Source organism: Desulfosarcina ovata subsp. ovata (genome assembly GCF_009689005.1).
GTDB classification, from domain to species: Bacteria; Desulfobacterota; Desulfobacteria; order Desulfobacterales; family Desulfosarcinaceae; genus Desulfosarcina; species Desulfosarcina ovata.
In genome coordinates this window covers 4,670,807-4,901,492 of the sequence record NZ_AP021879.1, presented here as the reverse complement: position 1 = coordinate 4,901,492, position 230,686 = coordinate 4,670,807, and the positions used below count along the sequence as shown (strand labels likewise).

The 230,686-nt window shown below is 56.1% G+C and carries 179 protein-coding genes, 1 tRNA gene, 4 pseudogenes and 1 riboswitch (1 of these 185 only partly in view); of the genes and pseudogenes, 77 read left to right on the top strand and 107 right to left on the bottom strand.

Annotated elements, in window-relative coordinates; genetic code table 11:
• Positions 1 to 33: 33 nt before the first annotated feature.
• From GN112_RS21575 to GN112_RS21560, 4 genes are read right to left on the bottom strand one after another with little or no spacing between them, the layout of a single operon-like run.
• Positions 34 to 996 (bottom strand): ornithine cyclodeaminase family protein, encoded by a 963-nt coding sequence (locus GN112_RS21575; protein ID WP_155312106.1) that lies wholly within the window; start codon positions 994 to 996, stop codon positions 34 to 36.
• 40 nt (positions 997 to 1,036) lie between these two features.
• On the bottom strand, positions 1,037 to 1,741 hold the full coding sequence (locus GN112_RS21570; protein ID WP_155312105.1) for a FadR/GntR family transcriptional regulator: 705 nt from the start codon (positions 1,739 to 1,741) through the stop codon (positions 1,037 to 1,039).
• Positions 1,741 to 4,104 carry a trans-4-hydroxy-L-proline dehydratase gene (gene hypD, locus GN112_RS21565; protein ID WP_155312104.1) on the bottom strand — a complete coding sequence of 788 codons (2,364 nt, stop codon included), beginning with the start codon at positions 4,102 to 4,104 and terminating at the stop codon, positions 1,741 to 1,743. Before hypD ends, GN112_RS21570 begins: the two co-directional genes overlap by 1 nt.
• Before the next feature lie 2 nt (positions 4,105 to 4,106).
• Entirely contained in the window at positions 4,107 to 4,895 is a 789-nt protein-coding gene (locus GN112_RS21560; protein WP_155312103.1) for a glycyl-radical enzyme activating protein, read from the bottom strand.
• A gap of 571 nt (positions 4,896 to 5,466) precedes the next feature.
• Between GN112_RS21560 and GN112_RS21555 the strand changes: the two genes are divergently transcribed.
• From GN112_RS21555 to GN112_RS21545, 3 genes are all read left to right on the top strand, one after another.
• Positions 5,467 to 5,835 carry a hypothetical protein gene (locus GN112_RS21555; protein ID WP_155312102.1) on the top strand — a complete coding sequence of 123 codons (369 nt, stop codon included), beginning with the start codon at positions 5,467 to 5,469 and terminating at the stop codon, positions 5,833 to 5,835.
• Positions 5,836 to 5,883: 48 nt separating this feature from the next.
• Positions 5,884 to 8,859 (top strand): insulinase family protein, encoded by a 2,976-nt coding sequence (locus tag GN112_RS21550; RefSeq protein WP_155312101.1) that lies wholly within the window; start codon positions 5,884 to 5,886, stop codon positions 8,857 to 8,859.
• 166 nt (positions 8,860 to 9,025) lie between these two features.
• Positions 9,026 to 11,518 carry a hybrid sensor histidine kinase/response regulator gene (locus tag GN112_RS21545; RefSeq protein ID WP_155312100.1) on the top strand — a complete coding sequence of 831 codons (2,493 nt, stop codon included), beginning with the start codon at positions 9,026 to 9,028 and terminating at the stop codon, positions 11,516 to 11,518.
• 76 nt (positions 11,519 to 11,594) lie between these two features.
• Here the strand turns inward: GN112_RS21545 and GN112_RS21540 are convergent, their stop codons facing one another.
• Complete coding sequence (locus tag GN112_RS21540; RefSeq protein ID WP_155312099.1) at positions 11,595 to 11,921, bottom strand: flagellar biosynthesis anti-sigma factor FlgM; 327 nt, start codon at positions 11,919 to 11,921, stop codon at positions 11,595 to 11,597.
• Between the two features lie 243 nt (positions 11,922 to 12,164).
• On the opposite strand from GN112_RS21540, the gene gdhA reads away from it, so the two are divergent.
• Positions 12,165 to 13,514, top strand: coding sequence for an NADP-specific glutamate dehydrogenase (gdhA, locus tag GN112_RS21535; RefSeq protein ID WP_155312098.1), 1,350 nt, complete (start codon positions 12,165 to 12,167; stop codon positions 13,512 to 13,514).
• Between the two features lie 29 nt (positions 13,515 to 13,543).
• A complete protein-coding gene (locus GN112_RS21530) occupies positions 13,544 to 15,514 on the top strand; it encodes a (2Fe-2S) ferredoxin domain-containing protein (RefSeq protein ID WP_155312097.1) in 1,971 nt (656 codons plus the stop codon).
• 21 nt (positions 15,515 to 15,535) lie between these two features.
• Here GN112_RS21530 and GN112_RS21525 read toward each other — a convergent pair whose 3' ends face one another.
• A complete protein-coding gene (locus tag GN112_RS21525) occupies positions 15,536 to 16,783 on the bottom strand; it encodes a TetR/AcrR family transcriptional regulator (RefSeq protein WP_155312096.1) in 1,248 nt (415 codons plus the stop codon).
• A 695-nt stretch (positions 16,784 to 17,478) separates the two neighbouring features.
• On the opposite strand from GN112_RS21525, the pseudogene GN112_RS35350 reads away from it, so the two are divergent.
• Positions 17,479 to 17,682, top strand: a pseudogene (locus GN112_RS35350) (hypothetical protein); the annotation flags it as partial.
• Between the two features lie 8 nt (positions 17,683 to 17,690).
• Here GN112_RS35350 and tnpC read toward each other — a convergent pair.
• Positions 17,691 to 19,085: an IS66 family transposase gene (tnpC, locus tag GN112_RS21520; RefSeq protein WP_155308543.1), complete on the bottom strand. Its 1,395-nt coding sequence runs from the start codon at positions 19,083 to 19,085 to the stop codon at positions 17,691 to 17,693.
• Positions 19,086 to 19,642: 557 nt separating this feature from the next.
• Between tnpC and GN112_RS21515 the strand changes: the two genes are divergently transcribed.
• Positions 19,643 to 20,515, top strand: a complete 873-nt coding sequence (locus GN112_RS21515) for a Druantia anti-phage system protein DruA (RefSeq protein ID WP_155308407.1) — start codon at positions 19,643 to 19,645, stop codon at positions 20,513 to 20,515.
• Between the two features lie 55 nt (positions 20,516 to 20,570).
• Complete coding sequence (locus GN112_RS21510; RefSeq protein ID WP_155308406.1) at positions 20,571 to 21,974, top strand: hypothetical protein; 1,404 nt, start codon at positions 20,571 to 20,573, stop codon at positions 21,972 to 21,974.
• 147 nt (positions 21,975 to 22,121) lie between these two features.
• Here GN112_RS21510 and GN112_RS21505 read toward each other — a convergent pair whose 3' ends face one another.
• Positions 22,122 to 22,286, bottom strand: a complete 165-nt coding sequence (locus tag GN112_RS21505) for a hypothetical protein (protein ID WP_155312095.1) — start codon at positions 22,284 to 22,286, stop codon at positions 22,122 to 22,124.
• 182 nt (positions 22,287 to 22,468) lie between these two features.
• On the opposite strand from GN112_RS21505, the gene GN112_RS21500 reads away from it, so the two are divergent.
• Complete coding sequence (locus GN112_RS21500; RefSeq protein WP_155312094.1) at positions 22,469 to 23,152, top strand: DUF554 domain-containing protein; 684 nt, start codon at positions 22,469 to 22,471, stop codon at positions 23,150 to 23,152.
• A 16-nt stretch (positions 23,153 to 23,168) separates the two neighbouring features.
• On the opposite strand, the gene GN112_RS21495 is transcribed toward GN112_RS21500, so the two are convergent.
• A complete protein-coding gene (locus GN112_RS21495) occupies positions 23,169 to 25,130 on the bottom strand; it encodes an acetoacetate--CoA ligase (RefSeq protein WP_155312093.1) in 1,962 nt (653 codons plus the stop codon).
• Positions 25,131 to 25,328: 198 nt separating this feature from the next.
• Here GN112_RS21495 and GN112_RS21490 point away from each other — a divergent pair, with 198 nt between their 5' ends.
• Complete coding sequence (locus tag GN112_RS21490) at positions 25,329 to 26,747, top strand: amidase (RefSeq protein ID WP_155312092.1); 1,419 nt, start codon at positions 25,329 to 25,331, stop codon at positions 26,745 to 26,747.
• Positions 26,748 to 26,806: 59 nt separating this feature from the next.
• On the opposite strand, the gene GN112_RS21485 is transcribed toward GN112_RS21490, so the two are convergent.
• Both GN112_RS21485 and GN112_RS21480 read right to left on the bottom strand, forming a co-directional pair.
• Entirely contained in the window at positions 26,807 to 27,022 is a 216-nt protein-coding gene (locus GN112_RS21485; protein WP_155312091.1) for a hypothetical protein, read from the bottom strand.
• Positions 27,023 to 27,333: 311 nt separating this feature from the next.
• Positions 27,334 to 27,867: a PaaI family thioesterase gene (locus tag GN112_RS21480; protein WP_231717088.1), complete on the bottom strand. Its 534-nt coding sequence runs from the start codon at positions 27,865 to 27,867 to the stop codon at positions 27,334 to 27,336.
• A gap of 27 nt (positions 27,868 to 27,894) precedes the next feature.
• Between GN112_RS21480 and corA the strand changes: the two genes are divergently transcribed.
• Positions 27,895 to 28,959, top strand: coding sequence for a magnesium/cobalt transporter CorA (corA, locus tag GN112_RS21475; RefSeq protein WP_155312090.1), 1,065 nt, complete (start codon positions 27,895 to 27,897; stop codon positions 28,957 to 28,959).
• A 6-nt stretch (positions 28,960 to 28,965) separates the two neighbouring features.
• On the opposite strand, the gene lpdA (GN112_RS21470) is transcribed toward corA, so the two are convergent.
• The 3 genes from lpdA (GN112_RS21470) to aceE form a co-directional block, all read right to left on the bottom strand.
• The gene (gene lpdA, locus GN112_RS21470) at positions 28,966 to 30,393 is read right to left on the bottom strand and encodes a dihydrolipoyl dehydrogenase (protein WP_155312089.1); all 1,428 of its coding nucleotides are present in this window, start codon (positions 30,391 to 30,393) and stop codon (positions 28,966 to 28,968) included.
• Between the two features lie 48 nt (positions 30,394 to 30,441).
• Positions 30,442 to 31,731 carry a 2-oxo acid dehydrogenase subunit E2 gene (locus tag GN112_RS21465; RefSeq protein WP_155312088.1) on the bottom strand — a complete coding sequence of 430 codons (1,290 nt, stop codon included), beginning with the start codon at positions 31,729 to 31,731 and terminating at the stop codon, positions 30,442 to 30,444.
• A gap of 176 nt (positions 31,732 to 31,907) precedes the next feature.
• Positions 31,908 to 34,586, bottom strand: a complete 2,679-nt coding sequence (gene aceE, locus GN112_RS21460) for a pyruvate dehydrogenase (acetyl-transferring), homodimeric type (protein WP_155312087.1) — start codon at positions 34,584 to 34,586, stop codon at positions 31,908 to 31,910.
• 382 nt (positions 34,587 to 34,968) lie between these two features.
• Here aceE and GN112_RS21455 point away from each other — a divergent pair, with 382 nt between their 5' ends.
• The 3 genes from GN112_RS21455 to GN112_RS21445 all read left to right on the top strand — a co-directional run bounded on the left by GN112_RS21455 (position 34,969) and on the right by GN112_RS21445 (position 38,786).
• On the top strand, positions 34,969 to 35,709 hold the full coding sequence (locus GN112_RS21455; RefSeq protein ID WP_155312086.1) for an aspartate/glutamate racemase family protein: 741 nt from the start codon (positions 34,969 to 34,971) through the stop codon (positions 35,707 to 35,709).
• A gap of 168 nt (positions 35,710 to 35,877) precedes the next feature.
• On the top strand, positions 35,878 to 37,545 hold the full coding sequence (locus GN112_RS21450) for an electron transfer flavoprotein-ubiquinone oxidoreductase (protein ID WP_155312085.1): 1,668 nt from the start codon (positions 35,878 to 35,880) through the stop codon (positions 37,543 to 37,545).
• A 35-nt stretch (positions 37,546 to 37,580) separates the two neighbouring features.
• The gene (locus GN112_RS21445; RefSeq protein WP_155312084.1) at positions 37,581 to 38,786 is read left to right on the top strand and encodes an NAD(P)/FAD-dependent oxidoreductase; all 1,206 of its coding nucleotides are present in this window, start codon (positions 37,581 to 37,583) and stop codon (positions 38,784 to 38,786) included.
• Here the strand turns inward: GN112_RS21445 and GN112_RS21440 are convergent.
• The 7 genes and pseudogenes from GN112_RS21440 to GN112_RS21410 form a co-directional block, all read right to left on the bottom strand.
• A complete protein-coding gene (locus GN112_RS21440) occupies positions 38,771 to 39,826 on the bottom strand; it encodes an ABC transporter ATP-binding protein (RefSeq protein ID WP_155312083.1) in 1,056 nt (351 codons plus the stop codon). The two genes, GN112_RS21445 and GN112_RS21440, sit on opposite strands and share 16 nt — an antisense overlap.
• The gene (locus tag GN112_RS21435) at positions 39,823 to 40,812 is read right to left on the bottom strand and encodes an ABC transporter ATP-binding protein (RefSeq protein ID WP_155312082.1); all 990 of its coding nucleotides are present in this window, start codon (positions 40,810 to 40,812) and stop codon (positions 39,823 to 39,825) included. The genes GN112_RS21440 and GN112_RS21435 overlap by 4 nt, the downstream gene beginning before the upstream one ends.
• A 1-nt stretch (position 40,813) precedes the next feature.
• A complete protein-coding gene (locus GN112_RS21430) occupies positions 40,814 to 41,734 on the bottom strand; it encodes an ABC transporter permease (protein ID WP_155312081.1) in 921 nt (306 codons plus the stop codon).
• On the bottom strand, positions 41,731 to 42,705 hold the full coding sequence (locus tag GN112_RS21425; RefSeq protein ID WP_155312080.1) for an ABC transporter permease: 975 nt from the start codon (positions 42,703 to 42,705) through the stop codon (positions 41,731 to 41,733). Before GN112_RS21425 ends, GN112_RS21430 begins: the two co-directional genes overlap by 4 nt.
• A 94-nt stretch (positions 42,706 to 42,799) precedes the next feature.
• Positions 42,800 to 44,106, bottom strand: a pseudogene (locus GN112_RS21420) (ABC transporter substrate-binding protein).
• 593 nt (positions 44,107 to 44,699) lie between these two features.
• Positions 44,700 to 45,044 (bottom strand): hypothetical protein, encoded by a 345-nt coding sequence (locus tag GN112_RS21415; protein WP_155312079.1) that lies wholly within the window; start codon positions 45,042 to 45,044, stop codon positions 44,700 to 44,702.
• Between the two features lie 73 nt (positions 45,045 to 45,117).
• Complete coding sequence (locus tag GN112_RS21410; RefSeq protein WP_155312078.1) at positions 45,118 to 45,966, bottom strand: HDOD domain-containing protein; 849 nt, start codon at positions 45,964 to 45,966, stop codon at positions 45,118 to 45,120.
• Positions 45,967 to 46,277: 311 nt separating this feature from the next.
• Here GN112_RS21410 and GN112_RS21405 point away from each other — a divergent pair, with 311 nt between their 5' ends.
• The 4 genes from GN112_RS21405 (at position 46,278) to GN112_RS21390 (ending at position 49,014) form a co-directional block, all read left to right on the top strand.
• Positions 46,278 to 47,051 carry a cytidylate kinase-like family protein gene (locus GN112_RS21405; RefSeq protein ID WP_155312077.1) on the top strand — a complete coding sequence of 258 codons (774 nt, stop codon included), beginning with the start codon at positions 46,278 to 46,280 and terminating at the stop codon, positions 47,049 to 47,051.
• 206 nt (positions 47,052 to 47,257) lie between these two features.
• On the top strand, positions 47,258 to 47,554 hold the full coding sequence (locus GN112_RS21400; protein ID WP_155312076.1) for a hypothetical protein: 297 nt from the start codon (positions 47,258 to 47,260) through the stop codon (positions 47,552 to 47,554).
• Between the two features lie 361 nt (positions 47,555 to 47,915).
• Positions 47,916 to 48,074 (top strand): hypothetical protein, encoded by a 159-nt coding sequence (locus GN112_RS21395; protein WP_155312075.1) that lies wholly within the window; start codon positions 47,916 to 47,918, stop codon positions 48,072 to 48,074.
• Between the two features lie 172 nt (positions 48,075 to 48,246).
• On the top strand, positions 48,247 to 49,014 hold the full coding sequence (locus GN112_RS21390; RefSeq protein WP_155312074.1) for a TSUP family transporter: 768 nt from the start codon (positions 48,247 to 48,249) through the stop codon (positions 49,012 to 49,014).
• An 18-nt stretch (positions 49,015 to 49,032) separates the two neighbouring features.
• Here GN112_RS21390 and GN112_RS21385 read toward each other — a convergent pair whose 3' ends face one another.
• Both GN112_RS21385 and fdhD read right to left on the bottom strand, forming a co-directional pair.
• Positions 49,033 to 50,061, bottom strand: a complete 1,029-nt coding sequence (locus GN112_RS21385) for a tRNA dihydrouridine synthase (RefSeq protein WP_155312073.1) — start codon at positions 50,059 to 50,061, stop codon at positions 49,033 to 49,035.
• Between the two features lie 12 nt (positions 50,062 to 50,073).
• Positions 50,074 to 50,877 (bottom strand): formate dehydrogenase accessory sulfurtransferase FdhD, encoded by an 804-nt coding sequence (gene fdhD / locus GN112_RS21380; protein WP_231717087.1) that lies wholly within the window; start codon positions 50,875 to 50,877, stop codon positions 50,074 to 50,076.
• Between the two features lie 304 nt (positions 50,878 to 51,181).
• Between fdhD and GN112_RS21375 the strand changes: the two genes are divergently transcribed.
• The 11 genes from GN112_RS21375 (at position 51,182) to GN112_RS21325 (ending at position 61,291) form a co-directional block, all read left to right on the top strand.
• A complete protein-coding gene (locus GN112_RS21375; protein ID WP_162458872.1) occupies positions 51,182 to 52,051 on the top strand; it encodes a Druantia anti-phage system protein DruA in 870 nt (289 codons plus the stop codon).
• A gap of 3 nt (positions 52,052 to 52,054) precedes the next feature.
• Positions 52,055 to 53,581 carry a transposase family protein gene (locus tag GN112_RS21370; protein WP_155311552.1) on the top strand — a complete coding sequence of 509 codons (1,527 nt, stop codon included), beginning with the start codon at positions 52,055 to 52,057 and terminating at the stop codon, positions 53,579 to 53,581.
• A gap of 314 nt (positions 53,582 to 53,895) precedes the next feature.
• Positions 53,896 to 54,207, top strand: a complete 312-nt coding sequence (gene rplU / locus GN112_RS21365) for a 50S ribosomal protein L21 (RefSeq protein ID WP_155312072.1) — start codon at positions 53,896 to 53,898, stop codon at positions 54,205 to 54,207.
• A 75-nt stretch (positions 54,208 to 54,282) separates the two neighbouring features.
• Entirely contained in the window at positions 54,283 to 54,537 is a 255-nt protein-coding gene (gene rpmA, locus GN112_RS21360) for a 50S ribosomal protein L27 (RefSeq protein WP_155312071.1), read from the top strand.
• Entirely contained in the window at positions 54,534 to 55,556 is a 1,023-nt protein-coding gene (gene obgE, locus GN112_RS21355; RefSeq protein ID WP_155312070.1) for a GTPase ObgE, read from the top strand. Before rpmA ends, obgE begins: the two co-directional genes overlap by 4 nt.
• Positions 55,528 to 56,673, top strand: a complete 1,146-nt coding sequence (gene proB, locus GN112_RS21350) for a glutamate 5-kinase (protein ID WP_155312069.1) — start codon at positions 55,528 to 55,530, stop codon at positions 56,671 to 56,673. The genes obgE and proB overlap by 29 nt, the downstream gene beginning before the upstream one ends.
• A 28-nt stretch (positions 56,674 to 56,701) precedes the next feature.
• Positions 56,702 to 57,958, top strand: a complete 1,257-nt coding sequence (locus GN112_RS21345) for a glutamate-5-semialdehyde dehydrogenase (protein ID WP_155312068.1) — start codon at positions 56,702 to 56,704, stop codon at positions 57,956 to 57,958.
• Positions 57,959 to 58,022: 64 nt separating this feature from the next.
• Complete coding sequence (gene nadD, locus GN112_RS21340; RefSeq protein WP_155312067.1) at positions 58,023 to 58,688, top strand: nicotinate (nicotinamide) nucleotide adenylyltransferase; 666 nt, start codon at positions 58,023 to 58,025, stop codon at positions 58,686 to 58,688.
• Complete coding sequence (gene rsfS, locus GN112_RS21335; RefSeq protein ID WP_155312066.1) at positions 58,685 to 59,104, top strand: ribosome silencing factor; 420 nt, start codon at positions 58,685 to 58,687, stop codon at positions 59,102 to 59,104. Before nadD ends, rsfS begins: the two co-directional genes overlap by 4 nt.
• Positions 59,105 to 59,134: 30 nt before the next feature.
• Positions 59,135 to 60,676, top strand: a complete 1,542-nt coding sequence (gene gpmI, locus GN112_RS21330; RefSeq protein ID WP_155312065.1) for a 2,3-bisphosphoglycerate-independent phosphoglycerate mutase — start codon at positions 59,135 to 59,137, stop codon at positions 60,674 to 60,676.
• 132 nt (positions 60,677 to 60,808) lie between these two features.
• Positions 60,809 to 61,291: a regulatory protein RecX gene (locus tag GN112_RS21325; protein WP_155312064.1), complete on the top strand. Its 483-nt coding sequence runs from the start codon at positions 60,809 to 60,811 to the stop codon at positions 61,289 to 61,291.
• A gap of 69 nt (positions 61,292 to 61,360) precedes the next feature.
• Here the strand turns inward: GN112_RS21325 and GN112_RS21320 are convergent, their stop codons facing one another.
• Genes GN112_RS21320 through GN112_RS33665 form a run of 4 tightly spaced genes read right to left on the bottom strand, consistent with a single transcriptional unit; the run spans position 61,361 to position 67,258 of the window.
• Positions 61,361 to 62,212, bottom strand: coding sequence for a hypothetical protein (locus GN112_RS21320; protein ID WP_155312063.1), 852 nt, complete (start codon positions 62,210 to 62,212; stop codon positions 61,361 to 61,363).
• Positions 62,209 to 64,296: an ATP-binding response regulator gene (locus GN112_RS21315; RefSeq protein ID WP_155312062.1), complete on the bottom strand. Its 2,088-nt coding sequence runs from the start codon at positions 64,294 to 64,296 to the stop codon at positions 62,209 to 62,211. Before GN112_RS21315 ends, GN112_RS21320 begins: the two co-directional genes overlap by 4 nt.
• Positions 64,293 to 64,685, bottom strand: coding sequence for a response regulator (locus tag GN112_RS21310; RefSeq protein ID WP_155312061.1), 393 nt, complete (start codon positions 64,683 to 64,685; stop codon positions 64,293 to 64,295). The genes GN112_RS21315 and GN112_RS21310 overlap by 4 nt, the downstream gene beginning before the upstream one ends.
• Positions 64,682 to 67,258: an ATP-binding protein gene (locus GN112_RS33665; protein ID WP_231717086.1), complete on the bottom strand. Its 2,577-nt coding sequence runs from the start codon at positions 67,256 to 67,258 to the stop codon at positions 64,682 to 64,684. The genes GN112_RS21310 and GN112_RS33665 overlap by 4 nt, the downstream gene beginning before the upstream one ends.
• A gap of 318 nt (positions 67,259 to 67,576) precedes the next feature.
• Between GN112_RS33665 and lexA the strand changes: the two genes are divergently transcribed.
• The 4 genes from lexA to GN112_RS21280 are packed head-to-tail and all read left to right on the top strand — an operon-like array spanning position 67,577 to position 73,317.
• Positions 67,577 to 68,206, top strand: coding sequence for a transcriptional repressor LexA (gene lexA, locus GN112_RS21295; protein ID WP_155312060.1), 630 nt, complete (start codon positions 67,577 to 67,579; stop codon positions 68,204 to 68,206).
• A gap of 3 nt (positions 68,207 to 68,209) precedes the next feature.
• On the top strand, positions 68,210 to 69,028 hold the full coding sequence (locus tag GN112_RS21290; protein ID WP_155312059.1) for a DUF72 domain-containing protein: 819 nt from the start codon (positions 68,210 to 68,212) through the stop codon (positions 69,026 to 69,028).
• Between the two features lie 7 nt (positions 69,029 to 69,035).
• On the top strand, positions 69,036 to 70,208 hold the full coding sequence (locus tag GN112_RS21285; protein WP_155312058.1) for a DNA polymerase Y family protein: 1,173 nt from the start codon (positions 69,036 to 69,038) through the stop codon (positions 70,206 to 70,208).
• A gap of 1 nt (position 70,209) precedes the next feature.
• Positions 70,210 to 73,317, top strand: coding sequence for a DNA polymerase III subunit alpha (locus tag GN112_RS21280; protein WP_231717085.1), 3,108 nt, complete (start codon positions 70,210 to 70,212; stop codon positions 73,315 to 73,317).
• Here the strand turns inward: GN112_RS21280 and GN112_RS21275 are convergent.
• From GN112_RS21275 to GN112_RS21265, 3 genes are all read right to left on the bottom strand, one after another.
• On the bottom strand, positions 73,264 to 73,596 hold the full coding sequence (locus tag GN112_RS21275) for a hypothetical protein (protein ID WP_155312057.1): 333 nt from the start codon (positions 73,594 to 73,596) through the stop codon (positions 73,264 to 73,266). The two genes, GN112_RS21280 and GN112_RS21275, sit on opposite strands and share 54 nt — an antisense overlap.
• A gap of 46 nt (positions 73,597 to 73,642) precedes the next feature.
• Positions 73,643 to 75,433 carry a CPBP family glutamic-type intramembrane protease gene (locus GN112_RS21270; RefSeq protein WP_155312056.1) on the bottom strand — a complete coding sequence of 597 codons (1,791 nt, stop codon included), beginning with the start codon at positions 75,431 to 75,433 and terminating at the stop codon, positions 73,643 to 73,645.
• 255 nt (positions 75,434 to 75,688) lie between these two features.
• The gene (locus GN112_RS21265; RefSeq protein ID WP_155312055.1) at positions 75,689 to 77,569 is read right to left on the bottom strand and encodes an FHA domain-containing protein; all 1,881 of its coding nucleotides are present in this window, start codon (positions 77,567 to 77,569) and stop codon (positions 75,689 to 75,691) included.
• 588 nt (positions 77,570 to 78,157) lie between these two features.
• Here GN112_RS21265 and GN112_RS21260 point away from each other — a divergent pair.
• Both GN112_RS21260 and GN112_RS21255 read left to right on the top strand, forming a co-directional pair.
• Complete coding sequence (locus tag GN112_RS21260) at positions 78,158 to 79,171, top strand: S1C family serine protease (protein WP_155312054.1); 1,014 nt, start codon at positions 78,158 to 78,160, stop codon at positions 79,169 to 79,171.
• A 38-nt stretch (positions 79,172 to 79,209) separates the two neighbouring features.
• Positions 79,210 to 81,159, top strand: coding sequence for a tetratricopeptide repeat protein (locus GN112_RS21255; RefSeq protein WP_155312053.1), 1,950 nt, complete (start codon positions 79,210 to 79,212; stop codon positions 81,157 to 81,159).
• A gap of 92 nt (positions 81,160 to 81,251) precedes the next feature.
• On the opposite strand, the gene hutH is transcribed toward GN112_RS21255, so the two are convergent.
• From hutH to GN112_RS21240, 3 genes are all read right to left on the bottom strand, one after another.
• Complete coding sequence (gene hutH / locus GN112_RS21250) at positions 81,252 to 82,799, bottom strand: histidine ammonia-lyase (protein ID WP_155312052.1); 1,548 nt, start codon at positions 82,797 to 82,799, stop codon at positions 81,252 to 81,254.
• A gap of 47 nt (positions 82,800 to 82,846) precedes the next feature.
• Positions 82,847 to 82,960, bottom strand: a complete 114-nt coding sequence (locus GN112_RS21245; protein WP_331457538.1) for a hypothetical protein — start codon at positions 82,958 to 82,960, stop codon at positions 82,847 to 82,849.
• 536 nt (positions 82,961 to 83,496) lie between these two features.
• Entirely contained in the window at positions 83,497 to 85,023 is a 1,527-nt protein-coding gene (locus tag GN112_RS21240) for a transposase (protein WP_155312051.1), read from the bottom strand.
• A gap of 143 nt (positions 85,024 to 85,166) precedes the next feature.
• Here GN112_RS21240 and GN112_RS21235 point away from each other — a divergent pair, with 143 nt between their 5' ends.
• From GN112_RS21235 to GN112_RS21220, 4 genes are all read left to right on the top strand, one after another.
• Positions 85,167 to 85,631, top strand: coding sequence for a cache domain-containing protein (locus GN112_RS21235; protein WP_162459059.1), 465 nt, complete (start codon positions 85,167 to 85,169; stop codon positions 85,629 to 85,631).
• A gap of 46 nt (positions 85,632 to 85,677) precedes the next feature.
• The gene (locus GN112_RS21230; RefSeq protein WP_162459058.1) at positions 85,678 to 87,627 is read left to right on the top strand and encodes a methyl-accepting chemotaxis protein; all 1,950 of its coding nucleotides are present in this window, start codon (positions 85,678 to 85,680) and stop codon (positions 87,625 to 87,627) included.
• 353 nt (positions 87,628 to 87,980) lie between these two features.
• Positions 87,981 to 88,817: a 3'(2'),5'-bisphosphate nucleotidase CysQ gene (gene cysQ, locus GN112_RS21225; protein WP_155312048.1), complete on the top strand. Its 837-nt coding sequence runs from the start codon at positions 87,981 to 87,983 to the stop codon at positions 88,815 to 88,817.
• A 62-nt stretch (positions 88,818 to 88,879) separates the two neighbouring features.
• Positions 88,880 to 88,954, top strand: a tRNA-Val gene (locus GN112_RS21220).
• A gap of 194 nt (positions 88,955 to 89,148) precedes the next feature.
• On the opposite strand, the gene GN112_RS21215 is transcribed toward GN112_RS21220, so the two are convergent.
• Together GN112_RS21215 and GN112_RS21210 are read right to left on the bottom strand one after the other, a co-directional pair.
• The gene (locus GN112_RS21215) at positions 89,149 to 92,250 is read right to left on the bottom strand and encodes a fibronectin type III domain-containing protein (RefSeq protein WP_155312047.1); all 3,102 of its coding nucleotides are present in this window, start codon (positions 92,248 to 92,250) and stop codon (positions 89,149 to 89,151) included.
• Between the two features lie 64 nt (positions 92,251 to 92,314).
• A riboswitch (cyclic di-GMP riboswitch) is annotated at positions 92,315 to 92,408 on the bottom strand.
• 317 nt (positions 92,409 to 92,725) lie between these two features.
• Positions 92,726 to 92,830, bottom strand: coding sequence for an FHA domain-containing protein (locus GN112_RS21210; protein WP_155312046.1), 105 nt, complete (start codon positions 92,828 to 92,830; stop codon positions 92,726 to 92,728).
• A gap of 291 nt (positions 92,831 to 93,121) precedes the next feature.
• On the opposite strand from GN112_RS21210, the gene GN112_RS21205 reads away from it, so the two are divergent.
• Complete coding sequence (locus GN112_RS21205; RefSeq protein ID WP_155312045.1) at positions 93,122 to 93,619, top strand: hypothetical protein; 498 nt, start codon at positions 93,122 to 93,124, stop codon at positions 93,617 to 93,619.
• Positions 93,620 to 93,705: 86 nt separating this feature from the next.
• On the opposite strand, the gene GN112_RS21200 is transcribed toward GN112_RS21205, so the two are convergent.
• The 3 genes from GN112_RS21200 to GN112_RS21190 all read right to left on the bottom strand — a co-directional run bounded on the left by GN112_RS21200 (position 93,706) and on the right by GN112_RS21190 (position 97,558).
• Positions 93,706 to 94,431 carry a rhodanese-like domain-containing protein gene (locus GN112_RS21200; RefSeq protein WP_155312044.1) on the bottom strand — a complete coding sequence of 242 codons (726 nt, stop codon included), beginning with the start codon at positions 94,429 to 94,431 and terminating at the stop codon, positions 93,706 to 93,708.
• A gap of 21 nt (positions 94,432 to 94,452) precedes the next feature.
• Positions 94,453 to 96,438, bottom strand: a complete 1,986-nt coding sequence (locus tag GN112_RS21195; protein ID WP_155312043.1) for a methyl-accepting chemotaxis protein — start codon at positions 96,436 to 96,438, stop codon at positions 94,453 to 94,455.
• A 502-nt stretch (positions 96,439 to 96,940) separates the two neighbouring features.
• Positions 96,941 to 97,558 (bottom strand): DUF3786 domain-containing protein, encoded by a 618-nt coding sequence (locus GN112_RS21190; protein ID WP_155312042.1) that lies wholly within the window; start codon positions 97,556 to 97,558, stop codon positions 96,941 to 96,943.
• A 268-nt stretch (positions 97,559 to 97,826) separates the two neighbouring features.
• On the opposite strand from GN112_RS21190, the gene uvrA reads away from it, so the two are divergent.
• From uvrA to GN112_RS21170, 4 genes are all read left to right on the top strand, one after another.
• The gene (gene uvrA / locus GN112_RS21185) at positions 97,827 to 100,670 is read left to right on the top strand and encodes an excinuclease ABC subunit UvrA (RefSeq protein ID WP_155314326.1); all 2,844 of its coding nucleotides are present in this window, start codon (positions 97,827 to 97,829) and stop codon (positions 100,668 to 100,670) included.
• Positions 100,671 to 100,869: 199 nt separating this feature from the next.
• Positions 100,870 to 102,930, top strand: a complete 2,061-nt coding sequence (locus GN112_RS34475; protein WP_231717084.1) for a methyl-accepting chemotaxis protein — start codon at positions 100,870 to 100,872, stop codon at positions 102,928 to 102,930.
• Between the two features lie 111 nt (positions 102,931 to 103,041).
• The gene (hrpB, locus tag GN112_RS21175; protein WP_155312041.1) at positions 103,042 to 104,880 is read left to right on the top strand and encodes an ATP-dependent helicase HrpB; all 1,839 of its coding nucleotides are present in this window, start codon (positions 103,042 to 103,044) and stop codon (positions 104,878 to 104,880) included.
• A 381-nt stretch (positions 104,881 to 105,261) separates the two neighbouring features.
• The gene (locus tag GN112_RS21170; RefSeq protein ID WP_162459057.1) at positions 105,262 to 107,322 is read left to right on the top strand and encodes a methyl-accepting chemotaxis protein; all 2,061 of its coding nucleotides are present in this window, start codon (positions 105,262 to 105,264) and stop codon (positions 107,320 to 107,322) included.
• Positions 107,323 to 107,399: 77 nt separating this feature from the next.
• Here GN112_RS21170 and GN112_RS21165 read toward each other — a convergent pair whose 3' ends face one another.
• From GN112_RS21165 to GN112_RS21155, 3 genes are read right to left on the bottom strand one after another with little or no spacing between them, the layout of a single operon-like run.
• Positions 107,400 to 108,479, bottom strand: a complete 1,080-nt coding sequence (locus tag GN112_RS21165) for a response regulator (RefSeq protein ID WP_155312039.1) — start codon at positions 108,477 to 108,479, stop codon at positions 107,400 to 107,402.
• Positions 108,480 to 108,507: 28 nt separating this feature from the next.
• A complete protein-coding gene (locus GN112_RS21160) occupies positions 108,508 to 112,200 on the bottom strand; it encodes a PAS domain S-box protein (protein WP_155312038.1) in 3,693 nt (1,230 codons plus the stop codon).
• The gene (locus tag GN112_RS21155; RefSeq protein WP_197743365.1) at positions 112,200 to 113,060 is read right to left on the bottom strand and encodes a PhnD/SsuA/transferrin family substrate-binding protein; all 861 of its coding nucleotides are present in this window, start codon (positions 113,058 to 113,060) and stop codon (positions 112,200 to 112,202) included. The genes GN112_RS21160 and GN112_RS21155 overlap by 1 nt, the downstream gene beginning before the upstream one ends.
• A gap of 138 nt (positions 113,061 to 113,198) precedes the next feature.
• On the opposite strand from GN112_RS21155, the gene hrpB (GN112_RS21150) reads away from it, so the two are divergent.
• Together hrpB (GN112_RS21150) and GN112_RS21145 are read left to right on the top strand one after the other, a co-directional pair.
• A complete protein-coding gene (gene hrpB, locus GN112_RS21150) occupies positions 113,199 to 115,751 on the top strand; it encodes an ATP-dependent helicase HrpB (RefSeq protein ID WP_155312037.1) in 2,553 nt (850 codons plus the stop codon).
• 100 nt (positions 115,752 to 115,851) lie between these two features.
• The gene (locus GN112_RS21145) at positions 115,852 to 116,325 is read left to right on the top strand and encodes an LEA/WHy family protein (protein WP_155312036.1); all 474 of its coding nucleotides are present in this window, start codon (positions 115,852 to 115,854) and stop codon (positions 116,323 to 116,325) included.
• Between the two features lie 24 nt (positions 116,326 to 116,349).
• On the opposite strand, the gene GN112_RS21140 is transcribed toward GN112_RS21145, so the two are convergent.
• Positions 116,350 to 116,535 (bottom strand): hypothetical protein, encoded by a 186-nt coding sequence (locus tag GN112_RS21140; protein WP_155312035.1) that lies wholly within the window; start codon positions 116,533 to 116,535, stop codon positions 116,350 to 116,352.
• 371 nt (positions 116,536 to 116,906) lie between these two features.
• Between GN112_RS21140 and GN112_RS21135 the strand changes: the two genes are divergently transcribed.
• Genes GN112_RS21135 through GN112_RS21125 form a run of 3 tightly spaced genes read left to right on the top strand, consistent with a single transcriptional unit; the run spans position 116,907 to position 119,929 of the window.
• A complete protein-coding gene (locus tag GN112_RS21135) occupies positions 116,907 to 118,097 on the top strand; it encodes a PAS domain-containing sensor histidine kinase (protein WP_155312034.1) in 1,191 nt (396 codons plus the stop codon).
• Positions 118,098 to 118,110: 13 nt separating this feature from the next.
• Positions 118,111 to 118,914 (top strand): methylenetetrahydrofolate reductase, encoded by an 804-nt coding sequence (locus GN112_RS21130; RefSeq protein ID WP_155312033.1) that lies wholly within the window; start codon positions 118,111 to 118,113, stop codon positions 118,912 to 118,914.
• A 10-nt stretch (positions 118,915 to 118,924) separates the two neighbouring features.
• Positions 118,925 to 119,929 carry a PilZ domain-containing protein gene (locus GN112_RS21125; protein WP_162459056.1) on the top strand — a complete coding sequence of 335 codons (1,005 nt, stop codon included), beginning with the start codon at positions 118,925 to 118,927 and terminating at the stop codon, positions 119,927 to 119,929.
• 74 nt (positions 119,930 to 120,003) lie between these two features.
• Here the strand turns inward: GN112_RS21125 and GN112_RS21120 are convergent, their stop codons facing one another.
• The 5 genes from GN112_RS21120 to GN112_RS21100 form a co-directional block, all read right to left on the bottom strand.
• Positions 120,004 to 120,375, bottom strand: coding sequence for a response regulator (locus GN112_RS21120; RefSeq protein ID WP_155312031.1), 372 nt, complete (start codon positions 120,373 to 120,375; stop codon positions 120,004 to 120,006).
• Positions 120,372 to 123,284 carry a response regulator gene (locus GN112_RS21115; RefSeq protein WP_155312030.1) on the bottom strand — a complete coding sequence of 971 codons (2,913 nt, stop codon included), beginning with the start codon at positions 123,282 to 123,284 and terminating at the stop codon, positions 120,372 to 120,374. Before GN112_RS21115 ends, GN112_RS21120 begins: the two co-directional genes overlap by 4 nt.
• 196 nt (positions 123,285 to 123,480) lie before the next feature.
• Positions 123,481 to 125,166 carry an ABC1 kinase family protein gene (locus tag GN112_RS21110; RefSeq protein ID WP_155312029.1) on the bottom strand — a complete coding sequence of 562 codons (1,686 nt, stop codon included), beginning with the start codon at positions 125,164 to 125,166 and terminating at the stop codon, positions 123,481 to 123,483.
• Between the two features lie 106 nt (positions 125,167 to 125,272).
• Positions 125,273 to 125,515: a hypothetical protein gene (locus GN112_RS21105; protein WP_155312028.1), complete on the bottom strand. Its 243-nt coding sequence runs from the start codon at positions 125,513 to 125,515 to the stop codon at positions 125,273 to 125,275.
• 353 nt (positions 125,516 to 125,868) lie between these two features.
• Positions 125,869 to 127,083 carry a MalY/PatB family protein gene (locus GN112_RS21100; RefSeq protein ID WP_155312027.1) on the bottom strand — a complete coding sequence of 405 codons (1,215 nt, stop codon included), beginning with the start codon at positions 127,081 to 127,083 and terminating at the stop codon, positions 125,869 to 125,871.
• Between the two features lie 185 nt (positions 127,084 to 127,268).
• Between GN112_RS21100 and GN112_RS21095 the strand changes: the two genes are divergently transcribed.
• Positions 127,269 to 129,140, top strand: a complete 1,872-nt coding sequence (locus GN112_RS21095; RefSeq protein ID WP_155312026.1) for a bifunctional acetyl-CoA hydrolase/transferase family protein/GNAT family N-acetyltransferase — start codon at positions 127,269 to 127,271, stop codon at positions 129,138 to 129,140.
• Positions 129,141 to 129,161: 21 nt separating this feature from the next.
• Here the strand turns inward: GN112_RS21095 and GN112_RS21090 are convergent, their stop codons facing one another.
• The 6 genes from GN112_RS21090 to GN112_RS21065 all read right to left on the bottom strand — a co-directional run bounded on the left by GN112_RS21090 (position 129,162) and on the right by GN112_RS21065 (position 136,446).
• Entirely contained in the window at positions 129,162 to 129,764 is a 603-nt protein-coding gene (locus GN112_RS21090; RefSeq protein WP_155312025.1) for a PNPOx family protein, read from the bottom strand.
• Between the two features lie 27 nt (positions 129,765 to 129,791).
• Positions 129,792 to 131,540 carry an adenine deaminase C-terminal domain-containing protein gene (locus GN112_RS21085; protein ID WP_155312024.1) on the bottom strand — a complete coding sequence of 583 codons (1,749 nt, stop codon included), beginning with the start codon at positions 131,538 to 131,540 and terminating at the stop codon, positions 129,792 to 129,794.
• Between the two features lie 71 nt (positions 131,541 to 131,611).
• Entirely contained in the window at positions 131,612 to 132,454 is an 843-nt protein-coding gene (locus GN112_RS21080) for a DNA ligase (RefSeq protein WP_155312023.1), read from the bottom strand.
• 55 nt (positions 132,455 to 132,509) lie between these two features.
• Entirely contained in the window at positions 132,510 to 134,228 is a 1,719-nt protein-coding gene (locus GN112_RS21075) for an ABC-ATPase domain-containing protein (protein ID WP_155312022.1), read from the bottom strand.
• 47 nt (positions 134,229 to 134,275) lie between these two features.
• Complete coding sequence (locus tag GN112_RS21070; protein ID WP_155312021.1) at positions 134,276 to 135,187, bottom strand: proline dehydrogenase family protein; 912 nt, start codon at positions 135,185 to 135,187, stop codon at positions 134,276 to 134,278.
• 14 nt (positions 135,188 to 135,201) lie between these two features.
• A complete protein-coding gene (locus GN112_RS21065; RefSeq protein WP_155312020.1) occupies positions 135,202 to 136,446 on the bottom strand; it encodes an HD domain-containing phosphohydrolase in 1,245 nt (414 codons plus the stop codon).
• A gap of 274 nt (positions 136,447 to 136,720) precedes the next feature.
• Between GN112_RS21065 and GN112_RS21060 the strand changes: the two genes are divergently transcribed.
• The 4 genes from GN112_RS21060 to GN112_RS21045 all read left to right on the top strand — a co-directional run bounded on the left by GN112_RS21060 (position 136,721) and on the right by GN112_RS21045 (position 140,463).
• Positions 136,721 to 137,659: a substrate-binding domain-containing protein gene (locus GN112_RS21060; protein ID WP_155312019.1), complete on the top strand. Its 939-nt coding sequence runs from the start codon at positions 136,721 to 136,723 to the stop codon at positions 137,657 to 137,659.
• A gap of 59 nt (positions 137,660 to 137,718) precedes the next feature.
• Entirely contained in the window at positions 137,719 to 138,543 is an 825-nt protein-coding gene (locus GN112_RS21055) for an ABC transporter substrate-binding protein (RefSeq protein ID WP_155312018.1), read from the top strand.
• A gap of 121 nt (positions 138,544 to 138,664) precedes the next feature.
• Complete coding sequence (locus tag GN112_RS21050) at positions 138,665 to 139,351, top strand: ABC transporter permease (RefSeq protein ID WP_155312017.1); 687 nt, start codon at positions 138,665 to 138,667, stop codon at positions 139,349 to 139,351.
• 86 nt (positions 139,352 to 139,437) lie between these two features.
• Positions 139,438 to 140,463 carry an ATP-binding cassette domain-containing protein gene (locus GN112_RS21045; protein WP_155312016.1) on the top strand — a complete coding sequence of 342 codons (1,026 nt, stop codon included), beginning with the start codon at positions 139,438 to 139,440 and terminating at the stop codon, positions 140,461 to 140,463.
• Between the two features lie 4 nt (positions 140,464 to 140,467).
• Here GN112_RS21045 and bamA read toward each other — a convergent pair whose 3' ends face one another.
• The 11 genes from bamA to GN112_RS20990 all read right to left on the bottom strand — a co-directional run bounded on the left by bamA (position 140,468) and on the right by GN112_RS20990 (position 158,406).
• Entirely contained in the window at positions 140,468 to 143,293 is a 2,826-nt protein-coding gene (gene bamA, locus GN112_RS21040; RefSeq protein ID WP_162459055.1) for an outer membrane protein assembly factor BamA, read from the bottom strand.
• Between the two features lie 8 nt (positions 143,294 to 143,301).
• A complete protein-coding gene (locus tag GN112_RS21035; protein ID WP_162459054.1) occupies positions 143,302 to 147,204 on the bottom strand; it encodes a translocation/assembly module TamB domain-containing protein in 3,903 nt (1,300 codons plus the stop codon).
• A 322-nt stretch (positions 147,205 to 147,526) separates the two neighbouring features.
• Entirely contained in the window at positions 147,527 to 148,504 is a 978-nt protein-coding gene (locus tag GN112_RS21030; protein WP_155312013.1) for an NAD(P)H-dependent flavin oxidoreductase, read from the bottom strand.
• Positions 148,505 to 148,581: 77 nt separating this feature from the next.
• Positions 148,582 to 148,896, bottom strand: a complete 315-nt coding sequence (locus tag GN112_RS21025; protein ID WP_155312012.1) for a CcdB family protein — start codon at positions 148,894 to 148,896, stop codon at positions 148,582 to 148,584.
• Positions 148,896 to 149,144, bottom strand: a complete 249-nt coding sequence (locus tag GN112_RS21020; RefSeq protein ID WP_155312011.1) for a type II toxin-antitoxin system CcdA family antitoxin — start codon at positions 149,142 to 149,144, stop codon at positions 148,896 to 148,898. The genes GN112_RS21025 and GN112_RS21020 overlap by 1 nt, the downstream gene beginning before the upstream one ends.
• Positions 149,145 to 149,354: 210 nt before the next feature.
• Positions 149,355 to 149,804, bottom strand: a complete 450-nt coding sequence (locus GN112_RS21015) for a MaoC family dehydratase (protein ID WP_155312010.1) — start codon at positions 149,802 to 149,804, stop codon at positions 149,355 to 149,357.
• A 26-nt stretch (positions 149,805 to 149,830) separates the two neighbouring features.
• Positions 149,831 to 150,649 carry a hypothetical protein gene (locus GN112_RS21010; RefSeq protein WP_155312009.1) on the bottom strand — a complete coding sequence of 273 codons (819 nt, stop codon included), beginning with the start codon at positions 150,647 to 150,649 and terminating at the stop codon, positions 149,831 to 149,833.
• A gap of 119 nt (positions 150,650 to 150,768) precedes the next feature.
• Positions 150,769 to 151,005 (bottom strand): DUF3820 family protein, encoded by a 237-nt coding sequence (locus GN112_RS21005; protein WP_155312008.1) that lies wholly within the window; start codon positions 151,003 to 151,005, stop codon positions 150,769 to 150,771.
• A 39-nt stretch (positions 151,006 to 151,044) separates the two neighbouring features.
• Entirely contained in the window at positions 151,045 to 154,101 is a 3,057-nt protein-coding gene (locus GN112_RS21000) for a type I restriction endonuclease subunit R (protein WP_155312007.1), read from the bottom strand.
• Between the two features lie 578 nt (positions 154,102 to 154,679).
• On the bottom strand, positions 154,680 to 156,029 hold the full coding sequence (locus GN112_RS20995; protein ID WP_197743364.1) for a restriction endonuclease subunit S: 1,350 nt from the start codon (positions 156,027 to 156,029) through the stop codon (positions 154,680 to 154,682).
• Positions 156,022 to 158,406 (bottom strand): type I restriction-modification system subunit M, encoded by a 2,385-nt coding sequence (locus GN112_RS20990; protein ID WP_155312006.1) that lies wholly within the window; start codon positions 158,404 to 158,406, stop codon positions 156,022 to 156,024. Before GN112_RS20990 ends, GN112_RS20995 begins: the two co-directional genes overlap by 8 nt.
• Before the next feature lie 186 nt (positions 158,407 to 158,592).
• On the opposite strand from GN112_RS20990, the gene GN112_RS34030 reads away from it, so the two are divergent.
• From GN112_RS34030 to GN112_RS20970, 6 genes are all read left to right on the top strand, one after another.
• A complete protein-coding gene (locus GN112_RS34030) occupies positions 158,593 to 159,705 on the top strand; it encodes a DEAD/DEAH box helicase family protein (protein WP_197743363.1) in 1,113 nt (370 codons plus the stop codon).
• On the top strand, positions 159,647 to 160,123 hold the full coding sequence (locus tag GN112_RS34025; RefSeq protein WP_197743362.1) for a hypothetical protein: 477 nt from the start codon (positions 159,647 to 159,649) through the stop codon (positions 160,121 to 160,123). The genes GN112_RS34030 and GN112_RS34025 overlap by 59 nt, the downstream gene beginning before the upstream one ends.
• Complete coding sequence (locus tag GN112_RS35345) at positions 160,060 to 160,335, top strand: restriction endonuclease (protein ID WP_414736148.1); 276 nt, start codon at positions 160,060 to 160,062, stop codon at positions 160,333 to 160,335. Before GN112_RS34025 ends, GN112_RS35345 begins: the two co-directional genes overlap by 64 nt.
• Positions 160,336 to 160,581: 246 nt before the next feature.
• On the top strand, positions 160,582 to 162,069 hold the full coding sequence (locus tag GN112_RS20980) for an ISNCY family transposase (protein ID WP_155314322.1): 1,488 nt from the start codon (positions 160,582 to 160,584) through the stop codon (positions 162,067 to 162,069).
• 403 nt (positions 162,070 to 162,472) lie between these two features.
• On the top strand, positions 162,473 to 162,727 hold the full coding sequence (locus tag GN112_RS20975) for a helix-turn-helix domain-containing protein (RefSeq protein WP_155312005.1): 255 nt from the start codon (positions 162,473 to 162,475) through the stop codon (positions 162,725 to 162,727).
• Positions 162,721 to 164,028 carry a type II toxin-antitoxin system HipA family toxin gene (locus tag GN112_RS20970; protein ID WP_155312004.1) on the top strand — a complete coding sequence of 436 codons (1,308 nt, stop codon included), beginning with the start codon at positions 162,721 to 162,723 and terminating at the stop codon, positions 164,026 to 164,028. The genes GN112_RS20975 and GN112_RS20970 overlap by 7 nt, the downstream gene beginning before the upstream one ends.
• A 114-nt stretch (positions 164,029 to 164,142) precedes the next feature.
• Here GN112_RS20970 and GN112_RS20965 read toward each other — a convergent pair whose 3' ends face one another.
• The 5 genes from GN112_RS20965 to GN112_RS20945 are packed head-to-tail and all read right to left on the bottom strand — an operon-like array spanning position 164,143 to position 173,678.
• Positions 164,143 to 165,726 carry an NERD domain-containing protein gene (locus tag GN112_RS20965; protein ID WP_155312003.1) on the bottom strand — a complete coding sequence of 528 codons (1,584 nt, stop codon included), beginning with the start codon at positions 165,724 to 165,726 and terminating at the stop codon, positions 164,143 to 164,145.
• A gap of 9 nt (positions 165,727 to 165,735) precedes the next feature.
• Positions 165,736 to 167,277 (bottom strand): hypothetical protein, encoded by a 1,542-nt coding sequence (locus tag GN112_RS20960; RefSeq protein WP_155312002.1) that lies wholly within the window; start codon positions 167,275 to 167,277, stop codon positions 165,736 to 165,738.
• A gap of 51 nt (positions 167,278 to 167,328) precedes the next feature.
• On the bottom strand, positions 167,329 to 168,510 hold the full coding sequence (locus GN112_RS20955) for an ATP-binding domain-containing protein (RefSeq protein WP_155312001.1): 1,182 nt from the start codon (positions 168,508 to 168,510) through the stop codon (positions 167,329 to 167,331).
• A gap of 9 nt (positions 168,511 to 168,519) precedes the next feature.
• Complete coding sequence (gene drmB, locus GN112_RS20950; RefSeq protein WP_162459053.1) at positions 168,520 to 170,382, bottom strand: DUF1998 domain-containing protein; 1,863 nt, start codon at positions 170,380 to 170,382, stop codon at positions 168,520 to 168,522.
• Positions 170,379 to 173,678 (bottom strand): helicase-related protein, encoded by a 3,300-nt coding sequence (locus GN112_RS20945; RefSeq protein WP_155311999.1) that lies wholly within the window; start codon positions 173,676 to 173,678, stop codon positions 170,379 to 170,381. The genes drmB and GN112_RS20945 overlap by 4 nt, the downstream gene beginning before the upstream one ends.
• 237 nt (positions 173,679 to 173,915) lie before the next feature.
• Here GN112_RS20945 and GN112_RS20940 point away from each other — a divergent pair, with 237 nt between their 5' ends.
• From GN112_RS20940 to GN112_RS20925, 4 genes are read left to right on the top strand one after another with little or no spacing between them, the layout of a single operon-like run.
• Complete coding sequence (locus GN112_RS20940; protein WP_155311998.1) at positions 173,916 to 174,581, top strand: ABC transporter ATP-binding protein; 666 nt, start codon at positions 173,916 to 173,918, stop codon at positions 174,579 to 174,581.
• Between the two features lie 2 nt (positions 174,582 to 174,583).
• A complete protein-coding gene (locus tag GN112_RS20935; protein WP_155311997.1) occupies positions 174,584 to 177,079 on the top strand; it encodes an ABC transporter permease in 2,496 nt (831 codons plus the stop codon).
• Complete coding sequence (locus tag GN112_RS20930) at positions 177,072 to 177,812, top strand: arylesterase (RefSeq protein ID WP_155311996.1); 741 nt, start codon at positions 177,072 to 177,074, stop codon at positions 177,810 to 177,812. The genes GN112_RS20935 and GN112_RS20930 overlap by 8 nt, the downstream gene beginning before the upstream one ends.
• Before the next feature lie 51 nt (positions 177,813 to 177,863).
• Positions 177,864 to 178,514 carry a hypothetical protein gene (locus GN112_RS20925; RefSeq protein ID WP_155311995.1) on the top strand — a complete coding sequence of 217 codons (651 nt, stop codon included), beginning with the start codon at positions 177,864 to 177,866 and terminating at the stop codon, positions 178,512 to 178,514.
• A 2-nt stretch (positions 178,515 to 178,516) separates the two neighbouring features.
• On the opposite strand, the gene GN112_RS20920 is transcribed toward GN112_RS20925, so the two are convergent.
• From GN112_RS20920 to GN112_RS20905, 4 genes are all read right to left on the bottom strand, one after another.
• Complete coding sequence (locus GN112_RS20920; RefSeq protein WP_162459052.1) at positions 178,517 to 181,015, bottom strand: M1 family metallopeptidase; 2,499 nt, start codon at positions 181,013 to 181,015, stop codon at positions 178,517 to 178,519.
• 977 nt (positions 181,016 to 181,992) lie between these two features.
• A complete protein-coding gene (locus tag GN112_RS20915) occupies positions 181,993 to 182,430 on the bottom strand; it encodes a hypothetical protein (RefSeq protein WP_155311993.1) in 438 nt (145 codons plus the stop codon).
• A gap of 230 nt (positions 182,431 to 182,660) precedes the next feature.
• Positions 182,661 to 182,951: a hypothetical protein gene (locus GN112_RS20910; RefSeq protein WP_155311992.1), complete on the bottom strand. Its 291-nt coding sequence runs from the start codon at positions 182,949 to 182,951 to the stop codon at positions 182,661 to 182,663.
• 400 nt (positions 182,952 to 183,351) lie between these two features.
• Positions 183,352 to 185,199 (bottom strand): hypothetical protein, encoded by a 1,848-nt coding sequence (locus GN112_RS20905; protein WP_155311991.1) that lies wholly within the window; start codon positions 185,197 to 185,199, stop codon positions 183,352 to 183,354.
• Positions 185,200 to 185,462: 263 nt separating this feature from the next.
• On the opposite strand from GN112_RS20905, the gene yefM reads away from it, so the two are divergent.
• Positions 185,463 to 185,714: a YoeB-YefM toxin-antitoxin system antitoxin YefM gene (gene yefM, locus GN112_RS20900; RefSeq protein WP_155311990.1), complete on the top strand. Its 252-nt coding sequence runs from the start codon at positions 185,463 to 185,465 to the stop codon at positions 185,712 to 185,714.
• Positions 185,711 to 185,965, top strand: coding sequence for a Txe/YoeB family addiction module toxin (locus tag GN112_RS20895; protein WP_155311989.1), 255 nt, complete (start codon positions 185,711 to 185,713; stop codon positions 185,963 to 185,965). Before yefM ends, GN112_RS20895 begins: the two co-directional genes overlap by 4 nt.
• A gap of 219 nt (positions 185,966 to 186,184) precedes the next feature.
• Here GN112_RS20895 and GN112_RS20890 read toward each other — a convergent pair whose 3' ends face one another.
• The 3 genes from GN112_RS20890 to GN112_RS20880 form a co-directional block, all read right to left on the bottom strand.
• The gene (locus tag GN112_RS20890) at positions 186,185 to 186,397 is read right to left on the bottom strand and encodes a hypothetical protein (RefSeq protein WP_155311988.1); all 213 of its coding nucleotides are present in this window, start codon (positions 186,395 to 186,397) and stop codon (positions 186,185 to 186,187) included.
• A gap of 137 nt (positions 186,398 to 186,534) precedes the next feature.
• Positions 186,535 to 187,374: a class I SAM-dependent methyltransferase gene (locus GN112_RS20885; RefSeq protein WP_155311987.1), complete on the bottom strand. Its 840-nt coding sequence runs from the start codon at positions 187,372 to 187,374 to the stop codon at positions 186,535 to 186,537.
• 153 nt (positions 187,375 to 187,527) lie between these two features.
• The gene (locus tag GN112_RS20880; protein WP_155311986.1) at positions 187,528 to 188,076 is read right to left on the bottom strand and encodes a hypothetical protein; all 549 of its coding nucleotides are present in this window, start codon (positions 188,074 to 188,076) and stop codon (positions 187,528 to 187,530) included.
• An 831-nt stretch (positions 188,077 to 188,907) separates the two neighbouring features.
• Here GN112_RS20880 and GN112_RS20875 point away from each other — a divergent pair.
• A complete protein-coding gene (locus GN112_RS20875) occupies positions 188,908 to 189,648 on the top strand; it encodes a reverse transcriptase domain-containing protein (RefSeq protein ID WP_231717083.1) in 741 nt (246 codons plus the stop codon).
• 23 nt (positions 189,649 to 189,671) lie between these two features.
• Here the strand turns inward: GN112_RS20875 and GN112_RS20870 are convergent, their stop codons facing one another.
• The 9 genes and pseudogenes from GN112_RS20870 to GN112_RS20830 all read right to left on the bottom strand — a co-directional run bounded on the left by GN112_RS20870 (position 189,672) and on the right by GN112_RS20830 (position 197,492).
• Entirely contained in the window at positions 189,672 to 190,685 is a 1,014-nt protein-coding gene (locus tag GN112_RS20870; protein ID WP_155308523.1) for a site-specific integrase, read from the bottom strand.
• Positions 190,672 to 191,019: pseudogene (locus tag GN112_RS20865) on the bottom strand (site-specific integrase); the annotation flags it as partial. The gene GN112_RS20870 and the pseudogene GN112_RS20865, both read right to left, overlap by 14 nt.
• Before the next feature lie 31 nt (positions 191,020 to 191,050).
• On the bottom strand, positions 191,051 to 192,382 hold the full coding sequence (locus tag GN112_RS20860) for an IS701 family transposase (RefSeq protein ID WP_155308529.1): 1,332 nt from the start codon (positions 192,380 to 192,382) through the stop codon (positions 191,051 to 191,053).
• A 213-nt stretch (positions 192,383 to 192,595) separates the two neighbouring features.
• A complete protein-coding gene (locus GN112_RS20855) occupies positions 192,596 to 193,270 on the bottom strand; it encodes a tyrosine-type recombinase/integrase (RefSeq protein ID WP_231716924.1) in 675 nt (224 codons plus the stop codon).
• Positions 193,267 to 193,923, bottom strand: a complete 657-nt coding sequence (locus GN112_RS20850; RefSeq protein WP_231717082.1) for a site-specific integrase — start codon at positions 193,921 to 193,923, stop codon at positions 193,267 to 193,269. Before GN112_RS20850 ends, GN112_RS20855 begins: the two co-directional genes overlap by 4 nt.
• A 319-nt stretch (positions 193,924 to 194,242) precedes the next feature.
• Positions 194,243 to 194,911, bottom strand: coding sequence for an AAA family ATPase (locus tag GN112_RS20845; protein WP_155309036.1), 669 nt, complete (start codon positions 194,909 to 194,911; stop codon positions 194,243 to 194,245).
• Positions 194,887 to 196,566, bottom strand: a complete 1,680-nt coding sequence (locus GN112_RS20840) for an integrase (RefSeq protein WP_155309035.1) — start codon at positions 196,564 to 196,566, stop codon at positions 194,887 to 194,889. The genes GN112_RS20845 and GN112_RS20840 overlap by 25 nt, the downstream gene beginning before the upstream one ends.
• Positions 196,547 to 197,122: a plasmid partition family protein gene (locus GN112_RS20835; RefSeq protein ID WP_155309688.1), complete on the bottom strand. Its 576-nt coding sequence runs from the start codon at positions 197,120 to 197,122 to the stop codon at positions 196,547 to 196,549. The genes GN112_RS20840 and GN112_RS20835 overlap by 20 nt, the downstream gene beginning before the upstream one ends.
• Before the next feature lie 4 nt (positions 197,123 to 197,126).
• Positions 197,127 to 197,492, bottom strand: coding sequence for a hypothetical protein (locus tag GN112_RS20830; RefSeq protein WP_197743251.1), 366 nt, complete (start codon positions 197,490 to 197,492; stop codon positions 197,127 to 197,129).
• Positions 197,493 to 197,721: 229 nt separating this feature from the next.
• Here GN112_RS20830 and GN112_RS20825 point away from each other — a divergent pair, with 229 nt between their 5' ends.
• Positions 197,722 to 197,952, top strand: coding sequence for a hypothetical protein (locus tag GN112_RS20825; RefSeq protein ID WP_155309029.1), 231 nt, complete (start codon positions 197,722 to 197,724; stop codon positions 197,950 to 197,952).
• Between the two features lie 625 nt (positions 197,953 to 198,577).
• On the opposite strand, the gene GN112_RS20820 is transcribed toward GN112_RS20825, so the two are convergent.
• The 10 genes and pseudogenes from GN112_RS20820 to GN112_RS20780 form a co-directional block, all read right to left on the bottom strand.
• The gene (locus tag GN112_RS20820) at positions 198,578 to 198,805 is read right to left on the bottom strand and encodes a hypothetical protein (RefSeq protein ID WP_155311985.1); all 228 of its coding nucleotides are present in this window, start codon (positions 198,803 to 198,805) and stop codon (positions 198,578 to 198,580) included.
• Complete coding sequence (locus tag GN112_RS20815; protein WP_155311984.1) at positions 198,802 to 199,992, bottom strand: IS91 family transposase; 1,191 nt, start codon at positions 199,990 to 199,992, stop codon at positions 198,802 to 198,804. The genes GN112_RS20820 and GN112_RS20815 overlap by 4 nt, the downstream gene beginning before the upstream one ends.
• On the bottom strand, positions 199,989 to 200,201 hold the full coding sequence (locus GN112_RS20810) for a hypothetical protein (protein WP_155311983.1): 213 nt from the start codon (positions 200,199 to 200,201) through the stop codon (positions 199,989 to 199,991). Before GN112_RS20810 ends, GN112_RS20815 begins: the two co-directional genes overlap by 4 nt.
• Positions 200,202 to 200,727: 526 nt before the next feature.
• Entirely contained in the window at positions 200,728 to 201,939 is a 1,212-nt protein-coding gene (locus tag GN112_RS20805) for an IS91 family transposase (RefSeq protein WP_197743361.1), read from the bottom strand.
• Positions 201,923 to 202,804 carry a tyrosine-type recombinase/integrase gene (locus GN112_RS20800; RefSeq protein ID WP_155311982.1) on the bottom strand — a complete coding sequence of 294 codons (882 nt, stop codon included), beginning with the start codon at positions 202,802 to 202,804 and terminating at the stop codon, positions 201,923 to 201,925. The genes GN112_RS20805 and GN112_RS20800 overlap by 17 nt, the downstream gene beginning before the upstream one ends.
• Positions 202,805 to 203,074: 270 nt before the next feature.
• On the bottom strand, positions 203,075 to 204,058 hold the full coding sequence (locus GN112_RS20795) for a hypothetical protein (protein WP_155311981.1): 984 nt from the start codon (positions 204,056 to 204,058) through the stop codon (positions 203,075 to 203,077).
• Positions 204,059 to 204,506: 448 nt separating this feature from the next.
• Positions 204,507 to 205,205 (bottom strand): IS91 family transposase, encoded by a 699-nt coding sequence (locus tag GN112_RS35565; RefSeq protein ID WP_155311980.1) that lies wholly within the window; start codon positions 205,203 to 205,205, stop codon positions 204,507 to 204,509.
• A pseudogene (locus GN112_RS20785) lies at positions 205,106 to 206,148 on the bottom strand (IS630 family transposase). The gene GN112_RS35565 and the pseudogene GN112_RS20785 overlap by 100 nt, the downstream one beginning before the upstream one ends.
• 114 nt (positions 206,149 to 206,262) lie before the next feature.
• Positions 206,263 to 206,415, bottom strand: a complete 153-nt coding sequence (locus GN112_RS35335) for a transposase (protein ID WP_414736127.1) — start codon at positions 206,413 to 206,415, stop codon at positions 206,263 to 206,265.
• Positions 206,416 to 206,505: 90 nt separating this feature from the next.
• A complete protein-coding gene (locus GN112_RS20780; RefSeq protein WP_155311979.1) occupies positions 206,506 to 207,285 on the bottom strand; it encodes a transposase in 780 nt (259 codons plus the stop codon).
• Between the two features lie 281 nt (positions 207,286 to 207,566).
• Here GN112_RS20780 and GN112_RS20775 point away from each other — a divergent pair, with 281 nt between their 5' ends.
• The 3 genes from GN112_RS20775 to GN112_RS20765 all read left to right on the top strand — a co-directional run bounded on the left by GN112_RS20775 (position 207,567) and on the right by GN112_RS20765 (position 210,082).
• Positions 207,567 to 207,788 carry a hypothetical protein gene (locus tag GN112_RS20775; RefSeq protein WP_155311978.1) on the top strand — a complete coding sequence of 74 codons (222 nt, stop codon included), beginning with the start codon at positions 207,567 to 207,569 and terminating at the stop codon, positions 207,786 to 207,788.
• Between the two features lie 13 nt (positions 207,789 to 207,801).
• Positions 207,802 to 208,260, top strand: a complete 459-nt coding sequence (locus GN112_RS20770) for a hypothetical protein (RefSeq protein ID WP_155310207.1) — start codon at positions 207,802 to 207,804, stop codon at positions 208,258 to 208,260.
• Positions 208,261 to 209,578: 1,318 nt separating this feature from the next.
• Complete coding sequence (locus tag GN112_RS20765) at positions 209,579 to 210,082, top strand: FG-GAP repeat domain-containing protein (RefSeq protein WP_155311977.1); 504 nt, start codon at positions 209,579 to 209,581, stop codon at positions 210,080 to 210,082.
• Between the two features lie 127 nt (positions 210,083 to 210,209).
• Here GN112_RS20765 and GN112_RS20760 read toward each other — a convergent pair whose 3' ends face one another.
• On the bottom strand, positions 210,210 to 211,301 hold the full coding sequence (locus GN112_RS20760; RefSeq protein WP_155311976.1) for a hypothetical protein: 1,092 nt from the start codon (positions 211,299 to 211,301) through the stop codon (positions 210,210 to 210,212).
• A 624-nt stretch (positions 211,302 to 211,925) separates the two neighbouring features.
• Between GN112_RS20760 and GN112_RS20755 the strand changes: the two genes are divergently transcribed.
• The 5 genes from GN112_RS20755 to GN112_RS20735 all read left to right on the top strand — a co-directional run bounded on the left by GN112_RS20755 (position 211,926) and on the right by GN112_RS20735 (position 220,894).
• Entirely contained in the window at positions 211,926 to 213,923 is a 1,998-nt protein-coding gene (locus GN112_RS20755; RefSeq protein ID WP_155311975.1) for an FAD-dependent oxidoreductase, read from the top strand.
• Between the two features lie 53 nt (positions 213,924 to 213,976).
• Entirely contained in the window at positions 213,977 to 216,730 is a 2,754-nt protein-coding gene (gene fdhF / locus GN112_RS20750; protein WP_155311974.1) for a formate dehydrogenase subunit alpha, read from the top strand.
• A 398-nt stretch (positions 216,731 to 217,128) separates the two neighbouring features.
• Positions 217,129 to 218,073, top strand: coding sequence for a methyltransferase domain-containing protein (locus tag GN112_RS20745; RefSeq protein ID WP_155311973.1), 945 nt, complete (start codon positions 217,129 to 217,131; stop codon positions 218,071 to 218,073).
• A 12-nt stretch (positions 218,074 to 218,085) separates the two neighbouring features.
• Positions 218,086 to 220,293: a molybdopterin-containing oxidoreductase family protein gene (locus GN112_RS20740; protein WP_155311972.1), complete on the top strand. Its 2,208-nt coding sequence runs from the start codon at positions 218,086 to 218,088 to the stop codon at positions 220,291 to 220,293.
• 82 nt (positions 220,294 to 220,375) lie between these two features.
• Positions 220,376 to 220,894 carry a hypothetical protein gene (locus GN112_RS20735; RefSeq protein ID WP_155311971.1) on the top strand — a complete coding sequence of 173 codons (519 nt, stop codon included), beginning with the start codon at positions 220,376 to 220,378 and terminating at the stop codon, positions 220,892 to 220,894.
• Between the two features lie 106 nt (positions 220,895 to 221,000).
• Here GN112_RS20735 and GN112_RS20730 read toward each other — a convergent pair whose 3' ends face one another.
• Positions 221,001 to 221,669, bottom strand: coding sequence for an MBL fold metallo-hydrolase (locus GN112_RS20730; protein WP_155311970.1), 669 nt, complete (start codon positions 221,667 to 221,669; stop codon positions 221,001 to 221,003).
• A gap of 348 nt (positions 221,670 to 222,017) precedes the next feature.
• On the opposite strand from GN112_RS20730, the gene GN112_RS20725 reads away from it, so the two are divergent.
• Complete coding sequence (locus GN112_RS20725; RefSeq protein ID WP_155311969.1) at positions 222,018 to 222,284, top strand: DksA/TraR family C4-type zinc finger protein; 267 nt, start codon at positions 222,018 to 222,020, stop codon at positions 222,282 to 222,284.
• 175 nt (positions 222,285 to 222,459) lie between these two features.
• Here GN112_RS20725 and GN112_RS20720 read toward each other — a convergent pair whose 3' ends face one another.
• The 10 genes from GN112_RS20720 to odhB all read right to left on the bottom strand — a co-directional run.
• Positions 222,460 to 222,909, bottom strand: coding sequence for an SIR2 family NAD-dependent protein deacylase (locus GN112_RS20720; RefSeq protein ID WP_155311968.1), 450 nt, complete (start codon positions 222,907 to 222,909; stop codon positions 222,460 to 222,462).
• A 36-nt stretch (positions 222,910 to 222,945) separates the two neighbouring features.
• Entirely contained in the window at positions 222,946 to 223,590 is a 645-nt protein-coding gene (locus GN112_RS20715; protein ID WP_155311967.1) for an XRE family transcriptional regulator, read from the bottom strand.
• 110 nt (positions 223,591 to 223,700) lie between these two features.
• A complete protein-coding gene (locus GN112_RS20710; RefSeq protein ID WP_155311966.1) occupies positions 223,701 to 224,867 on the bottom strand; it encodes a hydroxymethylglutaryl-CoA lyase-like TIM-barrel protein in 1,167 nt (388 codons plus the stop codon).
• 27 nt (positions 224,868 to 224,894) lie between these two features.
• Positions 224,895 to 225,677, bottom strand: coding sequence for an enoyl-CoA hydratase-related protein (locus tag GN112_RS20705; RefSeq protein WP_155311965.1), 783 nt, complete (start codon positions 225,675 to 225,677; stop codon positions 224,895 to 224,897).
• A gap of 179 nt (positions 225,678 to 225,856) precedes the next feature.
• Positions 225,857 to 227,005 carry an acyl-CoA dehydrogenase family protein gene (locus GN112_RS20700; protein WP_155311964.1) on the bottom strand — a complete coding sequence of 383 codons (1,149 nt, stop codon included), beginning with the start codon at positions 227,003 to 227,005 and terminating at the stop codon, positions 225,857 to 225,859.
• 79 nt (positions 227,006 to 227,084) lie between these two features.
• A complete protein-coding gene (locus tag GN112_RS20695; protein ID WP_155311963.1) occupies positions 227,085 to 227,678 on the bottom strand; it encodes a TetR/AcrR family transcriptional regulator in 594 nt (197 codons plus the stop codon).
• A 201-nt stretch (positions 227,679 to 227,879) separates the two neighbouring features.
• Positions 227,880 to 228,209, bottom strand: a complete 330-nt coding sequence (locus GN112_RS35330) for a YkgJ family cysteine cluster protein (RefSeq protein WP_155311962.1) — start codon at positions 228,207 to 228,209, stop codon at positions 227,880 to 227,882.
• Between the two features lie 219 nt (positions 228,210 to 228,428).
• Complete coding sequence (locus tag GN112_RS20685) at positions 228,429 to 228,794, bottom strand: TraR/DksA family transcriptional regulator (RefSeq protein WP_155311961.1); 366 nt, start codon at positions 228,792 to 228,794, stop codon at positions 228,429 to 228,431.
• Positions 228,795 to 228,984: 190 nt separating this feature from the next.
• Complete coding sequence (gene lpdA, locus GN112_RS20680; RefSeq protein WP_155311960.1) at positions 228,985 to 230,397, bottom strand: dihydrolipoyl dehydrogenase; 1,413 nt, start codon at positions 230,395 to 230,397, stop codon at positions 228,985 to 228,987.
• 2 nt (positions 230,398 to 230,399) lie between these two features.
• A protein-coding gene (gene odhB, locus GN112_RS20675; RefSeq protein ID WP_155311959.1) for a 2-oxoglutarate dehydrogenase complex dihydrolipoyllysine-residue succinyltransferase crosses the window boundary here: on the bottom strand, positions 230,400 to 230,686 show its 3' end. The gene runs 973 nt beyond the window's last position; 287 of the gene's 1,260 nt are visible here — the last part of the coding sequence; its start codon lies beyond the right edge, outside the window; its stop codon occupies positions 230,400 to 230,402.

Below are 230,686 nucleotides of genomic sequence, written 5' to 3'. Positions count from 1 at the left end.
GGGTCGAAAAATTTTTCGCCCCCCCCGCGGGCATCAGGACATCTGGATGACTGTCCCCAAGCCCTTCTCCTCCGCCGCCCGAAGTACGGTGGCCGCAGTGACCGCATCCTGCACGGCCAGGCCAACGGATTTAAAAAAGGTGATCTCGTCATCGTTCTGCCGGCCGGGTTTTGTGCCGTTGACAATCTCGCCGATTTCGGCGTCGATGGTAGCCTTGGCGATAATGATGTCCCCGGCCTCGGCCATGGCCGCCTCGCGCTGGTCCACCACCACCCGGGCGCGATCGATGGTGACGGCGTCGATCTCCTGCATCTCGGGCGTGAAAGAGCCCACGCCGGTGACGTGGGTGCCCGGTTTGAGGTCATTACCGTCGAAAAGCGGTGTTTTCGTGGTCGTGGCGGCCAGCACGATGTCGGCCTGGGAAACCGCCTCCCTGGGCGATGGGGCGACGATCACCTGCGGGGCGTCGGGCCAGGTGGCCACCTCCGCACAAAAACGCTCGATCGTCTTGGGAAGGCGGCCAACCACCAGCACGCGCTGGATCTGCCGCTCGGCCAAAACCGCCTGCAATTGGCTGCGCGCCTGAACCCCCGCCCCGAACAGGGCCACGGTCCTGGCATCCTTGCGGGCCAGGTAACGCGCGGCGACCCCACCGGCCGCACCGGTGCGCAGGGCGGTCAGGCTGTCCCCCTCCATCAGGGCCAGGGGCATCCCGGTTTCGGAGTCCATGGCCAGGACCGTGGCCGTCACCGTGGGCAGGCCGAGCTTGGGATTCTCTCCATAGACGGAAACGATCTTCACGGCAAAATCGCCGCTGTCGTGGAGATAGGCGGGCATGAGCAATGAAATTCCCTTATCGGTGTCGACCCGGGACCGAAGGGGCATGGTGGCCTTGCCTGAAGCCAGCTGAGCATAGGCCTTTTCGACGGCATCAATGGCCTCGCGCATGGAAAGCGCCGAACGGATATCACTGGCCGTGAGCACACGAATCTGCATGAGTCAAACTCCTTCTGGAAGGGTTGCGTTGGCGGGGCCGTCAACGGATAATATTTTTCAATTCATCACGGATGGCATCCAGGTGCCGGGCCATCCAGCGGGAGGCGTCCTCGGCGTCACCGGTTTCGATGGCGGCCACCACCCGGGCGGCCGTGCGAATGGAGATCTCGCGGTAGGCCGGCGGCAGCAGTGCGGTCTTCAGGGTTGCGTGGTGGGCGACGACCTTCTCCAGCACCAGTTTGGTCAATTCGCAGAGCACCGCGTTGCCGGCGGCATCGGCCACGGCGGCATGAAACCGGAGATCGGCATCCAGAAAGATGCTGTAATCGTTCTCGGTGGCTTCCACCGCTTCCATGACCCGCTTCAGCCGTCGGATCTGCTCCCCGTCGGACCGCTCCGCCGCCAGGGCCGCCGACCGGCATTCCAGCATCTCACGGGCCTCCATGAGATCGAAGATGGAGCTGGCACCAAAGGCTGCCGCGAGCTTCTGCATGCCGGCATCATCATGGGGCAGGGTCTGCTTGATAAAGGTGCCCCGTCCCTGCTGCGGTTCCAGGTAGCCCATCACTACCAGGGCGTTGATCGCCTCGCGCACCGACGAGCGCCCCACCCCCAGCATCTGGGCCAAATCCCGTTGGGCGGGCAGTCGGGTGCCGGGGGGCAGTTCGCCGGCGGTAATCTTCCGGATGATCTGCTCGGCCACCATCTCCGGAGCACTGCTTTTTTTGATGGTCTCGAAGGTCATCACACGTCCTCATGGGCGGTACGCCGGATAATCTCATCCTGCAGTTCTTCTGTCAAATCCACGAAGTAGTCGCTGTAGCCGGCCACCCGCACGATCAGGTCGCGGTAGTCATCGGGCGTCCGCTTGGCCTGCTCCAGCATCGTCCGGTCCACCACATTGAACTGGATGTGATGGCCGTCCATGCGAAAATAGGTGCGCACCAGCTGGGCCAGTTTGGTGATGCCCGCATCGCCTTCCAGCACCTGGGGCAAAAATTTCTGGTTGAGCAGGGTGCCGCCGGTGCGGATGTGATCCATCTTGGCCGCCGAGCGGGCCACTGCCGTAGGGCCGTTGCGGTCGGCGCCCTGGACCGGAGAAATCCCCTCGGAGAGCGGCGTGCCGGCCATGCGGCCATCGGGCAGGGCACCGGTGATACTGCCGAAGTAGACGTGGCAGGTGGTCGGCAGGAGGTTGATGCGGTGCACGCCGCCGCGGGTGTTGGGCCGGCCGTCGACCGCCCGGTAGTAGGCCTCGAAAACCATCTGCATTACATCATCGGCCGCATCATCATCATTGCCGTACTTGGGCGTGTCCTCCAGCAGCCGGTGACGCAGGTCATCAAAACCATCGAAGTTGCTTTTCAGCGCCTTGAGAACATCCGCCATGCAAACCGTTTTGCGTGAGAAGACATGCTCCTTCAAGGCCGTCAGGGCATCGCTGATCGACCCCAGGCCCACCCCCTGGATGTAGCTGGTGTTGTAACGGGCACCGCCGGCGTTGTAGTCGCGCCCCTTTTCGATGCAATCGTCAATGTATAGCGAGAGAAACGGAACCGGCATCTGGCGGGCGTTGATCTGCTCGATGATGTTGTTGCCGCGGATTTTAATGTCGATGAAGTGGTTGAGCTGACGCATCCAGGCTTCGAACAGATCCGCGAAAGTCTCGAACCGGCATGGATCGCCGGTGGCCGGGCCAAGCTGCCGCCCGGTACGCGGATCGATACCGTTGTTGAGGGTCAGCTCCAGGATCTTGGGCAGGTTGAAGTAGCCGGTGAGAAAATAGGCCTCCCGGCCGAAGGCGCCGGCCTCCACGCAACCGCTGCAGCCCCCCTGGCGGGCGTCCGCCACGGACTTTCCCTGGCGCACCAGCTCCTGGACAATGGCATCGGTGTTGAAGATCGACGGCTGGCCGAAACCGGTGCGCACGATCCTGAGCGCCCGCCGGATGAAACGGTCGGGATTCTTTTTGCTGAGCTGCACCATGGAGGAGGGCTGCAACAGGCGCATTTCTTCGATCACGTCCAGGATCAGGTAGCTCAGGTCGTTGACCGCATCCGCGCCGGTGGCCCTCACCCCGCCGACATTGATCAGGGCGAAATCCACGTAGGTATTGCTCTCCTTGGCGGTCACACCGGTCTTGGGCGGTGCCGGATGGTTGTTGAACTTGATCCAGAAGGCCGACAGCAGCTCGCGGGCCCGCTCCTCGGTCAGCCGCCCCTCGGCCAGGTCCTTTTTGTAGAAGGGGTAGAGATGCTGGTCCAGGCGACCGGGATTGAAGGCGTCCCAGGGGTTCAGTTCGGTGATTACCCCCACATGCACGAACCAGTAAGCCTGCAGGGCCTCCCAGAAGGTCCTCGGCGCGTGGGCCGGCACTCGCCGGCAGATGACGGCCATCTGTTCCAGTTTGGCCCGGCGCCGGGCATCGGGATCGACAGCCGCCATGGCATCCAGCCGATCGGCGTGACGCCGGGCAAAGGCGATCATGCCGTCGGCGGTGATGGCCATGGCGGTCAGCTCGTGTTTCCTGTCCATGGCCTGGGGGTCGTTGAAAAAGTCGAGGCACGCGATGGTTTCTTCGATTTGGAACTTCAGATCCAGCAGTCCCTTTTTATAGGGTTTATCGCCGCAGGCCGTGTGACCGGGGGAGCGCTGCTCCTGAAATTCGGTAAAAATTCCGGCATCATAGGCTAACTTCCAGTCGTCCGGTAGATGGCTGAACAACGTTTCACGGATGGAGTGGCCCTGCCAGAAGGGAATGACCTCCTGCGCATAGGCCTTACGCACGGATTCGTCCACGGCAAAGGCCACCTTCTCACGCCCGCTGATGATCGCCAGATCCTCGGGGGAATGAATGCACACCTCGGGATAGGTGGGCGTGGACTTGGGGGCCGGACCGCGCTCGCCCACGATCAGCTCGTCGGGATCAATGGGGATGGTCTTATTGGCCATGATATGAGCAAAGGCCATGGCCCGCTGCACCGGCACCGGTTGGGTGCGCGCCACGCCGCTCTGGTAAAACCGGGTCAGCAACCGGGCACGCTCGTCCGACAGGCTCGGCTGCGCTTCGAGGCTGCGGGTTCTCAACCGCAAAATCCGTGCGTTCATCGTTATCCTCCAATACCGACATGAAAACCGGCGGTTTCGAACATGGCCTGAACGGCCGCCACCCGTTCGGCTGCCGGGGGCAATTGGCCGGCCATGGGATTCTCGCGCCCCAGCCGCCGGTATTTCTGTTCGCCAATACGGTGAAAGGGCAGAATATCGATCCCCTCAATGGTTTTCAGAGTGACCGCAAAACGGGCAATGGCGGTCAGGTTGGCATCGCTGTCGGTCATCTTGGGAATCAGCGGCACGCGCAGTCGCAAAGGCACGCCGCTGGCCGCCATCAGGGACAGGTTTTCCAAAATGGGCGTGTTGCCGACACCGGTAACCCGACGGTGGTCGACCGCATCCATGATTTTCAGATCACAGAGCACCCGCTGCACCCGGGGCAGGATGCGCCTGACAACCGCCGCCGGCGCAAAGCCGCTGGTATCCAGAGTGGCGTGAATCTCCCGCCGGTTGCAGGCCAGCAGCAGCGCCTCCAGAAAATCCGGCTGGGCCAGGGGTTCGCCGCCGGAAAAAGTCACCCCGCCGCCGGATTCGTCGTAGAAAAGCTGGTCCTTTTCGATCACACGGATCAGCTCGGCAACGCCGATCCGCTGCCCCACGGTCTCCGGGACTGTGCCGTGGGCGGTATCACGCAGCATGGTCTGAGGTTCCGGATCGATCCCTTCGGGGTTGTGGCACCAGCGGCAGGCCAATGGGCAGCCTTTGAGAAACACGGTGGTGCGGATACCCGGGCCGTCGTGCAGGGCGTATTTTTTGATTCGGAAAATCGTGCCTTCAATTGACATGGGCAATCTTGATCGAGCCGTAAGGGGCGCGGCAAAAACTAATTGCGCCAATACCGTGACCAGGTGTTCTGCGATCCCGTCAAATCCCGATCAGTATAGCAAACCGCCATTTAAAAGCAACGGATTTTCAGGTCTTCAGACCACCGCACCTTTATCCTGCCCTCAAATCACTAAGCGCATTACTGCGTGGCGTCGCGACGCGGCATTGCCATCGGCTGTTCCGGTTATCCCCCAGATCATTCCAGGGTCATCCGATAGTGCTTTTTATTGTAATTATTTTAGGCCTCTGTCAGCCATTCCAAAGACCTTCCCATTGACTTTGAAGTGGTTATCCTTTAGCTTATGACAATGGCTCAATCGACCATGCAGTCATTTGCCGTTTACCCCTGATTCGGACACGCCGGAACCATGCCGCCGGCGTTTTCATTCATGGCCGATTCGTTCGTATTGATTTGGCAATCAGAGACATTTGATGGATACGCGCGCGTTTCCCTTAACGGATAATACCCGTTCGTACGGCGGTCGCTCCCGCGCGGATTCGCGTTCACTACCAGTGCCCACGGAGGTACCAATGACCAAAAGAAAAGGCAAAACGGTAAGCTTTGATGCCATGGTCAAATTTTTCATGCACAACTACAACATCCCCACCAAACGGGATTTCGACCGACTCAACGACCGGCTCGACCGCCTGGAGAAATTGATCCGCACGCTCCCCGCCCGCGGCCGACGCCCCACAGAAAAAACCAACGAACTCTCTCCGGCCAGTGCCACCGAAATCGTTCTGGAACTGATCAAACACAGTCCAAACGGTATCGCCATCACCCAGATCCGGGAGCAGACCGGCTTTGACGATAAAAAACTGCGCAACATCATCTATCGTCTCAACCAGATGGGAAAAATCATCCGGGTCAACCGCGGCAGCTATAAAGCCTCCGAATAACCGCTCCCGCTCAATGCCCCATATTTATCAACGGCACTGGAGACATTCATGCAAACCGAACAAGACACGAATAACCCCGGCCTTGCGGCCGGCAGCCGCGTCGGTGGCTACACCGTCAACACGGTCACCTACCTGAAGGATATTCACGCCTGGCTTTACCAGCTGGCCCATGACACATCCGGTACCCGGCACATCCACATCAGCAATGCCGACCGGGAAAACACATTCGGCGTGGCCTTTAAAACCGTGCCCGAAGACTCTACCGGCGTGGCCCACATTCTGGAGCATACGGTGCTGTGCGGATCGGCGCGGTTTCCGGTACGCGATCCCTTTTTCTCCATGCTCAAACGCAGTCTCTCCACCTTCATGAACGCCTTCACCGCCTCGGACTGGACCATGTACCCCTTCTCCACCCAGAATCGCAAAGATTTCTACAACCTGATGGACGTCTATCTGGATGCGGCATTTTTCCCCAACATCGACGAACTGAGTTTCAAACAGGAGGGGCATCGGCTGGACTTTGACGACGATGGCGATGACCCGAAGCTGGTCTACAAAGGGGTGGTCTACAACGAAATGAAAGGGGCCATGTCCTCACCGGATCAAGTGATGGTCCGCTCGCTGCTTAATGCCCTTTATCCGGACACCACGTACCGCAACAACTCCGGCGGGGACCCGGCGGAAATCCCGACACTGACCCATGCCCAGCTCAAGGCGTTTCACGCCCGGCACTACCACCCGAGCAACGCCTATTTTTACACCTACGGCAACCTGCCCCTGGCCGACCACCTGGCTTTTATCGAAAAACGGGTCCTGGCGCGTTTTACCCGCATCGACCCCAAAACCGATGTTCCCCAGCAGCCCCGCTGGACCACGCCCCGCACGACCACCTATGCCTACCCCCTGGACCGGAATGAAGACCCGATTAAAAAATATCAGGCCTGCGTGGCCTGGCTGCTGACCGACATCCGGGATACCTTTGAAATGCTGGTGGCCGCCGTGATCGAGCAGGTGCTCATCGGCAATGCCGCCTCGCCCCTGCGCAAGGCGTTGATGGACAGCCAGTTGGGAACCGCCCTTTCCGACGGCACCGGTTTTGAGGCCGAAAACCGGGACACCATGTTTGCCGTCGGTCTCAAGGACGTGACGGAAACCGATGCACCGGCCATTGAAACCATCATTTTCGACGTTTTGAAACGCCTGGCGGATGGCGGTATCGACCCGGAGCTGGTGGAATCGGCCATTCACCAGATCGAGTTTCACCGCAAAGAGATCACCAACAGCCCTTACCCCTACGGCATCAAACTGCTCATCAGCATCACGGCCAGCTGGCTGCACGGCGGCGACCCGGAGCGCATCCTCCAGTTGGATGCGGACCTCGAACGACTCCGCCAGGCACTCTCCGGAGACCGCTTCCTGGAAACCAAAATCCGGGAATACTTTCTGGACAATCCACACCGGGTGCGGTTTACCCTGGCGCCGGACCAGGAGATGGCCGAAAAGGAACGCCAGCGCGTGGAAAGCGAGTTGGCCGAACGGCTGAGTCGTCTGAAGGAAAACGACCGGACGCGCATTCGCAGTGATGCGGCAGCCCTGGAAAAACTCCAGGAAGCCCACGAAGACCTGACCCGCCTACCCACCCTCGAACGCACGGATATTCCACCGGCGGTGGCGAGCGTCGCGTTCACACCCGGCGTCTTTCAACCGCCGGTATGGGCCTATGATCAACCCACGTCGGGCATTTTCTACTTTACCGGCGGATTGGGCGCGGGCACCATCGATAATCGCCTGCTGCCCCTGGTGCCGTTTTTCTGCTACTGCGCCTCAAAAATGGGCACATCCGCCTGTGATTATGCCCGCATGGCCCGCCGCATCGATCTTTACACCGGCGGCGTCGGATTTTCGGCCAACGCCCGGACCCGCTTTGACGACAATGGGGACTGTCTGCCGTTTGTCTCGTTTACCGGAAAGTGCCTGAACCGCAACCTGGATCATCTGTTTGCGATTATCCATGAACTGACCACCCAGCTCGATTTTGCCGATCACCCCCGGCTTCGCCAGCTGATTCTGGAATACCGCGCCGGCCTGGAAGCAGCGGTGGTTCACAACGGTCATCGACTGGCCATCTCCCTGTCCGCACGAAATTTCTCCGCCGCCAACCACCTCCAAGAGCTGTGGGGAGGCGTTCACCAGTTGCATGCCATCAAGCAGGTGGCATCGGAGACCGCCGAAGGCGATCTTTCCCACTTGGCCGCCGACCTGAAAGCCATCGGCCGGCGCCTGTTCTGCCGCGACAACATTGAACTGGCCCTCATCGGTGAGACGGAAATGCTGACCCACGCCGAAACACCCATGGGAAATCTGACCGGCGCCCTGGCAGCCGGCGGCAAGCCGGGATTTGTCTCCCCTCCGGTGACGGTACCGAAAGGGCTACCCACAGAGGGATGGAGCACCTCCACGGCGGTTTCATTCGTGGCCCAAACCTTTGCCACGGTCCGGCTGGGCCATCCGGACAGCCCGGCCCTGGCAGTCATGGCGAAAATACTGCGCTCACTCTACCTGCACCGTGAGATCCGTGAAAAAGGCGGTGCCTATGGCGGGTTCGCCCTTTACAACGCCGAGGACGGCCTTTTCAGTTTCGGATCCTATCGTGATCCGCACATCGAAAACACGCTCAGGGTCTACGACGGGGCGGCCGACTTTATCTGCTCCGGGGATTACGCCGAAGAGGACGTCAAGGAGGCGATTTTGCAGGTCTGTTCGGAAATCGACAAACCGGATCCGCCCGGACCGGCGTCGCGAAAGGCCTTTTTCCGCCGCATGATCGGCCTCAGCGACGAAACGCGCCTGGCGAACAAGCAGAATCTTCTGGAACTGGATAAAAAAACGGTCGTCGCGGCAGCCGAACGCTACTTTAGCGACCGTGCCATACCCAAAGCCGTAGCCGTTATTTCGAGCCGGGACCGGCTTGAAGCGGTTAACAATGGGCCGGGTAACCGGCAGCTTCACCTACACACCGTCTGACCCGTTGATGGCGCCGCCGGCAAGCACCGGCGGCGCCCGCCCTCTCCAGGCGCCCAGCCCCCGGTTTTCCGCTAATGATTCGCGGTATCTGACCGATAACTATCCTGATCGGCCGTTGCACCGGCCAGTAATGTTCAATTTGGTTCCGGGAGCCTAAGCGTTAATAATGTCCACCACACCAACTGATGTATCCACTGTATCCTCATTCGATGACCAAACGTCGCTGTACGACAGTGAAATCATCGGGAATGATGACGCCTGCCGCTACCGGACCGCCTGGAAAGAGCCCCCCTTAAGCGTATGGAGACGGGCCGGACAATATACCGCCCTGCTGACCATCGCAATCACCGCCGCAACGGTCCCTTTTTTCCCGGCAACGGCGTGGGGCCCCCTTGCGCTGGCCCTGGGTCTCGTCTGTCTATGCATATGGGTGGTCGCCAACCGACTGGAAGTCGGCAACCTGACCCGATCTCTCAAAGCGCAGGAAGATCTCGCCAGCCATCTTCGGGAAGAGCTCGATACGCGCCATCACAATGCCCGCCTGGTTCAGGAAATCAGCCTTGCCGGTGCTGATATATTGGAGATCGGCACCTTTCTGCAGACCGTACTCGACTCCATGGCGCGTAACCTCGATTTCAGCCGGGGCATGATTGTCCTTTGCCAGGATGCCTGCCGACACCTGAAGCACAGGGCCAACTACGGTTTCTCACAGCCGGACCAACAAGTTCTGGATCCGCTGGAACTCGAACTCAACACCGACGACACCGAGAATCCCTTCGTTCAGGCGCTGAACCATGGCCGGCCGGTTTTTCTGGAGGGCATCCACCATCACAACCAGAATCTCAGTCCGTCAACGCTTAACGTTTTTGAACAGCTCAATATCGTCTCGCTGATCGGTGTGCCATTACGGCATAAAGACGACCCCCTTGGTCTGATTATTGTCGACGCCCGGGACGGCAAAAAAAACCGGACTGCCAGCGATATCCATCTGCTGATGGGCATTGCCGCCCAGGTGGCCACCGGCATTGTCAATGCCAGGGCCTATACGCAACTCCAGGAAAGCGAAGCCCGTTACCGCCTGGTAACGGAAAACGTCACGGACGTAATCTGGATCTTCGATTTTCAGGACCTGAAAATCACCTATATCAGTCCTTCCGTGGAAAAGATGCTGGGGTACACACCGGATGAAATCATGGGCCTTCCCATGGATCGATACCTGACACCGGATTCCTGTGATAAGGTAGCCGCCATCTTATCCACGACACTAAATCCCGCTTACGGGGAGAAAACCAGCTCCCCGTGCAACGCCGTCAATATGGAACTGGAAAAGGTGCACAAAGATGGCACGATTGTCCCCATCGAAATGATCGCCAATTTTCTGACCGATGAAAACGGCAGCCCCAATGCGGTGCTCGGTATTTCCCGGGACCTATCCCGGCGAAAACAATATGAAAAAGCCCGCCATGAGGACGAAACCCGGCGCCAGCAGGCCAAAAAAATGGAGAGCCTCGGCACCATGGCTGGCTCCATTGCGCACAATTTCAATAACCTGTTGATGGTGGTGTTGGGAAACCTGGAGTTGGCCAAAGAGGAACTCAATATATCACAGCCACCCCTGCTCAATGTTCAGCGAGCCATCAATGCATCCCAACGGGCTGCCGATCTGAGCAGTATGATGCTGACCTATGTGGGCCAACTGAAAAAAGAGAGTGTCCCGGTGGACCTCTCCCAGGTGGCCGGCCAGGTTCTGGAAAATATGGATGAAACAACCATGGCCAATGTGAATCTGGACCTGGATCTGGCCGATCCCATGCCCTTAATTGCCGCCGATGCCGGTCAGATGCGCCAGATCGTATCCGGATTTGTGACCAATGCCATTGAAGCCCTTGGTAACAAACCGGGACGGGTGCGCATCTCTACCGGTGCCATGCACTGCGACGACCATTTCCTGGCAGACACCTACCTTAACGATGGCATCTGTGAAGGCATGTACGCCTTCGCCGAAGTTGCCGACACGGGCTGCGGTATGGATACGGAAACCTTGAGCAAGGCGTTCGATCCCTTTTTCTCCACAAAATTCACCGGCCGTGGACTGGGTTTGGCAGCCGTACTGGGTATTATCCGCTCCCACAACGGGGCGATCCGGGTTCACAGCGTAAAAAATGAGGGCTCCGTGTTTACCGCCCTGTTTCCCATCCAGGGGATCTCCCACCACCGGCGCCATTCTGAAGCGGAAACCGTGGAATCGCCATCGACGGGCAAAACGGTTCTCCTGGTGGACGATGAAACCATGGTAATGGATATCGGCCATCAATTCCTTGAACGCCTAGGGTATACAGTTAAAACGGCTTCAAGCGGTCAGGCGGCACTGGACATCTTCCGGCAAGCCGCCGATTCGATCGACTGTCTGTTGTTGGATTTTTCCATGCCGGACATGAATGGCCTAGAGACCCTGCAACACATTAAAAAAATCGGCTCCACGGCACGCATTATCGTGACCAGCGGCTACACCTGGCAGCAGATAGAGGACCGTTTCGCACAAATCGGCCTGCCGGACGGGTTTATCCAGAAGCCGTTTGAGATTAAAAAACTAAAGGAAACGCTGGGCCGGGTATTGGCAGACACCGATGATCGCGCGCACGGAGGGGGAAACCATTGAAACGAACCCAAAGGGGAATTGGACCACACGGCCGAGGTCCTATTTTGGGGCACCCGATGGAGAACCGGATGCTCGACTACATCAGGTACATCAAGGCAGCCTGGTTTTCGAAGGATTCGCGAAGCATGCTCTCGGCGGATTTCATGTGATCAAACACATACGCCCCATCCTGAAGATCGTTCTGAATCTGACTGACCAGCGGAACCCGTACATCCGGTATCAAGGCGATCGCCCGCTGGGCATCGGCGACCATTTGCCCCTGACCGCTCAAATCCACCCAGTCCATATCGGATGACGCCTTCGCGCTTTTTTTGATTTCCCTGTTTTCCGGGCGGAATTCCTGAATTTGTGCCGCTCCGTACACAGTGAGTTTGGATTGCAGGTTATTGCCTTTGACTTTCATGATTGTGACTCCTTGTTAAGCATGTTGTAATCCTATTATTGGCACTTTTATGAAAAAACAATAGTTTTTTTAGGTTGCCGGAAATAAGCGTCTTCAGCTCCGGGTGACATCATCGTCATCGGGAACCATGAAGGAGAAAAACCATGCCAAAAAGGATTTGCAGAATCTTCGCCAATCGCCTAAAACGGGGCTGTTCAACAAACGCCGATTAACCGAAACGATTCAACCGACAAGGTGAGTGACATGTCCGACATTCCCCAAAATACAGTCGTCCGAGATCCCAATGAAAATGAATTTCTTCAGGCGGTTAGCGATGTAATGAGCAGCGTCAGGCCGGTACTCGACCAAACGCCCGAGTATCGCCACCACGGCGTCGTGGAGCGCCTCGTTGAACCCGAACGCATCATCACCTTCCGCGTCCCCTGGATGGACGACATGGGTCAGGTCAAGGTCAACCGTGGATTTCGCGTGGAGATGAACAGCGCCATCGGCCCCTATAAGGGTGGACTGCGCTTTCATCCTTCAGTCAATCAGAGCATTCTGAAATTCCTGGCCTTCGAGCATGTCTTCAAAAATGCGCTCACCACCCTGCCCCTGGGCGGCGGCGCCGGCGGAACGGATTTCGAACCCAAGGGGAAATCGGATGCCGAGATCATGCGGTTTTGCCAGAGCTTCATGGCGGAGCTGTTCCGGCATATTGGTGCCAGTACCGACGTACCCGAGGGCGACATCGGTGTGGGGGCCCGTGAAATCGGCTACCTGTTCGGTATGTATCGTAAACTGAACAATCAATTCAGCGGGGTGCTCACCGGTAAAGGGCTTGGCTGGGGAGGCAGCCTGATCCGACCGGAAGCCGCCGGATTTGGTTGCGTCTATTTTGCCGCCCAGATGCTAGCCACCCGCAACGACACCCTGAAAGGCAAAACCTGCCTGGTCTCCGGGGCGGGGAATGTGGCCCAGGCCACCTGCCGCAAATTGATCGAGATGGGTGCCAAGATACTCACCCTCTCGGATTCATCGGGCCATATCTTTGATGAACAGGGCATCGATGCTCAGAAACTGGATTTCGTCAAACGGCTGAAGAACATCCGTCGCGGTCGCATCAGTGAGTACGTGGATGAATATCCGGATGCGGTCTACACGCCGGCGACCCCGGACCAGGACGAGAACCCCCTGTGGCGGCACCGTGCCCAGTGTATTTTCCCCTGCGCCACCCAGAATGAAATCGGCAAACAGGATGCCTATCACCTGATCAACAACAATGTGAAGCTGGTCTGCGAAGGCGCCAGTATGCCCTGCACCACGGAAGCCCAGGAAATCTTCATCGACAAAGGCCTTCTCTACGCCCCCAGTAAAGCGGCCAATGCCGGTGGCGTGGCGGTGTCCGGCCTGGAGCTGACCCAGAACAGCATCCGCCTGAGCTGGCTGGGCGAGGAAGTGGACAGCCGATTGAAAATTATTATGAAAAGCATCCACGACACCTGTCTCTCGGCAGCCGAAACCTACGGCCATCCGCGCAACTACCTGGTGGGAGCCAACATCTCCGGTTTTGTAAAGGTGGCCGACGCAATGATCGATCAGGGCGTGATTTAGTGTCAATTTGAAAGGAAGGCTGCTCGATCATGACCGCAGATGCCGACAGCACCATCCGAGCAGCCTACCAGGCCCTCTTCGACAAGGCGACCGCCCGGCAGGACGCCTTCGCCCAGAGCCCGCTGCCTAAGATTCATATCGGCATGGCCAGCTGCGGTATCGCCTCTGGTGCCCTTGAAACCCAGGCGGCATTCGAGACGGCCCTGGCCGAGCAGGGCGTCGAGGCCCATATCCACACCGTGGGTTGCATGGGCCACTGCTACGCCGAACCGGTGGTGGTCATCGACCATCCCGATTCGGGTTTTCCGCCGATTCTCTATCCCAAAATAACCCCGGACAAAGCCAAGATGCTGGTCAAACTTTTTCTGGAAGAGGGCGACCTGTGTTTCGAACACATCATGGGCGCGACCGTGGAAACCGAGAGGATTCCATCGGTGACCGAACTCGCCCGTTTTAACCGCGAGAAACGGGTGATCATGAACCGCTGCGGGCGAATCGATCCCGAACAGATCCACGAGTATATCGCCGACGGCGGTTACCGCGCACTGCTCGAGGCCCTGTGCCAGCCGCCTGAAGCCCTGATCGATTTGATCGAGGCCGCCGGCCTCCGGGGGCGCGGCGGGGCCGGGTTTCCCACGGCACGGAAATGGCGTTTCGCCCGGGCGGCTTCGGGGGCAGACAAACGGATCATCTGCAATGCCGACGAGGGCGATCCCGGTGCTTACATGGACCGCACCCTGCTGGAGAGCAACCCCCACCAGGTGATCGAGGGCATGCTCATCGCCGCCATTGCCATGGGTGCCACGCGGGGGCTCTTTTACGTGCGTGCCGAATATCCCCTGGCGGTGCGGATTCTCACCCAGGCCGTCGAGCAGGCCCGTCAAAATGGGGTGTTGGGGAAGAATATTCTGGGCAGCGGCATCGATTTCGACATCGACCTGTTCCAGGGGGCCGGCGTCTTTGTGTGCGGTGAAGAGACCGCCCTGATCCGCTCGGTGGAGGGCTACCGCGGTACGCCCCGGCATCGTCCGCCCTTTCCGGTGCAGCGCGGGCTGGACGGACGCCCCACAGTGATCAACAACGTCAAGACCCTGGCTACCGTGGCACCCATCGTGGAGAATGGGGCCGATTGGTTCCGCAGCATCGGTACCACCGACAGCCCGGGCACGGCGGTCTTTTCCGTGGTGGGTAACGTCACCCAGCCGGGACTGGTGGAGGTTCCCATGGGGGTGACCCTGCGGGAACTGATTTTCGATATCTGCGGCGGCATTCCCAAAAAGAAAAAGTTCAAGGCGGTGCAAATCGGCGGGCCTTCGGGGGGCTGCCTGCCGGCCGATTTCCTGGATACACCGGTGGATTTCGATGCCCTGACCCGCGCCGGCGCCATGATGGGATCCGGCGGCATGGTGGTGATGGACGAGGATACCTGCATGGTGGATGTCTCGCGCTATTTTCTCGAATTCACCCAGAAGGAATCCTGCGGCAAGTGCACCTTCTGTCGTATCGGCACCCGCCACCTGCTGGATATGTTGCGGCGGCTTACCCGTGGCGAAGGCCGCGAGGGGGACATTGAGCAGCTGGAGACCCTCAGCCGGGCGATCAAAACGGGATCCCTGTGCAGCCTGGGCAAGACCGCACCCAACCCGGTGCTCACATCCCTGACTTATTTTTGTGATGAGTACGAGGCCCACATCAACGAGGGGCGCTGCCCGGGGCGCGTCTGCCGTCCGTTGATAGCGTTTTACATTGACCAGGAAAAATGTGCCATCGGCTGTGATTCATGCTTCGGCTGCTGTCCGGTGGACGCGATCTATACCACCAGCGACCGCAAAAAAGGCATCGACCAGTCCCTGTGCGTCAAATGCGGCGAGTGCATGGTGGTCTGCCCGTCGGTCTACGGAGCCGTGGTCAAGGTTTCACCGGCTCACCTGGTGCCGGTGATCGAACAGCCACCGGACCGGCTCACTTGGTACCGGCGATCGAGTGGCCGCCGGAGATGAAGGCTTGGTGGCCATAATCTTTTATCCGACGCTCTCTTCAATCTCTTGCAGCGCCGTTTTATCTATCACAACGGACCAGCATAACAACGATACCAAGTCTTCAATGCTTTTCATCATGTCGATGGGTTTTGCATTGTCTAACATTACCCATCGAGTTGCCAAATGCGCAAATGTTCCTAAAAAAAGATTCCGGAATAATCGATTATTAATTTTTTCTTTAAATATGCCTCGTTGTTTTCCCTCTTCCAATATTGCTTCTAAGATGGATACATAATCGATGTAATCTTTATATGCTGAGGATACATAAAATTTTTTATTTAATTTAATATCCAGTAGAAAAACACGCAAGAAATCCCTGTTGCCCATAAATGTTGTAAATAATAAACGGGTAAATCGGCGAAGCTTTCTTATGGGGCAATCGATGTTAAAAACCTCATCCCGGCTTTCGCATAGCCATTTAAATCGTCTTTTCGGTATCGAAAAAAGCAAGTCACTTTTACTTGGATAATAGATATAAATCGTTCCTTCCGCAACATTGGCTGTACTTGCAATTTCAGCCATTGTTGCTGCGTTGTACCCTTTTTCAGAAAACACCTGAACAGCTGCCTTAAGAATTCGAGCTTCTTTATTGTCATCATTAACAACCTCCTTTGCCGCTGCTTCTTCACACGATATAATTGACAACACCAAATCCATAATACCGTCAAAATCAGGCAAGGTACTGTCTATCTCTTGTGAAGAGAAACGAGAAAGGGACTCTTCATCAAGCAGCCCAAATATCATGTTTCTAACTAATATTAGGTCGACATCAGACCTGAAAATTTTTTTATTGACTCCCTGCTGCAATATATCAGACATGATTTTCGTGTATCGTCTAAGAGCCTGATAGCCTTCATGAGAATAAAAATTTTGGTTAGACCGGCATTCAAAAAGAAGATCTTTTAGAACTCGAGTTTCATGTGGGCTCAAATCGTTAATATACAGGTTATGCCATATCATTTTTCCGAGCTTAGAAACCGGATCTCTAATACCAGATAAATGAAGTTTTAATTCACGTTCAACCTCATCAAGTTTATCCGCCAATGCATAAAAAAGCAGGTCTTCCTTATTAATGAAATAATGATAAATAATTGAATCTGCTATGTTTGCTTTTCTTGCAATATCGGAAATGTTGGCATCTGCTAATCCTTTTTGTGAAAAAATTTCTTGCGCGGATTTTAGTAAATCCTTACGCCGGTTAGCGGCCAACACTTTATTTTTTACACCCATAACAACCTATGCTTTATTTTCTGTTAATTTCAAATGAACTTAATGGGCGTCGAGGTTTTTTTGCTTTGTGTGCTTGATTATTGCTATCTTCACTTTTTTTAAAACGTCCTCATCGACATTCTGACCCAATGCGTTGAGCATATCACTTTTAGAAATGAATTAAAATATAATTATTTATCCTTATTATTTTAATTGGTTATATATCATGAGCAGCACTCTCAGACATCTGAGCGCTTTCAATCAAACCAAAGAAAAATAACGGAAGGTGTCGAATTAGAAAAAAACGGAAGGATGGAAAAAGCCTCAATAGAATTTTACTCATTATTTTTTTAGTGATCAACTTTTCTAAGGAATGGAAAGCCCACTTGAGCAAGGCCAATGCAAGGAACACACTGTGCCCAGCGAGCATTATAATATCTTAGGCAGGTTGGGTGTATTTTGGAACAGCTTCTGACATCCGGCCTTGGGCCATGGCTTCCCCGCTGGGGCTCAGGGTCCTGAGCCTGCGTCGAGACGCGGACAATCGTCCATCTTAGGATCGGGGATGAAATGAATTGAACGTAATTGCGCCGGGCTTGTGTTCGTCTTCAAGGCGCATCAAGGGTTGCATACCGGGAGTATGTGACCCTTGATGCAACGCGGAAGACGGATGAAAAGACAAGCAGGCGGGTATATTCTTTGACAGAAATCGCCTTATTTATGCGCGGCGTAAACATGCAGCCGTAGAGTCGGCGATCAATGCATTGGAAAACCACGGTCTGGACCGCTGCCCTGACCATGGCCTCGAAGGATTCAGCCGATATGTTGGGCTGGCAGTATTGTTCCGGAATATTAAAAATTTCGAAGATAATTACTTTTTCATCAAAATAATCGTAAACGGTCACGGGGCTATTAGCTGAAGAGAGGCTTAGATCCAACTCACATCAACAGAGATGCCTGCAAAGTAACATTCCAGGCATTCGACTATAAACGGAAATGTGGCTTTATCTCTCAGTCGGCAGGTTTCTTTTACAGACAAGATTCGTTCGACCCAGCGGTTGCCTTTGTCGCTTTGCGTTCCCAGACTACATTTGCGCCATAGCACGCCAAAGCGCAGAGAGCGTTCGGCACGGTTGTTGGTGGGTTCGACGCCATCATGTTCGAGAAAGGTCCACAATGCGTCAATTTCTCGTATTATTTGCCTGGCCAGGCGACCGGCACCGTCGGTGTCGTCTTCAAAAAGGCTGAGGATGAGCAACAAGGAGTTATAAAAACGCTCCCATTTTAAAGGTGGCGGTTTGTTTTTTGAAAATTCGATCAGGGTATTCAAATGTGCCAAGATTAACTTGCCGCCTCGCCTTTCGTTGAGTTTTCTACTCTCGATTAACGCCTTGGCCTTTCGGATCAAATGGGCCAGGCAGGTTTGCCGGCCATGGACCCATTTGCAATAAAGGCGATAACCATCGCTGATCAAGATGCCTTTCCAGTCGGCGATCAGTTCGAGAAAGGCCTGTTTGGATCTTTTCGGATCGATGCGGAAAAAGGCCACCATCGTATTGACCATTACCCAGAGCCATTGCAGATTGTGCTTTTTAAACCAACTGGTTTCATCGATGAAGTTGCACTCACTGCTGCGGGCCACCTGGCCGATACGCTCATAGGTGGAGGCAATGGCCTCGGAAGCGCGGTCGATAACCTTTTGGATCGTGCCGGTGGCGATTTTGATATCAAACACGGAGTGGACCAGTTGCTGCACATTTCTCCGACTCATGGCCTTGATACCACTCAGTTCGGCGATAAACGCACAAAACCGCGGGCCGTAGCCGGTGCTAAACGCCTCCGGAACCTGTGCTTTGACAATCTTGCCGCACCCAGGGCATTGACCTTGGTGCAGAACAAAATGGGTGATGTCCATCTCGATTTCAGGCAATTCGATATGTTGGTGAGTATGAAAGGGTCGCAGATTATCCCAATCCGATGAATGGAGACCGCAACCGCAGCACTCGGGCATCACATTTTGAGTATTGTTGGGCGTTAGCAGCATTTGCCCATGCCCCGGGTGTCCTTTTTGTCCGCCCGGCTTGCGTTCGCCTTTGGGCTTTTCGCGTTTGGGTTTGTTATAGGGCGGATCGGATGAGGGCGGTTTGCTGGAGTTGGTCGAGTTTTGGCGTTTTTGCTTTTCAAGCTTCTCGTTGTTTTTCTCCAGCTTGTCGTTTTGAGTTTTAATCGCCCGCAGCTCATCTTCCAAAGAAACGATGTACTGGCGTACCGGTTCAGCAGTAGCTTGCCAATCGGCATCTGAAATGGGTCTATCGGGCTTCATGAAAAGCACGATAGCATACTAGAAATGGAAAGTCTAGATATTTTTAATTATTTCAATAAGTTATTGATTTTGTATAAAAATATTGAAATTACGAGAGGTTAGCGGAGCGAAAAAAGTGCGCCGGATTGAGCGCCCAATATACCCCGTGAACGCTTACAAATAATCATTGCTCATTAAATGAACTGTAATTACTTCTACCTGAAAACTTCCTATCAAAGGGGTTTCCGGTCAGACACTATCTATGGTATAAAATTTTTTTAAGATTCCTCTAAGGATCGGGGATGAAATGAATTGAACGTAATTGCGCCGGGCTTGTGTTCGTCTTCAAGGCGCATCAACGGTTGCATACCGGGAGTATGTGGCCATTGATGCAACGCGGAAGACGGGCGCAAGAACAAGCAATTTCGTTTAATTAATAAAATTCCCGATCCTAACCTCCTGGATGGGTGTAAACCCAAATTGGGGCAAATTTACTAACAGGCGTAATGGTACCGATTTTCTCGCTCTTTGAAAAATAAAGCTGGACTCAAAACGCTATCTTCGATAAGGTGTCGTCCATGAGTGAGAGCATGACCATTCAGGGGCGCAAATTATTTTCCGAAGATATTGAACTGATTCGTCGGCTGATGGCCGACAATCCGGATTGGCACCGCAGTCGGTTATCCATCGAACTGTGCCGAATGTGGAATTGGCGCACCGATAAAGGTCAGCCCAAAGATATTGCCTGCCGTTCAATGTTGCGTAAGCTAGAACAACGCCAGTTCATCGTGCTGCCGCCACCGTTGCGACCGGGAAATCATTCCCGGCAGATACCTGACATGCCTCATCGTCGCGACCCCATCGAGGGAGTGCTGGACGATCTTCGTCCTGTTGAAATCATCATGGTCAGTGGCCGTTCAGACAACGATCACCTTTTTCATTGTCTAATGGATCGCTACCATTATTTGGGGTGCCGGGGTCACGTTGGCGAGCATATGAAGTATATGGTCTATGATCGCCACGAAAGGCCCCTGGCCTGCCTGCTTTTTGGATCGGCAGCCTGGAAAACAACACCACGAGACCGTTACATCGGATGGAACGTGGCTACACGCCAAGGGAATCTGAAGCTGTTGACCAACAACACCCGGTTTTTGATTCTACCCTGGGTTCGCATTCCCAACTTGGCCAGTTTCATTCTGGGCGCTTGTCTCAGGCGGTTGCGGTCCGATTGGTCCACGCGCTATGGTCACGATTTGTGCCTGGTCGAAACCTTCGTCGATCGTTCCCGCTTTGAAGGGACCTGTTATCAGGCTGCCAACTGGCTAAAATTGGGGCAAACCAAAGGCCGCAGCCGTCAAGATCGCTATCGAAAGTTGAAGGTGCCGGTCAAAGACCTGTACGTTTATCCGTTGACAGCCGATTTCAAAAAGCGCTTATGTGCCGCAGGCTGAAGCTTCGCTACTTGCACGGCAGGCATTCGAGAACCTGCTATCTGCGAGGCGAGCCATGGAGACCACTGTCGATATTCAAAAGCTGCAACGGACCATTGATGAAACCCTTTCCAATTTCCAGACACATTCCGATGCCAACCGGCTGATCATCGATCTGCGCACAGCCCTCTTCTCCACAATTGAGGACTTGATTGTATCTTCCATTGAAAATCTGTTTTCCGATCCATGTTTTTTTAAAGCCGTAAAAAAGCTGGCAGCAAAACTCGGATTTCGCTTCAAGGGATTCAAACCCACCAGCATTCGGCTTTTATCCGGCCGATCGCTACCGATTGAATCCCCTTATTTTGCCAAAGCGCTTCCGAAATCTCGCCGTGGTCGTAAAAGGAAGAAACGGAAACCGAAAAGCGGTATTCACCTGGGGTTGGCCTATCTGGGTTTTATGGATCGTTGCAGCGCTGTTTTGGCATCGGCGTCTGTTCAGGCAAGCTTATTGTGTCCGTCATTTGAGATTGCCAATCGGACCTTGTCTTCTGTTGGCATCGACATGGATATTAAAACGATCCGGCGGTTGTGTATGCACATGGGCAATCGCTCCATGGAGAATCGGCATCGGATAACATTATCGGAAAATGACCATGTAACCGGCCGCGTTTTGTTCGTGTGCATTGATGGTGGCCGCCTTCGTGAACGCCGGACCAAAAAGGGGCGGTTGGCTTCCCATCAAAAACGGAGAGGATATTATTCCGACTGGCGGGAGCCGACACAAATCGTTATTCAATGGCTCGACGCCCAGGCAAATCCGATCAAGGAAATTGCCCCGCTTTACGATGCCACGATGGCCGACATCAACGGTGCGTTTGAATTATTGGAAGATTATCTTCGTCAAATCGGCGTTGACCAGGCCGACGGAGTAATTTTCTGCGCGGATGGCGATCGCAGATATTGGAAACGATTTTCCTCACTGGCAGAAAAGCTTGAAGCCAAGACGTGTTTCCAAGTGATCGACTATACCCATGCCAAACAGAATTTGCATATTGTCGCGGATCATCTTCCCAAAACCCTTGAAGCCAAAGAGCGAACGGCGATTCTCAAGAATTGGAAGGACCTGTTATGGCAAGGAAATTTGATGGAAATCCGAAATCAGATTCGTCAGTACATCACGTATCCGTCGAAGCTAAAGAAAGCATTGAACAAGTTCAACAATTACTTTGTGAAAAATCTCCGCCGCATGCAGTATGCGGCCTTTCGGTTATTAAATCTGCCGACCGGCAGCGGTTGTGTTGAAAGCGCGATACGTCGCGTGATCAATCTTCGGTTGAAAGCGCCGGGTATTTTTTGGAAGCGTGAGACCGCTGAGGTCATGCTTTTTCTCAGGAGCACATTACTTTGCGGGCGTTGGGATAATATGCTGGAACACTTGCTACAACTGAATCGAGGAACATTTGAAGCTTGCCCCTAAATGGGATTGCACCCTCCTGGATTAAAATAGAGTCATCGATTTTTAGTTTCTTAAGCATTGGGCTATTGTTGTCTCTTAAAGGCGGCGGGAGTCGAATTCGCGTCCGAAAATTGCCCCTGCGCCACCCATAGGTAATGCTAAGGTCGCTCACCAGCCGGGCTGCAAGGAGCGAATGAAGTCCACCTCCTTGCGATAACGCGTAATGGTATCGCGGTGGGCATGGAAGGGATTGGCCGGGGCGGTCGGTTTCGGCAGTTGGAATCGCTCCTCGAAAGGCATCTGCGCCACTTTCATGTTGTAGGCCGTTACCATGAGCGCTTCCAGGTTGATGGAATCCTGCAGATTGTACGCCAGCAGCGTCTCCAGGGCGCGGGAATCGTCGTTTCACCGATAGACCTTCCATAGTACCACCGCAAAGCACCCGTCTATATACGGTGGGCTCGTCTTTCGGTGAAAAGAAACATCATGGCCATCCCAAAGAGGAAAAGGCAACCTTGCTCGGAACCATCGTCAACACATTGAGTATCATCGCGGGAAGCCTGATCGGGATCTTCTTTCGGGGAGCGATCCCCGAAAAATTCAGCACCACCATCATGCACGCCATCGGGCTGGCGGTATTGTTGATCGGTTTGAAAGCGGCGCTTGCCACCGATGATCTTTTGACAGTCATCATGAGCCTTACCCTCGGCGGTTTGATCGGAGAACTGCTTGCCCTGGAGGATCGTCTGGGGGCGTTGGGCAACTGGATCGGCAAACGGATTTCCAAAGAGAGCCACGGCATAGCCAAGGGATTCGTGGATGCCAGCCTGCTTTTTTGTGTAGGGGCCATGGCCATCGTCGGATCGCTGGAGAGCGGGTTGTCGGGCAACCACCAGACGCTGTTTGCCAAATCCATTCTTGATGGGATCGGATCGCTGTTTTTCGCGTCCACCTTGGGAATCGGGGTGTTGTTCTCGGCGGTATCCGTCTTCGTGTATCAAGGGCTGATCACCTTGACGGCATCCCATGCCAAGGATCTGTTGTCACCGGCGGTGGTATCCCAGATGTCCGCCGTGGGGGGGCTGCTCATCATGGCAATCGGACTAGGGCTATTGGAAATCAAGCGAATCAAGATCGGCAACCTGCTGCCGGCGATCTTCATCCCCTTCGTTTACCAAGCTTTGATTTCTCTTCTTTAGCCGCTACCGCTTGTCATTATCGTTTCAACTCTTCCAGCCCTTCATACTGGTCCAGGCAGTCCGGATTGGCCAATGCATCGCGATTGGTCACCGGCTTGCCGTGGATCACGTTGCGTACAGCCAGTTCGACTTTTTTCATGTTGATGGTGTAGGGAATCTCGGTCACCTGAATCACCTTGGCCGGTACGTGGCGCGGGCTGCAGGCCTCACGGATGGTGGTTTTGATTTTTTTGGTCAGCCCCTCGTTCAGGTCGATCCCCTTGGCCAGGGTGACGAACAGCACCACGCGCACGTCATCCCGCCATTTCTGGCCCACCACCACGCTGTCGGCCACCTCGACAAGGGATTCCAGGGCGGTGTAAATGTCGGCGGTACCGATGCGCACGCCACCGGGATTGAGCGTGGCGTCGCTGCGGCCATAAATGGTGATGCCTTTGGTCTGGCTGTTGATGCTGATAAAATCGCCGTGGGTCCACACCCCCGGGTATTTGAGAAAATAGGCACTCTGGTAGCGCTGACCGTCGTCATCGTTCCAGAAGTAGACCGGCATGCTGGGAAAGGCCGCCGTGCAGACCAGCTCTCCGGTCTGGTCATACACCGGTTGGCCGCTGTCGTCATAGGCGTACACCTTGAGGGCCAGGCCGCGTCCCTGCAGTTCGCCGGCGTGAACCGGGGACATGGGATTGCCCAGGGCAAAGCAGCCGTTGAGGTCGGTGCCGCCGCTGATGGAGGCCAGCTGCATGTCGGCCTTGATTTCGCGGTAGGCGTATTCGAAGCCCGATACGGCCAGGGGCGATCCGGTGGAGCAGATCATGCGCAGTTTTTCTAGGTTGCAGTCGCTGGCGGGTTGGTAGCCGGCCTCGTCCAGGGCCGTAATGTAGCGGGCGCTGGTGCCAAAGATGGTTATCCCTACGGTTTCAGCCAGCTTCCAGAGCACTTCCGGACCCGGGTGGAAGGGCGAGCCGTCGTACAGGACCAGGCTGGCACCCACGCCCAGGCCGCAGACCATCCAGTTCCACATCATCCAGCCGCAGGTGGTAAAATAGAAAAGCACGTCCTCGCGCCGCAGATCGCAGTGCAGGAGGTGCTCCTTGAGCTGGTTGGTAAGAATCCCGGAATGGCTCTGGACCATGCACTTGGGCTTGCCCGTGGTGCCGGAACTGTACATGACGTAGAGGGGATGCCCGGCCGGCACCTGCACGAAGGTCATCTCCGTCGGTTGGTACGGCGCTAGAAAATCCTGCCAGGCAATGGCATTGGGCACGCCGGTGACATCGGGCTGCGTGCAGGTGTAATCGACCACAACCACCTTTTCCACCATGGGCAACTGATCGAGGATGGCGCCCACGCGCTGCAGGCTGTCGAAGGCTTTGCCATTGTAGAAATAGCCGTCGGCGGTGACCAGGACCTTGGGTTCGATCTGGCCGAAACGGTCCAGCACCCCTTTGATGCCGAAATCCGGGGAAGATGACGACCAGATGGCGCCCAGGCTCACAGCGGCCAGCATGGCGATAATGGTCTGGGGCATGTTGGGCATGAACCCGGCCACGCGGTCGCCTTTACGAACCCCGGCGGCGGCGAGCGCCTGGGCCATGCGGCTGGTCTGGGCATAGAGCTCGGCATAGGTCATGGAGGCCAGGGGCTGGCCCTCTCCCTGGAAGATCAGGGCCGTGCGATCATCCCGGAAGCGCAGCAGGTTTTCGGCAAAATTCAGCTCGGCACCGGCGAACCACCGGGCGCCGGGCATTTTTTTGGGATCGTCCACCACCTGGTCGTATGGCTTGCTGGAGATGATGCCGGCAAATTTCCAGAACAGGTCCCAGAATTCGGCGATATGATCGATGGACCACTGCCACAGCTGGTCGTAATCGCTCAGGGACAGGTTAAAGCGCCGGTTTACCTCGGTCATGAAGCGCACCATGTTGGATTGCCGGACAACGTCGTCGGCGGGCTTCCAGAGCATTTTCGGATGGTTCATGGTAACCTCCCCGCAAGTCGGTAAAAACCGGTTGTTTTTGTTTGGCTTTAATGAAATATTATAAATATCAAATAGTTTCTCATTTTGAAGGTATTGTGCCGGCATGATTCTGTCAAGCCATTTGTTATTTTCGTTCGCTTTGTTTTGATTTGTCAGTTAATGAACACGATTAATTAAATCGTGCACAAGGATGATGCGATGAACGATTTCAGCTGGATGGCCGCCTGGGAATTGGCGCAGCACATGGCGGGAAAATCGATTTCTCCACTGGAAGTGATGCAGGCAACCGTGGATCGTATCGAGCGGATCAATCCCAACCTCAACGCCTTCGCTCTTTTGGGCATCGAGGCGGCCCTGAACGAAGCCCGCACAATGACCGAGCGGATCGTGGCGGGAAAACCCGTCGGGCCCATGGCCGGGCTTCCCCTGGGAGTCAAGGATCTCGAAGATGCTGCCGGTCTGGTGACCAGCTACGGATCGATCCCGTTTAAAAACAACCTGACCATGGCGGATTCCATTCAGGTGGCCCGGCTCAAGGCGGCCGGCGCCATTGTGGTGGGCAAAACCAACGTCCCGGAATTCGGTTTTACCGGTTTTACCAAGAACCGGCTTTACGGCGTCACCCGTAATCCCTGGAATCGGCAGCGCACGCCCGGCGGTTCCAGTGGCGGCGCTGCAGCGGCCATCAGTGCCGGTCTGGTGCCTTTGTGTACGGGGTCCGATGCCGGTGGTTCGATTCGCATTCCCGCATCCTACTGCGGGTGTTTCGGGATCAAACCGTCATTCGGACGGATTCCACTGGGGCCGTCTCCGGTGGTCAGCGGCAGCGCCATGACCGTGGCCGGTCCCCTGACCCGCACGGTGCGGGATGCGGCCCTGTACCTGGACTGCACGGCCGGCGTGCATCCGGCCGATCCGTATGCCCTGCCGGACCCCACCGCGTCCTACCTGGCCACCATCGACGATCTGCCGAAGCGGCTGCGCATCGCCTTCAGTCCCGATCTTGGTTATGCCCGGGTTCAGCGTGAGGTGATGGCCAACGTCGAGCAGGCCGTGGATGCGTTCAAAGGGATGGGGCATACCGTGGAGAGGTGGGCCGGAAGCCTGCCGGATGTGGGCGAGGCGTGGTCGACCCTGATCGCCACGGATATTTACGCCCAGCTTGGCGACCTTTCAGAGGAGGATCGTGAGACGATTGGACGGACCCTGCTGGCGGCGGTTGACCGCACCCGGCATCTGACCGTGGCCGAACTGACCATCATGCAGCGTCTGCGGGCGGAGCTGAACCGCCGGTTGGAAACGCTGTTCGAGTCATTCGATCTGCTGCTTACCCCGACCATGCCCACCGAGGCCTTTGACGCCGGCGGGCCGCCACCGGCTGAGATCGACGGGCACCCCATCCCGCTTCTGGGGGCGGTGGCGTTTACCTATCCCTTTAACCTTTCCGGCCATCCGGCCGCGACGGTGCCGGCCGGCCTGACGCCCACGGGGCTGCCCGTAGGCCTGCAGATCGTCGGGCCGCGTCATCAGGACGACCGGGTCCTGCAGGCGTCCCGGGCCTATGAACGGGCCAGGCCCTGGAAAGACCAGCGGCCGGGGGATCTGACTAAGCCTTGACAGTTGCCGGAACGGATTGCGGACCGCTTGCAAAACGGTCCGCAAGAAACCATGCGTGGTTAATAGGGTAGGTGGTTGCGCTGCGTCGTGCGGCCCTCAAAGACAGTCGAAATGCCGTAACGACCCTCGTCGGCAATATCCACTGCCGAGAACAGGGGGGGGGCCATGCTGGCCGCCTGGAAACACTGGACGCGGTTCAGCAATGGGCAGGAAGCGGCACATATGTTTTTATCCTTGTCCCGGTTGGGGCAGTTTCGACAAGGTGACTGCGTCATGAGGGGCTCCTTTCCGTCGGTTTGATGGTGGATAGGGCGGTGGTGATTCCGGGCGCGTCAGAATCGACGACAAACCGTTGCTTGCCATATTCAAAAGCAAGATCGATACCATTTTGAACATATTGAATTTATATATATTTTTTAGATGTCTTCCGATCTGCCATGGCAATATTCCTGACAGATTGTAAAAAAGGGGGATGATGGGCCAGGGGCAATCATGACTTGCGCCGGGTCAGGGATGCGGTATACGTAAGTCCACCATCAAGGTCATTGAAAAGCGCTGTCCGGAGAGACCGGGCGGGTGAAGGCGGTCAGCCTTGCCGGTGCGCTTCGTTCTGCGTCGGTGCATCACCGAAGCGGACATCGCGGACGACGGCATCTTTGGCGATTTTGAAGACGCTGGCGAAGGTCATCACCGTACGGCCGGCTTCGTCCTGAATTTCGCATTGCCCTTTGAGGATGGTATCCTTGCGTTCGGAAACGTGGGCCCGGGCCTGTACGATGCCCTTTTTGACCGGACGCAGAAAGCGGTTTTCCATGGCGATGGTGGCAAAATGGGTGCCCGGCGCCACCACGCTTTTGATGGCCATGACCACGGCGGTATCGGCCAGGCTGACCAAGGCGCCGCCGTGCATCAGCCCGGCCCCCTGGGCCAGGATTTTGAGAAAAGGCATCTGCAGGATCGCCTCACCGGCTTCAGCACTGAGAATTTCCATGCCCAGGAGCTGCTCGTAGGGCGCGCAGCTGATCCAGGCCGGCATGCTGAAACGGTGAGGACCGGTATGATTGTCGGCATCCATGCAGGTGTTTTTAACAGAACCGGCCGAAAAATCAACCGCCAACAAACAGACGTTTTCTATTTGTGAGGTTCCATGTCCCGATTGACCAGAAAATCGACGAAAACGGCCGGAAGCGCTCCCGGCACATTAATTCATGTGGGCGAGAAAAAGACGGATCGTGTCCATCTCTCCATGATGCACTATGCGGGGGCGGAGTTGATCGAGCAATCCCTTGATGGTATCGAAACGGCATTGCCCCGGCTCAAGCCCGGTGCCACCACCTGGATCAACATCGACGGCATTCACGATGTTACCCTCATCGAGCAGATCGGTCGCCTGTTTCACATCCACCCGTTGACCCTTGAGGATATTCTCAACACCACTATGCGGCCCAAGGACGAAGCTTTCGACGAATATCTGTTTGTCGTGCTCAAAATGGTCCGCTACGATGCCACGGATTGTCTCATTACAGCCGAACAGATCAGCCTGATTCTGGGAGAAAACGTCCTGTTGTCCTTTCAGGAGGCGGCCGGTGATGTTTTCGAACCGGTCCGGGAGCGGATCCGGAAGGGAAAAGGGCGAATCCGGACCGCCGGGTGCGACTACCTGGCCTATGCGCTCCTCGACGCCATCGTGGATCATTACTATGTGATTCTGGAAAAACTGGGGGAGCGGCTGGAAGCCCTCGAAGAAAGCATTGACGAAGATGCCGATGCCGGCATGCGGGAAGAGATTCACGACATCCGCCGGGAGCTGATCTACCTGAGGAAACAGGTCTGGCCACTGCGGGAAGTGGTTGCCCACCTGCTCAAGGGAGACAACCCGTTCATCGGTGAAACCACGGGCATGTTCCTGCGCGATGTTTACGATCACACGATCCAGGCGATCGATACCATCGAGTCGTTCCGGGATACCTTGTCAAGCTTGCAGGATCTCTACCTGTCGACCATCAGCAACCGCATGAACGAGGTGATGAAGGTGCTGACCATCATTGCCACCATCTTCATCCCGATCTCCTTCATCGCCGGCGTCTATGGAATGAATTTCTCGCACATGCCCGAGCTTGGCTGGCGCTGGGGGTACCTGACCGTTTGGCTGGTCATCATCGCCGTGGTCGTCGCCATGCTGTTGTTCTTCAAGCGCAAGAAATGGTTGTAAGCTGTTTTATTTCTTCTTTTTCTTGGGCCGGTAGTAGTGCGTGGCCGTGCCGTGGAAAATCTCGGCGGCTTCCTTGAATGTTTCCGACAGGGTCGGATGGGGATGGATGGTCAGCCCCACATCGGTGGCGTTGGCGCCCATCTCCAGGGCCAGGGTCGCCTCGGCGATCATCTCGCCGGCACCGGGTCCTACGATTCCGACCCCCAGCAGCTGTTCCGTCTCGGGGTCGATCACCAGCTTGGTTATCCCGTCACTGCGGCCCAGGGTGGTCGCGCGGCCGGATGCGGCCCAGGGAAAGCGGGTCACTGCCACCGTGAGGCCTTTTTTCTTGGCGTCACTTTCGGTTAGCCCGGCCCAGGCCACTTCCGGGTCGGTAAACACCACCGCCGGTATGGCCACCGGATCGAAAATCACGTTCTTCCCGGCGATGGTCTCCACGGCAATGCGCGCTTCATAGGAGGCCTTGTGGGCCAGCATGGGCTGTCCGGCCACATCGCCAATGGCAAAAACGGCATTCGCGGATGTGCGGCACTGGCCGTTGATGCGCACGAATCCGTTGTCGTCCACCGCCACCCCGGCGTTCTCGAGTCCCAGGCCGGCCGTGTGGGGCCGGCGGCCCACGGCCACCAGAACCCGCTGGAAAAGCTGACTGACCGGCTTTTCGGCATCGCCGCCAAAGGTGACCTTGATTCCGTTTTTCTGGAATTTGACCGCCTCCACGGTGGTGTTCAGCCGGATGGCCTTGAACCGTTCGGTCAGTCCTTTCTGCAGAAAACGCACCAAGTCCCGGTCCGCCCCGGCCAAAAGATGCGGCAGCATCTCCACCACGGTCACCTCGGTCCCCAGGGAGGCGTATACGCTGCCCAGTTCCAGCCCGATATAACCACCGCCCACCACGAGCAGGCTTTTGGGAATCGTTTCCAGGTCGAGGGCATTTTTCGAGTTCCAGATGCGATCGTCATCTGCTGGAAACATGGGCAGCCCCGAGGCCCGGGAGCCTGTGGCCAGGATGGCATACTGGAACCCCAGCGTGCGGGTCTTGCCGTCCGCCTCGGTCAATTGCAGGGTCCGGGCGTCGGAAAACGCCGCCGTGGCACGCACATAGGTGATTTTGCGCTGGGCCACCAGGCGTCCCAGGCCGCCGGTCAGCCCGGCAACCACATCGGTCTTCCACTGGCGCAGTTTATCGATATTGATTTTGGGCTTGCCGAATGAAACCCCCCAGGCATCGGCATCGGCAGCCTCGTTGATCAACCGGGAGACGTGCAGCAGGGCCTTGGATGGAATGCAACCCCGGTACAGGCAGACGCCACCGGGGTTTTCCGCCGGATCGATGAGGGTTACATCCATGCCCAGATCGGCCGCCAGAAACGCGGCCGCGTATCCGCCTGGCCCGGCACCGATCACCGCCACGTGGGTTTGATTGTCAGTCATGCAGCATACTCGCTTTCTTCACTTTGCGACGCGGGCAATCCACGCCGATTATTCGAAAAACAGGGCTAACGGTTGCTCCAGGCCTTCACAGATCCACCGCAGAAAGCGTGCCGCGTCGGCACCATCGAGCATGCGGTGATCGTAGGAGAGGGAGAGCGGTAAAATGGTTCGCGGCTCGAACCGATCCTTTATATAAACCGGCCTGACCGAGGAACGGCTCACGCCCAGAACGGCCACCTGGGGCCACAGCACCAGCGGCGTAAAGCCAACCCCTCCGATACCACCTTGGTTGGAAATGGTAAAGGTCCCGCCCTGCATTTCATCGGGTTTGATTTTTTTGCTGCGTGCCCGTGACGTCAGGTCACCGATCGCACCGGCCAGTTCGAGAATGCTTTTGCGGTCGGCATCCCGGACCACCGGAATGAGAAGCCCTCGCGGGGTTTCGGCCGCGATGCCGATGTGGATATATTTTTTCAGGATGATCCAGTTGCTGGCAACGTCAATGCTGGCATTGAAGCGGGGAAAGCGCTTCAGGGCTTCGGCAGCGACCCGGGTGAGGATCGCCGTCAGGGTCAGCCGTGCCCCGGCCTGCTCCGCCCGCGCAGCATTTTTTTCGATAAAGGCCATCACGCCGCTGATGTCGGCTTCATCGAACTGGGTGACATGGGGAATGGTACTCCAGCCGGTGGTTGTGCTCTGGGCGGTCAGCCGCCGGACGGTTTCCATCTCCTTGACCTCGACCGGCCCCCATTGGCTGAAGTCGGGGTGGGGGGCCGTGTCGGCCGAAGGCACCGTTCCTTCATGGCCGGCCGGTTCCGGCATGCGCCGACGAACATGCGCCTTTACGTCCGCTTCGCTGATTCGCCCGCCCGGACCGCTGCCCTGGACCGTGTAAATATCGACACCCAGTTCCCGGGCGATGCGCCGGGTCGACGGCGCGGCAGGCACGGGAGAACGATCCGTGGCGGGAGCCTCGGGCACCACTGCCGCGGCGGCGGGTTTGGTTGGTGCCACGGTTCCGGGTTCGGTCGCCTCGGTAACCTCGCCGGTATCGGCGGGCGAACCGTCGGCCGCTTCGTTTTCGGTTTGCAGGGGGGCCGTTTCGGTTTCCAGCCGGGCAATCACATCGCCCACTTTCATCTGGGCACCCGGACGGGCCAGTACCTCGGTAATCCGACCGGCAAAGGGCGATGGAATTTCGACCAGTGCCTTGTCGGTCTCCAATTCGATCACCGTATCGTCCACCGCGATGGTATCCCCTTCCTTGATATGGACGGCCACAACCACACCCGCTTCAACGTTTTCTCCAATTTCCGGAACCTTGATGGCTTCTGTCATGGATTCTCCTTCCATTAGGCTGGCGGAAAGAAATAATTCCACCATCCTGCTTGTCTTTGTGCCCGTCTACCGCGTTACCGCCACCGGCACATATTCCCGATATGCACCGGTGGCGGCGCCTTGTAGACGACCCCAAATCCGGTGCGATCTGGGGGAATTATTTCTTTCCGCCAGCCTTAGACAAACAAGGGGTTGGACCGATCGGGATCGATCTCCAGCGACCGACGGGCCTTGTTGACCGTGGCCATGGGTATTTTTTTCTCACGGGCCAGGCCGGCCAGCGCGGCAAAGGCGATATGCCGGGCATCCACCTCGAAAAAATCCCGCAATGCCTCACGCGTATCGCTGCGGCCGTATCCGTCGGTTCCCAGGCTGATCAGCGGGCCGGGGAGGTGGCGGGCAATGCTTTCGGGCAGCACCTTGAGGTAATCGCTGGCCGCCACAAACACTCCCGCGGCACCGTCGGTCTGCCTTTGCAGGAACGATCGCCGCGGCGGTTTTCCCGGATGGAGCCGGTTCCAGCGATCGGTGTCCTGGGCGTCCCAGTAAAGGTTCTTATAGCTGGTGACGCTCCAGACCGTGGTGGCCACACCGTATTCGGACTCCAGCCGTTCGGCGGCCTTGAGGCATTCATTGAGGATGGCGCCGCTGCCCAGAAGGTGGGCGCTGGCTTTGGCTTTGGGAATTCCCGGGGCCTGGAACCGGTAGATGCCGCCCAGAATCCCCGCTTCCGCGTCTTTGGGCATGGCCGGCATGGCGTAAAATTCGTTGCCGATGGTCAGGTAGTAGACCAGGTTTTCCCCCGCCTCCAGCATGCGGCGCAGTCCTTCGCGTACGATGACGGCGATTTCAAAGGCGAAAGCGGGATCGTAAGCCAGAAGCGATGGATTGGGCAGGGCCAGGACGTGACTGTGGCCGTCCTGATGCTGCAGCCCTTCGCCGGCCAGCGTGGTGCGGCCGGCCGTGGCGCCGAGCAGGAAACCGCGTGCCTGAACGTCGCCGGCGGCCCAGATCATGTCGCCGATGCGCTGAAAACCGAACATGGAGTAAAAGAAGAAAAACGGCACCATGTTGATGTCAAAGGTGGAGTAAGCCGTGCCGGCGGCGATGAACGAAGCCATGGATCCGGCCTCGGTAATGCCCTCCTCGAGGATCTGGCCATCGGTAGCCTCCCGGTAGTAGAGCAGGCTGCCGCGGTCCACCGGCTCGTAGTTCTGCCCCATATGGGAGTAGATGCCGATTTTGCGGAACAGGCTCTCCATGCCGAAAGTACGTGCTTCGTCGGGAACGATGGGAACAATATAGCGCCCGATTTTCCTGTCGGCCAGCAGTTTGTTCAGCAGGGTCACCATGACCATGGTGGTGGCCACCTCGCGCCGGTCGGAGCCCTTGAGGAATTCGCCGTAAAGAGATTTTGCCGGCGGACGGAAAACGGGCACCGACACGCTGCGGGCCGGCAGAAAACCGCCCAGGGAGCGTCGCCGCGCCTTGAGATAACGGATCTCCTCACTGTCGTCGTCAGGCCGGTAAAACGGCGCATCCTGAATGCGGTCATCGGGGACAGGAATGCCGAAGCGGCTTCTGAAGTGGCGCAGTTCGGCTTCATTGAGTTTTTTCTGCTGATGGGTGACGTTGCGCCCCTCACCGGCCTCGCCCAGGCCATACCCCTTGATGGTCTTGGCCAGAATCACCGTGGGCGAGCCCTTGTGTTTCACCGCCGCCTGATAGGCGGCATAGACCTTCTGGGGGTCGTGTCCCCCGCGGCGCAGTTTGGCCAGCTGCTCGTCGGTATAGTTCTCCACCATGCGGGTCAGTTCCGGGTAGCGGCCGAAAAAATCCTTACGGATATAGGCACCGCCGGCCACGGAGTACATCTGATACTGGCCGTCGGGCACCTCTTCCATGCGCCGGACCAGCAATCCCTGATTGTCCTGGGCCAGCAGCGGATCCCAGTCATCCCCCCAGATCACCTTGATGGCGTTCCAGCCGGCGCCGCGAAAAGCCGCTTCCAGTTCCTGGATGATCTTGCCGTTACCGCGCACCGGGCCGTCGAGACGCTGGAGGTTGCAGTTGATGACGAAAACGAGATTGTCCAGCCGCTCCCGGGCCGCCAGGGTGATGGCCCCCAAGGTCTCGGGTTCATCGGTCTCGCCGTCGCCCAGAAACGCCCATACCCGCCGGTCATCGGGCGGTTTGATGCCGCGGTCTTCCATGTAGCGGTTGAAACGGGCCTGGTAGATGGCCATGATCGGCGACAGGCCCATGGACACCGTGGGGAACTGCCAGAAGTCGGGCATCAGGTAGGGATGCGGGTATGAACTCAATCCGCCGCCCTGGGCCAGTTCGCGGCGGAAATTCTCCATCCGGGGCTCGCTGATGCGGCCTTCCAGAAACGCACGGGCGTATATGCCGGGTGCGGCGTGGCCCTGGAAGAAAACGATATCGCCGGGGTGGCCGGCGCTTTTGGCACGAAAAAAATGGTTGAAGCCTACTTCATAGAGGGTGGCACTGGAAGCAAAGGTGGAGATGTGGCCACCGATACCCGCGTGTTGACGGTTGGCCCGTACCACCATGGCCATGGCGTTCCAGCGGATGATGCTTTTGATGCGCCGTTCAATCTCCCGACTGCCGGGAAACGCCGGTTGGCGGTCTGCGGAGATGGTGTTGATGTAGGGCGTATTGGCGCTGAAATGGGCCTGGACCCCCTGCTGGTGGGCCCGCACCTGAAGCATGCGCAGCAATTCCAGTACGCGTTCGGGGCCCTGGTTTTGATAGATGTAATCCAGGCTTTCGATCCACTCCCGATTTTCCTGGACAATCGCCCGAACAGCGGCATCGGTATCGGTTTGGGTCATCGGCACCTCCCTGTACGGAGATAAGGTCAAGGCCTGCCGGGAGGCCCGCCTTGGTAAAGGTCTCAATCCATCCAGCCGGAGAAAGGGGAAAAACGAACCGGGTGCCGGGCAATCGACACAGATGATATTTTGGTTTGTATCCGGCCCGCTGTCAACAGGCGGGTGCATGATCACCCCGGCTGGCCGTATTTAATCTGAAATTCGCTCAATATACTATTCGTTGCCCCTTGTTTTCGGATGGATGACTGTCAAATGCCAAAATCCAAATGCCCATTGACAGCGGCCGGGAATCCCCGCAAATGAGCCTTGACAGTTTTCTGAACCAATAGTATACAACTGATAAAACTTTAAGTGTACTTATGTCATTTGCAAAGAGTCCAATATGCCCTTGTATCGCGTCGACAATCCCCGTCAATCCTGGTACGGCGAGTCCATCGGCATTCTGATTCTGGATGCCGCCTACCCCTGTATTCCGGGGAATGTGGGCAATGCCACCACCTTCGATTTTCCGGTGCGCTACCAGGTGGTCAAGGATGCCTCCATCGATCGCCTGCTCAACCGGCGCGACCCCTCCCTGATCGATGCCTTCATCGCTGCTGCCCGGCAGCTGGAGGCCGACGGGGTCAAGGCGATCACCGGTGCCTGTGGATTCATGGCCCTGTTTCAGCGCGAGATTGCCGCAGCCGTCTCGATTCCGGTGTTTGTCTCCAGTCTGCTGCAAATTCCGTTTATGCATCAGATTGCCGGCCCCGGCCGGCGGATCGGGATCATCACCGCAAATGCCGATGTCTTGACCGATGCCCACTTTGCGGCCGTGGGGGTCACGCCGGATATTCCCATGGCCGTGGCCAGCATGCAGGGCCGGGATGAATTCCGGGAGGCGGTGCTGGAGGAGAAGGGCACCCTGGATTCCGATCGCATGCAAGCCGAAGTGCTCGCGGAAGCCGTTGCGCTGGTTGACCGCTATCCGGACATCGGCGCCATGCTGCTCGAGTGCAGCGATCTGCCGCCCTTTGCCCATGCGGTTCAAGCAGCGACCGGAAGACCTGTCTTCGATTTTATCACCATGATCCGCTACGTGAAGAGCGCATTGGATCAGCGACCCTATCGCGGAAACATGTGAGCGATGAACCCGATTGGACGGATCATCTGGGACCGGCGGTTCGGTTTTCATCCCCGAGCCCTTGTTTTTAGTGATAAATCAAGCTATCTGACCCCTCTAATCAGTCAGCGTATTCAGCGACTATCGCCGTGCACTTTGCGGATAACCTGAAAAAGAGGGGGGAAGACCATGACCACGCACGAATCCATTGATTTTGATGTCCTTTTTATCGGTGGCGGCCCCGCCAACCTGGCCGGTGCCATCCGGCTGATGCAACTGGCCGCGGAAAAGGGACGTGAATTGGAAGTGGCCCTGATCGACAAAGGTGCTGCCATCGGCTCCCATGCCATCAGCGGGGCGGTGATGAATCCCGTGGCCATTGCCGAACTCTACCCGGATTACCGGGACCAGGGATTCCCCGTGGAACAAATGGTTCGTGGGGACGGGTTCTATTTCCTGACGGGTCAACGTAGCTTCAAAGTGCCCATGGTGCCGCGCCAGATGCACAATACCGGCTTTCCCATCGTCAGCCTTTCCCGGGTCTGCCGCTGGCTGGGGGAGAAGGCCGAAGAACTGGGCATCAATATTTTCCCCGGCTTCGACGGCAAGACGATCCTCATGGCCGGTGACGGCAAGACCGTTGCCGGCGTGCGTACCGGTGACAAGGGGCTGGACAAGGACGGCAAGCCCAAGACCAATTTCGAACCGGGGATCGACCTGATGGCCAAGGTGACCGTATTGGGCGAGGGCGCCCGCGGAAGCCTCACCAAGGAGCTGGCCGGGCGCCTGCCCATCCGTTCCGGCCGGCTGCCCGAATTGTTTGAAACGGGCATCAAAGAGGTTATTCAACTGCCCGAGGACCATTTTTTCAAGGAGAGTCCCTTCAACGACATTCACACTCTGGGATTCCCCCTGGATCTGAATACACCCGGCGGCGGTTTTGTTTACGAAATGGCCGACAACCGCATCGCGTTGGGCTTCCTGGTGGCGCTGGGCTACGAGAATCCGGCATTGGACATTTACGATACGTTCATGCGTTTCAAGGGGCACCCCCTGATCCAGAAACTCATCCGCGGCGGCAAAGTGATCGAACAGGGCGCCCGGGCCGTTTCCACCGGCGGCTGGTTCAGTATGCCGCAACTGGCGGTGGACGGCGCGCTGTTCACCGGCAACGCTGCCGCCATTCACAGCACACCGGCCATCAAGGGCATTCACCTGGCCATGAAATCGGGCATGCTGGCCGCCGAGACGATCATGGATGCCATCGAGGCCGGCGATGCCGGACGCCGGACCCTGGCGGCATATGGCCAGCGTCTGGCCGACAGCTGGGTCGGTGAGGAGTTGCGCGAGGGGCGCAATTTCGCCCAGGCCTTGGCAAAAAAAGGGCCGGCCAAGTGGATCCACCTGGCTGCCCAGCACGTTACCGGCGGCAAGGGGCTGAGAGATCGCCTGCCGGCGGTGGACGACGCCACGACCCTCAAACCGCAGCGTTCCGACAGCCTGGATGTGGAAAAGTACGACGTGCCCAAGGATGATCCGGCCATGGTCGACAAGCTGACCGGTGTTTACCTCTCCGGCACCCTGCACCGCGAGGATCAGCCCTCGCACATCCTTATCCACGATCAGCGCGTCTGCGTGGAAAAATGCTACCCGACCTACGGTTGCCCCTGCACGCGGTTCTGCCCGGGAGACGTCTACGAGATGGAGCGAAGCGGGGACGGCGACGGCATCGAGGGCATCAAACTCAATTTTACCAACTGTTTGCACTGCAAGACCTGTGACATCAAGGATCCCTTCCGCAACGTCACCTGGACCTGCCCGGAGGGTGGGGAGGGACCCAATTACAAACAGGCCTGACCGCTTCAGGCCGACCATAAGGAGAATCTGTGACCATGGATAACAACAACCTTTACGATGTGATTGTCGTCGGCGGCGGGATCATGGGGTCCACCACTGCTTACTACCTGACCAAGAAAGATCCGAAGCTCAAGGTGGCGGTCATCGAACGGGATTTGACCTATGCCCGGGCCTCCACGGCATTGTCCATGGTCAACGTGAGAATTCAGTTCAACCTCAAACAAAATGTCGAGATCTCCCAGTATGCTTTTGACATCCTGGATCGCTTCGAAGACGAGATGACGGTCAACGATCTCCGCCCCAGCATCGCCTATCATCGCGAGGGCAACCTTTTCCTTTATGAAGCGGACGCCGTGGAGAGTGCCAAAGCCGCCATGACCATGCAACAGGAGATGGGGTGCCAGGTCGAGTGGTGGTCGCCGGAAGGCATCGTCGAGCACTATCCGCTCTACAAACCGCAGGAGACCATCGTCGGAGCCACCTTCGGTGCCCAGGACGGCCATTTCGACGCCTATGCGGTACTTATGGCTTACAAGGCCAATGCCCGGGCCCAGGGGGCGGCCTACATCGAGGATGAGGTAACCGGTCTACTGATCGACGATGGCCGGGTGAGTGGTCTTAAAACCAAATCCGGTGATACCTATTTATCCACTCTGATTGTCAATTGCACCGGAGCCTGGTGCAATGAGCTGCTCCGTACCGCCGGTGTGGAATTGCCGGTCAACCCGGTCAAACGCCAGTGTTTCTGCATTGACCCGGCGGTCAAGCCGGACCGGCCACTTCCCCTGACGTTCCTGCCTTCAGGGTTTTACTTCCGGACCGAAACCGGGGGCATGGTCATAATGGGCAAATCCATGCCCGAAGATGGGGTGGGATTCGACTTTACCTGGGAGCAAAATCGATTCATGGAACAGATGTGGCCGGAACTGGCTGAATTCGTTCCGGCTTTCGAGCAGTTGAAATTGATTCGAGGGTGGGCCGGTCTTTATGCGGTCAATACCCTGGACGGAAATGCCATTCTTGGTGAATGGCCTGAAATCAGAGGATTATACCTGGCCAACGGGTTTTCCGGCCATGGCCTTCAGCAGGGGCCGGCCGTGGGGCGTCACCTGAGTGAGATGCTCACCGGCAGTGATCTGACCATGGATCTTTCAATTTTTGATCCCCGACGCGTCCTTGATGGTAAACCCATCCTAGAGGGCGGCCTGCTGCAAAAGGAAGTCCGCTACGCTTCCCGATAGATGCGCCCTTCCTCAACGGCATGGCAGGCCACCTGGACGTCTCCGTCGACCATGACTGCCGCCGGAACTTCTTTCAGGCACCGCGTGTTGGCGTGAATGCAGCGACCGTGAAACACACACCCCTGGGGAAGCTGGATGGGGGTGGGGACTTCTCCTTTAAGCCGAATATGCAGGCTTTTTTTATGCCCGAGCCGGGGGATGGCCGAAAGCAGTGCCTGGGTATAGGGATGCCGGGGGGATTCGAAAAGGGTCCGCGCCGGTGAGAGTTCGCACAGGGTGCCCAGATACATGACCGCCACCCGGGTGCTGATATGCTGGACCACCGACAGATCGTGGGTGATGAACATGTAGGTGAGGCCCCGTTGCGACTGGGCGTCCATGAGCAGGTTGAGAATCTGGGCCTGGATGGAGACGTCCAAGGCCGATACCGGCTCGTCGGCCACGATGAATTCGGGATCGACCATCAGGGCCCGGGCAATGCTGATGCGTTGGCGCTGACCGCCGGAGAACTCGTGGGGGTAGCGGTCGGCCCACTTGGGGTCGACGCCCACCTGGGACATGACCGTGGCCACCCGATCACGTACCTCACCGGCCGGCATTCCCGGGTTGTGAAAGGCAACCGGTTCCTCCAGGGCCTGCATGACGGTTTTGCGCGGGTTCAGTGAGGCGTAGGGGTCCTGGAAGATCATCTGCATGCGGCGGCGGAAAGGGAGCATTTCCTTTGGCGTTTTGTTGTCGATGCGCTGGCCGCGGTAGCGGATTTCGCCGCTGTTGGGCGGATAGATGCCGATGGTGGCGCGCGCCAGGGTCGATTTGCCGCATCCGCTTTCGCCCACCACGCTGAAGGTCTCGCCCGGGGCGATGGTGAAGCTAACGTTGTTCACCGCCTTGACGGTGGTGCGTTGGCGGGTGATGCGGCCATGGGTGAAGCGAAGCTGATCCAGGAAGCCGCCGGAGATGTCGAAGTGTTTGACCACCTTGTCCAGGGCCAACAGGCCGTGAGTGTCATCGGTTTTCGGATGGGGCGTTTCAGTCGTCATCGGGTTCCATTGCCGGGATTGGGGGTAACCATGTGGCAGGCCACCATGCGGGTCTGGTGGTCCACGGGAACAAACGGTGGTTCCTGGCTCCTGCAGACCGCTTCGCAGAGCGGACAGCGGGGATTGAAGGCGCAGCCGGGCGGGATATCGGTCAGGGTCGGCATCATCCCCGGAATCTGATTCAGCCGGTCGCCGGGATGCAGGCTGCCGGGCAGGGCTTTGATCAGGCCTTGGGTGTACGGATGCATCGGGTCGCTGACGATGCGGTCCGTGGGGCCGGCTTCGACGATTTTGCCGGCGTACATGACGGCCATTTTCTCGGTCACCTGGGAGACGACGCCGAGGTCATGGGTGATGAGAATCAGCCCCGTGTGCTCGGATTCACAGAGCTGCTGCAAAAGATCCATGATTTCGGCCTGAATGGTGACGTCCAGGGCCGTGGTGGGCTCGTCGGCGATGATCAGTTCCGGATCGGTGATCAGGGCGATGGCGATGACGATCCGCTGGCGCATGCCGCCGGAAAATTCATGCGGGTACTGGGCCAGGCGTTTTTCCGGCGCGGGAATCTGCACTTTGCGCAGTTTTTCCAGGGCGATGGCTTCGGCCTCGCTACGGCTGATCGCCCGGTGGGCCAGCAGGGTCTCGACCATCTGGGTGCCGATGGTCAGTACCGGGTTGAGGGTCATCATGGGATCCTGGAAGATCATGCTGATGTGGTGGCCCCGGATGTCACGCATTTCCTCGGCGGAGAGCGAGGTGAGATCGCGGCCGTTGAAGAGCACCCGGCCGCCGGAGATAAATCCCGGCTTGCTGATCAGCTTGATGATGGCAAAACCGGTCACCGATTTGCCGGCCCCGCTTTCGCCCACCAGTCCCATGCGTTCGCCGCGGTCCAGATTGAAGCTGATGCCGTTGATGGCGGTCAGATCGCCGAAGCGCAGGGCGAATTTGACTTCCAGGTCGTTGACTTCCAGTAGATGACTCATTTTATCCCTTGTACAGTTTCGGATTGAGCACATCCCGCAGCCAGTCCCCGAGAAGATTGATCACCAGCACCAGCAGAACCAGAAATATCCCCGGAAAAAGGGTGATCCACCAACTGCCGGAGAAGATGTATTCGAACCCGGAGCGGATCAGGGAGCCCAGGGACGGCTTGGTCACCGGCATGCCCAGACCCAAAAAGGAGAGTGCCGCCTCGCTCATGACCGCGTTGGCCACCTGAATGGTGGAGATGACCAGCACCGACGTCATGGTGTTGGGCAGTACGTGGCGGAACATGATCCGCCAGCGGTTCAGCCCGATCACCCGGGCTGCTTCCACGTATTCCTTGTTCTTCTCGCCCATGACCGATGCCCGCACGGTACGGGCGTAGACCGGCCATTCGGCCAGACCAATGATGGCGATCAGCAGGGGCACGGCCAGGTCTTCGTAGCGGCCGATGCCAAAGGCCACCTGGAAAATGGCACTGATGAAGATGGCCACCATCAGGTAGGGAAAAGAGAGCTGAATGTCGGCGATGCGCATGAGCACGGCATCGATTTTACCTCCCAGGTAGCCGGCCAGAAGCCCCACCACCACGCCGAGGATGCCCTGCAGTAGAACGGCCCCGCAACCGATCAGAATGGAGAGGCGCAGGCCGTAGATCATGGTGCTCAAAAGGTCACGGCCCTGAATGTCCGTGCCCAGCAGAAAGGCTGCCTCTCCGTCTTCCATCCACGATGGCGGCAATTCAGAATTCATGATGTCGATGTTGGCCGGATCGTACGGATTGTAAGGAGAGATCAGCGGTGCCGTCAGGCCGGTAATCAAAAGGATCAACAGAACCACGAAACTGAAAATGGCCGTGTGGTCCTGCTTGAAACTGAAGAGCAGGTAGGACGATGTGAAGCGTTGCCAGGTTCGGTTCATTTTCTTCCTGCAATGCGGATGGTGGGGTTCACCAGCCCGTAAATGATGTCCACCACGGTGTTGACCACCACGAAAACCGCCCCCACCACCATCAGGTAGGCGACCAGCAGAGAAATGTCCGAGCGTTCGACCGCCTCCAGAAACATGAAGCCCATACCCTGCCACTGGAAGACCGTTTCGGTGAGAATGGTAAAGGCGAACATGATGCCGATCTGTACGCCGAATACGGTGATCACCGGAAGCAAGGTGTTCTTGAAGGCGTGCACAAACCAGATGCGTTTTCGGTGCAGTCCCTTGGCCCAGGCGAACTTGATGTATTCGGTCTCCAGCACTTCCATCATTTCCGACCGGATCAGTCGGATGAACAGCGGCAGCATGATCGAGGCTAGGGAGATGCTGGGCAGGAGCAGGTGCTTGAGGCCGTCGATGGTGATCAGTCCGCTGTCCCATCCTCCGATGGCCACGGTCTCCCCGCGTCCGTACGACGGCAGCCAGTGCAATTCCACAGAAAAGATATAGATGAAGACAATGGCGGTAAGAAATACCGGCACGGACACGCCCAGGGTGGAGAAGGCCATGGTAAAGCGTGATAAGGCGCTTTTGGGGTAGATGGCCGAAAAAACGCCGATGGGCAGGGAAACGAAAATGATGATCAGCGCCGCTCCGAGGACCAGTTCGAGGGTCGCCGGCGCCTTGCCGACGATTACCGCCAGGGCCGGTTTTTTGTGAAAAAAGGAGATGCCCAGGTCTCCGCGGACAGCATTGCCGGCAAAGCGCAGGTATTGGGTCAGAAAGGGATCATTGAGTCCCAGCCGGTCCCGAAGGGCTTCCCGTTCGGCCGGTGTGACCCGTTCCCCGACCATGTCGCGTATGGGATCGCCGATCTGGTTCTTGATCGAAAAACCCACCAGGCTGATGATCAGCATGACGAAAATGGCCTGGGTAATGCGTCGGATGACGAAAGCGAGCATCGGCAATGGTCCGGTTGTTGATCGGTTGCTTGAAATCGGTGCAGGGGCGAAAGATTTTTCGCCCCTACTGCCGGTAACCGGTCTTCCCTGTTTTTTATTTCACCACGATATCGCCAAAATAGGGGAAATTCATGGTGTTGATGATCGGCGCCACATCCACGCCTTTTTTTGCGCTGTAGGAGTGGTTCTGCCAGTGAAAGGGCACGAAGGCCGCATCGTCGTATAGGATTTGTTCAATCTGCTGCAGCATCCCGGCGCGTTTGGCCAGGTCGGTTTCGCTCTGGGCCGCCAGGGTCAACCGGTCCACCTCCGGGTTGCAGTAGTTGCCACTGTTGTACTGGCCGTAGCCGGTCTCCTTGTTGGGGCACATGACCAGGAATTCGGAGAAATTGCCCGAGTCCTCGGTGTCCGAATGCCAGCCGATCAGCTGAATATCGGCCACTTGGGCGTCGAACTCATCCCAGTACTGGGCCTTGGGCATGGTTTTGAGGTTGACCTTGATGTTGATTTTGGCCAGCATGCCCACCACGGCCTCGGCAATTTTCTCGTCGTTGACATAGCGGTTGTTGGGCGAGATCATGGTGCATTCGAACCCCTTGCCAAAACCGGCTTCCTGCATCAGGGCCTTGGCATTTTTCAGGTCGTAGCGCGGTACGCAGTTGGGGTTGTAGCCGGCGTAGCCCTTGGGGCTCTGCTGACCGGCGGGGGTGGCGGTGCCTTTCATTATTTTTTAACGATGCCCTCGTTGTTGATGGCGTAAACCATGGCCTGGCGGACTTTCTGTACCCGGAATTCGGGGCGGCGCTTCTGGTTGAGCTGGATGGTGATGATACGGCCGCCGGGGTAGGTAAACAGATTGACTTGGGGGTCTTTTTCGATTCGTTTGAAATCCTGGGGGGGAACCGGGGAGATAAAATCCACGTCACCGGAGAGCAGGGCGGCGACCCGGGTGGCGTCTTCCTTGATGGGCGTCAGGACGATCTGGTCCACGTTTCCGGGGGAGGCGTTGTCCCAGTAATCGGCAAAGCGGGCCAGGACCAGGCGTACACCATGTTCCCGCTCGGCGACGGTGTAAGGCCCGGTTCCCGATTCATGGCTCAGGGCGAAGGAGGGGCCGATTTTGACGATGGCGTCCTTGGGTTGGCCACTTCCGTCAGTGCCGGTGTAGAAGGTGCTGTCCATGGGGAAAATGTAGGTGCACATCCGCAGCAAAAGGGCGTAGGGTTTCTTGGTTTTGATGTCGACGGTATAGTCGTCCACTGCCACGGCACTTTCAAACAGTTCGAACAGCCCCTTGAAATCCACACTCTGTTTCAATCGATCCAGAGTGAAGACCACATCCCTGGCCGTAAAGGCATTGCCGCTGTGAAACTTGACTCCCTGGCGCAGGTAAAAGCGCATGGTCAGGTCATCGATGCGCTCCCAGCGCGTGGCCAGACGGGGTTCGATGGACATGTCTTGGGCATAGCGGACCAGCGGATCGAACACCCAATGGGAATACTGCAGCATGCCGCCGGAGAGCTGAACGTGGGGATCCAGAGAGACCGGATCGGCATCCAGCCCCACTTTCAGCGTCGTGGCACCGGCCATGGCGGTAAAACCAAAAATAACGGCAAGGCAAAGGGTGATGGCAAGTACTTTTCTCATTTGGCTTCTCCTCCTGGTTTTAGGGGTGATAACAACCGCTCGTCCATTCCTGGGCCGGCGATGGGCGATCATCCATCGTCGCCGGCAGTCCGGGTGGCCGACTGTTTTCAAGAAAATAAAAAAAAAGACTAAAGCTATCCGGGAAGGCAGCCGATGTTGATTTCACAACGGCACATCGGGGGATTGCCGTTGGGATGAGTCATCTCCTCTTCTTTCATCCAACTCCTTCTGCCTGCGGGGCGGTCAATTGACCGCCCCGATCCTTTTAATATGAGGGCCTGCCGCCTGGCCGGTTGCATCAGCGCCGACAAACCATATTCTTGCGGCAAATAGGAAAACGAATCCGGCTACAGGTCAGCCTTGGTCCGTAACAGGGTATAGAGCAACTCAAGTGGTTTTCCCTGACGATCCGGTTTCTTATCGATGATCACCTTCCAGGAGGAGTGTTCTTCCAGTTTCCACATCATCGCATGGATCCTGGCCAGCACACTGCTGGCCTCGCCGGCATCGGCGTTGATCGTTTCGGATTCCTGAAACGAAACATGGTCGTTTTCGTGGGTGCCGGGGCCCAGTCCCACCAGTACGGAGCCTTCGCCAATATCGACCAGGGCGCGGTTGATGGCAGCAGACAATCGGGGAGCAATGGGGGACAGTTCCATGTGAATCAGTTTGGCAAGTTCGTAGGGACTCATTTTAAATTGGGTTTCTCCTGAAATTCTCGGATTACCAAGCGTGCTATTGTTTTGCTGGATGGCGGGAGCATCCTTATAGAATCGCCAGCAGGCCGTAAATATTATCTTTCTGTGAATAAAAATCGGACATCATCCGGTTCACCATGGTTTCGGTCAACCCAAGCTGTTTCAACATGCGGTCGTAGTGCTCATAATGGCTGCAGAACAGGGCGCCATTGATGCCGCTCAGGGAACACATGCAGTCGGCAAGGTAGACCATGGCGGTTTCGGTTACAACGGTTTCTGACGCATCGATGAGATGGTGGTCCTGAATGGTCGTTGCCAGGGCATCACTGAAATGCCAGTTCCGGGCGATCTGCCCGCCCAGATGGGCGTGATCGATTCCCAGAATTCGCCGTTCGGCAGTTACCAGATCGAGATGGTCCGTTTGCATGGCCTGTTTGATTTCCGCTTCGGCCTTGTGCATGTACGGGTCCATGACGATTACGCCGATATCCTTGAGCAACGCCGCCGTGAAGACGATATGTTTGATTGAGGCATCGACGGTATCGGCAGCGGTGCTGGCCATCAGCGCACAGGAAACGGACTGTTTCCACAATTGGCCTTTGGAGAGCACATAGCCGGCCTGGGGGGCGCGGAATGATTTGGTGACACTGGCCAGAAGAGCCAGCTCCACCACTCGTTTAAGGCCCAGCATCACCACCGCGTCTTGCACCGAATCCACCTTTTTCTTGAAACCGAATGCCGCGGAGTTGGCCAATTTTAAAAGATTGGCGGTGATTACCGGTTCGTAAAAAATCAGTTCGGTAATCTCGGAGACCGGCACGTCTGGGTCATCGGCCAGATCCATCAGCTGGTGAACGACCTGGGGGACCGGCTCGATTCGTTCACTTTCTTGTAGCAATTGATCCAATGACAGCATCGCATTTCCTCTTTCTTATACCATCTACCTTTTTTCGGACATCAGTTCAAGGCGGTAGCGCATAAATCGTGTCTGTTCGGCCTTTGGCAAAGGGGGACGGGATACGGCCCGCCAATGGTTTTCCAAGGTGTAAAAAGAGCTGACAGAATTTTTGATGATCCGTTGCCGAACAATGGGGCGAATTTGAAGAAAAATATATGAAAACAAAGAATTGTCATTGTTTCGGCGCTTGGCATAGCCATTGCTGAAAGATTGTCAGGAATCGTGTCGTTAGAGCTTGCTTGGGATTACTCAACCGAAAGGAGGTCGCCATGGCTGGAAACATCGGTGCCGACAAGTATGTTCCGGGTACCTACGCCAAACGTAAACCCGGTGCCGAGTCGCTGGTGGGGCATTATGTGCGTTCCTGGGAGGGCCGGCGCCTGGCCCAGGAGGCTGAAGACCGTGCCCGGGCCGCCTCATCAGAGCTGGCACCCTGTATCTCTTTTTCCAGAAAAATCGGCGTCGGTGCCCTGGAAATTGCGGACATGGTGGCCCAGAAACTGAAATGGCCGGTGGCCGATCGTGAATTGATCGAACAGATTGCCAACCAGACCAACCTAAGCGAAAGCGCCGTCTCATTTTTTGATGAGCGTTTCCCGGGGTACACCAGTCGCACACTCAAGTACCTGTTCGGTGAGAAGTCGTTTATCGACAGCGACTATTCGAGGCACCTGATCAGTGCCGTGTTTGCCATTGCCGGGCTTGAACCGACGGTCTTCGTTGGCCGCGGGACCCACCTGATTCTGCCCCGTGATCGTGTGCTGGCGGTGCGCTGCATCTGTTCCGACACTTATCGGGCCAAGCGCATTTCCGAGATCATGGGGATTGGCAAGGACGCAGCCGAAAAGCGGTTGCCCGGTATTGACAAGGAGCAGGCGGCCTTTTTCAAGAAGGTCTTCGGCAAGAAAATGGCATCCCCCTATGAGTTTGATCTGGTGGTGAACCTGGATCATTTTGCCAACCCAGGGGATGTGGCCGATATCGTCACCCTCGCCTTTGAAAGAAAATTCAAGAAGAGCCAGGTGCGGGCGGCGGCAGCCTGACGGATCGTTGCGTCGGAGGACCCAGACCACTGAACGCTCCGCATCCGGCTGCGATCGATTCCGTCCGCTTGATCACGGGGATGCGCCGAGGCTGGCCGGCCATCCCCAGAACCGGCACACCCATTGGTTTGACTTGCCCATCTGCCGTTTGGATGATAGGGTCGGAAAGTTTGAAACCGCAACCCGCATGCTGAACGGGGCAATTCGTGAGGGATATCGAACTCGACCTCAATCACCACTGCATTGAAACGGAAATCCGGCGGCGTCACAACGCCGCCATTTCCCAATATTTCAAGGCGGCATCTGACAAAACGGCATTGGAGGAAACCATCGATCTGCTCGACCAGGCCCTCCGGGCGTTTGATTTCCGACAACTCAGAAGCCGCTGGCCGCTGCTTGGCGGACATGCGTCATGCCGGATATGGTTGACCCAGAATGCGCAGGGCCACCCCGAGTTGCGCATGGACAGCACCCGTATCGTTCCGCCGGCAGAACCCGCATAATTTTTTCTTGGTTTGATTTCCCCCCATAAGGATTTGCCGGGTATGCTCCTTTCCCGTCCGGGGTTACGATCGGTGGGCAACCGGGCCGCCCGGCGGCAACAATTGCCGGGGCGTTCTGGTCGCAGACAGCCCCGGAATCTACGAAAAACTAATCGATATCAGATAGATATATTTATTTTGGAAGACTTGTCCAATTTTTGCATTAATCGGCTTGGTGGTTTTCCTTTGACGAATTCGTGGGACACCGGATTGTCACTTTTCACGAATCCGTCAACGATAGTGGCTTGAAAGTCGGAACATGTTGCCCTCTGCTGCGTTGGTGCCAAAACCGTTTTATGCGCCCGTCCCTGCGGACAGCGGTATGCTGCGCAAATTCGGCCAGCCGGCCCGACGCGCGTTGCCCCGTGAAAAGTTGGTCCGGATTGCCGTGCCCGACCCGGAGACGGGCGTGGCCTATAATCGGGACGGTCGTTTTGTCGCCGATGCCCAACTCGGTACGGTGGTGAATCTATACGCCTGACGCCATCCCACCCTTTGCCACCATGCCTTCCATTCATATTGACCCGCTGTGATTTTACCGTTATGTACCCCGGACCCTTCGGCGCCGTCTGCAGGGCGGGGTTTACGCTTGCCAAACCTGTCGGCCCTGCCGCGAACATCCTTCAACAGAGATCGGAAACTGGTTGCCGCCCATGGAATCGTTATCCTTCTCCGCCCTGCTCGTGTTGTGGCTCGCCGGTCTTCTGGCCGGATTTGTGGATTCCATTGCCGGAGGAGGGGGGATCATTTCCCTGCCGGCCCTGCTGGCCACCGGAATGCCTCCCCATCTGGCTCTGGGGACCAACAAGCTCCAGGGCACCTTCGGCAGCATGACCGCCGCAGTCAACTACACGCGCAAGGGGCTGGTCAACCTGCGGGAGATTCCCAGCGGGGTTGTCTTTACCGCCCTGGGGGCCCTGGCCGGAACCGTTTCCGTCCAGCTGATCACGGCCGATTTTCTGCGCCATATTATTCTTATCCTTCTGGTGGGCGTTTTCCTGTACACTTTTTTCACGCCGGATCTGGGCCGCTTGGACCGGCGGCCGTTCATTACGGCCCCGGTTTTTTTTGGCTGCGCCGGACTGTTGCTGGGGTTTTACGACGGGTTTTTCGGGCCGGGTACGGGCTCTTTCTGGACCATCGCCCTGGTGATGCTTCTGGGTCTCAATCTGCGCAAGGCCACCGCCCACACCAAAATATTCAATTTTACCAGCAACATCGTTGCGCTGGGGGCTTTTTTTGCCGGCCACAACGTGGTGATTTCGGCCGGTCTGCTGATGGGGTTGGCTCAGATGCTGGGGGCGTTTCTCGGTTCCCGGCTGGTAATTCGCCGGGGCACCGGCTTTGTGCGGATTTTCTTTCTGGTGGTGGTGGCGGCGACCATCGTCAAGCTAGCCTACACCACCTATCTGGCTCGATAAAAAGGGGCCCTGGCCCGTTTAGAGGAAAAAGTTCATGTTGGGCCGTGTCACGGTTTCCGGCCGGTGGCTGAAAAATCGCTCCAGTTCGTTTTTCAGGCTTTCCAGGTCCGGCGCATTGTTGATGCGCGTGTAAAAGCTGTGGGCAAACTTGAAGTTAGCGCTGTAATAGAGGGCGAATTTTTTGTAGCGTCGCAGCACCCGGCGCGGATCGAAGTGGTGTTGCATCAGGTTCAGAAGGGTCATGGCCGTTTCGCGGTAGATATTCCCGTCCGGCGGTATCCGGCCGTTCATCCCGGCCATCAGCCAGGGGCGCGCGATGGCCATGCGCCCGATGGCCACGCCGTCGCAGGCGGTGGTTTGCAGCATGCGCAGGCAATCCGCTTCGTCAAACACATCGCCGTTGCCGAAAACCGGAATCGATACGGCCGCTTTGACCTGCCGGATGTAGTCCCAGCGTGGCGGACGGGAGCGGCGGTCCGGGGCCACCCGGGGGTGAAAGGTCAGGGCGTCAGCACCGGCCGACTCGAATCGCCGGGCCAGATCGACCGGGATCGCCGGATCGTCCTCCCAGCCGGTGCGGAATTTGACGAACAGCGGAATCGTTACCGCCCGTCGTACGGCCTCGACGATGCGCATGGCCTGATCCGGTGTCTTCAGCAGGGCCGCGCCGCTCTGCTGTTTGCAGATCGTGGCCACCGAACAGCCGAAATTGAGGTCCACGCCGAACAGGCCGCTATCCTGGATGATGCGCGCCGCGGTTGCCATGGCCTTCGGCTCGGCACCGAAAATCTGCACAACCAAGTGCCCGCGCTCCGACTCGCGCCAGCAGAAATAGGCCGATCCGCTGGACAGTTCATTGGGAATGCGCCGGGCGCTGCACATCTCGCTGAACAGCAGGCCGTAGCCGCCATAACCGGCCAACAGTTCCCGAAAGGCGATATGGCCCAGAAAGGTCATCGGCGCGAGCACCAGACGATTGGTAATCTCGGTTCGTCCGATGGTCAGGGGGCGGGACAGCCGCCGGGTAAGATCCGATTCCGTTTGCATCGCTCGGTTGGATCACCCGGGCCAGACGAGGCGCCCTGCGTGGCAGTAGACATTCAGGCTGTCGCCCTTGCCCAGCGAGGCGAGGGTGATGTTCAGGGCCGTGGCCAGTTCGACGGCCAGTGCCGTCGGCCGGGAGACAGCCAGAATGACGGGGATGCGTGCCCGGGCGGCTTTCTGCACCAACTCGTAGCTGATGCGCGAGGAGAGGGTCAGCAGCCCTGCCCGGGGCAACCGGTTATCCAGGAAAATTTGTCCGATGGCCTTGTCCAGGGCGTTGTGACGGCCCACATCCTCGGCGATGGACAGCAGGTTCAACCCCGGATCGTAGATGGCCGCCGCATGGGCGGCACGGGTCTGCCGGCGTAGCGGCTGCAGCTCGCCAAGCCCCAGCAACCGCTCCCTGGCCGCATTGCCGTCGAGCGCCTCGGCGTCGGTCAACGGAGTAAGGGCCTGAACCAGGTCGGCGACGATCGATTTGCCGCAGATTCCACAGGAGGTTTGGCTGATATAGGTGCGCCGGTCCAGGTGGTCGGCGATACGGCGGCGCCGGTCGGCGGTGAGGGTGACGGTGACCACGTTGGTGTCTTCACCGTCGCAGAAGGCGATGTTGGTGATGTCACCGGGCGCGTCCACGATACCCTCGCCCAGGCAGAAACCGGCCACATGGGCCTTCTCGTCCCCCGGTGTGCGCATGACCACGGCGTAGGGTGCCCCCTGGATACGGATGGAAAGGGGCTCCTCGCCAATCAGATGCATGCTTGCGGTTGTGGTTTGCGATTTTTCAACAATGCGGATATCGTGCGGATGACTGTCCACGGCGTCTCCCTGACTGTGGTGGTAACGTTGGTTGCCCGAGAACGCCCGCCAGAACCACAATCGCCCGGCCGGCTGCCGAAAAATATAAGCCTTCAGCGCCGCTTGTCCACGGCTTTTCCCATTTCGGCGTCAGCACTGACGCATAACTATTTAAACCCACTGATACCAGCGAGATAGACAGACATCAAAAAAAGTTTGTCTCAAAATAGCTATAGACAAGCGATCGGGCTTTTGGTAGAGGTAGCATAGGATGTTTGTAAGCACGCATCATAGTCGTGACGCTACACTTGAAAAGGAGGTCGCTTTGATAGTCCAGTGTGGACGGCAGATTGAGAGTGAGGAGCTTGCGCAAATTCGCGAAACCGTTGAGACATTTTGGCGGTTGAGTCAGTGGGAGTTGGCCCAAACGGTATGTGAGCATTTGGGCTGGCACACCGCTTCCGGCGGCAATAAAGTGGACGCCTGCCTGAAGTTGCTCAAGCGTTTGGAAGCGCAAGGGCGCATACGATTGCCCGCTAAACGCGATAGCGGCCGCAAAAGCGGCAAGCAGCCGATAGCATCCCATCGGATCCAGCCTCAAGAGCCAGTCGTGGGCAAGCTTTCGGATATCGGGCCGATCCGGCTCAGGGTCGTACAAGGCAAAGCAGATAAGGCGCTTTTTAATGAATACCTGAGCCGTTACCACTACTTGGGGGACAAGAAGCCATTTGGATGTTATTTGCGCTATTTTGTCGAAGGCGCAGGCACGCTATTGGGGTGTATGCTGTTTTCAGGAGCGGCCAAAGCGCTAATCAAGAGAGATCAATGGATCGGCTGGAGCACCAACGAGCGACTGCGGAACCTGGGATTTGTTGTCAACAATGGGCGGTATTTGATTTTTCCGTGGGTAAAGGTCAGGTACTTGGCAAGCTGCGCATTGGGCAAGGCGATCAGGGAGTTGGGGCGGCACTGGCAGGAGCGCTGGGGCTATCGGCCGGTTTTGCTGGAAACCTTTGTCGATCCGCACTATTTCGATGGGACGTGCTACCGGGCGGCCAATTTTAGGTATCTTGGCATGACCCGCGGAATGGGGCTTATTCGACAGGGTCAAAGCTACGCCACCAGTCCGAAAAAGATCTTTGTTTATCCGCTGGCGGATAATTTTCGGCAAGTGTTATGTTCAGGGGAGGGCTGACGGATGAAAAAAACCAGCCGCAGACCCAGTCGTGAGCAGATCAAAGCCCAAATCAAACAGCGCAAACATGCACAGAAAAAATTGCGTCAGGATGAAAAGGCCAAGGGCTTTAAGGCGCCATCACATGCCACGATTTCAAACGGCAAGTGTAAATACGAAAGCATTGAGCAGGAGTACACTGCCCGCAATGAGGCGGTTGCCGAGAAAATAGGGATCTTTCGGGCCAAGATGCCTGTGCTGCTTAAGCAACTGTCCAAAATCGAGGACCCGAGAAATCCTAAAAAGATCAAGCACAATCTGTCGACCCTGATGATCTATGGGATACTGATGTTTGTTTTTCAGATGAGCTCTAGTCGCGAGGCCAACCGGGAGATGTCCCGGCCGCTGTTTTGGCAGAATCTGCAGTTTTTCTTCCCAGAGCTTGAAAGTTTGCCCCATCATGACACGCTCAAACGGTTACTGGCGGTGATCGACGTCAATCAAATCGAACAGTTGCATCTTGAGTTGATCCGGCAATTGATCCGGAAAAAGAAATTTCGGCGCTATTTGATTGACGAGTGCTATCCGATCGCGATCGATGGCACCGGCAAATTTAAGCGTGACTGGATTTGGGCCGAGGAGTGTTTGCAGCGCACCGTTACGCAAGCGGATGGGGAGCACCTTCAATACCATGTCTATATTTTAGAGGCCAATCTGGCGTTTCGCGATGGCATGACTATTCCGTTGATGAGTGAAATGTTAAGCTACACCGAAGGCGACACCGCCAATGATAAACAGGACTGCGAGCTTAAAGCCTTTTACCGATTGGCCCAACGCCTGAAGTCGGCCTTTCCGGCGCTGAAAATCATGGTGTTAATCGATGGGCTTTACGCCAAGGGTCCCGTGGTAGAGGTTTGCCGCAAAAATAAATGGCAGTTCATGATCGTCCTGAAAGACAAATCCCTTCCCAGCGTGATGAGTGAATTTGAAGCGCTTGCGGCACTTGAGATAAAAAATCGTTTCCGCCAGGGATGGGGCAACAGAAAACAGGTGTTCAAATGGGTAAACAGTATCGACTATCGGTTTGGTCCGAACGATAAAAAAAGCCAAATCCTGCACGTCGTCGAATGCCAAGAGCGCTGGCAACAGGTTAACCCGCAAACCGGGCAATTGGAGGACAAAAGCAGCCGACACGTGTGGCTGTCCAGCAAACCGTTGAACCGGTTTAATCTTCACGAACGGTGCAATCTGGGCGCACGCGCGCGCTGGGGCATCGAAACCGGTATCCTGGTTGAAAAACATCATGGATATCGCTATGAGCACTGCTTTTCGTATAACTGGAATGTCATGAAGGGATATCACTATTTAATGCGTCTGGGCCATATGTTCAACGTTTTGGCTCGCTATTCGGAACGGCTGGCCAAGGTCGTCAAAGATACCGGCGTGCGAGGCCTTATTCACTTTATTCGCGAGACCATAGCCAACCCCTGGTTGGATTATGAATGGCTGGAAATTCGTCTGGCCGCCCCTTTTCAGCTTCGGTTGGTGTAGCAGTAGCCGTACCAAAACAAAGCGAAACAGCCTCTCAAGCCTGGAAGAGATGGGAGTCCACGGTCAGACATAATTGAGATTATGTCATGACAATTGTCTGAGGAGCAAATCTTGGTCATAAAAGTGTGAAGACGTTAGCCGGGTGATGAAAAGTGGGGCCCTAATCGTGACCAACCCCTGATTCTTTTTATTCATGCGTCAGAGCTGTTTCGGCGTTGATTCAGTTTTTTTCTTGACAACGATATGGGAAAGTTTAATATTTCTTATTTTTTGAATTCAGGAAAAGGCATCTGGTTTTCACAGGAGGACAAAACATGTACGCAGTGGTTGCCACAGGCGGTAAACAATATAAGGTGGCCGAGGGAGATATTCTCAGGGTCGAAAAGCTTGCCGGTGACATCGGTTCGACGGTGGCCTTCGACAAGGTCCTTATATTTTCCGATGGTGAGAATGTCAAGATCGGCCAGCCCGAGGTCGATGGGGTAACCGTTCACGGGCAGATTGTGGCCCAGGGCAAGCAGAAGAAAGTGCTTGTCTTCAAGTTCAAACGCAGGAAACGCTACCGCCGCAAACAGGGTCATCGCCAGCCGTTTACGGCCGTTCGTATCGATCGCATCGAGGCGTAGTCGTTTATCCCAACACCTGCAAGGGTTGCCGCAACAGTATCGTACCGGCGCCCTTTTGTTATTGAGGAGAAAATCATGGCACATAAGAAAGCAGCCGGTAGTTCAAAAAACGGTCGTGACAGTAACGCCCAGCGTCGGGGAATCAAACGCTACGGCGGCCAGCAGGTGCTTGCCGGTAACATTTTGGTGCGCCAGGTGGGCACCAGAATTCATCCCGGCGTCAATGTGGGGATGGGCAAAGACTATACCCTTTTCGCCCTGATTGACGGTGTCGTTGCCTACGAACGAAAAGGTCGCGACCGCAAACAGGTCAGTGTCTATGCCGCGTGAAATTCATTGATGAAGTCCGCATTGCCGTCCAGTCGGGAAAAGGTGGTGCCGGTTGTGTCAGTTTCCGCAGGGAAAAATACATTCCCAAAGGCGGACCGGACGGCGGCGATGGCGGGCGCGGCGGCGATGTTGTTCTAAAGACAACCACCAAAAAGCGGACACTCTACCATCTTCGTTTCCAGCAGCTGTACAAGGCCAAAAACGGGGCCGGCGGGCAGGGTCAGAACCGTTTCGGCAAGGGCGGCGACGATCTGATCATTGAACTGCCACCCGGCACCCTGGTGATCAACGCCGATACCGGAGAGCTCATCAAAGACCTCGTCGATCCCGACGAGGTCTTTGTCGTTGCGAAAGGCGGCCGGGGCGGTCTGGGCAATGCCCGCTTCAAGTCGTCGACCAACCGTACGCCGCGCTTCGCCCAGCCGGGTGAACCCGGAGAGACCCTGGCGTTGCGCCTGGAATTGAAGCTGCTGGCCGATGTGGGGATCGTGGGGCTGCCCAATGCCGGCAAATCGACATTGGTTTCGGCTCTCTCCTCGGCCCGACCCAAGATCGCCGATTATCCCTTTACCACCCTGACACCCAATCTGGGGGTGATTCAGACCGGCTATCGGGAACCGTTCATCGTTGCCGATATTCCCGGGTTGATCGAAGGCGCCCATACGGGACTGGGACTGGGCGTGCGGTTTCTGCGGCATGTGGAACGCACCCGCGTACTGTTGCACCTGGTGGATGTCGCGGCCATCGATCCGGACCAGCCGCTCAGGGATCTTGAAACCGTCAACCGGGAGCTCAAGCAGTACAGCCGGGCACTGACCGATAAACCCCAGGTGGTGGTGCTGAACAAAATGGATGTGGCCTGGGCCGATGATGCGGCCGCCCTCTTCGAGGAGGCCTATGGCAAGGGGTCCCTGCTACGGATTTCTGCGGCGGCCGGCAGTGGCCTCGACCAATTGACCGAAACGCTTTGCGAATTGTTGGACCAACTTGATGACGCACAACCGGAAGCAGACGGGTAAACCCATTTCAAGGGCCGTGGTAAAGGTGGGCAGCAATGTCCTCACGACCCGGTCCGGGCTGAACATCGAAGCCATCGACGGCATCAGCAGCCAGATCTGCAACCTGCTCGATCAGGGGATCGAAATCATCCTGGTCTCTTCGGGGGCCATGGCCTCAGGGATGAAAAAGATGGGGGTTGCCAGACGGCCCGAGGCGATTCCCAAACGCCAGGCCATTGCCGCCGTGGGCCAGGCGGGGCTGATCCGCGAGTGGGAAAAGGCCTTTTCCCGGTTCGATCGCCGGGTGGCCCAGATCCTGCTCACCAGCGACGATCTGACCAGCCGCAAACGTTACCTGAATGCGCGCAATACCATGAATACCCTGCTCGAGTGGCAGGTGGTGCCGATCATCAACGAAAACGACACCATCATGGTCGAGGAGATCAAACTGGGGGATAACGACAATCTGGCTGCCATGATCGCCCTGCAGCTGGATGCCGACATCTTCATCAATTTGACCGATATTGACGGGCTTTACGACAAGGACCCCCGCATTCACGCCGATGCCCGGCTGATTCCGCGGGTTGCCACGTACAGCAAAAGCATCGAAAAGTATGCCGGCGACATTCCCGGCGCCCTGGGGACGGGGGGCATGCTGAGCAAGATCAAGGCGGCCCGCAAAGTCACCGCGGCGGGTATTCCCATGGTCATCGCCAAGGGCTACCGGCCGGACATCCTGATTCGTCTGGCGGCCGGCGAAGCCCACGGGACCTTTTTCGTGCCCAGAGACCAAAAGCTCAACCGCAAGAAATGCTGGATCGGCTACACGGTCAAAACCAGTGGAACCATTAAAATCGATGCCGGCGCCGCTAAGGCACTGCTCGCCAACGGCAAAAGCCTGCTGCCCGGGGGGATCGTCGGCGTCGAGGGGAAATTTCCCATTGGCGCACCGGTGGCTGTGGTCAATGGAAGCGGTGAACTCATCGGTAACGGCCTGGTTAACTACAATGCCGATGAGATCCGTTCCATCATGGGGCTCAAGAGCGGTCAGATCAAGGCGCGACTGGGCCAGAAGACCTACGACGAAGTGATTCATCGGGACAACCTGGTAATTACCGGTGAGCCGGAGAATGACTGACGGACACCCTTTTCCTTGAGGAGCGAACATGGATATCGAGCAAACCATTTGTCAGATGGCCCGCGACGCCAAAAAAGCCGCTGCCGTGATCAGTCGATGCACCACCACCCAGAAGAACCAGGTGCTGACCGCCATGGCCGACCTTCTGGAGGCCAAGGCCGAATCGATTTTCACCGAAAACCGCAAGGATCTCGAACGGGCCAAGGTCGCCGGGCTCTCGGCCGCCATGATCGACCGGCTGACCGTTTCGGAACAAACCATTGCCAGCATGGCCGGCGGCCTGCGGGAAGTGGCCGCTTACACGGATCCGGTGGGCACCATGGATCAGACCCAGGTACGGCCCAACGGCCTGCGGGTGGCCCGGATGCGCATTCCCCTCGGCGTGATCGGCATCATCTATGAATCCCGGCCCAATGTGACCATCGATGCGGCCGGCCTGTGTCTCAAATCGGGCAATGCCGTGATCCTGCGGGGCGGCTCGGAGGCGATGCATTCCAACCAGGCCCTGGCCGCCATTATCGGACAGGCCCTGGAAAGTGCCGGACTGCCCCCCCAGGCGGCCCAGGTGGTGCCGACCGAGGATCGCAGTGCCATTAACGCCCTTCTGGCCCAGGAGGAATTCGTCGACCTGATTATCCCCCGGGGCGGTGAGGGGCTGATCCGTTTCGTGGTCGAACATTCCAAAATCCCCGTGCTCAAGCATTACAAGGGGGTCTGCCATGTTTTCGTGGACGAATCCGCCGACTTTGCGATGGCCGAAGCGATTGCGCTGAATGCCAAGGCCCAGCGCCCGGGGGTGTGCAACGCCATGGAAACCCTTTTGGTGCACCAGTCCGTGGCCGCTGAATTCCTGCCCGCCATGGCCCGGCGCTTTGCTGAGGCCAGGGTCGAGCTGCGCGGCTGTTCCCGGACCCTGGCCATCCTGCCCGATATCCCCGCGGCCACCGATGCGGACTGGCCGGCCGAGTACCTGGATCTGATCCTGGCGGTGAAGGTGGTCGATGACATGGATGCGGCCATGTCCCATATCGCCGAGTACGGCTCCAGTCACACGGAGGCCATTGTCACGAGCGATTACCGCCGGGCTCAGCGCTTTGTCCGGGAAGTGGATGCGTCGGTGGTCCTGGTCAATGCCTCCACCCGCTTCAATGACGGCGGCCAACTGGGGCTGGGCGCGGAAATGGGGATCAGCACATCCAAACTGCACGCTTTCGGCCCCATGGGCCTCGAGGAGTTAACGACCCGGAAATTTGTGGTGCTAGGTGACGGGCAGGTGCGGTCCTAGCGACTTTTTACGAGGCCCTCAACGGTTATCCCTCCGGAAGATATCCTCAATTGCGGGAAGCGGTATGCGAGCTGGAATTTTCGGCGGTACGTTCAACCCGATCCATAACGGTCACCTGATGGTGGCCCGTCAGGTCCTGCAGCGCTTCTCCCTGGATCGCCTGTATATTGTTCCCTGTCGCCGACCGCCGCACAAACCCGAGGCCTCACTGGCCCCGGTGGTGCATCGGCTGGAGATGATCCGGATGGCCCTGCCGGCCGACGCGCGGTATGACATCTCCGATGTCGAACTGCAGCGCCGCGGTCCATCCTACACCATCGATACGGCCCGTCATTTCGCCAGCCGGATGGATGCCGGCGACGCCCTTTTTCTGGTCATGGGGCTGGATGCGTTCCTGGAACTGCACACCTGGAAAAGCCAGCGCCGGTTGCTGGAGACGGTGCAGCCGGTGGTGGTGACCCGTACGGTGGACACGGAGGGGCCGGAAACGGCACAACACCGGATGCAGGCTTACATCCGCAGCCACCTTGCCGGAACTTACGTGTACGTTGCCCGCCACCGCTGCTGGCAGCCGGCCGCGGCCGGGCAGGCCATTCATCTTTTGGCCACCGATCCCGTGGACGTGTCATCCAGCCAGATCCGGCGGCGCGTCAAGGCGGGAAAAAACATTGCCGCGCTTGTGCCGACGGCGGTGTGTGCGTATATTGAACAAAAAGGAATCTATCGATGACCGAACCATTTTTGGCCGAACTGGATGTTTACGTTAAATCCGCGCTGGGCCGAAAAGCCCGCCAGCCGGTGCTGCTGGATGTCCGCCACCTGACCAGCCTGGCCGATGCGTTTCTCATCTGCCACGGCACCTCCAACCGGCAGGTCAGCGCCATTGCCGAACACATCCAGCGGGACCTGAAAAAACAGGGCATCAAGGCGCTGAGCGTCGACGGGCTCAAGGACGGTCATTGGGTGCTGATGGACTACGGTCATGTGGTGATCCATGTGTTTTATGAAGACACGCGGCGCTTCTACGACCTGGAAGGACTCTGGTCGGATGCCCGGCGCCTCACTACGGCGAGCCTGGCCGACCGGGTCGACGAACCTGAACCCGAAGACGATACGGACATCGACGAAACGGTGTTTATCGAGTAATTTCCAATTCGGCCTTTACAGGAGCCCACCATGCAGAAAAAGACTCATATGCTGATCATTCTCGACGGTTGGGGCATTGGTGCCGACGAGCCCACCAACGCGGTACTGGTGGCGAACACGCCATTTCTCGATCGGCTTCAGACCACGTACCCCGCTACCCGGCTGGCCTGTTCCGGCCAGGATGTGGGACTCCCCGCCGGCATCATGGGCAACAGTGAGGTGGGGCACATGAACATCGGGGCCGGGCGGGTGGTTTACCAGGACCTGATGCGCATCGACAAGGCGATCCAGGACGGTGATTTTTTTGACAACCCCCAGCTTGGCGCGGTGATGGACGCCGTGGCCGATGGCGGCAAGTCGCTGCACCTGATGGGGCTGGTCTCCGACGGTGGCGTTCACAGCCAACTGACCCACCTTTTCGCCCTTTTGCGGCTGGCCCGTCAAAAGGGGCTGGACCGGGTCTATGTGCATGCCATTCTCGACGGCCGCGATACCCCGCCGGACAGCGGGGCCGGCTACCTCGGACAGCTGCTGGATCAATGCCAATCCATCGGCAGCGGCCAGGTGGCCTCCGTCTGCGGCCGTTATTATGCCATGGATCGCGACAAGCGCTGGGATCGCGTGGAAAAGGCGTACCGGCTGTACACCGAGGGCGAGGGCCGGCCGCAAACCGATCCCCTGGATGCCGTCAAGGCCGCCTACGGGCGCGGTGAAACCGATGAATTTGTCCAGCCGGTGGTAATGGTCGACGGTGACGGCCGGCCGGTGGGCACGGTGGCCGACGGCGACGGCATCATCTTTTTCAATTTTCGCGCCGACCGTGCCCGGGAGATCACCCGCGCCTTTACCGAAGAGGGCTTTGACGGGTTTTCGCGCCGGAAGGCGCCCAGATTGGCCAGTTATACCACCATGACCCTTTACGACGAGAGCTTCGATCTGCCCATGGCCTTCGGCCCGGTCCACCTGGAGAATATCCTTGGGGAGGTGATCAGCCGCCAGGGACTGCATCAATTGCGCATTGCCGAAACCGAGAAGTACGCCCACGTGACCTATTTTTTCAACGGCGGCGAGGAGACCCCGTTTGAAAACGAGGACCGCTGCCTGATTCCCTCCCCCCGTGAGGTGGCCACCTATGACCAGAAACCGGAAATGAGCGCGCCCCAGGTGGCCGACGAAGTCGTGGCCCGGCTCGATTCGGGAAAATACGATTTTATCGTGCTCAATTTTGCCAACATGGACATGGTGGGGCACAGCGGGGTGATGGCCGCCGCGGTCAAGGCCTGCGAGACCGTGGACCGTTGCCTGGAAACGGTGCTGAACAAGCTGCTGGCCCAGGGCGGGATGGCCCTGGTCACTGCCGATCATGGCAATTCGGAAAAGATGGCCGGGCCGGATGGCAAGCCCTTCACGGCCCACACCACCAATCCGGTGCGCCTGCTGCTGGTGGACGACGCGCACCGCTCGGCCCGCTTGCGGGAGGGGCGTCTGGGGGATATCGCGCCCACGATGCTGGCCCTGATTGGGCTGCCGCAGCCGGAGCAGATGACCGGTCACAGCCTGCTCGACGGCTGAATGCCGTTTCCGTGAAATGGCCACGCCTTCCCCGACTTTTTCGTACGCCTACGTTAGCCAACGCCAACAGTCAAGTGCTTCTTTTCGGGAAGGGCGTGTGGGGCGCAGGAACCGCTTCAACGGAACAACGCCATGCCAGCCGATCGTTCACAGAAAAACAGGACTCCAGAACCCGCCGCCATGGAAAGTGCGTTTCGCATCCTGGCCCGGCGGGATCACACCTGCCAGGAACTATCCGTCAAGCTGCGCGCAAAGGGATTCGCCCGCAGCGCCATCGACCATGCCCTGAAGCGCTGCCGTGATCTGGGCTATCTAAACGATGATCGGGTTGCCGGCGCCATGGCCGGCCAGTTGGCCCGGCGGGGGTATGGCCCCCTGCGTATCCGACAGACCCTTCTGCAAAAAGGGCTGGACGAAGGACTCGTCGACCGGTTGACGGGCCAATGGTGCGGTGAGGACGATCAGGTGCGGACAGCCCGGCGGTTGCTGGAAAAAAGACGCTCCCGTCTCGACCGGGAGAGCGATGCCTGGAAACGGCGCCAGAAGGCCTACCGCTATCTGGCCGGCCGCGGATTCGAAGCCGATGCGATCCACCGGGCCATTGACGGATTCTGAAGGATCGGCACGTCGCTGTTCACGAATTCTTTTTTTAAATTTCTGCAGCGTCTGAGCCACAATGCGCCTTTAGCGGCGCAGATAGGAAAAGTCGGCCTTAGGGCGTCCCACGTAACAGGCCTGGTTGAAGCGATAGCGCCGGATGATGGCCAGGGCCGCGCGCGCCTCGCTCTCGTTGTTCCCGAAATCGAACAGCCAGCGCCGGCCGGAGACGATCTTCCAGCGGCCCTGAATTTTGCTGACGGTCAGCGTGCCGGTATCGAAGGCCACACAATCTTCATCGGCCATGGCCCCTGTCGGCACGCCGCCTTTGGCCAGCATATAGGTGAAGGCGGTATGGGGGCGCCCGACAAAGCAGGCACGATCCATGCGGTAGTGCCGGATCACGTCGAGCGCCTTTCGGGCGGCGGCCGCATTATTACCGAAATCAAAGAGCCAGTGCGCCCCGTCGGTGATTTTCCAGCGGCCGCTCGCCTGCTGAACGCCGGTACGGGCGGGATCGAATTGAATACAGTCTTCGCCGGCAGACGGTTTGAGCCGGGTCAAAGGGCTGCTGGCATGGGCGGCGCTGTCCAGCCGGGTCCACCGGGACCCCTTGAAACCGCCGCTCCGCTCCACTGCCCGCAACCGCTGGCCATCCTTTTCAATCACCAGCTTCAGCTCCCCCGATCCGGTCGCGCGTCCCTTGGGAACGTTGATCCAGCGTCCCTCGATGCCGCCGTCAACCATGTGTCCGCTGAAAACGGTGGCCCATGCCGGCGGGGTGCCCTTGGCTTCGGCGTACCAGTAGAGCTGCCCCGCCTGCTCGCGCAGGTAATAGGTCCCCCCGTCGTTACAGGTCCAGCGCCCGGTCAGGTCGGCCCAGGCCGTTGCCGCCAGCAGACCGAACAGAAAAAAGGCAACCCCCGCCATGGTTTTCATGTGTCCCTCCCTTCCATTTTCAAGATTTCCCCCGGTCGTGTGAAACGATTGTGTCGATCCAATACGTTTCTGACGATTTTCGACAGGTCGGCTTTGACGATCGGCTTATGGACCAACGCCTTTATGCCTAATGCGTTTGCCGTTTGATCAGAAATTCGGTTGCTGTAACCCGTGCACAGGATAATGGGAATGTCAGATCGGACTTTCATCAATTCAACCGCCAGTTTGTCACCGGTCATGTTCGGCATGGTCATATCGGTGATCACCAGATCAAACGCGTTGGGCTTGGACCGGAAAAGCGCCAACGCCTCCACACTGCTTGTCCTTTGGGTCACGGAATAGCCGATGCCTGAAAGTATTTGGCAGCCAAGGTTGGCAATTGACGCTTCATCGTCCAGAAACAGAATTCGTTCGGTGCCCGAAGGCAGTTCCGCTATCTCACGCGGTTGGCCGGCTTTGTGGATCTTTTTGGTGATCGGCAAATAAATGGTGAACGCCGACCCTTTTCCCAATTCACTGTCGGCGCCTATTTTGCCACCATAACTTTCAACGATTCCATGAACCACGGAAAGTCCCAGTCCGGTGCCTTCTCCGGAGGCCTTTGTGGTAAAATAGGGCTCAAAAATAAATCCGATGATATCAGGCGGGATACCCGTGCCGGTATCCGAAACCGTCAGTTCAATATAATCCCCTGGTTTCAACGCAAGCGCTGAAGCGGAAGCTTTGTTTGCGATGGTCACATCCCTTAAGCCGACCTCCAGAATACCCCCTTTCTCCTGCATGGCATGGGCCGCGTTGGTGCATAGATTCATCAATATCTGATGAATCCGGGTTGCATTTCCCATGATCAGGGAATCACTCTCAACGGCCGGTTTGACCTCAATTGTGGCCGGAATCGATGAACGGATCAACTTGAGGACTTCTTTTACGATCGGGTGAAGCGGTATCGGCTTAACCTCTTCGTTGGCTTCCCGGGCCACCGCCAGGATCTGATTGACAAGGTCTTTGGCCCGTTTCCCGGCCGAGAACACTTCGTGCAGATAATCTTCAATCACCGAATCTTTTTCGACCTTGTCCAAGGTCAGTTCGGTATAGCCAATGATAGCGGTCAATATATTGTTGAAGTCATGGGCAATGCCCCCGGCAAGGGTCCCGATGGCCTCCATTTTTTGGGCTTGCTGCAGTTGTTTCTCCAGATTTTTCTGTTGAATTTCGATGTTCTTTTTAGTGCTGATATCTCTTACCAAGCCAATGGCATGCCATTTCCCATGGATTTTGACTCCAGATAGCGACAGCTCTGCCGGAAACTCCGTGCCATCCTTTTTTTTGCCTGCCAATTCGGTGATTTTGTCCACTGCCGGACCTTCCCCGGTTTCCCTGAAGCCGGGGAATCGATGATGATAGGCCTTGTGAAATCGGGACGGCGTAAGGGCGAGATGCAAATCAGATCCGATGATTTCCTGTTGGGAATAGCCAAAAACACGTTCTGCGGATTGATTCCAGAAGGATACTTTGCCCTGGTCATCCATCATGACAATCGCATCCTGAACGGATGCCGTAATCCGGCGCAGGGTCTCTTCGACCTCTTTTCGTTTTTCGAGCTCTTCCTCCAACTCGACCATTTTTTTCTCAAGTTTCCTGACCAGTCGCTCGCTGTAAAGCTTGAGGATTTCCTCTTCGCTTGCCTGTTCCGGCTGCGTGAGGGGTTGATGATGGGGGCCGGCTGCGATCAATGTCTCAACGATTCCCATGAAGATATCCGGCTCGCAGGGCTTTTGAATGAAGCGGTCCGCACCGATCGTCATGGCAAACGCCTCATCCTGGGGACCGGTATAGGTGGCCGTATAGATAATGAACGGGATCCGGCGAAAACGCGCGTCGGCCTTTACCTTGCGGCACAACTGAAACCCATCCATCACCGGCATGAGAATATCGCTGATGATCAGTTCGATCCCACCATCCGTGATGATTTCAAAAGCCTTCGCACCATTTGTGGCCGACCGCACATCATGCCCGCTGCCGTTGAGCATGCTTTCCAGCAGATACCGGTTGACTTCATGGTCATCAACAATGAGAATATTCACTTTTGCTTCTCCTGAGCGCCGCGCGCCATCGACATGTATTGAACGATCTCGGCAACGAAGGTTTCCGGGTCGATCGGTTTTTCTATGTAACCGGTGGCCCCGGCAGCCAGGATCCGTTCCCGATCTCCCACCATGGCATATGACGTCACCGCAATGATCGGCGCATCCAGTTCCGCATGTGCCTTGAGTGCCGCAGCCACGGCATGGCCGTCCATTTCGGGCAGCTGAATGTCCAGCAAGATGGCATGTGGACGGTACTGCAGCGCCACGTCAATGCCTTGGCGGCCGTTTTCCGCACCAATGACGATGAAGCCATTTTTTTCCAAAAGAAATCGCATCATGTACATATTTTGCGGGTTGTCTTCGATGATCAATATGGTATCGCTCATGACAATTCTCCCGCCGGCCCCTGTTGCGGAAAGCGCATGGTGAACGTGCTGCCCTTGCCCCACTGGCTTTTCACATCGATGGTCCCCCCCATCAGATCCATCAGTTTTTTGCAAATGGAAAGCCCCAGCCCCGTTCCCTCGTGTTTGCGTGACAGTCCGGTATCGACCTGGTGAAATGGTTGGAAAAGGCCTGACAGCGCTTCGGGTTGCATCCCGATCCCGGTATCCGAAATGGATAACCGGTACTGCTTGTTGTCGGTCCGGCAATAAATGTGGACATGCCCCTTTTCGGTGAATTTCAGAGCATTGTTGAGCAAATTGAGGATCACCTGTTCCAGTCGCCGCTGGTCCGCGGTCACCAAATCGACATTCTCGGATATGTCTATCTTGATATCAAGTCCCTTTTTTTCGGCCAGTGGCGCAACGATCCTGACGATTTTCTCAATGGACGGCCGCAATTCAAAGGGTGAGTAAGAAAGCTCCAGTTGGCCGGCTTCGATTTTGGAAATATCCAGCACATCGTTAATCAGCGCCAGAAGATGGCGGGAACTGATTTGCACCATGCTCAATTGTTTTTTCTGCTCCTCATTCAACGGGCCGGCGAACTCCTGGAGCAGGATACCGGTAAAGCCGATAATCGAATTCAGCGGCGTGCGCAATTCATGGGACATGGTGGCCAGAAAGGCGGATTTGAGCCGATCGGCAGACTCGGCGCGCTCCTTGGCGACCACCAGTTCCGCCGTGCGCTCGGCCACGCGTTTTTCCAGGACCTGCGCATGTTCCCGCAACTCAATATTCAAACGGTGAATCTGTTCCTCCGCCGCCTTGCGGGCAGTGATATCGGAACCGATACTGAGGATCTCCTTGACCTGTCCCTGTTCATCGAGAACGACTTTGTTTGTCCAGTCGATCCAGACGCGCTCGCCATTGCGACGCATGTTCTCATTGATATTCCGTTCAAAGGCATGGGGATCCGTGCTGATCTCCTCCATCAGTTGCCGCAGATCCCGTCCGCTGCGTTCACTTTCCGGAACGATCGTTCCGACGATGTGCCGGCCGAGGATTTCCGTTTCCGTATATCCAAAAAAGCGCCGGCCGAATTGATTCAGGAAAGTGATCCGCCCATCGCGCGACCAGCGCAGGATGATGCTGTTGGCCAGCATCACCAGTTCGCGGTATTTCAGTTCACTGGCACGCAGTGTCGCCTCGAATCGCTGCTGGGCCTCCCGTCGCTGCGCTTCGGCCTGGGCGTAGGCAACTCGCATTCGGTGGCTGTGGATGCCAAAAGAGAGGTCATTGGCAAGCTCCGTAAGCTGGACGACCGCCTCCGCACCGAACGCGTCGGAATCCGCCGAATAGATGCACATGACACCCAGTTTTTCTCCATCGGCCAGCAAGGGGAGTGCCAGTACCGAGGCATAGCCTTCCTTGAGCGCATCGGCCCGCCAGGATTCGAATGTCTTATCCGTCAAAATATGCCGGGCGGAACAGGGTTGGCCGCTTCGGAGGGTTTTTTGGATTAAGGGATGGATGGGGGGGGCGGCCGGGCCATTGTCCGCCTTTGCGGTAACGGGGGTGCCACCCCCGGCGCGAACCTGGGACACGGGACGGAGATTGTCATCGGTCTCCGGACCGGTGAAACCGATCCATGCAAACCGGTAGCCGCCGATTTCGACAATGATGCGACAGATGGCCTCAAGCAATCCGGCTTCGTCAGTGGAGCGCACCAATGCCTGATTGCACTCGCTGAGGGTCCGCAGTACCCGGTTCATTTGGTTCAGCTCCCGGGTGCGCGTATTGACCTGATGCTTGAGGACAACGCTTCCCAGCAGGCTCGTCAGCAGCACCACACAGACAACCATGCCCAATGCCTGGAGCCATATGGGCCATTGAAACCGGACTTCCTCGGAAACCCATCGTTTCAGCGAGCGATAGTAGACTGATTGCGGATCTTTTTTCAGATTCAACAGCTGGGCGTCAATCGTATCCAGCAATTGACCGGGGGCTTTGTGCGGTGCCGCGAAAAACAAGTTGCTGGGGTGAAAAATCACCGCTGTATCCTCAAGGTCGAACTTTTTCGCATGCATCAGTCCGAAAAAGCGGTTGGTGATCGCCGCATCGACCTGATTGTCTGCAACCCGCTCGAAGATGGTCTGGTAGTCCGGCAGAGAGACGAGGCGCGTCTCCAGTTCGAAGCTGGCGGCAAGCTGTGTAAATGTATCCTGTTGAACCGAACGATCCAGCACGGCAACGCGTTTGCCCCTAAGATCCAATATCGATTTGATTCCGCTGCCCCTGCGGGCATAAACCTGAAACCAGGAGGAGAGGACGGGCCTTTTGTGAAACCGAAACAGTTTTTCTCTTTCCGACGAGTAGGCCACGTCGGGCATAAGATCGATTTCCCCTTTTCCCAGACGCTCCAGGCCCTCGCTCCAGGTACCGTGGACATATTGCAGATGCCAGCCTTCGTCCTTCGCAATGGACGCGATGATATCGATGAAGATCCCCGCCGGTTGACCATCGGCGGCGGTGAAAATTTTGGGTGCGTTTTCATATACCCCGACTTTTACCATCCGATCGCCGGTGCCTGCCGATATCGTTCCTGAAAATAATAAAATGGATAAAAGAACGAGCCGTTTTATCGATAGACGGCCGTGACACAAAAGTTGGCAGTGGCTTGACATTACTTGGTTCCTTCTACGGAATTCATAATTTTTTGACAGAGTCATCTGTATTCGAAGAGGAGCGGTGGGCACAAGGATTTTATCTGTTCTTTTAAATAGGGTTGCCCTGCATGTAAAGTTAAAAGAATAGATCTGTTTATACATTGACATATACATTTGTTCATCTATAATGGGCGTTGACCTGTCATTGACGGATGTGGAGGCATCATGGCACCTGAACTGACCCCCGGCCAGCAGCGCCTGTTTGATTATATGAAAAAAACCATCGAACGTACCGGCCGCAGCCCCAGCCTGCGCCAAGCGGCCGGAGATCTGGGGGTCAGCCATGGCGCCGTTTCCCAACACCTTAAAATCTTGGAACAAAAAGGCGTCCTCAAGCGTCAGGGACGCTACAGCCGGACGATTCACCTGATCGGCCCCATCGGTAACAAGGCGGCGGTCCAACGCTGGCGGGAGATACCCATCGTGGGCCGCGTCACCGCCGGTTTGCCGTTGTATGCCCAGCAGGAATGGGAGGGCAGCCTGGTGCTGGACAGCGCCCTGTATCGCGGCCAACACCTGTTTGCCCTGCGGGTGCAAGGGAATTCCATGCGGGGGGCGGGTATCCTGGATGGTGATTTGGCCATCTGCACGCCGCGCCAATATGCCCAAAACGGAGAGATCGTCGTGGCCCTGATCCACGGGGAAGAGGCCACGGTAAAACGCTTCTTTTCCCATACGGATCATGTGGAGCTGCGGCCGGAAAATCCCGATTACGCGGTGATGCGTTACGGGTTCGACGAAGTCCTGGTGCAGGGACGGGTCGTCGGAATCCAGAGAGTGATGGAGACGGGTTAAGCGATGGCTACGAAAACCTCAAACACCAATATTCCCCCCATCCTGATCGGCACCAGCGGATATGCCTACAGCGAATGGGTGGATGCCGGTTTTTACCCTCCCGGTACCGGTTCGGCACGCATGCTGGAACACTACACGCGTTTTTTTTCGGTGACCGAGATCAACTACACCTGGTATCAGATGCCCAAGGCGCCGGCCATGGACCGCATGCGCCGCAAGGTGCCGGAGGGGTTTTATTTTGCCGCCAAACTCACCCGCACCCTGACCCACGAAGTGGACCCTGACGGATGGCCGGCCCAGGCCGCCCGATACCGGGAAGGAATCGCCCCCCTGATGCAGTCGGGCCAACTGCTGGCCGTTCTCGTCCAACTGCCCCCCTTCTTTCGACGCAATCCGCAAAATCGCCGTTACCTGGCCAAGCTCCTGGACGCCCTTGCCGGTCTGCCTCTGGCTGTGGAATTCCGCCACGTCTCCTGGGCCACGGAGCGGGTCTTCACCGGCCTCAAGGAGCGCCGGGTGGCCCTGGTCTGCGTGGATGTTCCGGACCTGCCGGACCTCTTTCCGCCCCTTTGCCGGGTCACCAGCCCCGATCTTTTCTACGTCCGCTTCCACGGCCGCAATGCCGGCGGATGGCGGTCGGGCAAGATGCAGAAGCAGTTCGATTACGACTACAGTGAGGCCGAACTGGCCGGCTGGAGTCGGCAGCACATTCCCGAAATGGCCCAAAAAGCCACCACCGGCATCATCTTTTTCAACAATCACGTTCGTGGGCAGGCCCCGAGAAACGCGCAAATGTTGATGGCGCAGATGGCGGGTTGGTGAGCAATGAATGGACCGATCCATCATTCACATCAATGTGGCTGATTTCGCCGTGGCCGTGGAACGGGTGCTCGACCGCCGGCTCGCCGGCCGGCCGGTGATCATCGCCCCGGAAGGCGCCGCCCGGGCCGTTGTTTACGACATGAGTGAAGAGGCGTATCAGGCCGGGGTACGCAAACACATGCCATTGGGGTGGGCCCTGCGCCGGTGCCGGGGCGCCCAGGTACTTTCCCCCCGGCCGGAACGCTATCGCCAGGCCATGGCCCGGATGCTGAAAACCGCTTTGCCCTATTCGCCGCTCATCGAGCCGGGCGATGATGACGGTCATCTGTTTGTGGATATCAGCGGCAGCAGCCGGCTGTTGGGTCCGCCGGTGGATGTGGCCTGGCGGCTGGGTCGCCATATCCAGGCGGACATGGAGCTGGTGCCGATCTGGTCCCTGGCCGCCAACAAGCTCGTCGCCAAAACCGCCTCCCGTCTGGTCAAACCCGACGGTGAGTATATTGTGGAGCCCGGCGACGAAGCCGCGTTTCTGGCCCCGCTGCCCCTTTTTCTGATCCCCGGCATCGAATCCGGCGACCTGGCGCGCCTGAACGATTTCAATATCACCCGGGTGTCCGAGGCGTGCCGGCTTACCATCGACCAGTTGCAAACCATCGTTGACCAGCGGGGAGCGGTCATCCATGACCGGATTCGGGGCATTGACCCGTCTCCCGTTCGTCAGATCGGCCAGCCGCTGCCGAAAATCGTCCACAGCATCGAGTTAGGTAACGATATCCACCACCGTGTGCAAGCGGAGCACAGCCTTTACCGGCTGGTGGAACAGGCCGGCCGGGATCTGCGGCGACAAATCCTGGCCGCCCGGCGCGTTGGCCTGATCCTGGAATACACCGACGGTGTCCGTCGTGCCCGGCAGACCGCCATTCGGCCGGCCACGGCCAACGACTTTTCCCTCTTCAACCACGCCCGGCAGGTGCTCGATCTGGCCTGGACCCGCCGGGTGCGGATGCGGCGCATGACCGTCATCTGTGATCGTCTGGTCTTTCCGCCGGCCCAGCGCCCCCTGTTCGAATCAGAGCGCCGCCACATGGAAAAACAGGACCGGCTGGTGGCCGCCATGGACCGCATTCGCCGGCGTTTCGGGTCCCAGGCCGTGACCGTGGGACGGACGTTGGTGGCGTAGATTGAAGCCATCTGCGATGAACCAGCCTTTCATTCCCCTTACGCTTCGCTCCCATTACTCCCTGATGTGGGGCACCGACTCACCGACGGCCATCTGCCGGGCGGCCCGGCGACTGGGCTACGAGCGGCTGGCCCTGACCGACACGGACAACCTCTGCGGCCTGTGGCCGTTTCTGCATGCCTGCCGGGAAGAGGGGCTTACCCCCATCGTGGGGGCGGAAGTCACCGATCCGTGCAGCACCCGGCGGGCCGTCTGCCTGGTCAGAAATGGTGACGGCTACGCCAACCTGTGCCGCCTGATCACCCGACGTCACCGCGACCCGGCATTTGATCTGGCCACGGCATTGCCCGCTTCGGCCGGGGGACTGCTGGTGCTCACCGGCCATGCCGACCTGTTGGCGGACTGGCACCGGTCCGGGGTACGGGTGGCCGCCGCCCTGCCCCGGCGCCCGCCATCGCCGTTCCATCCCCTGGTGCAGGCGGGCCGCCGTCTGGGCCTGCCCCTGGTGGCCACCCCGGGCAGCTTCTTTCTTGACCCGCAAGATCTGGCGGTGCACCGCCTGCTGCGGGCCATTGCCGGCAACACGACCCTCTCGCGCCTGGAACCGTCGGCGATTGCTCCGGCCGACGCCTGGCTGGCCGCGCCGGATGTCTACCGCCACCGTTTTGCCGTTTGTCCGGAAGCCATTGAGAATGCCCTCCGGCTGGCCGGGACGATCACCTTCAGCGGCCCTGACTTCGGGCTGGTCATGCCTCCCTGGAAGGACGAAAACGGTCGCAGCGCTGACGATTGCCTGCGCCGGGCCGCTTTTGCCGGCGCCCGCCGGCGGTACGGACAGGAGCTGGGCAAAGCCGTGGCCCAGCGCCTGGAGCACGAACTGGCCACGATCGCCCGCATGGGATTCTCGGCCTATTTCCTGGTGGTCGAGGAAATCGTTTCCCAGAGCCCGCGCACCTGCGGGCGGGGGTCGGCCGCCGCCTCGCTGGTCGCCTACTGCCTGGGCATCACCAATGTCTGCCCGGTCAAACACAACCTTTACTTCGGCCGATTTCTCAATCCCGGGCGGAGCGATCCGCCGGACATCGACGTGGACTTTGCCTGGGATGAACGCGACGCGGTTATCGCCGGCGTGCTGGATCGGTTTGCCGGTCGAAGCGCCATGGTGGCCAGCCACATTCTTTTTCAGCCGCGCATGGCCCTTCGGGAAACGGCCAAGGTATTCGGCATGCCTGCGGCCGAGATCGGCCGGATCAGCCGGAGGCTGCCCTGGTTCTGGCACCGGGACGAACTGGATGCGAGCCTGCTGGAAAACCTGCGTCAGCGTCCCGAGACCCGCCACCTGGATTTTGCCCGGCCCTGGCCGCAGATCATGGCCCTGGCCCAGCGGATCATCGGCATTCCGCGCCACCTCTCCGTGCATCCCGGCGGAGTGGTGATCACCCCGGCGCCCATTGACGGCTACGTGCCCATCGAAACCGCGCCCAAGGGAGTACCGATCATTCAGTGGGACAAGGACGCGGCCGAGGACGCCGGCCTGGTGAAGATCGATCTTCTGGGCAACCGCAGCCTGGGGGTGATCCGGGATACTCTGTCGGTCATGCGCACCAACGGCATCGCCTTTGACGAGCAGCACTGGGCGCCCGAGGACGATCCGGCCACCCGCCGGACCATCGCCCGGGGACAGACCATGGGCTGTTTCTACATCGAAAGTCCGGCCATGCGCCTGCTTCACCAGAAAGCCGGCAACGGCGACTTCGATCACCTGGTGATCCATTCCTCCATTATCCGGCCGGCGGCCAACGAGTATATCCAGGCCTACCTGGAACGTCTGCATGGTGCATCCTGGGACCCGATCCACCCACTTCTGGCCGATGTGCTGGACGACACCTTCGGCATCATGGTCTATCAGGAAGATGTCTCCCGGGCGGCCGTGGCCCTGGCCGGGTTTTCCGATGCCGAGGCCGACGGCCTGCGCAAGATCATCGCCAGGAAAGACCGTGAGCGCCAGTTGGCCGACTTCCGGGAACGCTTCATGAAAGGCGCCGCTGCCCGGGGCGTTTCAGTGGCCCGGGCCGAGGCGGTGTGGCAGATGATGATGAGCTTTTCGGGCTACTCCTTCTGCAAGCCCCACAGCGCATCCTACGCCCGGGTCTCCTTCCAGGCGGCCTATCTCAAGACCCACTTCCCGGCAGCGTTCATGGCCGGGGTGATCAGCAATCAGGGCGGGTTTTACAGCACCTTCGCCTATGTCTCCGAGGCCCGGCGCATGGGGCTGGCCATCGATCCGCCAGACGTCAACCGCAGCCGGATCCATTGGACCGGCCAAAACCGGCGCCTGCGGGTGGGCCTGATGGCCGTGGGCGGGCTCAGCCGGTCCACCATGGAGCGGATCGTTGCCGGTCGGCCGGCCTCCGGGTTTCCCGACATGGCCGGTTTTCTCGCCCGCGTGCAACCCGACGAAGACGAGGCGCGGGCCCTGGTCCATTGCGGCGCCCTGGACGGCCTGGACCCCGAGGCCTCACGCACCCGCCTGCGCTGGGCCCTGGCCGCCTGGCAGACCGAGCGGCGGCGATCGCACCAACGGGAGGAGCTGTTCGCCCATCAACGGATCGCCTCGTCGGCCGTTCCGCCACCCGGTTTCCCGGCCGCGGACCCGATCGTCCGCCTGCGCCGGGAGTTTGCCGTGCTGGGATTTCTCTGCAGTCAGCACCCCATTACCCTGTTCCGTGAATCCATCGCTTCCCGGTGCACGGTCAAGGCCGACCAGCTGGTCCATCGGGTGGGGCGGCGGGTATGCCTGGCCGCCTGGCTGGTGACCGGCAAGATCGTCCGCACCCGCCAGGGCAACTCCATGCAATTTCTCACTTTCGAAGATGAGACCGCTATCGTGGAAACCACTTTCTTTCCCGAGACCTACCGGCGCTTCTGCCATATGCTGGACCGCCATCGGCCCTACCTGCTGACCGGCACCGTGGATGAGAATTGGGGGGTGGTGACGCTTACGGTGGAACGGGTGGCACAGGTGAGAAAAAATATATCCCGCCGGAAACGCCGGTCAATCGATAAATTGGCGAAGGATGCTGTGCTTCTCCTTGATTTCTCCGATTAACCGATCGTAACGCCGCATTCTGATGATCGAACGGGAAACCAGATACCCGCCCAGAACCACCAGTGCCGTGTTGAGCAGCAACAGCGGGATGAGAAAATGCAGCACATGCAGGACGTCGTAATATTTGGAAGTGGCGATCAGCAGACCCGTGACCGACAGCGGCAACGCCAGCACGGCGATGCCGGTGCGCATGACGGCGAGGGAGGTGCGCTTTTCGGCCAGGATCAACTGGACTTCGTTGATGGCGATGCCACTGGTTTGCGTTTTTTCGTCGCTCAAATCAAGGGCCTCTTTCTGATTTTCAGCGTTATTCCAGGATGTGGGATCACATGAGCCTGTAAACCAGAAGTGCGGTCAGTGCGGCAAGAGCATGAAACAGCCAGGCGGGAAGAATGCTGTGGGAACGTTCCCGGATCATGCCGGCAGCGACACCGAACATTCCGGCCACGAGGACCGCTTTGATCAGCAGACTGCTGGTCAGAGTGGTCATGATCGGACCATCGGCGAGCATGAGGGTCTGGATACCGATGGCGATGGCATACAAAAGGGTCGATCCAATGGTCGGCCCTGAGAAAAACCAGCGGCTTTCGGAATCCTGAATACTGGCCAGTTGCGCCATCATCCCATGCACCAGCCCCCGGAAGAGCAGTTCCAGGGAAAGCGGCAGCAGAACCAGGGCCAAGGCCCAGGCGAGATAAGGATCCGTGGCGAACATGGTTTTGTCGGGAGTCAGCATCCCGCCGGTCAACCCGCATATGACGGCAATCGGCAAAATCCGCCACCAGTCTTTGCCGGCCGGCAGCATGATACCAAACTGCCAGGGGCGTCGAAACGCCACGATGGCCAGCGTAACCAGCGTAACTATCAGCAGGGCCGAATAATATCCGAATTCCTGGCTGCGCATCCCCGTACTCAACCGGCTCAGCCACAAGGTCGGCGGCCAGTTCTGGGCGGTGGCGACAGCGGCAAACAGAATCGACAGGCAGAACAGCGCGCTGAGCAGAAAGCGCTTCACGTGACGGATGTCGCTGCGTTTTTCGATGACATCGCGGCAGGCCGAGACAATCTCCGCGGGAGAGAGTTTGGTCCCCAGGTCCCTGGGAGAGCCCCCGATATCACCGGAACCGCCCCAGCGGTTGACCCCCATGCGCCCCTTGACCGCCGGATCAGTATAGTTGAGGCGCTGATAGACGTCTTCCAGGTTGACGGGCATGAACAGGTCCATCTGCCGCAGGGTGTAATTGTTCTTTTCCTTGCGCAGGGCCACCCAGCCCAGCCGGTTGCCGTACAGTTTGGTGAGGTGGGGCTCCAGTTCGTATATTCCCAGATCGGATGCCACCACCACGGCGATACGGTTGTTGGTCAATTCGATACGGGCCAGTTCTTCAATCCCTTTGAAATCGTCCAGTTCACCGACCTTGATGAGAAACTGGTCCAGCTTGCGCAGCACACTGATGGTGTATTCGGAATAATCGGTTTTGGTCCATTCCCCGGCCTTCTTCCGCTCCAGTTCGTCGGTACGCAAACGATCGATGACGCGCATCAGCTTCTGCAGCAAATCCGCCGGCAGGCCGCTGAGCTCACGCAGTTCCAGGCCAAGGGAATCGATAACGCCTTCCAGGCGGACCAGCGCAAAAAGTGCCCGCCGGTTGATGGCCTCACGGTTGTTGACGCGTTGGTGGTTGAGAATGATCCAGATGGCCAGAATCGTGTCCAGGTCTGGTTCGTTGGCGAAAATTTTCCATTCCCGGTCACGCAGGTCCAGCCCTTTCACACACATGATCAGGGCCTGCTCACAGGTGGCTAAGGTGAATGCGCGCACGCAGCCCTCGTGGTGGTCCAGGTTGTAGACCTTGCGATCATGGTCAAGGAACGGTTCGACCTGGGCAACGCCATCCAGATAGATGGTTCCCGGGGGGGCCTTGCGCGCGGCAGAAGTCGCAACCGTCAGCCCGGCTTTGACGATCACCTGCAGGTTGGGCGCCTCGAGACAGGTCAGGACCCGGTCGGTCCCCGCCTCTTTTATCGCATAGCGATCCGGGAAACTGTTTCCGGTGGTATCCGTTTTCAGGTTCCCGTTTCCCAGCGTAAAAGGTGATTGATCCGTATCTTCCATGTCCGCGACACCGTCCTGAGCTTAGTAGAATCCAACCAATAGACACGAAAAACATGCTATTCATCCATAACAACCCGTTCGAAGGGGGTCAACAGGTTAATCTGGCCAGGCACGCCTTTCGCAAACGGCGATTAATTTTTTATCTAAATGATATTATTAATAAAAATGGCGTATTCCAGCAGGGATGACATAACGGGGGTGGGGACTCCCGGAAACCGTCAGGTCGGGCAACCCCGATTCGCTTCCGGCATTTGCTCACAGCACCCGGCCGTGGTCGTCAAATTCCATTCCCAGTTCCACCTTCTCTTCATCGGAGAGGAAGTTGACCGACATAATTTCCACAGGGTCCGGCTCGTCATGGGTCGGTACCACGGTCATGCTGACCCATGGATGCCCGTCGCCGCCGAAAGTAACCACACAAAACAGGTCGCAGGCGGTCACGTCGTAACCATCAGATTTGATCCACTTGAAAATAAACTGGGTGAATCCGCCATGCTGATCACCGAACCAGCGGGATGCATCGTCCGCCGGCACCGGCAGTGTGCAGATCACATAAAAGACGTTGCCTTTGATCAATGAGGAACAGGTGTGCTCCGGATCGATATGCAACTGCTGCATGTTTTCCCGGGCCTGAATGGCGATGGCCGTACACATGGCCCCAGAAAAACAGGTCTCCACGAAACGATGGTACTTTTCTCCCAGCAAGCGGATCCGTTCCAGATGCCGGACCAGGCAATCCAGGAAAGGCTTTTCCGATTCCACCATGCCGGTGTGAAGATCCGACGGTTCCTCGGCCTGTGCCCCCAGGGCGGTAATGTCCAACAGGACGGTGTCACCACTGATAATCTGGTCCAGCCGGATAAATTGGAACGTCAGATTGGCAAAATTGATCCGATCGCCGCTTTTCAGACGCAGGGGCGTGTTGGCAGGCACCTGATGGTCGTTGAGACGGGTGCCGTTGGTGCTGCGCTGATCCTCAAGGTAAAAGGCGCCGTCACGATACTCGATGGTGGCATGCAGGTTGGACACCGTGGCGGTGGCCAGCAGCAGGTCATTTTTGCCATCCCGTCCCACGGTGACCCGGGCCTTGTCAAACCGGTAGACGGCAATGCTGTCCGGGCCAAGATCCTGGAGTTCCCACTGTGGCGGCGGGGTGCGGACTCCCATCATGGACGGGGTTTCGCCTTTGCGCCCCCCCAACCAGGCCGGCAGGCTGAAAAGCTTGAACACCAGAACGGCCACCATCCCCATGAGCACAAAAATGATCAGCAAAAGAGGCAGGTAGAACTTCCAGAAACTGCGCGACGCATTCGGCATGGTCGCCACATCCGGCACCACAGGGGGAGAGACCCCGGCATCGTCGGCTTTCTCCGGTGTCTCCGCGGCTGGCGTGGGCGCCGGCACCGGTTCAGCCATGGCCACCGGCAGGGGGGCGGGGGACGGGGGTAACAGAAACGCCTGGAGGCGGTCCAGCACCCCGGCGATATCTTCGGCCTGCGCGGCCCGGAAATAGGTCCCCTCCGTGCGTGTGGCCATCGTCTGAATCAGCGGGAAGTCGGCATTTTCGGTGAACGCAATGCCCAGGATCCGGATCCCGGAGGCACGGCAATCGGCAGCCAGGTCGGTTTTCAGCCAGCGGGTGCGTTCGCTGTCTTTCTGTCGGTTTCCCGTATCCACAATTCCATCGGTCAGGAAAATAATGCTTTTCCGGGTATGCGCCCGACCCTTTGTTTTCAATTCATAGGCCGCCCGTTCAATGCCGGCGGCACTGTCGGTGAATTTTCCGCGGTAGTCGACTTTTTCCAGGCTTTCGGCAAGCCCCTGGCGGGCAACCGGGTCCGTGAGGTCGCCAAGCGGCTGCAGCAGGCGGGCCCGTTGGTCGAAAAGCACCATGCCCACGCGGACGGTTTCGGGCAGTTGCTCCAGAAATGCCAGCACCGTTTTGGGGGTCTGGAATTGGGGATCGTTTTTGCGCATGCTGCCGGAATTATCGAACACGAAAACCACGTCTGCCATGCCGTCGCCTTCGCTTTGGACGCAATGGCCGGGAGGCTGCATGCCGAAAACAAAAACAGCCACTGTTGCCAGCAACAGTAGAAAGATCACAACAGGCCGAGCCGGGCTGATACGATACATAACTCCCTTTCCTGGTAGCGCCCGCAAAGGCGGCTGCCGGTTTCATAATCGCTGGGTTCTTCAGGCAATATGGTCACGGCCGGAGTGGCGGGAGAAGCGAGGCTGCCATCCCAGGTACCGTTCAACGAAACAATTGCCGGCGAGTATGCATCGGGAATGGCCGTAACCTGTTTCTCTTTTTAGATATCCAAAGGCGGGTGGAAAGTCAATTCAGAGCGTTGGTGGCCGGGGCCCGGTTCCGACCCATCCGAGGGGTCGCCGCCTGCATCCGGCGCCGCGTGATCCCCACGGGTGTGCCGTCAGCCGATCTGAAACACGCAAATACCAACTTTCGGAATACTTGAGAAGCACAAACTGCATTGTCGAAGAAGAATCCGCGATTGGCGACAGGCCGGTTTCCAGGCCGCCGAGCCCAATGGAAACATCTCTTTTTCATTTGATTTTCGCCATCATTCCCGATAGACCACTAAGTATACGAACGCATTGAACCAGGCTGATCCGCCGTTGACGGGGCCGGCTACCACCATGTAAACCATGTAAAAAGAGGGAAGGCGAACCGGTGTCCGATTCCCGGCCAATCAGCAGAACGTGATCCGTCGCATTGCCATTGCCTGCCTGGCGGCGATGCTGGTTGTCATACCACCCGCAGCGGCCATGGAGGGTACCCCCTGTCCGGATATGGGCAACCGTTTTCCGGCACCAGCCAATGAGATCGAGCAGGTTATTGCCGATTGGCTGGGCGGTCAGGGATTTATGGTCAGGCAGGCGTCGGTCGGATCCGGAGAATTTCACCTGTCTGCACGAACATCCAGGGAGGGGTGGGACATCCGTGTCCGGCCGCAATCGGCCCTGGCTGCCAGCGTAGCGGCGATATACCATGGCCCACGGCCAGCGGCGGACGCCTGCCGCCAGTTGCGTGAATCGATTGACGGCTACCTTCTGGATGCAGCTCCGGCGCCGTCCCAGCAGGTTCAGCAACCGTGCATCCCCAAGGTGGTGCGGGAAAAGACCGAAACCGTGGTCTGCATCCTGGCCAATACAAAAACGCACGAAATTCAGTTCTCCGGCTTCGTGATCGATCCGGACGGGCTGGTGCTTTGCACCGCCCATAACCTTACCGATCACCAGGCGGTCTCGGTCATCTTCTCCGATGGGACCCGCATGCCGGGTACCATCGCCGGACTGGACCTTGGCCGGGACCTGGCCCTGATCGCATGCAAAGCCAGCGATCTGCCATTCGTTTCCCTTGCCGACAGCCGGAATCTGCTTGACCGGGGGGAGCCGATCTTCTCCATCGGCTGCCCCAACAACCTGGGCATTACCCTCGCCCCGGGGACCATCAACGGTCCGCCCCGGCGAATGGGGCCCCACCCCCTGTGGCAGGTGGACATGCAGATCTACCCGGGCAGCAGCGGCAGTCCGGTGTTTGACGGCCAGGGGCGCCTGGTGGCCATGGTCAAAGGGCGATACCGGGGTACCACGTCAGTGGGTTTTCTGACCCCCGTGGAAACCATGTTTGCTTTTCTGCTAAAGGAAATCGGAAGCGAAACCGAGGCATCCCGGTCGACGGCAACCGGCGGTAAACAAGTTACCGCGCATTAATTTCCGAAGACCGGCACCCCTGATACAGGAGGAAAATCATGCACAGGACAATCCCATTGTGGCGGGCCATCGGGTTGGCCGTGGCCTTCTTTTGCTCTGCAATGCCAGCGACCGCTGCGCCGCTGAGCCCTGGCCAGCCAGGCCCCGAATTTACCTTGAACGATGCCCAGGGAACGCCTTTCGTGCTCTCCGCATTGAAGGATCACCAGATGGCGGTGCTCTACTTTTTTGATGCGGCATCCCGGCCCAGCCAGGAGGGGCTGGCCTATCTGAACAACCTGAAAAAGCGCTTTTTTGATAACAATCTGGTGGTCTGGGCCATTACCATGAGCCCGGCCGATGCCGTTACCCGCTACATCAAACAGACCACGCCGGCGTTTCCGGTTCTGCTCGATCCCGGTGAAGTCAGCACCCAGTACGGTGCCCGCACCATTTTGCCCTTTGTCTGTGTCATGGGACCGAATCGTCAGGTGCTGGATGTGTTTCAGGGGGGCGGGAAAAGCACCGAGGTCCTTCTGGTGCGTCTGGCGGAACGGACCCTGAATCGCAAACAGCATGACGTGGCCAAGGCAATCAGCGATACGGTCATCGCCAAGAATCCGAAAAACATGGCTGCCAAGGCGGTCAAGGGGTATGCGGAGATCGATTCGGGCAACCTGGACAAGGCCGAAGCCCTGTTCCAGGAGGTGGCCACCGCTTCGGGTGACGGCGAGGTGATCGGCAAGGAGGGGCTGAGCGCCGTGTACGCGCAAAAGGGCGAGGACGACAAGGCGCTGGCACTGGCCGACCAGGTGACCCGCAAGGCACCGCAGCGCAGCCTGGCCCATTTGGTCAAAGCCGACGTGCTCTACCGCCAGAACAAAAAAGATGCGGCCGAGACGGAATTGAAAACGGCGACCGGCAAAACGGAAGTTCCTCCCCACCAGCAGGCCGTGGCCCTGAACCGTTACGGCCGGTTTCTGGCCAGTATGGGTAAAAACGAACAGGCCCGCGAATTGTATGACCGGGCCGTGGCGGTGGATCCCTATCTCGTTGAAGCCACGGCCAACAAGGGGATGTCCTATCAGCGGGAAGGGCGGTGGGATCAGGCCCTGGCCGCCTACCAGAAAGCATCTGCCACCAGTACCGATGCTGCCGACGCCATTACCAATCTTCTGGCCCGCAAAGCCCAGGAGATGGTTGCCTTGCAGAAAGATGCCGAAAAACGCAAAGAGATCGACCGGCTGGTCAAAGACCTGGCCGCGCGCTACCGCAGCCAGAAACTGAAGCCGGTCAAAGAGATCGATGGGTGGACATCCCGGCCGCTGGTCTTCTCTTTTGTCGACTTTGAAGAGAAAGGCGGCCTGGCCGACCGGGACGGCATGGCGACCATCCTCACCGCCCAACTGGCCGATCACCTGAACGCCTCCGGCCGGGTCAAGGTCGTGGACCGCGTGGTGCTGAACCAGTTGCTGGCGGAACTCAATCTGGGATCTTCGGACCTGGCCGACCCCGACACGGCCCTGCGCCTGGGGCGGGTCATGGCGGCCCGCATCATGGGCACCGGCAGCCTGTTCATCATTCCCGGCGACACCCTGATCAATCTGCGCCTGGTGGACACGGAAACATCGGCCATCGCCAAAACCCTAACCCGGCAGCTGGGCCCGGAATCGGGATGGAGCAAAGCACTGCTGCGGTTGAATCGCGACATCCTCAGCGCCATTGTCAACCAATACCCGCTTAAGGGGTTCGTCGTTCGGGCATCCGGCGACCAGGCCCTGATCAACCTGGGCAGCAACCAGGGCATGGTGCAGGGCACCGTCCTGGATGTCATCGAAGAGAGCGCACCCATCGAGTACAAGGGACGCAAACTGCAGGGATTGCCCAAGGTGGTGGCACGCCTGGAGGTGGTCAGCGTAGAGCCGGACCTCTGCTATGCACAGGTGGTCAATAAAAAACGGGATCTGAAAAGAGATGACAAGGTTAAGGAGAATACATCGTCGATTTAAGGCGATTTCCGCTGATCGCCTAACGAGCGGCAAAGCGTGGCCGGGCCGGTAATCGGCGGACGGGCCACCATTTTCATCCTGTTGCTGGGTTGCTACTTCTCTACCTTGATGCGTCCCACCGCCGCCTCCACGGCATCGAGAATTTCACCGCTGCGCAGGACATTCCGCATGGTCTGAATGTCTTTGTACAGTTCACGATCCCGGTCCATGTAGGGGACGTGGCGGCGAATCACCCGATAGGCCTCGCGGGTTCCCCGGCCAGCGATCAGTTTGCGTGTTTCGGTGAGCAGGTCATAGGCTTGTGCCGCGCAGAGCAGTTCGATGGCGATCACACTCTCCACATTGGTGAGAATTTCTCGGCTCTGGCGGATGGCAATGGTGCCCATGCTGACGTGGTCTTCCTTGTTGGCAGAGGTGGGGATGGAATCCACACAGGCCGGATGGGCCAGTACCTTGTTTTCCGAAACCAAGGCCGCGGCGGCATACTGGCCGAGCATATAGCCGGAGTTGATTCCCCCTTCCTTTATCAGAAAGGCGGGCAGTTCGCTGAGTTGCGGGTTGACCAGCCGCTCGATGCGCCGTTCCGAAACACTGCCCAGTTCCGCCAGACCCATGGAGAGGTAGTCCGCCGCCATGGCCACGGGCTGCCCGTGAAAATTGCCCCCCAGGCGGAACTCCTCGGTATCCGGAAAGATCAGTGGATTGGTGGTGGTGGCATTGATCTCGATGTCGATCACCCGGCGGGCATGGGCCACGGCATCCTTGCTGGCACCGTGAATCTGGGGCGCACAACGCAGGGTATAGGCGTCCTGCACCCGGGCACAGCCCTGATGAGAATCGATGATCTGGCTCTCTGCGGTCAGGCGCAGCATGTTGTCGGCCGTGGCCAACTGCCCCGGATGGGGACGGACCTGGTGAATCCGCGGGTCGAACTCGCTGTTTGAACCCATGAGTACTTCCAGGGTCATGGCACAGGCGATGTCGGCCATTTTGGAAAGCCGCACCGCGTCATTGACCACCAGGGCGCCGATGGCCGTCATTACCTGGGTGCCGTTGATCAGCGCCAGCCCCTCGCCGGCGGACAGCCGAAGCGGGTTCAGTCCGATACGGGAAAGCGCCTCGTCACCGGGGATGCGTTCGCCGCGAAAAAAAGCCTCACCCTTTCCGATCAGCACCAGTCCCAGATGCGCGGTGGGTGCAAGATCGCCACTGGCGCCCACCGACCCCTTTTCCGGTACCACCGGCGTCACCCCTTGATTGAGAAATGCCAGCAGGTAGCGGATGGTCTCCATGCGGCAACCGGAGTAGCCCAGGCTCAGGTCGTGCACACGCAGGGCCATGATGGCGCGTACCACCGGCTCTGGCAGCGGTTCGCCCACACCGGCGGCATGGCTCATGAGGATGTTCTCCTGCAACCGGCGGGTATCCTTTTCGGAAATGGTCACATTGCACAGGGCTCCGAATCCGGTGGTGATGCCGTAGATTACCCGTTTCTCTTTGACCCAGCGTTCGATCAGGGCACTGGTTTTTGCCACCCGGGCTTCTCCGGAAGTGGAAACGTCGACCAATCGATCCATCCGGGCGACAGTCACCAGATCCTCGATGCTAATAGTTTCTTTATCCAGCAGCAGCGGTTGCATGGCCTATATTCTCCATAAAATTCGGTTCGGTCGGGAGGTCCTGGCGTCTATTTGGCGTTGTCAAACAGGCCTTCCACCCGGCGGCTGCCGGCCAGTACCAAGCCGAAACCGCCGTTGATCGCTTTGCCGATGCCTGTGCCGCCGCCGTTGTGCAGGGCCACCGATGAATCTATATTAATTTATATGACAAGCGATAATCGGATGCAATCCGTCAGTGGGAAAATCGAGTTAGGAAAGCTGCCGTTGCCTTGAGACAGCGGTCAAACTCCGCTTTATGGCGGATTCGCAGGACGGCCGGTTCTTCTTTTAAATTTTAGAAAATCCCCTTCTATCCCAACGTTTTCGTTACCATTCATTTTTTTAAGGTTCCGCCTAAAGATCCATCATAAGTGTACGATAAATTTAGAGAGCAGAAAAAAATCTTATTTAGAAGGACTACTTAAGCCTGTTAAAATCCAACCTTCTTCAACCGTCTTGCGGCTGGTTAGCGACCAATTGGGTCTAAATTTGGTCGATGATCTGGGAGGTATCTTGCTTTTCGAAGTTCCGTCCGTTCAGCTGGCGGTTGTTTTCGCTGTTTGAATTTAGTTTTGCGACTTTTTTGTATAGCTGAACACCCACTCAGATAAACAAGATCACCAACTTGGGCATCGTTAATGAATTATATTCTGTTTATATTTTACATTCATGGATCCCGTTAGGCAGCTGATAATAGCTCCAATTGCCGATCAAGATGTGGACGAGTACTCCTCGTGCCAGCCATCTCTATCAGCAACGTGGCCGCATTTGCAAAAATTGATTGAGCAAATATGTTGTGTTGCCCCCTAACTCGCGCATAATCCAGACCTTCTCGTTTTTTTAGAAGGTTGAAAACTCGCTCACCGTTCTTACGCAGATCTATCGCTTGCGATACTCCTTTCGTGGCATGCGGAATCGGTTGGAAACAGCCGGAATCAAACTCGATACGACGGCACTGCGGACAGACCGGCATTCGTGAACATTGTCCCGGAAGAGCCGCGCACTTGAATTCATGACCCTGTGAATCGCTACCGACATAATCCATCGCGATTTCACAAAAATCGCCACAAGTTACCTGGTATGTTTCAGGGTCGACATTACTCGGCAGCGTGACTTTCCGGTTCGGTGGTGCGATTACATGAACCCCGGTTTGCGCGAGTAAAGAGCCATCTTTATCATGGTAGGCTTCATCCGCCGTAATCAACTTCAAGTCCAAGCCAATGGCTTTTCCCAATTGGATTAAGGGTAGCGTAAAATTGCTGTCGTGATGATTTGCCGGAGCCAACAATGAGATCAATGGAATGCTTTGCCCATTTTCCGGATTGATCGCTGCCAGTGCATGCATCCGATAACCGACCACGTAGACCGATTTGTCGCGCTTGTTACGCCGCTTGCCGCAATCGCAATCAATGTCGTCGTAAATCCGAATGTTTTGGTTGCCGATTTTAAACTTTGCCAGCAAATACTGGCGATCAACGGCCAGTTCCGTAGAGTCGACAAAATGAACGTTGAAGGAATCCAACAGTCCCTTGCTCTGAAGCAAACATAGAATGTACACATTCAGATTGATCATCTGCGTGAACGAAAGCGAAGACCGGAATTGAGACATCTGAACGTGATTGATCATTTCACTGCGGTTCAAGGATAGGCCAATGAAAGCACGATTCTGTTTGTTCTCCATCCCTATGTAAGGGCTTGTTTCTTTGTGATTTTCGTAAGTTTTGTCATCGCCACAGAATTTACGATAACTGATTTCCGGGTATTTGATGGCTTTCAATATCTCGGCTCGAAGCATGTTACACGGAAAAAGATAACGGATGGCCGGTTTGTATCCATCGGGGGCGAGAATTTTGTTAACGATACGGTCATCGATCAATGAGTCGATGTATTGCAGTTCAATATCCTTAATGGCTGGATGAGAGCTGTGCTTTCCATAGAGTCTTAACAATGGGTTGGACTGGTGTTCGGCAACAAATTCAGCCATCTGATCTACCGTCATGATTCCTTCGGTTGGTTGCTGATCCGATAGGCCAATCAGATCTGGCACTGGCGTAGCAATTTCTTTGGAAGAATCATAATTTTCAATGACTTGCTCCAATACTTGACGCGCAATTTCCTTCTTTTCCTTTCGTGTGAGACGATGCCAGTTAGGAAATTGCGTTTTCAGTTGCTTACGAATCTGAGCCTTGATATCTTTATGATGCACGCAAAAAGCTCCTTTTGGAAGTATCCTACTTGGTCGTAGTCTACCTCCTTATAGGGGTTTTTCCATGCACAAGCAACTGTTTTTAAGACATATTATTCACTTTCTTTTAACACCCTTTACTTATGAAAAAAGCAGTGTTGGTATTGGCAATTGCGGTTTTATTTTCCTTTTCCCATGCGCACGCGGACGACGGCAAAGCGACGCCCGAGGATGTTTACAATCTGGTTTTAAAAGCCTACGAGGTGATCGGTACGTTGGGTGAAGAATCATTCCCAGCGTTTAACGACCCCAAGGGAGAGTTCGTCTATAAGGACACCTATGTTTATGTTCAGCGTTGCCCCAGTGAAATGATGGCCCACCCGTTTGCTCTGGACAAGCTGAAAGGCCTCGATCTTGACAAAAAGTTTGAATTTAACTCGAGGCTCTGCAAGGCCAGCGAACAAGCCGATGGGGGGTGGGAACAATACTACTGGCCGAAACCGGGTGAAACCGAACCGTCCCGCAAAGTGGCTTATGGCATCAAAGTCGAAGGAACACCATATACCATCTTTGCCGGTATATACAGTGATACGGCCAAAATCGAAGAATTGAATAAAACACTGCGCTAGTATTTCGAAAACAGCTGGGAAGAATAAAAGGGAATCAATGATGAAAATGAACATCCGCAATAAATTCCTGCTACCGACCATTTTGCTAATCATCGTTGGGATGGGGGTGTCGGCAACAATTTCGTATGTCAAATCCAAAAACGCCCTCAGCAATGCGTTGTTGGAAAACATCCAACAGCGGACCCGCTCAACGGCAACCAACCTTGAATCCTGGATCAAGGATCGCCAGCTTGATCTGAGAAGCTGGTCCCATGAGGAAATTTATGCCAAGGCGACCAAAACATCGATCATCGGCAAGGCGGCCCGGATTTCGGCCAACGAAAAATTAGCCCGCCTGCAGGCTGAATATGGGTATTATGAAGACATCTGCCTGGCAGGGGAAGATGGCATGGTAATCGCGGCCAATGCAGAAAAAATAGTCGGCAAGATCAATGTCAAAGATCGTGAATACTACAAAGCCGCCATGGCGGGCAACACTTATGTATCCGATGTTTCCCTCAGTCGTAACTCGGGAAATCCGGTCTTTTTTGTGTCCACGCCGGTGCAAGACAATAAACAGATCAAAGGTGTCCTGTTCGGCGTGGTGAGCATCACCCAGTTCAGCAAGCAATTTATCGATAACATCAAGGTTGGCCAAAGCGGATATGCTTTTGCCGTAAACGAGAACGGCTTTGTCATTGCCCATCCCGACAGATCCAAGATCATGAAGGAGAATATAAACAAATATGATTTCGGCAAGCAAATGCTGGCTCAAAAAAATGGTCTCCTTAACTACACATATAGTGGCGCCCAAAAAGAGCTTGCCTTTAAAGCCATCAAGGAACAGGGGTGGATCGTTGCAGTCAATGTTCCTGAAGCCGAAATCCTCGCCCCGGTGAAAAGCCTGGGGATGATAAACCTGATGGTGGCTGTTGTGGTCATCGCCGTTGCCACGGTGCTGATCTACTTTGTCACCTCCACGGTGGTCAAGCCCATCAACCGGGTGGTTGCCGGCCTGCAGGATGCCGCAGAAGGTGACGGCGACCTGACCAAGCGCATCGATATCAACAGCACCGACGAAGTCGGCGAGTTGGCCCTCTGGTTTAACACCTTCATCGAAAAGATTCAGCGCATCATTGCTGACGTCGCCCAAAACGCCCAAAATCTGACCACCGCTTCAAAGGAGCTGGCCACCATCGCCGAGCATCTTTCCGAAAGCGTGGACCGGACCTCCGGCAAAACCATAACCGTGTCCGCCGCCAGCGAGCAAATGAGCACCACCATCTCATCGGCCGCCGGAATCATGGATGAAACCGCCAGCAACCTGAACATCGTCGCCTCAGGGGCGGAAGAGATGACCGCGACTATCAGCGAAATCGCCGGCAACACGGAAAAAGGCCGCCAGATCGCCGAGGAAGCAGTTGGCCAGACCACCCATGCCACCAATCAGATCGAAGAGCTGGGCAATGCCGCCATGCAGATCGGCAAGGTGGTCGAAACCATCACCGAGATTTCTGAGCAGGTCAACCTTCTGGCACTGAACGCCACCATCGAGGCGGCCCGGGCCGGTGAAGCCGGAAAGGGATTTGCCGTGGTTGCCAACGAGATCAAAGAACTGGCCAAGCAGACGGCGGCGGCCTCCGGTGAGATCAAACTGCAAATAGAGGGTATTCAGAATTCCACCCAGGGCACGGTGACCGAAATCAACAGCATCGCCAAAGTAGTGGGCACAGTCAATGAACTCGTGTCTACCATCGCCGCGGCCGTGGAAGAGCAATCGGTAACCACCAAGGATATCGCCGGCAACGTGGCCAAGGCGTCTGAAGGTATGGGCGAAGTAAACACCACCATCGCTGAAAGCTCGGAGGCGGCCAATTCCATCGCCGCCGATATCACCGATGTCACCCAGGCCGCCGATGAGATGACCAATGTCAGTGCCCAGGTCAATGCCAGTTCCAAGGATCTGTTTGAACTTGCCGAAACCCTTAACGTCATGGTCAAACAGTTTAGGGTCTGATTTCCGAATCGTAGCTTAGCCCTGTTTGAAAACGCGTGATGGTCGACATCTCGCGTTTTTCGTTTTGGGGATGGGCGGCATGCGGGCAAACAACCAAACAATAGTCAGGCGCCTTTCTGACTAACGGCAACACCGGCGATAATTCCCGCGCAAAAAATTGCGCCGTGACAACCGTCATTACCGATCAATCACACAATACCATTTGACCAATGCAAAATGCATCGATAGAGTGCTCAAGAATCACAGCCGCGTTTCAGCCACCGGTTCCCCGTGATTAAAAGGCTGTTTGAAAAGCCCGGATCGGGTCCGATGACGATACGGAGCAACGAACCGAAAGGCAGGGAAGGCATTCCATGGAAAATCGATCAAGCTGGCTGTATTGCGCAATATCCGGCGCCCTGGCGGCAGGCAGGGCAATTCTCGACGTATACGGGTCATCGGACATGGGCATTGAGAAAAAAAACGATGATTCTCCCCTCACCCGGGCGGACCGCCGCGCCCATGAGATCATCCTGGCTGCCATCGGCGACCTGGGGATTCCCGTTCTCAGTGAGGAGGGGCGGGACATCGCCCATGAAGAACGCAGTCAGTGGCAACAAATGTGGATCGTCGATCCCCTGGACGGCACCAAGGAGTTTATCAAACGCAACGGAGAGTTCACCGTCAACATCGCCCTGGCCGAAAACGGAACGCCCACCATGGGTGTCATTTTCGTCCCTGTGGCCGACACCTTGTATTTCGCCGACACTCAGTCCGGTGCCTATAAAATCGATTCCTGCGGAGATCTTGCCGGTACAATGAGTCCCTCCGGAGGAGCAAGTGCGCTCTCGGCATTGCTGGAAAGAGCCGACCGCCTACCGCTGCCCCGCGACGAATCGCGCCCCTTTACTATCATGGGTAGCCGCTCCCATGCCACACCTGAACTTCAGGCTTATGTGGAAACCATGCGTCAAACCCATGCCGACCTGGCATTTATTTCAGCTGGCAGTTCTCTGAAAATTTGCCGCGTGGCCGAAGGCCGGGCAGACATATACCCCAGGCTGGGGCCCACCATGGAATGGGATACCGCTGCCGGTCAGGCCATCGCCACGGCCAGTGGCGCCCAGGTGATCCGCCACGACGACGGCACCCCCTTGAGGTACAACAAGGAGAATCTGCTCAATCCCTGGTTTATCGTCAAACGGGAGTAACGGCCGAGGAAAAAACGCTTGACTTCAAAGGGCCGCCTCTTTATATGTAAGGGCACTTTTTGGGGCGATTAACTCAGCGGGAGAGTGCCACCTTCACACGGTGGAAGTCACAGGTTCAAATCCTGTATCGCCCACCAGAAAACATAAGGATTTACAAGCATGTTGGCTTGTAAATCCTTTTTTATTGGCGTTTGCCAGCGTTCAGGGTAAGCGATTCCGAATGGGCTTGGCTTGCGTATCGTTTTGAAATACGACGGCCAGGGAGAAATTCCCTGGCCGTTCTTACTATCCCGATTGAATCGTCACATTAGATGCGCCGTCCGTAGGTAAGCTATCGTATCCGTAGGAATTTGAGACAGAATACCATCACCGTTGCTGAAGTGGAATTGCCCGCCGCATCAACCGCCGTCACCGTGATTATATTGGTGCCGCTTTGCAGTGGAATGGTATCGATTTGCCATGAATCGGTGCCCGCCGCAACACCGCTACCGCCGAGGCTGTTCACCCAGGTGATCTGCTCAACCCCTTGATCGTCCGAGGCACGACCGGACATGCTCATCGTCGAATACCTGGACAGCAGCTTGGTTTTCGACGGACTCTCGATCACCAGCGTCGGCGCGGTGGTGTCGACAGTCTCGGAGACCGACGGCGCGACATTGATCGTGACGCTATCCTTGCCCTGAAGGTCGCCACTGTCCGTAACCGTGAGTTCGAAGGTCAGCGATCCACCGTCGACACCCGCATCCGGTGCGATAAAGGTGGGCTTTTCAGCAGTGGCATCGGACAGTTCAACCGGGGTGCCGTCGGTCTGGCTCCAGCGGAAGGCTTTGATGGTATCGTCAATATCGGTGGACAGGGACCCGTCCAAGGTGACCTCGTCGTCGACATCGACCGACTGATCCGGGCCGGCGTCGGCCAGCGGCGCCTGGTTGACCCATTCGACAGTGATCAGTACGCTGTCCGTATCTTGGAGCCCACCGGTATCGGTAACGGTGAGCTGGAATGTCAGCGTTGCCCCTTCGGCGTCGATGTCCGGTGTATTGAAGGAGGCACTGGCCGATTGATTGCCCGAAAGGGTGACTGTCGGCCCCGCAAGCTGTGTCCAGTAGTAGGTGGCGATCCCGTCGTCTGGATCGGTAGAGCCGGAAGCATCCAGTACGACGGCCTCCCCTTCGCTGACGGTCTGCGCACCACCGGCGTCTGCCGTGGGCGGCACATTGACCCAGGTTACATTAACGATACAGGTGTCCACACTGGTTTCACCGTTATAATCGGTGACCGTCAGTTCGAACACCAGGGAGGCACCTGACGTGTCCACGTTTGGCGTGGTAAAGGTGACGACTTCCGCCTGGTCCGAGGCAATCAGGGTGACGTCGACCCCCTGAATCTGATTCCACTGAAAAGAGGCGATGCCATCGTCAAGGTCCACTGAATTGAGTCCGCTGAGGGTTACCAACTGGCCCTCATCCACAGTCTGATCCGGCCCGGCATCGGCAACAGGCGCCTGATTCTGCAAGGCGAAGCTGGCTACGACCGTATAATCAGCGCGGATGTCGTCAAGGCTAATGCTGCTCGACTGGCCCATGGAGCTGCCGTTGACCAGGACATCGAGGATTTCGTATCCGTCATCCACGGTGATCGTGAACGTCTGGCTGGAGCCGGCATCGACGGTGATCCTGCCCGATGGGGAGATGTTACCCCCGTCACCGGCTGAGGCCGTTATGGAGTAGGTGTCAATGGCAAAGCTGGCGCTGATGGTGTGAGCTGCGGAAACGGAAGTAAACGTATAGGTCGTTACCGCTCCCTGGGATACCCCGTCCACGAGCACATCCGCTATGTGATAACCGCTGTCCGCAGTAATGGTGAACGTCTGGTCCGCATCTCTGGAGACAGTGCTCGTCCCCGACGGTGAAATCGTACCCCCGTCACCGGCTGAGGCCGTTATGGAGTAAGTGTCAATGGCAAAGCTGGCGCTGATGGTGTGAGCTGCGGAAACGGAAGTAAACGTATAGGTCGTTACCGCTCCCTGGGATACCCCGTCCACGAGCACATCCGCGATGTGATAACCGCTGTCCGCAGTAATGGTGAACGTCTGGTCCGCATCTCTGGAGACAGTGCTCGTCCCCGACGGTGAAATCGTACCCCCGTCACCGGCTGAGGCCGTTATGGAGTAGGTGTCAATGGCAAAGCTGGCGCTGATGGTGTGAGCTGCGGAAACGGAAGTAAACGTATAGGTCGTTACCGCTCCCTGGGATACCCCGTCCACGAGCACATCCGCTATGTGATAACCGCTGTCCGCAGTAATGGTGAACGTCTGGTCCGCATCTCTGGAGACAGTGCTCGTCCCCGACGGTGAAAGCGTACCCCCGTCACCGGCTGAGGCCGTTATGGAGTAAGTGTCAATGGCAAAGCTGGCGCTGATGGTGTGAGCTGCGGAAACGGAAGTAAACGTATAGGTCGTTACCGCTCCCTGGGATACCCCGTCCACGAGCACATCCGCGATGTGATAACCGCTGTCCGCAGTAATGGTGAACGTCTGGTCCGCATCTCTGGAGACAGTGCTCGTCCCCGACGGTGAAAGCGTACCCCCGTCACCGGCTGAGGCCGTTATGGAGTAAGTGTCAATGGCAAAGCTGGCGCTGATGGAATGATCCTCGGAAACGGAGGTAAACGTATAGGTCGTTAACGCTCCCTGGGATACCCCGTCCACGAATACCGCCGCGATGTGATAACCGCTGTCCGCAGTAATGGTGAACGTCTGGTCCGCATCTCTGGAGACAGTGCTCGTCCCCGACGGTGAAATCGTACCCCCGTCACCGGCTGAGGCCGTTATGGAGTAAGTGTCAATGGCAAAGCTGGCGCTGATGGTGTGATCCTCGGAAACGGAGGTAAACGTATATTCTGTTACCACCCCTTGGGACACCCCGTCCACAAGCACATCCGCGATGTGGTAGCCGTCGTCCGCCATAATTGTGTATGTCTGATCCACGCCTTCGGAAACGGTGGTGGTGTCTGACGGGGAGACGGTGCCGCCTTCACCCGCCGTTGCCGTTATGGAGTAGGTTGCCGAAGTGGATGCCGGAGTGGTGTAGGAGACCTCTTCCGAATCAGCGCTTTCCAGGGTCCCCTCGTAGGCCCGAACCACAAAGTAGTATGTGGTATCATATTCCAGATTGTAAACGCTCCCTGAAGTATCCGTTCCGGTCCAGACGGGATCGGTGTAATCATATGCTTCACCATCGATCCTCTGAAAAATGCGATAACCTTCTGGCGCAGGGTCGTTCGCATCCCAGGCGAGGGTGACTTCGGTGGTTTGGGGAACCGCGTAGGTATCGGCAGAAAAGCCTTTCTCCGCGGACAAAAGGACAGTTAAAAAAACAATGGCGAGAAAAAGACCAATGTTGCACAATAAATGGTTTACCCGGACGGTCATGATGCATTCCTCCATGATTCTCATTTGGTAAGCGGTGAATCCGTGGAGGAAGCACCCGGTTACCCTCGGCTGCCCTGCTGCCATGTCTTCTTTCAAGCGGAAGATTTAGGCCAGTGGCTTTGCGCGCCACACTTTCGTATGGTTTGCCTTTATCGAGTAAGCGATGTTACTCTTCCCGGGATATCTATTAGCAAACATTATGCCACAACCTTGATTCTTATTGCACAAGCATTTTAACCAGATGTTTTTATATATATTTTAGTTTTCTAAGAATATTGCATCCATGGTACCAAATGAAGTATCCAATCGTTCAAGGCGTGCAATAAAAGTAACAAGCAAAGTAAATGAAAGTTCAAATATTGCACGTAAAAAACGGCCGGTGAAAAATAAGAAAGGCGTTGTGATATGGGGAAGTCGTGAACCTCGGTCGTGAGAAACCGTGGTCCTGGAGTTTAAGAAAAGTATCATTGGTATTTTAGACGATCAGCAAAAACCGGTTGCGTTGCAACTCAATGCGCGCATGCATGCGGGAAACCAATAGGTGGTCGACCACCAGATGATTGGCGATTCCGCGCCCCATGGTCAGGCGCCAGCAAGGTGCACATCAGTTCATCGCCGATGGTCTTGACGACCGTTCCATCATGTTCAATAGATTGCCTCTTGAAAGTGAATAAACTGGCGGCGCCCTCGCATGGCAATGCCGCGTTGTCAATACGGCTCGCCATGGCTGTCGTGGTAACCGCATTTGGATGTATTCTTGTTGGCGGCTTGATCAGATACCCTGCCATGGTTGTGGATGTAAAAGGGGGGTGTGCAGAAATAAAGATTTATGATAAAAAAGCCCTAACTTGAAATATGAGGAGATGACTCTATGCTGTCCCGGTTTTCTAACGAAGTGTTGTCCCGCGGTGCCAATGCGGTTTTGCCCCAGAATTTGAGTCAAGGCTGGCTTAAATCACTGCAGAAGTTTTGCGATGATTTTCTCGACCACAATTTTGCCATCGATCAATGTAGTGAAAAGCTGGACATGGGGAATCCTATTTTAACCGCCTGCGTGCACGAGGTGATGGGAAGCGGACACCGCTCAGATGCTGAGATATCCGCTGATGAACTGGCGGAGAATGTGACGATTTATGCGCTATCCATCACCATGGAAACCATCCGCCGCGAATCGGACATGGAGATGACCCCGCCGACATTGGACAATCTGCTCTCCATCGACAGAATCGCCCAATTTGGCAAGGTCAACCCCGAATTCGGCCAATTCCTCAAACGGGCCTGTATCATCTCAGAGGATCAGGCGCCCGCGCAGGAGAGCTGGTTTCAACGGCTGAAGAAAAAAATTCATTCACGAATTTCGGAAAACTGAAATCAACCCATTACCCAGTTATCTTTCTGTTTCCTTGCAACATGTCTTGGATTTTTACGGCCAACCAACGAAGATGGAACCCGTAACTACGGTTCCAGGGCAAACCCTTTCCGGCTCCAGACCATCAATCCGCCCTGAAGGCGCTGCACATCATCATAGCCCTTGCTTTTCAGGAAACGACCGGCCACCAGCACCTGCTTGCCGGCGTGGTCAACCACCACAATCGGTTTATCCTTTGGGATATCGGCATACTCTGCCGAGAGAAGTCCCAGCGGGATCTTTTTGCTGGAAGGAATCCAGCCCATCGCATATAGGCTTGGCGACCGGATGTCAACGATCTGAACCCGGGCCAGCATGCCGTTCAACGCGTCGGCATTCACGGTCGGGATCTCTGTTTTCGCCAGTGCACCTTTCTGTTCCAAAGGAAATCCGGCTTTGACCCACGCAGGGACACCACCTTTGAAAGTGATCACATGAGGATAGCCCCGGTCAGCCAGAAGCATGGCGGCTTTTTTGTAAAATATGCATTTGGGGCCAAGGCAGTATGTGACAATGGGGGTCGATTTGTCCTCCGGCAACTGATCCGTGGTCGGCATTAAATGGAACGGGATGTTGACTGATCCTGGAATGTGTCCCTCGTTGAACTCGATATCGCTCAAGGGATTGACCACCATAACGCTACCACCACTGTCCATTTTTGTTTTGAGTTCCTGTGCGGTCAGATTTTGAAAATCAGCCGCCCTGACCGTCCCGAAAAACATGAAGCCGATCATCGTAAGCGTAATAATGGAAAACGACATCTGTCTTGACATGAACTTTCCTCCAAATAAAAGTTACTGGTAAAGTGCATCCAGCGCATTAAAAAATTGCTGGCGTGTTCTTTCAAAATCTTCCATCAAAGCCGTCATTTTCTGCCTCCGGCCGTTGTTGCTGACAGCAACCACGTCATGGGCGATTTGGTGAATGGATTCATGAATCTCACAGACATCTCCAAATGCCGCATCCATGCACATTGCCTGTCCCGCCGGACTGCTCAGCCAACGCCCGAATTCGCATTCCTGGTGGGAGGCCACCGATTCCGTGCTCAGTGTTTCATGCCCCGTCATGACCGCATGGAGTCGATAGCGCCATTTCAGGTGCGCTCCTTTTGCGGTACCCATGTCGAATTTGGCCGGTCTGAGTCTGAACTGGCCAACCAACTGATCTACCTGCCTGGCAATGGCCGACAAATCTTCGGCACTGAGTTTTGTCTGAAAACCGCGATGGGCCATCTCACTTGCAGCCTGATGGATACCAGTCACCTGGTCTGACATACGCTGCACACCTTGAGCGCTGCTGGCCATTGCGTTGTTGACCTCGCCGATGCCTTCGGAGGCATGGGCAACACTGCCGGCGATTTCCTTGGTGACGGCAGACTGTTCTTCGATAGAAGCAGCAATTGTGCCGACAATCGCGTTGACATCTTGAATAACCGTAGAGATGGCAGCCACCTCCTCCACCGATCCGCTGGCAGCCTCCTGAACATCCTGGATCTGCGCACTGATCTCTCGGGTCGCCGAGGCGGTTTCCATGGCTAGCCCTTTTATTTCATTGGCCACAACGGCAAACCCCTTGCCGGCCTCGCCGGCACGGGCTGCTTCGATGGTGGCGTTGAGGGCGAGGAGGTTGGTTTGGTCGGAAATTTCACTGATCGTGTCGGTAACTTTCCCGACCTTAAGGACCGCCTCGCCCAGTCGGCCGATGTGATCGGCAGCCATCTCGGACTGGGATACCGCGTCATCGGTAATGGCTTTGGCTTTCTCGGTATTTTGAGCGATTTCGCCGATCGTCGCACTCATCTCTTCGGCCGATGAGGCAATGATACTGATGTTGGTGGATGTCTCCTCCATGGCCGATGCCACGGCATTGATGTGCGAAGTAATCGAGTCGGCATCGTCCTTTACAGCACCAGCATTGTTTTCAACCACCTGCACATCATCTCGCATGGATCCGGAAAGTTCAGTCAGCATATTGGAAGAAAAGCGTAAGATTTCGGAGCTACCCGTGATCTGGCGGATAGTGAGATGCAATTTGTCTGAAAAAACATTGAACCAATGGGCCAGTTCACCGATTTCGTCTTTGCGCGCATCCGGCATCCGTTTGGTCAGGTCACCTTCTCCCTGGGCAATATCCTTCAACCCGGCCACGACCCGTCCCATGGGTCGAATCACCGCCGTCAGCAGGAAGAAAAGCAGCGCAATCATCAATATGATCAAGGCGCATGAAGCCCAGAAACTGACCCGCGCCCCTTTCTCCGAGGAAGCGACCATGTGATCCAGAGACGCGTCAAGGAATGCCACGGCGGTTTTTTGAAGGCCATCTAATACTGTTGACAGCTCGGCACTGGTCGACTCGAACTGTTCCGTAAACCGGGGAATGTCGCCGAATTCCTGGTCGATCACGGCCATGGCCAGCTTATTCCCCGAATCCGCTATCATGGCAATTCGTTCAGGAAGACGTTCCAGATACGTCTGAATCTCGGCAGGCATATTGACCGGGTGCAGCTGTGCCAACGTCTCCAGCATGGCTGCCCTGGTCATTTCCGCCTGTTGCAGCCCGTCTTCACTGGCGGTGTTGACGCTGCTGCGAATCCCGGCATTCAGGCGTTGGCCCTGGGAGGTGAGCTTTTCCACACTCAGGACCATCCGTAAGGTCTCGCTCTTCACAGATCTGGCCATGACGATATTGTTCTGCATGGTTATATGGCTGCTCATGCTGAGGGCAGCCACGCCCACAACCGCGATGGTTACTGTGACAATCATTTTTGTTTTGATTTTCATTGCCACCTCATAGCTAACTGGTAATTGTTAAAAGGCTCCCACAACGGCGAACGTCCGTTATCGGTGCAGTCATCCTCATCCACCGGTATCCCGCGTTTGATGCGCATAAGATAACCGTAAAGGAAGAACAACCAGGTTCAGTCAAACAGGATAGAAGCAGTTTCGTCAGTCAATGGGGAGCAATGCGCAATCATCTGAGGACCAAGTAAGCAGTGGAGATCAGCGGTATCACCTGCTCTATCGGTCGGTAAAAAATGAACTTTAATTCTTGAAGAAGATTTACTATACGACCTTTGCGCCATGAAGGGGTAATAATAATCCCCAATGTTGCAGCATTGGGGTGATCTCAACCTATTTAGTGCCCATCCACGAATGGCCAATTTGCCCGATATCGGCGTTGCGCGAAAAATTTAATCCTCGGAATATCAACCATATGCCTGCGGTTAAATTTTTCGGGCGCCTTGATCTCGACCAAATTCTCCTATTCGTGGATGGACACTATTTAAAGGGCAGCAATCAGCCGGCGGCAGAGCTGGTGACCCAGGATGGCCTGGCTCTCGGCATCCAGGTAGGTCGATGCCCGTTTTTCGAACAGGAGAGACGCCGAGGCCGGGAAGTCGTCATCAGCATCGTTGAAAATCAGCAGCAAAGGAACTTTGGGCAGCGGTGCAAAACGACGGCACAGATCACAGTTGATTGACATCTCCGGCGTGCTGGCGCCCAGATCTGCACATGCCCGTGCCAGATCTGCCACGCGGCCGGTGTAGGTCCGGACCAGCGTCCCCTCCACCGTATCGGACCAGAAAACGGTCAGGGGACCGGTGTCGGGAAAATCACGATAGGCCACCCACCGGGTCTGTGAGGGCTCGAAAGCGGGCGCCATGAGCAGATAGCGGCAAATCACCACGCAGTCGGGAAAATCGGGTCTGGCACCGGTTTCATCAATCAGACCGGCGGACGTCAGACGGACGGGACGGCCGAAATAGGATACCCCCACGCCATCGGGTGTCTCGACAAGGCCCAACACATCGGCCTTTCCGGCAAAGGGCCGGGCCTGCAATTGTTCCAGGTAGTGGTGGTAGGTGGTTTCGTACACCGAAACCGGAGCATTGCGGGTCATCGTCGCATCCCGTCGATAGTGGTCATGGCATCGATATGGCGGCCGTATGGACAAGCCGGGGATCGATACTTATTTTCGAAGCCTATGACAACCGGGCGCAGGTTGGCAACCGGTTTTTGGCTCACGTCACAGCACCGCTGGAGCTTGAATGGAAAGGGCTTGTGGTTAATTGCCAGGCCCCTTGTTGATACGGAAAAGAGAAATGAAAAACCGCCCCCATGCCGTTGCGCCGGTGGCCGCCACCCGCTCCGGTAAAAAAAAGAACAAGATGGAACTGGACACCATTGAAGTCAAAGGCGCCCGGGAACACAATCTCAAGCATATCGATGTCAGTCTGCCCAAGAAAAAACTGATCGTTTTCACCGGCGTCTCTGGATCGGGGAAATCGAGTCTGGCCTTTGACACGATCTTTGCCGAAGGCCAGCGTCGCTACGTGGAATCCCTGTCGGCCTATGCCCGCCAGTTTATCGGCCAAATGGAAAAACCGCGCTACGACACCATCCGGGGACTGTCACCGACCATCTCCATCGAACAGAAGTCGGCCAGTAAGAACCCCCGTTCGACAGTGGGCACAATTACCGAGATCTATGATTACCTGCGGGTGCTGTTCGCCCGCATCGGCCAGCAGACCTGCATCCATTGCCACAAGCCCGTGGGCCGGGGAGATGCCCAGAGCATGGTCGAGCGCATCCTGGAAATGCCCCAGGGCAGCCGCATCCTCATCCTGGCTCCGGTGATCGACAACCGCAAGGGCGAACACCGCGAGGTGATCGGCCGGCTGCAGCAGCAGGGGTATGCCCGGCTCAGGGTCGATGGGGTTGTCCAGGCGATCGAGTCGGTTCAAAGCCTGGCGCGTTACAAAAAGCACACCATCGAAGCGGTGGTCGATCGTTTAAAAGTGTCCGGAGACAATAATTTTCGCAAACGGCTGACCGACTCCGTGGAGATGGCGCTCAAACTCGGTGAGGGCCGTATTATCGTCCACCACATGGATGCCGGTGATATCCCCATGAGCGAAGCCCGTTCCTGCTGTGGGGTGGCCTATCCCGAACTGGACCCGCCTCTGTTTTCATTCAACTCTCCGCTGGGAATGTGCCCGGTCTGTAACGGTATCGGTTCGAACCTGGCCATGGACGAAGAGAAGGTGATTGCCGATGTCAATCTGACCATTCGGCAGGGTGCCGTGATCCCCTGGCAGGGTCATTTTGCCGGCCGGAAAAAACTGAACGGTTCCTGGATGGCCGAGCAGCTCAGGGCCATGGAGACCCAATGGGGTGTGGATTTCGACACGCCCTGGAAACGCCTGCCCGCCAAACAGCGCAATTTGATCCTTCACGGATCCGGGGGACGGGAGCTGAAAGTCACCTGGAATGCCGAAAAAATCCAGGGCTCCTTCACCACCACCTACGAGGGCCTGCTCAACGCCCTCATGCGGCGCTATCAACAGACCGAATCGGAAAACGCCAAGAAATACTACAGCCGATTCCTCTCCACGCGCCCGTGCGACACCTGTGGCGGCCGGCGCCTGAAGCCCGAAGTCCTGGCCGTGAAAATCGGTGGCCGGTCGATTATCGATATTACCGAGATGACCATTCGTGGCGCTTACGACTTCCTTAGCGGGCTGGAACTGACCGGGAACCATAAAATCATCGCCGAGGAACTGCTCAAGGAGATTACCGGGCGTCTGGGGTTTCTGATCAATGTGGGCCTGGATTACCTCTCCCTGAGCCGCAAGGGCCCGACCCTTTCCGGTGGTGAATCCCAGCGCATCCGCCTGGCATCCCAGGTGGGTTCGGAACTGACCGGTGTCCTCTACATCCTGGATGAACCGTCCATCGGCCTGCACCAGCGGGACAACATCAAACTGATCCACACCTTGTGCCATTTGCGTGATATCGGCAACACCCTGATCGTGGTCGAACATGACCAGGAAACCATGACCGCATCGGACTGGATCGTCGATTTCGGCCCTGGTGCCGGGCACCTCGGGGGAGAGATCGTGGCTCAGGGCACCCCGAAACAGATCATGCGCCGCAAGGGATCAGTCACCGGCGGATATCTCAGCGGCCGGGAAAAAATCGACGTACCGACCAGCCGACGTACCGTCAAGGGCACCGGTAACCGGCGGATCACCATTGTCGATGCCACCGAAAACAACCTGGACCATCTCAGCGTGGATATTCCCCTGGGACTGCTTGTGGCGGTTACCGGCGTTTCCGGTGCCGGCAAATCCACGCTGATCAACCAGATTCTCTATCCGTCCCTGGCCGGCAAGCTCCACGGCGCCTTTTTGGAAACCGGCCGGCACAAGACGATCAAGGGGCTCTCCCACCTGGACAAGGTGATCAACATCGACCAGAAGGCCATTGGGCGGACACCGCGCAGCAACCCGGCCACCTACACCAAGGTGTTTGACTTCATCCGCGATTTCTTTGCCCAACTGCCCGAATCCAATATGCGCGGGTATAAGAAGGGACGCTACTCCTTCAACGTCAAGGGAGGACGCTGCGAAGCCTGCAGCGGCGACGGCTTCATCAAGGTCGAGATGCATTTTCTGGCCGATGTCTACGTGCCTTGTGAAGCCTGCCATGGCCGGCGCTTCAATGACGCCACCCTGGAAATCCGGTACAAGGGCCACTCCATTGCCGACGTGCTGGATCTTTCGGTGATACAGGCCCGCGACCTGTTTGAAAATCATCCCCAGATCCGGCGTATCCTGGACACGCTGATGGACGTGGGGCTCTCCTACATCAAACTGGGCCAGGCCGCCACCACCCTTTCCGGTGGCGAAGCCCAGCGCATCAAGCTGGCCCGCGAGTTGGCCAAACGGGCCACGGGGCGCACCCTCTACATCCTGGACGAGCCCACCACCGGCCTGCATTTCCAGGATGTCAAAATGCTGCTGGCCGTACTCCAGCGCCTGGTGGATGGCGGCAATACCGTGGTGGTCATTGAGCATAACCTGGATGTGATCAAAACCGCCGACTGGATCATCGACCTGGGACCTGAAGGCGGTAACGGCGGCGGCCTGGTGGTGGCCGAAGGGACGCCGGAACAGGTGGCCCGGATAAAGGAAAGCCACACCGGGTGTTTCCTGAAACAAATCCTTTAAAACCGCCCGCCGATCCCGGGCGCAGAATCAACTCGGATTCATGAAGCCAATGCCGCCAGGCGCCCGTCTCTATTTGCGTCCTCCTCCTTAAGTATTTTTGTCAGCAGCCGACATAGCCCAATAGATGACCGGCCGCGGCTGTCATCCGGCAGTTCGGGGATCGGCCCATAAAAAAACAGTCGCCTGGAAGGAACCGATTATGCAAAGGATTTCGGCTCGGATACTATTCCCAGCAGCCATCGCCACAACAATCTTCTCGATCATTCTTTTTTTCGTCGCCGGCACCACCATCAATGGACTGGTGGCCCGCAACCTGGATCGGATTGCGCGGTCAAAAGTAGCTGACATCACGATCAGTAAAGATCGCATCGCCGGCAAAATGCTTTCCCTCGCCTCCCTTTTCAGTCAGTCGGAAGCGGTTATCCATGCCTATGAAACCGCGTACCAGGGCAATCTGAACGATTCCGACGATGAACAAATGGAGTTGGCCCGCCAGCAGCTTCGGGATCATCTCAATAGTTTTGCAAAGGGATACAAAGCGATCCATGACGGCAACCCGCCACGCATCCATTTCCACGTCCCACCGGCGAGAAGTCTGTTGCGGGTCTGGAAGAACGGTCAGAACAAGAGCGATGACCTGAGCAGCTTCCGCAACACGGTGGCAACCATCAGCCGTGGCGGCCACACGCCCATCACCGGAATTGAAATCGGACGCGGCGGATTTGCCATTCGCGGAATCGCACCGATCGTTGATGGTGCCGGAAAATACCTGGGATCCGTGGAGAGCCTGTCCTCATACGATCCGCTGGTGAAATACAGTGTCAGCGCCAACACGGAGTATATCGCCGTGTATATGAACAAGGACTATCTGCCCATTGCCACCCGGCTTCAGGATCCTTCCAAAAACCCCATTGTCGGAAACCGGTTTGTTTTCGTTTCCTCAACCCATTCACAGCTGACTGATTCTATTGTTTCAGCAGATCTATTGGAGCGCGGCCGATCCGAAATGCAATCCACAAGGGTTGGCGATTACTTCACCACCGTATTTCCGATCAAAGACTTCAGCGGAAAGCAGATCGGTGTCATGGCCTATGTCTACAACGCCGGCGAATTCTACCGGACGGTGGGAAAAATCCAATGGGGCATCGTCGCGTTGTGCGTGGCCCTGCTGGCCGCCATCATTACGCCGCTGGTTTTCAGCGTCCGGTCGGTGGCCGCGCCAATTGCCCGAACCATCGCCATGTTGAAGGACATCGCTACGGGAGAAGGGGATCTGACCAAGCGAATGGAGGTTTTGCGAAAAGACGAAATCGGCGAACTGGCCGGATGGTTCAATACGTTTCTGGACAAACTGAACGCCGTTATCGTCAAGCTTGCCGACAACGCCTGCACCGTCGAGCGTTCAGCCAGCGACTTTGATCACATTGCCGGGCAGTTGTCGCAAAGCGCCGGTGAAACTTCCGGCCGTGCTAACAATGTTTCCGCCGCTGCTGAAGAGATGAGCGCCAACCTGAACTCGGTTGCCGCCACCATGGAAGAATCCGCGACCAATATTTCAATGGTGGCGACATCATCGGAAGAGATGACCGCAACGATCAATGAAATCGCCCAGAATGCCGAGAAGGCCAGGTCCATCGCAGAACAGGCGGTCCGCAAAGCCGGCGGTGCTTCCGACCAGATGAACACTCTGGGGCAGGCGGCTGTGGATATCGGCAAGGTTGTCGAGACGATCACGGAAATATCCGAGCAGGTCAACCTCCTGGCACTGAACGCCACCATCGAGGCCGCCCGCGCCGGCGAGGCCGGCAAGGGGTTTGCCGTGGTGGCCAACGAAATCAAGGAACTGGCCAAGCAGACATCGACCGCCAGCCTCGAGATCAGGCAGAAAATCGAGCACATCCAAAACAGCACTGATGGAACGGTGAAAGGGATAGACGAGATCTCGGAAGTCATCAACGATGTTAACTCAATTGTGGAAACCATCGCGACGGCGGTAGAAGAGCAATCGTCGGTGACCCGTGAAATCGCCAGTAATATTTCTCAGGCGGCAAAGGGTGTCCAGGAAGTGAATGAAAACGTCAACCAGAGCTCCCTGGTGTCCACGGAAATTTCAAAGGACATCACCGTCGTCAACCAGAGCGCCGGTGAAATCGCCACCAGCAGTGATCAGGTGAAACTGAGCGCCGAAGACCTGAAACGCATGGTGGCGGAACTCAACGCCATCGTGGGCAGTTTTAAAATCAGTCGGGAATGCACATGAGGCAGACCGAAATTGTGAGATCCGGTTACTGATGTCGATAAAGCCCTCTTTTTCGTAGCCGCAAATGACGATGGCACATGTCGGGTGGTGATCCGTCCTCGGTTTTGTGGTATGGCCTGTACCATCATGATTCCCTCCGGCCCTGCATCCCATAGCGATCCGTTGCCGATCACGGCGGTCTTGCCCCGCCTCAGGACGGTCCTCGCGCAACACGGTTCCGCGGTGCTGGTGGCCCCTCCCGGCGCGGGCAAAACCACGGCCGTGCCACTGGCCTTGCTGGAAGAAAAATGGCTCGCCGGGCGGCGCATCCTGCTGCTGGCCCCCCGGCGGCTGGCCGCCCGCACTGCTGCCCGGCGCATGGCTGCCATGCTGGACCAGCGGGTCGGCCGGACCGTCGGCTACCGGGTACGCCTGGATAGTCGGGTGGGGCCGGATACGCGGGTTGAAGTGATCACCGAAGGCGTGCTTACCCGCATGCTGCAGGCGGATCCTTCGCTGGCCGGTGTGGGGCTGGTCATTTTCGACGAGTTTCATGAGCGCAGTCTGGATGCCGACCTGGGGCTGGCGCTTTGCCGTGACATTCAGGGGGTGCTCAACGAAAACCTCCACCTGCTGGTGATGTCCGCCACCTTGGACCCCGTGGCTGTGACCGGCCTGCTGGACCAGGCGCCGTTGATCCGTTGCGACGGGCGGGCCTTTGCGGTGGAGACCCGTTATGCGGGGCGGCCGGCAAACCAGCCGCTGGAACGGGCGGTGGTCAATGTGATCCGGTGTTCGGTGGCTGCCGGCGAGGGCAGCCTGCTGGTATTTCTTCCCGGTGCACCGGAAATCAGGCGGGTCGACCGGCTGCTCAACGAAGGAGGACTTCCGGCCGGATGGTCCACCGCACCGCTTTACGGCTACCTCCCCCGGGACCGGCAGGATGCGGCCATCGCGCCACCGCCACCGGGTCGTTACAAAATTGTTCTGGCTACCGCCATTGCCGAAACCAGCTTGACCATCGACGGCATCGCGGTGGTGGTGGACAGCGGGCTGCAGCGCGCCGCACGATTCGATCCGGGACGCGGAATGGCCCGGCTGGTGACGCTGCCGGTTTCCCGTGCCTCGGCCGACCAGCGCCGGGGACGGGCCGGCCGGGTGGGACCGGGCATCTGTTATCGTCTATGGACCGAGGCGACGCATCAGACCCTGCCCCCATACAATCGACCGGAAATTTTGGATGCCGATCTGGCTGGCCTGGCCCTGGAACTGGCCACCTGGGGCGTAAAGAGACCCGATACCCTGGGATGGCTGGATTCCCCGCCAGCAGCCGCCTTTCAGGCGGCCGGCCGCCTGCTGATGGATCTGGGGGCCCTGAACACGGACGGAACCATCAGCCGCCATGGCCGCCAGATGGCCGAATTGCCCCTGCACCCCCGCCTGGCGCATATGCTGCTCATGGCCAAAAAGGCGTCCATGGGCAGCCTGGCCTGTCGGATTGCCGCCATCCTGAGCGAGCGCGATCCGTTCCATTTTGGCGGCCGGAAACGTGACGCCGATTTGAGACTGCGCCTGGCGGTGCTTCATCCCTCCCGCAAAGGCAACGCGTCACCGATTAACGAATGCATCCTGGATAGAGCGGCGACGCGGCGCATCCTGACCGTTGCCGCCATGCTCCAAAAACGGCTGGGCCTCACCAAAACAAGCCCGCTCACAGGCGATCCCGGCCGCGTGTTGGGCTGGGCCTACCCCGATCGAATCGCCCAGCGCCGGCTAGGCGCGCCGGGCCGTTTCCTGCTGGCCAACGGCCGCGGTGCGTATCTGGACCCCGCCGATCCCTTGAGCGCCAGTGACTACCTGGTGGTTGCCCATCTGGATGGCGAGCGGCGCGAATCATGCATTTTCCTGGCTGTGGCAACGGACCGTCACACGCTAACCCATCTTTGTCACTTTTTTCCGGAAAATTGCTGAAAAACCGCGTTTTTCGCTACATATGAAATTATTTTATTAATAATTACAATATGTTGAAATTTTTCCGGCCAAAGTAGTGCCATAAAATTCACATAAATATTGACAATCGGTGTTTTTTCTGTAATTCAAGATGGTATGTATATCCGACGAACAACAATTAAGAGCAAAAAAGATGGCGAAACATATTTCACTCATCGCCTTGTTGAATCAGTTAGAGTTGGAAATAAGGTGAAGCAGCGCACTATTATAAATCTCGGTAAAAATTTTCCTTAAGTATTTTTGTCAGCAGCCGACATAGCCCAATAGATGACCGGCCGCGGCTGTCATCCGGCAGTTCGGGGATCGGCCCATAAAAAAACAGTCGCCTGGAAGGAACCGATTATGCAAAGGATTTCGGCTCGGATACTATTCCCAGCAGCCATCGCCACAACAATCTTCTCGATCATTCTTTTTTTCGTCGCCGGCACCACCATCAATGGACTGGTGGCCCGCAACCTGGATCGGATTGCGCGGTCAAAAGTAGCTGACATCACGATCAGTAAAGATCGCATCGCCGGCAAAATGCTTTCCCTCGCCTCCCTTTTCAGTCAGTCGGAAGCGGTTATCCATGCCTATGAAACCGCGTACCAGGGCAATCTGAACGATTCCGACGATGAACAAATGGAGTTGGCCCGCCAGCAGCTTCGGGATCATCTCAATAGTTTTGCAAAGGGATACAAAGCGATCCATGACGGCAACCCGCCACGCATCCATTTCCACGTTCCGCCGGCAAGAAGTCTGTTGCGGGTCTGGAAAAACGGTCAGAACAAGAGCGATGACCTGAGCAGCTTCCGCAACACGGTGGCAACCATCAGTCGTGGCGGCCACACGCCCATCACCGGAATTGAAATCGGACGCGGCGGATTTGCCATTCGCGGAATCGCACCGATCGTTGATGGTACCGGAAAATACCTGGGATCCGTGGAGTGCCTGTCCTCATACGATCCGCTGGTGAAATACAGTGTCAGCACCAACACGGAGTATATCGCCGTGTATATGAACAAGGACTATCTGCCCATTGCCACCCGGCTTCAGGATCCTTCCAAAAACCCCATTGTCGGAAACCGGTTTGTTTTCGTTTCGTCAACCCATTCACAGCTGACTGATTCTATTGTTTCAGCGGATCTATTGGATCGCGGCCGATCCGAAATGCAATCCACAAGGGTTGGCGATTACTTCACCACCGTATTTCCGATCAAAGACTTCAGCGGAAAGCAGATCGGTGTCATGGCCTATGTCTACAACGCCGGCGAATTCTACCGGACGGTGGGAAAAATCCAATGGGGCATCGTCGCGTTGTGCGTGGCCCTGCTGGTCGCCATCATTACGCCGCTGGTTTTCAGCGTCCGGTCGGTGGTCGCGCCAATTGCCCGAACCATCGCCATGTTGAAGGACATCGCTACGGGAGAAGGGGATCTGACCAAGCGAATGGAGGTTTTGCGAAAAGACGAAATCGGCGAACTGGCCGGATGGTTCAATACGTTTCTGGACAAACTGAACGCCGTTATCGTCAAGCTTGCCGACAACGCCTGCACCGTCGAGCGTTCAGCCAGCGACTTTGATCACATTGCCGGGCAGTTGTCGCAAAGCGCCGGTGAAACTTCCGGCCGTGCTAACAATGTTTCCGCCGCTGCTGAAGAGATGAGCGCCAACCTGAACTCGGTTGCCGCCACCATGGAAGAATCCGCGACCAATATTTCAATGGTGGCGACATCATCGGAAGAGATGACCGCAACGATCAATGAAATCGCCCAGAATGCCGAGAAGGCCAGGTCCATCGCAGAACAGGCGGTCCGCAAAGCCGGCGGTGCTTCCGACCAGATGAACACTCTGGGGCAGGCGGCTGTGGATATCGGCAAGGTTGTCGAGACGATCACGGAAATATCCGAGCAGGTCAACCTCCTGGCACTGAACGCCACCATCGAGGCCGCCCGCGCCGGCGAGGCCGGCAAGGGGTTTGCCGTGGTGGCCAACGAAATCAAGGAACTGGCCAAGCAGACATCGACCGCCAGCCTCGAGATCAGGCAGAAAATCGAGCACATCCAAAACAGCACTGATGGAACGGTGAAAGGGATAGACGAGATCTCGGAAGTCATCAACGATGTTAACTCAATTGTGGAAACCATCGCGACGGCGGTAGAAGAGCAATCGTCGGTGACCCGTGAAATCGCCAGTAATATTTCTCAGGCGGCAAAGGGTGTCCAGGAAGTGAATGAAAACGTCAACCAGAGCTCCCTGGTGTCCACGGAAATTTCAAAGGACATCACCGTCGTCAACCAGAGCGCCGGTGAAATCGCCACCAGCAGTGATCAGGTGAAACTGAGCGCCGAAGACCTGAAACGCATGGTGGCGGAACTCAACGCCATCGTGGGCAGTTTTAAAATCAGTCGGGAATGCATATAGGTTTTCTTGGGCGAATCGATTTTTCCCACACCCGGATCATGCGGCTGCTTCACTCCCAATCTGGGAAGATGATCCGGTTATCCGTCGGTCATGGACGAATAGACGGCATCGAACTCAGCATCGATGCGAGAAAAGCCGTCAACCACCTGCGGATCGAAATGAATTCCATGCCCCTCCATGATGATGGTTCTGGATTTGTCGTGGTTGAAGGGCGACTTATAGGGGCGCCGGGCCCGCAAGGCCTCGTAAACATCCACAAGGGACATGATCCTGGCGCTCAGGGGGATGGCGCTGCCGACAAGACCGTCGGGATAGCCGCTGCCATCCCATTTTTCGTGGTGAAATCTGGCGATATCGATTCCCATTTGGACGAACGGATTGTTGGGGTACTGCTCGTAAACCGAGGCCAGGGTGTCCGCACCGATGGTGGTGTGGGTTTTCATGATCTCGAACTCATCCGGGGTGAGCGGTCCGGGCTTGAGAAGGATGGAATCGACGATTCCCACTTTGCCCAGGTCGTGCAGTGGACTGGCATGGAAGATACATTCGATGTATTCGGCGGTGATCGTGTCCGCAAAGGCATCTGTTTTGGACAGGGCGGTGGCCAGCAGACGGCACAAATGCTGGACGCGTTCGAGATGAAGGCCAGTGTCATCATCGCGGGTGTGTGACAATTTGGCCATGGCAAAAATCATCGCCAACTGGGAACGGTTGATCTCCTCGATCTGTTCGGCCACCCGCGTCTTAAGCTGAGCGTTGAATTGACGCATTACTTCGCGGGCCCGATGCAGTTGAAGATGGGTGTCGACCCGGGCATAGACCTCCTCCATCTGAAACGGCTTGGTAATATAGTCTACTCCGCCGATATTAAACGCCCGCACCTTATCTTCGGTATCGCTGATCGCGCTGATAAAAACGATCGGAATGTCCTTCAGCCCTGGAGTGGCCTTAAATACCTCACATACCTCGAAACCATTCATTTCCGGCATATTGATGTCCAGGAGGATCAAGTTCGGTCGCTTTCGCTGCGCCGCCGCAAGGGCCATCTTGCCTCGCGGGAAGGCAGCCACACCGTATCCCTTTTTCCTTAGCAGGGCACTCAGAATCTGAAGATTCGCAGGGGTGTCATCGACAATCATTATGGTTTCAGGATCCATGGATAGCCTCTTGTATCTTGGCTGTTCATCAATCGGCGACCGGCTCCGCTTCAACCGGCAGTGCCGGCATCAGCAGTTCCAACAACGCCATGTACTCATATCGTCTGGCCAGGTTGCTCAGGCGGTCTTTCAATCGACTGTCGACGTTTGCCACCTGAGCGACGAGCGATTCAAACGCCGTCATATCACCCATCTCGACAGCATTTCTGAGTGCTTCACGCAGGTCCTCGGGCAGTGTCGACGGCGCTGATTCGATAGAATGGGCATCGGCTCTGGGATCGTCAATCGGGGTCCTCCCGTAAGCATAGGCGATGTTGCACAAAAGTTTTATTTTGTTGAGAACTTCTCCGATTTTAAACGGCTTGGTCACATAATCGTCGGCCCCGGCGGCGGAGGCCTGGCGGCAGACCTCATCGGCGGTGACGCCGCTGGCGGTGACGATAATGATTCGGGTCCGCCATCCAGTGGACAACCGGCGTATCCGACGAACGGTTTCGTACCCGTCGATTCCCGGCAGTCGGACATCCAGCAAGACGACATCCGGCAAAAAGCCTTCAATCATCTCCAGCGCCAACTCTCCATTAGCAACGGCACGAGCGTCAAAGCCCACATCTTTTATCAATTTCTTGATCAGCTGCCGGCTGACCGGATCGTCCTCCACAATCAGGATTCGAATGGGCGGCTGGTCCGGCTGCAGGCCGGTTACCACCTGCTGCATGTCTGGGGGATCGGCCGCATCTTCATGACCTTGGCTCCTGCCCGCAGGAAAAGTCAACCGGAACACCGCCCCCTGATCGGTGTCGCTGCGCACCAATATTAGATCCCCCCCCATGCTCCTGGCGTAAGCTCGGCTGATGGAGAGCCCCAGTCCGGTCCCCCCGGCCACCCTTTGACCGCTGGCGGTCTGCTCAAATGCCTGGAACAAGCGTGGTTGCTCCGCAGGAGAAATACCACTACCGGTGTCGATCACCTCGATACAGACATTCCACCGCTCGAGGCCGTGGGGGGTGATCGTCGAACGTAGCGTGATGCCTCCCCGGACCGTAAACTTGACCGCGTTGGCCAAAAGGTTGACGATAATCTGGCGAACCTTTCCCTGATCGGCGATAAGCGTTCCCGGCGTGATCCCGAAACGCTCCATCTGGAGCGTGAGCCCCTTCTTCCGGCAGGTCAGCTGAAAGATCGCATGGATGTCATCGAGCAATCGGTCGATATTCATGCGGGCATTCTGGGCCTGGATGTGCCCGGCCTCAATCTTGGACATTTCCAGAATCCCATTGATCAGTTCCAGCAGGTGATCGCCGCTCCGATTGATCGTGCGTACCTGCTCGAGGTGCTCCCGGGAAAGGGAGGCGTCCTGCTGAAGCAACTGGGAATACCCGAGAATGGCATTCAACGGCGTTCGGATTTCATGGCTCATATTGGCCAGAAAAACACTTTTCGAGCGGTTGGCCGCCTCTGCCTCGGCGGCCAGCATTTCAGCCTGGACGATGGCCGATTTCAATTTCTTGTTGACACTTTTCAGCGCCTCCTCGGCGGCGATCCGGCTGCTGATATCGATGAAGCACTCCAGCAGTTTTTCGCGGCCATTGATCATGATGCGAGTGACCGTCTTGAGTACCGGCAAAGGGGTTCTGTCGTACTGGATCAGTACCCGGTCCGAACTGTCCACGGTCTGGCCGCAATCCAGGATCGGGCACTGTCCCACTTCGGCCGGACAGAGAAAACGGTGACATTGGTTGCCGACAATGGTCTCTTCACTTGTTCCGAACAGGTCGGCCGTCGTCGGATTGACCATCTCGATCAACCGGGTTTGCGCATCGACGATGACCAAGCCAACCGGCATATGCTCCATGAGAGTTCGCTGAATCAACTCCTTCTCAAGAAGTTCGGCCTCCATCTGTTTGCGTCCGGAGATGTCTTCTTTAACGGCGAGATAATGGGTGGTCTCACCATGCTTGTCGCGGATCGGTGAAATGGAGGCCGATTCCCAAAAGTATTCCCCGTTTTTACGCCGATTGTGCAGTTCTCCCGCCCACACCCGTCCGGCGGTGAGGGTCTGCCACATGCCGGCGTAAATCGACGGGTCCATGGTCCCGGCCTTCAGGATACGGGGATTCTGGCCAACCGCCTCTTCAAGGGTGTATCCGGTCTTCTCTACAAATTTGGGATTCACATATTCGATATTGCCGTCCAGGTCGGTAATCACTACGCTTGCCGGGCTCTGTTCCACGGCAATCGACAATTTGCGGGCGGTCTCCTCACTCTTTCTAAGGGCCGCTTCGGTACGCTTGCGCCTGGTAACGTCATGGAACGCCGTCACCGATCCGACCAGGCCGCCTTTCGTCCAGATGGGCCGACTGGCCACCTCGACGATCAAGATCGATCCATCCTTATGCTGAAACTGCTCTTCACCATCATAGGGTTGACCCGAGTTGACCATCTTGAAGAGGGGGCAATCCGCCTGATCCACAAATTGATTTCCCCCATGTTTGTGCAACCGCTCATGGATCGGCTGGTCGATTAGCTCATCGGATTCATAGCCCAGGATCTGACAGGCCGATGAGTTGATCCGAACGATCGACCCGTTTTGGTCAATCACAAAAATGCCTTCAGCCAGCACGTTGGTCATTATCTTCAGGTTGCGCTGTTCCAGGTCCAGCGCGGCGGTACGCCGGCGAAGCCCCATGATCAGCGCGGTGATCAATCCCAGGGCGGCCAGCACACCAATTGTAGAAATGAGGAATTCTTCCCAAAACGTGGCCAATACCCGGTCCTTCGAATAGGTGACCAGATAACCCGCGACGTTGCCGGCCACATCGGCCATGGGCATCAGGCAAACGGTGTAGTAACGATATCCGGTTGAAGCGCCGAGGGTAATGGGGGCGCCCCGGGACAAGGCGTCCTGCACCTGTGGATTGTACCGCAGACGTCGGTTGATGCTCGTTGCGTCGGCAGACAGGGGGGGCGGGCTCTCGGGCAGCAGGGCGTCGGCATCTTCCACGAGAAAATCCGGATGAATGGTTGCCGGCCGGTACAGCCACTGCTGTTCCGAAAAAATGAGTGGCAGGGTTCGTTCCCGGTTGAGCAGAAATCCATATTCCCAGTTGGGTGACAGGCTATCCATGGCATCACGGATGGCTTTGGTGGTCACACTGACCTCAACACTGCCGATATGACGCCCCTGCCAGGCGATCGGATAGACATAACGGAAACCGGAACGTACCTTGCCGGTTTCAAACCCATAAACCGGATGCTGTTCGGTATTGACGATACGGATCGAGGGGCGCAGCTCAAACAAGTTGTCGCCATACCGATCCGGCTTGTGAAAGCGCAGGTAGCTGGTCCCGTCAGCCTGGTGAAAATGAAGCTGCAGCAGATTGTTTGCCTTCATCGCCCTGTAATGAGAATAGAGCGCACGGTAGAGCCTGCCCTTGGCCCAGTCACGCTGCGATCCGACGTGTTCGATCCCTTCGGCAAAAATCTCGGTGATGTCGGGACGACAAACAATGTTCTTATAAAAGCTCTCCATGGCCAGCCGATACATTTCGACACTGGCCCGGTAGGTGGTGCCAATAATTTCCTGCTGATGTGCCAGGTAGCCGTTCTGTTTGGTCATCCGGTTATGGTGAAAAAAAAGGCCCAATCCGATGGTGACGAGCCCCAGCACACCAAACAGAAAAACCGGGCTTTCGGTCAGGCGACGGGTCCGCAGCGGCATTAGAAATTGCCCTCCTGGGGAATTTGGGTCTTACCCAGCAACTCCCTGACAATAGTATAATCCGCGTCGGATGCAGTTACTGCCCCATGACGGATATTGTCTCCCCAGGCGGAAAGCCGCGATTCGTCCTTGCCTTTTGGATCGAGGACGATAAGTTCCTGGCGGATACGGTCCATCATCGTCGGATCGAGGGTATGCCGATTTCCCACCAGGGCAAACCCGGGTAAAGGTGGGGTCTTGGCTACAATCTTCAGTCCCATATGCGTATATTTGCGGGCAATGGCACTCTTCAGCCCACCGGCATCGAACTCTCCCCGGACGACGGCCAGGGCGACGGCATCGTGTTTGCCCAGGTAGCGGTAAAGATTGTCAGCGAGGGATCCGCCGTGATTGCGCATCAAGCCACCCGTCGAAAGATACCCGCAGGTGGAAAGGGGCTGGGTCAGGGCAATCTGCCGGTCTCGGGACGAACCCGGATCGAATCCGGTATCCACAAACGTGACCAGTGAACAGGTGTATCTGGCCTCGCCGGAGGCTTCCTTGAAATGGACCAATGGTTCCGCACCGTCGAAAACCGTGCGCAGACGGACATAGGGCAATGGTCCCAGATAGGCCAGATCCACCTTTGACTGGCGGAAACGCTCCAATACATCCGCATAGTTGTCGCAATAATCGTAGACGATGGTTGCCCCGAGGCGTTGCTCCAGGTAAGCGGTCATGGGCCGGAACTGTTTGAGAACCGTTTCGCGATCCTGCATGGGCAGCGGGATGAAGCGCAGGGTTTCGGCAGATGCCATCGCAACGGCCGCCAGCGTGGTAATCCATATCGCGGCCAGTATGAAGATCGTCCTTTTGGTCATCTTACGAGAATTCCTCTCTCTTCCGATTCGAGGTGAAAAAAATTGGCTGTTATCTTTTATCGGCTGGCGTTGTTCAATCTTGACCGTTAATCATGGCTGGTGATCCGAACGCGGTTTTATGTTATTGATTGGATCGTCATGACACCCCTGTCCCCTCCTCCCATCGATTCGGCGCTGGCGATTACGGCGGTCCTGCCACGACTCAAAGCGGCACTCGCACGGCATTCCGCCGCGGTACAGGTGGCGCCTCCCGGTGCCGGCAAGACCACCGCCGTGCCCCTGGCCCTTTTAGAAGAAGAATGGCTTGCCGGGCAGCGCATCCTGCTGCTGGCTCCCCGGCGGCTGGCCGCCCGGACGGCCGCCCGGCGTATGGCTGCCATGCTGGGCGAACGGGTCGGCCGGACCGTCGGTTACCGGGTGCGCCTGGAAAGTCGGGTGGGACCGGATACGCGCGTCGAAGTGGTCACCGAAGGCGTGCTCACGCGCATGTTGCAGACGGATCCTTCGCTGGCCGGTGTGGGGCTGGTCATTTTCGACGAGTTTCATGAGCGCAGTCTGGATGCCGACCTGGGGCTGGCGCTTTGCCGTGACATTCAGGGGGTACTCAACGAGACCTTGCGCCTGCTGGTGATGTCCGCCACCTTGGACCCCGTGGCCGTGACCGGCCTGCTGGATCAGGCGCCGTTGATCCGCTGTGACGGACGGGCCTTTGCGGTGGAGACCCGTTATGCGGGACGGCCGGCAAACCGGCCGCTGGAACGAAGGGTGGTCGATGTGATCCGACAATCGGTGGCTGCCGGCGAGGGCAGTCTGCTGGTATTTCTTCCCGGCGCGCCCGAAATCAGGCGGGTCGACCGACTGCTCAACGAAGGAGGACTTCCGGCCGGATGGACCACCGCACCGCTTTACGGTTACCTTCCCCGGGACCGGCAGGATGCGGCCATCGCGCCGGCGCCACCGGGTTGTTACAAAATTGTTCTGACTACCGCCATTGCCGAAACCAGCTTGACCATCGACGGCATCGCTGTGGTGGTGGACAGCGGGCTGCAGCGGGCTGCACGATTCGATCCGGGAAGCGGGATGACCCGGCTGGTGACGCTGCCGGTCTCCCGGGCCTCGGCCGACCAGCGCCGGGGACGGGCTGGCCGAGTGGGACCGGGCATCTGTTACCGCCTCTGGACCGAGGCGACCCATCAGACCCTGCCCCCTTACAATCGACCGGAAATTTTGGATGCCGATCTGGCCGGCCTGTCCCTGGAACTGGCCGCCTGGGGCGTAAAGACACCCGATACCCTGGGATGGCTGGATCCCCCGCCAGCAGCCGCTTTCCAGGCGGCCAGCCGACTGCTGATGGATCTGGGGGCTCTGAATAAGGATGGAACCATCAGCCGCCATGGCCGGCAGATGGCCGAGTTGCCTCTGCACCCCCGCCTGGCGCATATGCTGCTCATGGCCAAAAAGGAGTCTATGGGTGGCCTGGCCTGCCGGATTGCCGCCATCCTGAGCGAACGCGATCCGTTCCATTTTGGCGGCCGGAAACGTGACGCCGATTTGAGACTGCGCCTGGCGGTGCTTCATCCCTCCGGCAAAGGCATCCTGCCATCGATTGACGAATGCACTCTGGATGCGGCGGCGACGCGGCGGATCCTGACCGTTGCCGCCATGCTCCAAAAACGACTGGGCGTCACCAAAACAAGCCCGCCCACAGGCGACCCCGGCCGCGTGCTGGGCTGGGCCTATCCCGACCGAATTGCCCAGCGCCGGGCGGGCACGTCGGGCCGTTTCCTGCTGGCCAACGGCCGCGGTGCGTACCTGAACCCATCCGACCCCTTAAGCGCCAGTGACTACCTGGTGGTTGCCCATCTGGATGGCGAGCGGCGCGAAGCACGCATTTTCCTGGCTGCGGCAACGGACCGACATACCCTTCTGAACCAGTTCGCCGACCACATTCACTGGCAGGAATCCGTTGCCTGGGATACCCGGCGGCAGGCCGTATCCGCCGGGCGCAAACAGAAGCTGGGGACGCTGGTCCTGGCCGACCGGCCGTTGACAGAGCCCGTCCCCGATCGCGTGTTGACCGCCATGCTCGAGGGCATTCGTGGCAATGGCCTGGAGACGCTTCCCTGGAACCGGCGCCTGCGAAATTGGCAGAGACGCATCCTGTTGCTGGCGCGCATCGATGCCGATGGCGGCCCCTGGCCCGACGTTTCCGATGCCGCCCTGTTCGGTACGCTGGAAGCGTGGCTGGCCCCGTACCTGGCCGGTATTGTGCGCCTCAAGCAGCTGACACCGGATATTTTTTCCAAAGCCCTTGGCAGCCAACTCACCTGGCGGCAGGGACGGTTGCTGGAAGAACTGGCGCCCAGCCACATCCTGGTCCCCAGCGGATCGCGTCTGCCCATCGACTACCGCCGTGAAATTCCGGTGCTGGCCGTAAGAATCCAGGAGATGCTCGGCAGCGCGGCCACCCCCGCCATTGCCAATGGGCGCATGCCGCTGATGCTGCACCTGCTGTCACCGGCGGGCCGGCCGGCCCAGATCACCCGCGATCTGGCCGGGTTCTGGCAAAACAGCTATGCAGAAGTGAAACGGGAGCTCAAGGGTCGCTATCCCAAGCACTACTGGCCGGACGATCCGCTTCAGGCCACCCCCACCGCCCGGGTCAGACCCAAAAAGCCGAATCAACAGTAGCCGGATAATCGACGGTATGGTATATTACTCACTTGGTACTGGCGGGGTTCGTATTTCTTCCGCTGTTGATGATTATGGGGAAGTAAGGGGGGAAACGCCGATGGCCCGATCCGTTCGATTTGTCGTCGTCTTTATCGCCACCGTACTGGCGATGGCCGGTTGCGCCACGCTTCATCCGGACTTCGAATCCCCGACGGTCAGCGTCAGCGCCATCCGTCCCCTGGCGTCGGAAAGCATCATGCCACGATTCGAAATCGACCTGCACATTATCAATCCCAACCGGTCACCCCTGAAGCTTCAGGGAATCGCCTACAGCCTGAGCCTGGAAAAATACAAGATTTTGACGGGTGTCGCCAATGATCTGCCAATTATCGACGGGTATGGGGAGGGCGATGTCACGCTGACTGCCGCCACCAACCTGATGAGCAGCATCCGTTTTTTTGCCGATTTGGTCAACACGCACAAAGATGCCATCGCCTATGTGCTCGAAGCCAAGCTGGACCTTGGTGGGCTGCAACCGGCTCTGCGCATCCATGAGGAGGGAGAGATTGATCTCACCGAGGCGACCCGGTAGTCCTCCCCCCCACCGCAGCGTTCATCAGCGGCCACCGAACATTGCCAGCGCCTCTTTAACGATCTCTTCTGCACAGTCCCGATCCCCTTCGAAATGCAGTTGCCCGCCGTTGATCGAAAAACTGACTCCGCAATTGTATTTCCCCGCAACGCTGTTGAGGATTTTACGCAGAATTTCGCCATTCGTGTTGATTGTGTTGATCGCTATCATGGTTCTTAACTCCTATCTTTTTCTTCCAATTTGTTGTTCTGAACAGTATTTATCCAAACATCGTGCCAGCCTGCATATGGCGGAATTTTTAAACGCAATTTCAGTGTGATAAAAAAATCACGGTTTTTCCCAAAGCCCTAAAAAGCGACAAAATTGTTGTTTGTGAAGATTTCATCTTCGTTTTTGTACTTTTTTTTCAGTGCCTCATTGAGACGACGCTGCGGAGCGATGGTGATCATCGCCGGCGTCCAAAATCGGTACCTACCGATAGGCAACTGCATCCGCTCTTGACCTGAAAGTAACGAAACGGTAGATTGAAATCAGCGATATCCGCCCGGAACAATTATGTTTCACCATAAATCGATATTCTCATGACGATGAAAACAGACTTTGCACCAGCCGAACGACTGGAACCCAGTGCATTGGCCGTCGAAATCAACGCCGCCGTGGTCAATCCGGTCATCGACGGCCTGTTGAACACGGTCAGCGGCCTTCTGGCCGTTCTCAACACCCACCGGCAGATTCTGGCCCTGAACCATTCGTTTCTCAACCTGCTGGGTATCGATGATCCGGACCAGGCCCTGGGGCTTCGGCCGGGAGAGGCCCTGAGGTGTATTTACCATACGGCCAACCCGGCCGGGTGCGGCACCTCCGCTTACTGCGCTACCTGCGGGGCAGCAATCGCCATGGTGGCCTGCCTGGAGGACAACGCACCCAGTGAAAAGGAGTGCGCCATCCGGGTCAACAAAAATGGCCGGGAGAAGGACCTGTTTCTGCGTGTCCGCGCCTGTCCCATCAAGGTCGGCTCGCAACGCCTGATCCTGCTGTTTCTGCAGGACATTACCCACGAACAGCAGTGGGAGGCCCTGGGACGGGTTTTTTTTCATGACCTGAGCAATATTATCTATGCGCTGGTGGGCAGCAGTGAAATGCTCCTTGATCAGGTCTCCGACACGAATCGTGACCTCGCCTCCCGGATTCACCGGCTCTCCCTGCGAATGGCCCGGGAGGTGCAAATGCAAAAGCACCTCAATCAGATGGCGGATGCCGACTACCAGCCCACTATCCAGCCGTTGACCGTGGGCCGGATATTTCAGGAGCTCGAGACTATTTTTGCCAACCACCCGGCAGCCCGGCGCAAGGAAATCGTTGCCGAACAGACGACCGATGACACATCGTTCAAATCTGATTTTTTCCTGGTGGTGCGGGTGCTGACCAACATGGTCACCAACGCCCTGGAGGCCACGGATGAAGGCCGTACCGTCAAACTTTGGGCCGATGCCGATTCCGGCCACGTCTCGTTTTACGTGTGGAATCATCAGCCTGTTGCCGATAGCGTCGTCAAACGCATCTACCAGCGCAACATCAGTTCCAAGGCTGCATCCGGTCGGGGGTTGGGGACCTATTCAATGAAACTGTTCGGCGAGCGGTTTTTACACGGCAGCGTCGACTTCACCACATCGGAAAATGAAGGCACCACATTTTGTTTCCGTCTTCCCCGATCACCGGCGTCGGGCCTGCCGACCCCGTATCCGTCAGCAGCCCGCCCGCGTGATTGTTGATTGAGGATCTGAAATGCTGAATGAAAAGTTTGTCATCACGATTGAAGTGGTCCCTCCGGACGGGCCGGATCCGTCCGAACTTCTGAAGGCCCTGGGCAAACTGGCCGATCTCGCCTTCTATGGATTCAGCGTGGCGACCAACCCGGTGGCCAAACCCCGCATGAGCGCCATGGCCCTGTGCGCCTTGATCCAGCGCCATACGGGCAAACCGGCGATTCTTCACCTGACGACCCGTGATCACAACCGGCTCAGTCTTCAGGGGGAGTTGTGGGGTGCCCGGGCTCTGGGACTGCAAACGGTTATGGTGGCCACCGGTGATTTCGTGGCCCTGAAGGATCGGCACCACACCACCACGGTCCGGGATGCCGATGTGTATGACCTGGTGGGGATGGCCCGCGAAGCCGGTTTTAAGACCGGTGTGGTTTTCGACACCCACCCCGAGAGCAACGGCCTGCCTCAGGCGGTCGGGCACCTGAAACGGAAAGTCGACGCCGGTGCCCAGTTTGCCGTCACCCAGCCGGTTTACGATGACGCCGGCGCCGATGCCATCGCCAAGGCCACCGCGGATATCAATATCCCTATGATCATGGGCATTTTGCCTTTGCGCACCCCCCGGCATGCGGAATTTCTGCACAGCCGGGTGGCCGGCATCGCCGTTCCCGAGACGCTTCGGCACCGCATGCATGCCGCCGCCGATCCCGTTGTCGAAGGGGCGGCCAATGCCCGGGAAATGCTGGCCATTGCCAGGCAGCGATTCGCCGGTGCCTGCATCATGCCCCCGTTTGATCATTACGAAGTCCTGGACGAGATCTTATGATGGGATTCCAATGAACACTATCCTGATTGTCGATAATGATAGCATCGTATTGCAGACCTTCGCCGGCCTGCTGAAAAGTCAGAGTGCGTTTTTGCGAATTTTTTCTGCGGCAAGCATCCCGGCAGCCTTCGACATTCTGCAGACCACAACGATCAAGGTTTTGATTACCGGTCTGCACATGCCTGAGGTGGAAACCTTTGAACTGCTGACGCAGGCAGCCGAAACGTATCCGCACCTTCGCATCTTCGTCATGACGAACAATGCATCGGCCATGTTCCGCACCAAGGTGAAGCAGATGGCATCCGTGGTCCATTTTGATCATGCCCTGGATATCAGCATGCTGCCCAAGCGGCTGTTTACCGAACTGCAAATCGACTATGGCGGTCAACTGCGCGGAATCGGCCTTTCCTCTTTTCTGCAGATGATGGAGCTGGAGGGGCGCTCCTGTACCCTGCAGGTCACGGCCAAAGGCAAAAGCGGCAGCATTTATATTTCCCATGGCAAACCAGTGGCCGCCAAAATGGGGCTTCTGTCCGGCAAACCCGCCATCCTGCACATCCTCACCTGGGAAAATGTACTGATCGACATTGATTACGCCACCGTGGAATTTGAACAGGAGATCTCTACACCGCTGATGAACCTTCTGCTGGAGAGCGGTCGCATCGTGGACGAGAAACAGAGTCAGCGGGTCAACCTGAGACAACACGGCCGGTATGACTGTCTGGTGGGGGTGGATTACGACATCAGTGACTGGACCTATCAATGTTCCATGCGCGACATCAGTGAAGGCGGTGCCTATATCGAAACCGGGCACCCCGTCAAAGTCAACCAGCGGCTGATCATGTCGCTCTCCTCCCCCGTTCTGGAACGGACCTGCACGATCCATGGAACGGTGGTGCGACGCGATGCCACCGGCGTCGGCGTGCGATTCGATGAACTGAGCCTGCAGCAGAAACAGGTAATCCGCTCTCTGATAGAAACCCGCTGCACACCGATTCCGGCCGCATCCAGATAAAGTTCCCCGGACCCGTCTGGTGTTTTTGAATCATGGGATAGGGCAGGCGACGGTCCGTCACAAAACGGTATTTGCTAGCTATGTCCCAGCATGGTCCAATTGATCGGTTTGGATACGAAGTCATTGGCCCCGGCGTCAAAGGCCCGTTCGATGGAACCGGCGTCGTCCAGGCCGGTGACCATAAGAATCTGGGTGTACCGTCCGCCGGGCAACTTGCGCAGGGTGGTGCAGGTTTCGAAACCATCCATTCCCGGCATGACCAGATCGAGCAGAATCAGATCTGGCCTGTGGGCCACGAAAAGGTCCAGGGCCACTGCGCCGCCGTCGGCGTCAAGGACATCGAAGCCGGCCTTTTTCAAAGCGGCACTCATGAACAGCCGCAATGACGGATCGTCGTCCACCACCAGTGCTTTGGGCTTCGGGTTGGGATCACTGTCCATCATCATACGGCGTCGATCTCTCCTTCCAGGATTTTTTTTACGCTTTCGTATTCATTGGTAATGGCTGCCACCAGCAGAGCGGCATCTTGTGTGGAATTTTGTTTAGACGACGTCTCCAACTCCCGGCAATATTCACTCAACTGCATCGCCCCCACATTGGCACTGCTGGATTTGAATCGGTGGGCGAGAAAAGCGATACGTTGAGCATCCTTTTCGGCAGCAGCCGAGGCCAGTTGGCCGACCAGTTCGTTGGATCCGTCCAGGTATGTCCTTACGATGCGTTTGAGAAAATCCGGTTCTCCCTCGATCTGAAGCGCTTTAAGGGTGTAAAGGACGCTTTTGTCGACCGGATGGGCGCTATTTTCGCCGTTGCCCCGGACCGGTTGCTCCAGGACAGGCCGGCTTTCCGGCGGTGAAGCCACCGGTGTGCCGGCATCTTTCGGCCGTTTGCTGTGCCACCGCTCGATCATTTCCAGAATCGTTTTGGCGTCAAACGGCTTGCTCATATAATCGTCCATGCCCGCCTTCAGGCATTTCTCCCTGTCGCCTTCAAGGGCATGGGCGGTCAGGGCAATGATGGGGGTGTATCGATGGTCGGATTTTTCCCGTTCAAGGCGCCGGATTTCCGCCGTTGCCTGATACCCGTCCAGTACCGGCATTTGGCAATCCATAAAAATCAGATCGTAGTCGTGGTAACGGACGGCGTCGAGCGCCTCGCGGCCATTGGCGGCCAATACGACCCGACAGCCATGGCTCCTGAGCATTCCCATGGCGACTTCCTGGTTGGTGGGGTTGTCTTCCGCCACTAGGACCTTCAGGTCCAGGTGGCGTTTCTCTTCGGCAAGCGTATAGTGGGTCACCAGCGGCTGGTCGGTACCGCTCCCGCGGCCACCGAGGACGCGGATCAGGGTAAAGAAAAGTTCGGATTGACGTACCGGTTTGGTCAGATAGGCGGAAATCCCGCGGCGCCGCGCTTCACTGGCGTCGCCCCGCAATCCCACCGAGGTCAGCATGACCAGCGGGGTGTGGTCAATGGCCGGATTGGACTTGATCTCCTGGGCCACGGTCATGCCGTCCATTTCAGGCATATCCATGTCCAGCAGCACCAGATCAAACGGCTGGCCCTTCCCCTGGGCCGCCACCAGCAAACGGATTCCGTCGATCCCGCTGGGCGTGCTGTCTCCCCACATGCCCCATGAAGCGGTCTGGTTCAGCAGTATATCCCGGTTGGTGGCGTTGTCGTCAATGATCAGTGTCCGGCAGCCTTTCAATACCGCCACATCGTCAGCGGCCCCGGGTGACATTTTTTCCGGACTGCGTTTCATTTCAATGGAAAAGAAAAAGTTCGAGCCCTCCCCCGGCGTGCTCTCGCAGTCCAGGGTGCCGCCCATCAGGGCGACGATTTCCGAAGAGATCGCCAAACCCAGGCCGGTGCCACCATAATTCCGGGTCGTGGACCCATCGGCCTGGGAAAAGGGTTTGAAAAGCTTCTGACGATCGACATCGGCGATACCGATACCGGTATCCCGTGTGGAGATATCCAGTTTAACCCTATTTCCCGATTGCTGTGTGGTCTTCAAATCGACCACAACTTCGCCTTCGTGGGTAAATTTGATGGCATTGCCGACCAGATTGGTCAACACCTGGCGCAGGCGGGTGGGGTCGCCTTCCAGATAGACGTCGGTATCATCGGGGATGATCGCGGCCAGTTCGATTCGCTTGGCATGGGCCCGTGACGCCAGCAGTTGGATAACGTCGTCCACAAGCATGCGCAGATCGAAAGAGATGGTTTCGAGCTGAAATTTCCCGGCTTCAATTTTTGAGAAGTCAAGGATGTCGTTGATGATGCTCAGCAGCGATTCGCCCGATTTCTGAATCGTCATTGCGAAACGTTGCTGTTCGCCGCTAAGCTGGGTCTGCAGCATCAGGCCGGCCATGCCCAGCACGCCATTCATCGGGGTGCGGATTTCATGACTCATGTTGGCCAGGAACTGGGATTTGGCCCGGTTGGCCGCTTCTGCGGACTCCTTGGCAACCGCCAGGGAACTGACCGTCGCCTCCAGTTCCTCCTTGGCCGCGGTAAGGTCTGCCGTTCGCAGTTGCACCCGCTCCTCCAACTCGGCACTGTAGGCTTTGAGGTCCTGGTCGCGCTGCTGGATCTCGCTGATCATATCATTGAAACGGTCGATCAGGATGCCGAACTCGTCATTGCTCTCTCTGGCAACGCGCACGGCGTAGTTCTTCTCGCTGATAACGGTGTCGATGGACTGCATCAGGCCAAACAGGGGGGCGGTGAAAATCTTTTGCAGCTTTGCCGAGACCACGAGGACGATGATGAGGGTCACCAACACGGTGGAAGAGATGACCCGGTAGAACGTGTTCAAGCGCTCGTGCATTTGCGCCATGTTATTGACCAACTGAATCGCCCCCACCACCTTCTGGTCCACGGTCACCGGTCGAACCACATGCACGTTTCCGTCCTCGTAAAAGACGGTTCCGCCATTGCGCATCAGCCGGTTGAGGCGAATGTGAGGATCGGAATCCTGCCGGACAAAGGCTGACGCATAAAGGGCCAGGCCCTTGCTTCCGGTGCTGAACTGGCTGAAGATGGAACCGTCCTTGTTGTAGAGAATGGCCGCGGTGATTTCCCGTTTGGCAGCCAGGGATGAAAGATCCTTTCCGGCGGTTTGCGGGTCGTTGAACAAAAGGGCCGCACCGCTGTTTCGGGCGACCATGTCGGCCATGGAGCGCAGTTCGCTGATCAGGTTTTCACGGGTGCTCAGGCGTTCATTGTAAATCATCGCCGAGGCGACCAACAATGCTGTCAGGATTGACGTCAGACTGAGCAAAATGATGAGCTTGTCCTTGATCGAATAGAATCGTGACGGCTTTTTTTTAAAAGGTATGCCCTTCATCAATCACCCAAAACAATCGCCAACTGCAATCCCCAACAAATCCGCGATGGGCATTTCTGTGCATGCTTTCCGGCGGGATGCGGAAAGCCAATATTGGCCAAAATATCGGCCCGAATCGGATGGACTTTAGATATTTGGACAATGGGCGGTGGCCCGGCGAATTCCGCAGATCAAGATGTCGGGGTGGGTCGGGGGGTCACAACTTGCCGGAACGGATGATCGAGAAGACCAGCCACAATCCCAGGACCGTGGCGATGACGTAGCCGCTGATGCCCAGAACATCGGTGACCGATAAGGTCTGGACGCCGAAGAAATCGATCTCGAAGACAAGGATCTTGCGGCTGGAGTTGAGAATCAGGGCGGCGGCGATGAGGGAAGCGGCGGTCACCAGTCCCAGGGTCAGGCGGTTGATGCTGTTTTCAAATTTTCGGGTGGGCTCGTCGAGCCCGGCGTGGGAAATTTCGAACTGGGGCGCCTCAATGGCCAGGCGCTTGAACAGGCCGTGGGCCAGCTGGGGTACCTGGCGCAGGTACCCGCCGAACAGTTTGGCATCGCGGCCCATGTTTTTTATTACCTTGTGGGCCTCGTACCCCTTTTGCAACAGGCGTTTGGCATAAGGCCGGGTCACTTCCAGCAGGCTGGCCTCCGAGCCCAGAATCTTACCCAGGGCTTCGGTCTGGATAAAGGTCTTGAAAAGCAGCAGCAGGTTGCGCGGCAGGCGGATGCGATACTTGAACACCAGGCGCATCACCTCGTCGTAGACATCCTTTACCGAAATGGTTTTCAGGGAACGACCGTAAAACGGTTCGGCCATGTCCTTGAGATCCGCGCGGAAACTTTTCAGATCCATATTGCGCGGGTTGACCAGCCCGGCGGCCTCGAAGGCCTCCATGACCATGTCGTAGTCGTGTTCGGAAAAGCCCAGGAAAAGGTGCGCGATCTGCATCATGGTCTCTTCGTCCAGATAGCCCACGATGCCGAAATCCACCAGGCTGACACGGCCGTCGCGCATGACCAGGGTGTTGCCCGGATGGGGGTCGGCGTGGAAGATGCCGGCCTCCATGAGCTGCCGGGAAAAGGAGCGCAGCCCGATCATGGCCACCTCCTCGGGATCGATGCCCTGATTGCGGATCTCCTCCACATGGTCCATCTTGATCCCATCGATATGCTCCATCACCAGCACCGAGCGGGAGGTATGGTCCCAGTGCACCCGGGGGATATAGATCTCTTCGACATCCTTGAAGCTGCGGGCAAAACGCTCGATATTCCCGGCCTCGACGAGCATGTCCAGTTCGCGGAAAATGCTGCGCTCGAACTCCTTGACCAGGTTGACGGCGCCGATGATCCGGCCCAGATCAAAGGTCCGCTCGAACCGCGCGGCAAAGTAGTACATCACCTGGATGTCCTTGCGGATGCGCTTATCGATGCCCGGCCGGATCACCTTGACGGCCACCTTCTCGCCGGTCTTGAGGCGGGCGGCATGCACCTGGGCCACAGACGCCGCGGCCAGGGCCTCTTCGTCGATGCTTTCAAAAAGCTGATCCAGGGGCTCCCCCAAATCGGATTCAATCAGCGTGCGGATCGAATCAAAGGGGACCGGTGGAACCTGATCCTGCAGTTTGGTCAGTTCGTCGATATATTCCGGCGGAAAAAGGTCGCCCCGGGTGCTCATCAGCTGGCCCAGTTTGATAAAGCTAGGACCCAGTTCCTCCAGCGTCCGCCGGATACGCACCGGGTCGGGCAGGCCGGACCTGATCCGCGTACTGCCGCCGCCCTTCAGCCGGTCGGCGACCTCCCCCATGCCGTGTTTGATCAGCACGCGTGAGATGAGTCCGAAATGGCGGATGCCGCTGATGCGGCGGCTGGAAAAGGGAAACGGCATCAACAATCCTTTTGAGAAATGGCAACGATCAATCGTTGAACGTCAATGGATGCATGCAGGACCGATATGAATTCAATTTGGCAGACATCGGGTCTCTCCCCCAGGCTTAATCATCGTCTGCCGCGGTGTTGACCGGTTTCCATTTGCCGGCAATTTTTTTAAGCATGTATTCATCCGCGATATAGCTTTCCACCAGGCCGCAGTCCGCACACACGTAATTGTCCAGTGCCGCCATGGCCGTCAAGCTGACGGGAATCGAGTTGCTGCCGAAAGGCCCGCTTTTCAACGGCAGGTCGGCAGCGACATAAACGTTCGTTGATCCGCACTTGGGACACTTGCCCTGTTTCATGGGGTCTCCTCCCTTGTTTTTCCGGCGGGTTGATCGGTGGATGGATCTTTTGTGTTATGCCGCAATCCAGATGTGGTGTCAATGTCGATCAAAGACGGGCATGCGCAAGAAAGAATCAATGCCTGGTTCCCGTCTTTGCCACCATCCCTGGCCATCCTCTTTCTCGGCGAGTGCCTGGAGACCTTTCATCTGATGGGCATGGGGGTTGATTTTGGTTGGATTCGTCCTATAGCATTCAAGATAATGTTTTTGGGCTGCGTTATCGGTCGTCGCAGTATTACCATACGACTTCCTTCCTCCGGCCTTTCCAAAAACATTATCTTAAGCGCTATACAATTCGGTTCGGCCGGATTTCAGCTGCCGCTAACGGCCCGCCGGATCCGTTCCAGCGCCTCTTTCAGGACCGAACGCGGGCAGGCGATGTTGATGCGCTCAAAGCCTTCCCCTTCGGGGCCGAAAATGAATCCCTCGTCCGGGAAGATGCGCGCCTTTTCTAACATCAGGCGCTTCAATTCCAACGGGTCCAGGCCAAGTTGGCGGCAGTCCAGCCATACCAGGTAGGTCCCTTCGGGACGGATCACCCGAATTCCCGGGATGTGGGCATCGACATAGGCTTCGAGAAAATCCAGATTCGCCTCGATATAGGCCAGCACATCGTCCAGCCACGGCTCGCCTTCACGGTAGGCGGTTTCGCAGGCCACCACCCCGAAAGGATTGGCCCATTTGCCCATTCCGCAACTGTTTAGGGTCTGCTGAAAGCGCCGTCGCAGCGCCGGGTTGGGAATGATGATATTGGAAGTGTGCAGGCCGGCCAGGTTGAAGGTTTTGCTGGGGGCGGTGCAGACCACGGCATTGGCCGCCATGGCCTCGCTAATGGCGGCAAAGGGGGTGAACGTGGCGCCCTTGTATATCAAGTCGCCGTGAATCTCGTCAGCCACCACCAGCACCTGGTGCTTCAGGCAGATTTCGCCGATACGGGTCAGCTCTTCCCGGGTCCACACCCGCCCGACCGGATTGTGGGGGCTGCAGAGGATAAACAGGCTGACGGACGGATCGGCTGCCTTTTTTTCGAAATCGGCAAAATCCATGCTGTAGCGGCGGTCATTGAGAATCAGGGGGCTGGAAACAATCTCTGACCCGTTGGTTTCAATGGCACTGAAAAACGGGTAGTAGACCGGCTGCTGCACCAGCACTTTTTTTTCCGGACCGGCAAAGGTGCGCACCAGCCAGTTGACCGCCGGCACCACGCCGGGGGTGGAGAGGATCCAGTCCGGTTCGATGGCCCAGCTGTGACGCCGGGCCATCCATTCCACCACGGCCTGATCGTAGCTGTCCGTACGCAAGGTGTACCCGTAAATGCCGTGCCCGGCGCGCCTGACCAGGGCATCGATCACCGGCTGGGGCGCGGGGAAATCCATATCGGCCACCCACAGGGGCAAGAGGCGGTTTTCGCCGAAGTAGTTGTCGGTGGCGATCCAGCGCGACGGGTTGTCGGGGTCCTGGATGACGCCCCATTTGGCGGATTGGGTTCCCTGTCGGTCAATCTCCTGGTCAAAATCGGTTGCCATGATACGGGGGCGATCCTTTGGTTTGGATGGATGGTTGCGGAAGCACGCTTTGGGCGTTTTCATAACACCCAGCCCCGCTGTCGTCGATTGTTTTTTTTGTGCGGAAAGGATAGAACCATCGACGGCCGGAGTATGAATATGGTCAACGGGCCCTGCCACAACCGATATCATCACAGGACACCGCCATGCACGCAACACCCGCTGAAAACCGGCGACCCGAAACGGTCACCCCGCAAAAGGCCCTGGACCGCATCGAACCGGGCATGAATATCTTCCTGGGCACCGGCATGGCCGAGCCCCGTACCTTGGTCAGAGCGCTCATGGCGTCCGAGGCGTTCAACCTGCAGGATCTCACCCTGGTGCAACTGCTCAGTTTCGGCGATGCCATTTCCCTGGAGGCGCTTCATTCCAGCAAATACCGGCTGAAGACCTTCTTCTCCGGTTGGGTGGCCAGTGAGGCCATCACCGCCGGGGACGTAGACCTGATCCCCAGCCGCTTCTCGACCATCCCCAGGCTGATAAAAAACGGACAGGTGCCGGTGGATGCCGCCATCCTCCAGATCTCCCCGCCCGATGAAAACGGTCTTTGCTCTCTGGGCATTGCCGTGGATGCGGGCCGGCAGGTCATGGGGCAGGCATCCCTGATCATCGGAGAGATCAATGCCAACGTTCCGCGAACCTATGGCGATACTTTCGTCAATGTGGATGAATTCGACCTGCTGGTGGAAAGTGACGAAGCCGTGCCGCTGTTCCCCGTCCGGCCGGTGGAAGCGATTTTCGACCGGGTGGCCGCCCACGTGGCCTCGGTGATTGAAGACGGCAGTTGCCTCGGGTTCAGCGTCGGCCCTTTGTATGACGCTCTGTCGCGCCATCTGAAGGACAAGAAGCATCTGGGCATTCACTCCCCGTTTATCACCGACGCCGTCATGGAGCTGATTCGCAGCGGTGCCGTCACCAACCGGCGCAAGGCCACCTTTCGCGGCAAGTCCGTCGCCAGCTACGCCATGGGTTCGAAAGCGCTGATGCAATGGCTGGATTGCAACCCGATTGTCGAATTCCAGAGTATCGACAAGGTCTTCAATCCCCTTGAAATTGGTCGCAACGCCCGTTTTGTGACCATTTTCCCGGCCCGCAAGGTGGACCTTTCCGGGCGCCTTGCCATGCATACCGGCAAAGGCAGCATCATCTCCGGGCCGGGCCAGGCCATGGATTTTTTCAATGGTGCCGAAATCTCACCCGGCGGATTCACCATTTTCGCCCTAACCAGCCGCAATCTTAAGGGGGAAAGCAACATCCGCGTTTCCATCGAGGCGATGCCCAATCAGATGAACCTGCCCGATTCCGTGGATATGATCGCCACCGAATACGGCATTGCCGCACTATCGGCCAGAACCTTGCGCGAGCGGGCCCAGGCATTGATCGAAATCGCCCATCCCGAAGACCGGCCGGCGCTGGTGGAGAGGGCCAAGGCCCGGCATATCATCTACCCCGACCAGATTTTTCTCGAAGGCAGTGCCCACCTTTACCCCTCTGAAATATCGGAGCGGCACACCGTTGCAAACGGTACCACGGTCCGCTTCCGTGCCATCAAACCTTCCGATGAAGAGGAGATGCGGCGGCTTTTCTACCGTTTCTCGGACAAGGCCATCTACTACCGATACTTTGCACCGATCAAAACCATGCCCCATGCCCGGATGCAGACCTATGTCAATGTGGATTACCAGAATATCCTCTCGGTGGTGGGGCTGGTGGGGCCGCCCGGCAAGGGGCGGATCATCGCCGAAGCGCGCTTCGCCCGTCACCGGTCGAAACCCCATGTGGATGTTGCCTTTGTGGTGGACGAGAATTTTCAGAGGCTGGGAATCGCCACCCATCTCTATCGCATGCTGGCCCGCCTGGCCCGCCAGCGCGGTGCCCGGGCCATTACCGCCGACGTGCTGGCCACCAATCCGGCCATGCTCAAGGTGTTTGAAAAGGGGGACTATCCGGTGCGCAGCCGGCTGGAGGAGGGCGCCTACGCGTTGACCATCTCCCTGGTTCCGGAGGAAAAGATATAGACGCTGATGTTATCGCAATGCTCAGGGGACAGTCCAGCTGGCCTTCAGCCCGTCGGCATCCCATTGGAATCGCGCGCGGACATTTCCCGATGGACGCAGCTTCAGCCAGTCGATGAGGGCCACTTGGCCTTGGATGACGGCAAAATTCTTCCGTCCGGCATTGCTCTGCATCAATCTGGGCAGATCGTTGCGCAATCGCGCCGACAAGCCCGACGATGGCCGATCCAGCACAGATCCGGGCGGGCGTTCGGCGCAATAGCTAAGCCGGCTGAATCCCTTGACCCGATTCCACTGCGCCTCGGCCGTGGCGTCGTCGGTATGCACCGTGGCCGGCCCGGCGACCCGTACCTGCACCATTTTGCGGGGATGGTAAAACAGCCATTGGATGCTTCCGCACGCCTCGATCTCGGCAATTTTGGGAGAGCGCACGTCCGCATAACAGATCAGGCGCCGCCCCGCCTCGTCGGCCTGGCGCAGGATGACCGTTCTTACCCCGCACCCCGACGAATTTCCGCTGGCCAAGGCCGGCCGGTTAAACGGATCGGTGACGCGGGTAGCGCCCCGCGCGAGCATTGCCCATACGGAGACGAGAACGTGATCCAGGGAGTCTTTTTTTTGAGCCATTGGGGTAAACTCGCAGCGATTTTCATTTCATCGGTCGCCAAACAGGCCCACCGTCTGCCCATCTTTCAGGTTGACCAGCCCCTCTTCACAAATGCGCAGGTAGGGGATCGCCGCGCCGGTCAGGGTCACCAGGGTCAGCATGGGGTCGGGCAAGGCAACGCCGAGTCCCGCCAACGCCTGTTTGATGGTTTTGCGCGCCTCGATCAGCTCGTCTATGGAGCGCTCGGAAAGAATTCCGAAAACGGGCATGGGCAGTTCGGCGACCACGCGGCCGCGATCACAAACCACCGTTCCGCCTTGTAGTTCCCGGATGCGGTTGACGCACAGGGCCATATCGGTTTCGCTGGTACCCACGACAATGATGCAAGACGTATCCCATGCGGCACTGGACGCCATGGCGCCCGAACGCAGACCCAAGCCCTTGATCAGACCGATGAAACGCTTGCCCGGTCGATGGGTCCGGTCAATGGCCGCAATCTTGGCCAGATCGTTGTCCGGGTCGGCGTGGATCGCCCCGCCCGTGGCCGGGAGTGTCATCGTCACTTCCCGGGTAACCAGATCCGTCACCATCTCGATGACACGAACCGTTGCGGTCTCCGTGTCCGCTCCGACGGGCAGGTGAAAATCCGACGGCCGTACGGCTTCGGGAAGCCGGATGCTGTTCAGGCTCTCCACGGAAAAACTATGTTTGCGGGGCGTCACCTCCAGATGGCCATCCCTGGAGACAACCCGGCCGTTGCAGATCACACAGGTCGCCCGGATGGTCGCCGGGTCGGGAATCAGTACCATGTCGGCCAGTTTGCCGGGGGCGATTCCGCCGATGCGGTCATCCAGGCCAAAATGTTCCGCCACGTTCAGGGTCGCCATCTGCACGGCGGTGACCGGATCGAAGCCGGAGTCAATGGCCTTCTGAACGACGTATTCCATATATCCCATCTCGATCAGGTCTTCGGGGGAAATGCCGTCGGTGGTCAGAATCAGGCGCCGGGTGTCAACCCCCGTCTCCCGGATGGCGGCAATATCGGCGAGATCGCGCCGGATGCTCCCCTCGCGCACCATCACATAAAGGCCCAACCGAAGCCGCTCCAGCACCTCCTCGGCCTTGATCGGTTCGTGGCATGAGGAGATCCCGCAGGCCGCATAGGCCTGCAGCTTGTCGCCCCTGGCACCGGCGGAATGCCCTTCCAGCAGCTTGCGATGGGCCAGGGTTTGCGAAAACGCCGGCAGATAGGCGTCCGGGTCCTGGATCACCGCCTGCCAGTAGGCTTCGCCCAGACCGACGATCTCCGTCTGCTGCAGCAATTTCTCGAGATCGGCGGGGGCAATGCCCGTGGCGGCCCGGCTGACGGAGACCATGGCCGGCGCGGTGCCAAAGAACCGGATCGGCTGGTCCTTGAGAGAGGCCAGAAAATCCAGTACGCCGGGCAAACCGGCCACCGGATAGACTTCCAGGGTCTCGGTGACAATACTGGTGGTCCCGCCCCGGGCCGCGTACTCGAGAAATTCGCCGGCGGTGAACAGCCAGGCGATATGGGCATGCCCATCGATCAGCCCGGGAATCAGGGTGGCGCCCCCGGCATCGATGATCTGAGTCCCATCGCCGATGGCCGGTCCGGCATCCGGCCCCACATAGGCAATCCAACCGCCGCTGGTGCATACCGACTGGTGGTCCAGGATTTCTCCAGTGTAGACATTGAGCAGCCGGGCATCGACAATGGCAAGGTCGGCGGGGGTGCGCCCGAGGGCGATATCCATCGGCTTTGGATCGGTTGGCATGGGTTGCGTTTCCTTTTTCATCGGAAGTGGGTGGATGGCGCGAAGGCGCATGGGGCCGTTTCCCGAATGGATCAATCTTTTCTCACCCGCAGAAACGAGGCGAAACGGGGAATCCCGTTTTGCGTAAAGCCCTGAAATTTAAAAGTGACAACGGCCCCCACCGGTGGCGGGTGCTGCCGTTGCCGCAGGGTAAATCCGCTGCCCAGGTTGAAAACCACGCCGCTTTCAAGCCGAAGGGCAAGGCTTCCCAGCATCCCGCTGAACCGACCTTTGCCGGGGTTGTGAGCGATCACGGTCCCTTCCATGTCGCTGAAGCGCTTGACCTTCAGCACATACGGGCTGCGGCCGGCGTGGAATTCCGGCGCCGGGTCCTTGACGATCACCCCTTCGCCGCCAAGGGCCTCGACGCTTGCCAGGAAACGGTCCAGGTGCTCCCGGCCCCGGCAGACCTGCTGCTCGATGATGCGCACGTGCGGGGCGGGATGCGTCTGAAACCACGCCCGGGCCTTTGCCAGCCGGGCAGGAAAGTCGCCGGGCGCTGCAGGAGCTTCAAAAATGTTGTAGGTGATCTCCCGCCACCCTTCCGCGGGCACCCGGTCCAGGACGGTATTCTGCACGAAGGCAAAATCGTTTCTCCGGCGCCACAGCTCGCCATCCAGGGCAAAAGGCGGAAAGGGCCGGGTGAACCATGCGGGCGCGTGAATCGTTTTGCTCTGACGGGTGAGCAGTCGTTCGCCGTTCCAGTACCCGCGGATGCCGTCGAGTTTTTCGCTCATCAGCCATCCGGCAACCGCTTGGCTGCCCGTGTAACCGCTGGCCTTTTGAAGGGACGGCGGATCGGCCGCGACCGTACAGATGGAATAGACGAGGACGATCCAAGCCCCGATAACCGAACGAATGGTAGCGATGGGCATGGGCGATTCTCCTGTTGCCCTGGCGGGTGAGCACTCGTTTTGATCGCAAAGATCGTCAGAGTTGATTGACATCAAAACCGCCCAGCCGGTTCAAGGCGAACGCCAGTTCAAGCCCTCTGAAACCGGCAAGATGGCCGCAAATGCGGTCACGGACGACATCCAGCCCCCCCGCCTCCATATCTTTGATGACCCGCTGGACCACATCGCGCAGGGGGCGGCTGCCGTCCATATATTTTTTTGCGTACTGCATGGCGTATCCGATGGCATGGGTCTGGGAAGCCTCCACGAGTTGCTCGAGGTCGGTGAGATCGACCCGCTGCTCCCCGAAAACCAGGCGGTACGCATCCTGGGCATGGATCCGTTGTTTTCCGTATGCGTTGACCGGATCGATGCTGCCGGGCAGCGGAGCACGTGCACGGACGGCAAGCGAGGCCGGGCCGCTTTCAACCGCTCGTTTTACCGGGAACGATTCGGCAATCCGGTGGGCGCGGGCGGTCACATCCTCGGGCCGGTAATGGATCATCTGGATCACATGGTCGGCCACATCGAAATAGTCACCCACACCGCCCAGCACCAGCACCGTCGATATCCCCCTTTCCGTGTAGAGCTGCCGGACCCGGTCGATAAACGCGGTGATCGGTTCATCGCGCCGGTTGACCAGCTGCTGCATCTTGCGGTCGCGGATCAGAAAATTCGTCGCGCAGGTATCTTCATCCATCAGCAGGACCCGGGCGCCGGCTTCGATGGCCTCGATGATCGTGGCCGCCTGGGATGTGCTGCCACTGGCATTCCGGGTGCTGAACGCGGTGGTGTCCTTGCCAAAGGGCAGGTTGTCGATAAAACCGGAAATGTCGGTTTTGACGACGGATCGCCCCGAATGGGATCTGACCTTGACCGTCTGGGCAAGGGAAACGCACTGCTGCCGGCCGTCCCCCGGAACATGGTTATAGATCCCCAAGGCCAGGGTTTCGAGCAGGGTCGATTTGCCGTGATACCCTCCGCCGGTGATCAGGGTGACGCCTTTGGGAATGCCCATGCCCCGGACTTTTCCCGCATGGTGCAGGTCGACGTCAATGCGCAATGCGGCGGGAACGCTGAACGGGATCAACGGCGTATCGGTCCCGGGCCGATCACTGGTTCCGCTTTCCCGGGGCAGGATGGCCCCTTCGCCAACAAAAGCCACCAGGTCGAGCGGGTCAAGCATCGCGCGAAGCGATTCGGCGTCTTCAGCCACGGCGATATGCTCGTTCAATGCCCGGGCGTCGACATTTTCCCGGCGAAGGGCCTGGTCGACAATCACCGGCAGTTCATCCAGGAGCATGACATTTGCTGTGACGGCATCGATCGTCCGGCCGTTGGCCGGAAGTCCCAAAAAACAGCGTACCTCGATCATCGTATCGGTGACGACCACGCTGTTGCGCGCCAGAATCGCCTGCCCGGGCGGCTCGATCGTGATCATGCCGCTGCGGCCGGTTCCGCGCCTGCCTTTGCCGATACCCAGGCAGGCCGTTGCAAACCGCCTGGCCAGAAAATCGGCAAAGGCGATCGTCTGCACCCGTGAACGCAGATCCGGATTGACGACCCGCCGATCGTCACGGTGCAGCTGGATTCGATAAACGCCGCTGTGGGGCGGAGCAAAGGGATCCTTGGGGATTTGCTGGACGACCAGTTTGAACAGGTCAAAGTCATAACTGCCCCGGATGGCCTGGTAATGGGTGTAATCCCGGCCATCGATGGCAGACAGCTTTTGTTTCAATTCTGACCGTGACAACATTTTTTTACCCCTTGGTGGCGTTCATGGCTTGACTGTTGGGGGGGCGGTCAGCGATTGAACAGCATTGAATGGACGATACTGCTCACCAGCTTCGGGTTCTCCTTGAGCCGCCGGGTGGCGTAGCCGAACCAGTGGCGGCCATAGGGCACGTAAACGCGCATGGTGTGCCCGGCTTCGATAATGGTGCGCCGCAGTTCCGGCGTGACCCCGTACAGCATCTGAAACTCGTATCGGTCGGTTGGCACCTGGTAAGTGTCGATCAGCGAGTGGGCGCCATCGATCAGGTCGCGGTCATGGGTGGCAATGCCCGGATAAATGCCGTTTTGAAACATGAATTCCAGATCTTCCAAAAAGTGGTCGTTGATCTCGTCGTGACGCTGGAAGGCCACCCGCCACGGCTCGGCATAAATCCCTTTGCACAGCCGGAGGTTGAGCGGGGTCGCCGGGGTATGCAGATCCACCAGGCTGTCCAGATCGGCCCGCGACCGGCGCAGGTAGGCCTGCACCGCCAGTCCCACATGGCAGGGATATTCCGCATGCAGACGCCGGAAGAGGTCGATCTCGCGGTCGACGCAGGCGGAATCCTCCATGTCGATGCGGATGAAGTTACCGTAACCGGCCGCCTTGGCCACGATGTCGTGGATGTGGCGGTAACACGCCTCGGCATCGATCAACAGGCCGAACATGGTCGGTTTGACCGAGTAGTTGCCGTCGATGCCACTTTGCTGGGCCGTATCGATCAGGGCCAGGTATTCGTCACGGTTTTTTTCGGCCGCCTGGATATCCTGGATAAATTCACCCAGAATGTCGATGGTGGTTTTCGCACCAAGGGCATTCAGTGCCCGGCAGGCGGCCATGGCCGCTTCGAGGTTGTCGCCGGCGATATAGCTGCGCGAAAAAAGCCAGACCACGCGTTGGGGCATCAGCGGCAGGGTGGCGGCAATGAACCGGTTGAACATAAAAAGGATTTCCTCTATTTGTTATCGGCTCCCGCATAGCGGTCCTGGATGGCACGGATAAAGGCGAATCGGTTGAGAAAGATTTCCACCAGTTCGGGGTCGAAATGGGAACCGGCGCCCTGACTGATGGTCTCGATACTGTTGGCTTCATCCCAGGGGGCTTTGTAGCAGCGCTTTGAGCTGAGCGCATCGTAAACATCCGCGATGGCCACGATTCTGCCAAAGATGGGGATCTCTTCACCTTTTTTGCCGGGCAGCGGCATGCCGTCTTTGCTTTCGTGACCGGGCAGCGGCGCGCCCGTGGCCGGATCCACATGGCCGGGATAACCACTTCCATCCCACTTTTCGTGATGGTTCAGCGCAATCACGGCGGCGGCCTCGTCGTAGTCGGACTGCAGGTTGGAAAAGAGCCGGGCGCCCTGGATGGTGTGTTGCTTCATGATCTCGAACTCTTCGTGGCTCAACTGGGACGGCTTTTTCAGGATCAGATCGGAGGTGGCCACCTTACCCACATCATGGAGCATGGCGGCCATGCGCAGCACGTCGCGGGTTTTGTCGATCTCTTTTTGCGGTATCTGGTGACGTTTGGCCCAGTGCTCGTAAATTTCAAGGGAAAAGTCGGCCACGCGGTTGACATGGGCCCCGGTTTCCATGGGGTCGCGCATCTCCGCCATACGGATCATGCGCAGGATCATGGCCCGGGTCATCTGGGCACGTTCCAGCGCAACGGCAGCGATGCCGGCAAAGTGGAGCATGACTTTTTCGTCACTCTCGCTGAATTTGCGGATACGTTTTTCCCGGTCCTGGGGGTTGATCATCTGCAGGATGCCCAGCACATCCTTTTTTGAAGTCATCAGCGGGATGGTCAGCATGGCGCGGGTCACATACCCGGACGCTTCATCGAATTGCCGGCTGAACCGATACTGCTTCTCTGGTGACAGCCTGTAAACATCCGGGATGCTAAGCATTTTTCTGGTGGATGCGGCATATCCGGCAATGCTGTCCGGATTGATCGGCACGGAAAAGGTCGAATAGATCAGTTTTTCTCCCGCAGCCAGTTTGCTCTGCAAGGTGTCGTTCTGGGAATGGGCAAAGTTGAGGTGGTCGCCTTCGCGGATATAGATCGATCCGGCATCGGCGTTGACGAACTGGCGTGCCCGCGTCAGCACCCGTTCCAGGAGAATGTCCAGATCATGGATCCGGTTCAGCTCGATTCCCAATACCATCAGGGTATCCAGTTTCTGCTTTTCGCTAAGCATGGCGGCGATGCTCCTGGAAAGATACGTGTGGCGATTATCCTATACAGCCGGAAGCGGGCCCGTCAACTTAAAAAAGCGGCTTGGAGGCTGTCCCGGTTTTCCTCTATAGGCATATGAGGATAGATTGCAAGGCTGTCTGTTTCTGTTAATATGGGTTTGTTTTTTTAAAAAATATTATAAGCATTGTGCCGAATTTGACAAACCGTCCCAAAATGCCTACTGATTACCAACCATCCTGCAGGCACAATGATTCATTATTGTGGAGAGAAAAACCATGACACAAATGTTATCTACCAAAGAGGTGGCCAAGTTTTTGGGTATCAATGAGAAGATGGTCTACACCCTGATTTCGGAGAAGGGGCTGCCCGCATCCAAAGTGACGGGCAAGTGGATTTTTCCCCGCCATCTGGTTGAACAGTGGGTGGAGACCAATACGGTGAACTATCCCCAGAGCGAGCGAATGTTGCCCCCCTATGACGGCTTGCTGGTCATTGCCGGAAGCAACGATATTTTACTGGAGAAAACACTGTCCATTTTCAACAGCCGGCATCCGGGGCACATGGCCGTGTTCGGCAACCTGGGCTCCGTGGGGGGACTCAATGCCTTGCGCCGCAATTTGTGCCACCTGGCCACCAGTCATCTGCTTCAGGAGAACGGGAACGAGTACAATTTTGATTTCCTGCAGCGTCAATTTGAGCGTATGCCCGTTGTGGTCAATTTTTGCAAGCGGGATCAGGGAATTCTGTTGCAAAAAGGAAATCCTCATCATATTAGTGAGGTTAGCGACCTTGGAAAATCCGGCCTGCGCATCGTGAACCGTTCCCTGGCCACGGGAACCCGCCTCCTTTTTGATCGTGAACTCAAAAACGTGGGTCTTGCCGGTGAGCGGATCAGCGGTTACGACCATGAGGTCAACCGGCATATGGACGTCGGCCTGGAAATCCTGAGCGGCCGGGCCGATGCAGGGCCGGGCATCCGTCCGGTGGCGTCGCTGCTGGGGCTTGATTTTCTGCCCCTGCGTCAGGAACGCTATGATCTTCTGGTCACCCGGGAGCGTTTTTTCGATCAGGGAATCCAGTATTTTCTCAGCCTACTGCACGAAAAGGCCTTTATCGAGGCTGCCGAAGGGATGGCCGGTTACGATGTTTCCAAAAGCGGTAAAATGATTTTTCCCCACGAACTGGAACCCGCGGAAACCGAAGAGACGTCATGACGATTTTTTGATTTTCCCACCCCCAATTAACAAAAAATAAAGAGAGGATGCATAGGAAAATGAAAAAACTGACAACGGTTTGTATAATCCTGGCACTGAGTCTGATGGTGGCCCTTCCGGTAATGGCTGCCGACAAGGTGTTGATGATGGCCACCACCACCAGCACGGACAACACCGGTCTGCTTGATTACCTGAGGCCCCATTTCACCAAAGCCACGGGAATCGAATGGAAGTGGACCGCCGTGGGTACCGGCAAGGCCCTCAAGCATGGTGAAAACTGTGATGTGGATGTGCTCATGGTGCATGCACCGGCGGCGGAAAAGGAATATGTGGACAAAGGGGCGCTGATCGACCGCCGGGAGATCATGTACAACGATTTCGTGATTATTGGCCCTGCGAGCGACCCGGCCGGGATCAGGGGCAAGAGCGTGGTTGATGCGCTTGCCTCCGTGCGTGCCAAAGGAGCGGTTTTTGCCAGTCGTGGCGACAACTCCGGTACCAATAAAAAGGAGATTTCCCTGTGGAAAAGTGCCGGCGGCGATCTTCCTGAAAAAGAGAGCTGGTACGTGCAGACCGGCCAGGGGATGCTGGCCACCATCAATATCGCCAACGAGCGGAATGGCTACACCATGACCGATCGCGGAACCTACATCAAATACGCCGACACCATGAAGGGCAACCCGCCGCTGAAGGTGCTCGTCGAGGGGGATGCCATCCTGCTCAACCAGTACAGCGTCCTGGCCGTCAACCCGGCGCATTGCCAAAATGCCAAATATGACCTGGCTACCGCCTTTTCGGATTGGATCGCCGGTGCCCAAGGCCAAAAGCTGATCCGTGATTTCAAGTTGCTCGGCAAGCCCCTTTTCGTCCCCAACGCGAAATAGATGGATATTGATGCCGAAGAATTCCAGAAATCGTTCCTGCCGGCCATAATAAGCCGATAGGCAGGAAAATAACCATCAAAAGGGGGCCCTGGCCCCCTTTTTCAATCTTTGAAACATTTCCATGGATTTCATTCTTGCCGGTTTTATCGAAGCGATCCGCCTGCTCTTCGGTGGCGATGCCCAGACGTGGTCGGCCGTCTCGGCAACGCTGAAGGTCTCCACCGGGTCCATGCTGACCAGCCTCCTGCTGGGAATCCCCCTTGGATTCATCCTGGGCTACTTCGATTTCCCGGCCCGGCGCCAGGCCCGGCTGCTGGTGGACACGGCCCTGGCCCTGCCCACGGTGTTCATCGGGCTGCTGGTCTATGCGTTTATTTCCCAACGCGGCCCCCTGGGGGGAATGGGGCTTTTGTTCACCCTTCCCGGCATCGGCATCGGCCAGACCATTCTGGCCCTGCCCGTTGTTACCGCCCTGAGCGCCACGGCGGTGGAGAGCATGGACCGTCACTTGCGCATCCTGCTGATCTCGCTGGGGGCCAGCCGGCGGCAGTTGCTGATCAGCAGTTTGTGGGAAGTTCGTTTTGGTTTGCTGGCCGCCGGTTTGGCGGCTTACGGCCGGGTAATGACCGAGGTGGGCATCTCCATGATGGTGGGCGGGAACATCAAATGGCACACCCGTACCATCACCACCGCCATTGCCCTGGAGACGGGCAAGGGGATGTTTGCCACCGGTATCGCATTGGGGCTGGTGTTGATTGCCATCGCCTTTGTGGTGAATGTGTCGCTCTCTTTTTTAAGGAAGAAATAGATTCTCAGGGTCACGGCCACCTGGCCGGACCGTAAACGCAAACCGCGCATCCGTTGCCTGCGGATGCCTGCCCGGAGCACCCTGCTTTGACCCAACCCATTTACCGGATTGAGAACCTGATCCAGCGCTACCATGGCCGACCGGTGCTGACGATCGACCGGCTGGAGATTCAACCGGCCTCCATCATGGGGCTTGCCGGACCCAATGGCAGCGGCAAGAGTACCCTGCTCAAATTATTGGCCTTCACCGCTCGACCGGATGAGGGGCAGATTCTGTTCAACGGTTCACCGGCCGCCCCTTTCGATGATGCGGTACGCTTTCAGGTCACCCTTTTGACCCAGGAACCCTACCTGATGAAGCGGACGGTCTTCAACAACATCGTTTACGGGTTGCGGGTCCGGGGGCAGTGTGGCGATTGCACGGCGGTTGTCCATGACGCCATGACCCTGGTCGGGCTGGATCCCGAGGTGTTTGCCCATCGCCAGTGGAGTGAACTGTCCGGCGGCGAAGCCCAGCGGGTGGCGCTGGCCGCGCGGCTGGTGCTGAAACCGCTCGTGTTGCTTCTTGACGAACCCACCGCCAGTGTGGATGCCGCTTCCAGTGAACTGATCCGGTCCGCGTCCCTGAATGCCCGACGCGAGTGGGGAACCACCCTGGTGATCGCCAGCCATGATCGGGAGTGGCTTTACGATGTGTGTGACGAGGTGGCGCAACTGTTTAAGGGGCGGTTGACCGGGACCGGCAGAATCAACACGCTTTTCGGCCCGTGGGAACCCGGCGATGGTGGGACCTGGTATAAGCGACTCGGCAACGAAACCCGGATGGCGGTATCCAAACCACCCCATGCGGACGCCATCGCCTTTATCGAGCCGGCGGTCTTCCGGATCCTCACAAAAGACGAATACCCCGCCGCCAGCGAGGCCTCGATCCGGGGCACGGTGACCCGTCTCTCCCTTGAGCGGCACAGCGGTTTTCTGTTTGCCGACGTCCGGGTGGGTGCCTTTACCCTGGTGGTGCGGGTTGAGGAGGCTCACCTGGCCGCCATGACCCTCCACCACGGATGGCCGGTGACCCTGGCTTACCGGCCCGAGCGAATTCGCTGGCAGCCCTGACGAATCAGAAACTGTAGCCAATGGAGATATGCCAATACCCATCGGCTTCACCCTCTTCCCGGTTCAGTTTATGGCCGTAGAGCAGGCCCATGGGACCGATGGGGGTGATGTAGCGCAAGCCGAGGCCGACAGATGAACGGAAGCTGTCCGATCCCGCCTCCACGAGTGCGTTCTGGACACTGCCGATATCAAAGAAGGTGGTGAGTTCCAGATTCATCCCCAGGTCGACGCGCACCTCCAGGCTGCCCACCATGGCAGTTTTGCCGCCCACGGGATCGCCCTCCTCGTCGATACGCAGCAGGTTTTCCCCATAGCCACGCACATCCTGGATTCCGCCCAGAAAAAAGAGCTGGTCGTCCGGCACGTCACCATTCTCGCCATAGGCGATGACCTGGCCGATCCGCACCAAGCCAGCGACGGTGATGCCTTCGAAAGGGGTCCGGTAGATGCGGTTGTCAATCTGGTAGCGCACGAAATTGTCCGCATCTTCGTCGATGCCTTTGGAAATGTCGACACTGAACGATGAGAAGACGCCTTTTCTGGGGCGCACGAAGGAATCCCGGGTGTCGTAGCGCAGGGATGGGGTGATGACGAAATCGGTTCGGGTACTTTCATTGGCCTCGTCGGTGACGCGGTCTTCCACGTTGAACTGGTCGCGGCGCTCCAGGCTGAAATTCAACGCCGACAGCAGGTGCGCGCCCCAGCTCCGGCTGAAGGCCAGGGAGCCGCCGGTGGTTCGGGTGCCGAAGGTCTGGTTGAACTCCGTCTCTTCCTCATTGTAGATGCCGAGGCTGGCTGTCGTGCGGGTTCCCAGAAAGCGGGGATCGGTCAGGCGGGTCTCCACCCGATAGCCGGTTTGGCTGATTTCTCCACTGGCCGACAGGGCCTTGTTGATTCCCAAAAAATTGCGGTCGCCACCGGAGGCCCGGCCATAGAGACCGCTGTCCGATTCGTACCCCACCCCGAATTCGGTGTAATAGGGCGCCTTTTCCCGGATATCCACGAACAGATTGACCATCTCGTCCCGCTCCTTCAGACCAAGGGTGCGATAGTTGACGCTCTGAAAAATATCCAGATCCCTCAATCGACGCTGGCCGTCGTAGAGGGTGCGCAAGGCCAGCGGATCTCCCGGTTGCGCGCCCAGTTCCCGGCGAATTACGCCTTCATCGGTACGAAGGTTGCCGGCAATGAAGATCTCTCCCAGAAAGACCTTAGGCCCTGGTGTGATGCGGTGCACGATGTCGGCCCGGCTGCGGTCTTCACTGAAGGCGACCTGGGCATCGACCGTGGCGTGGGGGTAGCCCTTTTCGGCAACCAGGCTGGCGATGGCCTCCTTTTCCGCCTGCAGGGCCGGCTGGCGAAACGGGGCGCCGACCCGGTGGACCAGTACTTTTTGGGCGTCACCGGTTGAGAGTCCGGTTCCCTTCAGACCATTGATGGCAATCGTACGGACCATCGTCCGGGGGCCTTCGTTCACGGCCAGTTCCACAGCCACCCGGCTTTTGTCGGCATTATAAGCCAATTGGGGACTCACCTGACGATTTTGAAAGCCGTTTTGCATATAGAGGGTGGTGACTGAGAAAACGTCTTCCTCCAGGGTCTCGGGGACGAACGCCCCATCGTGAAGCAGGCCGGGTGGACGGGTGAGCACCGCTTTTTTAATCTCCTTGGTGGCCAGTGCCTGGTTCCCGCTGACATCCAACGATTCAACGAGGGTTTCCGGTCCTTCCTGGATGGTAAAGCGGATGTGTTGACGGCTTTCCGGCGCATCGGCAGACGGAAGGATCTCGGCCTTGATGCGGGCATCAAGAAACCCCGCATCCCGGTAGCGGCGCTTCATGTTTCGGATGCTCCTGCGCACGCCAATATTGTTGCGGTTGCCGTCACGGAAAAGAACGATATCCTTTTTCAGGGTCAGGTTCCAGAATCGGTGGTTGCCCACCATGCTGACGTGGGTGCGTTTTCCTTCGTTAATCGTGACGGTAACATCCACATGGCGGCTGTCGTCGGCCATGCGGGTTTCATAAGAAAGCGTTGCATCGACGAACCCTTTTTTGCGGTAGAGGGCCAACAGCGCATCGGCGTCCTGTTTGAGATGATACGAGCTGAACCGGCTGCCACCGGGAAGCAGGGTGACTCGCCAGACGTGCATGTGCCGTTTGAGCGTGAATTCCGATATGGCCCGGCGTCCGTCAAACCGGAGTGATCCCAGTTGGTACGCGGGCCCTTTCCGGATGTTGACAACCAGTGTCTCTTTTTCGTCTTCATCTTGCCCGATGGCCTCGATGGATACCTGGGGATCGATGTAGCCTTCTCTTTTATAACGGTTGCCGATGGCCACAGCCTGGGCGGCCAACTGATCGCGGGCATACGGATCGCCGGGATAGAGGGTCATCGCATTGAGCACATCCTGGTCGAACAGGGGGGGATTGCCACGGATGCGGATATCTTTTATGTAGTGATACGGTGTCAGGGTAAACACCAGCGTTTGGCCCTGATGGGAGTCGCTCGTATCCACATGGATGGCAGAAAAACGGCGGCTTAGGGTAAGGGCCTCGACGGAGGCCCGGATACCCGCATCGGTAATCGTGGCACCGGGCTTCTGGCGGATCAGGCGTCGGGCCATTTGGGCGTAGGTCGCCTGCCTGTGGGGACGATCGTTGATGATCACCTGGATGTCGTCTATCACCGAAGTCGCATCGTCTGACGTGAACGGCGCGTTCGGAGAATGGGTCGGCTCGGCGGCAAGGCTTCCGCTGTTTCCGCAAAACCCCATCCACAGGACCAGGACGTAAAAAATCCACCCGGCATTTTTCGGATATGATATCAAGGGACGGCTCATCTGAATTCGATCCGGAAAGAGAGTTCTGTTCCATAAACCCCCTTGGAATCTTGAAATCCGCTGACCAGAATGTTCTCCAGCAGCTTGTATTCGGTAATGGCCCGCTGGAGGAGTTCACCGTCGCTGCTTTCAACGGCATATTTAACGGTTATTCGGTTCGAGAGGTGTTTTCCCACCGTGACTTTGACATCGGCGGCGTCATCATCTTCACTGCTGTCGGTTTCCACCTCCAGGATGTCGACGCCGGTCGCTTTCTTGATATCCTCGCCAAAGGTGTCGGCAAGCATCTCGGCCATGATCTGGCTGCTGGACCGCTGGTTGCCGCCCTCGCCGGCGGTCAGTTCACTGGCGGTTCGGCCGAAAAGGATCAGCGAAAGAATATCCGAATTGGTCTCCGACGGCACAGACGACAGTTCAAGCTTCAGGTTGTCCGGTGTGCCCTGGAGCGCCAGGGTGATGGTCCAGTCCCGGATGGTGGTTTCGCTTTCGATATCGATTTCCGCATCGGTTTTATAGGGGTTGACGAAATCGATGACACCCTTGTTGACCGTAAACGTCCGCCGTTGGAAATTGACCGTGCCGCTGGTAACCTCTGCCCTGCCACTGACGATGGGTAGGGCCAGGGTGCCTCCGATGGTCAGGTCCGGACTGATTTCCAGATCGGCCAGGTTGTTCTCCACCTGAAAGGGCTGCCGATGGGAAACTCCGATATCCAGGTTGACCTTGTCAAAATAGGGAACCTGAATAGGGCGGGATGCCGGTGACACGGACCGTTGACGGGTGACGGCCATCTGCAGCAAGTTGATCTTGACGTCTTTGTAGTAACTCCCCTCCACCAGAACGATTTCGCCCTGGGCCGTGGCCTGCCGGTTGCTTCCGGTGATGCGGATGTCGCTGTTGAGCAGCACGCTCAAGGTGTCGGGAACCGCCACCGGCAAGGCTCGGGCAGCCAGAGTGAGATCAAGGTTGGTGGGGGTGAATGAGTCATGCGTGATTCTGCCGGTCAGCCGGAACGTGCCCGTATCCAGAAAACCGCTGACATCCTCGAACCGGACGGTGTTTGTGCCGATAAGGATTCGGCCGCCAAGGTCGTGCAGGCGCTGGTCGAGCCCGGGGATGGTCATGGCGATGCGGTCCAGTTCGACTCGGGCATCGATGCGGGGCTGGGTTACCGATCCTTCGATCCGGCCGTCCAGCACCAACTGTCCCGTGGCGTCGGCCAGGTCCTCCCTGATCACTGCGATGGCGGCGATGGGAATCCGGCCGGCGATGGATAGATCGAGGTCGCCGTCCATTCGGGCATCGCCCTTGACGCGCAAACGGCCTGTGGAGAGCAGGGACAGTTCCGATTCGGGAATGGTCAGCTGCCGGCCGGCCAGTTTCAGGGCCAGTCGGTCGGATTGGATCAGCGGTGTATTGTTGAAGAAGAGTTGCAGGTCGCTCAGTTCCGCCAGAGTGTCGGCTTCATCGATCGCATGGATATTTCCCGAAGCCTCGATTCGGCCGGTGAGCGTGCCGCTGGCCTCGGGCCTGCCGAAGGCCCGGAAGTAGGCGGCGGTTTCGGTTTTATCGAAGATCAGCGCGCCTTTGAAATCCCCATGCTGCAGGTCGTAAACCGCATCCACGCCAAAATTGAGATGGCCTTTCACCCGGGCCTCGTGGTCATTCAGACTGACGCTCAGATCGATATCCGCCATGGGCTCCTCATTGATCCGGATGGCCGATGCGGTCAGTTGACCGTCGATATCCGGATCGTCGAGACTGCCCCGGGCCCTGAGGCCAAGTCGCAGCAGGCCTTGGGCGGGCAGGCGCCCTTGAAGCGCCTGGATGCTTTTCAGGGCGATGCCGTCGGTCATCAGACGAAGATCGAGACTTTTGTCCAGCCCCACCGATCCGTCGGCAACCATCGTTTCGCCCGGTGCCAGGGTGGCCGCCAGCCGATTCAGCCAGATCCGCTGATTTTCGAATCGGGCGTCGAGGTTCACTGATTCAATCGGCTGCCCGGCGATATCGATACCCGTGCCGTCCAGACGGAGTGCCGCCTTCAGGGATTTCAATGGGCCACTGACCTTCAGTCGTGCATCCCATTGCCCGTCGAGCGGCGGGTCCGGCATGAAATCGCTGATGGCGGCCTTGTCGATGGTGAGTTCCAGCCGGTTGTCGAATTCAGGATCGATCCTGCCGGCACCCGGGATCAGGCGCGTGCGGCCGCTGCCCCATATCCGGGACGCCCGGTTTTTAACATCCAGGCGACGCAGGTTCAGAATGCCGTCGGCGGCCATCTTAGCGTCGATGGCCAGGTCGCCGAGGGGGTAACCGTCCACGTTAAGGCCCGTGGCCGCAAGATCGATTGAGAACTGGGGCTGGTGCAGATCACCGCCAACGGTGATGGCCGCGTTGCCGGCGCCCCGGACCGACGGCTGCCCGACAACGGCCAGGGGTCGCGACAGATTCCAGGCCTGGACCCGAAGCTCGCCGGCAATCGCCTGGTTGTCCATCTCAAAGCGGGCGTTGCCGGTGATGGAGACATCGTCGCTGGTGGCATCCAGGCGGGTCAGCGTCAGTTTGCCCTCGTCCAGTTGGGCCTCCAGGTCCACGCTGGCGTCGATCGGCTGGTCCATGCCGGTGGTCAGCAGGTTTTGGCCCCTTGCGTTCAGGGTCAGGCGGGCCGAGCACGCCTCGGGCCGCACGCCGCTGCCGGCAAGGGTTAGGCGACTTTCCAATTGGCCCTGGATGGTGGATGCCAACGCCATCCAGGGATTCAGATCGGGCGCCGTCTGGGTCAGGCTCAGGTTGTAGGCAATCGCATCCACATCCGGCGCCGACGTCAGAAACCCGGCGGGAAAGGCGTTCCGCAGGTCGACCGTGCCGTCCAGGCGCACCGCCCCGCCGGCCAGTTGCCAGGCTGCCGGTCCGATGGTGGCCAGACGGTCCTTGAGGACGACGGCGAACTCGGCGCGATCCAAGGGGTGGCCGGCCACTTGGCCGGTGTCCAGTGCAAGGACCAGGTGCGCAGCAGGGTCGCTCAGCCGGCCGTTCAGGTCGAGCCTGCCGGTCAACCGGCCGGCATAGGGACCGTCCAGGTTCAAAACGTCCTTCAGTTCGGCAAATTCGCTTTGGAGTCTCACTTGGCCGTTCACCACCGGGTCGGCCACCAGTTGGTCGATAGCCGCCTGAAGGTCCAAGGTGGTCTGGCCGATGGCGAATTGAAGGATAGGAATTTCCAGCCGGTCACCGTCCAGACGAGCGTTCAGCCGGATTCGGGTCGGTTGGGGATGAATGCCGGTGCCGGTGGTTTCCAGCCGTTGGACCTGAAGATCAAGCAGGGCCTGCCGGTGCATGAGATCGCCGCTGGCCGATAGGGTCATGCCCTCGGCCGTCAGATGGACATCGTCTCCCGGCGCATCGAAGACCAGGCAGCCATCGGTAAGTTTCAGGGATTGGCAGGTGATGTTGAACGGCAGTGCGCCTTGGTCGTTTTCTTCGGTCGCGGCAATTTTTTCATCCGGCTGTACCAGGGCGCGGATCAGGCTCAAGCCGGTTTCCGGATCCTGGACCAGCTTGGCCCAGGGGGTTTGGAGCAACAGGCTTTGCACGCGGAGTTCACGTTGCAACAGCGGGTGCCAGGCGAGACGAACGGCAAGATGGGTGAATCCGGCCAGGGCGTGCCCTTGGGGATCGCGAAGGGTCACATCGTCCAGGTCCACCCCCAGCGTGAGGATCCGCAGGCGCTGCGTTCCTATGGTAATACTGCCGGGAATGCCCGTGTTGATGCGTGCTTGCAGCCAATCGCGCCCCAGCTTGGAATTGATCCATAGGTACCCACCCGAAATGAGCATTGGAAGGGCGACCATCAGGGCGATCACGATCAGCAGCAATGATTTTTTCAGGGGGCGCATGGGCGTGAAAAATACCGCCTTCGGCGAAAAAGAACAATCCCTAAAGCGGGATTCCGTGATAGCGGCTTGATGCCACGCCCGCCGAGCTGGCATGATTCGTCGGCGAGTACCGCCAGCTCTCCCCACGAGCTTTTTCGAACCGCAGAAGAACGACGAGGACGGAATACAGTTAAACGGATTAAAGCAATGTAGAACCTGCGGATTACCGAACAAGGTTTTATTGAATCTGATAAATAGAACATGAAGACTCAAATCGAATTCAGCACCGCCGCCATAGGAAGACATGGCATCCTTTGCCGAGGCGGAGCCCACATATCATCCGTTATGGAGCCAGCATGCCCTCCAGGCGTTCCCGAACAATCGATTCGGCGTCAGCCATGATCCGATCGATGAGTTGCCCGCAGGTCGGAATGTCATGAATAAGACCGGCCACCATACCACAGGACCACACCCCGGAATGAATTTCGCCATCCATCATGACCTTTGGATAAACCCCGGCCACCTCTTCGATGACATCTTCAATCTTGATACTGCTGCCGAGTGACTTCTCTTTCTCCAAGAGACGCTCGGCGGCCGTGTTGGCGAGAACCCGTTCCGTGTTCCGAAGCGGACGCAGAACCAGGCGCGTATCCAGCTCTGTAGCTGACAAAATGGCCTGTTTCACTTTCTCATGCACCGGCGCCTCCTGAGTGGCAATGAACCGCGTGCCCATATTGATGCCATCCGCGCCCAGGGCAAGCGAAGCGACGAGGCTGCGCGCATCCGCCATACCACCGGAGGCAACAAACGGGATGGTTAATTCTTCGGCAGCCCGCGGCAGCAAGATCATGTTGGGGATATCATCTTCTCCTGGATGGCCACCGCACTCGAAGCCGTCTACCGACACGGCATCACACCCGATTTTCTCCGCTTTCAGGGCATGGCGCACGGAAGTACATTTATGGATGATCTTCACCCCTGCCTCTTGTAAAATGGGCATGTACGGCTGGGGATTGCGGCCGGCGGTTTCCACAATCTTGACGCCGCCGTCAATGATGGCGTTGATATAGCCGGGGTAATCCGGTGCCTGGATGGTCGGAAGAAAGGTCAGGTTGACGCCGAATGGCTTATCGGTCATTTTCCTGCAACGCTGGATTTCCCCGGCCAGGTCCTGGGGCGTCTTCTGGGTCAAACCGGTAATGATGCCAAGACCGCCCGCATTGGATACGGCCGAAGCCAATTCCGCGAATCCGACATAGTGCATACCACCTTGAATGATCGGATGTCGGATGCCGAACAGTTCGGTAATTCGTGTCTTCATCTTGCCGTTCTCCTCCATTTTCACGTGGTCGGTAATGGCTGTTAAGGTTTCAGCATCCTTTTATGAAACGGAAGCATTTAGAAACCAGTAATCAGGAAATCGACCGCGGCAATGATTTTATCGCGTTGATCTTTCAACGAACCGATTTTTTTTCCCAAGGCGCCCGTCGAAATGCCAGCCAGTTCTGCCGTTGACATCACCACCCGGGTATTCTCGACATGGAATCGAGGGGTAAGGTGCAAAATGGGTTTACCGGCAATTCCCGCATCGACGAGGGGGACGACCACGCGGGTGGCAAGATTGTCGAGAAGATCTGACTGTATGTCAAGAAGGTAAGGCACAGTCTGATTCGTTTCCGCATTTGGATTCTCATATACATCGAACTGCGCCATCAGAAGCGCCTCAAGCCATCGCTGAAGACTCCCTTTTCTTTGATTCGGCGATTGTAGGCTTCAATGGCGTCTTTATTTTCCGCTTTCCAGGCCTTTCGCTTTTCCTCAATCAATAATTCAGCCAAGCGATCCTCAAGTGTTTTTGACAAATTGATCTTAAGCGCTTTGGCCTGCTTTAATAAATCGCTGTTGATGCTTACATTCGTGGCCTTTTTTCCAGCTTTGGGATTATAGAGAACCTTTTCCATATAAGCCTCCAAATACATTTTATACGCATAAAATATATGAAAAAATGCGCATAGTCAATGTTTATAGGCTCGGTCGACTACATTTGGATCAATTATACGCCTCGCTCCAACGCTCTGCGTAAGAGCGCCCCTGCGTTTCACCTGATCGGGGATGGGTTCCCATTCTAACATCATATGATTTATCCGCATTCCATGATGAAAAAAGGACAATCAGACTTTTCGGCGCATCATCCGCTTAACGGTATATACCATGACCTCGACACCTGACTGATTTATCACCCGGTGCCGGAAAGTAACAATCCCCCGGTCCGGTTTTTTCGTCTCACGGGTATCCGCCACTTCAATGCTCACCGTCAGGGTATCACCGATAAAAACCGGCTTGAGAACATCCAGCTCCACTCCGAGAAAGGCCATACCGGAGTGCAGCAGACCGGACAGGATGGTCAATCCTTCGGCCACGGAAAAGGTCAGCGTGCCCGGAACGATGGGCTTTTCGTAAGGGGTGCTGGTTTTCACAAAATCACGGTCCATGAAAAGCGGTTCGAAAAATCCGAAACTGGTGGTGAAGTTCACATGATCCGCTTCGCTGACCGTCCGGCGAGCCGTCGCGTAGGTCTGGCCCGGCTTGAAATCGTCGAAATAAATAACTTGTGTGCTCATCTATCCCTTTCTTCCATCGGCTTTCATCAACATTCTTCACGATAAAGGACAGTGTTTGATTTGTTGTACGCACGCCTTACTTTGTTTAGAGCTTTATGGAGGCCTTCTTGGTCATCTGCATCCGATACTGCAAGTTGCGCAAATTCAATGCTGGCTTTTACCAGACTGAATGCCGGACTGTAAATTGCCGGGGATGCTACCGACCCCTTTAATTTTTTTGCCATATGGGCCAACTCATCCAATTCCGGTTTCCAGTCTTTTAATGATCGGATTTCCGGTTTGGTTTTATTTTCTCGATTGGATTTTTCCAAACTGATAATAATTCGATTATTTTGTTTGGCTCGCAAGTAGGTTTCCTTTAGACGTTGCTTGATGCCACCGCCAAAGTATATGTTTCTCGTTCCCAAGAGTCCGTCATAAATAATCTTGCCCTTGAATGGCAACAAGACCGTCTCGACATACAAAGGCAGATTCGATCGATGAATTAACTCATCGAAACTCTGGTGGAGCCCCAATACCGCGTATACTTTTTCTTCTTGAATAAATACGGCGTACTTTTTCAAGAATCGCTCAATGAAAAAATCGCCCCTGACAAATTTTTTCCATCCTGAAATGATGGCCAGATTTTCTGCCGATAAATTCTGTGGATTTTCCTGAACAAAAGAATCGATGAGTCCTTTATTTTTGTATAGCGCATCGCGAACCGGAATTTTTTTCTCAGAATCCAAACCAGCGTAATCATCCGTGCATTCAAGATCAAGAATCTTTAATTGTTGATTCACATACGATTGTAGCGCCCACATTAACCGATAAAATAGCTCGGTATCCTGATCTGAAAGTTTCATTTGTCTCCCCTTCATTACTGTCATAAAAGGTTTCTCGATGTCATCACATCGTAGGTTGGATCGAGGCACGAAACCCAACCGTTCCATCTCGTTCCTGCGCTCTGCGTGGGAACCCATAATCAATCGGATTTGAGCCTGTCAAAAAGATACTCCAATCCATTGACCTTGATCTCATAGACCATTTGCAGCATGTCGCCGAGCTTGCCGCGCGGAAACCCTTTTTGTGAAAACCAGACCACATAGGGCTCGGGCAGATCGATCAAGCGGTGATCCTTGTATTTCCCGAAGGGCATGCGCGCGTTGGCCAGCTTGATCAGTATTTCCGGGTCGGGCTGGCAATCCTGATTGTCGCTCATCGTATCGCTTTCTTGCAAACTGATTTTTATGCTGCGCTATCATCCAACCACCCTTTGCAGGCTTTGCTGCATGGCGGCCTTGAACGCCGCATCATTGGCTAACAATTTATAGAGTTCCATCTCGGTCCGGCGGTTCTTGAGCATGACTTCCTCGAATATTTTCTCAAAGGCCAGCATCCGATTCTGGGTATCCGAATTATTCTGGTATTTCTCCTCAAAATCCGGATGCGCCCGGATGCTGGCGGCTATACTCAGGAATTTGACTCGCTGCTCTTCCGGCGTGGCACTCCAGCCCTGAAACCAGCGCTCGTTGAACTCACGGATGATCTCATCGAGGGAATCTCGGTCTTCTTCGGTATCATGGGCACCGCGCGGGTTGGGGTTCTGGGGGTCCACTTCGGTCTCGTCAGCATCCAGTTCGATACCGTAATTAAGTTTTACCCGCTCCAGGCCATAGGACGACAGGTCCACGGATTCCAGCAATTCATCGATCTGGTCGGCATCCCGGTCATGAACGATCAGTTTCGGAATCAGGAATTTCAGGAACCAGAACAGTTTTTCCCAGTCCACAATCTCAAACGGCATAATGGACGCCATTTGCCCGTAAATTTTTACAAACTGCTTGGCCTTGATTTTGAAGTCGGCCTTGGCCTCGTCTTCGAGCGCCAATTCCACATTGAACCGTGCCGCCGCCGCATCGATGATCGGGCTGAGTTGCTCGGCGTCCGCGTTGCCGAAATATAGAATCGCGAACTGCTCTACCTCGTGCCATTCATACACCCCCACCTCATCCAGCGTGTCCTTTAATTCGTGTAACACGTTCACGTCCGTGGCCCGGGACAGGCTGGTGGCCGTATAGAAGGGGTCGAAGGCCGTCTTGATATCGTCCACGGTATTGAAAAAATCCAGGATAAACAGATCCTCGGTTTTCTTGCCCAACTCGGACGCGGCACGGTTGAGCCGTGAGAGAGCCTGCACCGCCAACACGCCTTGCAGTTTCTTGTCCACATACATAACCGTGAGTTTGGGCTGGTCGAACCCGGTCAGGTACTTGTTGGCCACCACCAGCAGGCGGTATTCAGCCTTGTCAAAGTGGTCACGAGTCTTGTTTTCGGCAAAGCCGTTGACGGCAGCCTCGGTATACTCGATGCCATCGACGGTTTTACTGCCCGAAAAGGCAATGAGAATTTTGAACGGATTGCCCCGCAGGGCCAGCAGACGGGCAATGGCCTTGTAATAGCGGATGGCGGTTTCGATGTTCTGGGTGATCACCATCCCCTTGGCCTGGCCTTTCAGCTTCCTGCTGCTCACCACCTGGGGGATGAAGTGATCGAGGATGATCTCGGCCTTAATGTCGATGGTCTGTTGATGACGCTCCACATAGGTGCGCAGTTTTTTCTGAGCCTTTGTGCTGTCGAACAGTGGATTTTCCTCAATAGATTTCTGAATTTCGTAGTAGCTTTTATAGGTGGTGTAATTGGCCAGCACATCGAGGATAAACCCCTCCTCGATGGCCTGTTTCATGGAATAGAGGTGAAAGGGCGCAAAGCTGCCGTCCGGCTGCCGAATGCCGAATTTCTCAAGGGTGGTGTTCTTGGGCGTGGCCGTGAATGCGAAATAGGATGCATTGCCGCGCATCTTGCGCGATCGCATGGCCTGAAGAATCCTGTCCTGCACGTCCGGCGGCTCCTCCTGCTCGTCGGCATTGCCGCCCATGGCCCGGTTCATGTTATCGTGGGCCGTGCCGCTCTGGGAGCTGTGGGCCTCGTCGATGACCACCGCGAAGCGCTTGTCGCTCAAATCGGCGATGCCGTCGATGATGAAGGGGAATTTCTGGATGGTGGTGATGATGATCTTTTTGCCCTGCTCCAGGGCACGTTTCAATTCCGCCGAGGTGTAGGCCGGAGCGACGATGTTCCTGACCTCTGAGAAGTTCTTTATGTTTTCGCGAAGCTGCTTGTCCAGCAGGCGTCGGTCGGTGACCACAACCACCGAGTCGAACAGCGGCTGCTCCAGGTGTCGGGCACCGGGTATTTCCAAGCGTTTCGGATAGGTTTCGATAAGCTGATAGCTGGCCCAGGTGATGGAATTGGATTTGCCGGAACCGGCCGAGTGCTGGATCAGGTAGGTATGCCCTACCCCGTTCTCGGCGGCATGGGCAACCAGCTTTCGCACCACATCGAGCTGGTGGTAGCGGGGAAAAAACAGGATGCGTTTGGCAAGCGGCGTCTTGCTGCCGCCATCCAGGCGCACGAAATGCTGGATGATGGTGGCAATGCTTTCCTTGCCGAACACCTCCTCCCACAGGTAGGCCGATTTGTGGCCGACGGGATTGGGCGGGTTGCCGGCACCGAAATCATGGCCTTTGTTGAAGGGCAGGAAAAAGGTGCCCTTGCCGGCCAGTTTGGTGGTCATGTAGACTTCATCGGTATCCACCGTCATATGCACCAGGCAGCGCCCGAATTGCAGCAGCGGCTGGGTAATGTCCCGCGTTTCACGGTATTGCCGCTGCCCATGGTAGCGGGCGGTCTGCCCGGTCCAGGGATTCTTCAGCTCCAAGGTGGCAAAGGGCAGTCCATTGATGAAAAGCACCAGATCGATCGCTTCCTGGGGGTTGGCCAACGAATAGCGCACCTGCCGGGTGCTGCTAAAGATGTTGGCGGCAAAATTTTGTTTGACCGCGTCGGAACTGCTGGCCAGGGGCAACGGATACATCAGAGTCAGGTGGGCGTCGTCCAGCCGCAGGCCTTTTTTCAACAGGTGCAGCAGACCGTATTTTCCGGCCATGCGGTGGTAGCGCTCCAGGATCTTGCGCCGCCATTCATCGCCGCCACGGTCGAGGCGCCGCAGTTTTTCCAGTTCCTTGTCCTGGGTTTTGATCAGAAAATCCCAGAAACGGGTTTCATCGATGGCGTAACGGGCATTGAAATCCCGGGGATAGCCGAGTTCATAGCCATGGTGGGGCCCGAAAGGCATTACCGGATTACCGACGCCATCCTCGGTCGTGCCGGCGCATCCGATCTCTTCGAGACACATACCGGTCAGTTTTTTTTCGATGAGCGCTTCAAGGGCCTGCTCGTTGGTTTGGCTGACCATGGTGTTCCCTTGCATTGTCGATTGTGGAGGGCCGGGACTGCGCAAGCCTGTTTGTGGAGTCTATTTCACGAAATAGACTCCACAAAGGCAATTTGCATTTTTTGCAAATTGCTCTTTCAGTATTTCCTTTTTTTTAGTGGCTAAGAAATCCTTATGCTCTCGTAAAAAGTAAAAAATTCCAGTTTGACGTCATTCCGGCGCAGGCCGGAATCCATCAAATTCAATGCCTTCTGGATGCCGGATCAAGTCCGGCATGACGGTCCGGCGACTTCTAAAGAAGTGACCCGAAATTCGGGTGACTTCGTGAACATGGATATTTCCCGCAAAGGGTAAGCTGCTTTTTACGAAACCGTCAAACCCTTAACCGTTGCATCGTCTGTCAATTCGCTTCGCTCCCATGCTCCGCGTGGGAGCGAAAGTTTTGTGTACCTGGTCGATCGGGGTTCCCACGCGGAGCGTGGGAACCAGAGCCTTTGCGACGTCCCCGGTGCTTTTCTTCTCAACAAATCACCGAGGATTCCTCGGTAGTTGCCTTTTCATCCAACACTCCTGTTTTCGTCCATGGTATCATCCTGCTTTCAGGCGGCAGCCTCCGTTTGCTCCGGCATCGGCACCTTTATCTTGCCCGTCACCGCGCTGTTGATCAGGGTGGCTTTGTATTCCCTGAGCTTTTCGATCTGCTGTTCGTACAGACCGATTGCCTTGTCGATGGTTGCGGATTGGGTTTCGATGTGGTTGACGATGGCAGTTTGTTCTTTTAGCGGCGGTACAATCAAAAACCTCTTTGCAAGGTTATTAAACCTTATTCTGACGGCTCTTTGCCTTACAGCGTTGCAAATAACGCGAATATATTTAATGAGAGCCATTTCCCTGAGTAAGTAGGCAAAATATTCAGGTAAGAACTGATTTGATAATGGGTCACAAACAACGTATTCTGGGGTACATTTGCCATCAGACTCAGAAACTCCAATTGCCCCTTCGAATGCATCCATTGAATTTAAAACGAGCTGCCCTTTACGGATGCCTTGATATCCTTGCTCTATAATCGCTTCCGTGTATCCCTCAAGCCTTCTGTTTGATCTCAGCGTAACCTGTCCATCTCGATAAGAAGTAACGACGCCATCGTCTTTACGAACAGGCAGATGACTCTGCGAAAAAAGATTTTTAAATCGAATAACCTCCCAATACGCCGGTACCTCCCCAATCCATTCCAAACCGGAATCACGCATGGGGGCATCGGGGTCGAGCCCCCGGGTGACGGCATTCTGGATCAGGATCTGTTTGTGCTCCCTGAGCAGGGTGATCTGTTTTTCCTTGATGGTTATGGCTTGGTCGATTTGGGAGGTTTTGTAGTCCAGGAATTTGACAATTGTGGTTTGCTCGGATAGAGCCGGAAACATCAACCAAGAATCTTTTATTACTCCATGCGAAATACCATAGCGAGTAATTCCATTCGCTCGAACACTAAATTGAATTTTGCTGTATTGAGCTGATAGAGCCCAAAACAAAAAGCTACCATTGATTATGTTGTAGGCTCTTAAAATAGCAAGATGATAGCCACATAAAAGGTTACGTTCTTCATATTTTACTAGTGCAGGAACTCCAATATCTAACCAATCCTCAGAATCCTTGGTTATTAAAACATCATTTATTTTAATTTTGAAGCGGTCAACTTCATCAGAAGTTGCTGTTGCCTCCATAAAGGAGATCTCGTTCGTAATGTAATTATTTTTATAAACATCAACATAATTACAGAGCGTTATAGGATTTTCCCATACCTTCGAATGCTTATCAACATTACTAACAATCAAATCAATTAAAAATCTCAAACGCCTTTTTTCCCAATGCGCCGGTATCTCCCCCAACCATTCAACCCCAGAATCCTTATAAGCCTCATACGTCGGCATCGCGCCCAGCAACTCACTCATGCCCCGCCCCCGACACTTTTCCCACGCCAACGTCCAGGATCTCGGCAATCAACCCATCGGCCTGCCGTTCAAGGGCGATGATGTCGGCGGCCACCTCCTCCATACCGCGCAGGGGCTTGTGGCAATAGAAGTATTTGTTGAAGCTGATCTCGTAGCCGATTTTGACTGAATCGAGATTGATCCAGGCTTCATCCACATGGGGCTTCACTTCGCGCAGAAAGTAGCCGTGGATATCCTCCTTGAGGGGCACCGATTCACTGTCGCGCAGGTCGGTGCAGGGCTCATAAGTGAGGAATTCGTCCTTCTTTTCCGTGGGCGTGTAGCCGAAATCGGGCAGATCGTTCACATCGCAGCCCAGGTGATCGAGCAGGTTGTCGAGCTTCTCGCCGCGCAGGCGCTCGCGTTTGCGGATCACTTTTTCCGCCTTTTCATCATACCAGCTCACGGCATTCAAAATGGCATTTTTGTCCGCCGGGGCAAACTTGATCTGCCGGGCTTTCAACTCCCGGTCCACCCGTTTTTTGAAGTGGTTGAAGTCGTCAAATTCGGACTTGCCGATGGACGCCAACAAGGTGTGGGCGGTGATCACCAGGTCCCGATGCTTTTTCCATACCGCCGGCTCCAGGAGCTTTTTGCGACTTCGGGCATTGAGGCTGATCTCGTTTTTTTCGCACCAGTCCAGAATTTTCTTCTGGTTATCGGCCAGGGCGCCGGGCTGGATCACTTCGTCTCCCCAGCGCGCGTGGATCCATTCCATGGGCTCGCGCAGGGCCTTGTCGAACCGCAAGGTTTCGATGCGTTCGGCGCTGAATTGGGCCATACGGCGGTCCGGCCGTTCGATGGTGACTTTGGTGTACCCGAAATCGCTGTTCGCGAAGACCTTGGCGGCGATACCCGTTTCGTCGGCGGCCCGCTCGCGTGAGGCCATGGCCAGATAGGTATCGACAATCTCGCGGATATGCTCGGGAGCGAATTCACAGTTCTTGGCACCCAGATTCCTGCGCAGCTTCCTGAAACGCTGGCTGGCATCGATGAGCTGGACCTTGCCCTCACGCTCGGCCGGTTTGTTGTTGGACAGCAGCCAGATGTAGGTGGTGATGCCGGTGTTGTAAAACAGGTTGTTGGGTAGCTGGACGATGGCTTCGAGAAGATCGTTTTCGATGATGTGGCGACGGATGTTGCTCTCGCCGCTGCCGGCATCGCCGGTAAACAGGCTGGAGCCGTTATGCACGGAGGCGATGCGGGACCCGAGACCATTGGCCGGGTCCTTCATCTTGCTGATCATCTCCATCAGAAAGAGGAGCTGGCCGTCGCTGGAGCGCGGGGTGGCGTTGACCGTGGCGGGCTCGCCCCAGTAGTCACCAAGCTCAACGACAAATCGCGGATCGATGACATCTGCCCCGTCCTTGATATTTTTCTGTTCACTGGCCCAGCTCTTGCCATAGGGCGGATTGGAGAGCATGAAATCGAATCGGGTTCCGGCGAACTCATCGATGGAAAGCGTTGAGCCCGGACGGATGTTGGCCGGGTTGTTGCCTTTGATCATCATGTCGGACTTGCAGATGGCGTAAGTCTCGTCGTTGATCTCCTTACCGTAGAGATAAACGTCTCCAGTGGCTCTGATGGCGCCGTTTTCGTTCTTGATGAAATTCTGGGATTCGGTGAGCATACCGCCGGAACCGCAGGCCGGGTCGTAAATGGTCATCACGGGCGGCAGCCGGTCCCTGACCGGATCGAACACCAGATGGGTCATCAGCTCGATCACCTCCCGTGGGGTAAAGTGCTCACCGGCCTCCTCGTTGTTCTCTTCGTTGAATTTGCGGATCAGCTCCTCGAACACATAGCCCATGCCCAGGTTCGACAGGCCGGGCAGGCGGTTGCCGTCCGGGTCCTCGCGATCCTCCGGCGTGAGGTTGATGTAAGGCGAGATGAATTTTTCCAGAACGGCAAGCAGCACGTCCTTGTCGGCCATGTGGCGCATCTGGGCTTTGAGGTTGAACTTCTCGACGATCTCCCTGACATTGGCGCTGAAACCGGCCAGGTATTCCTCCACATTGGCCAGCAGGATCTGCTGGTTGTTGGTGGCTGTGGCATACAGTTTTTTCAGGGTCCATTTGCTGGTGTTGTAGAACACATACCCGGAAGCCTCTTTCAGGCCGCTGTCGTCCAGCTCGGTCAACCTCATCTCGTCGCGCTGAAACGCCACCTCCTCCAGCACCGTTTCCTTGGTGGCTTCCAGCAGGGTGTCGATGCGGCGCAAAACCACCATGGGCAGAATGACATCACGATATTTGCCCCGCACATAAACGTCGCGCAAACAGTCGTCGGCAATGGACCAGATAAAGGCTACCAGTTTGTTGTGAATGGCGTGGTTCATTTTTCTCTATTGTTCTCAGGATATAAATGGATGCGGTATCCATATCAGAAATGCTGAAAGGGTAACAGCACGAAACCATATCCCGTGTTGATCCGACGAAACGGTCTGATCGAGAACCGTGGTTCCCGTAAGGCCCCGGAATGGCGTCTTGCAGAAAGAATGCAGAAACAAAACCAGGAGACGGCCGTGAAACTGAAGTTCAAACACCAGTCCTACCAGACCAGCGCCGTCGAAGCTGTTGTCGATTGTTTTGCCGGGCAGGTTAACACCTCCGGCATCGTGTATCGCATCGACCCGGGGATGGATAGGGGAGGGGCATCCGCCCCATATGAAATGCAGGGGTTTAAAAACGCCGATGTGCAACTGACGGAGAGTCAGCTTTTGGAAAACATCCAGGCCGTTCAACGCCGGCAGAACCTGCCGCTGTCAAAATCCCTGGATGACTTTTATGCAAAAGACACCCGACGAGATGCTTATGTTCCAGCAAAAGTGTCATACAAAAGGCAAGCAAAATTAATTTGTCCGATCCATCTTGATGTCGAGATGGAAACCGGTACCGGCAAAACCTACTGCTACATCAAAACCATATTCGAGATGAACAAACGCTTCGGATGGTCAAAATTCATCATCGTTGTGCCCAGCATCGCCATTCGCGAGGGCGTTTACAAATCGATGGAAATCACAACCGACCATTTTGCCGAAAGTTACAGCAAGAAGGCCCGCTTTTTTATCTACAACTCCAAACAGCTCCACCATCTGGAAAGCTTTTCGTCGTACGCGGGCATCAACGTCATGGTTATCAACATTCAGGCGTTTAATGCCACGGGCAAGGATAACCGGCGCATCTATGACGAACTGGATGATTTTCAGTCCCGCCGCCCCATCGATGTCATCAGCAGCAATCGCCCCATCGTGATTCTGGATGAACCGCAGAAAATGGAAGGGGCCAAGACGCTGGATGCGCTGTCCAAGTTCAAGCCGCTGATGATTCTGCGCTATTCCGCCACGCACCGCACTATCCATAACAAAGTCCATAGGTTGGATGCCTTGGACGCCTACAATCAAAAACTGGTTAAAAAGATCGCGGTACGAGGCATTGCCGTGAAAGGGCTGGCCGGGACCAACGCCTATCTCTATCTGGAATCGATTGAGATCTCCAAACGGGCGCCTGTAGCCCGCATCGAGATAGAGGTGCGCCAGGGCAGCGGTATCAAACGAATTGTAAAACGGCTCAAAAAAGGTGATCACCACGGAAACCGGCACGCTGGTAATCACATCCGACCAGGCGAAAGACATTGAGTTCTACTTGATTCAAAACGGATATGTGGATAGGAATCGAAATATTTTGGAGAAATACCATAAGGCCAAAACCGATGGGACCCTGGCGGATTTACCATCAGAACTTGCGCCGCATGCCCAGCAGATTTACGGGCTGATCGATAGTGTCTTCAGCGAATCCCAACTGCCGGATGTTGGGGATGACCGCAAGCCGAAAACCAACCCACTCAACGCCAACTTCGGGAAAAAGGAATTCAGGGCACTCTGGAACCTCATCAACCAGAAGGCGGTATATCGTGTTGCCTTCGACTCAAATGAACTCATCCGAAACAGCATCGGGGCGTTGGATAAGGAACTGAGGGTGACCCCTTTGCAATATACCATCCAGACTGGGCGATTTCCTTCAAGGAAGGTTCGGTCAAACATATCTACTTTGTAGCTGAGACAAAGGGCTCACTTTCCACGATGCAGCTGCGGGGGATCGAAGAAAAAAAGATTGAGTGTGCGCGTAAGTTTTTCAAACAGGTCAATCACAAAATTGATCCGCAACATGTGAAGTATGACGTTGTGGATAGTTATGGAAGGCTGATGGAGATTGTCGGCAATAAAACGTTATACTTCCACGAGGAGATAAAGGCCGATAGCAGATAATGACACGGCAGGGGGGGGCGAAGAATTATAAGTAGTGCCTGGCCGGAAAGTTATAAAGTTAGAAAATTCAATAAATTAGCCTGAAAATTAAAAACGAAGATTTTTCGACTCGGTGCAGTTTTTACTTGCATCCGAGGGCCATCGTCGATAGTTAACATGTTGGATAAACATAAAAAACCGACATTAACTGATTTTGGCGAATCAGCATTTAAGACCAAAAACGAAAAATCTTCGCGAAAAAAGGCTATGAGAAAAATCATCGAAAATCAACTGAAAATTGGCCAGGTAGATATCTCTAAAATCGAATTGGATCTTCGCTCACGGGACGAAATTCCACAACTTCTATTGGGGTTGCAGGCCATCTACAAAGACCGGCCGACTCGCCAACGCGTATTTAAAATTTTGGAGCAGATCGTACCGGATGATATCGATACCGGGAATGGCAGGCCCGGAATGGACTTATGGTCGATTTTGGTGCTGGCCACGTTGCGTTTAAACTGCAACTGGGATTACGACAAACTGTTGGAAATTGCCAACAATCATAAAACCGTACGAGAATTTTTAGGCCACACAATCTTCGAGTTTGGTGAGCAATATGCCCTGCAAACCCTGAAGGACAATGTCTCCCTGTTTACACCGGAGCATATCGATCAGATCAATCAAGTGGTGGTAAAATCCGGTTACAAAATGCTGGGCTATGATAAAGAATCGATAAAAGGCAGATGCGATTCTTTTGTGGTGGAAACCGACGTACACTATCCCACCGATATCAATTTGCTTTGGGATGCGATACGAAAAGTCATTATCTTGATTGCCATGGAGTGTTTTCCACTGGGGATTACCGAGTGGCGTCAAAGCGATTATATCCTTCGCAAAATCAAAAAGGCGTTCAACTTGGTCCGCAGACTCAAACGATCGAACGCTAAAAGCGAAGATCGTAAGGCAAAACAAGAAGAACGAATTGTTCAATCTCATCTGCAATACGTTGATTTGGTCGGATCGTATATTGAGCGGGCCAGGTTCTGCATCGGCTTTTTAAAACAAGCGGGAATGGGTAATGTGGGGCAAATCATGATGATCGAAAATTTCATCATGCATGCTGAACGCCAGATTGATCAGATAATCCGCAGAGTGGTCAAAGGCGAAAAAATTCCCCACAGCGAAAAAGTGTTTTCGGTATTTGAAGAGCATACCGAATGGATAAGTAAAGGCAAAGCCGGTGTTCCGCAAGAATTAGGGCTAAAAGTTTGTGTTCTCGAAGATCAGTACGGATTTATTCTTCATCACCATGTAATGGTGGATCAGACTGACGATCAGATAGCGGTCGCAATGGTTGTCGATACCCAGGAAAAGTATAACGGTCTAATTTGCTGCAGCTTTGACAAAGGATTTCATAGCCCGCAAAACCAACAGGATCTTAAGCCGCTTCTGGATCAAGTTGTGCTTCCACGAAAGGGGCGACTATCGGAAAAAGCCAAACAGATAGAAAACTCGGAAGATTTTGTCCATGCCCGGCGTCAACATGCAGCCGTGGAGTCTGCGATCAATGCATTGGAGAACCATGGCCTGGACCGCTGTCCCGACCATGGCCTCCACGGATTTAAACGATATGTAGGCTTGGCGGTATTGTCCCGGAACATACAAAAATTGGGGGCCGCGCTGCAAGAACAGACGATAAAGAGAATTAAGCGACGTAAAAAAGCTGCCGAGCGGTCATTCCGATTAGCTGCATAGCAGTTTCAAATGTTTGGAAAAGCAAAAGCCAACAGGTGAAGTGTTTTCAAATTTTGCTCAAGCCGAAAAATTATCGAGGAGATTTACTTTTTAAGCGAAGTAATTTGTGATCACAAAATGAATCATAATTACTTCTGTCTGAAAATTTCCTAGAAAAAGGGGTTTTCGGCCAGGCACTAAGTATATGTTCCAGCCATTCTGGCCTCTTACAATCCTTCCTATATAAAATTCGGACAGGGTGCGCTGTCTCCCCTGCATTCTTTCCCCTCGCTTCCGTACCGCCACCACGGCTGCGCCCATGGGTTACCCAAAAAATGCCAAAAACAACCTAAAATAAAAATATGGCGTTTTCAACATAATTTGATATTATGCCTTTATCGACATATTTCCAAGGGAGGATCGTATGCAACAAATCGTGGTGTCCCCCGGCGGGCTTGGTGTAGTGCTTAGGGACCTGAGAAAGCAAAAAGGGCTCACCCAGGCGGCGCTGGGCGCCCGGGTCGGGCTTGATCAAAAACGGGTCTCCCTGATCGAAAACGGGAATCCCAACGTCCGGGTGGACAGCCTGTTCAGGCTTTTCTCCGCCCTGGAGGTCGGTATGGTTCTCGAGCCCAAGGCCCTGGACAATGCGGCCCGAGAAGGGGGAGATAAATGGTAACGGCAAAGGCAGACAGACTTCAGGTTCTGATGAACGGCTCTCCTGTGGGCTGGCTCAGCCGTAGGACAAACGGGATCGTTGCTTTCAGCTATGACGCGACATGGCTGGCAAACGATAATACAAGGCCGCTGTCCCTGTCTCTGCCGCTTACAACCCAGGATTATTACGGAGATCGTGTCGAAAACTTTTTCGATAATCTGCTGCCGGACAGTATTCCCCTGCGCAATCGGCTGCAAGCCCGGATCGGTGCGGCGTCCATCCGCGCATTCGATCTGCTATATCATATCGGCAGGGACTGTGTGGGGGCATTGCAGCTTGTGCCGGAGGGTGAGTCGGTCGACGTCAGAAAAATTACGGCAAGTGAGGTAGATGATGAGCAGATAGAAGCCATCCTCCAAGCCTATAATGCCATGCCTCTGGGAGTGGATATCGATTCCGATTTTCGCCTTTCCCTGGCCGGCGCCCAGGAAAAAACGGCTTTCCTTAAAATGCGGGGCACTTGGCACAGGCCGTCTGGGACCACTCCCACCAGCCATATTTTTAAACTGCCCATGGGCGGATTTGGGCAGAGCGAACTGGATCCGTTTGAAAGCGTGGAAAATGAATGGCTTTGCCAGCAACTTTTGTCCGCTTTTGGCATGCCTGTCGCCAGAACACAGATAGCATCATTCGGCCATCAGAAGGTTCTGGTGGTGGAGCGCTTTGACCGCCGCTGGGCCGACGACGGATCCTGGCTGATGCGACTGCCCCAGGAGGATATGTGCCAGGCGACGGGTACGCCCGGGGTATTAAAATATGAAGCGGACGGCGGTCCCGGCATGAGGTCGGTCATGGATTTGCTCCTTGGCTCCGACCGTGCCCATGAAGACAGAAAAATGTTCATGACGGCCCAGTTGCTTTTCTGGATGCTGGGAGCCATTGATGGGCACGCCAAAAATTTCAGCATCTTTCTTCGTCCCGGCGGCCGTTTTCATTTGACCCCGCTTTATGACGTGATTTCCATCTATCCGTTGGTGGCATCTCATCAGATTGCTTTGCACAAGGTGAAGATGGCCATGGCGGTATTGGGAAAGAATCGCCACTACCATTGGAATACGATCACCCGACGACACTGGTTGGATACGGCAAGGAAATGCCGCTATGCCGAACAGGAGATGACGGAAATCATAGAAAAATGTTGTGACTTGGCGACAGGCTGTATTGAAAAAGTTGCCGCAATTCTTCCAGAAGACGTTCCCGGACATGTTGCTGAGTCGGTTTTTTCCGGTGTACGGCAAGCGAGGGATCGCTTGACAGGGTAGAAAAAAGGCATTCTCGCAAGCAGTTCTCTTCGCCCTCTCCTTTGGTGCACCAATACCGCAGGGCACCGTATCCTTCCACGAAGGGTTCAAGGCAGAGGGCTGACAAACAGGCTCTCAAAAATCGCAGTAAATAACAGACAAAATCGCCCGCGCCCGGCTCATGCCCACGTAATGCAGGACGTGGTCAGTGGCGCCTGGTCGCGGTTCGGGCAGATCAATGACGATGACCGCTTCGTTTTCCATTCCCTTGAAAGCGGCGATTTCACCGAAACTCAACCGGGCGGGCGGAAACTGGCGGACGGCGTACGCGTCCAAAATGGCGATGGATCCGATGACGTTTTCCGGCAATCCGGCAGCAATGGACTGGGCCCAGGGGCGGGGCGACAGGATGGTGACCCGATCGGCGCTCAACCCGCCTTTGAAAATTACCCGATCGATTTCATCGGCCAGCCGTTGGGCAGCGTCTTCCTCGCTCCGGGCATGATATTCACAGACCTTGGGACCGGCGCCGACACTGTCGATTCCCATGTCGGCGCCCAGTCGGATCTTAATTGTATCCAGGATGGGTTTCGTATTGCGCACGTTGTGGGTCAGACTAAACTTTGTCGCCCCTGACCGTTCGAGCCAATCCAATGCGTCGGCATCGATGCCGCCGAACAGATTGGATTGGTTGTTGATGTCGTAAAACACACACCATCGGCCATCTTCGAGTCCCCCTCCGACAAACGGCGCCAATGCCTCGAGGGCTTTCCAGTTAAGCAGGTCCTGGCCTTCATCGGCTATCAGGGCGGCGTAGCGGTCCACGCCGGCCCGTTTGGCGGCCACCGCCAGGGATGCGGTGGTGCTCACCGTCAGATGGGGAATGTCAAACCGGCTCTCCAGATAGCTTTTGAGCCACGCTGAATGGCAGGTCAAGAGGACCGGGTCCCCGCCGGCCGTCCAGCGACGGGCCAGTTCCATGGCCAGAAAGGTTTTGCCCGTACCGGCCCCGCCGGCACACAAGATGCGGCGGTTGCCGCTGACCATATCGATCAGCTTCAACTGGCTTTCGGTCAAGCTGCAAATCTGCGCTTCGGCCTGGGAGGCTTGGATATGAAGGGGTACGATGGCTTCGAAACGGGGACGAATGAACGCTTTGACCGCTGTCAGCGTGGAGGTATCGGGCAGCGTTGTCTCCCGGGTCCACGCCTGCTTGTTGCGCCAATAACGGATCAAGGCCGCCAGCCACTGTTCAAAATGCAGCATGTCCGCCGTATTGGCATAGGTCTGACGCTCCCATTCGGCGCTGGCCCGGAGGTCGCAGTCGGGCAAGACAACGCCGTAGCCGATAACGAACCGGTTGATGGGGTCGATACCGAAATGCCGCTGCAGAATGGTGTGAAAACCGTGCAAGGCCGACTCCGCCTGGGCAAAAGGGCTCTCGGGCTTGACGGTCTCCTCGCCATACCGGTTGACGAAATGCCACTGCCGCTTCTCATCGCAGTTGACCCGTCCCCCCTTGACTTCCAAAACGAATATCCCATCGGGACCGCAAAGCAGGAAATCGATCTCGCCAAACCGTTTGTAAGGATGATGGGGCAAGTTCAGGGAATGGTAGGCCGTAAAGCCGCTTTGGGGCAAGGCGGTTTCAAGTTTCGCAAAGACCTTTCGTTCGGCGTTGCTGGGGGTGGAATACGGTACGGCGGGAATCATCTGCATGGCAACATCCTACTCGACGGTTTTCCGGGCGAGACGTTCCAGGGCATCCGGCAGCGGCAGGGGAAGCTGCGACATGGCCTCCCAAAACAGCTCCTGCCGGACGCTTGCCTGAACCGTTTTGACATCCCCGTCCAGAACCAGGCGCGTGCTGCCTGGTTCCACCACCAGTTGATATTGGCCCTTGGGCAGGCGGATGGTGGTTTCGATGCAGTCCCACTTTTGACGCCGGGCGATCTCCAGCATGGCCGCTGCGATGCGCTTTTGTTGCCGCTGCTCTTCGCCGGAAGCACGCAAGAGTGTTCTCAACGGAAGGGCCGGCGGCGCCTCAGTGGCAACGGTCAGGCCGGAAGCGGCAGCATGATGGCAGGCCCTGGCCATGCGCAGGGCCATGTCATCAGCAAAGCGTTTGCCATGGCGCAGGTCAACGGCCAAATCGATCCAGCCCTCGCGGGCCCCGAACAAAATCGCCGCGGCCAAAACATCGTCCATCGCCAGGGCCGCATGGGCGAAGGCCAACAATTCACGACCGCTGTTCATCAGAAAAAAGAGAATTAATGCTCGCGAAAAGGTCCGGGGGTGCCGCTGAAACAGTGCGTCCAGGGTATCGTCGGACAACCCCCGCAGCGCTTTCAGGTCGTCACAGAGGCGGCATAGGCTTTCCCGATAGCGTTCCCGCGCAGGGTCGTCCAGTTGCTCGATCTCCCGTTGGATGGATTCCAGGACCACATCTCTCGACAGCTCCCCGGCTTGGGCCGATACGATATCGTTGACCAGGGTCCAGAACAGCTTGACCTGGATTTTGTCCGGCGGAAAGGCGGCCTCCCGGCGCAGCCAGGCCGGAAAAAAGGTCAGGATCGGGTCAACCTCCGGTGAGTCGTCGGTCGTTCCTGTCAGCCATTGGTAATACCGGCTGCCCGTATCGCTGCGATTGGCCAGGTGAAACAACAGGGCAAACGTTCCGCCCAGGGCCTGGGCGCGCGCCATCGATCCGGGAACCGTTTCCCGCTGGGCGATCGGACCCGGCGTGCACGTGGATTGACCGGCAAACCACTTTTTGCCGGAGGCCTTGGCAAACCATGCCTCGGGTACGTTGCGGTATTGGGAGCGGGCGCGATTGATAAAGGCCGTTTTGTCCGCCGCGGATTTAAAATAGATTTTTTTGATCAGGGAGAGTGGCAGGGGCGCGGGAACCAGCAGTATTTCGGCCGTATTCCCTTGAACTTCGGGCAAGGTGATGTCCTGGGGAGAACCGAATACCGATACGGTTTTGGCCGGTCCCGCCAGGGCGCTGATATCCACTTCGACGGCCACCGGCGTCAGGTGGCGGGCCTCGGCCACCACCCGGTCCACCAAAGCCCGCGGAGCGGTATTGGGGAAAAGGGGAATCCAGCCCGGGCAGTCATCCAAAAGGTCGCGATAGTATTTATCGCCAAACCCTTCCCGGGACATGAGCAAGCCGGCGGCCAGCATCATTTGCAGGTTCATCTGGTTGGTGAGAAACAGCCAGCGAGCGCTGTCCGGCCGGGTTTTATCGGATTTGGAATCGGTCATTGAAAGCCCCTTTTGGCAACCGGTTGCCCATGAACACGGAAGGGTCCGGTTTTAATTTCGTTTTAAAATGGTTTCGTCGTCCGGCATGATGGCATCCACGGCGCAATGGTCTCCGGCCCTGCGCAGCAAAAAGACGCGTTCCCGGGCCCGGGCCACCATGGTATAAAACAGGCGCTTGGTTTTGTTCGTATCCGGGTCCAGGTAAAAATCGTTCACATCGGCAATGAAAACCGTATCGAACTCCAGTCCCTTGCACGCCATGGCATTGATTACCAGGATGCCGCCCCGGTCGAAACGGATCGCTCCCAGGGCCGAACGCACCATGCCGCTGTGATAGGTGGCCACGGGGACCTCGGCACCGTTTTCGCGTAAGGTACCGGCCGCCTGCCGGATGGCATGAAAATAGCGGTTGCGAACAGCATCGGTGGGGGTGATGATGCCCACCAATTCCCTGGGATGGCGGCCCACGATCAACACGATCCGGCGGATGATCGTTTCAAAAAGAGGCCTGCCATAGGTATACAGCCACGGCGTTTCGGTGGATTGTCGTGGCGGCAGTTGCGGGTGTGTGGAGGCCGGATCGCCCGGGAAAAAGGCGTCGGCCAAAAGAGCCACATGATAGCCCTTGTCCTTTTGCCGAAAATTTTCGGTGAGCCGGATCTGCTCCTCGATGGGAATCTCCAGGCATTCCCGTATTTCCCGGATGGTTGAATTCGCTTCGGTGATCTGCTGGTTCTGGTCAGCGGCCACGAACAGATGCTCGGCGTCCAAATAGTCAATGGCTTCATAAAAGCCAGTGGGCATGTCCTGGCCTTCATCGATGATCAGACAGGTATTTTCCAGCGAGGTTTCCATCTTGTCCGCGTTTACAATACGGTTTTCTACCTGTTTCCAATCGAAATCTCCCGGAGTCATCGATTTCGGGATCGGATTTTTGCCGAACAGGTTGCGATGGAGGTTTTTGAACCAGCCGATCCAGCGGGCACATTCCAGTTCCGGATAGAGCTGACGGCAGGCGATTTCAAGCAGGACATTGTAAACGAGAAAAAGATACTTGCGCTTTTCCCCGGCCAGGTAACGGGCCCGCAAAAGCGCCACCACCGATTTTCCGGTTCCCGGCCCGCCCACCACGAGATATTTGCCTTCGGCCGCCAGGTAGTTGATGGCTTCCTGCGCCTTGCTCAATTCGTTGATTCCCGGCAATTCAAAATGGCGTTTGTCGCGTTCGGACATCGTTTTCCCCTATCCGACCCACTCCAGCAGCGGCGCAATCTGCGGTTCTTCGCCACCGGAAGCAACCCCCTTGATCAGAGCGCGGTCCAAGAGGGTATTGGCCGGCACGGTATTGCCAAATGCTTCGGATACCTCGCAGGAGGGCTCGGGCAATAACGTGCAGGCATGGCAGGCGGCCCGGTTCAGCAACTGCGGCCCCTGCCCGTCATGCTCGGCGCAGACCGGATCCAACGCGCACCACTCGGCATGGGTAAAGGCCCGTTCCAGGATGGCCAGCAGGCGTTCGGGCCGGGCCAGTTCCACCAGCCCGCCCAGCGAGCCGGCCACATCCGGTACTGCCGTATAGACGAGGATGCCGGCCATCGGCGCGTCCGGTCCCTTGGCACGGCGCGCATACAGGCGTTCCTTGAGCGCGGCGGCCGGGTAGCCGCTGTCGAATTCGATTTGGCGGATCATCAGATGGGCCAGGGTGTGGAGCAACATGTAGCGCGGCAGGTCTTCCTCCCCATGATTTTCCAGGCGGCGCGCCGTGGTGTGGCAGCGACGGATCACCGCCTCGTTTTGCTCCCAGGCGCCGATGATTGCTTCTTTCAGTGAGATAAAGATCCCCTCGCCGAAGAGCTCCAGGCCCGGGAGCCAGTTCTGGCGGCCCACGATATCCGGCGGCACGAGCCGGCACTCGATATCGGGCCCGGCCACCGCAGGGCGCTCGAAGCCTTTGTAAACCACGATCTCCCGCAGCCGGTTGACGGCCACGACCCGGTCGACAAGGCCGATAATCCGGGCCACCTGCCCGGACCAGGCGGATGCGCCGGCCAGGCCGTGCCACTGGGTGGTGAAATGCTCGGTGATAAAGTCCTCTTCTTCTCGCAAGTCAGGGATGGGAGTGGTCAGTGCCTTGAATTCCTCTCCCAGCAGGTCGCCGGAAAAGGGCGGATCGGTATCGAGGGCGCTGTCGATTTCATCCAGCGCGCCGACCAGCGCCTCGGGGGCAAAGCGCAGCTTGCGGGCCAGGTTGGCGAGTTTGCGGCCGAATTGTTTGGCATTCTTTGCCCGCAGGGTGCGCAGCAGGTCCAGCTCTGCCGGCATGCCTTCCAGAATCACGCGGGGAGAGGCGTCGGTGATACGGGATTCGGGAGGAATCACCAGGCCCCGGGCGGTATGGGCTTCGTAAATGCGCACATCCCCGATTTCTCTGGCCACGGGCAGGGTCTGCTCAAGCTCCGGAACAGGGACCCGTTCGCGAAGCCAGGGCTGTTGTTGCATCCACCGATAACCATAGAAGAATTTCTCGCCGGTTAACTCCCCGGCCCAAAATTTATTGTGTGCTCCGCAAGTATCGCAACGCAGCGTGTTTTCTTTCCAAACCAGTGAATCCCGGTCCTTGCAGTGTCGCTGAACGTCGCCTTTCGGCGCCCGGTGGGCCAGCCAGAACCAGGGGATATCGTCCAGATACCCATTTGGGTGCACCAGCGCCCACGGGACCTGGGCCAGGCGGGCCTTGCGGCGGCAATCCGGATGGGTGCAATACAGATCCTGATCCGAGGGGTGCCGCCAGAGCCGATAATACAGGCGCCCGCAATGCTCGCAATGCATCCAGCGCGGGAAGCGCACCGCCGGCAGGGTGTCTCCCACGATTCTGCCGGCCTTCTCCATCCGGCCCGTGGGTGGAAAATGCAGGGGCCGGTCGCCAATCCCCAGAGCCACCTGAAGGCGCTTGACCCTTACTATCGCCCCCCCTTTGGGTTGGCCGTTTTGCGTCCAATAGCGGGTATCCATGGGCACCATGAGCATATCGGCACTTCTGACGATGGCCCCGGGAGCGCAGAACCCGATGAGATGGGAGAGCCGGATGGGGGTCGGATCGGTCATGGGCGTTCGCTTTCCGGCGCCAAAAACGGTCGTGTCACCCGCAGCAAGCCGCTGTCCTCGACGTTGCGCATGGAATTGAGGGTGGCCCATTTGCCGTGTTTAACGTCCTGGTGGGCATAGAGCAGGGCTTCGGTGCTGCGGTCGTTGGCCGGCCGCTGGTAGACGAGCCGGGTCTCCTGTTTTCGACACGCGTCGGCAAACCGGCCCCAATCGCCGGCCAGGGCATCGAGTTGCCCCCCGGTCTGCTCTGCCTGGTCCGGGTCTGCCTGCCGGCAGCGTCGCTTCAATATTTCGATGGTCTTTTGGATGACCGCCCGGGAGGGATCGAAGGCGCCCGCGCCACCGTTTTCCCGCAGATCATCGATGCTCAGGCGCATCACGATGACCAGGGCGGCATGCAGGGCCCGACGACGCACCTGGGGCGTGAAGGGGGTAACGCTGGTCGGTTCCACGAAACGGTAAAAGGATTCGTGATACGGCCTGAAATTCTCATAGTGCGAGAGGCTACGGGCCTGCCAGCGGTAGTAGTTGGCCACCACCAGGCCGGGAACCTCACTGCGGCCGACCCGGCTGCTGGCCTGGATGTACTCGGCCGTGGTCAGCGGCTGGCCGTTGATGATCATGAGTGCCAGGCGGTCCACATCCAGGCCCACCGAGATCATGTTGGTGGCCAGCACGGCATCCAGGCATTCGGATTCGCCGGCCGGGCAGGCCAGCCGTCCGAAGGTCCGGGCGTTCTCCTCGGGTGAGTAGTGGCTGGTCAATTGGGCAACGCGGGGGGCGTTTTGCGGACGGCCCGAATCCTCGGATGAAACCTCCTCGCTCGGGTCGTGGCGAACGTACCATTTAAGCTGATGCTGGGCCTCACGATACGATTTGGTACGGTATGCCAAGGCGTTATGGCTGTCGCCGACCCCGCGCAGGCTGCCGTGGTAGGCGATCAGGGTACGCCAGGCATCGGAAAGCGCTGGCGTGTCCATGCCGGTTGCGTCCGGTGCGCCGAAAAGCGCGGCCGTGAGGGCGGCAAACGCCTCTTCTTTTTTAACAATGCTGGCCAGATATCCCAGGTACAACCGTCCCGGGTGTCGATCGACCGGCAACGCCCGGGTGAAAAACGAATCGTCGGCATCAATGCCGGGAGGCGGGAACACCGCGTGACGCCGGCCGAAAAGTTTTTGAATCTGGGTCCGGGCATTGCGGATCGTTGCCGTGGAGGCAATATATTTGGGATAAATCCCCCGTTGAATCAGCACGGCGTCCAGGGCGGCCTCATAAATGCCCACAATGGACCCCAACGCGCCGGCGATCAGATGCAACTCGTCCTGCACGATCAATTCGGGTGGCCGGCAGGCACCATGGCCGAAAAAGGCCACGGTGCGGGGGTCCCAGGCCAGGCGGGCCAGCTTGTCCACCGTGGCAAACAAGAGCGTCGGGGGATCGGCATAAAGCGCCTCGTCAACCACGTTCAGCGGCAAGGCGCCCGGATCCCGGCTGCCGAACGCGCAATTTTCCCGGTTTAAGCAACGGATTTGGAAACGGGCGTCCGTTGCGTGGAACCCATGGCGGGTGGCATGTTCGCCGGGACACCAAAGCCGCCCGCCGCACCAGGGGCAGCGGGTGAACACGAACCGCCGCGGCGCCTGGTCCGGCGAGGCTTTGCGGATCTCGGCCATGGCATCCTTGAACGTATTGGGGGTCGTGGCGCTGCCGACCCACATACCGGCGGTAATCGGTTCCCTGCCAAGGCGTTCCGGCCGGCGTTGGCGCAGGATTTCAAGGGCGCAGATCAACCTTGCCGCCCGTTCGAATTGCTGCTGGGTCAGAAGCCGCAGGGTGTAACGCATGATCACTGCCGTACCGCCGCCGCTGGTGGGAAACTGCATGCGGCGCCAGACGATCTGAAAGGCGATCAGGGCCAGGTAGGCCTCGGTCTTGCCACCCCCTGTCGGGAACCAGATCAGGTCGACGATGTCCCGTTCGGCGCAGTCCGCATCGGTCACGGACCGGATCGTGAGCAGCAGGAAACCCAATTGAAACGGCCGCCAGCGATAGGTACGCGGCGCCCTGCCCCGGATACGGTCCTGCTGGGCCCATTGGCTGCGCATGGCCGCGTGGGTCAGGGCAAAGGCCTCGGCCATCGCCGGGTGCCGCCGCAGCAGATCGATGCCTCCGGCCATGCGGTCACGCGCCGTGCGAATCCGCCCCAAGATCCGTTCGCCGGCCTTTTTTTCCGATCCCTCAAAATGGTCGACGGTTTCCTGCCGCGCTTCCAGCCATTGGCCGTAGGCCTGCACAAACGCCTCCAGGGCCGTGAAAACGTCCGGGTCCGTACCGGTCCGGCTCAGGAAATCAAGGGCCAGGGTACGGGGATCGATGGCCTCGTTGTCGGGAGTGACCAGGGGAACTTCCGCCGTGGGCAGAAAGTCCGTTTGCAGCCGGTCGACCCGCCCGGCGTCAAGCTGCCAATCCACCGCCGCCCCATGGCCGATGGCGAAAATCTTTTTGCGCCGGTATTGCAGTTCCAGCTCGATCTCCTCGTCGTCCAAGAGGGAAGGGTCCTTGCGTGGGTAGGGATAGATTTCGCCCGCGTCAATCGCGCAGGCGAGTTCGACTTCAAAAAACGCCATTTCTTCGAGACGAATTTTCTCTTCTTCCGGCGGCAGAATTTCGTCGGCCCGGCAAACCTGTTGCCGGTTGCACAGGCTGATGGAAATCAACCATCCCGAATTGTACGGGCGCCACAGGCTGAATATCTCTGCCCGGGGAACGTCGTCTGGGTTCACCCATAGCGGATGCCGGAACTCGATCCGTTGGTGGGACGGGGGGGATGGAAACGCAAACGCAGCGCGATCGTTGTTCGGGCTCAGGGGGATGCGTTGCCACTGGTGTCGGGCACGGGATAGGCTCCGGTAGGATGCACCCCAGGCGGATACGTGGAATTCAATGTCGCGTGAGGCGTAAAACGAAAAACCGACGGCTGAAGGGGCAATGTAGCGTCTGGAATGACCGGCGGGCTTGGCGGCGCGGTCATCTCCCATCGAATCCGCGTCCCGGTCGGATGAGGCAACGCCGTCCTCGTCATCTTCCGGTTCTGCCGCCCGATCGATACCTGCGCCACCCGGCGTGATGGGAAACAGAATCCCGGTGGGATAAAACTGCGTCGGACGTTGGCCGTTGAGAATATCTTTTTCCGATTCGACGTCGTATTTCGGACCGGGGCCCATCAGGCATGTTCGCAGCCACCGGACCAAACGACGGCGGGGTTCGATATATGGAGACGCTTCATGGTTGTTCATCTACCATATTCTCGATTTCCTAAAGGGGGTTGAAATGAATTCTTACTCATAATCAGGCAGAGAAGTCAAGGAAAGTGTACAAATTCAGGATACTGCACTCCTTGGAAAGGTAATTAGACCCAAGCTGAGGCTCGAAAAAAAATGGCTTTCTTGAGCAAAATTGAAAAATGGTGATCGTGCCTTATGTTTGGATTTAACTCTGAAGCCGAAGCATAGCCAACAAGACGAGAGACGCCCATGCCCATCCTCGATGCCCATCACCTCACCAAAACCTACCGGATCGATCACCGCGACATCACCGTGCTGGCGGATGTGTCCCTCTCCGTGGAAGCCGGCGAGTTCATCGTGATCAACGGCAGCAGCGGCAGCGGCAAGACCACCCTTCTGACACTGCTCTCGGGGCTGGACCAGCCCACCAGCGGCCGGGTCTTCATCGACGGCCGGGAGATCACCACGGCCAGGGAAACGGAACTGGCGCCCTTGCGCAACCGGACCATCGGTTTCGTGTTTCAATCCTTTCACCTAGTGCCATCCATGACCGCCGTGGAAAACATCATGTTTCCGGCCGAACTCAGCGGCGACCGGGATGCGGCGCGCCGGGCGGCGGAGCTGCTGGCCCAGGTGGGCCTGTCGCCACGGGCGGATAACCTGCCCAGCCAGCTTTCCGGCGGCGAAAAGCAGCGCGTGGCCCTGTGCCGGGCCCTGATCAACCGGCCCAAGCTGATCTTCGCCGACGAACCCACGGGCAATCTCGACTCGGAGAACGGCCGCATCGTTCTGCAACAGCTTATCGATCTCAAAGATGCCCATGGCGCCACCCTGGTGATGGTCACCCACAACCCGGAAATCGCCCGGACCGCGGACCGGGTGCTGCCCCTCAAAGACGGCCGGCTGGACGATTGACCATGAAGCACCTGACCACCATTTGGCGCCAGGCGCGCCGCTCGTCCCGACAGGCCCTGCTTTTCGTGCTCTGCGTGGCCCTGGCCCTGACCACCCTGACTGCCTTTTCCGGTTTCGCCCGCAGCATCGCCCTGGCCCTGGCCAAAGACGCCCGCAACCTGCACGCCGCCGATATCGTCGTGCGATCCTACGCGCCCGTCGCCCCGGCGCTGACGCAGGCCATCGACCGACTGGCCGCGCAGGGAGCCGTTCAGGTGGCACGCATCTACGAGCTCTCCAGCGTGGTGCGCGCCACCGACGAGTCGGCCTCGCTCTTTTCCCGGCTCAAGGTGGTTGAACCGGGCTATCCCTTCTACGGTCAGGTCTCCCTGGCCTCAGGACGGCCCTTCGGCCAGGTGCTGGCACCCGGTACGGCCATCGTGGAACAGACCCTGCTCGACCGCACCGGGCTGCGGGTGGGCGATGCCCTGAAGGTGGGCTACACTACCCTGACGATCGTCGATGTGGTCATTGCCGAACCGGACCGGCCCCTGGAGCTGTTCGCCTTCGGCCCGCGGGTCTTCATCCACGCCGCGGATCTCAAGGCCATGGGTCTGATGGCCACCGGCAGCCGCATCCGTCGCCTGGTTTTGCTCAAAGTGTCGGTTCCAACACAGGTGGATGCCGTCGCCGCAACGCTGAAACAGGCCAACCCCGATGACACCACGCGCATCGACACCTACCTGACCGCCCGATCGGCGGTGAAACGTTTTCTGGACAATTTTCTCTTCTTCCTGAAACTGGTCGGGCTGTTTATCCTGATTGTCGCCGGGCTGGGCATCCAGAGCACCCTGACGGCCCTGTTCAACGAAAAACGGACCACCATCGCCGTGATGAAAGCCGTGGGCGCCGGCGGGCGTTTCATTACGGTTCACTTTCTGCTGCTGATCGCCCTCCTGGGCGCTGTGGGCAGCGGCCTGGGCATGGCCAGCGGTGTGGCCGTGCAGTTCGGTCTGGCCGGCATTCTGGCGCCGTTTCTGCCCGAAGGGCTGCAATTGTCCATCGCCTGGCGGGGCATTGCCGAGGCCGTCGGGCTGGGTGCGGCCGTGGTGATTCTCTTCTCATTGCTGCCGCTCTACCGGCTCAAGGCCCTGCGCCCGGTACAGATCTTTAACCGCCAGCGTCAGGAGGCGGCCAGCCGCTGGCCCGGAATTCTCTTCGGTCTGGTGACGTTCTGCTTTTTCCTGGTCCTGGTGCTGTGGCACATGCGCGACATCCGCTTTGGCATCACCTTCGTGGGCGCCATCGCGGCCATGATCCTGGCCGCGGCAGGATTGGCCCAGCTGGCCCTGGGGACGATCCGGCGCCTGCCGATCCGTCACCTGGCCCTGCGCCAGGCGGTCCGTGGGCTCTTTCGCCGGGGCAATGCCACCCGTACCGTGCTGATCACCCTGACCGTCTCGCTGACCGTCATTTTCGGGGATTTGCTCATCGAAAGAAACCTCAACGCCACCTTTGTGCGTTCCTTTCCCGACGATATGCCCGACGCCTATTTCATTGACATCCAGCGGGGTCAGACCGAAGCCTTCGTCACGCTCGTGGGCCGGCCGGTGACCTTCTACCCCATCGTGCGGGCACGGGTGATGGCGATCAACGGTGCGGCCATCGACCACGGCCGGGAGAGCAGCCAGCGGCGCGACAACCTCGCGCGCGTCTTCAACCTGACCTACCGCGAGACCCTGCTGGACGACGAAACCCTGATCCAGGGCGATAGCCTGTTTCGCAGCGACTGGGACGAGCCCCAGGTATCGGTGATGGATACCGTGCTGGACATGCGGCCCATGCGCATCGGCGACCGCATCCGCTTCAGCATCCAGGGCGTAGCCCTGACCGCCCGCATCGCCAGCATCCGCACGCGCGACAACCGCGCCCTGAGCCCGTTCTTCTATTTCGTCTTCCCCACACCGGTGTTGGAAAAGGCGCCCCAGACCCTCTTCGCCGCCCTGAAGGTACCGACCGGCGAACTGGGCCGGCTGCAAAATAGGATTGTGGCCCACCTGCCCAACATCAGCGTCATCGACATGTCCCAGACCCTCGGCACCCTGGCCCGCCTGATGTCACGTCTGGCGCGCATTCTGCGCCTGTTCAGCCTGTTCAGCATCGCCGCCGGAATCCTGATTCTGATCAGCGCCGTGTTCGCCACCCGCAACGAGCGCATGCTGGAATCGGTTTACTATAAAATCCTGGGCGCCGGCCAGCGGTTCGTCCTCAGCGTCTTTGCCCTGGAAAACCTGATCATCGGTTTGCTTGGCGGTAGCCTGGCCCTTTGCATGGCCCAGGCCGGGGCCTGGTGGATCTGCGTTGAAAAATTTGATATCGCTTATCGTCCGTTTGTGCCATTGTCGCTGGCATTGATCGCGGTAACCACGCTGCTCACCATCGCCGTGGGATTGTTCGCTTCGCGATCGATCATGGCCAAGAAACCGGTGGTTTTCTTAAGGGAGCAACAGAATGGCTAATTCTTTAAAAAGCACCTTTGATTCCAATACCCGGCTGCGTGCTCGGCAGCGACTGCGCAATGGGTTGATCTTGCTGGTAATCGGTTTCAGCCTGGTTCTATCCGGTTGCAGCCAGGAACCGACCAATGAAAATGCCGACACCCAAGTCCAAGCGCCCGTACCCGCCTATGCCGGCACCATCGTGGCCATGGGCGACAGCCTCACCGCGGGCTTGGGGGTATCCCCAGAAGACGCCTATCCGGCCCAGCTGGAACGGCGACTGCAGGAGGCCGGCCACGACTACCGCGTGGTCAATGCCGGGGTGAGCGGTGAAACCAGCAGCGGCGCCGTGTCGCGCATCGACTGGGTGATCGGCAGTCTCTCTCCAGATATCGTTATCCTTGAAACCGGCGCCAACGACGGTTTGCGCGGCCTGGATCCCGGCCTGCTGGAAGCCAATCTCGACCAGCTGGTCACCACACTCAAGGCCCACCAGATCCAGGTGATTCTGGCCGGCATGCTGATGCTGCCCAACCTGGGACCCGACTACACCCATGCCTTTGCCCGCATCTACCCGAGCATCGCCGCAAAGCACGACCTGATTTTCATCCCGTTTTTTCTCGAAGGCGTGGCCGGCAAAAGCAGCCTCAACCAGCCGGACCATCTGCATCCCACGGACCGTGGGTACGCGGTTGTGGTGGAAACGGTGTTGCCTTATGTGATGGACGCCATCCGGAAGTCTTCGGCCGAATGAGCATGCCGGGGAAAAACCCACACCGTCAATAGAGGAGAAAATCCAGATACCATGCCTTGGCATTCGATCCGTTCATTCCGGGACAGCGATTATACGGCGATCATGCGTGATTGCGAAATGCACACGCAAACCTTTTTTTTCCGCCGGTCGACAACCCGCGAAATCACCCCCCAAATGCGCCGGCAGGTGCAGTGGTATGTTGCCGGATGGAAAATTCATCTTTCCATCTACCCGGCCGAATACGCCCGGGTCCTGCCATCCCTGCAACTGTTTGAAAATCGCATGGCGTCCACCGGCCTGGTTTATAAATATGCGGCGTCAAAACGGCACTATGAGAATTTCAGCGGACTGGTGAAGGGCAAATTCGCCACGCTGTACTGCAAATCGGCGGAAGATATCCCCCCCATCATCCAACTGGTCAACCAGATCTTCACGCAAGATGGCATTACGCCGGTCAGCAAAAAAATCATCGGCACGGCAAAGGGGTTGCGCCATGAACTGCCCCTGATCGGCGGATATGGTTTTGTGCGCTACGGTGCGTTCTGTTACACAAGGCAGATCCTGGATCTGACCGATCCCCAGCACGAGCCCTTCGAAGACGATCGTTACCACCCGTATCCGCAATTCAGAAACCCGAGTTTGCTGGATGGAGAGATCGGCCGCTTCAAGAATGTGATCGATTCTTCCCAGACAAACGCCTAAAATTACTTTTCGCGTGCCTTCATGGCCGCATTCACCGCCAGCCGCTCCAGGGAGAGCGCCAGCACGTCCTTCAGGCGGGGCTGTTGCTCCAGCAGAGTCTTGCAGAAAGCCCGGGTGCGCTCGGGGTCCGTGAGACCGGGACCGGGCACGAAGGCCGCCACGACCCGTTCGAAAAGCAGCGGATGCATCGTCTGCATGCGCGCCAGATTGGCCTCGAACCAGGGCCAGAGGTGCTCGCCGGCCGCCGGATTACCGGCCGCGGCCACCAGGGGCATGAAGCGGATGCGGTCCGGCACCCGTTCCAGGGCATAGTCCAGGGCCTTTTCCAGCAGGGGCCACTGGCGGAAACTGCCCAAGGCCGCCACCAGGGTCATGCGTTCATGCTCCACCGAACTGGCTTCATAGCGGCGGATCATGGCATCCAGGGCCGCCTGGTCACCGCTGACGGCACCGGCAGTCATCACCGCCCGGAAAATATCTGCCGGAACGTCCCCGCCCCCCATAAAGACCTTGAACTGGTCATCGAGGCCATCTGTCACCGCCCGATTGCCCAGCAGCGCCGCGTGGACCAGCAGCTGGTCGCGCAGCATGGCCGTGGTCTGGGACTCCTCCGCAACCGGCACGTCCCCAACGGTTGCAAGGGCCGCATGGATCAGCGACTCGGCCACCTGGCCGGTACGCGTGCGTACCTCCCCCTCGAGCAGCAGATAGGCCTCGAACAGGTGGCTGTCCAGGCTGGAAAGGGGCAGGTAGTCGGTTTCGTTGATATAGTTACCGGCCATGGTCAGGTAGGTGGCCATGGGAAGGGCACCGGATTTGACCAGCGCATAAAGATCGTTCTGCACCCCCCAGCGGTCCATGGCCGGTAGGGAGCCCGTTTTCACCATGGCGCCCAGGTGATCGAGATTGTCGGTATCCGCGCAATGCACATGGTAGAACCCGGTTTGCCCGGGGTTGATCTTGTAGGCGATACTGCCCGGCGGAAGGGCGATTTCGGCTTCCGGCCGGTCCATGATCAGGGTCTGGATCGCGCTCGATCCATCCTGGCGATAAGTGGTCAACGTCAACGGTACCATCCAGAACTGGGCGGAATCGTTGGGCAGATATGAGAAAAGCCGCTGACTGACGGCGAGGGTCTCGCCGCTGCGCCGGACGGTGATGACCGGAAAACCGGGCTGGGTGACCCAGCTTTTCATCAGTCCGGTTACCGGCATGCCGGAAACCTCGGAAAGGGCCTCCCAAAGATGATGGCTGGCGGCGCTGCCATAGGTGTACGTCTTCAGGTAATGCCGCAGCCCGGCCTTGAAATGGTCCGGTCCGATCCAGGCCTCCAGTTGCCGCAGGACACTGCCCCCCTTGCTGTAGATGATCGGTGCCGTACTGGTGGTAATGGCCACCGCAGCGCCACCGGGCATTTCAATGGCAAAGGTTTCGTGCAGGGCGTCGCGGGCCAGGGCCGTCTCGGTCTGGCTGCGCACGAACTGCTGCCAGATCTCCCAGTCCCCGTGGTAGTGGTCCACCATGCCGTAGCCGAAATAGGTGGCAAAGCTCTCGTTCAGCCACAGGTACTTCCAATCCTCAGGGGTAACCAGGTTGCCGAACCACTGGTGGGCGATCTCGTGGGCGATCACCTCGCAGATGCGCGACTCCCCCTCGCGGGAGGTGACACCGGGAACGTGCAGCAGCAGGTTCTCACGAAAGGTGATGGCGCCCCAGTTCTCCATGGCGCCGAAGGCGAAATCGGGCACGGCGATGAGATCCATTTTGCTCAAGGGGTAATCAATGGCGTAGTACTCCTCACCGTAGGCCAGGGCCTTGCGGCCGAACACCCTGCCGAATCCGGTCTGCTCGCCCATGCCCGGCAGGCAGACGGCCCGCACCCGGGGATCGACGTCGTCGGTATGAATCTCGAAGGGCCCCACCCCGAAGAAGAGCAGGTAGGTGGACATCTTGGGCGTCGGTTCGAAAACAATCCGCTGGCGCCCGTCGTCCAGTTCGTCGGCGGACTGGACCGCGGTGTTGGCGATGGCCGTCAGCCCCTTGGGGATCAGCATCTCCAGCGTGAAAACCGCCTTGCGGGCCGGATGGTCGAAACAGGGAAACGCCCGGCGGGCATCGCTCTCCTGGAACTGGGTCACCGCCATGTGGCTGGGGCCGCCGTCCACATGGATCCGGCTGCGGTAGAAGCCGGCCATGCGGTCGTTGATCCGGCCGGTGTATTCGACGGTCAGAACAAACGATCCCGAGACCGTCTTGGGCAACTGCACCGTCAGTGCCTCCTTGGCCGGGTCGACGCAGAAGGCGCATTCGACCGGTGGCGCGTCCTTCTCGTCCGTACCCAGCAGGCAGCGCCAGATGGCCAGCTCGGCACAGTCCAGGTCAATGGTCGCCACCGGCTGGTCGGCGGTGGCGGAAAGGACCATTTGGCCGGCAAAGGTGAAACGGTCGAGGTCCGGCTCGATGGTAAGGGCATAAGTATCCGGGGTAATGAAAAAAGTCATGCTGGACTCCATCCGATGGGGTAGCGGCAACTCGGGCGGATCGGTTGCCGGTTGTTTGTTGGTTTATTGGCGTTCTATCACGGGCGACCGGCCGGCGCAACCGTCCCGCGCACCGATTGCCGGGCACCCGTCATGGGATTCAAAGGGAGCGGGGAGCGACCGTCAGGGCAATCGCATGTAGATTTCCGGGTTGCTTTTCTCCCCAAAATTAGAGCGTCCATGAATATCAAAGACCAAATGAAAAATGGTGGTATTCTATAGTATTTAAGATAATGTTTTTGGCAAGGCCAGAGGGAGGAAGTCGTATTGTAATACTGCGACGACCGATAACGCAGCCCAAAAACATTATCTTGAATGCTATATCTATTTTAAAATCGATTTCATCCTTCATTTGACATTTGGGCTTTGGCATTTGGCATTTCCCCACTTTCGGGGATGGTGCGTGTTCAGGAAGGGCCGGTTTTTGATTTTACTTGCGATCGCTCTGGAGCGACCGTCAGGGTAACCGCATTTGGATCGATTTGCAGTTCTTCGCGGGCATGGCCCACTCTTACAGGCATCATTGGCTTCGTCAAGCATGGTTTTTGTAGGAGCTGGCCATGCCTGCGACCCTATCTGTTTCCATCAAGTTCCAAATGCGGGAACCCTGAGCGACCGTTCCGTTTCATTGACACACAGCTACCTGTTTGATAAACAAAAATGCTCGTTTTTGATTTGACTGTCATTTCAACACAAACGGCATACACATCTACAACCGATACGACAAAAGTCGTCCGTAACGATTACAACAAGGCCCAAATCATCCGGCATACCGAACCGATCACAACCGGGAACAGCGGCGGAGCACTCTTGTAATTCCTTTCAGTCGCATCTTTTTAACTTCCGACCATCCGCCGAGGTTTCGTGTGCTCAACAAAGTTGCGTGCTGAAATACAAGACGCTAAGCCTTCGATCTTGGATGTGTAGCTCAGGATTCCTCACCTCCGCCGTCGGAACCCTAAAGTTTTTTGGAACCATCGTTTCACCGCATTACGTGAATACGCGTATTCCGCAGTCACGACCATCCCACAATTGTTGGACATAAAGTTAGCAACATGCAACATCAATTGAGATTTCCCATCATGTCCTCCCATATTGCCCCACGCACCAGAATCGTTATTGATCTTCCAAGCTGCTCCATTCCGAAAAATCTCACCGGAAATGGTTGCCTCTTGAGTCAATGCCACATGGCCAATTTTACCCTGGCCTTCGATGTGTTCATCGAAACCGAATTTGAGTTCAGTGTAATTCGCATCAGGTGCGGCGTAGGACCATAGCAGAGGCTCTCTGCCCATATCGATGGTAGCTCTTAACGCTTGTTCAATAGTAAGCTGGTGACCAGCATATTCATAGTCAGGCCCCCAAGATATTTGCACTGGTCCCCCTGGCCCAAGTATGTAAAGAGTAACAATCGTATTCCTTCCGCTCGGCCTAAAGTTTACTTCCGCTGGTTTTTGGCCTCGAGTTGATGGATAAGTTGGCTTTTTATTTGTTTTTTTATTTCCAGACAATACGTGACGCTTGAATCAATGCCTTTTTCAAATTGAGGTCTTTTTTTGGAGCTTTGCTCCGGTGTTACTTAATTTTACATGACCTGCTTTCAAATCTATCGTTTTTTACGTTCAAGCTGTCTTTGTTTCTTGTCCTTCACTATTTGTTCAATGGATCGCGCGTTTTCAGGTGGTCGTTTTCCAAAATTTCTAAAATAAATATTCTCAATGAATACCGGTAATGGGGCTTTCCATGGTTCTTGTTTATGATTTGCCAATTTGCCGAATTTCTTCGGGTTTAATCCAAGTTCACGAGCCATTTGGATGTGTGCATGCGAGAGTTTATATTTTTTTCGAGCATCAATCCACACTTGATATTTTGGTGAAAGTTGTTTCTTTTTTGTCATAAATATATTTTCGTCGGTATTTGTGGAAGCCAACGGGGAGATAAGGGGCCGGGCGTTTAAACCCAAGAAACTCCGATAAAAAGTTAAGTTTACTAAACCAGGCAATTCCGAAAAGGCCACACAGGTAGCCCGGTCCCTTCAAACGTTTGGTTCGGCGATCATAGTTTTTCCAGGGACAGAGGATATTTGAGTTTTGAATTAGGTAGTGCCCATCCAGAAATGGCCAATTTTCCCGACATCCATGTTCCGCGAAAAATTTTATCCTCGGAATATCAACCATATGCCTGCGGTAAATTTTTCGCGCGCCTCGATCTCGACCAAATTTCCCTATTTCTGGATGGACAATAGGTATCATGTCCCCGAAATCTCATTTGTCAATTAAACACTATCTTCTATTTTTTCAGTATTCCTTTTTCAGGAAGGAACCGACTTTTAAGTAGCTTTGTCCAAGCGCTTCGGACTTCAAGTGTCCCATAGTACGGAGAATGACTTCTCCCGTGCTGCGGGACTTGATGAATAGACCAATCCCCATATAGGACTCAAATTTTGAATTTCTCGGATGCGTTTCTTCAAGGTTCAATTTTCCATTATCATCTACCATGGCTCCCCATTCGCAATCTTCGCCATTATAAGTACACGTTCCATCACGATATAAATCTAAAGAATAATTTCGAAGCGAAGCATGCGACATATGTTTTGAGTCGTAATGGCCAAAGTATTTTTCCGGTATTTTAGTTGTTGCCTTAAAAACATGGTTTTCATAGCTGAACTCTTTTAACTTTTCTTTCGGCTGACTTTCTCTTACGGTCGCCTCCGCTTTTACCCCATAAGGTTTTGTTTCCATACTTCCTATGGCGGGATTATAATAAAGACGGTAATCTTCAAATGGGTATTTGATTGTTCCATTAGGCAGACGTTCCTTGTCAGACGGTAGTCCGTCCTGAAGAAACAATCTTATTTCAAAAGATGAGTTTTTGGGCATTATAAACTGTTCGGGCTGTTCGTCCTTAACATAACGGTTGCTCATATCAGTTCCGGCCGGATGCCAATTATAACTACCCGTTGTCAAGGGATAAATCTTAGCCATTTCATCATTTCCTGGTTGGAATGTATTCGCTTGGTAAACTTTTATTCCTCCCTTAACCTCAAGCATCTGATATACAAATTGGGTGCCTTTAGCTATGCAAAAGGTAACCAGCACATCATACTGGTTTGGATTGGCTACCCGATAATGGTAGAGACGTATGCCAGCCGGAACACCTGGAATAGATGCCTCTCCTGTGATTTTTTCCCAGCTTTCCACCTCGGCAAGTTTAACCCCATTTGCATCGGCTGTAGGAGTGTTGTAATATTTTTTTCCACCTGTTGTTAAAGCACCGCTGGAAATTTCAAAACGCATTGTTTCTGTGTGTGTTTTCTGCTCAACATCATTTGTTTGCTCTCTATCCGCGCCTGTTTCATTTTGGGAAGTCTTTTTCCCGCTTTCAAAAAAGCCTGCATAAACCTTTCCGTCCGGCCATGTGAGCTTGCCGTTCCCGTGTGGCTTGCCATACGTTAATGGCCCTTCATATTCTGCACCGGCTATGGATATCCTTTTTTCCAGAGCAATTTTTTGTTCCAGGCCTCCGGACGAAAAAGAGGCCGCTATGTTAAAAGGGGAATGGGCGCTTTCCAATTGTCCGAAAAGGTCATCAAAGCTGACGGTCACATAACCGGTATTTTCTACCAGACATGTTTTGGCAAGGGCATTGTCGATATATATGTTAAGGGTTCCTGAGTCTATTGTATTAATCCAAAGGTCTTTATTTTCACCTGTTTTTCTGATATTGGTTTCTTTTTCCGTGGTGCTCAACACTTCCTTTTCTCCAAACATATCCTTCTCAATGGCATTTAAGTGTTCGTCAGTGTCTCCGAAGATAACTGCTACGGGAAGGAGGGCAACGCCCACAACAGACATTAAAGCATTCGGATTTCTTTCCGAAACGGTTTTTTCTATCATAATATCTTTGTTGTATACATCGTATCGGACTTTTCGACGTAGACCAATTCCCAGTCCATCCTTGCTGGACAAAGTTTTTGTTTTATCTATACTAATATCTAATTGGAGCGTTTTCGAAATTTTTGTGTTGGTATAGGACTCGGTTCTTTTAAACTCTGTTTGAGTGTTGTGTGTGACGCCTCCGCAGGCTGTAAGCGACAGCATTGTTCCACTCAAGAGTATCCACAAAACAATTTTTTCGATCTTCATTTGACCCCTTTCTGAATATTTGCATTTTGCAATGTCAAACATTATTTACCTGTCCCCAATAATTATTGTGAATCAAATAAATTGCCTCTACGACATCAGCCAATAAAAAATAAAGTATATAATGTATCATACTATTCTTATGACGAACGAAAAGCTGTCGGGCGGCATGTCACTCGCCGTCCCGACCAGCGATGGGTTGGGGCCGGAAAATCATTGACAACCCGCCCTGCATATGTACAATAAGCTGTACAGGAGGGTCCAAAATGGAAGCCATAACCTATACAGCGGCAAGGCAAAACCTTGCGAAAACAATGGAAAAAGTTTGCAGAGACCGTGCCCCGATAATTGTTACACGTAAATCCTCTGAATCTGTAGTTATTATGTCCCTTGAGGACTATGAAGCCCTTGAAGAGACTGCTTACCTTTTACGGTCACCCAAAAACACAAGACGTCTAATTGAATCCATTGCTCAACTTGAAAATGGCAAAGGTGATGAAAAGGAGCTCATAGAGTGAAGCTCATTTTCTCAGACAATGCCTGGGACGATTACATCTATTGGCAAAAAACTGACAAAAAAATTCTCCGCCGTATAAACACTCTGATAAAGGAAACAAAACGCTCTCCTTTTGAAGGTGTTGGCAAACCCGAACCTCTGAAACATGCGCTTTCCGGCTATTGGTCCAGGCGAATCAATGACGAGCACAGATTCGTTTATAAAGTTTCAGAAGATGCAATTCATATTGCACAACTGAGATATCACTACTGATCTACGTTTATTTAATTATGAACAATTTGGAACTGACTTCCCACATTCGCCCGGCCCTGGCGGTCAAATGCATGGCATGGTTGGCGCATCGGCTTTTCCTATTAAAAACATACAAGAAACTGTTGCTTTCAGTTCATGCCTTTTATTGATAATACGAATGTAACAGTTCAGAAGGTGCTACATGAAAATAAGCTTTTCTTGTTTTCAAAAAGCGCATCATCACTCAAAACTTGTAATTGCGCATTTTTTCAATTTAGGACAAAGAATTTCTTTCGCTTCACCTTTATGGAAGATGATCGTGTGTTTTCCCTCTCCTAAGCGAACATGTTTATTTTTGCTCATTTTTTTCATCTCATGAATTGTACCTTCAGAAAAATCCAATTCCTCTCCGCAATCACATCTGAATGATGATGGGAATAATTCTGTTGCCATAATAATTTGATTTTCCTTTTTCAAAACTATTAGTCAGTCAAATTGATCATCTTTTTCTGTGCCAACGTAGCCATCACCGGCGGGAATGGAGCGCAGCGGAATTCCAGTCCGAGTGCATGGCATTGTTCTGTGACGATCTACACCCTCTTGGCGATGACTGCAAATTCGCCCGATTTTCGATCATATGGGGTTCCCGCGACGTCTGAATATTGCCCCTTAACAGAAAAGCCAGCCGCTATAAACTTCCTCTCAAGATCCTCGGGTGCAAAATGTTGTAACCAGTTGTACACCTGTCTTGCTCGATCAGACTCAAAAATTGTGTACTTGTCCAGCACTACCTTCTCTTCATCGTATTTGAAGGTATTTAAAAAGCCGTAATACTTGTTCGGTGACCAGAATCCGTTTAGCTGATTCACCTCATATGTCGCGACCTCTTCCCTCTGTTCAAATGCCGCCAGGGAATATACATCAAGCAGGACCGAACCGCCCGGTTTTAGAATCCTGTGGAATTTGCTTAGAATCTTTTTTCTTTGTGTTGAGCTGAGGGCGCAGAAATCGCACATGATCATCAGGACAAGATCGAATCGGTCCTCGGTTTCAAACTCCAGATAGTTCTGCTTCACGTAGCTGATATTCAACTTCTCGCGGGTTGCGATTTCCTTTGCGCACTCAATGGACCTCCCCGAGAAATCAATGCCAGTCACATTCGCTCCGCGTTTCGCCAAAGGTGCTGCATACAATCCAGGACCACAGCCAAAATCAGCTATTTTGAAGTCCCTGCCGATGTTGAACTCATATGCGATCCATTCCACAGATCGATTTATGAATTCCGCGTTTCGCGAAGAAACGTCGATAGCCTCGTTGAGGTGGAACGATAGCATCTGCTTTGATGTATGTTCGTCGGTCCATAGATCGCTTGCAGTGTAATATTGAAACGGTTCAGGCCGTTCGTTAATCTTCTCCAGATCTTCAAACATTCACTCTCCTATACACAGAACGCTTCAGTTCACCAGGGCGCAGGATGGAATAAAAAAGCCTATAAAATAATAAAAACCTTTAGAAAGACGTTGCACTTCAGAGTGCTACGGCCCCTGCGCTCTGGTGAAACTGGTTGTTCGGTTAAAGGCTTTTTATTTGGAACCTCCAACACTTAATACAAGTTGTCCACACGTTTCGTTTAAATTGGAAGTTGGCCTATAATTGATATGCAAAATCAAGTTTTTAGGAAAATCGTACTCTTTAGGTTTAAATCCTGTAACACAGCTATTTTCGAAATAATAAATAAAGCAATCTTTACTTCCTTGTGCATGGCTGTAACGCCAATTTTTTAAGTCATCGTCACATTTTATAATTGGCCTTCCATTAATATCATGGAGCTCTATTGCTAACTTGCCATCTTTAAATCCAGGGTCGTCTTTCAGGCTGATGTCACCAACTAAACCAATATAGTAAGACTTATCCATAATTGGGTAAGATTCAACTTTGTATCTCCCACTGAATGATTTAGAAAGTTTAAATTTGTTAAAAGTAACCTTGAATCCAGGATACCAAGTTTGATTTCCTATAAATTCCGCCTTTCCATCACCAATGTACTCATTAAGATTAATTTTTTCGCCACAGCCAACAAGTAGGCCCAGCGTTAATGTGAGAGTTAAAAAATTATAAATTCGGCTATTCATTGTAATTCTCGATCATTGTCATTTTGTACACCGAACGCCATTTTAAGTGGCCGGGCGGAGTTACTAAGGCAAATGTTAACTATTACAGAAGGACAATTTAAAAGGTTTTTCAAGATCGCCTCGCATTGCCCTGTCCATCTTCAAAAAAAGGTTGTGTGCCGGGCACGGCACACATCTTAAAAGTGAGCCAAGCATATCAGTCTGTTGGATCGCTTGGCAAGTCTTAGACCCAGCCCGATGGAGGCGAAGGGTGTAGCGACATGGCAACTGGGTATCCGGCAACGGTGCCTGGGGAGGAAGCCGCCCTGCTGCGGCAGGGCAGTCGCGAAGGTACGGGGTGACGAACAGAAATCGAGTCAGGCGCGCATCTGTGGGACCAGCCTGCAACACAAGGTTAAGTCCTCTATCCATCTCAGGCAGTGCTCGTATACTCGGCGCTTACGTACCGAAAGATGTGTGTTTACCCCGGGAGGCCCGCTGCATCTCGGGTGCTGTCGTGTGAATTTGCCGGTAAAGGGGAATCCGGCCACCAAAACCCCCGGCATCGTCGGAAGCCTGGCCCCTGACCGGCGATGAGCCAAACTCCATTATGGAGAGGAACACGAAACCAAAGGAGCCAGCGGCGACAGATCATTCGAGTGAGCAAACCGCAAGGTGCGCCCACCGTGCAGCGGGAGTCAGCTTAAGGGCATAATGTAGCCGGAGGAAACGAGATGCGCGAGCTACCCGCGGGTCAAGCGTAACAGGAGGCTCACCCCGGTGAAAGGCCCGAACGGTGCCCGGACCGAATGGCACGGGTAAATGAAAATGACCATTAGGAGACGTGTACTTATGAACATAAAGCCACAGCAGATGGAAATGTTTGTAGCGTCGCGGCTTGCCGAAAGTCTGGGAGGCAGAGAGCAGTTGTTGGAGTTGATTCTCGAACGACGTAATGTGCTCAGAGCAATGAACCAGGTGATTGCCAATAAAGGCGCCCCGGGCGTGGACGGCATGAAAACCAACCACTTGAAAGGGTACCTGAAAAGGCACTGGCCGAAGATCAAGCAGGACCTGCTAAATGGGGATTATCGTCCCTTACCGGTCAGAAGGAAGGAGATCGACAAACCGGATGGCGGTGTCCGCCTGCTTGGTATCCCCACGGTATTGGACCGCCTTATCCAACAGACGATAGCTCAGGTATTGGAGCAGATCTGGGACCCGACCTTTTCTGAGTACAGCTACGGATTCAGACCAGGACGATCAGCCCATGACGCTGTCCTACAAGCCAAAGGCTATCTGCTGGACGGGTACACCCACGTGGTTGACATGGATTTGTCCAAGTTTTTCGACCGAGTTAACCACGACCGGCTTTTAAGCCGGCTGGCCACCAGGGTCCGGGACAAACGGGTCTTGAAATTGATCCGCCGGTACCTTACGGCCGGAACGATGATCGGGGGGCTTGTCAGTCCCAGCATAGAAGGAACGCCCCAGGGTGGTTTATGCAAAGCTTTGCATAATCCGCCTTATGCGAAGTTCGCGATTATGCAAAGTAAATCGCTTAATGTACAATATTTCCAACACATGCACTGAATTTACTTTGCATAATATCACGACTACTTCAGATTTGAAAGCCATTCCAACAATGCAGCGTCTTTATTCCAATCGGGAAGATTGCTATCTACCAGAGTTGGATAGGCGTTTTCGATGGCCTGACGTTTCAATTCGGTATCACACTTTGCGTAAATTTCGGTGGTTTTGATATCCTCATGTCCGAGAAAATCCCTGATATAGATAAGGCTAACGCCAGCCTGCAGCAGGTGCATTGCTTTGCTGTGGCGAAACATATGTGGCGTCACTTTTTCCGGCATGCTTGCAGATATCTTTTTCGCCGAAACAACATACTGAGAGATGATGTAGGCAATGCCTTCCTTAGTGAGTTTGCTACGATGCTTGTTGACAAAAAGCGGATAGTCCTTTTTCCAATCTTTATCAAGGGAATGCTCCTGAAGGTAATGTTGAAGCAAGGTCAGAGTATTTTTCATTAGAGGAACTCTGCGCATCTTATTGCCTTTTCCAGTGAGGATAAGCAGTGCCGGATTGTCCACTACAACATCCCGTACCCTGAGATCGGCTAATTCCTGCACTCTGCATCCTGAATCATAAAGAACACTCAAAAGCGTCAGGTTTCGTCGGCCTTTCACGGTCATTTTATCCGGCTGTGACAGCAAAAATTTCATCGCCTCCGGTGTCAGATGTGGCGCCGACGGCTTGGAGGCCTTCTTGACCGGTATGGCAATGACCTTTTGGAAATGAAGGATTCCTGATGGTTCCTCGTATTGAGCATACCTGAAAAAGGAATGTATGGCTGCAAGCCTTTGGTTACGGGTTGCAGTGCTACATTTACGTTTCTTTTCAAGCCATTCGAGAAAATCAGCAATCATTACATGGGTCAGCATGCCCATGTTCAGCTTTTCGGCAGGTATATCCTTCTCTTCCTGACAGTAACGGAGTAGCAATTTAAAGGTATCACGGTAGGATGCTATCGTATTGTTACTGGCATTTTTCTGTCGAGGCAGATACACGGAAAGAAATCCAGTAAGGTGAGTTGCAAAATCAGTAGGTTTCATAGCCATTACCCTCCAGTCGAGGAATGATATCAGGATAACACCCTTCGAGTTTGATGGATATATCTGGAAAGATATCAGCTGTAAGTCTGAGGTAATAGGTTGTTTCCTCAAAGGAATCGTGTCCCATATATGTTTTCAGTACAGGAAGATATGCGGCAATGTCTTTCCCTTCCATCACCCATTTTTTCAGACACTGGCAGGCATATGTATGACGAAAATCGTGTACTCTCGGACCTTTTCCTCTTCCGCCATGAGAGATGCCGGCTCTCCACAGGAATCGCCTGAAATTGTGGTAAACATTTCCTACAGTCATTGGCTTTCCTTTAAGTCCTGGGAAAAACCAATCTAAAGTTTCCTAAATTCAATCAAGCCGCCATGCGCAGCAGTACGTCCACGAGAGAATTAAAGACGGATTTGCGTGGCACCGGGAAGAGCCTACCAAAATCCTTGTCCATCGCGGCCTTTGTAACGGATCGGCGGACATCCGAAAAGGCAAAATGACGGCGGCCGCCGACGGCATGCCGGCGAGATGGCGTTTTCTCGACCCGGCTGGCGTAAATCCAGGCGACGGTGGTCGCCAGCATGCAAAAGTGCAGATGGTTGCTGACGGCCTGCGGATGACGGCTTTGCGTGTCAGCGCTGCCGATGTCGTTTTTCAATTCCTTGAATAAGGCTTCGATCTTCCAGCGGGCCCCATAGTATTCGATAATCTGCTCAGCCGAAAGGGACAGGTCGGTGGAATAAAGTGCCACCCACTGTGTCTTACGATAGACCCAGACCACCTTGACCGCACATCGGATGGTCTTGAGCATCACCACGCGTTCATAGGCTACGATGTTCCGGTTGCGGCCATACAGGTTGACGATGTATTCTTTTGCCAGCGATTTGAATCGAACGGCCAACGCTGCCGCATTCCCCAGCTTGCGGCCATATTTACGCGGGCGGCCTTGTCGTCCGGTCGGAGGTGGCGGCAGTTCAAATATTGTGCTGTTGGATCGAAGCCTGGAAATCATATCCACCCATATGCCCAACTGTTTTTTCAATGGCTTCCACAGGCCGCCATTGCCGAACCATGAGTCGGTGATGATGACAATCCGTTTTCTGGGAAACACCGCGGCAATCTCACCGATCATGTCGACCGCCATGGCAAGCTTGCTCTTGAATGTCACTTCCGGTCCATTGCTGTCACGGTTCATTCGTTCGATGGTTTTCTTCAGGAGGTAGAAACGATAACTCAGCGGCAGACAGGCCCAACGTCCCTTGATCATCTTCAACAACCCCACAGCAACGATGTTCTGGGCCCACGGATACCTGGACTGGTTTTGCTTGGCAGCATGATCGAAAACCTTGTCGCAGGCGAAAATCTTCTTGCCTGTCTTGGCGTTGATACTGTCATCCAGAGCCAGCATTAACCGCCCACCGGTCGTTGGCAGCGGAATCAATTTCCACAGCGTGGGCCATAACCGTTGCCATGGAATCCGTGGGGATGCCATGAAGGTATAGAACTTTTTACGACTGATCCCGGAAAAGCCGAACACCGTCTTCAAGCACCGTAGAATGTTTGAGGTCCTCGATGAGGCGAAAGGAACAATGATCGCCACGATCGTGTATACGAACCATATTCCCCGTTCCTGACCTTTACTGGACTGAGCAAATTCGTTTTTGAGTTTTTCAAGGATGTCGTGTAGGATAAGCATGCGAGGCCTCCGGTTGGGTTGTTTGTTTGTGGAAGAAGAAACATACCACAACCGAGCCTCGCAATCAACATTAACATACTGTATTAACTAAATATTTGATCATATTGCCAAAAATCGGTCCCGATATCTGTAATGATTTCAATAGGTTACAGGCGACCGCCATTTTGCTAACCATCTGTTATTACAGGAAATATTAATATTCTTCAGTAGTACTCACCCCGCCGGGCTGCTTTCAAAAAGGGGAAACTTTAGAAACCAATCAGACCCCTTTGAAAGGTTATGCACATTTTCAGAGTAGTTCCGGCATCGACCGGTAAGCTCGTCTGACATGGCAACCAAACGGCTATTGTCTTTTTTTGAATGATGAATGCTCAGTATGCCTGCATCCGTATCCACATTTTCGACCTTCAGAAGTCTTGCTTCGGAAGACCGAAGGCCGCAGGCGTAAACTAGCCGGAAAAATACCGGCATGATGAGATGGCGATATGGACATTCACCGACGTAGCAGCATTGATCCGTCTGATGGAAGAATCGTTTCAGTTCATTTTCCGTATAGATGTGAGAAACATACTGCTGTCCCGCCGGGTAATATCCTTTTGGGAGGACGTATGCGCCAATTCCAATATTTTCCATATACACGGCAAGCTGCCGCAAGATAGAGGCTCTTGCACACTGATTGGCCTGTGCCTCATAGTTCCTTTTTGAGCACCACTCCAATACTATTTCCTTTGAAAGGATCGATGCTTCGGGATATTTTTCAGCGGTAAAGGAGGAAAATCTTGATAGATGCGCCGTTTCTGCCTCATATTTATACCCGACCGCTTGCTTCAAGCCGACATGGTTTTTGATATGCTCTGCAAATGGACCTCTGAACGGGTAGTTTCTCATGAGCCCACCTCCGGAGTATGCAGACAGCATTCTTTAAGCTTATTGATGCCCACCTTCAAATAGACTGCTGTAGCGTCCGTGTCCGTATGACCCAGAATATCCGAGATGACAGCAAGCGGTGTGTCATGCTCAAGCATTCTTGAAGCTGCCGTATGACGAAGAGAGTGCATACCACGGTGCTTCTTCAAAGTAGGCAGATGTGCAATCCGCATATAATCACGGATTATCTGATACAGATGATCATTTTCCGAAAAGGGAAGAAATGGCGCCACGTGCCTTACAAAAAGAACAGGCAAATCCACTTTTGGCCTGCCGTATTTCAGATAATCAATGACAGCCCATCCAACTTCGGAAGGAATCGGCAGGGTTACTGTTTCCCTTGTTTTTGATTGGATAAATGTCAGTTTCTTCGTTCCCCAGTCGAAACAACCAAAAGTGAGGTTTTTGATATCAGTGACTCTAAGACCCAACACGCAGGCAAGGAGGATAATGGCATAGTCCCGTTTTCCCTTTGGATTTCCTCGATCAATGGCGCCTATCAGTGCATCCAACTCTTCTTTCGTCCAAACGGATGGGATGCGTGTCTGTTTACGAGCCTGAATCATTGGTGTTTTAGAAGCCAGATCCGTTTGTAGGATGTTCTGTTCCTGCAAATACCTTTGCTAAGGCAAAAATAGTGTAACGCTTCCCGTTCTGTTTATTCAGGCCCCGTTTAAAAAATATCCCAAATATATTAATGCGTTAGTGATCATTGGCTGCCTTTAGGACGTTGCAAAATAATGTAACTTTTTCATCGTATTTCAGGCCTTGAAGCATCTTACGCCGCTGCGCGTTAGCGGTTAATAGAGAAACGATGCAATAACAATCGACTTTACGAGAGTTAAAAAAAGTTACGATGTGGGATTTAGATTAACAGGTCTTGGGAGAAAGCTGATTCGCCGCAGAGTGAGGGAAGAGATTGTTTTTTGGAGCCTACATGGGATGAAGATTGGCGAGAAAGTCGACCGCCAGATTTAAATCGACGAAGCTATGGCCCAGTTCTTTGGCCTTGTCGCGGCAATCCGTGCAAATTTCCTTGAATTTTCTCATATCGCCCCTGGTGGCCACATAAATCTGTTCGATGGCTTCAGATTCAAAATCCTTGTATTCCAGGATGAAATCCTCGACTACGATGGGATACAGAATCAAGGTTTTCAATCGGCTGAGGATATCCGGATGCTGGCTGGTCAAATATGTCCTCACCTTTGGCAGTCCGGCCAAAACGATGGGCACGTGCGCGTCCATGATTCGTTTCAGGTAGGGCCAAACCCTTTTTTCGATGTCATTGGCCTCGTCGATGATGATGTAATAATCGGTCAGATTGCGGATCAGCTTCAAATGATGGGGCGTGCGCCGATAAGTGGCCACCGCCTCGTAGTTCAACCCTTGAAGGATGGAGGCCAACATTTCATGCACATTGAAAAGCGACTCCACCCATACGCCTTGAAGTTTTTTGGGTTTGAGCAGTTCGAGGAAACGAGTTTTTCCGACACCATATTCGCCCTCGATCAATACGCTCTGTCCCCGGTAGATCCGGTTGTATACCGCGGATAGATAGGAGACCCGGCGCTTATCGTTTATAAAACTTTGTTTTCGCTGCATGAGGCATACGGGGCCAAAGGGTTGTTTGACAATTGTCTTTCGCAATCCAAAATGAACGCATTGAAAAGCGCCTTGCCGGTGATGGTTTCAGGCTGGCGTAGTTTGATCGCGTAAGCGATATATCGTTTCCGGTGTTGCCGATAGATTGTTTGGGCGGCATCGAGGGTCAAACCCCGAAGATGGATGTCAATCAGTCGTGGCCTGTCCACCGCCATCTTTTTCTCCTGCAGAAAAGCGCTGATCAATTCAACCGCGTTGGGTTCGGTGCCTGCCTTTTTGACCGGCTTTTCGTAAGGTTCCCGGCGCAGCGCTTCACCCAGCAGGATACCGTTTTCCTTATGCTCGAAGATAAACAGCTTGTCGCCAAGATCGGAGATATACACCTTGGTGCTCTTGTGGCGGCTGAAGTGTTGCGCGCCAACGGCCACATAGTAGGTCTGCTTTTTGAAAGTAATGATGCCTTTCGCCCCCACGGTGGCGTTGATCTTGTCATAGCCGTATTTGACGAAATGGCGTACGTCATCCGCACTGAACGTTATCCACTCGTATTGGGCAAGACCGTCGTCAAACTTCTCCTTGGGCACCCAGGCCGATGTTTTACCGTTCACAGAATAATAGTGCTTTTGCTCATTGTGCTGCCGGCGATAGGCTTCGAGTAAACCACTCTGGCGCAGCGTTGCAAGATCGATGTCGAGATAGGTGATGGTAATTTTTCCTTTTTTGCCCTTTTTGTAGATATAGCCCGGTTCTGTCTTAACGATGCGGTCTTCAAAGTGCTTGATGATCCGCATTTCAAAATGATGGATGCTGCGATGGGATGATTCCAGATGTGCTTTGTCCTTGGGCGCATGGATGCGTGAGAAGTTTGGTTGCAGATAAAATCCGCCTGGCAATGAAAATTTGATGTTCAGTTCGTTGATGGGGCGTTTCAGGTTGACAAAACCCTTTGCATTGTCCGGTCTCAGCCGTATCTTTTTTTGCGGAAAGGGGGTGCTCACCAAAAATTTCTCGAACAGGTCCACCGAATTTAGACTGCTTTCGGAAAAATAGGCGTCAAGCACAAGCATGTTGCGCGATCCGGTGTCAAAAAACTCGATCACCTGGGGCTTGGCCCAAACGCCGTCGTCCGATCGAATCTTGAAATAGCGAAACCTGCATCCGTCCATTTGAATCAAATCGAAGACCGGTTCGTCCTTAAAGCAGACGCTGGGATCGTTCTTTTCCTCGAAGTCTGGTTTTTCCAAATAGACCTTGAGGTTGGCTTGCCTGGCAAAACGCCTTAAAGCGCTAAGTGAGATGCTACGTTCGAACTCTTGTTCGAGCCAGGCGTGGTAATTTTTGATGGTTCGTCCATGGCGGGTGATAAATACAAAACGATCGTCCGATGGATCGCTGGAAGCCTTGACCATCTCGATGAAGCGGTTTTGGATTTTTTCGGTCAAGACCCGGCGCCGGCCGCTGCACTTTCTGCCTTCCATGATGCCTTGGCCGGCAAGCAGCAGCGGTTTGGGAATGACGCCGGTCTTACGGTATTGATCCATGTAATATTTTTTGGCCCTGCGTTTGGCGCTGCCGGTTTTGTCCATGATCTTTTTGTGCAGCAAGATCAGGAAACGGTCGTCCATGGGCAGTTGTTCAAAGTCTTTGTCTTTCATGACGAATGATTTTCTCTTTCATCACTTTCAGCCAGAATAAGGCCGCTTGTCTGGATGTCGTTTGCCAATCATCGTTTTGCGCCGACCGAATCTGTTCCAGCATGGCCATCACGGCCGTTTTATAGTCTGCGCTGATGATATCGACCACAGACGCATTCTTTTTTTTGACATGCTTGGCCTTTAGGGTTTGATGGGCGTACTTTCTAATATTCTTAGCCGTGAGCGCCATGCCGGATGCGATAAATGCACGCCAGATCTTGCGTTGATCCTCTTTTGTAAAACGCGTTAGAATCCTGGCCTGGTATTCATTCTCCGGAAGGATGCCGTCGCCAATTGGAGACAAATTGTCGATGACATTGGCGGCCTTAATCAGACGATATGCCTGGGATCGGGCCATATCCCACCGGTCCTTGACATAGCCTTCAAACGAATCGAACAGCAAATCTCGAAACAATTGATCGTCTCGAATCTGCTTTAATGCCTTACCGGTTTGGTGAAAATGGTGTTGATTGGCAGCGATGATCTCCTCCAATTGGGTGAGTCGGTTGTTGGCCATCTGTTCACCCGATGCTCATCCGTTTCCCGATATCGCCAAGCAGTTGATTCAATTCCAACCGTTGGTCCGTTAAAGGATCCGGTCTGTTTGGTACAAGGGTTTGCAAATATTTGACACTGTCAACGAATCCAAGGCCTTTCACGGTCATGACCAAATCAATCGGGTTGAAGTTTTTCTCGCAAAGAAAGCACCTGGCGAGATTGGTCTTGGGGTTGGTCGCGGTTTGAAATTCATTGCATAGCGGGCATAGAAAACGAAAAATGCCTTCGATCACTTTAGATGGGATATGAAGCTGTTCTTTGATCAGCCAGTCAACCGGGATCCGATTGCGCAGTTGAAACAGTTCTCCCCCTGTAAACCGTCGTCTCATGATATTGGCCTCCTTATCTGCGTAAAAAATCCTGAAAAAGATTTCATCCATAACCACGGCGTGGAAAATGGCTCACAATTTCACCCGGCCGACCGCAAAAATGGCAGCGGCATCGAAAACCGAGGCGAAAAGGTACCGAAATTTCGATCTGTGGTGGCAACATAACCCGTTTAAAAGGGCTTGTTGAAGTATGATCATCCATGTTTTTTCTACGTGGATCGATTTCACGATGCCGACGACGGTTTTCGGCAAGACGGTGGGCTTTTTTACCTTTATCGGTTTTACGGTAGCGTCGCTGCGCTTTTCGACGGGACTGGAGACGACCGGCGATGCGGCATGCATCGCAACAATAAGCATGCCCACGAAAGCAGCACCGGCACACACAAAAAACGGTGTTGCACCAACGACAGGATATTTGGATCAGCTTTACCATCCGGCCTTGAAAGTGGCCGGAGTTTAAAGTAATTTACTTAATGAACATCCGGCCTTGATACGGAGTTCACCCTGAAAGCCCGGAAGTGATGGTTCCGGGCTTTCTCCTCATTTTCTTGGACCATGACAATACCCACTTTACAACCTACAAAAACTTTTTGGTAAAAACGATTGCCGGCGGGAGCTATTGCGGCGGGGTAGCGTGGTAGGTTTATTGATTTTTGGGGCGGGGTCTCGCTGCGGGATAGTAGAACCAACCGTTACACTTTTGCCGCATAGGCGGGGTAGGCCGTTACACTATTTTTGCCTTAGCATTGTCTATACCTTTTTATTTATCAATTATACGATAGGAGAAGAATAAAATCCGTTTGCTCAATTATAATCCTTTGTATCAAACTGAATGCCATGTTTACAAAATAAGCGAGCTTATCAAAATTGATTCCTGATTAACATTTTATTGTCTAATGCTTCAAATCTTTACCACCTTCCCCTGTTCTCGATAAATTGTTACTGGCGAACGTTCAGGATATGCTGCAAGCCGGGTTCAATAGTAGGGCTATGCCTTTTGGAAACAGCTTGCAATAAATCCTCGATTTAGCGATTAAGAACCAAGACCAGGCTTGTCAGCATCATCCTGTTGGTTGGACGATGCGTCAAACGGGAATCCAGTATATGGATTTTTCTGAAAGCCCAAATCTTCCAAAACAAGCTCTTTCTGATGCCATGCCTGCCAGTTTCACACAATGTTGATCCATGTGTGAGGAAAAATCGTTTAAACGCGGGTGAACTTGTATAAATGCAGCCGGCTTTCCCATGTTTTTGGCGCAACGATGCCATATGCGATCTGCATCGGTTGAAGAAGTGGACGTTGATTGTGTCATGCGGCCAGTCTCCAGGGCTCGGTATGGCCGCCGCGGTAGACAAAAACGGTTCGAAGGATCTCCCCGCAATGCGGACAACGGGTTTCAGAAAGATCCGGGAACATTTGGCGCAGCAACTCAATGGTCGTCGGTCGCTCAATTCCGGGGATATACGCCTTTTGGCCCAGACACGCTCGTGCCAGATTCAGTTTTTCCAACTGGGTTGGATGGAAAAGACCGTAGGATCTGACCAGATGCGTTCCTTTCTCCGGAACATGATCCAACAGACGACGGATAAACGTCTGTGCATCCAACTTAAATGTCAGTTGATCATGCTTTTCCGGATGCGCATAGGCGATGGTTACCGTATCCCCATCATAACCCACAATCCGCTTTTCAGAGATCGGCCCCCGGCGGATGTACCGCCCGACGTATTTGAAAACGCCGTTGGCATGTTCGTAAGCCGGCTTGATTTCAGCGTGCCAGCTAACCCGTCCCAGCTTGTTGAGCAGGTTCAAGCATTGCTGAACGCTCTTGCCCGGTGGAGGGGTCAGCACTTGATCCGACGGCTTCCGTCGACCCGTTTTGGTCAAAGGGTTGAAGCCTTCTTTAAGATAATCGAGAAACTTGCCCCTGAACTTGGATGCCAACGCCGGCGTATACACCAACATGTCTTTCTTCGCGCTTACCCACCGACCATCATCGTTCAATCCCCCGGCGGTGATGATCAGATGCAGGTGACAATGCTTGTTAAGGTGATCGTCCCAGCTTTGGAATACGGCGATGACGCCGGGAAGCCCGCCCAACCATCGCAAGTCAGCAAGCATCTCACGTAATGAATGCCATGCGCTTTGCATCATAAGGCCGGTGAACAACCGGCGATTTACCGCCCAGATGGGGTGGAGGTCATGGCTGATGGTAATCACACCATGAAAGTAGGGGCAATCAAGCGCCTGGGACCGTCTGCGCTCAAGCCACAATTGGGTCTCGGTCGAGCCGCACTGGGGACAAGACCGGTTCTTGCACGAATTGGGCAGGATCACCCGATAGTCGCCGTTCGGGCATTCATCGACATGAAACCCCTTTTCAGGAGTTTGGCAGGTCATGATGTCCCAGGCCGCCCGCCACTGCCGGCCATCTAAAATGCGGCCTTTCCGGTATTCCTCGAAATGATCGTTGAATATCTGCTGAACAATCCCGGCTTTCATTTTATTTCCATGTCTGTCTTTACTTCCGCCTTACATTCCCTGATGATTTCCAGGGCACGTTTTTCACCATACTGGGCAACAATTTCATCCCACAATTCAGAGTTTTTCACCTCTTTCTGGAAGTTCCTGGTAAACGTCTCCTGAAACTTATCAGAAAAGGATGCTTCGGATGTTCTTCTCAACTTCTTAAGTCGCTTTCCTTTGCCCATCCTTTCAATCTACTTCCTGCTGCTTGGCAGCATTCGTCCAACGTATAGAGTTTTATCCGTCGTCCCGCCAACCATTGAAACGACGTACCCCCAACAAATGAAGGTGCTGAATCAATGTTGAAGGTCTTTTAGCGCGATGCGGGATGATGGATAAAACTGGTTGGACTAAGGCAATTTGGAACATATTCTCGAAATGACTACCATTTAATATGGGGATTGTAAACAGAGGACTGCCTCGCTGGTTCTGGTGAAAGGGCAGAATCAGAATCCTGGGGGTGATCGTGATTGTTGAATGGGTGAAAACACCGGGTAACCAAGCCTTTTCGGCATCACTCACAATTTATGGGAATGCCGATTTCGATCGTTTCATGACCTGAGGGCAAACCGATCCCATCACTTGGCACTGGTTCAGTTCAATAGGTAATTTAGCTAAGGGGGTACAATTTTTCATTTTAATAACAGATAGTTATATTCAATATGACTGGTTTTTCAAGCCTGCTATAACATATTGATATTATTGGATCACCTATTGAACTGAACCAGTGCCGTCTCCGGACCCTTCCGGGATTTCGTATATCTTTCTCATCATTCCTTGTTTGCAGCTTGGGCACCTCAATATGTCGATACCGGCCTGTGCCATCATGATTGCCTGGACGGACTGATCCCGCACCTCGGGGATATCGGGGGACAAGTTCATCAACAAACGGCACAGGCCAATGTTCTTTTTCTTGCCACGGTTGGCCAAAAAGCCATAATGCCGGATGCGTACGAACCGCTTGGGCAGTACATGCAACAAGAACCGCCGGATGAATTCGACCGCATCGAGGGTGACGGTTTCAGTCGTCTTGCGTTTTCTGTTTTTGATCGTGAACGTCACACGGCCGTCAGAAAAATCAGTGATGCGATGATTCGATATGGCAATGCGATGCGTATAGCGCCCAAGGTAATCGAGCACCCATTCCGGGCGCTCAATGGGCGGCTTGGTATAGACCACCCAGTTTTTCGACCACAGCTGTTTGATCAAGCGCCGGAACCCTTGGCGGGTCCCTAACGCACGGGTATTGCCGGGAAAGCACAACTGGTTCTTGCTATATGCATCTTCCAGATACGATATGAATTTTCCCCGGAAAACTTTCGAAAGCGCTTTTACCGGAAAGAGGAACTCCCCTTTGCTATTGATCCATTCCTTCCCATTTCCGGCGATCGCACCGCCAGGCACCAGGCAGTGCAGGTGAAAATGATCCATCAATGTTTGCGTCCAAGTGTGCAAAATAGCGATGATCCCCAACTGACCACCGAGTTCGTTTTTCGGATTCTTGCCGAAATCGAGCAACGTCTGGCTGGCGGCATGAAACAGGAATCCCAGCATGAGTGGTTTGTTGCACAAAATCAAAGGATTCAATTCATGAGGAAGGGTGAAAACATTGTGAAAATAGTTGACCGGCAAAAGTTCAGCCTGCCGGGCGGACAACCAGCGTTGCTTGGTGATGGTCTGGCATTTCGGGCAATGCCGGTTGCGGCACGAGTTGTAAAGGATGCGTTCGGCTCCGCATTGATCGCACATTTCAACGTGCCCGCCAAGATAAGCGGTCCGGCAATTTAAAATGTCGTATACGACCCTGTAATGCTCCGGCGGCATATTGTATCTTTTGAGATAGTCACCGATGTGGCAGCGCAAAATATCCGCCACTTCCACCTGTCGGTTTGCTGGTTGAGGATAATTATTGATTGGATTCATCGTCATCCTCCCACGGCGGCGCCTGTTGTTCCGGCTCTTCGATGAAATCCAGCGGGCTCTGGACCTTGGCCAACCCGTTTCTGGAAACGTGAAGATAGACCATGGTGGTGGACAACGAGCGATGCCCCATGAGAAGCTGTATCTTGCGCACATCATAGCCGGCTTCCAGCAGATGAGTGGCAAAGCAATGGCGAAGGCAATGAATGCCCTTGCCCTTGGTGATGCCGGCGTCGCTCTTGGCACGGCGGTACATTCTCTGAATCGATGTGATGCTCATGGGAGTGTCGCGACGTTTACCGTAAAACAGCCAATCTGTCGGGCGATAGACCTTCCAATAGCCCCGTAGTTCCTCCAGCAGTTTTTTAGAAAGCAGCGTATCGCGGTCTTTCATGCCTTTGCCCTGATAGACCCGGATCACCATCCGTGCACTGTCGATGCTTTTGACTTTCAGTGCTGCCACTTCACTGACTCGAAGCCCTCCAGAATAAGCCGTCATCAATATCAGCCGATGCTTGAGATCCGCCGGAGTATCGATGATCATGCGAACCTGCTCTCTACTGAGAACTTCAGGTAGGATTTTTGGTTTACGACGACTTGGCATATTCAATGCGATTTCGCTGTTTATCAGTGTATGCTGGTAGAAAAACTTCATCCCGGAAATGATAACATTGCGTGTGCTTGCGCTCTTCCCTTCATCTTTAAGGTGAAGCACGTAGTCTTCGATTTCTGTTTGCGTTAGACGATCCGGTGACTTCCGATGAAATTTTGATAGGCCTTCAACTGCAGACAAATAGGATTGCTGAGTCCTCGGTGAAAAATCCTTAAGTTCCATTGCCCGGATCATCTTTTTACGCAGTTCTGACATGAGTTCCCTCCTTTGATTAATGAGATAAATATGAGATTTTCGGAGTTATACCGATGGAGGGAATTATAATAAAATCGGAGAAAAACCGGAAATGAGGAAAGAATTACAGAAATTCTGGTGGGTTAGCTGCCGCGTAGCGGCTTAGTCCAACGCCGTTCTCACGGGCCGCAAAAGTAACTGAAGGCGGACAGGCAGTGAGATGTTAAACGATGACTTGGCCAGAGATACAATCGCTCGCCTTTTGCGATCCCGTGGAGAAACAGGTTGGCCTCAAGCTTTTGGACCGAGGCGCAGTAACTCTTTATATTCTTTTTGACCTTTACCATATAACAGAAAAAAATTTACATACGCCCCTATCAAGAAAATAAAACAAAATATTCCTAAAAATCTAATATCTGGATTTTTGGTTACAAAAAACAGATAGACCAAACAAAATCCAGAAACTAATAAATAGAGTCCAGAAAAACTAATCAGATGCTTTATCCTATCAAAAATATTAAGAAAACCTTTACCTTCTTCTTGGCCAAATTTCCCACGCCATAAACCAAGATACTCTTCCCAATACATACCTGGAATTTTTGGTTCAAGGACCGCTCGCAGATAGTTTCCCATTCTGATTCTTGCATGCTCACGCTGCATAGTATGAAAAATAAATGGAAGTGATAGAAGTATAGTAAAAATGAGAATGGGAATTTTTCCAGAATCCTTCATCAAAGCGAGCATACCCGCGCTTAACGCTGCATATGTGGCTTGGCCCCAAACTCTTTCTTTGATAATCTCTAACATTTCAGCCCGTAACGATTTATATTCCTCAAGTCGCCCCTCATGACTTTTAGATGGCAATTCGATTGTATCCAAATTCGCTGAATATTTCAAAATATCCTCTATAGTATTAACGCGATCAACAAGTGGATGAAAATAAAATACAGATTCATTATTCTTTGGTCCAACAATAAAAATTTTTGGTCTGCCAGTTGATTGGTACATTGATAAGGCTATGCCCAATTCAACGTACATGGATCGTCCTTCTTCTGGATCACTGAGCAAGGCAAAAATATCACACTCTCGAATTCCCTCAAAATCTCTTTTAGCTATTGATCGTACATATTCGCTTTTTTGATCTCTCCCATCTTCAGGGATATCATCCGTTAAAGTCCAATCGGCAGTTACTTCATGCCCTGTGTTTATCAGTTGATCGAATATTTTTTTAACATTGTCTTTATTCTTTATTCCAGATGCTATGTAGAATTTCATTTTATGCTCCTACATGCTTATATGGCCAACGTATAGAGTTTTATCCGTCGTCCCGCCAACCATTGAAACGACGTACCCCCAACAAATGAAGGTGCTGAATCAATGTTGAAGGTCTTTTAGCGCGATGCGGGATGATGGATAAAACTGGTTGGACTAAGGCAATTTGGAACATATTCTCGAAATGACTACCATTTAATATGGGGATTGTAAACAGAGGACTGCCTCGCTGGTTCTGGTGAAAGGGCAGAATCAGAATCCTGGGGGTGATCGTGATTGTTGAATGGGTGAAAACACCGGGTAACCAAGCCTTTTCGGCATCACTCACAATTTATGGGAATGCCGATTTCGATCGTTTCATGACCTGAGGGCAAACCGATCCCATCACTTTCAGCGCCTTGGAAATGCACGCTCAAGCTATCCCTGGAAAACAAGCTCGTGGATCGATTTGCTAAGGATCCTTATCGGTTACCGACACCGGCCTCAAAATATGGAATGAACTGTTTCCGGACCCTTCCGGGATTTCGTATATCTTTCTCATCATTCCTTGTTTGCAGCTTGGGCACCTCAATATGTCGATACCGGCCTGTGCCATCATGATTGCCTGGACGGACTGATCCCGCACCTCGGGGATATCGGGGGACAAGTTCATCAACAAACGGCACAGGCCAATGTTCTTTTTCTTGCCACGGTTGGCCAAAAAGCCATAATGCCGGATGCGTACGAACCGCTTGGGCAGTACATGCAACAAGAACCGCCGGATGAATTCGACCGCATCGAGGGTGACGGTTTCAGTCGTCTTGCGTTTTCTGTTTTTGATCGTGAACGTCACACGGCCGTCAGAAAAATCAGTGATGCGATGATTCGATATGGCAATGCGATGCGTATAGCGCCCAAGGTAATCGAGCACCCATTCCGGGCGCTCAATGGGCGGCTTGGTATAGACCACCCAGTTTTTCGACCACAGCTGTTTGATCAAGCGCCGGAACCCTTGGCGGGTCCCTAACGCACGGGTATTGCCGGGAAAGCACAACTGGTTCTTGCTATACTTTAACCGGTTATAATTTGCGATTTTGAAAATGATTGAAAATTTAACGCCAGTAAGGAATCCAACTCCTTTTTGTAGTCGCCGCTCGTCTCGGCAAGGCACTGTAGAATCGACTTAGAGAATGCTTCGAAGTCGGAATAATATTTCGAGTACAGGCATTTTTTCTTTACGAATTTCCACATTCTTTCGATCAGGTTGAGATTGGGAGAGTACGGTGGCAAAAACAATAGGTCAATGTTCAGCAGTTTTGCCGTATTTTGCACAAGTTTGCACTTTTGATACCTGGCATTATCAAGAACAATGGAAATCGGGAAATCACAGTATTTATCGCTGAGCTTAATCAATAGCTGACAAACGCTGTATGAATTGATGTAACCGGTATTGGTGATCGTAATCATCTCATGGGTGATGGCATCGAGAGCGCCAAGTACATTAAACCGCTTTCTGCCTGACGGCGCTTTGATGAATAGCCTGGCGAAACACCACAGGTAACCTAAAAAGGGTGCAAACACGAAATGCGCGGCATCCATAAAGAACAAGTGGCGCTGACCGGCCTTTGCCTGTTCTATTCTTGGCTCAAGGTCTTTTTTTTAAATTCTTCTTGGGCCTCGGGATCAGCACCCGAAGGGACTGATCCGACTTTGCGGTACTTCATGCCAAGCTTTTTTAGAAATACACCAACTTGGGTCTTGCTGCGTCGAATTCCGGTCAGCCTTTCGATTTCAGCAGCCGCTTGTGCAATATTGGCAACCGGATTGTCCCGAAAATGCTGTTCAATCGAATCGCTGTATGTTCCCAGGTCACTTTCAGGGCGATAGAAATTTACTTTTCTGACCTCATCAAGTCCGCCTTGCCGGTAAAGTCGCAGATATTTTGTCACGGCGTTGTCACAGGCTCCCGATATTTTGGCAATTTGTTTGTGTGGGAGTCCCTGGCTTTTTAGCCAGAGGACTTCCATCCTGCGCTGAACTCGGGGAATGGGATGATGAAATCGTTCATATTCAATAGTTTTAAGATCCTGCTCAGAGAACTCGACTTTTATCATTGTTTTCTCCCTGGTCATTTATGGTTCAATGCGTCCAGGGTAGTATGAAAAATAAAAGCCCAATTGTCCAGCTTTAAATTAACATCGGTAAAAATTATCGTATTTTATTGCCATTCACAGTATATATGCATCTTCCAGATACGATATGAATTTTCCCCGGAAAACTTTCGAAAGCGCTTTTACCGGAAAGAGGAACTCCCCTTTGCTATTGATCCATTCCTTCCCATTTCCGGCGATCGAAAGTTTAAAAGGGTCGGGCCGCAGCAACCTCTCGTAATGTTTTTGAAAGAACTTAAAACAGGGGCCTAAAATGGCCTTAATCGATTCTTTTTGATGCCGAAAACGTGAGGTTAAGGCTTATCGTTGCCAGTCCCATAAATGCGTGTTATCGGCTTCGAAGAAATCGGCTGATCCATAGGGTCTCAGGGTTTCCCGAAGCTCAAAGGCATCCCCAACCTGGCGGATTTTTCTCCCTCTTACCCTGAAGCCAAGTGTTTCTTTGATCTTTTTAATGTAAGCTTCGCTGCCGACGGCAATGCTTTGTGACCATTTTACCTCTCTACCGGTATTCTCATCCTGTATGGCACTGTCTATCCATTTGAAATGTGAGTCCTTCAACTGCTCATAGGTGCCGAAACCCAGCAACCCCGTGAGACGATCAAAATCGATAATTCCTTTTCTTTTTCGGGGATTCTGGATTTCATTATATCCGCACCATTGCCACTTTTTGGGATGGTCGACAACACCAGCACGGACCATGTTCATGTCGATGTAGGCGATACATTGGCGTAGATGACGATTACTTTCCACAGCGGTAGCATGATAACGATCCTGCCAGAAGGCGCCTTTTCTGTTTTTCCGCAAATTATATTCCTGGCCGGTTCTGCCGGCGACCAGCTTGATCGAATCCGGAATGACGTTATTCCCGCCAGCGTCAAATAAAAGCAGATGAATATGGTTGGAGGTGACCATGTAATCCAATACGCTCAAATGGAGGTAACGTTTTTTTGCCTGATACAGCCATTCGATCCATCTGCTGCGGTCTTTAGCGAATTTTAAAAGAAAAGCCCTTTTATGGCAGCGATGGGTAATATGCCAGACATGACCAGGGATATAATGTCGCTTTGCACGGGCCATAAATCAGTGATTTCCTTAAACGGATATTTTTGAGGCTGAAAACAGTGGATTAAGCTTGTTTTAAGTCCTGTTTTAATCTACTAATCGTTTAATGTCAATTGGTTAGCGCGGCCCGACCCCCTGTCAATACGCGGGCCATAAATCAGTGATTTCCTTAAACGGATATTTTTGAGGCTGAAAACAGTGGATTAAGCTTGTTTTAAGTCCTGTTTTAATCTACTAATCGTTTAATGTCAATTGGTTAGCGCGGCCCGACCCCCTGTCAAACCTGTCAATACGGTTTGACATTCGATGAACTGCCTCCTTTTATCGAATATCACTTCGGCCCCGAAAATTTGCAGCGCATCTGTCAGCAGGGGATGCATATCCTGTTTGAACGCGCCAGAGGCATCCCGGGCCTGGTTGTCCCTATGCTCAAAAAAATCTTGGCCGAAAGCAAACCGGACGGCCCCATCGATCCCTTTACCCTCGACGACATCCTCCAACGCTGGGAACTGACATGAAAGGAGATATGCCATGAACCCGCAGCAAGCCGAAATCCTGCGTGACATCGTACAGCGCATGATGGCACGCTACATCACCGTCAAACCTCTGGGCATCGATCTGGGTGACAAAAGAAAACTGATCCCAGCGCTTGACTGCCGGATCCTTGATTACGGCGCCGCCAGAACGCTCTACCGGAACCGACGCCCTGTCTGCCGATCTCTGGATGCCGTCAAACCCATCAATGATCAGGAAAAACTCTGCCAGAAATGTATCGATAGAGAACCATGTACCGGCCAGGTGCGCTTGGATCTGTTGTTCGACAACACCCCTTACAGACTCCTGATCGCCTACACTTCCGCTAAAAACTTCCTGATCTACACCGGTAAACTCGTTGAAAAAAAACTTGAAATTCGATCCATCAATACCAAGATCGTCGTTGTTAACAGAGGCTCATGGGGTGAGTTGCGCTTCTGCCTTGCTAATATGTAGAGGAAAAATATACTGACTTCTTGTTGTAAGTCGGTTTTTTACGGTAGTTGCTTTTTGCATAGTTGGCGAAACGCCATCCACGCGGTAGGCTGTATCATCTGGTCATTTGAATCCGTCTTTATTATGGTCGATATGATATATGCTAACGTGACGATATCGAATGCTACCTGGATGGTCTCATGAAACGTGGGATGACAGTCTCAAAAAACGTGGCACACGACACTTTTCCCAACAATGGCCGAAGATGCCATATCAGTACCAGGAGCACACCCTCCTTGAAAGATGATGATAAGGACAAAAAGATGTATCAATAGAACTTTTACTGAAAATCGTTTTAGATTCATAATCATTTCCTTTGCTTTTTCCGAACATGGATTAGACTGCTAGTTAGACGCCTTATTTTACGTCTAATCAGCAGACGAAATCGTATTATTGGTCTGATGAGACCAATAATACCCCGGATTTCGGCATTTATTGGCCTCATCAGACCAATAAAAATTTGGCATTTGGTGTAATCCGTGGTGCAATATGAACAAACGTTCACGCTTGTTTCTCTTTAAGTATGGAGCGTAACGGATGGAACCATGGATATTTGACTATCTTTAATTCCCCATCATGTCAATTGGATATTGACACATTAATGAGTTACCACAAACATGGAGGATGGGACATGGCTCATAAAACCGATTCTTATGATGACAAAATACCATCAAAGAAGCAGGGTGTCCCCAACGGCCATCGTTGCTGGATGAAGTCCGCGATGTCATGAGCCTGTTCGCCGTTTTCCTTCAGGCAAACCCCTCCGGGATTGCCGATCTCACCGCATCTTCGGCGTTAGCCGCCGCAGCGCATCGCCGACCATAGCCCCACAACAGCTGCCTTGAATCTGCGGGAAGCTCGACAATCGCCTACTTTGGTTTATCAAAATAATGGTTTTTGGCTGTTCTGTCGGTCATCCCAGAATGGCTTGTCCAACGTCCTCCCTCTGGCTTTACCCAAACCGTTATCTTAGAGCCTGTTTGATAAATCCGTCTAAGGCCCGCTAACGGCGTTGGGAAATGTCTCAAAATGCTCACATATTACGTATATGCTCCGCTTTCGAGCCACTTTCCGCCTTGTTATCGGGCCTGATGCAGACTTCTCAAACAGGCTCTTAAAGGCGATACCAATGGCCCAATGGCGCTACCGGTATTCGGGCAGCGCCGGGTTCCCCACCCCGTTGATTCAGGCCTTCATTGTCATTTTTCACAAATTGGCGAATCTGCATTCATAACACCACATTTTTGGGAACATTTTCTATTACAAGGGAGGTAGTAAAATGCGTTGTCGTTTTTCAATTACCGTCGGTTTGTGCGTTGCTCTGCTGTTGTTGATTCTGCCCGGCTATGACGATGGAAGCGAGCGGGTGTTAATCACCGCTGACGCCGCATTGGCCCATTTTCAGGACGACAGCACCTGGAGCGAACCATCGAATGCGGCCTATTATTTTGATGATGCCGAAGTCACTGGGGATTTGGCCACGGGGGACTTCAACGGCGATGGCATTGCCGATCTTGTATTTACGATTCGCACTCTGGAAGGCTACTCGCTGGGCACCAACCTTCGCATGTTTCGCGTCGCTTATGGCGATGGCACATTTGTCGAGGAAGACATCGCCATTGCCATCGATCTTGATTCAGATGTTGACGTGTTCGATATGGTCGTCTTTGATTTTAACGCTGATGGCGTTCCGGATATCGCTTTTGCAGAAGACGGTACCAATCCGTCTGATACGGGCAGAGGCTCGGTACAGGCATTTCTTTCCCCCGGCCCTTCCGAATAAACATCAATCCGACATAAAACGCTACCGCTCGTCGTGACCGTCAGGAAATCTCAACGTCTGTGCCAGGGGGTGGGTAACACAATCCCCTGGCACGCTCGGTCGGCTGGGGTGTTGTATATGGGGCGCATTACCGCACCGGCTCAATGGCCACCCAGTCGGTACTCGAATGCTGGTTGGGATCGAACCCGGAATCGTTGGAGAGCACATATTCGCCCAGCGAGTTGCCCCAGGCATAATCATAGCCGCCGGGCAGCTCCACCGGGTTGCCGCTGGAGGGATCGTTGTAGTTCTCCGTGCCGCGGATATATTCACTGAATTCCCGGCTGGCCCGGTCCTCGGCCTGCTGGCGGGTTTTCCAGGATTGGGCCAGGGCGTTGTCAAAAGCATCGTTGCTGCGGCTGATGGCGCGGCTCAGGGCACCGGCATTGGCGATACCCTGCTGCCGGGCCGCGATCCACTGCTGCTGAACCTTGGTGAATCGGGCAAACCAGCTGCGGTCAACGCGAAACGAATTGACAAACGCGTTGGCCAGGGGATCGAGGGCATCCAGCCGGCCCTTTCTGGCTCTCACGGAGAGGTTCCGATCCGGTTGCCAGAGCAGGGTCGGCGGCCCCATCTGAGGCTTGAACACCAGCACCACACAGTAAAAATCCTCCTCCCAGGCCACACCGTTTTCCGTATAGGCGAATCGCGCACGGGTACCATACCCCCGGGTGATCCCGCCGGGCTGCTGGTTGGCGGCCGCAATGCTGTCGGCCCATTCCGGCAGGTCCTTTTGGCTGATCAGCCGCAGGTTGCGGGCCCCCGGCCGCTGTTCAGGCAGCACGATCTGCTGAACAAAGGCGGCCGGGCTGTCGGGAATGGGCATGACGATCATTCCCAGATAGGGCTGGCCCCGCTGCCACTGGTACTCGATCTGGCCGGAGATGAACAACCGTGCGGGGTGGACAAAAAGGCCTGCCGACCCGTCCGCTGCGGTGATGGCCACATCGGCGGTCACCAGGTTGGCCAGGGCGATGTTCCAGGCCAGGCCGCCGGACGGCCGCCAGTCGGCCGGGGCCAGCACCCGGAAGGCGGGAATGCCGCCCATCTGAGGATCGTTGATGGTAACGGTCTGCATGAAAAGGGGCGTCGCCGCCATGGCCGGATGCATGAGGGAAGCGGAAGCGACGACGATCACGGCCGCCACGCACAAATAGGGAAAGCACTTCAATTTCACGGGATACCTCCTGAACGGTTAAAAGCCTGGGCTGTTATGGTAGTGCTGGTTGATGGCAAGGGTTGGTGCCATCGGTTTTGATCAATACGATTATTATCGTCCGTTGGGAGGGCCGGCTTAGCGTTTTCAGAAAATTTTACAAATCCGCCGGAGACATGATTTTTTACGATTGCATGATAAATTGACTTTTTGCGCCAATGATAGTAGCACTGAGTCCCAAGTGACATAACGAAAACCCTTTTCATACGAAAACCCGCATGCCTTCCATACCTTCTTTCAGCGGCTTCACTTGAGCGCTTTCCTGATCTTGCCCGTGCTGGCAAAACGACAGGCCTATTGCTGACAGCGCATATCGCCTTTCATAACGAATAATTGTATCCATTGACGAACCGGTTCCATTTTTCCTGATTTGGCAAAAGGTGCGTACCAATCGATACAAACGGGTTCATGGCCAATGATTCCTGATCACCGGATCCGCATGCTTCAAACGGCATCCATCCCCACCGCTTATCCCCTCAGCGGCTTTACTTGAGTGCCCGGTTGTTGTTGCCCGTGACGGCAACCCGCTGAACGTCTATCACTTTTTTAATCTGTTTTATTCATGGGAAGCATGGACGCAATCCCATGAGAAATCTGCGCCGGACCGGTTCGCGGTCGGATCCGCGCCAGAGGTGTGCAACCCGTATTTCCGCATTGACGGGCATCGGTGCGGAACCATCTAAAGGAGAGAATATGGAACATCCGGTGATCAACACATGGACGGGAGATCAGGCGTCGATCGATTCCTGTGATGCCAGCGTCCGAGCACTGATGGGGTGGGAAGGCATTGTGATCCGGGATCCGGAAGTGGATCCGGTGGATCTCTTGGATGCCTATCTCAAGCGCACGGCCGCCGAATCATGCGGCCAATGTATCCCCTGCCGTTTGGGTACGGCGCAATTGGTCGATCTGATGGACGACATCGTCGGTGGTCGCGGGTCTGAAAAGACCCTGGAACAAATCCGTTTCCTGGTTCTGCAGATCAGCCGCACGGCCCGCTGCGATATCGGCCGCACCATGGCCAAGCCGGTCGTTGACCTGATGGACAACTTTCAGGCGGATTTTTTGGCCGTCATCAACAACGAACGGCCGGTGCGCCGCGGCAGCTACGCATCCATGGTCACCGCCCCCTGTATCAGTGCCTGCCCGTCCAACGTGGACATTCCGGCCTACCTGGAAAATGTGCGCATGGATCGCTGGTCCCAGGCCATGGCCACGGTACGGGCCGACTGCCCCATGCCCGGCACCATCGGCCGGGTCTGCGTGCGTCCCTGCGAAACCCATTGCCGCCGCTCACGCCTTGACGAGCCGCTGGCCATCCGGGCCGTCAAACGCTTCCTGGCCGACGAGGAGATGGCCGCCAAACTGGATGCGGACACCCCACCACCACCGGCCAAACCAGGCCGGGTGGCCGTTATCGGAGCCGGTCCGGCCGGCCTTTCCTGCGCCTACTATCTGGGCAAACAGGGCTATCGCTGCACCATTTTCGAGGCCCAGGAGGGTCCCGGCGGCATGGCCGCCTATGGCATCCCCTCCTATCGTCTGCCGCGCCAGGTGATCGCCCATGAAGTGGCCATGGTGGAAAAACAGGGAGCCGAAATCCGTTACGGAATCAAGGTCGGCGAGGATATCCGCCTGGATGAGCTGTTGGGTAAGGGCTATGGGGCCGTGTTTCTGGCCGTGGGCGCGCCCGAGTCATCCAAGATGCGCTGTGAGGGCGAGGATGCCGGCTACCGCTGTTTCATGACCGGGGTCAATTTCCTGGCCGAGGCGGCCAGGGGCCGCACGCCACTGTCGGGTAAGCGGCTGGTGGTGATCGGCGGCGGCAACGTGGCCATGGACTGCGTGCGCACCGCCCGGCGCATCGGCTTCGACGATGTCAACCTGCTCTATCGCCGCACCGAGGCGGAGATGCCGGCCGATCCCCAGGAGATCGAGGAAGCCAAGGAAGAAGGGGTTCACTTTCACCACCTGGTGGCGCCGGTATCCATCGTGGCCGACGGGGAGGAGATCACCGGCCTCAAATGCCAGCGCATGGAATTGGGAGAACCGGACGCCAGTGGCCGGCGGCGGCCGGTTCCGGTCCAGGGATCGGAATTTGTCATCGACTGCGACACCATCATCCCGGCCGTCGGACAGGTCTGCGTGGTGGACTGCGTCCTGCCCGAAGAAGACGCCCTCACTCCCTGGAAGACCCTGGTGGTGGATCAGACCACCTTCCAGTCCGAAACCAGCCACATTTTCGGTGGTGGCGACTGCGTAACCGGACCGGCCACCCTGATCAAGGCCCTGGCCGCCGGCAAGCACGCCGCCCGGTTTATCACCGAGTACCTCGAAGCAGGCCAATGCACACCACAGCCCATTGATCTTTTAAGAAAAATGATCACCCCCGATACGGTTTGCAGGTCTCAGGAGACCTTTGCCTATCCAGGCCAAACCGTGAGGGCCCATCCTGAAATCATGGCCCCGGACGTGCGTATCGGCAGCTTCGATGAAGTCGAAAAAGGCTTTTCCGCCGCCCAGGCCCGCGTTGAGGCAGCTCGCTGTTTGCGATGTTACCGACTGATGCTCTCAGCAATATGAGGCGCCCACCCATTTTATTAAAGTGATCCAAAAGGATAGAAAGGATTTCCCCTATGCCTACGCTTAGTCTGAACGACAGGACCGTTTCCTTTGAAACCGGACAAACCATCCTGGAGGTGGCCCGGCAAAACGATGTGGTCATCCCCACCCTGTGCCATCTCAAAGACGCCCACGCCACCGGGGGGTGCCGCATCTGCGTGGTGGAGGTGGCGGGCAGCGACCAGCTCTTGCCCGCCTGCGATACGCCAGCCGGCGACGACATGCGTATTTTCACCGACAGCCCGGCCGTCAGAACGGCGCGCAAGGCCATCCTGGAGATGATGCTGGCCGCCGGCGCCCACAACTGCCTGCTCATGGACCAGCCCCAGTCCAGCTGGAGTGAAAGCCAGCTTAAAATCATGCAGCAACCCTGGCACGACAAGATCTGTCCTGCCCATGGCGACTGCCGGCTACAGGACCTGGCCATCGAATACGAGGTCAGCGTGGCCGGCATCGATCAGAAAATCGACGGCCACCCCCTGGACGACGCCACGCCCATGATCGTGCGTGACTACAGCCGCTGCATCGGCTGCGGCCGCTGCATCCAGGCCTGCAACGAGGTTCAGGTCAATGCGGCCATCCCCTCGCCCTATGGCCGCCGCGAAGACCACCCCAACGGATGGTATCCGTTGGTGGATTACGAAAACTGCACCCACTGCGGCCAGTGCCTGCAGGCCTGCCCCACCGGTGCCCTGTTCGAGAAAAAGGCCTTTGGCCTGGCCACCGGCAGTGAAGCGAAAAAAGTGCGCACCACCTGTCCCTACTGCGGGGTCGGCTGCCAGCAGTGGCTGCATGTGAAAGACGGCCGGGTGATCAAGGTCACCGCCGTGGAGGAAGGCGCCCCCAACCTGGGGCGGCTGTGCGTCAAGGGACGCTTCGGATACGATTTCATCCACTCGCCCGAACGCCTCACCCACCCGCTGATCCGCGACGGCGAAGCGTTTCGGAAAGCATCCTGGGACGAGGCCCTGGACCTGGTGGCCGAAAAGTTCAAACAGATCAAACAGCTTCACGGCCCCGACGCCCTGGCCGGCATCAGCTGCGCCCGCAGCATCAACGAAGACTCCTACAACATGCAGAAGCTTTTCCGGGCAACCATCGGCACCAACAACATCGACCACTGCGCCCGCACCTGTCACGCGCCCACCGTGGCCGGCCTGGCGCGAGCCTTCGGTTCGGGTGCCATGACCAACTCCTTTGCCGAGGTCCTGGGTGCCAAGCTCTTTTTCGTGATCGGCTCCAACATGACCGAGGCCCACCCGGTGGCTTCCACCTTCGTCAAACAGGCCGTGCGCAACGGTGCCGAGCTGATCGTGGCCGACCCGCGTTTCAACGGCATTGCCGAGCATGCCCACACCTACATGCAGATCAAGGTCGGATCGGACGTGGCCCTGATCAACGGCATGATGCATGTGCTGATCACCGAGGAGCTGTATGACCGGGACTATGTGATTGCCAACACCGTCGGATTCGATGAGCTGCGCGAGGTCGTCATGCAGTACCCGCCGGAGCGGGTCGCCGAAATCAGCGGCGTGCCGGCCGAAACCATCCGTGCGGTGGCCCGCAAGATGGCCGCCGTCCGGCCATCCATGCTCATGTACACCCTGGGCATCACCGAGCACACCTGCGGAGTGAACAACGTGCTCAGCTGCGCCAACCTGCAGATGCTACTGGGCAATGTTGGGGTCGAGTACGGCGGGGTCAATCCTTTGCGGGGCCAGAACAACGTCCAGGGTGCCTGTGATATGGGGGCCCTGCCCGCCGACTATCCCGGATATCAAAAGGTGACCGATGCGGCATCGCGGGCCAAGTTCAGCCAGGCGTGGGGCGTGGAGCTGCCCGATACACCGGGTCTGATGATTCCCGACATGATCGACGGGCTGGAAAACGGCACGGTCAAGGCCTTGTACGTATTCGGCGAGAATATCGCCAACACCGAACCGGATATCAACCATGTGGAGCATTGCCTGCGCTCGGCCGAATTTGTGGTCTGCAACGATATTTTCGAGACCGAGACCACCCGTTTTGCCCATGTGGTCCTGCCGGCCGCGGCCTGGAGCGAGGACGACGGCACCTTTACCAACGCCGAGCGGCGGGTCAGCCGGGTGCGCAAGGCCGTCGAGCCGCCGGGCGAGGCAAAACCCAACTGGTGGATTTTCAAGGAGATCGCCCGCCGTATGGGCCAGGAGTGGGCGTCGGCCAGCGGCCAGGAGATCTGGGATAACGAAGTGGCGCCCCTGTCGCCGATTTTCAGCGGCATCCGTTACCAGCGTATTGAAACCGATGGTCTGCAGTGGCCCGTGCCGGATGAAGATCATCCCGGAACGACCATCATGCACAAGGATGGCAAATTCACCTGCGGCAAAGGCAATCTATCGGCCCTGGAGTGGGCCCCGCCGGCCGAGGTGCCCGATGAGGAATATCCCTTTGTACTGAGCACCGGCCGACGGCTTTACCATTACCACACCCGTACCCAGACCGGCCGCTGCGAAGGGCTCAACACCCTGCTCGGATCGGAAACCGCGGACATCTCGGCGGAAGACGCCAACGCCCTGGGCATCGGCCAGGGAGAAAAAATCCGCGTGGTCTCCCGGCGCGGATCGGTGGAAGTAGCGGCCCGGATCACCGGGCAGGTGCCGCCCGGACTGGTGTGGATGGCCTTTCATTTCCGCGAGGGATGCGCCAACTGGCTGACCAATCCGGCCTTTGATCCGATCTCCAAAACCGCCGAATTCAAGGCGTGTGCGGTCCGGCTGGAAAAATTATGATATCCTCCACCGTCATAGCAGGTGGTATCAGGAAGCCCCCTCAAAAGGGGCAAAAGCCAAAATCTTGAACATTCAAAGTCGAACGTACAAATTCGCTCCCATGCTCTTGCATGGGAGCGTTAATGAATTTCAGTTAACCGTATTAATCGTTCTGCCCACTTGAATCCCATCCGCTGCGCATGTATACTGCGCATCTTGTTTGTTGACAATTTTTAACAGGATATGGTGTGGACCGCAGACAGCCGTGTAAAGCCGGTTGTGAAGGGGAGCAGACCGGTTGCCCCTTTTGGACGCGCATAAACTTCTGGTTTGCAAACCTCGTATTTTCGCATGACGCCTGTTTTAAATCCCTGCCGGTCATAACCAAAAACTCACAATCGTTTAATAGGTGATCAACCATGAAAAAATGGGTGGCCGACAAACTGATTTGTCCACAGTGTCTGGACGCCGAAATCGCATTGAACCTGACCGTTCGCGAAGCAGATGCGGAGGATGTCTTGGACGGCGAAATGACATGTCCCCAATGCGGGAGTATTTATCCGATCCAGCAGGGAATTGCCGTGCTTCTGCCGGAGAAAACGCGCATTATTTTAAACGACCATCGGGGCTATAACGCCCCCGGCATGCTCTCGGCCTACCTGTGGAGCCACTTTGGAGATCTGCTCAAGGACCCCGACGCCACGCAGGCTTACCAAGTTTGGTCGGCCGGCTTTACCCCCACTGCCGGGGATGCCCTGGATGTCGGGTGTGCCGTGGGACGGCTCTCATTCGATCTGGCTGCAACCCACGATCATGTGATCGGCCTGGACACATCCATCGCTTTTATCCGCAAGGCCCGTGAGATTCTCACCCGAAAAGAGATTTCATTCGACCTGATCGTGGAAGGCCATATCACCGAACCGCGAACCCACCGTTTCAATGAAAGCCATGATTTCAGCCGCGTCGATTTTATCGTGGCCGACGCCCTGGCCCTGCCCTTTCGGACGCGCGCCTTTGCCACCACGGCAGCCATCAACCTGCTCGAAAAAGTGCCTGACCCCTTGAAGCATCTCACGGAAATCAACCGCGTGTTACGAGACCGTTCCGCCATGTTTCTGTTCTCGGATCCCTTCTCCTGGGATGAGACGGTCTCCCCACCCGAGCGCTGGCTCAGCGGCAACGGCAACGCCCAGTACAGCGCCCGCGGTATTGACACCATGCGGCGCATATTCGCCGGAGAATTCGGCGTATTCGATCCGCCTTTAGGCATCGCCGACGACGGCAATGTGGCTTGGAAAATCCGTAAAACCGAGAACCTGTGGGAGCACATTACGTCGCAGTATCTGGTGGGGCGACGCGAGTAAGGAGGAGTTGCTTTGAGAACCCAACATGGCATCTGCGGGCTCTGTTTTCACAGCCCGGGATGCGGCGTCATTGTCCATTTTGATGAAAACGGCCGGATCACCCGGCTTGATCCCGACCCCCAGGCCCCCATGGGCAAGGTGCTCTGCCCCATCGCCGACAGCGTCGAAGAGGTGATCTATTCCGATAAACGCATCCGCCAGCCCATGAAGCGCGTCGGCCCCAAAGGCAGCTTTGATTTTGAACCGATCTCCTGGGACGCGGCCTACCGGATCATCGCCGAGCGGCTGGGGGCGATCAAGGAACAGCATGGCCCCGAAGCAGCCGCATTTTACGCCGGCACCGGCTCCTACGAGCGGGCCTTCAAGGATGCCTTCAAACTCAAGGGCGCCGAGATTTACCTGGCCACCAGCATCCTCTTTCCTTTCGGATCGCCCAACACCTTTGGCGTGGGCGCCCCCTGCTACACCTCCCTGGGCGTGCTGGCCCCCAAGGTGACCATGGGCTGCCTGCACATCGACATGTTCTCCGATGTGGACAATTCCGACCTGATCGTGGTCTGGGGCACCGATCCCTCCACCTCGACCCCGCCGGCCCTGTTCGAGCAGCTCAGGACCGCAGCCGACGAAGGCGCAGAGATCATCGTCATCGATCCGCGACGGACCGCCGCCGCCGACCTTCCCGGAAGCGAGTGGCTTCCCATCCGGCCCGGATCCGACGGCGCCCTAGCCCTCGGGCTCAGCCATATCCTCATCCGCGACGACCTCTTCGACAAGGCCTTTGTGGACGACTGGACCGTGGGCTTCGAGGCGTTCGCCGAATATGTTCAGGAATTCCCGCCGAAGCGGGTGGCCGAGCTGACCGGCATCGGCGAGGATACCATCGAGGACCTGGCCGAGCGCATCGCGGACGCCGAGGGCGCCAGCTACGTGATGTACACCGGGCTGGAGTACACCAAGAGCGGCGTGCAGAACATCCGGGCCGTGATGGTGCTCTGGGCCCTGGCCGGCCAGCTGGACGTGGAGGGCGGCCGCTGCTTCCTGGGACGCGGCCGCAGTCTGCCCCTGGCCACCGAACGGCAGTTGGCCACCCCCGGTCTCGAGTGCTCCATCGGTGCCGGCAAATTCCCGGTTTACGCTCATTACTGCGGCGGCGAGCCCCATGCCATCCTACTGCCGCGGGCCATCATCGACGAGGATCCCTACCCCGTCCGGGGCCTGATCGTCCTGGGCGCCTCCCTGCTCACCGCCTGGCCCAACCCCTCCCTGTGGCAGCAGGCCCTGGAAAAGCTTGAATTCCTGGTCAGCATCGACCTTCAGCTGACCCGCGACGCCGCCTATGCGGATCTGGTGCTGCCGGCCACCACGGCCTTCGAGCAAGCCTCCTACTGCTACTACGGCAATGCCATCCGCTACCGCGAACAGATGATCGAACCGGTGGGCGAGGCCCGGCCGGCCTACCAGATCATGATCGAACTGGCCGGGGCCTTAGGCTACGCAGACCAATTTCCCGGCCACCCCGACGAACTGCTGGCCGATCATCTGGCCCGATCGGACACCTCCCTGGCCGATTTGATGCTGGCCGACCGGAAGGTCTTTGCCCTGCCATCGACGCCGATGGTCTATCGCAAATGGGAGAAAGGCCTGCTCCGGGCCGATGGTCAGCCGGGCTTTGAGACGCCCTCGGGCAAATTCGAGATCAAGGCCGGGATTCTGGAGCAGTACGGTTACGACGGGCTTCCCAGATACGAGGAGTCCGACGAAACACCGCTGAGCCGCCCCGATCTTCTGCGCCGCTTTCCATTGATCCTGGGAACCGGCCCTTTTAAGCCGGACATGAAGTCGTGCCTGCGCGCCATTCCCAGCTTCATTGAGAAGTATCCCGAGCCCATGGTACAGATGAACCCGGTGGATGCCGAGGCCCGTAAGATCAAGACCGGCGACCTGGTGGTGATCAAAACTGCCCGCGGCCAGGTGCCCATGCGCGCCTTTGTCACCGAGAAAATCATGGCCGGTTTCGTCTATGCACCCGTGGGCGGCGGCGGTCCCCAGGGCCCGGTGGCATGGCAGCAGGCCAACGTAAACCAGCTGACCGACGACCGGCAGTACGACGACATTTCCGGTTTCCCGGTCTACAAAACCCTGCTCTGCCAGATTAAAAAGAAGAAACGGGTGAGACGGGGGGCGGCAGCGGCGGACCCGACGCTGGGATGCGGGGGATAAGTGTCAAGCGAATGTCAAAGACCAAATTCAAAATGTCAATTGAAGGCATTCTGCCGTTATTGATAAAGGAAGGGGACATCCGATGGGAGAAATCAAAAGCACACTGGATCTGGTCATGGAGCGAACCCGGCATCTCTCCATGTCCGCAGAGGAGAAAGCGCATCAGCATGAGGAGGATTTCAGCCGGCGGCTTCAGGGGCTGCTGCAGCAGTTCGCTGATGGAGCACTGAGCGTTGAGCGACTGCAAACGCGCATCAGCGAACTGCAAACGGAGCTGGCCGTTACCGGCCGCCAGCCAGTATTGAGAGCAATCTTCGGCCGCATCGATCCGGATGGCGATAACCAGGCCTGGCTGGATCTCCTGGCCCAGCTGGCCCCCGCGCTGTGCCCGTCCATGGAAGCCATTCTCGGGGATCACCGCCAGGAGCAAGCCACGCTGAAACAGGAATGCGAAACCGCCCAGCGGGACCGGTTGGCCCGGGATCATGGCATCCGCGGATCGGCCGTGGTGCCCAACCCGCTGCTGGATGCCACCTATCGGGAACACCTGGCCGGCCTGCAAGCCCGGACTCGGCAGCGCATCGACACCATAAGCGCCTGATCGCCGCCGATCCGCATTCCCAAACGGTCCCGGTCGCTTCCCGCTTTCACGCTCCAGCGTGGAAGCGCCCCACGGATGGATCCCATTTCATACGGGTCGGCAAGGTCTATACATAGGCAAACCACGTGGCTTCCACCTGCCGGAAATTCTCCCTGACCGCATCCGTGCCCGTAACCACTTCCCCGTGACCGGAAAGCAGCCAGTCGGCCGTCAGTTCACCCATCCGGCGGATGCTGGCCTTGAGTTGGACGCCGTTGCCGCCGGGCAGATCGGTGCGTCCCAGGCCGTCTCTGAAAATCAGGTCGCCGGTGAACATTGCCCTCTCGGCCGGCCAGCGCAGGGTCACCCCACCGGGTGAATGACCGGGGGTGTGGTAAATCTCCAACGCGATATCACCCACATTCAATTCCCCCTCGGTCAGGAAAAAATCAGGGGCAAACTGTTCCGGGTCGATGGCCAGGGTCCGCCTCAGGTAAGGCGGCATATTCTGGATCAATTGCCATTCATCGCCATGCAGGGTAAACTGCGCCTTGGTATCAACAAAAAAGCGCACCGCTTCGATATGATCCGGATGGGCGTGGGTGCAGATCACCAGATCGATGTCGGCAACGCTCAGGTTCAGCTGTCGCAGCCCACGCTCGACGTGCTCGAAATGGGCCGCGTGTCCCGGATCCACAAGAATATTCTTCTCATCCGAGCGCAGCAGATAGGTATTGCAGTTGTTGGCCTGCATGGATGTCCACAAAAAGGCGTGCAGGTGGGGTGTCAGTTCCATGGTATCCACTCCTGAATAATGGTTAGCAAGAAACGGTCAGCATGCCACAATCAGCCTTGCTGTCAAGGGTTCGGGGAAATCTTTCAGGGTGATCGCATTTAGAGCCCGGATTAGAAAAATCTGGTCGCAGGCATGGCCAGCTCCTACAGAAAACGGTGTAGAACCAAACGATTGGCACGCGTAGGAGCGGGCCATGCCCGCGAAAAAACAAAAATCAATCCAAATGCGGTTACCCTGGAGATCTTGGCGGGTCGCCCCCCTCGGGCTTGTGATTGGCACTTGATTTAAGGCAGCCGATCCTTCATGATTCAATGGTGGTTGAGCGGTTTCAAAAATAAGGAGTGAAAAATGGCCGTAGGTTGGGCCCGCGACGGGGCCGTACAGGATCAGATCGACGCCAGCGTCGGCGACGCCGTCAAGCTGGCCAGGAGCCGCCTGCCCGTCGGCGAAAGCGCTGAATTTTGCGACCACTGCGAGGAGGAGATTCCAGAAGCCCGCCGCAAGGCCATCCCCGGCGTGCGGCTGTGCATCCACTGCCAGGCCGAACTCGAAAAATTACAGCCCAACGACACCGGTATCAACCGCCGCGGCAGCAAAGACAGCCAGCTTAAATAGACGCCAGCCATTAGCGAACAGCCTCTTCAACCGCTTCTCATCACCAAAAGCAGGGGGATACATCGCATTCAAGATGCCATTCCGCCATGCCTTGGGCGATTGTCGGATAAGAATATACCAGGATGCGCAGGATTTTCATTCGTATTCAAGGCGGGCTTTTTTACGCATAGTGGGGCTATGTGTGGAAAAGCCCAATGCAGAAGACGGATGAAAAGACAAGCAGGCGGGCCCCTTTCCGGCGCACGGCTACCGGCAGGGCGGCGGCCGGCTGCACCACCAGGGAACTGCCCACCACGAGGAACAGGTCGCAGGACTCCGATTCTGAAATGGCACGCATCAGCACGTCCGCGGGAAGCGACTCGCCGAAAAAGACCACGTCGGGTTTCAACGTCCCCCCGCAATCCGGACACGCGGGCGGCAACCGGGTCTCAAGGCATTGATAAACCGCTTCCATGGTATGGTGCTGCCCGCATTTCAGGCAGACGATCCGGCGGGTGTTGCCGTGCAGCTCAAAAACGTTGCGGGAGCCGGCGGCTTGTTGCAACCCGTCGATATTCTGGGTAATGACGGTCTGAAGGGGGCCTTCCCGCTCCGATCGTGCCAGCCCCGCATGGGCATTGTGAATGGCCGGATAGCCGTTGGTTCATGAACACCGCAGCGGCTATTCGCTGTAAAGCACCGCCAGGATGGTGGCCTGTCCGCTGGTGGCGGCGATCAGGTGCGGGGTGGTGGACAGATAGTAGGCACTGTCCCCGGGGGCGAGGTCGAAATGTTCTTCTCCGATATCCAGGGAGACCGACCCTTCCAGCACGTAAATGAACTCTTCACCATCATGGATGGAACGATCACTGTCCGGCGCCTCCTCCAGCTGCACGATCAGCGACTCCATGTGGCGGCCTTTTACTTCCGACGCCAGGCTCTTGTACGTATAGGCCTGGCGCTGACCTTTCTGGGACGTGGACCGGGAAACGATCTTCTGCTCCCCTTTGCGGGTGACGGCGTACAGCCGCTCCCCCACCCCCGAAACCAATCTGCCAAAGGCGCTGTCCAGGGCTTTGGAGAGTTTGATGGCCGTTCCCAGCTGGGGCTGGACGTCGCAGTTTTCGATACTGGCCAGAAGCGCCACGTCAAACCCGGTCATGTGGGACAGCTCTTCCAGGGTGATGCCCTTGGCCTCACGAATGGCCTTGATCCGTTGTCCGATGTCCGCCTGGCCCTCTTCGCTGCAGGTGTGTTCCTTGATGGTGCCGGTCAGGTCTTCAAAATAGTCCACGTTGATGTGGGGTTTTTTGTCACCGATATGCATGGCAAATGCTCCTGCTCCGGGAAAGGATCCCGGTGTTTCGTTGGCATCTCGAGACCGCTTGCCCTTTCGCGTGCCCATCATGCCCGGGTTTGGCCGACGGGTCAAGCGAATCAGGGACGCAGGTGCTCGGGCAATACCGCGTGGGCGGCCCAGTCGGCGGGCAGTTTCTGGCCCGGCACCTCGCCCAGTTTGGCCTTGAGCGATTTCAGTTCCGGTCGGGCAAACCGGGGATGCCCCGTCTTCAGGGTCCGGCCGTTGATCACGGCCTCACTCCTCAACCGCTGCCCCACGGTGCGCTCCATCTGCCGCCCCAGCCAGAGAACACGATCCACGTCGTAACCGTGCTCGATGCCCATCTCATCGATCTGCACCAGCATGTCCTCGAGGCAGGTCAATCCCACATAGCGGGGATCTTCATAGTAGTATTCGCCGGTGCCCGGCACAGGGCAGTCGTCCAGAAAATTGGCCGGCTGACCGCCCAGGCCGCCCAAGGTGCCTTCGAAATGGCAGATGCCCGCCTGGAGGGCCGCCAGCACCGAGGCCGAGGCCACCCGCTTGGTTTCATGGAAGTGCGCGATATGCACCGAGGTGTCAGGAATTTCGTCCAGAATCATGGAAAAATAGCGGTACACTTCCGGTGCCGAGGCGCTGCCGTCGTGGTCGGCGTGTTCGATATCGGTGGCACCGATTTCCAGCCAGCGCTTGGCAAATTCCACGGCGTCCGCAAGGTCGGTCGCCCCGGCAATGGGACTGCCCCAAATGGTGCTCACCGTGCCGCACATCTTCAGACCGGCGTCGCGGCATTTGCGGATGGCACTTTCACACTCCTTCCAGTAGGCCGGCAGGCTGAGCCCGGAATTGGCGAAATGGTGCTCCTCTTCGGTGGAGACCATCATCAGGCAGCGGTCCGGACCGATGCCTTTGCCGGCCAGGGCGATGGCCCGGTCCACGGCCGGCTCCCGGATGGTCACCGCGGTGATGGTGATCCCGTCCGGATCGACCCCTCTCTTATGGCAGCGTTTGCGGAAACGATCGCTGCGCAGGTGGGCCAGGATCTCTTCGGCATCACTGAACTGGGGCATGAGATAGGTGCTTCCCAGATTGGTCACCTCGATGTTGCGACAGCCGGCAAAAATCATCTCCTCGGCGTAAAAGATCTTGGCCCGCGTCGAGATGAATTTCTCAAGGTGCTGAAAGCCGTCTCGGACGGTAATGTCGCCCAGGGTTACCTTCCCGGGCATCCGCGGAAAGATTTTCCAGTAATCGTATTCGGTCATGGTGCCTCCTGAAAGGATCGTCTTTTATTATCGCCCCTTGAAGACCGGCGTACGCTTTTCCCGGAAAGCAGCCAGGCCCTCCAGGCGATCTTCGCTGGGAATGCAGACCCAGTAAGCGTTGGACTCGATGGCCAGTCCGGTGGAAAGATCCGTCTCCATGCCGTAATCGATGGCATATTTGGCCTGTTCGATGGCCAGAGGCGCGTTCACACAGATCTCGGCAGCCAGCTTCCGGCAGGTATCCAACAGCGCCTCCGGGGCACACACCTGGTTGACCAGGCCGATGGAAAGGGCCTCGGCCGCACCGATGCGCCTGGCGGTATAGATCATCTCCTTGGCCTTGCCCTTACCCACCAGGCGCGGCAGGCGCTGGGTACCGCCGGCACCGGGAATCACCGCCAGCCGGGTTTCGGTAAGCCCCATGGAGGCCCGCTCAGAGGCGATGCGGATGTCCGAGGCCAGGGCCAGCTCGGTACCGCCGCCCAGGGCGATGCCGTTGATCGCCGTGATCACCGGTTTGTTGAGCTGCTCCACGGCCGTGAAAAGATTGCGGATGGTAAAGACATACTCCTTGACCTGCAGGGGCGTATAAGAGACACGCTCTTTCAGGTCCGCACCGGTGCAGAAGGCCCGATCCCCGGCCCCGGTAATGATGACCACGCGGACGCTAGAATCGAAGCGGATGGCGGCGATTTTGGCTTCCATGGCGTGCAGCAGCGCCCAGTTGAAGGAGTTCATCAATTTGGGCCGGTTCAACGTGATCAGCACCACGCCATCGTTTTGCTCGCTGAGCAGAATGGTGTCGTTCATACACGCCTCCCTGAGAGCCTGTTTGAGAAGTCTGGATCAGGCTCGATAACAAGGCGGAACGTGGCTCGAAAGCGGAGCATATAGGTAATATGTGAGCATTTTGAGACACTTTCCAACGCCGTTAGCGGGCCTTAGACGGATTTATCAAACAAGCTCTGAAAAATATCCGGCCGCTGAGGTCAACAGCCGATGTGCCGTGAGATGACGATGCGTTGCACTTCGGAGGTGCCTTCACCGATATCGAGCAGTTTCTGATCCCGGTAAAAGCGCTCCACGTTGTATTCTTTCATCAGGCCGTACCCCCCATGAATCTGCACGGCGTGGTTGGCCACCCGCCCCATGAGCTCGGAGCAGTATAGCTTGGCCATGGCGGCCTCTTTCTCGAAAGGACGCTTCCGGTCACGCAGCCAACAGGCCTTGTAGAGCAGGTTGCGGGCGCATTCGATCTCCATGGCGCTGTCGGCCAGTTTAAAGGCCACGGCCTGAAATTTGGAGATGGGCTGGCCGAACTGCTCGCGCTTGCGGGCGTAGTTCAGGGCAGCATCGTAAGCCCCCTGAGCGCCCCCCAGCCCCATGGCCGCGATGGAAAGACGGCCGCCGTCCAGGGTTTTGAGCATCTGGTGGAACCCGTCCCCCTGGCGTCCCAGGATGTTTTTTGCCGGCACGCGCACGTCATCGAAGTAGAGTTCCGCCGTGTTGGACGCCCGCCACATCATCTTTTTCTTCATGGGCACCGCCTTGAACCCCCGGGTGCCGTTTTCGACAATAAAACAGGTGTACTCCGGCTTGCCGTTGGGCCGGGTACCGGTCACGGCCTGCACGGTGACCCCCAGGGTCATCTCGCTGGCCGCATTGGTGATGAAGATCTTGGAGCCGTTGATCACCCAATCGCTTCCGTCACGAACCGCCGTGGTCTTCGATCCGCCGGCATCCGACCCGGCGGTGGGTTCGGTGAGCCCGAACCCCCACAAGCCTTCGCCGGCGCAAAGTCGGGGCAGATAGCGTTGTTTCTGGGCATCGCTGCCAAAGTAATAGAGCGGGCCGATCCCCAGTGAGTTCCCGGCGGCAATGGTCGCCGCCTGGGAGCCATCCACCCGGGCCACTTCCTCCACGGCGATGATATAAGAAACGTAGTCCAGCCCCTGGCCCTCGTAGGACTCGGAAACGAACATGCCGAAGAGGCCGATCTCACCCATTTTACGGGTCAAGGCGACGGAAAAGGACTCGCTTTCGTCCAGTTCGGCCGCGAGCGGGGCGATCTCACTTAGGGCGAACTTGCGGACCTCCTTGCGGATCATCTGCTGTTCTCGGGTCAGATCGAAATCCACGATGTCCTCCTTTCCGCTGGAGCCATCCGGGCACCGGCGCATCCCTGGGCGCGGTCCGCGTTGGTTTACGGTTTGAACTTCAACAGTTGCCGCCCTGGTCAAGCCGTCCCTGCTTCAAGCCGCTGAGAATGAAGCGTTCATAAATATCGGCGATCGCATCCACTGACAAACGCCCGCCGTCCTTGTACCACGAGGCGCCGGCCGTACAGAGGGTCAGAATGGCGTAAGAGAGGATCTTTGCATCCCCTTCGGGGAAGGCGCCGGCCTTAGTGCCCTCACGAATGAGATCCTGAAAGATCAGCTCGTATGCGTCCCTTTTTTTTACAATTTCGCGGTAATGCTCGGCCGTGAGTCCGCGAAGTTCGCTGTTGGCGATGAAATTCTCTTTCTGGCGTTGCAGATGAAAACGCACATGTCCGCGCACCGCTGCACGCATGCGTGTCTCGATGCCTTCTATACCGGCCAGGCATTGCTGGAGATAGTCGGTCAGATCATCCATGGTGCACTTGAGGATGTGAAACAGCAGAGCTTCCTTGCTGGGGTAGTGATAGTAGATGCTGGCCTTCTGGATGCCGCTGCCCCTGGCGATATCGCTGATGCTGGTGGCGAAGTAACCTTTGCGAAAAAAAAGGTCGATGGAGACGGATTTGATTGTCGTTTTCATGTCGGACATCGGCGCGGGCACCTCTGAATTTATTTTTTACCGACCGGTCGATAGGCAAATTAAAAATAATTCATTTTTTAATTTTCTGTCAATAAAAAACACACCTTTGTACGAACCATGCCGCGACGATCGATCACGCAGTCCAAAAACATTATCTTGAAGGCGATAGGGACCAAGCGCCCTGAATTCAATACAACCAGAATCTTTTTATCACCGTCGTGGCGGGATTATTTTACTGGAATTGATGGAACAATAGACTTGTTGAATGGGTTTGGCGGGATAAGTTCTACAGATATCCGGTCTTGTTTTATAGACGCTGCAAAAATAATGACCGTTTTCCTCGGATAAGAAAAAGCAATCCCCATTTTCCTTGAATTGTAGAAAATAGATTCCAGCGGCGGCATCCTGAGGATGGGTAAATACCTCCAAGGGCAGTGCCGTCTCCTGTTCAATCGCCCGGATATCGTTCTCCGACAACTGAATATAAGGGAAGCGTTTACAACATGCCGCACATTTTTTGCAGATGGTGCTGGTTATCATAGGCGCCCTCGTTCATCAATGGAATCGAAAAGCAGTATGCCCATCCGACAGGATCAGGCGGAAACCAGCTCGATATCTTAAAAAAGAAGTTCACTGCCAGTTACAGGCAACATCGCAAACATTTTACTTGAAGGGGGCCGGGAGACAACCGATCAGCTTCAAATACAGCTTTCGGCCATCAGCGCTGAATCAGGAAGGGCATCAAAAGGCACGGCAGGATCAGGTTCCGGTAACCCGTTCCATCGCCTCTTGTCTGGTTTTGCAGGCAATGCAGTAGCTGGTGACCGGCCTGGCCTTGAGGCGGGCGATACTGATGGGCTCTTCGCAGGTTTCGCAAATCCCGTAAGTTCCCTCCTCGATCGCCTGAAGACACTTTCTGATTTTTGCAATCAAGCGGCTCTCGCGCTCGCGCATACGCAACTGATTGTTGCGCGCCAGGTCCTCCGAGGCCCGATCCAGGGGATCGGCCTCGGAAGTATATGCCGTTCCCAACAGTTCCCCAACGGCGACACCCGCCTTGTCAAGCAGCGTATCCAGTTCCGCTTGCAGAAGATTCCGAAAATAGTCAAGGTCTTTTTCGTCCATTGGACCATCCTGGCAAAAGGTTACATCGTTCAGGTAGAGGCAATGTACCTGGGGCATCTGGGTGTTGGCTGAGAATTTAAGATCGAATAACAGAGAATCAATAGATGACGGCCGCGTTATAAGCTCAGATTTTGATGAGTTTGTCAAACAGCCTTTTGAGCTGCGCTGGCAAACCGATCCATCTTCAAACTCAGGAGGCATAGATGGAACACTGGCGGACATGCATGGCCGCCTCCTGCAAGGCCTCGGAAAAGGTGGGATGGCCATGGATGGTGCGTGAAATATCCTCGCTGCTGGCACCGAATTCCAAGGCCAGCACACACTCGGCAATCATGTCCGCCGCCCGCGGGCCGATGATGTGAACCCCCAGGATGCGGTCGGTCTTGCCGTGGGAAATCAGTTTGACAAATCCATCGGTCTCGCCCATGCAGCGGGCCCGCCCCGCCCCGGAGAAGGGGAAACTGCCCACGCAGTAAGGGATCTCCCGTTCGCGGACCTGCTCCTCGGTCAGCCCGACACTGGCCACCTCGGGCCAGGTGTAGACCACCGCCGGGATGGTATCGTAGTTCACCTCACCGGCACGCCCGGCCATGCACTCCACGGCAGCAGTCCCCTCGGCAGACGCCTTGTGGGCCAGCATGGGACCGGGCACCAAATCGCCGATGGCGTAAATGCCCTTGACGCTGGTGCGATATTCCTGATCCACCACAATCTGACCGGTGCGTTCGTCAGTCTCGACCGCCAAGGCCTCAAGCCCAAGCCCCCGGGTCAAGGGGCGACGGCCCACCGAAACCAGCAACCGGTCGAAAGTCATCGTCTCTGTCTTGTCGCCGGTGGCCAGCACGGCCTTGACCGCCTTGCCCGACACCGTGGCCTCGACCACCCGGGTATCCAGCTTGAACTGCATGCCCTGGCGCTTGAGAATCCGGTCCAGGGTACGCCCCACCTGGCCGTCCAGATTGGCGGCAATCTTGGGCAGCATCTCGATAACGGTGACCATGGATCCCAAACGGTTCCAGACCGAGCCCAGCTCCAGGCCAATATACCCCCCGCCGACAATGCCCAACCGGCCGGGCACGCTATCGAAGGAGAGCGCCTCGGTGGAACTGACAATATACTCACCATCAAACGTGAGTCCCTTGACTTCGAGCGGCTCCGAACCGGTAGCCAGCAAAATGTTACCGGCGGACAGGGTAAGTTTTTTCTTTTTGCCCGTGTCCACGTCCACCGTCCCTGGTGCCGTCAGCGTCGCCAAACCATGGATCACCTCGATATGGTTGCCCTCCATCAGTTTGCGCACGTTTTCGGTGAGATCTTCCACCACCTTGTCCTTGCGGGCCAGCATGGTGGCCAGATCCAGACCGACCTTGCCGGTCTTGATGCCGTATTCGGCAAACCGTTCCTTTGCCAGGTGGTAGTACTCGGAAGCGTCCAAGAGGGCCTTGCTGGGAATACAGCCCACATTGAGGCAAACTCCGCCGAGCCGTGAGGATTTTTCGACCACGGCGGTCTTCATGCCAAGCTGGGCCGCACGCACGGCGGCCACGTACCCGCCGGGACCGGAACCGATGATCACCAGGTCGAACCGTGTCTCTTGTGCCATCTTTACACCTCCAATGCCATGCGTTCCGGATTCTCAACAAACTCCTTGACCCGCTTCAGGAAGGTCACCGCGCCCTTGCCGTCCACGACACGGTGGTCGTAGCTGAGCGCCACGTACATCATGGGCCGGATGACGATCGCGTCGTCGATCACCACCGGCCGTTTCTCGATTTTGTGCATGCCCAGGATACCGCTCTGGGGCATGTTGAGGATGGGCGTGGAGAGCAGGCTGCCGTAAACACCGCCATTGCTCACCGTAAAGGTGCCCCCCTCCAGGTCGGCCAGTTCCA

Excerpts from the sequence above, each read along its gene's own strand:
- GN112_RS21575 (WP_155312106.1), bottom strand. The coding sequence starts at position 996 with ATGCAGATTCGTGTGCTCACGGCCAGTGATATCCGTTCGGCGCTTTCC.
- GN112_RS21570 (WP_155312105.1), bottom strand. The coding sequence starts at position 1,741 with ATGACCTTCGAGACCATCAAAAAAAGCAGTGCTCCGGAGATGGTGGCC.
- hypD (WP_155312104.1), bottom strand. The coding sequence starts at position 4,104 with ATGAACGCACGGATTTTGCGGTTGAGAACCCGCAGCCTCGAAGCGCAG.
- GN112_RS21560 (WP_155312103.1), bottom strand. The coding sequence starts at position 4,895 with ATGTCAATTGAAGGCACGATTTTCCGAATCAAAAAATACGCCCTGCAC.
- GN112_RS21555 (WP_155312102.1), top strand. The coding sequence starts at position 5,467 with ATGACCAAAAGAAAAGGCAAAACGGTAAGCTTTGATGCCATGGTCAAA.
- GN112_RS21550 (WP_155312101.1), top strand. The coding sequence starts at position 5,884 with ATGCAAACCGAACAAGACACGAATAACCCCGGCCTTGCGGCCGGCAGC.
- GN112_RS21545 (WP_155312100.1), top strand. The coding sequence starts at position 9,026 with ATGTCCACCACACCAACTGATGTATCCACTGTATCCTCATTCGATGAC.
- GN112_RS21540 (WP_155312099.1), bottom strand. The coding sequence starts at position 11,921 with ATGAAAGTCAAAGGCAATAACCTGCAATCCAAACTCACTGTGTACGGA.
- gdhA (WP_155312098.1), top strand. The coding sequence starts at position 12,165 with ATGTCCGACATTCCCCAAAATACAGTCGTCCGAGATCCCAATGAAAAT.
- GN112_RS21530 (WP_155312097.1), top strand. The coding sequence starts at position 13,544 with ATGACCGCAGATGCCGACAGCACCATCCGAGCAGCCTACCAGGCCCTC.
- GN112_RS21525 (WP_155312096.1), bottom strand. The coding sequence starts at position 16,783 with ATGGGTGTAAAAAATAAAGTGTTGGCCGCTAACCGGCGTAAGGATTTA.
- tnpC (WP_155308543.1), bottom strand. The coding sequence starts at position 19,085 with ATGAAGCCCGATAGACCCATTTCAGATGCCGATTGGCAAGCTACTGCT.
- GN112_RS21515 (WP_155308407.1), top strand. The coding sequence starts at position 19,643 with ATGAGTGAGAGCATGACCATTCAGGGGCGCAAATTATTTTCCGAAGAT.
- GN112_RS21510 (WP_155308406.1), top strand. The coding sequence starts at position 20,571 with ATGGAGACCACTGTCGATATTCAAAAGCTGCAACGGACCATTGATGAA.
- GN112_RS21505 (WP_155312095.1), bottom strand. The coding sequence starts at position 22,286 with ATGGTAACGGCCTACAACATGAAAGTGGCGCAGATGCCTTTCGAGGAG.
- GN112_RS21495 (WP_155312093.1), bottom strand. The coding sequence starts at position 25,130 with ATGAACCATCCGAAAATGCTCTGGAAGCCCGCCGACGACGTTGTCCGG.
- GN112_RS21490 (WP_155312092.1), top strand. The coding sequence starts at position 25,329 with ATGAACGATTTCAGCTGGATGGCCGCCTGGGAATTGGCGCAGCACATG.
- GN112_RS21485 (WP_155312091.1), bottom strand. The coding sequence starts at position 27,022 with ATGACGCAGTCACCTTGTCGAAACTGCCCCAACCGGGACAAGGATAAA.
- corA (WP_155312090.1), top strand. The coding sequence starts at position 27,895 with ATGTCCCGATTGACCAGAAAATCGACGAAAACGGCCGGAAGCGCTCCC.
- lpdA (WP_155312089.1), bottom strand. The coding sequence starts at position 30,393 with ATGACTGACAATCAAACCCACGTGGCGGTGATCGGTGCCGGGCCAGGC.
- GN112_RS21465 (WP_155312088.1), bottom strand. The coding sequence starts at position 31,731 with ATGACAGAAGCCATCAAGGTTCCGGAAATTGGAGAAAACGTTGAAGCG.
- aceE (WP_155312087.1), bottom strand. The coding sequence starts at position 34,586 with ATGACCCAAACCGATACCGATGCCGCTGTTCGGGCGATTGTCCAGGAA.
- GN112_RS21455 (WP_155312086.1), top strand. The coding sequence starts at position 34,969 with ATGCCCTTGTATCGCGTCGACAATCCCCGTCAATCCTGGTACGGCGAG.
- GN112_RS21450 (WP_155312085.1), top strand. The coding sequence starts at position 35,878 with ATGACCACGCACGAATCCATTGATTTTGATGTCCTTTTTATCGGTGGC.
- GN112_RS21445 (WP_155312084.1), top strand. The coding sequence starts at position 37,581 with ATGGATAACAACAACCTTTACGATGTGATTGTCGTCGGCGGCGGGATC.
- GN112_RS21440 (WP_155312083.1), bottom strand. The coding sequence starts at position 39,826 with ATGACGACTGAAACGCCCCATCCGAAAACCGATGACACTCACGGCCTG.
- GN112_RS21435 (WP_155312082.1), bottom strand. The coding sequence starts at position 40,812 with ATGAGTCATCTACTGGAAGTCAACGACCTGGAAGTCAAATTCGCCCTG.
- GN112_RS21430 (WP_155312081.1), bottom strand. The coding sequence starts at position 41,734 with ATGAACCGAACCTGGCAACGCTTCACATCGTCCTACCTGCTCTTCAGT.
- GN112_RS21425 (WP_155312080.1), bottom strand. The coding sequence starts at position 42,705 with ATGCTCGCTTTCGTCATCCGACGCATTACCCAGGCCATTTTCGTCATG.
- GN112_RS21415 (WP_155312079.1), bottom strand. The coding sequence starts at position 45,044 with ATGAGTCCCTACGAACTTGCCAAACTGATTCACATGGAACTGTCCCCC.
- GN112_RS21410 (WP_155312078.1), bottom strand. The coding sequence starts at position 45,966 with ATGCTGTCATTGGATCAATTGCTACAAGAAAGTGAACGAATCGAGCCG.
- GN112_RS21405 (WP_155312077.1), top strand. The coding sequence starts at position 46,278 with ATGGCTGGAAACATCGGTGCCGACAAGTATGTTCCGGGTACCTACGCC.
- GN112_RS21395 (WP_155312075.1), top strand. The coding sequence starts at position 47,916 with ATGCTGCGCAAATTCGGCCAGCCGGCCCGACGCGCGTTGCCCCGTGAA.
- GN112_RS21390 (WP_155312074.1), top strand. The coding sequence starts at position 48,247 with ATGGAATCGTTATCCTTCTCCGCCCTGCTCGTGTTGTGGCTCGCCGGT.
- GN112_RS21385 (WP_155312073.1), bottom strand. The coding sequence starts at position 50,061 with ATGCAAACGGAATCGGATCTTACCCGGCGGCTGTCCCGCCCCCTGACC.
- GN112_RS21370 (WP_155311552.1), top strand. The coding sequence starts at position 52,055 with ATGAAAAAAACCAGCCGCAGACCCAGTCGTGAGCAGATCAAAGCCCAA.
- rplU (WP_155312072.1), top strand. The coding sequence starts at position 53,896 with ATGTACGCAGTGGTTGCCACAGGCGGTAAACAATATAAGGTGGCCGAG.
- rpmA (WP_155312071.1), top strand. The coding sequence starts at position 54,283 with ATGGCACATAAGAAAGCAGCCGGTAGTTCAAAAAACGGTCGTGACAGT.
- proB (WP_155312069.1), top strand. The coding sequence starts at position 55,528 with ATGACGCACAACCGGAAGCAGACGGGTAAACCCATTTCAAGGGCCGTG.
- GN112_RS21345 (WP_155312068.1), top strand. The coding sequence starts at position 56,702 with ATGGATATCGAGCAAACCATTTGTCAGATGGCCCGCGACGCCAAAAAA.
- nadD (WP_155312067.1), top strand. The coding sequence starts at position 58,023 with ATGCGAGCTGGAATTTTCGGCGGTACGTTCAACCCGATCCATAACGGT.
- rsfS (WP_155312066.1), top strand. The coding sequence starts at position 58,685 with ATGACCGAACCATTTTTGGCCGAACTGGATGTTTACGTTAAATCCGCG.
- gpmI (WP_155312065.1), top strand. The coding sequence starts at position 59,135 with ATGCAGAAAAAGACTCATATGCTGATCATTCTCGACGGTTGGGGCATT.
- GN112_RS21325 (WP_155312064.1), top strand. The coding sequence starts at position 60,809 with ATGCCAGCCGATCGTTCACAGAAAAACAGGACTCCAGAACCCGCCGCC.
- GN112_RS21320 (WP_155312063.1), bottom strand. The coding sequence starts at position 62,212 with ATGAAAACCATGGCGGGGGTTGCCTTTTTTCTGTTCGGTCTGCTGGCG.
- GN112_RS21310 (WP_155312061.1), bottom strand. The coding sequence starts at position 64,685 with ATGAGCGATACCATATTGATCATCGAAGACAACCCGCAAAATATGTAC.
- GN112_RS33665 (WP_231717086.1), bottom strand. The coding sequence starts at position 67,258 with ATGGTAAAAGTCGGGGTATATGAAAACGCACCCAAAATTTTCACCGCC.
- lexA (WP_155312060.1), top strand. The coding sequence starts at position 67,577 with ATGGCACCTGAACTGACCCCCGGCCAGCAGCGCCTGTTTGATTATATG.
- GN112_RS21290 (WP_155312059.1), top strand. The coding sequence starts at position 68,210 with ATGGCTACGAAAACCTCAAACACCAATATTCCCCCCATCCTGATCGGC.
- GN112_RS21285 (WP_155312058.1), top strand. The coding sequence starts at position 69,036 with ATGGACCGATCCATCATTCACATCAATGTGGCTGATTTCGCCGTGGCC.
- GN112_RS21270 (WP_155312056.1), bottom strand. The coding sequence starts at position 75,433 with ATGGAAGATACGGATCAATCACCTTTTACGCTGGGAAACGGGAACCTG.
- GN112_RS21265 (WP_155312055.1), bottom strand. The coding sequence starts at position 77,569 with ATGTATCGTATCAGCCCGGCTCGGCCTGTTGTGATCTTTCTACTGTTG.
- GN112_RS21255 (WP_155312053.1), top strand. The coding sequence starts at position 79,210 with ATGCACAGGACAATCCCATTGTGGCGGGCCATCGGGTTGGCCGTGGCC.
- hutH (WP_155312052.1), bottom strand. The coding sequence starts at position 82,799 with ATGCAACCGCTGCTGCTGGATAAAGAAACTATTAGCATCGAGGATCTG.
- GN112_RS21230 (WP_162459058.1), top strand. The coding sequence starts at position 85,678 with ATGAACATCCGCAATAAATTCCTGCTACCGACCATTTTGCTAATCATC.
- cysQ (WP_155312048.1), top strand. The coding sequence starts at position 87,981 with ATGGAAAATCGATCAAGCTGGCTGTATTGCGCAATATCCGGCGCCCTG.
- GN112_RS21215 (WP_155312047.1), bottom strand. The coding sequence starts at position 92,250 with ATGACCGTCCGGGTAAACCATTTATTGTGCAACATTGGTCTTTTTCTC.
- GN112_RS21210 (WP_155312046.1), bottom strand. The coding sequence starts at position 92,830 with ATGGGGCGCGGAATCGCCAATCATCTGGTGGTCGACCACCTATTGGTT.
- GN112_RS21205 (WP_155312045.1), top strand. The coding sequence starts at position 93,122 with ATGCTGTCCCGGTTTTCTAACGAAGTGTTGTCCCGCGGTGCCAATGCG.
- GN112_RS21200 (WP_155312044.1), bottom strand. The coding sequence starts at position 94,431 with ATGTCAAGACAGATGTCGTTTTCCATTATTACGCTTACGATGATCGGC.
- GN112_RS21195 (WP_155312043.1), bottom strand. The coding sequence starts at position 96,438 with ATGAAAATCAAAACAAAAATGATTGTCACAGTAACCATCGCGGTTGTG.
- GN112_RS21190 (WP_155312042.1), bottom strand. The coding sequence starts at position 97,558 with ATGACCCGCAATGCTCCGGTTTCGGTGTACGAAACCACCTACCACCAC.
- uvrA (WP_155314326.1), top strand. The coding sequence starts at position 97,827 with ATGGAACTGGACACCATTGAAGTCAAAGGCGCCCGGGAACACAATCTC.
- GN112_RS34475 (WP_231717084.1), top strand. The coding sequence starts at position 100,870 with ATGCAAAGGATTTCGGCTCGGATACTATTCCCAGCAGCCATCGCCACA.
- hrpB (WP_155312041.1), top strand. The coding sequence starts at position 103,042 with ATGGCCTGTACCATCATGATTCCCTCCGGCCCTGCATCCCATAGCGAT.
- GN112_RS21170 (WP_162459057.1), top strand. The coding sequence starts at position 105,262 with ATGCAAAGGATTTCGGCTCGGATACTATTCCCAGCAGCCATCGCCACA.
- GN112_RS21165 (WP_155312039.1), bottom strand. The coding sequence starts at position 108,479 with ATGGATCCTGAAACCATAATGATTGTCGATGACACCCCTGCGAATCTT.
- GN112_RS21160 (WP_155312038.1), bottom strand. The coding sequence starts at position 112,200 with ATGCCGCTGCGGACCCGTCGCCTGACCGAAAGCCCGGTTTTTCTGTTT.
- GN112_RS21155 (WP_197743365.1), bottom strand. The coding sequence starts at position 113,060 with ATGACCAAAAGGACGATCTTCATACTGGCCGCGATATGGATTACCACG.
- hrpB (WP_155312037.1), top strand. The coding sequence starts at position 113,199 with ATGACACCCCTGTCCCCTCCTCCCATCGATTCGGCGCTGGCGATTACG.
- GN112_RS21145 (WP_155312036.1), top strand. The coding sequence starts at position 115,852 with ATGGCCCGATCCGTTCGATTTGTCGTCGTCTTTATCGCCACCGTACTG.
- GN112_RS21140 (WP_155312035.1), bottom strand. The coding sequence starts at position 116,535 with ATGATAGCGATCAACACAATCAACACGAATGGCGAAATTCTGCGTAAA.
- GN112_RS21135 (WP_155312034.1), top strand. The coding sequence starts at position 116,907 with ATGACGATGAAAACAGACTTTGCACCAGCCGAACGACTGGAACCCAGT.
- GN112_RS21130 (WP_155312033.1), top strand. The coding sequence starts at position 118,111 with ATGCTGAATGAAAAGTTTGTCATCACGATTGAAGTGGTCCCTCCGGAC.
- GN112_RS21125 (WP_162459056.1), top strand. The coding sequence starts at position 118,925 with ATGAACACTATCCTGATTGTCGATAATGATAGCATCGTATTGCAGACC.
- GN112_RS21120 (WP_155312031.1), bottom strand. The coding sequence starts at position 120,375 with ATGATGATGGACAGTGATCCCAACCCGAAGCCCAAAGCACTGGTGGTG.
- GN112_RS21115 (WP_155312030.1), bottom strand. The coding sequence starts at position 123,284 with ATGAAGGGCATACCTTTTAAAAAAAAGCCGTCACGATTCTATTCGATC.
- GN112_RS21110 (WP_155312029.1), bottom strand. The coding sequence starts at position 125,166 with ATGCCGTTTCCCTTTTCCAGCCGCCGCATCAGCGGCATCCGCCATTTC.
- GN112_RS21105 (WP_155312028.1), bottom strand. The coding sequence starts at position 125,515 with ATGAAACAGGGCAAGTGTCCCAAGTGCGGATCAACGAACGTTTATGTC.
- GN112_RS21100 (WP_155312027.1), bottom strand. The coding sequence starts at position 127,083 with ATGGCAACCGATTTTGACCAGGAGATTGACCGACAGGGAACCCAATCC.
- GN112_RS21095 (WP_155312026.1), top strand. The coding sequence starts at position 127,269 with ATGCACGCAACACCCGCTGAAAACCGGCGACCCGAAACGGTCACCCCG.
- GN112_RS21090 (WP_155312025.1), bottom strand. The coding sequence starts at position 129,764 with ATGGCTCAAAAAAAAGACTCCCTGGATCACGTTCTCGTCTCCGTATGG.
- GN112_RS21085 (WP_155312024.1), bottom strand. The coding sequence starts at position 131,540 with ATGCCAACCGATCCAAAGCCGATGGATATCGCCCTCGGGCGCACCCCC.
- GN112_RS21080 (WP_155312023.1), bottom strand. The coding sequence starts at position 132,454 with ATGCCCATCGCTACCATTCGTTCGGTTATCGGGGCTTGGATCGTCCTC.
- GN112_RS21075 (WP_155312022.1), bottom strand. The coding sequence starts at position 134,228 with ATGTTGTCACGGTCAGAATTGAAACAAAAGCTGTCTGCCATCGATGGC.
- GN112_RS21070 (WP_155312021.1), bottom strand. The coding sequence starts at position 135,187 with ATGTTCAACCGGTTCATTGCCGCCACCCTGCCGCTGATGCCCCAACGC.
- GN112_RS21065 (WP_155312020.1), bottom strand. The coding sequence starts at position 136,446 with ATGCTTAGCGAAAAGCAGAAACTGGATACCCTGATGGTATTGGGAATC.
- GN112_RS21060 (WP_155312019.1), top strand. The coding sequence starts at position 136,721 with ATGACACAAATGTTATCTACCAAAGAGGTGGCCAAGTTTTTGGGTATC.
- GN112_RS21055 (WP_155312018.1), top strand. The coding sequence starts at position 137,719 with ATGAAAAAACTGACAACGGTTTGTATAATCCTGGCACTGAGTCTGATG.
- GN112_RS21050 (WP_155312017.1), top strand. The coding sequence starts at position 138,665 with ATGGATTTCATTCTTGCCGGTTTTATCGAAGCGATCCGCCTGCTCTTC.
- GN112_RS21035 (WP_162459054.1), bottom strand. The coding sequence starts at position 147,204 with ATGCGCCCCCTGAAAAAATCATTGCTGCTGATCGTGATCGCCCTGATG.
- GN112_RS21030 (WP_155312013.1), bottom strand. The coding sequence starts at position 148,504 with ATGAAGACACGAATTACCGAACTGTTCGGCATCCGACATCCGATCATT.
- GN112_RS21025 (WP_155312012.1), bottom strand. The coding sequence starts at position 148,896 with ATGGCGCAGTTCGATGTATATGAGAATCCAAATGCGGAAACGAATCAG.
- GN112_RS21020 (WP_155312011.1), bottom strand. The coding sequence starts at position 149,144 with ATGGAAAAGGTTCTCTATAATCCCAAAGCTGGAAAAAAGGCCACGAAT.
- GN112_RS21015 (WP_155312010.1), bottom strand. The coding sequence starts at position 149,804 with ATGAGCACACAAGTTATTTATTTCGACGATTTCAAGCCGGGCCAGACC.
- GN112_RS21010 (WP_155312009.1), bottom strand. The coding sequence starts at position 150,649 with ATGAAACTTTCAGATCAGGATACCGAGCTATTTTATCGGTTAATGTGG.
- GN112_RS21005 (WP_155312008.1), bottom strand. The coding sequence starts at position 151,005 with ATGAGCGACAATCAGGATTGCCAGCCCGACCCGGAAATACTGATCAAG.
- GN112_RS21000 (WP_155312007.1), bottom strand. The coding sequence starts at position 154,101 with ATGGTCAGCCAAACCAACGAGCAGGCCCTTGAAGCGCTCATCGAAAAA.
- GN112_RS20995 (WP_197743364.1), bottom strand. The coding sequence starts at position 156,029 with ATGAGTGAGTTGCTGGGCGCGATGCCGACGTATGAGGCTTATAAGGAT.
- GN112_RS20990 (WP_155312006.1), bottom strand. The coding sequence starts at position 158,406 with ATGAACCACGCCATTCACAACAAACTGGTAGCCTTTATCTGGTCCATT.
- GN112_RS20980 (WP_155314322.1), top strand. The coding sequence starts at position 160,582 with ATGAGAAAAATCATCGAAAATCAACTGAAAATTGGCCAGGTAGATATC.
- GN112_RS20975 (WP_155312005.1), top strand. The coding sequence starts at position 162,473 with ATGCAACAAATCGTGGTGTCCCCCGGCGGGCTTGGTGTAGTGCTTAGG.
- GN112_RS20970 (WP_155312004.1), top strand. The coding sequence starts at position 162,721 with ATGGTAACGGCAAAGGCAGACAGACTTCAGGTTCTGATGAACGGCTCT.
- GN112_RS20965 (WP_155312003.1), bottom strand. The coding sequence starts at position 165,726 with ATGCAGATGATTCCCGCCGTACCGTATTCCACCCCCAGCAACGCCGAA.
- GN112_RS20960 (WP_155312002.1), bottom strand. The coding sequence starts at position 167,277 with ATGACCGATTCCAAATCCGATAAAACCCGGCCGGACAGCGCTCGCTGG.
- GN112_RS20955 (WP_155312001.1), bottom strand. The coding sequence starts at position 168,510 with ATGTCCGAACGCGACAAACGCCATTTTGAATTGCCGGGAATCAACGAA.
- drmB (WP_162459053.1), bottom strand. The coding sequence starts at position 170,382 with ATGACCGATCCGACCCCCATCCGGCTCTCCCATCTCATCGGGTTCTGC.
- GN112_RS20945 (WP_155311999.1), bottom strand. The coding sequence starts at position 173,678 with ATGAACAACCATGAAGCGTCTCCATATATCGAACCCCGCCGTCGTTTG.
- GN112_RS20940 (WP_155311998.1), top strand. The coding sequence starts at position 173,916 with ATGCCCATCCTCGATGCCCATCACCTCACCAAAACCTACCGGATCGAT.
- GN112_RS20935 (WP_155311997.1), top strand. The coding sequence starts at position 174,584 with ATGAAGCACCTGACCACCATTTGGCGCCAGGCGCGCCGCTCGTCCCGA.
- GN112_RS20930 (WP_155311996.1), top strand. The coding sequence starts at position 177,072 with ATGGCTAATTCTTTAAAAAGCACCTTTGATTCCAATACCCGGCTGCGT.
- GN112_RS20925 (WP_155311995.1), top strand. The coding sequence starts at position 177,864 with ATGCCTTGGCATTCGATCCGTTCATTCCGGGACAGCGATTATACGGCG.
- GN112_RS20920 (WP_162459052.1), bottom strand. The coding sequence starts at position 181,015 with ATGACTTTTTTCATTACCCCGGATACTTATGCCCTTACCATCGAGCCG.
- GN112_RS20910 (WP_155311992.1), bottom strand. The coding sequence starts at position 182,951 with ATGACAAAAAAGAAACAACTTTCACCAAAATATCAAGTGTGGATTGAT.
- GN112_RS20905 (WP_155311991.1), bottom strand. The coding sequence starts at position 185,199 with ATGAAGATCGAAAAAATTGTTTTGTGGATACTCTTGAGTGGAACAATG.
- yefM (WP_155311990.1), top strand. The coding sequence starts at position 185,463 with ATGGAAGCCATAACCTATACAGCGGCAAGGCAAAACCTTGCGAAAACA.
- GN112_RS20890 (WP_155311988.1), bottom strand. The coding sequence starts at position 186,397 with ATGGCAACAGAATTATTCCCATCATCATTCAGATGTGATTGCGGAGAG.
- GN112_RS20885 (WP_155311987.1), bottom strand. The coding sequence starts at position 187,374 with ATGTTTGAAGATCTGGAGAAGATTAACGAACGGCCTGAACCGTTTCAA.
- GN112_RS20880 (WP_155311986.1), bottom strand. The coding sequence starts at position 188,076 with ATGAATAGCCGAATTTATAATTTTTTAACTCTCACATTAACGCTGGGC.
- GN112_RS20875 (WP_231717083.1), top strand. The coding sequence starts at position 188,908 with ATGAACATAAAGCCACAGCAGATGGAAATGTTTGTAGCGTCGCGGCTT.
- GN112_RS20870 (WP_155308523.1), bottom strand. The coding sequence starts at position 190,685 with ATGAAACCTACTGATTTTGCAACTCACCTTACTGGATTTCTTTCCGTG.
- GN112_RS20860 (WP_155308529.1), bottom strand. The coding sequence starts at position 192,382 with ATGCTTATCCTACACGACATCCTTGAAAAACTCAAAAACGAATTTGCT.
- GN112_RS20855 (WP_231716924.1), bottom strand. The coding sequence starts at position 193,270 with ATGAGAAACTACCCGTTCAGAGGTCCATTTGCAGAGCATATCAAAAAC.
- GN112_RS20845 (WP_155309036.1), bottom strand. The coding sequence starts at position 194,911 with ATGCAGCGAAAACAAAGTTTTATAAACGATAAGCGCCGGGTCTCCTAT.
- GN112_RS20840 (WP_155309035.1), bottom strand. The coding sequence starts at position 196,566 with ATGAAAGACAAAGACTTTGAACAACTGCCCATGGACGACCGTTTCCTG.
- GN112_RS20835 (WP_155309688.1), bottom strand. The coding sequence starts at position 197,122 with ATGGCCAACAACCGACTCACCCAATTGGAGGAGATCATCGCTGCCAAT.
- GN112_RS20830 (WP_197743251.1), bottom strand. The coding sequence starts at position 197,492 with ATGAGACGACGGTTTACAGGGGGAGAACTGTTTCAACTGCGCAATCGG.
- GN112_RS20825 (WP_155309029.1), top strand. The coding sequence starts at position 197,722 with ATGCCGACGACGGTTTTCGGCAAGACGGTGGGCTTTTTTACCTTTATC.
- GN112_RS20820 (WP_155311985.1), bottom strand. The coding sequence starts at position 198,805 with ATGACACAATCAACGTCCACTTCTTCAACCGATGCAGATCGCATATGG.
- GN112_RS20815 (WP_155311984.1), bottom strand. The coding sequence starts at position 199,992 with ATGAAAGCCGGGATTGTTCAGCAGATATTCAACGATCATTTCGAGGAA.
- GN112_RS20810 (WP_155311983.1), bottom strand. The coding sequence starts at position 200,201 with ATGGGCAAAGGAAAGCGACTTAAGAAGTTGAGAAGAACATCCGAAGCA.
- GN112_RS20805 (WP_197743361.1), bottom strand. The coding sequence starts at position 201,939 with ATGAATCCAATCAATAATTATCCTCAACCAGCAAACCGACAGGTGGAA.
- GN112_RS20800 (WP_155311982.1), bottom strand. The coding sequence starts at position 202,804 with ATGTCAGAACTGCGTAAAAAGATGATCCGGGCAATGGAACTTAAGGAT.
- GN112_RS20795 (WP_155311981.1), bottom strand. The coding sequence starts at position 204,058 with ATGAAATTCTACATAGCATCTGGAATAAAGAATAAAGACAATGTTAAA.
- GN112_RS20780 (WP_155311979.1), bottom strand. The coding sequence starts at position 207,285 with ATGGCCCGTGCAAAGCGACATTATATCCCTGGTCATGTCTGGCATATT.
- GN112_RS20770 (WP_155310207.1), top strand. The coding sequence starts at position 207,802 with ATGAACCCGCAGCAAGCCGAAATCCTGCGTGACATCGTACAGCGCATG.
- GN112_RS20765 (WP_155311977.1), top strand. The coding sequence starts at position 209,579 with ATGCGTTGTCGTTTTTCAATTACCGTCGGTTTGTGCGTTGCTCTGCTG.
- GN112_RS20755 (WP_155311975.1), top strand. The coding sequence starts at position 211,926 with ATGAGAAATCTGCGCCGGACCGGTTCGCGGTCGGATCCGCGCCAGAGG.
- fdhF (WP_155311974.1), top strand. The coding sequence starts at position 213,977 with ATGCCTACGCTTAGTCTGAACGACAGGACCGTTTCCTTTGAAACCGGA.
- GN112_RS20745 (WP_155311973.1), top strand. The coding sequence starts at position 217,129 with ATGAAAAAATGGGTGGCCGACAAACTGATTTGTCCACAGTGTCTGGAC.
- GN112_RS20735 (WP_155311971.1), top strand. The coding sequence starts at position 220,376 with ATGGGAGAAATCAAAAGCACACTGGATCTGGTCATGGAGCGAACCCGG.
- GN112_RS20730 (WP_155311970.1), bottom strand. The coding sequence starts at position 221,669 with ATGGAACTGACACCCCACCTGCACGCCTTTTTGTGGACATCCATGCAG.
- GN112_RS20725 (WP_155311969.1), top strand. The coding sequence starts at position 222,018 with ATGGCCGTAGGTTGGGCCCGCGACGGGGCCGTACAGGATCAGATCGAC.
- GN112_RS20715 (WP_155311967.1), bottom strand. The coding sequence starts at position 223,590 with ATGCATATCGGTGACAAAAAACCCCACATCAACGTGGACTATTTTGAA.
- GN112_RS20710 (WP_155311966.1), bottom strand. The coding sequence starts at position 224,867 with ATGACCGAATACGATTACTGGAAAATCTTTCCGCGGATGCCCGGGAAG.
- GN112_RS20705 (WP_155311965.1), bottom strand. The coding sequence starts at position 225,677 with ATGAACGACACCATTCTGCTCAGCGAGCAAAACGATGGCGTGGTGCTG.
- GN112_RS20695 (WP_155311963.1), bottom strand. The coding sequence starts at position 227,678 with ATGTCCGACATGAAAACGACAATCAAATCCGTCTCCATCGACCTTTTT.
- GN112_RS35330 (WP_155311962.1), bottom strand. The coding sequence starts at position 228,209 with ATGATAACCAGCACCATCTGCAAAAAATGTGCGGCATGTTGTAAACGC.
- GN112_RS20685 (WP_155311961.1), bottom strand. The coding sequence starts at position 228,794 with ATGGACGAAAAAGACCTTGACTATTTTCGGAATCTTCTGCAAGCGGAA.
- lpdA (WP_155311960.1), bottom strand. The coding sequence starts at position 230,397 with ATGGCACAAGAGACACGGTTCGACCTGGTGATCATCGGTTCCGGTCCC.